Source organism: Streptomyces sp. NPDC093109 (assembly GCF_040701725.1).
In the GTDB taxonomy this organism is placed as follows: Bacteria; Actinomycetota; Actinomycetes; order Streptomycetales; family Streptomycetaceae; genus Streptomyces.
Genome location: NZ_JBFBEZ010000004.1, coordinates 1 through 230,686, shown reverse-complemented (window position 1 = coordinate 230,686; position 230,686 = coordinate 1). Strand labels below are relative to the sequence as shown.

181 protein-coding genes and 3 riboswitches (1 of these 184 cut by a window edge) are annotated in these 230,686 nt (G+C 71.7%); of the genes, 113 read left to right on the top strand and 68 right to left on the bottom strand.

Features of this window, described 5'->3' with window-relative positions; all coding sequences use genetic code 11:
- Window positions 1-271, top strand: the 3' portion of a protein-coding gene (gene hflX, locus AB0389_RS06860; protein WP_366394257.1) for a GTPase HflX. It extends 1,220 nt beyond the left edge of the window; only the last 271 of its 1,491 coding nucleotides appear in the window; its start codon lies off the left edge, out of view; its stop codon occupies window positions 269-271.
- A gap of 96 nt (window positions 272-367) precedes the next feature.
- Here the strand turns inward: hflX and AB0389_RS06855 are convergent, their stop codons facing one another.
- Window positions 368-1,591: a hypothetical protein gene (locus AB0389_RS06855; protein ID WP_366394256.1), complete on the bottom strand. Its 1,224-nt coding sequence runs from the start codon at window positions 1,589-1,591 to the stop codon at window positions 368-370.
- A 292-nt stretch (window positions 1,592-1,883) separates the two neighbouring features.
- Between AB0389_RS06855 and AB0389_RS06850 the strand changes: the two genes are divergently transcribed.
- The 5 genes from AB0389_RS06850 to AB0389_RS06830 all read left to right on the top strand — a co-directional run bounded on the left by AB0389_RS06850 (window position 1,884) and on the right by AB0389_RS06830 (window position 9,715).
- Window positions 1,884-3,248, top strand: coding sequence for a diaminobutyrate--2-oxoglutarate transaminase family protein (locus tag AB0389_RS06850; RefSeq protein ID WP_366394255.1), 1,365 nt, complete (start codon window positions 1,884-1,886; stop codon window positions 3,246-3,248).
- Between the two features lie 29 nt (window positions 3,249-3,277).
- Entirely contained in the window at window positions 3,278-5,137 is a 1,860-nt protein-coding gene (locus AB0389_RS06845) for an IucA/IucC family protein (RefSeq protein ID WP_366394254.1), read from the top strand.
- The gene (locus tag AB0389_RS06840; protein WP_366394253.1) at window positions 5,106-5,801 is read left to right on the top strand and encodes a GNAT family N-acetyltransferase; all 696 of its coding nucleotides are present in this window, start codon (window positions 5,106-5,108) and stop codon (window positions 5,799-5,801) included. Before AB0389_RS06845 ends, AB0389_RS06840 begins: the two co-directional genes overlap by 32 nt.
- A 123-nt stretch (window positions 5,802-5,924) precedes the next feature.
- Complete coding sequence (locus AB0389_RS06835) at window positions 5,925-7,706, top strand: IucA/IucC family siderophore biosynthesis protein (RefSeq protein WP_366394296.1); 1,782 nt, start codon at window positions 5,925-5,927, stop codon at window positions 7,704-7,706.
- Window positions 7,707-7,744: 38 nt separating this feature from the next.
- Window positions 7,745-9,715: an ATP-dependent DNA helicase gene (locus AB0389_RS06830; RefSeq protein WP_366394252.1), complete on the top strand. Its 1,971-nt coding sequence runs from the start codon at window positions 7,745-7,747 to the stop codon at window positions 9,713-9,715.
- Between the two features lie 94 nt (window positions 9,716-9,809).
- Here the strand turns inward: AB0389_RS06830 and lexA are convergent, their stop codons facing one another.
- On the bottom strand, window positions 9,810-10,595 hold the full coding sequence (lexA, locus tag AB0389_RS06825; protein ID WP_366394251.1) for a transcriptional repressor LexA: 786 nt from the start codon (window positions 10,593-10,595) through the stop codon (window positions 9,810-9,812).
- 491 nt (window positions 10,596-11,086) lie between these two features.
- On the opposite strand from lexA, the gene nrdR reads away from it, so the two are divergent.
- Window positions 11,087-11,596, top strand: a complete 510-nt coding sequence (gene nrdR, locus AB0389_RS06820) for a transcriptional regulator NrdR (protein ID WP_366394250.1) — start codon at window positions 11,087-11,089, stop codon at window positions 11,594-11,596.
- A gap of 146 nt (window positions 11,597-11,742) precedes the next feature.
- Window positions 11,743-14,616: a vitamin B12-dependent ribonucleotide reductase gene (locus AB0389_RS06815; protein ID WP_366394249.1), complete on the top strand. Its 2,874-nt coding sequence runs from the start codon at window positions 11,743-11,745 to the stop codon at window positions 14,614-14,616.
- A 98-nt stretch (window positions 14,617-14,714) separates the two neighbouring features.
- On the opposite strand, the gene AB0389_RS06810 is transcribed toward AB0389_RS06815, so the two are convergent.
- Window positions 14,715-15,236, bottom strand: coding sequence for a TerD family protein (locus AB0389_RS06810; RefSeq protein ID WP_366394248.1), 522 nt, complete (start codon window positions 15,234-15,236; stop codon window positions 14,715-14,717).
- A gap of 222 nt (window positions 15,237-15,458) precedes the next feature.
- Here AB0389_RS06810 and AB0389_RS06805 point away from each other — a divergent pair, with 222 nt between their 5' ends.
- From AB0389_RS06805 to AB0389_RS06785, 5 genes are all read left to right on the top strand, one after another.
- The gene (locus tag AB0389_RS06805; RefSeq protein WP_366394247.1) at window positions 15,459-16,064 is read left to right on the top strand and encodes a YdbC family protein; all 606 of its coding nucleotides are present in this window, start codon (window positions 15,459-15,461) and stop codon (window positions 16,062-16,064) included.
- A gap of 105 nt (window positions 16,065-16,169) precedes the next feature.
- Window positions 16,170-16,829 carry a histidine phosphatase family protein gene (locus AB0389_RS06800; RefSeq protein ID WP_366394246.1) on the top strand — a complete coding sequence of 220 codons (660 nt, stop codon included), beginning with the start codon at window positions 16,170-16,172 and terminating at the stop codon, window positions 16,827-16,829.
- Between the two features lie 42 nt (window positions 16,830-16,871).
- On the top strand, window positions 16,872-17,798 hold the full coding sequence (locus AB0389_RS06795) for an ADP-ribosylglycohydrolase family protein (protein WP_366394245.1): 927 nt from the start codon (window positions 16,872-16,874) through the stop codon (window positions 17,796-17,798).
- Between the two features lie 161 nt (window positions 17,799-17,959).
- The gene (locus AB0389_RS06790; protein ID WP_366394244.1) at window positions 17,960-18,670 is read left to right on the top strand and encodes a ribonuclease HII; all 711 of its coding nucleotides are present in this window, start codon (window positions 17,960-17,962) and stop codon (window positions 18,668-18,670) included.
- A gap of 140 nt (window positions 18,671-18,810) precedes the next feature.
- The gene (locus tag AB0389_RS06785) at window positions 18,811-19,455 is read left to right on the top strand and encodes a hypothetical protein (RefSeq protein WP_366394243.1); all 645 of its coding nucleotides are present in this window, start codon (window positions 18,811-18,813) and stop codon (window positions 19,453-19,455) included.
- 101 nt (window positions 19,456-19,556) lie between these two features.
- Here the strand turns inward: AB0389_RS06785 and AB0389_RS06780 are convergent, their stop codons facing one another.
- Complete coding sequence (locus AB0389_RS06780) at window positions 19,557-20,186, bottom strand: hypothetical protein (RefSeq protein ID WP_366394242.1); 630 nt, start codon at window positions 20,184-20,186, stop codon at window positions 19,557-19,559.
- Between the two features lie 216 nt (window positions 20,187-20,402).
- On the bottom strand, window positions 20,403-22,574 hold the full coding sequence (locus AB0389_RS06775; protein WP_366394241.1) for a RecQ family ATP-dependent DNA helicase: 2,172 nt from the start codon (window positions 22,572-22,574) through the stop codon (window positions 20,403-20,405).
- 111 nt (window positions 22,575-22,685) lie between these two features.
- On the opposite strand from AB0389_RS06775, the gene AB0389_RS06770 reads away from it, so the two are divergent.
- From AB0389_RS06770 to AB0389_RS06745, 6 genes are all read left to right on the top strand, one after another.
- Window positions 22,686-24,017 carry a DUF4192 domain-containing protein gene (locus AB0389_RS06770; protein WP_366394240.1) on the top strand — a complete coding sequence of 444 codons (1,332 nt, stop codon included), beginning with the start codon at window positions 22,686-22,688 and terminating at the stop codon, window positions 24,015-24,017.
- A 99-nt stretch (window positions 24,018-24,116) separates the two neighbouring features.
- Window positions 24,117-24,881: an NUDIX domain-containing protein gene (locus AB0389_RS06765; protein WP_366394239.1), complete on the top strand. Its 765-nt coding sequence runs from the start codon at window positions 24,117-24,119 to the stop codon at window positions 24,879-24,881.
- A 170-nt stretch (window positions 24,882-25,051) separates the two neighbouring features.
- A complete protein-coding gene (locus tag AB0389_RS06760) occupies window positions 25,052-26,827 on the top strand; it encodes an ATP-binding cassette domain-containing protein (RefSeq protein ID WP_366394238.1) in 1,776 nt (591 codons plus the stop codon).
- A 160-nt stretch (window positions 26,828-26,987) separates the two neighbouring features.
- A complete protein-coding gene (locus AB0389_RS06755; protein ID WP_366394237.1) occupies window positions 26,988-27,875 on the top strand; it encodes a FadR/GntR family transcriptional regulator in 888 nt (295 codons plus the stop codon).
- A 342-nt stretch (window positions 27,876-28,217) separates the two neighbouring features.
- Window positions 28,218-29,759: an RNA polymerase sigma factor gene (locus AB0389_RS06750; RefSeq protein WP_366394236.1), complete on the top strand. Its 1,542-nt coding sequence runs from the start codon at window positions 28,218-28,220 to the stop codon at window positions 29,757-29,759.
- Window positions 29,760-29,900: 141 nt separating this feature from the next.
- Complete coding sequence (locus AB0389_RS06745) at window positions 29,901-30,749, top strand: serine protease (protein ID WP_366394235.1); 849 nt, start codon at window positions 29,901-29,903, stop codon at window positions 30,747-30,749.
- A gap of 103 nt (window positions 30,750-30,852) precedes the next feature.
- Here AB0389_RS06745 and AB0389_RS06740 read toward each other — a convergent pair whose 3' ends face one another.
- A complete protein-coding gene (locus tag AB0389_RS06740; protein ID WP_030350144.1) occupies window positions 30,853-31,083 on the bottom strand; it encodes a hypothetical protein in 231 nt (76 codons plus the stop codon).
- 466 nt (window positions 31,084-31,549) lie between these two features.
- Here AB0389_RS06740 and AB0389_RS06735 point away from each other — a divergent pair, with 466 nt between their 5' ends.
- From AB0389_RS06735 to AB0389_RS06710, 6 genes are all read left to right on the top strand, one after another.
- Window positions 31,550-33,676, top strand: a complete 2,127-nt coding sequence (locus tag AB0389_RS06735; RefSeq protein WP_366394234.1) for a DNA topoisomerase IV subunit B — start codon at window positions 31,550-31,552, stop codon at window positions 33,674-33,676.
- Between the two features lie 171 nt (window positions 33,677-33,847).
- The gene (locus tag AB0389_RS06730; protein WP_366394233.1) at window positions 33,848-34,372 is read left to right on the top strand and encodes a DUF1453 domain-containing protein; all 525 of its coding nucleotides are present in this window, start codon (window positions 33,848-33,850) and stop codon (window positions 34,370-34,372) included.
- Complete coding sequence (locus AB0389_RS06725) at window positions 34,369-35,577, top strand: histidine kinase (RefSeq protein WP_366394232.1); 1,209 nt, start codon at window positions 34,369-34,371, stop codon at window positions 35,575-35,577. Before AB0389_RS06730 ends, AB0389_RS06725 begins: the two co-directional genes overlap by 4 nt.
- Window positions 35,574-36,242 (top strand): response regulator transcription factor, encoded by a 669-nt coding sequence (locus tag AB0389_RS06720; RefSeq protein ID WP_366394231.1) that lies wholly within the window; start codon window positions 35,574-35,576, stop codon window positions 36,240-36,242. The genes AB0389_RS06725 and AB0389_RS06720 overlap by 4 nt, the downstream gene beginning before the upstream one ends.
- 98 nt (window positions 36,243-36,340) lie before the next feature.
- Window positions 36,341-36,919, top strand: coding sequence for a DUF485 domain-containing protein (locus AB0389_RS06715; protein WP_366394230.1), 579 nt, complete (start codon window positions 36,341-36,343; stop codon window positions 36,917-36,919).
- Window positions 36,916-38,508 carry a cation acetate symporter gene (locus AB0389_RS06710; RefSeq protein WP_366394229.1) on the top strand — a complete coding sequence of 531 codons (1,593 nt, stop codon included), beginning with the start codon at window positions 36,916-36,918 and terminating at the stop codon, window positions 38,506-38,508. Before AB0389_RS06715 ends, AB0389_RS06710 begins: the two co-directional genes overlap by 4 nt.
- Before the next feature lie 30 nt (window positions 38,509-38,538).
- Here AB0389_RS06710 and AB0389_RS06705 read toward each other — a convergent pair whose 3' ends face one another.
- The 3 genes from AB0389_RS06705 to AB0389_RS06695 form a co-directional block, all read right to left on the bottom strand.
- Window positions 38,539-39,216, bottom strand: coding sequence for a response regulator (locus tag AB0389_RS06705; RefSeq protein ID WP_366394228.1), 678 nt, complete (start codon window positions 39,214-39,216; stop codon window positions 38,539-38,541).
- Window positions 39,213-40,823: a sensor histidine kinase gene (locus AB0389_RS06700; protein WP_366394295.1), complete on the bottom strand. Its 1,611-nt coding sequence runs from the start codon at window positions 40,821-40,823 to the stop codon at window positions 39,213-39,215. The genes AB0389_RS06705 and AB0389_RS06700 overlap by 4 nt, the downstream gene beginning before the upstream one ends.
- 220 nt (window positions 40,824-41,043) lie before the next feature.
- Entirely contained in the window at window positions 41,044-42,306 is a 1,263-nt protein-coding gene (locus tag AB0389_RS06695) for a citrate synthase (protein WP_366394227.1), read from the bottom strand.
- Between the two features lie 87 nt (window positions 42,307-42,393).
- Between AB0389_RS06695 and AB0389_RS06690 the strand changes: the two genes are divergently transcribed.
- Together AB0389_RS06690 and AB0389_RS06685 are read left to right on the top strand one after the other, a co-directional pair.
- Window positions 42,394-43,584, top strand: a complete 1,191-nt coding sequence (locus AB0389_RS06690; RefSeq protein ID WP_366394226.1) for a citrate synthase/methylcitrate synthase — start codon at window positions 42,394-42,396, stop codon at window positions 43,582-43,584.
- 46 nt (window positions 43,585-43,630) lie between these two features.
- Window positions 43,631-44,836: a GTP-binding protein gene (locus tag AB0389_RS06685; RefSeq protein ID WP_366394225.1), complete on the top strand. Its 1,206-nt coding sequence runs from the start codon at window positions 43,631-43,633 to the stop codon at window positions 44,834-44,836.
- 58 nt (window positions 44,837-44,894) lie between these two features.
- Here AB0389_RS06685 and AB0389_RS06680 read toward each other — a convergent pair whose 3' ends face one another.
- A complete protein-coding gene (locus AB0389_RS06680) occupies window positions 44,895-47,345 on the bottom strand; it encodes a DNA topoisomerase IV subunit A (RefSeq protein ID WP_366394224.1) in 2,451 nt (816 codons plus the stop codon).
- 214 nt (window positions 47,346-47,559) lie between these two features.
- Between AB0389_RS06680 and AB0389_RS06675 the strand changes: the two genes are divergently transcribed.
- The 4 genes from AB0389_RS06675 to AB0389_RS06660 all read left to right on the top strand — a co-directional run bounded on the left by AB0389_RS06675 (window position 47,560) and on the right by AB0389_RS06660 (window position 52,381).
- The gene (locus AB0389_RS06675; RefSeq protein ID WP_366394294.1) at window positions 47,560-48,939 is read left to right on the top strand and encodes a pitrilysin family protein; all 1,380 of its coding nucleotides are present in this window, start codon (window positions 47,560-47,562) and stop codon (window positions 48,937-48,939) included.
- A 17-nt stretch (window positions 48,940-48,956) separates the two neighbouring features.
- Window positions 48,957-50,339 carry a pitrilysin family protein gene (locus AB0389_RS06670; RefSeq protein ID WP_366394293.1) on the top strand — a complete coding sequence of 461 codons (1,383 nt, stop codon included), beginning with the start codon at window positions 48,957-48,959 and terminating at the stop codon, window positions 50,337-50,339.
- A 191-nt stretch (window positions 50,340-50,530) separates the two neighbouring features.
- Window positions 50,531-50,702, top strand: a riboswitch (cyclic di-AMP (ydaO/yuaA leader).
- Window positions 50,703-50,714: 12 nt separating this feature from the next.
- Window positions 50,715-51,500 carry a M23 family metallopeptidase gene (locus AB0389_RS06665; RefSeq protein ID WP_366394223.1) on the top strand — a complete coding sequence of 262 codons (786 nt, stop codon included), beginning with the start codon at window positions 50,715-50,717 and terminating at the stop codon, window positions 51,498-51,500.
- A gap of 191 nt (window positions 51,501-51,691) precedes the next feature.
- Window positions 51,692-52,381, top strand: coding sequence for a GntR family transcriptional regulator (locus tag AB0389_RS06660; protein WP_366394222.1), 690 nt, complete (start codon window positions 51,692-51,694; stop codon window positions 52,379-52,381).
- Between the two features lie 145 nt (window positions 52,382-52,526).
- Here AB0389_RS06660 and AB0389_RS06655 read toward each other — a convergent pair whose 3' ends face one another.
- Both AB0389_RS06655 and AB0389_RS06650 read right to left on the bottom strand, forming a co-directional pair.
- The gene (locus tag AB0389_RS06655) at window positions 52,527-53,747 is read right to left on the bottom strand and encodes a S8 family peptidase (RefSeq protein WP_366394221.1); all 1,221 of its coding nucleotides are present in this window, start codon (window positions 53,745-53,747) and stop codon (window positions 52,527-52,529) included.
- A 406-nt stretch (window positions 53,748-54,153) separates the two neighbouring features.
- The gene (locus AB0389_RS06650; RefSeq protein ID WP_366394220.1) at window positions 54,154-54,435 is read right to left on the bottom strand and encodes an HPr family phosphocarrier protein; all 282 of its coding nucleotides are present in this window, start codon (window positions 54,433-54,435) and stop codon (window positions 54,154-54,156) included.
- Between the two features lie 112 nt (window positions 54,436-54,547).
- On the opposite strand from AB0389_RS06650, the gene AB0389_RS06645 reads away from it, so the two are divergent.
- The 4 genes from AB0389_RS06645 to AB0389_RS06630 all read left to right on the top strand — a co-directional run bounded on the left by AB0389_RS06645 (window position 54,548) and on the right by AB0389_RS06630 (window position 59,978).
- Window positions 54,548-57,406, top strand: a complete 2,859-nt coding sequence (locus tag AB0389_RS06645) for a GNAT family N-acetyltransferase (RefSeq protein ID WP_366394219.1) — start codon at window positions 54,548-54,550, stop codon at window positions 57,404-57,406.
- Between the two features lie 73 nt (window positions 57,407-57,479).
- Window positions 57,480-58,076: a DUF5998 family protein gene (locus AB0389_RS06640; protein ID WP_114621663.1), complete on the top strand. Its 597-nt coding sequence runs from the start codon at window positions 57,480-57,482 to the stop codon at window positions 58,074-58,076.
- A complete protein-coding gene (locus AB0389_RS06635; RefSeq protein ID WP_366394218.1) occupies window positions 58,076-59,272 on the top strand; it encodes a nucleotide pyrophosphatase/phosphodiesterase family protein in 1,197 nt (398 codons plus the stop codon). The genes AB0389_RS06640 and AB0389_RS06635 overlap by 1 nt, the downstream gene beginning before the upstream one ends.
- Before the next feature lie 55 nt (window positions 59,273-59,327).
- Entirely contained in the window at window positions 59,328-59,978 is a 651-nt protein-coding gene (locus AB0389_RS06630) for a thymidine kinase (protein WP_366394217.1), read from the top strand.
- A gap of 70 nt (window positions 59,979-60,048) precedes the next feature.
- Here AB0389_RS06630 and AB0389_RS06625 read toward each other — a convergent pair whose 3' ends face one another.
- Entirely contained in the window at window positions 60,049-60,828 is a 780-nt protein-coding gene (locus AB0389_RS06625; protein ID WP_366394216.1) for a VOC family protein, read from the bottom strand.
- A 270-nt stretch (window positions 60,829-61,098) separates the two neighbouring features.
- On the opposite strand from AB0389_RS06625, the gene AB0389_RS06620 reads away from it, so the two are divergent.
- Complete coding sequence (locus tag AB0389_RS06620; protein WP_366394215.1) at window positions 61,099-61,932, top strand: sulfurtransferase; 834 nt, start codon at window positions 61,099-61,101, stop codon at window positions 61,930-61,932.
- A gap of 189 nt (window positions 61,933-62,121) precedes the next feature.
- On the opposite strand, the gene sepH is transcribed toward AB0389_RS06620, so the two are convergent.
- Window positions 62,122-63,192 (bottom strand): septation protein SepH, encoded by a 1,071-nt coding sequence (sepH, locus tag AB0389_RS06615; RefSeq protein WP_366394214.1) that lies wholly within the window; start codon window positions 63,190-63,192, stop codon window positions 62,122-62,124.
- Between the two features lie 470 nt (window positions 63,193-63,662).
- Between sepH and AB0389_RS06610 the strand changes: the two genes are divergently transcribed.
- Window positions 63,663-64,457, top strand: coding sequence for a hypothetical protein (locus tag AB0389_RS06610; RefSeq protein ID WP_366394213.1), 795 nt, complete (start codon window positions 63,663-63,665; stop codon window positions 64,455-64,457).
- 8 nt (window positions 64,458-64,465) lie between these two features.
- On the opposite strand, the gene AB0389_RS06605 is transcribed toward AB0389_RS06610, so the two are convergent.
- Together AB0389_RS06605 and AB0389_RS06600 are read right to left on the bottom strand one after the other, a co-directional pair.
- Window positions 64,466-65,809 (bottom strand): D-arabinono-1,4-lactone oxidase, encoded by a 1,344-nt coding sequence (locus AB0389_RS06605; RefSeq protein WP_366394212.1) that lies wholly within the window; start codon window positions 65,807-65,809, stop codon window positions 64,466-64,468.
- Entirely contained in the window at window positions 65,763-67,016 is a 1,254-nt protein-coding gene (locus AB0389_RS06600) for an MFS transporter (protein ID WP_366394211.1), read from the bottom strand. Before AB0389_RS06600 ends, AB0389_RS06605 begins: the two co-directional genes overlap by 47 nt.
- A 164-nt stretch (window positions 67,017-67,180) precedes the next feature.
- On the opposite strand from AB0389_RS06600, the gene AB0389_RS06595 reads away from it, so the two are divergent.
- Both AB0389_RS06595 and AB0389_RS06590 read left to right on the top strand, forming a co-directional pair.
- Window positions 67,181-68,308, top strand: a complete 1,128-nt coding sequence (locus AB0389_RS06595; protein ID WP_366394210.1) for a ferrochelatase — start codon at window positions 67,181-67,183, stop codon at window positions 68,306-68,308.
- An 11-nt stretch (window positions 68,309-68,319) separates the two neighbouring features.
- On the top strand, window positions 68,320-69,156 hold the full coding sequence (locus tag AB0389_RS06590) for an inositol monophosphatase family protein (protein ID WP_366394209.1): 837 nt from the start codon (window positions 68,320-68,322) through the stop codon (window positions 69,154-69,156).
- Window positions 69,157-69,283: 127 nt separating this feature from the next.
- Here the strand turns inward: AB0389_RS06590 and AB0389_RS06585 are convergent, their stop codons facing one another.
- Complete coding sequence (locus tag AB0389_RS06585; RefSeq protein WP_199566112.1) at window positions 69,284-69,460, bottom strand: hypothetical protein; 177 nt, start codon at window positions 69,458-69,460, stop codon at window positions 69,284-69,286.
- Between the two features lie 333 nt (window positions 69,461-69,793).
- Between AB0389_RS06585 and AB0389_RS06580 the strand changes: the two genes are divergently transcribed.
- The 4 genes from AB0389_RS06580 to AB0389_RS06565 all read left to right on the top strand — a co-directional run bounded on the left by AB0389_RS06580 (window position 69,794) and on the right by AB0389_RS06565 (window position 73,332).
- A complete protein-coding gene (locus AB0389_RS06580) occupies window positions 69,794-70,447 on the top strand; it encodes a response regulator transcription factor (protein WP_114662766.1) in 654 nt (217 codons plus the stop codon).
- A 5-nt stretch (window positions 70,448-70,452) separates the two neighbouring features.
- Window positions 70,453-71,685: a HAMP domain-containing sensor histidine kinase gene (locus tag AB0389_RS06575; RefSeq protein ID WP_366394208.1), complete on the top strand. Its 1,233-nt coding sequence runs from the start codon at window positions 70,453-70,455 to the stop codon at window positions 71,683-71,685.
- Window positions 71,686-72,101: 416 nt separating this feature from the next.
- Window positions 72,102-72,398: a DUF4193 domain-containing protein gene (locus AB0389_RS06570; RefSeq protein ID WP_114662768.1), complete on the top strand. Its 297-nt coding sequence runs from the start codon at window positions 72,102-72,104 to the stop codon at window positions 72,396-72,398.
- Between the two features lie 13 nt (window positions 72,399-72,411).
- The gene (locus tag AB0389_RS06565; RefSeq protein WP_366394207.1) at window positions 72,412-73,332 is read left to right on the top strand and encodes a hypothetical protein; all 921 of its coding nucleotides are present in this window, start codon (window positions 72,412-72,414) and stop codon (window positions 73,330-73,332) included.
- Window positions 73,333-73,366: 34 nt separating this feature from the next.
- Here AB0389_RS06565 and AB0389_RS06560 read toward each other — a convergent pair whose 3' ends face one another.
- Window positions 73,367-73,861, bottom strand: coding sequence for a DUF3093 domain-containing protein (locus AB0389_RS06560; protein WP_366394206.1), 495 nt, complete (start codon window positions 73,859-73,861; stop codon window positions 73,367-73,369).
- Between the two features lie 130 nt (window positions 73,862-73,991).
- Between AB0389_RS06560 and AB0389_RS06555 the strand changes: the two genes are divergently transcribed.
- From AB0389_RS06555 to AB0389_RS06505, 11 genes are all read left to right on the top strand, one after another.
- Window positions 73,992-74,555: a PaaI family thioesterase gene (locus AB0389_RS06555; protein WP_366394292.1), complete on the top strand. Its 564-nt coding sequence runs from the start codon at window positions 73,992-73,994 to the stop codon at window positions 74,553-74,555.
- Window positions 74,552-75,094 carry a dUTP diphosphatase gene (gene dut / locus AB0389_RS06550; RefSeq protein ID WP_366394205.1) on the top strand — a complete coding sequence of 181 codons (543 nt, stop codon included), beginning with the start codon at window positions 74,552-74,554 and terminating at the stop codon, window positions 75,092-75,094. The genes AB0389_RS06555 and dut overlap by 4 nt, the downstream gene beginning before the upstream one ends.
- A 1-nt stretch (window position 75,095) precedes the next feature.
- Complete coding sequence (locus AB0389_RS06545; protein WP_366394204.1) at window positions 75,096-75,875, top strand: DUF3710 domain-containing protein; 780 nt, start codon at window positions 75,096-75,098, stop codon at window positions 75,873-75,875.
- Between the two features lie 308 nt (window positions 75,876-76,183).
- A complete protein-coding gene (kdpF, locus tag AB0389_RS06540) occupies window positions 76,184-76,273 on the top strand; it encodes a K(+)-transporting ATPase subunit F (protein WP_123759404.1) in 90 nt (29 codons plus the stop codon).
- Window positions 76,274-76,276: 3 nt separating this feature from the next.
- The gene (kdpA, locus tag AB0389_RS06535; protein ID WP_366394203.1) at window positions 76,277-77,941 is read left to right on the top strand and encodes a potassium-transporting ATPase subunit KdpA; all 1,665 of its coding nucleotides are present in this window, start codon (window positions 76,277-76,279) and stop codon (window positions 77,939-77,941) included.
- Window positions 77,938-79,998 carry a potassium-transporting ATPase subunit KdpB gene (kdpB, locus tag AB0389_RS06530; RefSeq protein ID WP_366394202.1) on the top strand — a complete coding sequence of 687 codons (2,061 nt, stop codon included), beginning with the start codon at window positions 77,938-77,940 and terminating at the stop codon, window positions 79,996-79,998. Before kdpA ends, kdpB begins: the two co-directional genes overlap by 4 nt.
- Before the next feature lie 14 nt (window positions 79,999-80,012).
- Window positions 80,013-80,681, top strand: a complete 669-nt coding sequence (locus AB0389_RS06525) for a potassium-transporting ATPase subunit C (RefSeq protein ID WP_366394201.1) — start codon at window positions 80,013-80,015, stop codon at window positions 80,679-80,681.
- Between the two features lie 139 nt (window positions 80,682-80,820).
- On the top strand, window positions 80,821-83,382 hold the full coding sequence (locus AB0389_RS06520) for a sensor histidine kinase KdpD (RefSeq protein ID WP_366394200.1): 2,562 nt from the start codon (window positions 80,821-80,823) through the stop codon (window positions 83,380-83,382).
- Window positions 83,383-83,419: 37 nt separating this feature from the next.
- Window positions 83,420-84,109, top strand: coding sequence for a response regulator (locus AB0389_RS06515; RefSeq protein WP_366394199.1), 690 nt, complete (start codon window positions 83,420-83,422; stop codon window positions 84,107-84,109).
- Between the two features lie 108 nt (window positions 84,110-84,217).
- Window positions 84,218-84,568: an OB-fold nucleic acid binding domain-containing protein gene (locus AB0389_RS06510; protein WP_366394291.1), complete on the top strand. Its 351-nt coding sequence runs from the start codon at window positions 84,218-84,220 to the stop codon at window positions 84,566-84,568.
- A gap of 3 nt (window positions 84,569-84,571) precedes the next feature.
- On the top strand, window positions 84,572-85,372 hold the full coding sequence (locus AB0389_RS06505) for a DUF3159 domain-containing protein (protein ID WP_366394198.1): 801 nt from the start codon (window positions 84,572-84,574) through the stop codon (window positions 85,370-85,372).
- 100 nt (window positions 85,373-85,472) lie between these two features.
- On the opposite strand, the gene AB0389_RS06500 is transcribed toward AB0389_RS06505, so the two are convergent.
- Entirely contained in the window at window positions 85,473-86,150 is a 678-nt protein-coding gene (locus AB0389_RS06500; protein ID WP_366394197.1) for a TrkA family potassium uptake protein, read from the bottom strand.
- On the bottom strand, window positions 86,150-86,818 hold the full coding sequence (locus AB0389_RS06495; RefSeq protein WP_114662794.1) for a TrkA family potassium uptake protein: 669 nt from the start codon (window positions 86,816-86,818) through the stop codon (window positions 86,150-86,152). Before AB0389_RS06495 ends, AB0389_RS06500 begins: the two co-directional genes overlap by 1 nt.
- A gap of 213 nt (window positions 86,819-87,031) precedes the next feature.
- On the opposite strand from AB0389_RS06495, the gene AB0389_RS06490 reads away from it, so the two are divergent.
- On the top strand, window positions 87,032-89,152 hold the full coding sequence (locus tag AB0389_RS06490) for an APC family permease (protein ID WP_366394196.1): 2,121 nt from the start codon (window positions 87,032-87,034) through the stop codon (window positions 89,150-89,152).
- A 161-nt stretch (window positions 89,153-89,313) separates the two neighbouring features.
- Complete coding sequence (locus tag AB0389_RS06485; RefSeq protein ID WP_366394195.1) at window positions 89,314-90,642, top strand: class I SAM-dependent RNA methyltransferase; 1,329 nt, start codon at window positions 89,314-89,316, stop codon at window positions 90,640-90,642.
- 1,091 nt (window positions 90,643-91,733) lie between these two features.
- On the opposite strand, the gene AB0389_RS06480 is transcribed toward AB0389_RS06485, so the two are convergent.
- The gene (locus tag AB0389_RS06480) at window positions 91,734-92,117 is read right to left on the bottom strand and encodes a polyketide synthase dehydratase domain-containing protein (protein ID WP_366394194.1); all 384 of its coding nucleotides are present in this window, start codon (window positions 92,115-92,117) and stop codon (window positions 91,734-91,736) included.
- A gap of 306 nt (window positions 92,118-92,423) precedes the next feature.
- On the opposite strand from AB0389_RS06480, the gene AB0389_RS06475 reads away from it, so the two are divergent.
- The 11 genes from AB0389_RS06475 (at window position 92,424) to AB0389_RS06425 (ending at window position 100,993) form a co-directional block, all read left to right on the top strand.
- Entirely contained in the window at window positions 92,424-92,765 is a 342-nt protein-coding gene (locus AB0389_RS06475; RefSeq protein ID WP_366394193.1) for a winged helix-turn-helix domain-containing protein, read from the top strand.
- Window positions 92,762-92,995 carry a hypothetical protein gene (locus tag AB0389_RS06470; RefSeq protein ID WP_366394192.1) on the top strand — a complete coding sequence of 78 codons (234 nt, stop codon included), beginning with the start codon at window positions 92,762-92,764 and terminating at the stop codon, window positions 92,993-92,995. Before AB0389_RS06475 ends, AB0389_RS06470 begins: the two co-directional genes overlap by 4 nt.
- A 287-nt stretch (window positions 92,996-93,282) precedes the next feature.
- Window positions 93,283-93,954: a 4'-phosphopantetheinyl transferase superfamily protein gene (locus AB0389_RS06465; RefSeq protein ID WP_366394191.1), complete on the top strand. Its 672-nt coding sequence runs from the start codon at window positions 93,283-93,285 to the stop codon at window positions 93,952-93,954.
- A 61-nt stretch (window positions 93,955-94,015) separates the two neighbouring features.
- Window positions 94,016-94,360: a winged helix-turn-helix domain-containing protein gene (locus AB0389_RS06460; RefSeq protein WP_366394190.1), complete on the top strand. Its 345-nt coding sequence runs from the start codon at window positions 94,016-94,018 to the stop codon at window positions 94,358-94,360.
- The gene (locus AB0389_RS06455; protein WP_366394189.1) at window positions 94,357-94,593 is read left to right on the top strand and encodes a hypothetical protein; all 237 of its coding nucleotides are present in this window, start codon (window positions 94,357-94,359) and stop codon (window positions 94,591-94,593) included. The genes AB0389_RS06460 and AB0389_RS06455 overlap by 4 nt, the downstream gene beginning before the upstream one ends.
- Window positions 94,590-95,318, top strand: coding sequence for a sensor domain-containing protein (locus AB0389_RS06450; RefSeq protein ID WP_366394188.1), 729 nt, complete (start codon window positions 94,590-94,592; stop codon window positions 95,316-95,318). The genes AB0389_RS06455 and AB0389_RS06450 overlap by 4 nt, the downstream gene beginning before the upstream one ends.
- Window positions 95,315-96,106 (top strand): ABC transporter ATP-binding protein, encoded by a 792-nt coding sequence (locus AB0389_RS06445; RefSeq protein WP_366394187.1) that lies wholly within the window; start codon window positions 95,315-95,317, stop codon window positions 96,104-96,106. Before AB0389_RS06450 ends, AB0389_RS06445 begins: the two co-directional genes overlap by 4 nt.
- A complete protein-coding gene (locus tag AB0389_RS06440) occupies window positions 96,106-98,646 on the top strand; it encodes an FtsX-like permease family protein (RefSeq protein ID WP_366394186.1) in 2,541 nt (846 codons plus the stop codon). The genes AB0389_RS06445 and AB0389_RS06440 overlap by 1 nt, the downstream gene beginning before the upstream one ends.
- 309 nt (window positions 98,647-98,955) lie before the next feature.
- Window positions 98,956-99,099, top strand: coding sequence for a hypothetical protein (locus AB0389_RS06435; protein ID WP_366394301.1), 144 nt, complete (start codon window positions 98,956-98,958; stop codon window positions 99,097-99,099).
- Window positions 99,100-99,366: 267 nt separating this feature from the next.
- Entirely contained in the window at window positions 99,367-99,855 is a 489-nt protein-coding gene (locus tag AB0389_RS06430; RefSeq protein WP_366394185.1) for a DUF4430 domain-containing protein, read from the top strand.
- A gap of 409 nt (window positions 99,856-100,264) precedes the next feature.
- On the top strand, window positions 100,265-100,993 hold the full coding sequence (locus tag AB0389_RS06425; protein ID WP_366394184.1) for a DJ-1/PfpI family protein: 729 nt from the start codon (window positions 100,265-100,267) through the stop codon (window positions 100,991-100,993).
- Between the two features lie 611 nt (window positions 100,994-101,604).
- Here AB0389_RS06425 and AB0389_RS06420 read toward each other — a convergent pair.
- The gene (locus AB0389_RS06420) at window positions 101,605-102,180 is read right to left on the bottom strand and encodes a helix-turn-helix domain-containing protein (RefSeq protein WP_366394183.1); all 576 of its coding nucleotides are present in this window, start codon (window positions 102,178-102,180) and stop codon (window positions 101,605-101,607) included.
- An 81-nt stretch (window positions 102,181-102,261) separates the two neighbouring features.
- On the opposite strand from AB0389_RS06420, the gene AB0389_RS06415 reads away from it, so the two are divergent.
- A complete protein-coding gene (locus tag AB0389_RS06415) occupies window positions 102,262-103,029 on the top strand; it encodes an SDR family NAD(P)-dependent oxidoreductase (RefSeq protein WP_366394182.1) in 768 nt (255 codons plus the stop codon).
- 22 nt (window positions 103,030-103,051) lie between these two features.
- Here AB0389_RS06415 and AB0389_RS06410 read toward each other — a convergent pair whose 3' ends face one another.
- Window positions 103,052-104,443: a HAMP domain-containing sensor histidine kinase gene (locus AB0389_RS06410; protein WP_366394181.1), complete on the bottom strand. Its 1,392-nt coding sequence runs from the start codon at window positions 104,441-104,443 to the stop codon at window positions 103,052-103,054.
- Entirely contained in the window at window positions 104,437-105,144 is a 708-nt protein-coding gene (locus AB0389_RS06405) for a response regulator transcription factor (RefSeq protein ID WP_366394180.1), read from the bottom strand. Before AB0389_RS06405 ends, AB0389_RS06410 begins: the two co-directional genes overlap by 7 nt.
- Before the next feature lie 218 nt (window positions 105,145-105,362).
- Between AB0389_RS06405 and AB0389_RS06400 the strand changes: the two genes are divergently transcribed.
- Window positions 105,363-107,594 carry an MMPL family transporter gene (locus AB0389_RS06400; RefSeq protein WP_366394179.1) on the top strand — a complete coding sequence of 744 codons (2,232 nt, stop codon included), beginning with the start codon at window positions 105,363-105,365 and terminating at the stop codon, window positions 107,592-107,594.
- 59 nt (window positions 107,595-107,653) lie between these two features.
- Here the strand turns inward: AB0389_RS06400 and AB0389_RS06395 are convergent, their stop codons facing one another.
- The 10 genes from AB0389_RS06395 to AB0389_RS06350 all read right to left on the bottom strand — a co-directional run bounded on the left by AB0389_RS06395 (window position 107,654) and on the right by AB0389_RS06350 (window position 122,945).
- Window positions 107,654-109,021 (bottom strand): alpha/beta hydrolase domain-containing protein, encoded by a 1,368-nt coding sequence (locus tag AB0389_RS06395; RefSeq protein WP_366394178.1) that lies wholly within the window; start codon window positions 109,019-109,021, stop codon window positions 107,654-107,656.
- 19 nt (window positions 109,022-109,040) lie between these two features.
- The gene (locus AB0389_RS06390) at window positions 109,041-110,792 is read right to left on the bottom strand and encodes a CocE/NonD family hydrolase (RefSeq protein ID WP_366394177.1); all 1,752 of its coding nucleotides are present in this window, start codon (window positions 110,790-110,792) and stop codon (window positions 109,041-109,043) included.
- Between the two features lie 58 nt (window positions 110,793-110,850).
- Window positions 110,851-111,600: an SDR family NAD(P)-dependent oxidoreductase gene (locus tag AB0389_RS06385; RefSeq protein WP_366394176.1), complete on the bottom strand. Its 750-nt coding sequence runs from the start codon at window positions 111,598-111,600 to the stop codon at window positions 110,851-110,853.
- A gap of 4 nt (window positions 111,601-111,604) precedes the next feature.
- Window positions 111,605-112,363, bottom strand: coding sequence for an enoyl-CoA hydratase/isomerase family protein (locus tag AB0389_RS06380; protein WP_366394175.1), 759 nt, complete (start codon window positions 112,361-112,363; stop codon window positions 111,605-111,607).
- The gene (locus AB0389_RS06375; RefSeq protein WP_366394174.1) at window positions 112,360-114,045 is read right to left on the bottom strand and encodes an AMP-binding protein; all 1,686 of its coding nucleotides are present in this window, start codon (window positions 114,043-114,045) and stop codon (window positions 112,360-112,362) included. Before AB0389_RS06375 ends, AB0389_RS06380 begins: the two co-directional genes overlap by 4 nt.
- A 164-nt stretch (window positions 114,046-114,209) precedes the next feature.
- Window positions 114,210-114,881, bottom strand: a complete 672-nt coding sequence (locus tag AB0389_RS06370; protein WP_366394173.1) for a TetR/AcrR family transcriptional regulator — start codon at window positions 114,879-114,881, stop codon at window positions 114,210-114,212.
- Between the two features lie 47 nt (window positions 114,882-114,928).
- A complete protein-coding gene (locus AB0389_RS06365) occupies window positions 114,929-116,731 on the bottom strand; it encodes a glycoside hydrolase family 3 N-terminal domain-containing protein (protein WP_366394172.1) in 1,803 nt (600 codons plus the stop codon).
- 53 nt (window positions 116,732-116,784) lie between these two features.
- Window positions 116,785-118,584, bottom strand: coding sequence for a beta-glucuronidase (gene uidA, locus AB0389_RS06360; RefSeq protein ID WP_366394171.1), 1,800 nt, complete (start codon window positions 118,582-118,584; stop codon window positions 116,785-116,787).
- An 87-nt stretch (window positions 118,585-118,671) separates the two neighbouring features.
- Window positions 118,672-121,722: a glycoside hydrolase family 2 TIM barrel-domain containing protein gene (locus tag AB0389_RS06355; protein WP_366394170.1), complete on the bottom strand. Its 3,051-nt coding sequence runs from the start codon at window positions 121,720-121,722 to the stop codon at window positions 118,672-118,674.
- Entirely contained in the window at window positions 121,719-122,945 is a 1,227-nt protein-coding gene (locus AB0389_RS06350) for a family 1 glycosylhydrolase (RefSeq protein ID WP_366394169.1), read from the bottom strand. The genes AB0389_RS06355 and AB0389_RS06350 overlap by 4 nt, the downstream gene beginning before the upstream one ends.
- 151 nt (window positions 122,946-123,096) lie before the next feature.
- Here AB0389_RS06350 and AB0389_RS06345 point away from each other — a divergent pair, with 151 nt between their 5' ends.
- Together AB0389_RS06345 and AB0389_RS06340 are read left to right on the top strand one after the other, a co-directional pair.
- The gene (locus tag AB0389_RS06345; RefSeq protein ID WP_366394168.1) at window positions 123,097-123,717 is read left to right on the top strand and encodes a TetR/AcrR family transcriptional regulator; all 621 of its coding nucleotides are present in this window, start codon (window positions 123,097-123,099) and stop codon (window positions 123,715-123,717) included.
- Window positions 123,714-124,697, top strand: a complete 984-nt coding sequence (locus AB0389_RS06340; protein ID WP_366394167.1) for a Gfo/Idh/MocA family oxidoreductase — start codon at window positions 123,714-123,716, stop codon at window positions 124,695-124,697. The genes AB0389_RS06345 and AB0389_RS06340 overlap by 4 nt, the downstream gene beginning before the upstream one ends.
- Before the next feature lie 67 nt (window positions 124,698-124,764).
- Here AB0389_RS06340 and AB0389_RS06335 read toward each other — a convergent pair whose 3' ends face one another.
- Genes AB0389_RS06335 through AB0389_RS06320 form a run of 4 tightly spaced genes read right to left on the bottom strand, consistent with a single transcriptional unit; the run spans window position 124,765 to window position 129,993 of the window.
- Window positions 124,765-125,634 carry an ATP-binding cassette domain-containing protein gene (locus AB0389_RS06335; protein ID WP_366394166.1) on the bottom strand — a complete coding sequence of 290 codons (870 nt, stop codon included), beginning with the start codon at window positions 125,632-125,634 and terminating at the stop codon, window positions 124,765-124,767.
- Window positions 125,631-127,445, bottom strand: a complete 1,815-nt coding sequence (locus AB0389_RS06330; protein WP_366394165.1) for a dipeptide/oligopeptide/nickel ABC transporter permease/ATP-binding protein — start codon at window positions 127,443-127,445, stop codon at window positions 125,631-125,633. The genes AB0389_RS06335 and AB0389_RS06330 overlap by 4 nt, the downstream gene beginning before the upstream one ends.
- Window positions 127,442-128,383, bottom strand: a complete 942-nt coding sequence (locus AB0389_RS06325) for an ABC transporter permease (protein WP_366394164.1) — start codon at window positions 128,381-128,383, stop codon at window positions 127,442-127,444. Before AB0389_RS06325 ends, AB0389_RS06330 begins: the two co-directional genes overlap by 4 nt.
- A gap of 59 nt (window positions 128,384-128,442) precedes the next feature.
- A complete protein-coding gene (locus AB0389_RS06320) occupies window positions 128,443-129,993 on the bottom strand; it encodes an ABC transporter substrate-binding protein (protein WP_366394163.1) in 1,551 nt (516 codons plus the stop codon).
- A 338-nt stretch (window positions 129,994-130,331) separates the two neighbouring features.
- Between AB0389_RS06320 and AB0389_RS06315 the strand changes: the two genes are divergently transcribed.
- Window positions 130,332-130,970 carry a TetR/AcrR family transcriptional regulator gene (locus AB0389_RS06315; protein ID WP_366394162.1) on the top strand — a complete coding sequence of 213 codons (639 nt, stop codon included), beginning with the start codon at window positions 130,332-130,334 and terminating at the stop codon, window positions 130,968-130,970.
- On the opposite strand, the gene AB0389_RS06310 is transcribed toward AB0389_RS06315, so the two are convergent.
- The 3 genes from AB0389_RS06310 to AB0389_RS06300 form a co-directional block, all read right to left on the bottom strand.
- Complete coding sequence (locus tag AB0389_RS06310; RefSeq protein ID WP_366394161.1) at window positions 130,933-132,735, bottom strand: AMP-binding protein; 1,803 nt, start codon at window positions 132,733-132,735, stop codon at window positions 130,933-130,935. The genes AB0389_RS06315 and AB0389_RS06310 overlap by 38 nt on opposite strands.
- Window positions 132,736-132,853: 118 nt before the next feature.
- The gene (locus AB0389_RS06305) at window positions 132,854-134,098 is read right to left on the bottom strand and encodes a helix-turn-helix domain-containing protein (RefSeq protein ID WP_366394160.1); all 1,245 of its coding nucleotides are present in this window, start codon (window positions 134,096-134,098) and stop codon (window positions 132,854-132,856) included.
- Between the two features lie 94 nt (window positions 134,099-134,192).
- Window positions 134,193-134,819, bottom strand: a complete 627-nt coding sequence (locus AB0389_RS06300; RefSeq protein WP_366394159.1) for a TetR family transcriptional regulator — start codon at window positions 134,817-134,819, stop codon at window positions 134,193-134,195.
- Window positions 134,820-134,990: 171 nt separating this feature from the next.
- Here AB0389_RS06300 and AB0389_RS06295 point away from each other — a divergent pair, with 171 nt between their 5' ends.
- The 7 genes from AB0389_RS06295 to AB0389_RS06265 all read left to right on the top strand — a co-directional run bounded on the left by AB0389_RS06295 (window position 134,991) and on the right by AB0389_RS06265 (window position 144,286).
- Window positions 134,991-136,457 carry an MFS transporter gene (locus AB0389_RS06295; RefSeq protein ID WP_366394158.1) on the top strand — a complete coding sequence of 489 codons (1,467 nt, stop codon included), beginning with the start codon at window positions 134,991-134,993 and terminating at the stop codon, window positions 136,455-136,457.
- A gap of 62 nt (window positions 136,458-136,519) precedes the next feature.
- Window positions 136,520-138,775 carry a glycoside hydrolase family 3 C-terminal domain-containing protein gene (locus AB0389_RS06290; RefSeq protein WP_366394157.1) on the top strand — a complete coding sequence of 752 codons (2,256 nt, stop codon included), beginning with the start codon at window positions 136,520-136,522 and terminating at the stop codon, window positions 138,773-138,775.
- On the top strand, window positions 138,772-139,827 hold the full coding sequence (locus AB0389_RS06285; RefSeq protein WP_366394156.1) for an alpha/beta hydrolase: 1,056 nt from the start codon (window positions 138,772-138,774) through the stop codon (window positions 139,825-139,827). The genes AB0389_RS06290 and AB0389_RS06285 overlap by 4 nt, the downstream gene beginning before the upstream one ends.
- Complete coding sequence (locus AB0389_RS06280) at window positions 139,820-140,701, top strand: alpha/beta hydrolase fold domain-containing protein (RefSeq protein WP_366394155.1); 882 nt, start codon at window positions 139,820-139,822, stop codon at window positions 140,699-140,701. The genes AB0389_RS06285 and AB0389_RS06280 overlap by 8 nt, the downstream gene beginning before the upstream one ends.
- A 79-nt stretch (window positions 140,702-140,780) precedes the next feature.
- Window positions 140,781-141,983 carry a family 1 glycosylhydrolase gene (locus tag AB0389_RS06275; protein WP_366394154.1) on the top strand — a complete coding sequence of 401 codons (1,203 nt, stop codon included), beginning with the start codon at window positions 140,781-140,783 and terminating at the stop codon, window positions 141,981-141,983.
- Window positions 141,980-142,954 (top strand): alpha/beta hydrolase, encoded by a 975-nt coding sequence (locus AB0389_RS06270; RefSeq protein ID WP_366394153.1) that lies wholly within the window; start codon window positions 141,980-141,982, stop codon window positions 142,952-142,954. Before AB0389_RS06275 ends, AB0389_RS06270 begins: the two co-directional genes overlap by 4 nt.
- 138 nt (window positions 142,955-143,092) lie before the next feature.
- Window positions 143,093-144,286 carry a damage-control phosphatase ARMT1 family protein gene (locus tag AB0389_RS06265; RefSeq protein ID WP_366394152.1) on the top strand — a complete coding sequence of 398 codons (1,194 nt, stop codon included), beginning with the start codon at window positions 143,093-143,095 and terminating at the stop codon, window positions 144,284-144,286.
- A gap of 34 nt (window positions 144,287-144,320) precedes the next feature.
- Here AB0389_RS06265 and speB read toward each other — a convergent pair whose 3' ends face one another.
- Window positions 144,321-145,271, bottom strand: coding sequence for an agmatinase (speB, locus tag AB0389_RS06260; protein WP_366394151.1), 951 nt, complete (start codon window positions 145,269-145,271; stop codon window positions 144,321-144,323).
- A 157-nt stretch (window positions 145,272-145,428) separates the two neighbouring features.
- Between speB and AB0389_RS06255 the strand changes: the two genes are divergently transcribed.
- Window positions 145,429-146,940 carry a PucR family transcriptional regulator gene (locus tag AB0389_RS06255; protein WP_366394150.1) on the top strand — a complete coding sequence of 504 codons (1,512 nt, stop codon included), beginning with the start codon at window positions 145,429-145,431 and terminating at the stop codon, window positions 146,938-146,940.
- Here AB0389_RS06255 and AB0389_RS06250 read toward each other — a convergent pair whose 3' ends face one another.
- The gene (locus AB0389_RS06250) at window positions 146,941-148,530 is read right to left on the bottom strand and encodes an AAA family ATPase (protein ID WP_366394149.1); all 1,590 of its coding nucleotides are present in this window, start codon (window positions 148,528-148,530) and stop codon (window positions 146,941-146,943) included.
- Here AB0389_RS06250 and AB0389_RS06245 point away from each other — a divergent pair.
- From AB0389_RS06245 to AB0389_RS06220, 6 genes are all read left to right on the top strand, one after another.
- A complete protein-coding gene (locus AB0389_RS06245; RefSeq protein ID WP_366394148.1) occupies window positions 148,450-160,011 on the top strand; it encodes a toxin glutamine deamidase domain-containing protein in 11,562 nt (3,853 codons plus the stop codon). The genes AB0389_RS06250 and AB0389_RS06245 overlap by 81 nt on opposite strands.
- Entirely contained in the window at window positions 159,902-161,275 is a 1,374-nt protein-coding gene (locus AB0389_RS06240; RefSeq protein WP_366394147.1) for a hypothetical protein, read from the top strand. Before AB0389_RS06245 ends, AB0389_RS06240 begins: the two co-directional genes overlap by 110 nt.
- 87 nt (window positions 161,276-161,362) lie before the next feature.
- The gene (locus tag AB0389_RS06235; protein WP_366394146.1) at window positions 161,363-162,217 is read left to right on the top strand and encodes a helix-turn-helix transcriptional regulator; all 855 of its coding nucleotides are present in this window, start codon (window positions 161,363-161,365) and stop codon (window positions 162,215-162,217) included.
- Window positions 162,218-162,351: 134 nt separating this feature from the next.
- Window positions 162,352-163,257, top strand: coding sequence for a type VII secretion system-associated protein (locus AB0389_RS06230; protein WP_366394145.1), 906 nt, complete (start codon window positions 162,352-162,354; stop codon window positions 163,255-163,257).
- Between the two features lie 259 nt (window positions 163,258-163,516).
- Window positions 163,517-166,723 (top strand): hypothetical protein, encoded by a 3,207-nt coding sequence (locus tag AB0389_RS06225; protein WP_366394144.1) that lies wholly within the window; start codon window positions 163,517-163,519, stop codon window positions 166,721-166,723.
- Window positions 166,724-166,743: 20 nt separating this feature from the next.
- Window positions 166,744-168,081, top strand: a complete 1,338-nt coding sequence (locus tag AB0389_RS06220) for an RICIN domain-containing protein (RefSeq protein WP_366394143.1) — start codon at window positions 166,744-166,746, stop codon at window positions 168,079-168,081.
- A 72-nt stretch (window positions 168,082-168,153) separates the two neighbouring features.
- Here the strand turns inward: AB0389_RS06220 and AB0389_RS06215 are convergent, their stop codons facing one another.
- The 3 genes from AB0389_RS06215 to metE form a co-directional block, all read right to left on the bottom strand.
- Window positions 168,154-168,762: a response regulator transcription factor gene (locus AB0389_RS06215; RefSeq protein ID WP_366394142.1), complete on the bottom strand. Its 609-nt coding sequence runs from the start codon at window positions 168,760-168,762 to the stop codon at window positions 168,154-168,156.
- A 240-nt stretch (window positions 168,763-169,002) separates the two neighbouring features.
- Window positions 169,003-171,996 (bottom strand): AAA family ATPase, encoded by a 2,994-nt coding sequence (locus tag AB0389_RS06210; RefSeq protein ID WP_366394141.1) that lies wholly within the window; start codon window positions 171,994-171,996, stop codon window positions 169,003-169,005.
- A 199-nt stretch (window positions 171,997-172,195) separates the two neighbouring features.
- Window positions 172,196-174,511 (bottom strand): 5-methyltetrahydropteroyltriglutamate--homocysteine S-methyltransferase, encoded by a 2,316-nt coding sequence (gene metE, locus AB0389_RS06205; RefSeq protein WP_366394140.1) that lies wholly within the window; start codon window positions 174,509-174,511, stop codon window positions 172,196-172,198.
- A gap of 162 nt (window positions 174,512-174,673) precedes the next feature.
- Window positions 174,674-174,898, bottom strand: a riboswitch (cobalamin riboswitch).
- A gap of 513 nt (window positions 174,899-175,411) precedes the next feature.
- Here metE and AB0389_RS06200 point away from each other — a divergent pair.
- The gene (locus tag AB0389_RS06200; protein WP_366394139.1) at window positions 175,412-176,944 is read left to right on the top strand and encodes an MFS transporter; all 1,533 of its coding nucleotides are present in this window, start codon (window positions 175,412-175,414) and stop codon (window positions 176,942-176,944) included.
- Between the two features lie 77 nt (window positions 176,945-177,021).
- Here AB0389_RS06200 and AB0389_RS06195 read toward each other — a convergent pair whose 3' ends face one another.
- Together AB0389_RS06195 and AB0389_RS06190 are read right to left on the bottom strand one after the other, a co-directional pair.
- Window positions 177,022-178,347 carry an aminotransferase class I/II-fold pyridoxal phosphate-dependent enzyme gene (locus tag AB0389_RS06195; protein WP_366394138.1) on the bottom strand — a complete coding sequence of 442 codons (1,326 nt, stop codon included), beginning with the start codon at window positions 178,345-178,347 and terminating at the stop codon, window positions 177,022-177,024.
- Between the two features lie 89 nt (window positions 178,348-178,436).
- Complete coding sequence (locus tag AB0389_RS06190) at window positions 178,437-178,808, bottom strand: hypothetical protein (protein ID WP_366394137.1); 372 nt, start codon at window positions 178,806-178,808, stop codon at window positions 178,437-178,439.
- Between the two features lie 196 nt (window positions 178,809-179,004).
- Here AB0389_RS06190 and AB0389_RS06185 point away from each other — a divergent pair, with 196 nt between their 5' ends.
- Complete coding sequence (locus AB0389_RS06185) at window positions 179,005-179,349, top strand: metalloregulator ArsR/SmtB family transcription factor (RefSeq protein ID WP_366394290.1); 345 nt, start codon at window positions 179,005-179,007, stop codon at window positions 179,347-179,349.
- Between the two features lie 101 nt (window positions 179,350-179,450).
- Here the strand turns inward: AB0389_RS06185 and AB0389_RS06180 are convergent, their stop codons facing one another.
- Window positions 179,451-179,813, bottom strand: a complete 363-nt coding sequence (locus AB0389_RS06180; protein WP_366394136.1) for a metalloregulator ArsR/SmtB family transcription factor — start codon at window positions 179,811-179,813, stop codon at window positions 179,451-179,453.
- Window positions 179,814-180,112: 299 nt separating this feature from the next.
- Here AB0389_RS06180 and AB0389_RS06175 point away from each other — a divergent pair, with 299 nt between their 5' ends.
- From AB0389_RS06175 to AB0389_RS06155, 5 genes are all read left to right on the top strand, one after another.
- Complete coding sequence (locus AB0389_RS06175; protein WP_366394135.1) at window positions 180,113-180,499, top strand: hypothetical protein; 387 nt, start codon at window positions 180,113-180,115, stop codon at window positions 180,497-180,499.
- A gap of 515 nt (window positions 180,500-181,014) precedes the next feature.
- A riboswitch (cyclic di-AMP (ydaO/yuaA leader) is annotated at window positions 181,015-181,207 on the top strand.
- A gap of 4 nt (window positions 181,208-181,211) precedes the next feature.
- Complete coding sequence (locus AB0389_RS06170) at window positions 181,212-182,006, top strand: LysM peptidoglycan-binding domain-containing protein (protein WP_366394134.1); 795 nt, start codon at window positions 181,212-181,214, stop codon at window positions 182,004-182,006.
- 384 nt (window positions 182,007-182,390) lie between these two features.
- Window positions 182,391-183,449, top strand: coding sequence for an aromatic ring-hydroxylating dioxygenase subunit alpha (locus AB0389_RS06165; RefSeq protein WP_366394133.1), 1,059 nt, complete (start codon window positions 182,391-182,393; stop codon window positions 183,447-183,449).
- Window positions 183,450-183,454: 5 nt separating this feature from the next.
- Entirely contained in the window at window positions 183,455-184,462 is a 1,008-nt protein-coding gene (locus AB0389_RS06160) for a PDR/VanB family oxidoreductase (protein ID WP_366394132.1), read from the top strand.
- Window positions 184,463-184,544: 82 nt separating this feature from the next.
- Window positions 184,545-185,138, top strand: coding sequence for a nucleoside deaminase (locus tag AB0389_RS06155; RefSeq protein WP_366394131.1), 594 nt, complete (start codon window positions 184,545-184,547; stop codon window positions 185,136-185,138).
- Window positions 185,139-185,193: 55 nt separating this feature from the next.
- On the opposite strand, the gene AB0389_RS06150 is transcribed toward AB0389_RS06155, so the two are convergent.
- The 8 genes from AB0389_RS06150 to iolC are packed head-to-tail and all read right to left on the bottom strand — an operon-like array spanning window position 185,194 to window position 194,331.
- Window positions 185,194-186,060 carry a sugar phosphate isomerase/epimerase gene (locus tag AB0389_RS06150; protein WP_366394130.1) on the bottom strand — a complete coding sequence of 289 codons (867 nt, stop codon included), beginning with the start codon at window positions 186,058-186,060 and terminating at the stop codon, window positions 185,194-185,196.
- Window positions 186,057-187,079, bottom strand: a complete 1,023-nt coding sequence (locus AB0389_RS06145; RefSeq protein ID WP_366394129.1) for a Gfo/Idh/MocA family oxidoreductase — start codon at window positions 187,077-187,079, stop codon at window positions 186,057-186,059. Before AB0389_RS06145 ends, AB0389_RS06150 begins: the two co-directional genes overlap by 4 nt.
- A 59-nt stretch (window positions 187,080-187,138) precedes the next feature.
- Complete coding sequence (locus AB0389_RS06140) at window positions 187,139-188,089, bottom strand: TIM barrel protein (RefSeq protein ID WP_366394289.1); 951 nt, start codon at window positions 188,087-188,089, stop codon at window positions 187,139-187,141.
- Window positions 188,090-188,147: 58 nt separating this feature from the next.
- On the bottom strand, window positions 188,148-189,644 hold the full coding sequence (locus tag AB0389_RS06135; protein WP_366394128.1) for a CoA-acylating methylmalonate-semialdehyde dehydrogenase: 1,497 nt from the start codon (window positions 189,642-189,644) through the stop codon (window positions 188,148-188,150).
- A gap of 35 nt (window positions 189,645-189,679) precedes the next feature.
- Window positions 189,680-191,557, bottom strand: a complete 1,878-nt coding sequence (gene iolD, locus AB0389_RS06130) for a 3D-(3,5/4)-trihydroxycyclohexane-1,2-dione acylhydrolase (decyclizing) (protein WP_366394127.1) — start codon at window positions 191,555-191,557, stop codon at window positions 189,680-189,682.
- On the bottom strand, window positions 191,557-192,471 hold the full coding sequence (gene iolB, locus AB0389_RS06125; protein WP_366394126.1) for a 5-deoxy-glucuronate isomerase: 915 nt from the start codon (window positions 192,469-192,471) through the stop codon (window positions 191,557-191,559). The genes iolD and iolB overlap by 1 nt, the downstream gene beginning before the upstream one ends.
- Before the next feature lie 32 nt (window positions 192,472-192,503).
- Window positions 192,504-193,373 (bottom strand): aldolase, encoded by an 870-nt coding sequence (locus tag AB0389_RS06120; protein ID WP_366394125.1) that lies wholly within the window; start codon window positions 193,371-193,373, stop codon window positions 192,504-192,506.
- Window positions 193,366-194,331 (bottom strand): 5-dehydro-2-deoxygluconokinase, encoded by a 966-nt coding sequence (gene iolC, locus AB0389_RS06115; RefSeq protein WP_366394124.1) that lies wholly within the window; start codon window positions 194,329-194,331, stop codon window positions 193,366-193,368. Before iolC ends, AB0389_RS06120 begins: the two co-directional genes overlap by 8 nt.
- A 198-nt stretch (window positions 194,332-194,529) precedes the next feature.
- Between iolC and AB0389_RS06110 the strand changes: the two genes are divergently transcribed.
- Window positions 194,530-195,525: a LacI family DNA-binding transcriptional regulator gene (locus AB0389_RS06110; RefSeq protein ID WP_366394288.1), complete on the top strand. Its 996-nt coding sequence runs from the start codon at window positions 194,530-194,532 to the stop codon at window positions 195,523-195,525.
- A 13-nt stretch (window positions 195,526-195,538) separates the two neighbouring features.
- On the opposite strand, the gene AB0389_RS06105 is transcribed toward AB0389_RS06110, so the two are convergent.
- The gene (locus AB0389_RS06105) at window positions 195,539-196,222 is read right to left on the bottom strand and encodes a ScbR family autoregulator-binding transcription factor (protein WP_366394123.1); all 684 of its coding nucleotides are present in this window, start codon (window positions 196,220-196,222) and stop codon (window positions 195,539-195,541) included.
- Window positions 196,223-196,326: 104 nt separating this feature from the next.
- On the opposite strand from AB0389_RS06105, the gene AB0389_RS06100 reads away from it, so the two are divergent.
- The 4 genes from AB0389_RS06100 to AB0389_RS06085 all read left to right on the top strand — a co-directional run bounded on the left by AB0389_RS06100 (window position 196,327) and on the right by AB0389_RS06085 (window position 200,144).
- The gene (locus AB0389_RS06100; RefSeq protein ID WP_366394122.1) at window positions 196,327-197,328 is read left to right on the top strand and encodes a ScbA/BarX family gamma-butyrolactone biosynthesis protein; all 1,002 of its coding nucleotides are present in this window, start codon (window positions 196,327-196,329) and stop codon (window positions 197,326-197,328) included.
- 169 nt (window positions 197,329-197,497) lie between these two features.
- Window positions 197,498-198,223: an HAD family phosphatase gene (locus AB0389_RS06095; protein ID WP_366394121.1), complete on the top strand. Its 726-nt coding sequence runs from the start codon at window positions 197,498-197,500 to the stop codon at window positions 198,221-198,223.
- A 219-nt stretch (window positions 198,224-198,442) separates the two neighbouring features.
- Complete coding sequence (locus tag AB0389_RS06090; RefSeq protein ID WP_366394120.1) at window positions 198,443-198,868, top strand: hypothetical protein; 426 nt, start codon at window positions 198,443-198,445, stop codon at window positions 198,866-198,868.
- A gap of 121 nt (window positions 198,869-198,989) precedes the next feature.
- Window positions 198,990-200,144, top strand: a complete 1,155-nt coding sequence (locus AB0389_RS06085; protein WP_366394119.1) for a DUF5954 family protein — start codon at window positions 198,990-198,992, stop codon at window positions 200,142-200,144.
- 19 nt (window positions 200,145-200,163) lie between these two features.
- Here AB0389_RS06085 and AB0389_RS06080 read toward each other — a convergent pair whose 3' ends face one another.
- The 5 genes from AB0389_RS06080 to AB0389_RS06060 form a co-directional block, all read right to left on the bottom strand.
- Window positions 200,164-201,018 (bottom strand): endo alpha-1,4 polygalactosaminidase, encoded by an 855-nt coding sequence (locus tag AB0389_RS06080; protein WP_366394118.1) that lies wholly within the window; start codon window positions 201,016-201,018, stop codon window positions 200,164-200,166.
- Window positions 201,019-201,142: 124 nt separating this feature from the next.
- Window positions 201,143-202,105 (bottom strand): carbohydrate ABC transporter permease, encoded by a 963-nt coding sequence (locus tag AB0389_RS06075; RefSeq protein WP_366394117.1) that lies wholly within the window; start codon window positions 202,103-202,105, stop codon window positions 201,143-201,145.
- Window positions 202,102-203,253: a sugar ABC transporter permease gene (locus tag AB0389_RS06070; RefSeq protein ID WP_366394116.1), complete on the bottom strand. Its 1,152-nt coding sequence runs from the start codon at window positions 203,251-203,253 to the stop codon at window positions 202,102-202,104. Before AB0389_RS06070 ends, AB0389_RS06075 begins: the two co-directional genes overlap by 4 nt.
- 5 nt (window positions 203,254-203,258) lie before the next feature.
- The gene (locus tag AB0389_RS06065; RefSeq protein WP_366394115.1) at window positions 203,259-204,503 is read right to left on the bottom strand and encodes an extracellular solute-binding protein; all 1,245 of its coding nucleotides are present in this window, start codon (window positions 204,501-204,503) and stop codon (window positions 203,259-203,261) included.
- Window positions 204,504-204,627: 124 nt separating this feature from the next.
- Entirely contained in the window at window positions 204,628-205,680 is a 1,053-nt protein-coding gene (locus AB0389_RS06060) for a LacI family DNA-binding transcriptional regulator (RefSeq protein WP_366394114.1), read from the bottom strand.
- A gap of 137 nt (window positions 205,681-205,817) precedes the next feature.
- On the opposite strand from AB0389_RS06060, the gene AB0389_RS06055 reads away from it, so the two are divergent.
- The 10 genes from AB0389_RS06055 (at window position 205,818) to argF (ending at window position 218,407) form a co-directional block, all read left to right on the top strand.
- On the top strand, window positions 205,818-207,974 hold the full coding sequence (locus AB0389_RS06055) for a glycogen debranching N-terminal domain-containing protein (RefSeq protein ID WP_366394113.1): 2,157 nt from the start codon (window positions 205,818-205,820) through the stop codon (window positions 207,972-207,974).
- A 188-nt stretch (window positions 207,975-208,162) separates the two neighbouring features.
- Window positions 208,163-208,558: a cell division protein SepF gene (locus tag AB0389_RS06050; protein ID WP_114663119.1), complete on the top strand. Its 396-nt coding sequence runs from the start codon at window positions 208,163-208,165 to the stop codon at window positions 208,556-208,558.
- A 24-nt stretch (window positions 208,559-208,582) separates the two neighbouring features.
- A complete protein-coding gene (locus AB0389_RS06045) occupies window positions 208,583-208,939 on the top strand; it encodes a nucleotide pyrophosphohydrolase (protein ID WP_366394112.1) in 357 nt (118 codons plus the stop codon).
- 157 nt (window positions 208,940-209,096) lie between these two features.
- A complete protein-coding gene (locus AB0389_RS06040) occupies window positions 209,097-209,612 on the top strand; it encodes a DUF6099 family protein (protein WP_366394111.1) in 516 nt (171 codons plus the stop codon).
- A 75-nt stretch (window positions 209,613-209,687) separates the two neighbouring features.
- Entirely contained in the window at window positions 209,688-210,611 is a 924-nt protein-coding gene (locus AB0389_RS06035; protein WP_366394110.1) for an LLM class F420-dependent oxidoreductase, read from the top strand.
- A 98-nt stretch (window positions 210,612-210,709) separates the two neighbouring features.
- Window positions 210,710-211,618: a homocysteine S-methyltransferase gene (mmuM, locus tag AB0389_RS06030; protein ID WP_366394109.1), complete on the top strand. Its 909-nt coding sequence runs from the start codon at window positions 210,710-210,712 to the stop codon at window positions 211,616-211,618.
- Window positions 211,619-211,712: 94 nt separating this feature from the next.
- Window positions 211,713-213,344, top strand: coding sequence for a 3' terminal RNA ribose 2'-O-methyltransferase Hen1 (locus AB0389_RS06025; protein WP_366394108.1), 1,632 nt, complete (start codon window positions 211,713-211,715; stop codon window positions 213,342-213,344).
- A complete protein-coding gene (locus tag AB0389_RS06020; RefSeq protein ID WP_366394107.1) occupies window positions 213,341-215,947 on the top strand; it encodes a polynucleotide kinase-phosphatase in 2,607 nt (868 codons plus the stop codon). The genes AB0389_RS06025 and AB0389_RS06020 overlap by 4 nt, the downstream gene beginning before the upstream one ends.
- Window positions 215,948-216,028: 81 nt before the next feature.
- A complete protein-coding gene (locus tag AB0389_RS06015) occupies window positions 216,029-217,273 on the top strand; it encodes an arginine deiminase (RefSeq protein ID WP_366394106.1) in 1,245 nt (414 codons plus the stop codon).
- A gap of 120 nt (window positions 217,274-217,393) precedes the next feature.
- Window positions 217,394-218,407: an ornithine carbamoyltransferase gene (argF, locus tag AB0389_RS06010; RefSeq protein WP_366394105.1), complete on the top strand. Its 1,014-nt coding sequence runs from the start codon at window positions 217,394-217,396 to the stop codon at window positions 218,405-218,407.
- 20 nt (window positions 218,408-218,427) lie between these two features.
- Here the strand turns inward: argF and AB0389_RS06005 are convergent, their stop codons facing one another.
- Window positions 218,428-218,838 carry an ATP-binding protein gene (locus AB0389_RS06005; protein ID WP_366394104.1) on the bottom strand — a complete coding sequence of 137 codons (411 nt, stop codon included), beginning with the start codon at window positions 218,836-218,838 and terminating at the stop codon, window positions 218,428-218,430.
- A 301-nt stretch (window positions 218,839-219,139) separates the two neighbouring features.
- On the opposite strand from AB0389_RS06005, the gene AB0389_RS06000 reads away from it, so the two are divergent.
- Together AB0389_RS06000 and AB0389_RS05995 are read left to right on the top strand one after the other, a co-directional pair.
- Entirely contained in the window at window positions 219,140-219,970 is an 831-nt protein-coding gene (locus AB0389_RS06000; protein ID WP_366394103.1) for an enoyl-CoA hydratase family protein, read from the top strand.
- Entirely contained in the window at window positions 219,967-222,291 is a 2,325-nt protein-coding gene (locus AB0389_RS05995) for a bifunctional salicylyl-CoA 5-hydroxylase/oxidoreductase (RefSeq protein ID WP_366394102.1), read from the top strand. The genes AB0389_RS06000 and AB0389_RS05995 overlap by 4 nt, the downstream gene beginning before the upstream one ends.
- Here the strand turns inward: AB0389_RS05995 and AB0389_RS05990 are convergent.
- Together AB0389_RS05990 and AB0389_RS05985 are read right to left on the bottom strand one after the other, a co-directional pair.
- On the bottom strand, window positions 222,278-223,102 hold the full coding sequence (locus tag AB0389_RS05990; protein WP_366394101.1) for a PaaX family transcriptional regulator C-terminal domain-containing protein: 825 nt from the start codon (window positions 223,100-223,102) through the stop codon (window positions 222,278-222,280). The genes AB0389_RS05995 and AB0389_RS05990 overlap by 14 nt on opposite strands.
- A 47-nt stretch (window positions 223,103-223,149) precedes the next feature.
- Window positions 223,150-224,772, bottom strand: coding sequence for an AMP-binding protein (locus tag AB0389_RS05985; RefSeq protein WP_366394100.1), 1,623 nt, complete (start codon window positions 224,770-224,772; stop codon window positions 223,150-223,152).
- A 138-nt stretch (window positions 224,773-224,910) separates the two neighbouring features.
- Here AB0389_RS05985 and AB0389_RS05980 point away from each other — a divergent pair, with 138 nt between their 5' ends.
- Both AB0389_RS05980 and AB0389_RS05975 read left to right on the top strand, forming a co-directional pair.
- The gene (locus AB0389_RS05980) at window positions 224,911-226,080 is read left to right on the top strand and encodes an acyl-CoA dehydrogenase family protein (RefSeq protein ID WP_366394099.1); all 1,170 of its coding nucleotides are present in this window, start codon (window positions 224,911-224,913) and stop codon (window positions 226,078-226,080) included.
- The gene (locus AB0389_RS05975) at window positions 226,080-226,478 is read left to right on the top strand and encodes a RidA family protein (RefSeq protein ID WP_366394098.1); all 399 of its coding nucleotides are present in this window, start codon (window positions 226,080-226,082) and stop codon (window positions 226,476-226,478) included. Before AB0389_RS05980 ends, AB0389_RS05975 begins: the two co-directional genes overlap by 1 nt.
- Before the next feature lie 56 nt (window positions 226,479-226,534).
- Here AB0389_RS05975 and AB0389_RS05970 read toward each other — a convergent pair whose 3' ends face one another.
- A complete protein-coding gene (locus tag AB0389_RS05970; RefSeq protein ID WP_366394097.1) occupies window positions 226,535-228,205 on the bottom strand; it encodes a hypothetical protein in 1,671 nt (556 codons plus the stop codon).
- 137 nt (window positions 228,206-228,342) lie between these two features.
- A complete protein-coding gene (locus AB0389_RS05965) occupies window positions 228,343-229,980 on the bottom strand; it encodes a hypothetical protein (RefSeq protein ID WP_366394096.1) in 1,638 nt (545 codons plus the stop codon).
- A 440-nt stretch (window positions 229,981-230,420) separates the two neighbouring features.
- Between AB0389_RS05965 and AB0389_RS05960 the strand changes: the two genes are divergently transcribed.
- A partial coding sequence (locus tag AB0389_RS05960) for a hypothetical protein (RefSeq protein WP_366394095.1) occupies window positions 230,421-230,686 on the top strand: 266 nt, incomplete at its 3' end.

The following is a 230,686-nucleotide window of genomic DNA, read 5'->3' as shown; positions in this document are numbered from 1 at the left end:
GCTGCGCGCGGAGCGGTACGCGATCGCGGTCTCGGCGCGTACGGGCCAGGGCATCGCCGAGCTGCTGGCGCTGATCGACGAGGAGCTGCCGCGCCCCGAGACCGAGGTCGAGGTGCTCCTGCCGTACACGCACGGCGGGCTGGTCTCGCGGGTGCACGCCGAGGGCGAGGTGCTCTCGGAGGACCACACCCCGGAGGGCACGGTGCTCAAGGCACGGGTCCACGAGGAGCTGGCCGCCGCGCTGGCCCCGTATGTGCCGGTGGCCGGCTGACACCGGACCGGCCCCGGTCCGTACGTACGCGGCGGAATCGGAAACGGCGAAGGCCCGCCCCCTCCTCGTGAGGGGGCGGGCCTTCGCCGTGCGGGTCTACTTGTCCGCGAACTTCTTGCTGACCCCGTCGTACACGCCCTTGGCCACATCCCCGAGGCGCGGCCCGGCCAGCCAGCCCGCGGTGACCGGGCCGATCGAGGTGTTGGAGACCAGGGCGGGCTTGCCGTCCTGGCCGGTCGCCACCCAGCCGCCGCCGGACGCGCCACCGGTCATGGTGCAGCCGATCCGGTACATCGTCGGGTCGTCGGCGTTCAGCGAGAGCCGGCCCGGCTTGTCCTGGCACTGGAAGAGCTTCTGGCCGTCGTACGGCTCGGCCGCCGGATAACCGGTCGCCGTCAGGCCGGAGACGTTCGCCGTGGCCGGGGCGTTGAAGTCGACCGGCAGAGCCGAACCGACCGTCTCCTCCAGCGACTTGCCCGTACCGCCCTTCTCCGGGGTGACATGGATCACCGCGAAGTCGTACGGTGCGCCCTGACCGCCCGTCGCGGCGCCCTCGGCGATCCACTGCGCGGAGGTCTGCGCCCAGTCGGCCCACCACACGCCCTCCGGAGCGATCTGCTCCTTGGAGGCGCTGTCGAGAGCCGCCGTCTCCATGGCGTTGTTGTTGTAGGCGGGGACGAAGGCCAGGTTGCGGTACCAGCCGCCGCTCTTGCCCGCGTGGACGCAGTGGCCCGCGGTCCACACCATGTTGGACTTGCCGGGGTGGGCCGGGTCCTTCACGACCGTCGCCGAGCAGACCATCGAACCGTCGGGGCCGTCGAAGAACAGCTTGCCGGACTGGGGCGCGTTCTGCGCGTATGTGGCACCCACCGCCTGCGCCGTGACCGCCTTCGGCTCCGGGTCGGTGACGCCCTCGTCACCCGAGATGTCCTGCTCCTCCACCGGGTTCTCCGGGGGCTTCTCCGCGTCCCGCATCCGGTCCGGGTCCCAGAGGTCCTCGATGATGGGATTGACGTAATCCCTGGCCTCGCGCAGCCACTTGTCCTTGTCCCAGTTCTTCCACTCACCCCCTCGCCACTTGTCCATGTCGATCCCGTGGTCCTTGAGCCGGTCCTTGAGATCGTCGGGAATGGTGATCACACCGGACGTGCTGGAGGCGGACACCGACGGCGAACCGGAGGCGGAATCGTCGCCGGATCCGCAGCCCGTCGCCGTCAGCACGAGGGCCGCGGCCATCGAGACGCCGGCCAGAACGGGGGAGGTTCTGGGCCGCGCGCTCCTCTCGCGGCGTACGGCGCGGGTCGGACGTATGGGTCGCATCGGCTTAATCCCCCTGGGACTTCGGAACATTTCGGAACAACGGGACTACGGGCGCACCGGGCCGCGGTGCCGGGGCCGATGCACGGCCCCCCACTATGCCGGTGCCGAGGGGGACGGCGCACGCCAGGGCCGCGGTTCCGCGCCACAAGGAACTCGCTCCGGGCCGTGATCCCGCGCCCGCACCGTCGTTGGTAGTTGCGGGGACGGGGGCGGCGGGCCGCCGTCGAACATCCGGTGAGCGGGCGCCGTACTGACAGGCGACCGAACCGTGACAACGGGAGGACCGACAGCCGTGGCCGTGACCGAACCACCTCCGGCAGCGCCGACCGTCGCCCATGAGGGGATCCTCCGGCGCCAGTCCCTGCGCGAATCGGCCGCCCGCACCTACGCGAGAGCGCTGCCCATCGTGCCGGTACGGGCGCGCGGGCTGACGATCGAGGGCGCCGACGGCAGACGCTATCTGGACTGCCTCTCGGGCGCGGGCACCCTGGCGCTCGGACACAACCACCCGGTGGTGCTGGAGGCGATCAGAAAGGTCCTCGACTCGGGCGCCCCGCTCCATGTCCTCGACCTGGCCACCCCGGTCAAGGACGCCTTCACCACCGAGCTGTTCGCCACGCTGCCACCGCGCTTCGCCCGCAACGCCCGCGTGCAGTTCTGCGGACCTGCGGGCACCGACGCGGTCGAGGCCGCCCTCAAACTCGTCCGCACCGCCACCGGCCGCGACGGGCTCCTCTCCTTCACCGGCGCCTACCACGGGATGACCGCCGGGGCGCTCGCCGCCTCGGGCGGCGCCGAGGACGGACGGGTGACCCGGCTTCCGTATCCGTACGACTACCGCTGCCCCTTCGGTACCGGCGGGGTGCGAGGCGCCGAACTCGCCGCCCGCTGGACCGAGAACCTGCTGGACGACCCGAAGAACGGGCTGCCCGCCCCCGGCGGGATGATCCTCGAACCGGTGCAGGGCGAGGGCGGGGTGATCCCCGCGCCCGACGCCTGGCTGCGCAGGATGCGCGAGATCACGGCGGACCGGTCCATTCCGCTCATCGCCGACGAGGTACAGACGGGCGTCGGGCGGACCGGCACCTTCTGGGCCGTGGAGCACAGCGGGATCACCCCCGATGTCATGGTGATGTCCAAGGCGATCGGCGGCTCCCTGCCGCTGGCCGTGATCGTCTATCACGAGGACCTCGACACCTGGCGACCCGGCGCCCACGCGGGCACCTTTCGCGGCAACCAGCTCGCGATGGCCGCCGGCGCGGCCACCCTCGCGTACGTACGGGAGAACCGGCTGGCCGACCGCGCCGCGACCCTGGGCGCACGTATCCTCGGCCAACTCCAGGGCCTCGCCGCGAACCACCCCTGTGTCGGAGACGTACGTGGTCGTGGTCTCATGATCGGTGTGGAACTCGTCGCCCCGGCGGCAGGTGACCCTGCCCCGCCGGACCCCGCGCTCGCGGCAGCTGTCCAGCAGGAGTGCCTGAGCCGTGGGCTCATCGTCGAACTCGGCGGGCGTCAGGCGGCCGTGGTCCGGCTGCTCCCCCCTCTCACTCTCACCGACGAACAGGCCGTCGCCGTACTCGACCGGTTCGCCGACGCCCTGGCCGCCGCCGAGCGCACCGCGCTCCGCCGGAACCACTCCGGCCTGTCCTCCTGACCCCGGACACCCTCACAAGGAAGCCCTCCGTGAATCCCACTCCCTCACCTGATGTGCCCGAGACCGACGTCCGTGCCACCGCCGAGGCGGCGACGGTGCCACGGCAAGCGGCCGGTGGTTACGGCGAACCCCCCGTCCCCGCAGCGGACATGGACAGCGCGTCCGCCGCGGCCGACCCGCTCGACCACCCCGACCCGCGGAAGGCTGCCGACGCCGCGGCCGTCGAGAACCTGCTGCGCTGCTGGGTCCGCGAGAACAACCTGCCACGCCCGTCGGGTGAGGTGCTGCGGATCCCGCTCGACGCCAGTGGCACCGCGCTCCTGGTCCCCGTCCGCTACTGGTCGGCCACGGGCTGGCACCGCTTCGGTATGCCGTTCCTGGAGAGCGCTCCCCAGGACGCCCCGGCCGCCGAGGCGGTCACGGTCGCGGCCCTCCTCGGCCGGGAATCGGGCCGCTACCAGGGCGCCGACCTGGTCGGCCGGGTCGCCAACTCCCTCGCACACACCGCCGACTTCATCACCGACCGCCGGGCCGCCCCGGCCGCCGCCGACGACGCGGACCTCTTCCTCACCGCCGAACAGTCACTCCTCCTGGGACATCCCCTCCATCCCACCCCCAAGAGCCGTGAGGGACTCTCCGAGGCAGAGGGCCGCCGCTACTCGCCCGAGTCGCGCGGCTCGTTCCCCCTGCACTGGATGGCCGTCGACCGGTCGGTGCTCGCCACCGACTCCGCATGGACCGAACAGGGCCGCGTCCTGCCCGCCGAACGGCTTACCGCCCGGTTCCTCGGCCACCACCCCCTTCCCGGAAACACCGTCGCGCTGCCCCTCCACCCCTGGCAGGCACGCGAACTGAGACACCGTCCGGCCGTCGCCCAGCTCCTCGACGCCGGCCTCCTGCACGATCTGGGCCCGCACGGAGCCCCCTGGCACCCCACCTCCTCCATCCGAACGGTGCACCGGCCCGGCGCGCCCGCCATGCTCAAGCTCTCCCTGGGCGTACGCATCACCAACTCCCGCCGCGAGAACCTCCGTAAGGAACTCCACCGGGGCGTCGAGGTCCACCGGCTGCTGCGAGCCGGCCTCGCCAAGGAGTGGGGGGCCGCCCACCCCGGCTTCGACATCGTCCGCGACCCCGCCTGGATCGCCGTCGACACCCCGGACGGCGAACCGGTGACCGGCCTCGACGTGATGCTGCGCCACAACCCGTTCGGCCACGGCGACGACGCCGTCTGCGTCGCCGGGCTGACCGCGCCGCGGCCCTATCCCGGCCGTACCGGCATGTACTCGCGACTGGCGGCGACCGTCTCCGAACTCGCCTCCCGCACCGGCCGGTCCGTGCCGGCCGTGGCAGCGGAGTGGTTCCTGCGCTACCTCGACCAGGTCGTCCGCCCGGTGCTCTGGCTGGACGGCACGGCCGGGATCGCCCTGGAGGCACACCAGCAGAACACCCTGGTGATCCTGGACGAGGCCGGCTGGCCCGTCGGCGGCCGATACCGCGACAACCAGGGCTACTACTTCCGTGAATCCCACCGCCCTTCGCTGGAACGCAGACTTCCCGGCATCGGCTCGGTCAGCGACACCTTCGTCTCCGACGAGGTCACCGACGAACGCTTCGCCTACTACCTCGGCATCAACAACGTCCTCGGTCTGATCGGCGCGTTCGGAGCCCAGGGGCTCGCCGACGAACGCGTACTCATCGCCGCCTTCCGGCAGTTCCTTTCCGGCGCCACCGGACTCGGCTCCCCGCTGCCCGCCCAGCTGCTGGAGAGTCCCGCCCTGCGCTGCAAGGCCAACCTGCTGACCCGGCTGCACGGCCTCGACGAGCTCGTCGGCCCCGTGGACACCCAGTCCGTCTATGTCACCATCACCAACCCCCTTCGCGACTGACCACATTCGACTGAACACATCCGACCGACCGAACCGCCGAGAGGAGAGCGCCGTCATGACCGCGACCCGGCCCGCCGACGACGCGTCGGCCGGCGACCTGCTGGACACCCCCGCGGAGTGGGGGCCGGCCACCACAAGGGCCGGCGTGTTCCACCTCGTACCCGTACGGCTCCCATACGACCTGGAGCTGATCAGCCGCTGGATGAACGATCCGGCGGTGGCCGCGTTCTGGGAACTCGCGGGGTCCGAAGCCGTCACGGAGGCCCATCTGCTCGCACAGCTCGACGGCGACGGACGCAGCATCCCGTTCCTCGGAGTCCTGGACGGGGTCCCGATGAGCTACTGGGAGCTGTACCGCGCCGACCTCGACCCGATCGCCCGCCACTACCCCGCCCGCCCGCACGACACCGGCATCCATCTGCTCCTCGGAGGCGTCGCCGATCGCGGTCGCGGCGTGGGAACAACCCTCCTCAGAGCGGTCGGTGACCTGGTCCTCGACCACCGCCCCCGCTGCGCGCGTGTCATCGCCGAACCGGACCTGCGCAACACCCCTTCCGTCTCGGCCTTTCTCAGCGCCGGCTTCCGCCTCTCCGCCGAGATCGACCTTCCGGACAAGCGAGCCGCTCTCATGGTCCGCGAGCGCGCCTTCCGTGAACTGATGTGACGATCTGCTGTTCCACCTTCATCTCCCACCCGAGGAGTCCCCGTGTCAACGTCCCCTGCCACTCATGACTCCGCCGGTCCCGCCGGCCACATATCCACCGCCCGCCCCGCGGACCCGTCGGTACTGTTCTCCCCACCCGAACTGAACGTCCACGCCTGGAGCCGGGCAAGTCGGCGACTTCTCGCCAAAATGATTGGGGAGTTCGCATACGAGGAAGTCATCGATCCGGCCGCACTCCCCGGGGCGGCCCAGGGCGGCTACTCCCTCGCGCTCGACGCCGGTGAGACGCTCACCTTCCGCGCCGCAAGGGGCTCCTACGGCAGCTGGCGCGTCGACCCCGACTCGATGGAGTGCCAGGGCCGGCCCTTCACGGACCCCCTGCGCTTCCTCCTGATGTCCCGCGGGCTGCTCGCCCTCGACGGCGAAACCCTCGGCCATCTCGTACGGGAACTCACCACCACCCTCGCGGCCGACGCGAAGCTCGCCCACACGGCCCGCACCGCGGCGGACCTCGCGGACCTCGACTACGCGGAACTCGAGGGGCACCAGACCGGCCACCCCTGGATCGTGCTGAACAAGGGCAGGGTCGGCTTCTCCGCCACCGACACGGACCGCTGGGCTCCCGAGGCCCGCACCCCGGCCACCCTCCCGTGGATCGCGGCCAGCACCTCGCTCGCCACCTACCGGGGCATCGCCGGTCTTGACACCCCCGACCTGCTCTACGCCCTCGAACTCGACGATCCCGCACGCGAGCGCTTCGACGCCGTGCTCCGCGACCGGGGCCTCGACCCCGCCGACTACCTCTACCTCCCCGTACACCCCTGGCAGTGGGACGAGGTACTGGTCCAGCTCTACGCCCCGGCGATAGCCGAGGGAGCGATCGTCCCGCTCCCGACCGACGGCGACACACGGCTGCCGCAGCAGTCGATCCGTACGTTCCTGAACATTCAGCGGCCCGACCGGCACACGGTCAAACTGCCGCTGTCGATCCTCAACACACTCGTCTGGCGCGGCCTGCCGACCGAGCGCACCCTGGCCGCCCCCGCCGTCACCGCGTGGATGCACGGGGTACGCGACGCCGACCCGTTCCTCCGCGACGAATGCGGGGTGATCCTGCTGGGCGAAGTCGCCTCCGTGGCCGTCGAGCACCCGCTCTACGACCAACTCCCCGAAGTCCCGTACCAGTACAAGGAACTGCTCGGAGCCATCTGGCGCGAGCCCCTCCAGACCCGGCTGGCACCCGGCGAACGCGCCCGCACGCTCGCCTCCCTCATCCATACGGATCCGCACGGCCGGGCGTTCACCGCCGAACTGGCGGAGCGCTCCGGGCTCGCCGCCACCGACTGGCTCCAGCGGCTCTTCGCGGCGCTCCTGCCACCCCTCCTGCACTTCCTCTACCGGTACGGGACGGTGTTCTCCCCGCACGGCGAGAACGCCATCGTGGTCTTCGACTCCCACGATGTGCCGGTACGGCTGGCGATCAAGGACTTCGTCGACGATGTGAACCTCAGCGCGCGGCCCCTGCCGGAGCACGACGGCATGCCCGCCGACGTGCGGGAGATCCTCCTCACCGAGGAGCCCGCGTTCCTCACACAATTCATCCATTCAGGGCTCTTCGTCGGAGTCTTCCGCTATCTGGCGCCGCTCTGCCAGGAGCAGCTGGGTGTTCCGGAGGACGACTTCTGGTCGCTCGTACGGGCGGAGATCCTGCGGTATCACGCCCGGTTCCCGGAGCTGAAGGAGCGCTTCGAGACATTCGACCTGCTCACACCCCGGATCGCCCGCCTCTGCCTGAACCGGAACCGGCTGCACCTCGACGGCTACCGGGACCGCTCGGAGCGCCCGCACGCGGCTGTGCACGGCACCGTCCCGAACCCGCTGGCCGTCCGGCGGCCGGGCGAGTGACCTCCGTTGTCAGTGCCGCCCCGTAGGGTGGTCGGGCTATGACGAAGCCAACACTCAACGAGCTACTCCACGCCGCCGTCACCTCGGTCGGCGGCGTGGAACGGCCAGGCCAGGTCACCATGGCCGAGGCCGTCGCCGAAGCCATCGACGCCCCGTCCCATCTGCTCGTCCAGGCGGGCACCGGCACCGGAAAGTCCCTGGGCTATCTGGTGCCCGCCCTGGCCCACGGCGAGCGGGTGGTGGTGGCCACGGCGACCCTCGCGCTGCAACGCCAGCTCGTGGAGCGCGACCTTCCCCGCACGGTCGACGCGCTCCACCCGCTGCTGCGCCGGCGGCCCGATTTCGCCATGCTCAAGGGGCGGTCGAACTATCTCTGTCTGCACCGACTGCGCGAAGGCGTGCCGCAGGACGAGGAGGACGGGCTCTTCGACCAGTTCGAGGCGGCGGCGCCCTCCAGCCGGCTGGGCCAGGATCTGCTGCGCATGCGGGACTGGGCGGACGAGACGGAGACGGGCGATCGCGACGATCTGACGCCCGGGGTCTCGGACCGCGCCTGGTCCCAGGCGTCGGTGTCGTCCCGGGAGTGTCTGGGGGCGACGAAGTGCGCGTACGGCGCCGAGTGCTTCGCCGAGCTGGCGCGCGAGCGGGCGAAGCTCGCCGAGGTCGTGGTCACCAATCACGCGCTCCTCGCGATCGACGCGATCGAGGGCGCTCCGGTACTGCCGCAGCACGAGGTGCTGATCGTCGACGAGGCCCATGAGCTGGTCTCGCGGGTCACCGGCGTCGCGACCGGCGAGCTGACACCGGGGCAGGTGCAGCGTGCCGTGCGCCGCTCGGCGAAGCTGATCGACGAGAAGACGGCCGACGCGCTCCAGACGGCCGCCGAGTCGTTCGAGCGCGTCATGGAGCTGGCCCTGCCGGGACGGCTCGAAGAGATCCCCGAGGATCTCGGCTACGCGCTGATGGCGCTGCGTGACGCGGCGCGGACGGTGATCTCGGCGCTCGGCTCGACGCGGGACAAGTCCGTGCAGGACGAGGACGTCGTCCGCAAGCAGGCGCTCGCCTCGGTGGAGTCCATTCACGGCGTCGCGGAACGGATCGCCAACGGCTCCGAGTGGGACGTCGTCTGGTACGAGCGGCACGACCGGTTCGGCGCCTCCCTGCGGGTGGCGCCGCTCTCCGTGTCGGGCCTCCTGCGGGAGAAGCTGTTCACGGACCGCTCGGTCGTTCTGACCTCGGCCACGCTGAAGCTCGGCGGCGACTTCAACGGGGTGGGCGCCTCGCTCGGTCTGGCGCCGGAGGGCACGGAGGGGGAGGACATCCCTCAGTGGAAGGGCATCGACGTCGGCTCGCCCTTCGACTACCGCAAGCAGGGAATCCTCTATGTCGCCCGCCATCTGGCCACGCCGGGCCGGGAAGGCTCGCGCGGCGACATGATGGACGAGCTGGCGGAGCTGGTGGAGGCCGCCGGCGGGCGTACGCTCGGGCTCTTCTCCTCCATGCGTGCCGCACAGGCCGCCGCGGAGGACCTGCGGGGGCGGCTCGAATCGCCGATTCTGCTCCAGGGCGAGGAGACCCTCGGTGAACTGATCAAGGCGTTCGCAGCGGACCCCAAGACCTGTCTGTTCGGCACACTGTCGCTGTGGCAGGGCGTCGATGTGCCGGGACCGAGTTCTCAGCTGGTCGTGATGGACCGGATTCCTTTTCCGCGCCCCGACGACCCGCTGATGAGCGCACGCCAGAAGGCGGTGGAGGAGGCGGGCGGCAATGGGTTCATGTCGGTGGCCGCGACGCATGCCGCGCTGCTGATGGCGCAGGGCGCCGGAAGGCTGGTGCGGGCGAGCGGGGACCGGGGTGTGGTGGCCGTCCTCGATCCGCGGCTGGCCAACGCGCGGTACGGCAGCTTCCTGCGCGCCTCGCTGCCGGATTTCTGGTACACGACCGACCGCAATACGGTACGCCGGTCCCTTGCCGCGATCGACGCGACGGCCGTGGCCGACGGACGGTAGCCGCCGGGCCGGGCGCGTACCCGTATACGCGGAGTTGCGGTACACGAGCGTCCTGCGTGTACCGCAACTGGGGACGGAGTGTGAACGAGCGGCGTCAGACCCGCCGGAGGACGGCCACCACCTTGCCGAGGATGGTCGCGTCATCGCCGGGAATCGGCTGATACGACGCGTTGTGCGGGAGGAGCCAGACATGGCCCTCCTCGCGCCGGAAGCGCTTGACGGTCGCCTCCCCGTCGAGCATGGCGGCGACGATGTCGCCGTTCTCCGCGACGGGCTGGCGGCGGACCGTCACCCAGTCGCCGTCGCAGATCGCTGCCTCGATCATGGAGTCGCCCACGACCTTCAGGACGAACAGCTCTCCGTCACCCACCAGCTGGCGGGGGAGCGGGAACACATCCTCGACGGACTCCTCCGCGAGGATCGGCCCTCCGGCGGCGATCCGGCCGACGAGCGGCACGTACGAGGCAGCCGGCTTGCCGGTCGTGTCCGTCTGCTGGGTGCTCGGCTGGTCCGAGCCGCGGACCTCGTACGCCCTCGGGCGGTGCGGGTCGCGGCGCAGGAAGCCCTTGCGCTCCAGGGCCATCAGCTGATGCGCCACGGACGATGTGCTGGAGAGGCCCACGGCCTGGCCGATCTCCCGCATCGAGGGCGGGTAGCCCCTCCGTTGTACGGAATCGCGGATGACCTCGATGACCCTCCGCTGCCTGTCCGTGAGACCGGAGCTGTCCGCCCTGATCCCTGGAGGCCGGCCGGGCAGCGAGCGGGTGGGCTTGGCGCCCTCCGGATTCATGATCGCGTCATTCATGGCATGCACCGGCTCGAATCGGCTCTGGGAGCGGTCCTGGGCAGTGATGGTGGCACTGTCTGCGGTGGTGGTCACGTCGGCCCCTCTCGAAATGTTCTCCCTAGCTGGACAACGGTAGTAGCTTTCGAAAGGTTGCGCCAAACACACGTTCGAGTGAAAAATCGAAGAGTGCCTACTTTGAGTATCTGTCTGGGTGTATAGGACGCTCTTTCGGTCGTTCGGCGGGCCTCCGTCGTCACGCTGCCGTCAGGTCGGTGTGACGGTGTGTTCCGGGGGCGGCCCCAGTCTTCCACCGGGTGGCCCGCCAGTGGCGGCGCCGCGCCCTTCCCGTACTCTCGGGGCCGGTCGGTGAAGCGTTCGGCCGCCACCCCGACACGCGACACGCGCTGGGTCCTGGTTTGCGGTAAAACCCCAGATCTAGTGGTTGGATTGTCGCAACCACCCAGAGGTTGTGGTCCCCGTGCGAGAGCGGGCGAGACATCGCCTATGCTGGGGATCGCTTCGAGGGGCTCTTTCCGGGCCCTGACGGGTCTATTTCGTCGCGCTGTGAAGAAGGGTTGGTAACCATGCACTGTCCCTTCTGCAGGCACCCCGACAGCCGTGTGGTCGACAGTCGCACCACCGACGACGGGACGTCCATCCGGCGCCGCCGTCAGTGCCCCGACTGCTCCCGTCGTTTCACGACGGTCGAGACCGCCTCACTCATGGTGATCAAGCGCAGCGGCGTCACAGAACCCTTCAGCCGTACCAAGGTCATCTCCGGCGTGCGCAAGGCGTGCCAGGGGCGGCCGGTCACCGAGGACGCCCTCGCCAAGCTCGGCCAGCGGGTCGAGGAGGCGGTACGCGCCACCGGGAGCGCCGAGCTGACCACCCACGACGTGGGGCTTGCCATACTCGGCCCGTTGCAGGAACTCGACCTCGTCGCGTACCTGCGCTTCGCGTCCGTGTACCGGGCGTTCAACTCGCTCGAAGACTTCGAGGCCGCCATCGCGGAACTGCGCGAGCGGCCCCATTCAGAGGAATGCGGCGTCGACGGGGCCACCGAGGTCCCCGTACCCGCCACCGCCGCGGACTGACCGGCCGGCTCGATCCTGGCCGCTCCGCGGTGATGACAGACCTGTCCCGGGTGTGCTCCGTGCATGCCCGAGGCACCAGACAACAGCCCGTGCCACGGGAAGAACATGGCACTTCAGGGCGTTTTTGTACGTACATGGGAGGCGGCATGACAGAGACGGCGAGCGGCCCGGCACGAGGTACCCGAGCCAAGGGGACCAAGAGCGCCAAGGGGTTGCGCATCGAGCGAATCCACACGACCCCCGGTGTGCATCCGTACGACGAGGTCGTCTGGGAACGCCGTGACGTCGTCATGACCAATTGGCGCGACGGCTCGGTCAATTTCGAGCAGCGTGGCGTCGAGTTCCCCGACTTCTGGTCGCTGAACGCGGTCAACATCGTCACCAGTAAGTATTTCCGCGGGGCCGTCGGCACCCCGCAGCGCGAGACCGGGCTGAAGCAGCTGATCGACCGGATCGTGAAGACGTACCGCAAGGCCGGTGAGGACCACCAGTACTTCACCTCGCCCGCCGACGCCGAGATCTTCGAGCACGAGCTGGCCTACGCCCTCCTGCACCAGATCTTCAGCTTCAACTCGCCGGTCTGGTTCAACGTCGGCACGCCCCAGCCGCAGCAGGTCTCGGCGTGCTTCATCCTGTCGGTCGACGACTCCATGGACTCGATCCTCGACTGGTACAAGGAAGAGGGAATGATCTTCAAGGGGGGCTCGGGCGCCGGCCTGAACCTCTCCCGGATCCGCTCCTCCAAGGAGCTCCTCTCCTCCGGCGGCAACGCCTCCGGCCCGGTCTCCTTCATGCGCGGCGCCGACGCCTCCGCCGGAACCATCAAGTCCGGTGGCGCCACGCGGCGGGCCGCCAAGATGGTCATCCTCGACGTCGACCACCCCGACATCGAGGACTTCATCGAGACCAAGGTGAAGGAGGAGGAGAAGATCCGCGCCCTGCGCGACGCGGGCTTCGACATGGACCTGGGCGGCGACGACATCACGTCCGTCCAGTACCAGAACGCCAACAACTCGGTCCGCGTGAACGACGAGTTCATGAAGGCCGTCGAGGCGGGCGGCAAGTTCGGGCTGCGTGCCCGGATGACCGGCGACGTCATCGAAGAGGTCGAGGCCAAGAGCCTCTTCCGCAAGATGGCCGAAGCCGCCTGGGCCTGTGCCGACCCGGGCATCCAGTACGACGACACGATCAACCGCTGGCACACCTGCCCCGAGTCCGGCCGGATCAACGGCTCGAACCCGTGCAGCGAGTACATGCACCTGGACAACACCTCGTGCAACCTCGCCTCGCTGAACCTGATGAAGTTCCTCAAGGACGACGGCAAGGGCAACCAGTCCTTCGAGTCCGAGCGCTTCGCCAAGGTCGTCGAGCTGGTCATCACCGCGATGGACATCTCCATCTGCTTCGCGGACTTCCCGACGCAGAAGATCGGCGAGAACACCCGCGCCTTCCGTCAGCTCGGCATCGGCTACGCCAACCTCGGCGCCCTGCTGATGGCCACGGGTCACGCGTACGACTCCGTGGGGGGCCGCGCGCTGGCCGGCGCCATCACCTCGCTGATGACGGGGACCTCGTACCGGCGCTCCGCCGAGCTGGCGGCGGTCGTCGGCGCGTACGACGGCTACGCCCGCAACGCCGAGCCGCACAAGCGCGTCATGAAGCAGCACTCCGACGCCAACGCCGCGGCCGTTCACGTGGACGACCTGGACGGTCCGGTCTGGGCCGCCGCCACCGAGGCCTGGCAGGACGTGCTGCGCCTCGGCGAGAAGAACGGCTTCCGCAACGCCCAGGCGTCGGTCATCGCGCCGACCGGCACCATCGGTCTCGCGATGTCCTGCGACACCACCGGTCTTGAGCCCGACCTCGCCCTGGTCAAGTTCAAGAAGCTGGTCGGCGGCGGTTCGATGCAGATCGTCAACGGCACAGTTCCGCAGGCGCTGCGCCGCCTCGGCTACCAGCCCGAGCAGATCGAGGCGATCGTCGCCCACATCGCCGAGAACGGCGTGGTCGTCGACGCGCCCGGTCTGAAGACCGAGCACTACGAGGTCTTCGACTGCGCGATGGGCGAGCGCTCCATCTCCGCCATGGGGCATGTCCGCATGATGGCGGCCATCCAGCCGTGGATCAGCGGTGCGCTCTCCAAGACGGTGAACCTTCCGGAGACCGCCACCGTCGAGGACGTCGAAGAGGTCTACTTCGAGGCGTGGAAGATGGGCGTCAAGGCGCTCGCGATCTACCGCGACAACTGCAAGGTCGGCCAGCCCCTCTCCGCCAAGAAGAAGGAGGAGGAGAAGGTCACCGAGAAGGCCGAGGACACCATCCGCCAGGCGGTGGAGAAGGTCATCGAGTACCGCCCGGTCCGCAAGCGTCTGCCCAAGGGCCGGCCCGGTCTCACCACCTCCTTCACGGTCGGCGGTGCCGAGGGGTACATGACGGCCAATTCCTACCCCGACGACGGTCTCGGTGAGGTCTTCCTCAAGATGTCCAAGCAGGGTTCGACCCTCGCGGGGATGATGGACGCCTTCTCGATCGCCGTCTCGGTCGGTCTCCAGTACGGCGTTCCGCTGGAGACGTACGTCTCGAAGTTCACCAACATGCGCTTCGAGCCGGCCGGCATGACGGACGACCCGGACGTGCGGATGGCGCAGTCGATCGTCGACTACATCTTCCGCCGTCTCGCGCTGGACTTCCTGCCCTTCGAGACCCGCTCGGCCCTCGGTATCCACTCGGCCGAGGAGCGGCAGCGCCACCTGGACACCGGTTCGTACGAACCGTCCCTGGACGAGGACGGTCTCGACGCCGAGAGCCTGACCCCGGCCCCGCGGGCACCGGAGCCGGTCGCGCCCAAGGCGGCGGCCGTACCGGCGCCGAAGGTGGCGCACACCTCGGCGGAGCTGGTCGAGATGCAGCTGGGCATCAGCGCCGACGCGCCGCTCTGCTTCTCCTGCGGCACCAAGATGCAGCGGGCGGGCTCCTGCTACATCTGCGAGGGATGCGGCTCCACCAGCGGGTGCAGCTGATCCGATGATCCGTACGCGGCCGGTCGGCCGCGTACGGATACGCGCTTCGAGGGGCGGTGGGCCGGTCGGTCCGCCGCCCCTCGGGGCTGCTCCGCGGGTCAGGCGCCCATCCGCGCGCCGAAGGACTGCGGGTCGGTGTCTGGGAAGCCCCGGACGGACGGGCGGAACAGCCAGGAGCCCGAGGGCTCACGGGTGAACTCCGCGACCGTCGCGGCGGTGGCGTCGGCGAGTCCCGTGAGGTCCTGCTCGGCCAGCTCCGTGTATCCCTCCATGATCCGGACGGCGGGGTTGGCTATCTCGCCGAACGTCCGGTGCCCGTCGCGCTGCTGAATGGCCACACCGACCACCACGCGGACATAGCCGGATCCCAGCCGGTCCAGCTCCAGCGTCATCTCCTCGTCGTCACCGAAGCCCTGGCCGGTGCGGCTCTCCCGGTCCAGGGTGATCGTCCCGTCCGGGGAGCGGCTGCCGAAGTGGACCAGGTAGGCGGGCACCGTCGGGGCGTCGGCCGTGAAGGTCGCCGCCACGATGTCGAGATCGTGCGGCGGACCGCCCCTGGGGCTCGGGTCCCACTTGAGCGCGACCTCGACCTTGGACACTCCCCTGTTGAGACTGCTCACCAGTCTTCCCCCTCCGTCGGACCGTTGGACATCGGACCGTCGGACCCAAGGCTAGTCCGGGGGTACGACAACGCACCGGGTGATCTGTCCAGTTGGCGCCATCTTGGCCGGTACTCGCCCCAACTGAGAGGGGTACGCCGTTCACGGCCGCTCCGTATCGCATCGGTATCGCCTCCCCCGGGAGAGTGACCGGTGCCACGTCCCGCGCCGTACGATGGCGCCGTGCTGGTCAAGTGGATTCGCTGCACCGTGGTCGACCGTCGAGGTTTCGAACGTGGACAGCGGAAATGGGCGGGGTTGCTCGGTGAGCCGGGATTCCGGGGACAGAGCGGGGGATGGAGCAGGGCGAGGCCGGGCGTGGTCCATGTGTTCGCGTTCTGGGAGAGCCGCGCGTTCTACGACTCGTTCATGGCGCGCTCGCACGACCGGCTGGCCGCTTCGCAGGTGGGGACGTTCAAGGACATCCAGGTCAAGCTCTTCGACTACCGCTTCGATGTGAAGACGGGTTTCGAGCCGCGGTTCACCGACGCGGATGTGGTCCGGTTCGCGCACTGCAAGGTGCACGAGGACCGGGTGGAGCACTTCGCGCTGATGCAGGAGAAGGTCTGGAACCCTGCGATGGCCGGATCGCCCGGCATGGTGCGGGGGGTGTTCGGCGAGGCGCCCGGCCACGAGTTCATCGTGCTCTCGATGTGGCAGTCGGCCGCGGAGCACGGAAAGTACCGGGCCGAGCGCGTCGAGCGGCTGACGCTGCGCGCCCAGACGGCCTCGGACGTGGCGGCGCTGGCGGGGGACGTCGTCGACCTCGAAGCGTCCTGGACGGTGTGACCGGGACTTTCCGGCCATGTCTGTTTCTTCCCTGGCTGCGCCGAATGGCCGGTAGTCAGGGGTACCGGTCGTACTATCGGATCCGGCCCGATCTAGGGTCGGGGCATGGCGCGACCGCAACGCATCGTCCTGGTCCGGCACGGCGAGTCGGAGGGCAACGCCGACGACACCGTGTACGAGCGGGAACCGGACCATGCCCTGGCGCTCACCGGAATCGGCCGCGGACAGGCCGAGGAGACCGGGGCGCGGCTGCGCGCGCTCTTCGGCGGGGAGCGGATCAACGTCTTCGTCTCCCCGTACCGCCGTACCCATCAGACCCTGCAGGCCTTCGGCCTGGACCCCGAACAGGTGCGGATACGGGAGGAGCCCCGGCTGCGCGAGCAGGACTGGGGGAACTGGCAGGACCGGGACGACGTCCGCCTCCAGAAGGCGTACCGGGACGCGTACGGGCACTTCTTCTACCGCTTCGCGCAGGGCGAGTCCGGCGCCGATGTGTACGACCGCGTCAGCGCGTTCCTGGAATCCCTCCACCGCAGTTTCGACGCGCCGGACTCGCCGGAGAACGTGCTGCTGGTGACCCACGGGCTGACCATGCGGCTGTTCTGCATGCGGTGGTTCCACTGGTCGGTGGCTGAATTCGAGTCACTGTCGAACCCCGGCAACGCGGAGACCAGAACCCTGCTGCTGGGCGCGGACGGCCGGTACACCCTGGACCGCCCCTTCGACCGCTGGCGTCTCCCCGAGCCGTACGGCCGTACGGGATAAAGCCGTAGCGGACAGAGCCGTACCGGATAGAATGAATGTGCGATGACCGTTGATTCCCTGCCCGGCCGGAGCCCCGGCCAGCGCTTCGAGCGCGCTCTTGCCAGCCTGCGAGGGCTGGCCGTGGGAGACGCCTTGGGCTCCCAGTTCTTCGTACCGTCCAACTATCCACTGCTGAAGCGGCGCGAGCTGCCGCCGGGCGACTGGCAGTGGACCGACGACACCGAGATGGGCGCTTCGGTCCTGGCGGTGCTGGCCGTGCACGGCCGTATCGACCAGGACGCGCTCGCGCGCTCGTTCGCCGACAACCACGATTTCGACCGGGGATACGGTCCCGCCGTCAACCGGATGCTCCGGCTCGTCCGGGAGGGCGGCGACTGGCGTGAACTCGCCGCCGGGCTCTTCGACGGGCAGGGCTCGTGGGGCAACGGCGCCGCGATGCGCATCGCGCCGCTCGGCGCCTGGTACGCGGACGACCCGGAGCAGGCCACACACCAGGCCGAGGTCTCCGCGTACACCACCCACCAGCACCGCGAGGCCGTGGCCGGCGCGATGGCGGTGGCCGCCGCCGCTGCCCTGGCGGCTTCCCCGGCGGGTCCGCCCTCGCCCGAGGCGCTGCTCGACGGGGTGGTGGCGCTGGTGCCGCGCAGCGCCGTCGGCGCGGGCCTGCGCCGGGCCCGCGACATGCTGGACTACGCGGACGCGGGCACGGTCGCCGCGGTCCTCGGCAGCGGCCGGCGCACCAGCGCGCACGACACGGTGCCCTTCGCCCTGTGGTCCGCCGCCCGCGCGCTCGACGACTACGAGCGCGGCTTCTGGACCACGGCCCAGGCGGGCGGGGACACCGATACGACCTGCGCGATCGCCGGGGGAGTGATCTCCGCCGGCCCTGCGGGGGCGCCGCCGGAGCACTGGCGGGCGCGGACAGAGGCGCTCCCGGACTGGCTGCCGTCCGCCGCCTCCGTCCGCTGAACCGGATCAGGGTGCCGGCCGGACAGGCCCCGGGGCACGGCGAGTTGGGCCCGGAACGGCCGCGCGCGAGCCGGCCGCGGAGCCCGCGGCAGGGTTCCGCACCGGACGGGTGGTACCCGGTCTGTCGTACCCGGTGCGGGCGGCGTAACCTGGCTAGTGCCATGCCGTACGAACCACCCACGCACACCGTTGAGCGCTCGCTGCGCGCCACCACCGACGCCAGGATCATCGCGGGCGTCGACGAGGTCGGACGCGGCGCGTGGGCCGGACCCGTCACGGTGTGCGCGGCCGTCACGGGACTGCGCAGGCCGCCCGCCGGTCTCACCGACTCCAAGCTGATCAGCCCCAAACGCCGTACGGAGCTGGTCGGCGAACTGGAGGCGTGGGTCACCTCGTACGCCCTCGGGCACTCCTCCCCGGAGGAGATCGACGCCCTCGGGATGACCGCGGCGCTCAGGCTCGCCGCCGTACGCGCCCTGGAGGCGCTGCCGGTGCGGCCCGACGCGGTGATCCTCGACGGCAAGCACGACTATCTCGGAGGGCCCTGGAAGGTGCGTACGGTCATCAAGGGCGATCAGTCCTGCATCTCGGTGGCGGCCGCCTCGGTGCTCGCCAAGGTGCGCAGGGACGCCATGATGGCCGAACTGGGCGCCGGGTCCGAGGAGTACGTCCCCTTCGCCTTCGACGCCAACGCGGGCTATCCCTCGCCCGTGCACAAGGCGGCGCTGGAGGAGCGGGGCCCGACGGCGCACCACCGGCTCTCGTGGTCCTATCTCGACGCGCTGCCCCGATGGCGGCACCTCAAGAAGGTCCGGGTCTCCGCGGAGGCCGCGGCCATGGAAAGCGGGGGCCAACTCGGCTTCGATTTCTGAACGTCCGGCGTTCCGGGCCGCACCGCGGTCCGGAACGTTCGGTGCTCTTCTCGCCCATGTGCCCTTCCGGCAGTGGGTATGGGTACGAATGTGCCCACCCGCCGATGCGTTTAGCACCGGTGTTTGATAGACATCCAGTCATGCCTCTCATCCCTCAGGAGCCTCAGATTCACGAGAGAGCCCAGGGTCCCAGCGCCGCGCCGGCCACCGGCCGCACCGCGCCGACCCCTCGTCCTGTACCCGGTCCGCGTCCCGTCCCCGGGCCGCGCTCCGCCGCGACGCCGCGTCCCGGACGTCCGGGTCCCGGTCCCGCGAGGCCCGCGCCGCCGGCGCAGCGCTCGCAGTCCGCCGGCCAGCCGAAGGCGCCCGGCACCTCCACTCCCAACTCCCCTTCCGCACCCCGGATCCAGCTCGTCCCGGCCACGGCCGAGGGCGCGCTCGACGCCGCGGAGGAGGCGGTCGACCTGCTGCTCGACGCCGGTCGCGCGCCGGGCGGCATCCTCGTGCTCACCACCGGTGAACAGCACCCGTGGGCCACCCACGAGCTGTCCTTCGGCGAGGCCGCGTACTGGGCGCAGCACGACGCGAGCGAAGACGTGTTCTTCGCCGACGCCGCCGCTGTCACCCGTGCGCGACCCCGGCCCGTCGTGGTCGTCGTGGTGAACGGCGGCGGTGACGAAGCCGTCGCCCGGGTGCTGCCCCTGGCCCGGGAGCGGGCCGCCGAACTGCTCGTCGTGTGCGGCGACTCCGCGAAGATCAACCCCGTGCTCGGCGCGGGCGTCTGAGCCGTACGACATCCGGTGCGCCTCCGGTCGGGCGGAAGCGCACGTCGTACGGCCAGGTCGTGACCCGGCTGCCCGCTCCGGGGCGGCCGGGCCGCCGTGCGTCAGCGGGCGGCCGTACGCCGGAGCGCCTCCATGGCGCCACCGCCACCGCGCAGCGGTGAGGGCGCGGGCTCGGCGGCCGTCTCCGCGAGAGCGGCGGGCGGCGACTCGGAGCTGGGACGACGGCCACCGCGGCCCTCGCCCAGCACCTGCCAGCCGCCGCGCGTCAGCGTGATGTACGCCCCGCAGCGCAGTCCGTGCAGGGTGCAGGCGTCCCGCAGGCCCCAGAGCCACGCTCCGTCCTCCTCCGTCCAGCGCTCGTCGCCCTCGCGGCAGTAGAGCAGCACGGCGGTGCGGACGGGCGTGCGACGGCGCAGATCGTGCGGGATGACGCGGCGCAGATGGGCCAGCAGCGCGTTCCGGAACTCCCAGCCGTCCACCGGCACGGCGCGTGGCACGAACGACGCGCTGGCGGCGAGCCGTTCCTCATGGTCGAGCACGGCCACGACGGCGGTCCCCGGCACGGGCCCGTGCCGGCTGTGCAGGCCGCTGACGACCTCGCGGGGATCCCGGAGCAGCGGAATTCCCGCCGCCGCCCACTCGGCGGGTTCGAGCATCCTGGCGAGGCGGCTGACGGAAACGGCCGGATTGTTCATCGAACCGGCTGCGGACGGAGCGAATCCGAAGGTCACGTTCCTCCCTTCGCATACGCGCCCACACTGCGGGCAGGGTTGGGTGGGCACGCGCCGCGGCACAGCCCTGGCGGATCGCGAACGGGCCGTGCGGGGGCAGTTCCAATTCTCACCGGCGCGGGGGCGCGCGGCAACGAGCAATTGGCGCCGCCGACCGGAATGCGGAGAAATGACGGTCATATCCCTGCCGCTATCCACCGCGGACAGCGCTTCCGCTCAGGTCTGAACGGCGAGGACCAGCGGGAACACCCCCTCCGCACCGGCCCGGAGCAGCAGCCGCGCGGCCACCGCGAGCGTCCAGCCGGTGTCCGAGAGATCGTCGACGAGCAGCACGGGGCCGCCGGCGGACGCCAGGGCGGCGGCCAGCTCGGGCGGCACCGCCAGAGTCCTGTGCAGCGCCCGTACCCGCTGCGCGCTGTTCGTACGGGAGAGAACGCCGTCGGCCTCATCCGGAGTGGAGGTGACCGTGCCGAGCAGGGGCATCCGGCCGGCCTCCGCGATCCGGCCGCCGAGCGACCCGACGAGCAGGGGCCTGCCGTACGAGGCGACGGTGACCACCCCGACGGGCCGGGGCGGCGCGTCGGGCGCGCCGGAGGCCCAACCGCCAGGCCCCTTCGCCCAGTCGGCGAGCACGCTCACCACCGCGCCCGCCACATCGTCGGACACCGGGCCGTCCTGGGACTGTGGCGCGAGCAGGGGACGGAGCCGGTTCCCCCAGCCGATGTCGGACAGCCGGCCCAGCGCGCGCCCCGGGAAGGACTGTTCCCCCGGGGGAATGCGGCCCTTGAGATCGACACCGACCGCCGCCAGCCCGGTCGGCCACATCTTCCGGGGCTCCACCTCGACTCCCGGTCTGCCCAGCTCGCCCCGCGCGGCGTCCAGGGCCGCGCCGGTCACCTTGTCCTCGAACCGCGCCCCCGCGCAGTTGTCGCACCGCCCGCAGGCGACGGCCTTCTCGTCGTCCAGCTGCCGGCGCAGGAACTCCATCCGGCAGCCGGTCCCCGACGCGTAGTCCCGCATGGCCTGCTGCTCGGCCCCGCGCTGCCGCGCCACCCAGGCGTACCGCTCGGTGTCGTAGACCCACGGCCGGCCCGTGGCCGTCCAGCCGCCCTTCACCCGCCGTACCGCGCCGTCCACGTCCAGCACCTTGAGCATCGTCTCCAGCCGGGTGCGCCGCAGCTCCACCAGCGGCTCCAGCGCCGGCAGCGACAGCGGCCGGTCGGCCCGTCCCAGCACATCGAGGGTGCGGCGGACCAGCTCCTCCGGAGGGAAGGCGACCGAGGCGAAGTACTGCCAGATCGCCTCGTCCTCCTTGCCCGGCAGCAGCAGCACCTCGGCATGCGCCACCCCGCGGCCGGCACGGCCCACCTGCTGGTAGTACGCGATGGGCGAGGACGGCGAACCGAGATGGACCACGAATCCGAGATCGGGCTTGTCGAACCCCATGCCGAGCGCGGAGGTGGCGACCAGCGCCTTGACCCGGTTGGCCAGCAGATCGTCCTCCGCCTGCTGGCGCTCCGCGTTCTCCGTACGTCCCGTGTACGAGGCGACCGTGTGCCCGCACTGACGCAGAAACGCGGTGACCTCCTCGGCCGCCGCGACCGTGAGGGTGTAGATGATCCCCGACCCCGGCAGCTCGGTCAGATGGTCGGCCAGCCAGGCCAGCCGGTGGGCCGCGTCCGGCAGCCGGAGCACATGCAGGCTGAGGCTCTCCCGGTCCAGCGGCCCGCGCAGCACCAGCGCGTCCGTCCCCGCCCCCGTCCCCAACTGCTCGGCCACGTCGGCCGTCACCCGGGAGTTCGCCGTGGCCGTGGTGGCGAGGACCGGAACTCCGGACGGCAGCTCCGCGAGCATGGTCCGCAGCCGCCGGTAGTCGGGCCGGAAATCGTGGCCCCAGTCGGAGATGCAGTGCGCCTCGTCCACCACCAGCAGGCCGGTCGCCGCGGCGAGCCGGGGCAGGACCTGGTCGCGGAAGTCCGGATTGTTCAGCCGCTCCGGGCTGACCAGCAGGACATCGACCTCGCCCCCGGCCACCTCCGCCTGGATGGTGTCCCACTCCTCGGCGTTGGACGAATTGATCGTCCTGGCCCGGATCCCGGCCCGGGCGGCGGCCTCCACCTGATTGCGCATCAGCGCGAGCAGCGGGGAGACGATCACGGTCGGGCCGGCGCCGGCCGCCCGCAGCAGCGAGGTCGCGACGAAGTAGACCGCCGACTTCCCCCAGCCGGTGCGCTGGACGACCAGGGCCCTGCGTCTGTCGGCGACGAGCGCCTCGATGGCCCGCCACTGGTCCTCACGCAGCCGGGCGGAGCCGTCGGCGCTCCCGACAAGACGGGCGAGTACGGAGTCGGCCGAGGCCCGGAGAGCTGCGCGGTCTGGGTTGGTCATGCCCCCATGCAACCCGATGGCTCCGACAAACCGCGAATGTGTCCGACCCCCTGTGGATAACTTTATCCACAGGGGTCGCGGGAAATGGCCGTGCCGCGAGACCGTCGAGCCATGAACACGCACAAGCACCACGAACCGACCGGATCCGCCGCCGAGCAGCGGATCACCCTGCGCAGCCCCGCCGAACTCGCGGACGCCCTTCCGTACGTGCTCGGCTTCCACCCCGACGACTCGGTCGTCATGGTCGCGCTCCACGGTGAGCGGGGGCGCTTCGGCGGGCGGCTCAGGCTCGGCATCCCGCGCTCGCCGCAGGAGTGGCCGCCGGTGGCCGAGCAGCTCGCCGAGTGCCTGATCGAGGGCAGCGAGCGGCGCGGCTCCCGGCCCGACGGCGTGGTCGCCTTCCTCTGCCAGGACCCGGCGGAGGGGGAGACCGGCCGACAGGTGATGGAGCGGCTGCGGCCCTTCGCGCAACGGCTGCGGACCGCCTGCGGAAGTCTCGACGTGCCCGTGCACGAGGTGCTCTGCATCTCCGGCGGACGTTTCTGGTCCTACTGCTGCCCCGACACACGCTGCTGCCCGCCGGAGGGCACCGGCCTTGCCCTGCCCGGTACGTCGGTGATGGCCGCCGCCGCCACCTACGCCGGGGTCCAGGTCCGGGGATCGCTGCGCGACATGGAGGCCCGGCTGGAACCCTGGCGCACCCCGGCCGCCGAGGAGCAGGAACGCGCGCTCGACGACGCGGGCACCGCGCTCGTACCCAGGATCCTGACCGGCGGGAGCCGGGAACAGGTCGGTACGGAGACCCTGGAACTGGCCCGCGGCCTGATGGGGAAGCTGGCACGGGCGGAGCGGCTGCCGGGTGCGGCGCCCGCCCGGCAGGACGCCGAGGACGACCGGCTGATCAGCCACGAGGAGGCGGCGGCCGTGATTCTCGGCCTCCAGGACAGGGAGACCCGGGACCGCGCCGCCGAGTGGATGGAAGGCGCGGAGGCCGCGCCCGCGCTGCGGCTCTGGCGCGCGCTCTCCCGGCGCTGCGTCGGTTCGTACGCCGAACACGCGGCGGCCCCGCTGGCCCTGGCCGGCTGGGTCGCCTGGTCCACCGGTGACGAGCCCGGCGCCCGGGTCGCCCTCGGGCTCGCCCTGCGGCTCGACCCGAAATACGTCTTCGCCCAACTGCTCCACCAGGCGTGCAACGAGGGGCTCGACCCGGAGGCGCTGCGCCGCTGTCTGCGTGAGGAGCGCGGCAGCCGCGAGCCGGCCGGCTCGCGCAAGCCCGGCGGGCGGGCCGGCCGGGTCGGGCGTGGCGTGGGGCGTCCGGCCGCCGGGGCGCGTCGGCCGAAGACCCAGCGGGTCCTGCCGCGGACGGGGTCCCGGGCGGGTGTGAGGACGGGCCGGGACCGCGCGGGGCGGAGCGGGCAGCGTGGGAGCAGGACCGGGCGATGACGGCCGTGGTCATCGGGCGGGCGGACGGATGGCCGAGAAGTACCGGCCGAGGTCGACGGAAGGACTGTTTATCGTCAGGCAGACGACTATGATCGCCGCATGCCCCCCTACGACCCGTCGGCCTTCCCTGCGTTCGCTGTCACCGTCGATCTGGTGGTGCTCACCGTGCGCCGCCACGCGCTCTGCGCACTGGTCGTGCGGCGCGGGGAGCCGCCCTTCCAGGGGCGGTGGGCGCTGCCCGGCGGCTTCGTCCGGGGCGACGAGGACCTCGCCGCGGCGGCGGCACGCGAACTGGCCGAGGAGACCGGGCTCTGCGCGCACGACCCGGTGTCCCCGGCGCCCGGGAACGCGGCCCATCTCGAACAGCTCGCCACCTACGGAGATCCCGGTCGGGACCCCAGGATGCGGGTGGTCAGCGTGGCGCATCTGGCGCTGTCGCCCGATCTCCCGGCGCCCCGGGCCGGGGGCGACGCCAACAGCGCGCGCTGGGCCCCGGTGGACGCGCTGCTCGGCCAGGAGGGCGGCTTCGCCCGGGAGGACGAGCAGCCCGCGCCGCTCGCCTTCGACCATGCGCGGATCCTGGCGGACGGGGTGGAGCGGGCCCGGTCCAAAATCGAATACTCCTCGCTGGCCACGGCGTTCTGCCCGTCCGAGTTCACCGTCGGCGAGCTGCGCCGGGTGTACGAGGCGGTGTGGGGGGTGGTGCTCGATCCCAGGAACTTCCACCGCAAGGTGACGGGCACGCCGGGCTTCCTGGTCCCGTCGGGCGGCACCACCACCCGGCAGGGCGGCCGGCCCGCCCAGCTGTTCCGGGCCGGCGGAGCGACCGTCCTCAACCCGCCGATGCTGCGCCCCGAGGTCTGAGCGCCGAAGTCCGGGAGCCGGGCCGGGGCTTCGGGGGCGGAGGGCGCCGGGGCGGGGCGTGGGCCGGACACCCGGCACACGCCCTACGCCGCAAGTCGGACATATAGCGTTATCTTGCTGGGGTATCCGCTCCACAGCCGAGCGGTCCCGCCCCTTCCGCGAGAGAAGCGATGCTCCAGGCCATCGGACTGACCAGCGCCCCCCGTCGAGACCTCACACCCGCCGTGGACGATCTGACCTTCGAGGCGCCGCCGGGCTCCGTCACCGCGCTGCTCGGTGCCCCCGGTGCCGGAAAGACCACCGCGCTCCGGCTGATGCTCGAACTCGAACCGGGGCGCGGCGTCACCTACTTCCGCGGCCGGCCGCTCCACCGCATCGGTCATCCGGCCCGGGAGATCGGGGTGCTCCTCGGTGATGTGCCGGGCCATCCCGCGCGTACCGCCAGGGGGCAGCTCAGGATGGTCTGCGCCGCCGCGGGCGTGCCCGCCTCGCGCGCCGACGAACTCCTCGACGTCGTCGGGCTCGGCGCGCTGCGCGACGAGCGCCTCGGCTCCCTCTCGCTCGGGATGGACCGCAGGCTCGGGCTCGCCTCGGCGCTGCTTGGCGACCCGCACACGCTTCTGCTCGACGCGCCCTCGGCGGGTCTCTCGCCCCGCGAGAACAGCTGGCTGCACGGACTGCTGCGCGCCCACGCCGGACACGGCGGCACCGTGCTCTACACCACCAGCGACCCCAAGGAGGCGGCCAGGACCGCCGACCGGGTCGTCACCGTCGACGGGGGCCGGCTCGTCGCCGACCAGGACGCGGCCTCCTTCGCCCGTACCCGGCTGCGGCCCCGGGTCGCCGTCAGGACGCCGCACGCCGCACGCCTGGCGGACGCGCTGAACCGCGAGGCGCGCGCGGGCCGGCGCTCCGTCGAAGTGGTCGCGGAGGAGGGCGCGGGCAGTCTGCTGACTGTCTACGGCAGCAGCTGCCCGGAGGTCGGCGAGACCGCTTTCCGGCACGGCGTACTGGTCCATCAGCTCGCCGACGAGATCGGTGACACCGGGCCCGCCGCCTCCTCTGCCGCCGCCTCGCCTCCCGCCGCTTCCCCTTCCGCCGCTTCTCCCGCCGCCGCCGGGGCCGGTGGCGGCGGTTCGGGGCCGCTGCCTCCTCCCTTGTCCGGCCGCCCGATCCGGGGTCCGCTCCGGCCGGTGCGTTACGAACTCCGCCGTATGTGCGGGGTGCGGTCCGCGCCGCTGATCGCCGCCGCCGTCCTCGTCACGTCCCTGGCCCTCGCCGTGCCCCTCGCCCGTACCGGAGCCACTCCGCTGCCCGGCCTGCTGGCGGCCTGGCCCGCGATCCTGCCGCTGCCCCCCGCGGCCCTCGGCGCGGGGCTGCTCGGCGCGCTCTCCTTCGGGGACGAGTACCGCTACCCGGCGCTCGCCGGGGCGCGTGGCACCGTGCCGCGCCGGCTCGGCCTGCTGGTCGCCAAACTCGCCGTCACGGCGGCTGCGGCCCTGCTGCTCGCCGCTCTGTCGGTCCTGGCCGACGCCGGGGCGCTGCGGCTCGCGTACGGGGCCGCCGCCGTGCCCGTACCCGGCAACTGGCCCGTGCTCTGCGCCGGTTGGGCCGGGCTGGCCGTCGGCTGCGCCTGGGCGGGGCTGCTGGGCGCCGGCATCTTCCGCGTCACCATCGCCGGGATGGCCGCGGTCGTCGCCGTACCGACCCTCGTCGGTCCCCTCGTGCAGAAGGCGCTCACCGGGCCGTCCGCGCGTTCGGTCGTCGGACTCCCGGGCCGGCTGCGGGAGCTGGCCTGGCCCGCGTGGCCGCCCCGGATCGACCACTGGCTGACGGCCGCGGCCGGACTCGTCGCCCAGCCGGTCGCGGCGGCGCTCGCGCTGTCGCTGTCGGTCCTGCTCTGCGCGTATCTGCTCACCGGCCTTCGCCGGAGGGCCCGTTGGTGACCACCGGACGACCGGACCGTACGGAGGTGTCCGCAACTACCCCGATAACGCCCGCTTCTTTCCGATAAGGCGTCAATCGAGGGGTGGGTGCCGATCACCCTTTCGTGTGCTTTTCACCAAAGACCTCAAGGCTCGTGGAATCAGCGCCGACAAAGGATGCGTGAGTACCCTTGCGCACACCATGATGACCGCCGCCCGCTCCGTCGAGTCCGGCCTCGCCGACCCGGGTGGAATCGACCGCTACCCCTTCGCGGAGGCGCCCGGCGCCGACCGCGTGCCCGCCCCTGTCTGGGACGGCGCCGACACCGATCTGGGCCGGGTGGGACGCCGTACGGCGAGCAGCCGCGGGCGCGGGCTGCACGGCCAACTCGTCCAGCAGTTGGGGCAGATGATCGTCTCCGGTGACCTGGGCGCCGACCGGCCGCTCGTACCGGAGGAGATCGGCCAGCGTTTCGAGGTCTCCCGCACGGTGGTGCGGGAGTCGCTGCGCGTCCTCGAGGCCAAGGGGCTCGTGAGCGCCAGGCCCAATGTCGGTACCCGCGTCCGGCCCGTCAGCGACTGGAATCTGCTCGACCCCGACATCATCGAATGGCGCGCCTTCGGACCGCAGCGCGACGACCAGCGCCGTGAGCTGAGCGAGCTGCGCTGGACGATCGAGCCCCTCGCCGCACGGCTGGCGGCCGGCCACGGCCGGGCGGACGTCCAGCAGCGGCTCGTCGACATGGTCGGGATCATGGGGCACGCCCTCGCCCAGGGTGACGCGATCACCTTCTCGCGGGCGGACGCCGAATACCACTCCCTGCTGATCCAGCTCGCCGGCAACCGGATGCTCGAACACCTCTCGGGCATCGTCTCGGCCGCTCTCCAGGTCTCCGGCGGTCCGATCACCGGATGCGACCGCCCGACCGAGGCGTCCCTCGGCCACCACGTGCGGATCGCCGACGCGCTGGGCGCGGGCGACGGGCCCGCCGCGGAGTCGGCCATGCGCCAGCTGCTGACCGTCCAGCCGGAAGTGGAGCGCGTCGTTCCGGCGCCGCGCGAGCACTGAGCGCTTCCGCCCGGGCCCGGGGCGTACGGGGAGGTACGCATCGTGTGTCGCCGGATCCAGGGGGTCCGGCGATGCGATCGTGATGCCTTACATCCCGCTTCTGTTCACTTGTCGCAAATGGGGTGTGACTCGGGCCACGCGGATTGGGCGTAACACTCCTGGAGACAGTGCGATGACCTAAGAGGTGACAGCCGAGGAAGGAATACGACCGCCACGCGTGGCGCTGTATTCAGCTCCGAGGTCAAGCCCGCGCCGTCGGCACATCCCCAGCCGACGGTCGTCGGCTCCGGCCCGATCATGGGCGGGGCCGGAAGCCGTTTCCATCGTTCCGAGAGGTTGTTCGTGTCGGCCAGCACATCCCGTACCCTCCCGCCGGAGATCGCCGAGTCCGTTTCTGTGATGGCGCTCATCGAGCGAGGAAAGGCTGATGGGCAGATCGCCGGCGATGACGTGCGTCGCGCCTTCGAGGCCGACCAGATTCCGCCAACCCAGTGGAAGAACGTTCTGCGCAGCCTCAACCAGATCCTCGAGGAAGAGGGTGTGACGCTGATGGTCAGTGCCGCGGAGTCGCCGAAGCGCACCCGCAAGAGCGTCGCAGCGAAGAGCCCGGTCAAGCGCACCGCCACCAGGACCGTCGCAGCCAAGACGACCACGACGAGGACCGTCGCGGCCGCCACCACCGCCTCGGCGGCCGAGACCGCGGAGGCCGGCGACGCCGCGACCCCCGCCAAGAAGGCCGCCGCCAAGAAGACCGTGGCCAAGAAGGCGACGGTCAAGAAGACCGCCGCCAAGAAGACCACCGCGAAGAAGACCGCGGGCAAGAAGGACGCCGACGAGGTCGACGGCGAAGAGCCGACCGAGGAGCTCCAGGCCGGCAAGGGCGAGGAGGAGGAGACCGAGGGCGAGAACAAGGGCTTCGTCCTCTCCGACGACGACGAGGACGACGCGCCCGCGCAGCAGGTCGCCGTCGCCGGTGCCACCGCCGACCCGGTCAAGGACTACCTCAAGCAGATCGGCAAGGTCCCGCTCCTCAACGCGGAGCAGGAGGTCGAGCTCGCCAAGCGCATCGAGGCCGGTCTCTTCGCCGAGGACAAGCTCGCCAACTCCGACAAGCTGGCCCCCAAGCTCAAACGCGAGCTGGAGATCATCGCGGAGGACGGCCGCCGCGCCAAGAACCACCTTCTGGAGGCCAACCTCCGACTGGTGGTCTCGCTGGCCAAGCGCTACACGGGCCGCGGCATGCTCTTCCTGGACCTGATCCAGGAGGGCAACCTCGGTCTGATCCGCGCGGTCGAGAAGTTCGACTACACCAAGGGCTACAAGTTCTCCACGTACGCCACCTGGTGGATCCGGCAGGCGATCACCCGCGCCATGGCCGACCAGGCCCGCACCATCCGTATCCCGGTGCACATGGTCGAGGTCATCAACAAGCTCGCGCGCGTGCAGCGCCAGATGCTCCAGGACCTGGGCCGCGAACCCACCCCGGAGGAGCTGGCCAAGGAACTCGACATGACCCCCGAGAAGGTCATCGAGGTCCAGAAGTACGGCCGCGAGCCGATCTCGCTGCACACTCCGCTCGGTGAGGACGGGGACAGCGAGTTCGGTGACCTTATCGAGGACTCCGAGGCGGTCGTACCGGCCGACGCCGTGAGCTTCACGCTCCTCCAGGAGCAGCTGCACTCGGTGCTCGACACGCTGTCCGAGCGCGAGGCGGGCGTGGTCTCGATGCGCTTCGGCCTCACCGACGGCCAGCCCAAGACGCTGGACGAGATCGGCAAGGTCTACGGCGTGACGCGTGAGCGCATCCGCCAGATCGAGTCCAAGACCATGTCGAAACTGCGCCACCCGTCACGGTCCCAGGTGCTGCGCGACTACCTGGACTGATCGTAGGGGGCGCGCGAAGCGCCGGCCGAAGACCCGGATGCCTCCTGGCTCCGGGTCTTCGCGTTGCGCGCCGGGGTGCGTGACACAACCGGTTGAATGACTCTGGGTAGGTCATTGCCCACCGGAGAGTCAGGAGCCCGTATGCGTCGTTCCCTTGCCCGAGTGCTGTCCGCAGGGGTGGCCATGGTCGCGGCCGGTGCCGCGCTGCCGCTCGCGACCGCCGGACCGGCTGCCGCCGATCGGGTGGTGATCGGCGGCCGGCCGGTGAAGTCGGCCGACAGCCCCTGGGCCGTGGCCGTGTCGAGCCGTGACCGGTTCGGCACGTCCCGGGCGGGCCAGTTCTGCGGAGGCGTGGTGGTGGCGCCGACAAAAGTGCTCACCGCGGCCCACTGCATGGGCGTGGACGCCCTCGGGGTGCGGCCGGAGGAGGTACGGGACCTCCGGGTCATCGCGGGCCGTGAGCGGCTGCGTGGCGGCGGCGGGCGCGAGGTCGCGGTCCGCTCCGTATTCGTCGATCCGGCGTACGAGCCGGGGCGCGGCGGGCCGGATCTCGCCGTACTCACCCTGGCGGCGCCGCTGCCCGAGGCGTACGCGATCCAGCCGGCGGAGCCCGGAGATCCGGCCGCCGCGCCGGGCACCGCGGCGGCCGTCTACGGCTGGGGCGACACCTCGGGGGGCGGCGACTACGCCACAGCGCTGCGCTCCGCGTCCGTGACGGTGCTGCCGGACGCGAACTGTGAGCGGGCCTATCCGGGCGGTGTCGGGGACCGCTACGAATCGGCCACGATGCTCTGCGCGGGCGATACGGCGGGCGGGCACGACGCGTGCCAGGGGGACAGCGGCGGGCCGCTGGTGGCCCGGGGGAGGCTCATCGGCCTGGTGTCCTGGGGGAGCGGCTGCGGGCGTGCCGACAGTCCGGGTGTCTACACACGGGTGACCACGGGGGCGCGTCCCATCGCCGACGCGGTCGGCGTGCGCGTACCGGGGTGAGGGCCCCGCGATGACGAGAACGGGCGGCCACCCCGTGGTGCGGGGTTGGTCGCCCGTCGGTCGATACCGGGACCGGCCCTTGGCTCGTCGTGGATGCGAGGTGTCAGTGTTCCTCTTCACCGCCGCCGGCCGGTACGGCCGTCAGTCGGTCGGTCTCATCCTGTATTTCCGCGGCGATCTTCTTGAGTTCCGGCTCGAACTTGCGACCGTGGTGGGCGCAGAAGAGCAGTTCACCACCGCTGGACAGGAGGACGCGCAGATAGGCCTGGGCGCCGCACCTGTCGCAGCGGTCAGCCGCGGTCAGCGGGCTCGCGGGGGTCAGAACAGTAGTCACGTCGCCTCTTCTCTAGCTCGACGAGCTGTCGTACCAGGGTCAACATCCAACCAGGCCGAAAACGTTCCCGCTCGCGGCTTTTCCTCGAAACTTTCTTCCGTGGTGGCCGGGGTGATGACGGTTGGCGGCGAATGGGCCGTATCGCTCCGCGGGGCTTCGCTCTACGGGTTTCGCGTTTCTTGACGTCGCTTGCGTTGCTTGTTCGGGGGTGCCCTCGTCCGGCTGGCTTGCCGTTTGTTGATGAGGACGTGCCCGGAGCCTAAATGGTTCATGCCTGGAAGGGAACGTGATGTGTGCTTCACTCCAACGAAGGATCGAACACCTATGCGACGTTGGACTAGCATGAGAAATGGGCGAGGGTGGCGTGACAACGGCTCTACCAGGCATCTGTACCCTCTGACCGGTGACAGACGCCGGGCCTTTACCCCACGGGGCCACATCTCAAATTCAGCGAGGAGCGAACCGCGTGACCGCCGATACGTCCGTGCCGTCCACAGCGCTGCTGACAGCAGACCGTGACGGCTCCAACTACACCGCGCGGCACCTGCTCGTCCTTGAGGGGCTCGAAGCGGTCCGCAAGCGCCCCGGAATGTACATCGGCTCGACCGACAGCCGCGGCCTGATGCACTGCCTCTGGGAAATCATCGACAACTCCGTCGACGAGGCCCTGGGCGGCTACTGCGACCACATCGACGTGACCCTCCACGAGGACGGCTCCGTCGAGGTCAAGGACAACGGCCGGGGCATCCCCGTCGACGTCGAGCCCAAGACAGGTCTCTCGGGCGTCGAGGTCGTGATGACCAAGCTGCACGCCGGCGGAAAGTTCGGCGGCGGCTCGTACGCAGCGTCGGGCGGTCTGCACGGCGTGGGCGCCTCCGTGGTCAACGCGCTCTCCGCCCGGCTGGACGTCGAGGTGGACCGCAACAGCTCCACCCACGCGATCAGCTTCCGGCGCGGTGTCCCCGGAATGTTCACCGAGCAGGGACCCGACAGCCCCTTCGACCCGGCGAACGGACTGCGCAAGGCCAAGCGGGTGCCCAGGACCCGCACCGGCACCCGGGTGCGTTACTGGGCCGACCGGCAGATCTTCCTCAAGGACGCCAAACTCTCCCTGGAGACGCTCCACCAGCGCGCCCGCCAGACCGCCTTCCTGGTCCCCGGGCTGACCATCGTCGTCAGGGACCAGCGCGCGGCCGGCGAGAACGAGAGCGGCGGCACGGCCGAGGAGACCTTCCGCTTCGATGGCGGCATCAGCGAGTTCTGCGAGTACCTGGCGCAGGACAAGGCCGTCTGCGACGTCCTGCGCCTGACCGGCCAGGGCACCTTCAAGGAGACCGTGCCGGTCCTCGACGACCGGGGGCACATGACGCCCACCGAGGTCACCCGCGAGCTGGGCGTCGATGTCGCCCTGCGCTGGGGCACCGGCTACGAGACCTCGGTCAAGTCGTTCGTGAACATCATCGCCACGCCCAAGGGCGGCACCCATGTGAGCGGATTCGAGCGGTCCCTGACCCGGACGGTCAACGAGGTGCTCCGCTCGGCCAAGATGCTGCGCGTCGCCGAGGACGACATCGTCAAGGACGACGCCCTGGAAGGGCTCACCGCCGTGGTCACGGTACGGCTGGCCGAGCCGCAGTTCGAGGGCCAGACCAAGGAGGTCCTCGGCACGTCGGCGGCCAACCGGATCGTCTCCAACGTCATCGCCAAGGAACTCAAGGCGTTCCTGACCTCGACGAAGCGCGACGCCAAGGCGCAGGCCCGGGCCGTGCTGGAGAAGGCCGTCGCGGCCGCCCGTACCCGGATCGCGGCCCGCCAGCACAAGGACGCCCAGCGCAGGAAGACCGCGCTGGAGACCTCCTCCCTGCCTGCCAAGCTCGCCGACTGCCGCAGCGACGACGTGGAGCGCAGCGAGCTGTTCATCGTGGAGGGCGACTCCGCGCTCGGCACGGCCAAGCTCGCCAGGAACAGCGAGTTCCAGGCGCTGCTCCCCATCCGCGGCAAGATCCTCAATGTCCAGAAGTCGTCCGTGACGGACATGCTCAAGAACGCCGAGTGCGGCGCGATCATCCAGGTCATAGGGGCGGGCTCGGGCCGGACCTTCGATCTCGACGCGGCCCGTTACGGCAAGATCGTGCTCCTGGTCGACGCCGACGTGGACGGCGCGCACATCCGCTGCCTGCTGCTGACGCTCTTCCAGCGCTACATGCGGCCCATGGTGGCGGCGGGCCGGGTCTTCGCGGCCGTACCGCCGCTGCACCGGATCGAGCTGGTGCAGCCCAAGAAGGGCCAGGACAAGTACGTGTACACGTACTCGGACAACGAGCTGCGCCAGACGCTGCTCCAGTTCCAGCGCAAGAACGTCCGCTTCAAGGACTCCATCCAGCGCTACAAGGGCCTGGGCGAGATGGACGCCGACCAGCTCGCGGAGACCACCATGGACCCGCGCTTCCGTACGCTGCGGCGGATCAACATCGGGGACCTGGAGTCGTCCGAGCAGGTCTTCGACCTGCTGATGGGCAACGAGGTGGCGCCGCGCAAGGAGTTCATCACCAGCTCGGCGGCGACGCTCGACCGCTCGCGCATCGACGCCTGAGCAGCGCCCCGAGCGGCACGAGCGGCCCGGGCGCCAACGTTCGACGACACGGCCTCCACCCACGGGTGGAGGCCGTTGCTCCACCCCCGGTCAACCCCCGCTCCGATGCCCTGACCTGGGTCTTCTCCGTAACGTCGAAGTCGTTGAACTTCTCGTCCCCGGAGGCTTCCCATGTCACTCGTCAACCTGTTGACGATCGTCGCCGTCGCCGCGCTGGTCGTGGCCCGGCAGTTCAAGGCCCAGCGGGTCGCGGCCGGCGGGCGGAAGTGGCTGGTGCTGCCCGTCGTGCTGGTGGTCATCGCCCTGCGCGAGCCCCGGCTCCTCGACCCGCACCACCCGGCGCTCGCGGCGCTGCTGATCGGCGTCGAGCTGGTGGTGGGGGTGCTCATGGGGCTGGGCTGGGCCTGGACCAGCCGTCTCCGGGCGGGGCAGGACGGCACGGTGTGGTCCAAGGGCACCAGGGCGACCGCGGCGGTCTGGGGCGGCGGCATCGCCGTACGGCTCGGGCTGATGGGTGCCGGCGCGCTCTTCGGCGTCCACCAGGGCAGCGGGGCGCTGATGCTCGCACTCGCCGTCACCCTGCTGGTCCGCGGCGGTGTGCTGGTGTGGCGGGCCCGCCACACCAGGCTGCCGGCCGGCCCGCGTCCGTCGTACGGTGACCAGGTGGCCGCCTCGCCGTGGAAGGACCGAGTGTGACACCCCAGCCCTGGACGGACTGGCCCTCGCGGGAGGCCCTCTCCCGCGAGGGCCTGACCGATGCCAGAAGGCGGCTGGCCCGGCTCGTACGGCTGGTGGTCTGCGGCGCGCTGCTGTGGTCCACTTTCAGCCAGCGGCACGTCTCCGGCTGGGGCGCCGTCGCGGCCGTGGCCGGGGTCTTCGCGGTCGGATTCTGCGCCTGGGGGTTCTACCGCGCCACCCTGAGCCACCGGCTGTGGCCCTCGGTGGGGCTGCTCGTCCTGCTGCTGGGCGCGGCCTTCGGGGCGGACCAGGCCGGGTTCCGCGTGGCGGCCGTCGTGCTGTGGTGCGGCTGCGCCATCACCTGCATCCAGCGGCTGCCGCTGTTCGCCGCACTGCCCACCGCGATCACCGCGTTCGCCGGATACACGGTCCTGACCGGCGACGACGACCTGCTGTCCACGATGATCACCACGGCGGGGCTCTTCCTCGGCGGTTACGTCCTGCGGCTGGACGCCGAGGCGCGCGCCAACGCCCACCGGCTGCTGGCGCAGGAGCGCGCCGCCCGCGCGGCCGAGGCGCAGTCCGCCGCGCTCGCGGAGCGGGCCAGGATCGCCCGGGACATCCATGACGTCCTGGCCCACAGCCTCTCCGCGCAGCTCGTCCATCTGGAGGCGGCCCGGCTGCGGATCGAGCGGGAGCCGGAGAGCCCGTTCCGCGACCAGATCCTGGAACGGGTCGTGGCGGCGCGCTCGATGGCGCGCGAAGGGCTCGCCGAGACGCGGCAGGCGCTCTCCGCGCTGCGCGGCGAGATGGCGCCCCTCGGGGACTTCCTCCGCGAACTGGCCGCGGCGGACGGTGCGGAGGTCGAGGTCGACGGCGTTCCGCGCCCGCTGCCCGCCGAGGTCTCCCAGACCGTGCGCCGGGTCGCGCAGGAGGCGCTCACCAACGTACGGAAGCACGCTCCCGGCGCCCGGGTGCGGATCCGGCTCGGGTACGGAACGGACGAGGTCACCCTGGTCGTACGGGACTCCGGCGCCAGGGTGACCGGACCGGCCGGGCTGCCGGCCTCCGGCTCCGGGTACGGTCTGCTGGGGATGCGCGAGCGCGCCGAACTGCTCGGCGGCGCCCTGGAGGCGGGACCGGTGGCGCGGGCCGGGGCGGGGGACGGTCCCGGGGCCCCCGACGAGAAAGGTTTCAGCGTGCGGCTGCGAGTGCCCGTATGACGGCCCGGGTGATCGTGGCCGACGACCAGTCCGTGGTGCGCGAGGGCATCGTGATGCTGCTCGGCCTGCTGCCGGGCATCGAGGTGGTCGGCGCGGCCGGGGACGGCGAGGAGGCCGTCGCCCTGGTGGCCGAACTCGCGCCCGATGTCGTCCTGATGGACCTGCGGATGCCCCGCTGTGACGGCGTGGAGGCCACCCGCCGGATCCGCCGCGATCATCCGGGCACCCAGGTCGTGGTGCTCACGACCTACGCCGACGACGATTCGCTGTTCGCCGCTCTCCAGGCGGGCGCGCGCGGCTATCTCACCAAGGACGCCCAGGGCGAGGAGATCGTCCGGGCCGTCGAGGACGTGATGGCGGGCCAGGCGGGGCTCGCCCCCGCCGTACAGCGCAGACTGCTGGAGCGGGTCACCGCCCCGCCCGCGCGGCCCGCCCCGGTGGAGCTGCCCGACGGGCTCACCGCGCGGGAGGCCGAGGTGCTCTCCCTGGTCGCCGAAGGGCTCTCCAACAAGGAGATCGCGCAGCGGCTGCACATCGGGGCGGCCACCGTGAAGACCCATATCAACAACCTCTTCGCCAAGACCGGGGTGCGCGACCGCGCACAGGCCGTCCGGTACGCCTATCAACGGGGTCTGATCCCACCACCCGGGACAACTGTCACCTGAAGGGGTGAAATCGGTGGCGAAGAGGAGCCAGGGCTCCACCCCCGCCACCCATCCTTGCAACGCGGCCGGAACGGTTCGCTGACAAGGAGAGTTGACCGGTGGAGAAGCAGGAAGGGCGCGCCGCCTCAGCGGTGCGGCTCGACGACCCGTGGTATGACGCACTGGCCTCGGACTGGGGCGAACCGGACGGTACGGGCGCGCCCCTGACGGCCGGAGGCGCCGGTACCGGCGTGGATACCGGCCCCGGCCCCGGCGCCCCGAGCGCTTCGGACATCTACCGGGAGGTCCAGCGCAGCGCCGCCTTCCAGGAGGTACGCGGCCGGTACCGCAGGTTCGTCGTCCCCGCCTCGCTCGCCTTCCTCGCCTGGTACTTCGCGTATGTCGTGGCGGCGACGGCCGCGCCGGGGCTCATGGCGAGGCCGGTGGCGGGCGCGGTGAACGTGGCGATGCTCGCCGGTCTCGGCCAGTTCCTCTCCACCTTCCTGCTGACCTGGGCATACGTACGCCATGCCCGGCTGCACCGGGACCGCGCGGCGCTCGAACTGCGCTGGACCGTCTTCGACCAGGAGCGGACCCAGGAACGGACGCAGGAACGGACGCAGGAGCGGACCCAGGGCCAGGCCCAGGGCCAGGCCCAGGGCCAGGCCCGGCGGACATACGGGGAGGCCGGCCGATGAGGGGCGACCACCAGACCCTGGCACTGGTGCTGTTCAGCGCGTTCGTCGCGGTCACCCTGGCCATCACCACCTGGGTGAGCCGCAACCGGCACGGCTCCGCGGAGGAGTTCTACGCCGGCGGCCGGCTGTTCTCGCCCATGGAGAACGGCTTCGCGATAGCCGGCGACTACATGTCCGCCGCCTCCTTCCTCGGTATCTCGGGCGTGATCGCCCTCTTCGGCTACGACGGCATGCTCTACTCCGTCGGCTTCCTCGTCGCCTGGCTGGTCGTGCTGCTCCTCGTCGCCGAACTCGTCCGCAACTGCGGGCGCTTCACCCTCGCCGACGTGATCGCGGCCAGGATGCGCGAACGGCCCGTCCGGATCGCCGCCGGCACCTCCTCCGTCACCGTCTCCGTGCTCTACCTGGTCGCGCAGATGGTCGGCGCGGGCTCTCTGGTGGCGCTGCTGCTCGGCTCCACGAGCGCGGCGGCCCGCGCCTGGACCGTGATCGGGGTGGGCGCGCTGATGGTCGTGTACGTCTCGTTCGGCGGGATGCGCGCCACCACCTGGATCCAGATCGTCAAGGCCGTCCTGCTGATGGCCGGGGCACTCACGCTGACCGGCATGGTCCTGATCCGGTTCCACGGCGACCTCAACGCGCTGCTGAACACCGCCGTCGCGCACAGCGGCCACGGCAGGGAGTTCCTCGCGCCCGGGCTGAAGTACGGCGGTGGCTGGACCGCGCGCCTCGACTTCATCAGCCTCGGACTGGCCCTGGTCCTCGGCACGGCCGGACTGCCGCACATCCTGTCGCGCTTCTACACCGTGCCCACCGCGCGGGCCGCCCGCCGCTCGGTCGTCTGGTCCATCGGCCTCATCGGCGGCTTCTACCTGATGACGATCGTGCTCGGCTTCGGGGCGGCGGCGCTGGTGGGCTCCGACGCCGTACGCGCCTCCAACCCGGCCGGGAACACGGCGGTGCCGCTGCTCGCCCTCGACCTCGGCGGCGGCGCGGGCTCGACCGGTGGCACGGTGCTGTTCGCGGTGGTCGCGGCGATCGCCTTCGCCACCATCCTCGCCGTCGTCGCGGGCATCACCCTCGCCTCCTCGGCCTCCGTCGCCCACGATCTGTACGCCTCGCTGCGCCGCGCCCGTACCGAGCCGCGCGGCGAGGTGGCCGTGGCGCGGGTGGCGGCGGCCGGGATCGGCGCGGTCGCCATCGGGCTCAGCCTGCTCGCCCAGGAGCTGAACGTCGCCTTCCTGGTGGGGCTCGCCTTCGCGGTCGCCGCCTCCGCCAATCTGCCCGTCCTGCTCTACTCGCTGTTCTGGCGGAACTTCACCACGCGCGGCGCCGTCTGGTCCGTGTACGGCGGGCTGATCCCCGCCGTCCTGCTGGTGATCGTCTCGCCGGTGGTCTCCGGCAGCCCCGAGGCGCTCTTCCCCGGGCTCGACTTCCATGTCTTCCCGCTCCAGAACCCGGGGCTGGTCTCCATTCCGCTGGGCTTCCTGGCGGGCTGGATCGGCACGGTCACCTCGGGGGAGCCGCCGGACGAGGCCAAGCACGCCGAGACGGAGGTCCGCTCACTGACCGGCGCCGGAGCGGTCTGAGGCGCTCGGACATGTGCCGTACGTACGGATTCAGGCGCTCGTCGTCCATGCGTAGCGGTGTTCCGGGCGGCCCGTCCCGCCGTACCGGAGCGTGAGACTCACCCGTCCCGACCGCTCCAGCAGCTTGAGATACCGCTGTACGGTCTGCCGGCTCATCCCCGCGTGCTCCGCGATCTCCCGCGCCGAGAGCGGCCCGTCGGAGCCCTTCATCACCTGGCGGATCACCGCGGCGGTCGCGGGGGAGTGGCCCTTGGGGAGGACGGGCGGGCTCGTGGCGGACAGGGCCCCGAACATCCGGTCCACCTCTGCCTGTTCGGTGTCGCCGCCGCGCTCCACGGTGCGCCGCAGCGCCGCGTACGCCTCCAGTTTCGCGCGGAAACCGGCGAAGTCGAACGGCTTTATCAGGTACTGGAGCGCGCCCTGGCGCATCGCCGCCTGGACGGTGGCGACGTCCCGCGCCGCCGTCACCATGATCACATCGGTCTGATGGCCGAGCCGCCGAAGCTCCCGCACCACCGCGACCCCGTTCCCGTCGGGCAGCCGGTGGTCGAGGAGGACGAGATCGACGGAGTGCCGGGAGATCCGGGTGAGGGCCTCGGCCGCCGAGTGGGCCTGGGCCACCACCCGGAAACCGGCCACCTTGGCCACATAGGCGGTGTGGATACGCGCCACCCTGATGTCGTCGTCCACGACCAGTACGTCGATCACCGTGTCTCCCCTGCGGTGGACGCCGGTTCCGGTTCCGGCCGCGGTTCCGGTCTCCGGTCGGCCGGCGCGTCCGGGCCGGTCAGCGCGTCGGGGAGGACGACGGTGAACCGGGCCCCGCCGTCCGCCGACTCCCCGGCCCGCGCGCTGCCGCCCTGCCGCTCGGCGAGTCTGCGCACCAGGGCGAGCCCCAGACCGCGTCGGCCGTGGGCCGGCGGCTCCTTGGTCGACCAGCCCTCGGAGAAGACCAGTTCACGCCGGTCCGCCGGGACGCCGGGGCCGCTGTCGCAGACCACCAGCACGACCGTACGGCCCTCGGCGCGCAGCTCCACCTCGACCCGGGGATCCGCCGAACCGGCCGCCGCGTCCAGGGCGTTGTCCACCAGATTGCCCACCACCGTGACCAGCCCCCGCGGGTCCACCAGCCGGTCGGGCAGCAGGGTGTCCGGTGTCAGCCGCAGCGAGACTCCGCGCTCGGCGGCGACGGTGGCCTTGCCGACCAGCAGCGCGGCGGGCAGCGGATCGTGGATCCGCTCGGTGATCTGCTCCGCGGTGCTCCGGTGCACCCCGACGACCTCGGTGACGAAATCCGCCGCCTCCTGGTGCAGCTCCAGCTCCAGCAGCCCGAGCAGCGTGTGCATATGGTTCGCGTGCTCGTGGTCCTGGGCCCGCAGGGCGTCGATCAGACCGCGCGTCGCGTCCAGTTCCCGGCCCAGCCGCTCCAGTTCGGTGCGGTCGCGCAGCGTGATGACGGCGCCGCCGTCGTCGGTCGGCATCCGGTTGGCGACCAGGACACGGCTGCCGCGTACGGCCAGCAGGTCGTCGCCGCGTACCCGCCCGGCCAGCACCTCGGTGGTGCGGCCCGCGCCGAGCACCTCGTCGAGCGGCCGTCCCGCGGCGTCGGGACCGAGCCCCAGCAGCCGCTGCGCCTCGTCGTTCATCAGCCGGATCCGGCCGCCGCCGTCGAGCGCGACCACGCCCTCGCGCAGGCTGTGCAGCATGGCCTCGCGTTCGGCGAGCAGCGCGGAGATGTCGGAGAACGCCAGGTCATGGGTCTGCCGTTGGAGGCGCCGGGAGATCAGATACGCGGCGAGCGCCCCGGCGGCGAGCGCGCCGCCCGCGTACGCGAGCATCCCGGGGATGGCGGCCAGGAGCCGCTCGTGGACGCTGTCGTACGCGATGCCGACCGAGACGGCGCCGACGATCGCGCCCGTACCGTCGCGCAGGGGGACCTTTCCGCGCGCGGAGCGGCCGAGCGTGCCGCTGTCCAGCTCCATGACGTGGCGGCCGGCGAGTGCTTCGCTGGGGTCCGTGGAGACGACCCGGCCGATCTCGCGCCGGTCGGTGTGCGACCAGCGCACCCCGCGCCGGTCCATGACCACGACGTACTCGGCGCCGCTGGCAGCCCTGACGCGCTCGGCCTCGGCCTGTACGGGACCGTCCGCCGTCGGCCGGGACGACAGGAGGTCGGCGGCGACGCGGGTGGACGCGGCCGTCTCGGCGATCGCCAGGGCGCGGCGCATGGCCTGGTCGTCCAGCTCGTTGCTGAGCGGCGCGAGGAAGAGTCCGGTGGCCAGGACGGTGACGCCCGCCGCGATGGCGATCTGCATCAGCAGCACCTGGGAGAAGACCCGGCGCGGCCGGCGGAACCGCCGCAGACGCCCGCCCGTCGGCGGTCCGGGCCGTCCGGCCGGTCGTACGGGCGGTCGTACGGGCGGTCCGGCCGGGTCGGCCGCGGTGCTCGATCCGGCGCTCATGCGTACGAACGGTAGAGGGCCCTGCGCGCATTCCGAAATCTCCGGGCCTCCGGGGGCCGGGTCCGGCCATCGCTCAGGGCAGCTCCTGGGGCGGCCGGGGGCCGTCGTACTGCCCGATCGGCCGCATCCGCAGCGGCTGCTCGCCGTACTCCTCCAGCGCGTGCGCGATCCATCCCGCCGTGCGGCCCACCGCGAACACCGTCTCGCCCGCCTCCGCCGGCATCCCGGCGGTCACCGACAGCACCGCGAGCGCCAGATCGACGTTGGCGTGCAGCTTCACATGGCGGGCGGTGGTCTCCTCCACCTCGCGCGCGGCCTTCAGCACCGGTCCGGCGCCGGGCAGTTCGCCCAGTACGGCGAAGAGCGCCTCGGCGCGCGGATCCGGGCCCGGGTAGAGCCGGTGGCCCAGCCCCGGTACCCGGCGGCCCGCCCGCAGATGGTCCGCCACCACGGCCGCCGCGCTGCCCCGCTCCAGCACTTCGGCGAGCATCCGGTGGGCCGGCCCGCTGGCCCCGCCGTGCAGCGGGCCGTCGAGCGCGCCGAGACCGGCCGAGACCACGGCGTACGGATGCGCGCGGGCCGAGGCGGCGACCCGTACGGCGAGGGTCGAGGCCGCCAGATCGTGGTCGATCAACAGGGACAGCGCCATGTCCAGCGCCCGTACGCCCGACTCCCCGGGCTGCCGCGCGGCCAGCCGGGACCAGAGCCGCGCGGCCAGCCGGCCGTCGGCCGGCTGGGGGCGTCCCACCGCGGGGAGCGCGTCGACCAGGGTGGGGATCAGCGTCCGGGCGGTGGCCAGTACGGCGTCCCGGGAGAGATCGAAACGCAGCGGATCGGCGACCGCCGCCGCGACCGCGGCCACCCGGAGCCGGTCCGTCGGGCCGCTGTGCGGGGGCAGCGCCCCGACCGCGTGCCGGGCGGCGGCGAGCGCCTCGGCGGGGGCGGTGAACCGGATGCCGGGATGCGGGGTGCCCGTCCAGAGCCAGTCGGCGATCTCCTCGTAGCGCAGCCGCCGGGCCAGTTCGGTCGCGTCCACGCCCCGGTAGTAGTACTGGCCGGCCTCGATCAGTGTGATGCCGGTCCTGATCCGCTGGAGGCCGTCGGCGCCCGCCGCGGATTCCCTGCCGCTCCTGCGGGCCAGGGCCTCGACCTCGGCGGCGTCGAAGGTGCTGCCGCGTCCTGTGGGGTCGCGCCGGGCGGCGAGCCGGCCCCGGCTGACGTACGCGTACACCGTCTCCGGCTTGACCCCGAGCCGGGCGGCCACCTCCCGGGTGGTGAGCCGCGCGTCCGTGACGGGCTGTTCGCCGGGAGGTCCTTCGACCGGTCGCTCATCCATGAGCCTCACCGTACATGTATTGATTGAATCAATGTTGACAGTGATCCAGTCAAGCATGGACAGTCGAATCACGTTCAAGGAGGAAACATGCCGACCAACGGGACCAACGGCACCACCACCGCACCGCCGCGCACCATCGAGCCCCTCGCAGTACCGCGCGGGCTCGCGGGCGTCGTCGTCACCGACACCGCGCTCGGCGACGTCAGGGGCCGTGAGGGCTTCTACCACTACCGCCAGTACTCCGCCGTGGAGCTGGCGCGGACCCGCACCTTCGAGGACGTCTGGCATCTGATGTTCTACGGAGAGCTGCCGGACGCGGCCGGCCGGGCGGACTTCACCGCGCGCACCGCCGCCCTGCGCCGACTGCCCGATGAGGTCGCCGCCGCGCTCCCCGTCATCGCCCGCGCGTCGGCCGGATCCGGCCCCCTCGCCGGGCTGCGGACCGCGCTCTCCCTCTTCGGCGCCTCGGCCGGACTGCGTCCGCTGTACGACCTCGGCGCGGAGGAGCGCCGTACGGACGCGCTCGCCGCCTGCGCCGTCGTCCCCACTCTGCTGACCGCGCTCCACCGGCTCGGCCGGGGCCTGGCACCGGTCGCACCGCGCGACGATCTGCCGTACGCGGCCAACTACCTCTACATGCTGACCGGCGAGGAGCCCGACCCGGCGCGGGCCAGGGCCGTCGAGCGCTATCTCGTCTCCACCGTCGACCACGGCTTCAACGCCTCCACCTTCACCGCCCGGGTGATCACCTCCACCGGGGCCGACCTGGCCGCCTGCCTGGTCGGTGCGGTCGGCGCGCTCTCCGGACCCCTGCACGGCGGAGCGCCGAGCCGGGCCCTCGACACCCTGGACGCCATCGGGACCGCCGACCGTATCGACCCCTGGATCCGCGAGCGCGTCCTGGCGGGCGACCGGATCATGGGCTTCGGGCACCCCGTCTACCGCACCGAGGACCCGCGCTCCCGCATGCTGCGCGGCATCGCCGAGGAGTTCGGCGGGCCACTGACCGCGTTCGCCGTCCAGGTCGAGTCGCGGGTCGAGGCGATACTCGCCGAGCTCAAGCCCGGCCGTGAGCTGCACACCAACGTGGAGTTCTACGCCGGAGTGGTCATGGAGCTGTGCGGGCTGCCCCGCGAGATGTTCACCCCGACCTTCGCCGCGGCCCGGGTGGTCGGCTGGAGCGCCAATATCCTGGAGCAGGCGGAGGACTCCAAGATCATCCGCCCGGCGGCCCGCTATGCCGGACCGCCCCCGCCGCAGCCGGTCCCGGCTGTCTGAGCGGGACGGCAACGAACCGGCACGGCACAGCACGGAGGCGGCACTTGTGAGCGGGAAGCGGATCCCGGTGGTCGTTCTGACGGGATTTCTCGGGTCGGGCAAGACCACCTTGCTCAACCATCTGCTGCGCCACCGGGCCGGCAACCGGATCGCCGTCGTCGTCAACGACTTCGGCGCCATCGAGATCGACGCCATGACGGTCGCGGGACAGGTCGGATCGACGGTCTCGCTCGGCAACGGCTGTCTGTGCTGCGCGGTCGACGCGAGCGAACTCGACGGCTATCTGGAGCGGCTCACCCGGCCGTCCGCCCGGATCGACATCATCGTGATCGAGGCGAGCGGGCTGGCCGAGCCCCAGGAAATCGTCCGGATGATCCTCAACGGCGACAATCCGCACACCGTGTACGGGGGACTGGTCGAGGTCGTCGACGCCGCCGAGTTCGACGCCACCCGGGCGCGCCATCCGGAGCTCGACCGCCATCTGGGCCTCGCCGATCTCGTGGTCCTCAACAAGAGCGACCGGGTCGCGGACGTCGACCGCCGGCGGCTGCTCGCCACCGTCGCGGAGCTGAGCCCGGGGACGCCGGTGGTGTGCGCCTCGTACGGGCGGGTCGACCCGGAGCTGCTCTTCGACCCTGCCGTCCGCCCGGACGAGGACGAGAAGGCGCGCCAGCTCTCCTTCGAGGATCTGGAGGAACGGTACGACGAGGCCGGGCACGCCGGGCACGACGGATCCGGTGCGCAAGGCGGGCAAGGCGCGCACGGCGCTCACGACGGGCATCTCCACGCGGCCTACGAGACCGTCTCGTTCACCGCGGACACCCCGATGAACCCGCGGCGGCTCATGGAGTTTCTCGACTCCCGGCCCGCCGGGCTCTACCGGATCAAGGGATTCGTCGGCTTCGGCGCCGCCGACCCGGCCAACCGCTACGCCCTGCACGCGGTCGGCCGCTCGCTGCGCTTCCACCCCGAGCCCTGGCCGCGGGGCGGGGACCGGAGCACCCGGCTGGTGCTGATCGGCTCGGGCATCGACGGCGACGCCCTGATCAAGGAGCTGGCGGCCTGCCAGGATCCGGAGCCCGGGGAGGCCGCCCCCGACGGCCGGAGCATGTGGGGCGTCCTGCGGTACGTACCCGGCGACGGGCCCGAGCCCCGAACGCCGCCCGGGCCCGGACCCGAAGGCCCGGACCCGGACGGGGACCCGTACACGGACCCGGCCGGGGACCCGGACACCGACGCGGACTGGCCGTGACGGTCTCTCCGCCCAGCGGCCCCGCCGGCCCTCACGCGGCCGGCGGGGACACGGCGGGTCAGAGCGCGGGCCCCGCCAGCACCTCGATCTCCGGCGCGAACGGTGTGCCCGAACCGTCCCGGCGCGGGTCGGGCGCCGGCAGCTCCACCGGCGCCCCGCTCTTCAGCGCGGCGCGTGCCGGGCTCGCTCCCGCCCAGGCCAGGACCAGCATGTCCTCACCCTTCAGGAAGCGCTGACAGCGCACGCCGCCGGTCGCCCGGCCCTTGCGCGGATACTGGTCGAACGGGGTGAGCTTCGCCGTCCGTACGGAGTCGTCCAGCGTGCCGTGCGAACCGGTGACCGTGAACACCACGGCGTCCCGCGCCGGATCCACGGCGGTGAAGGAGATCACCTCGGCGCCGTCGGTCAGCTTGATGCCCGCCATGCCGCCGGCCGCCCGGCCCTGCGGCCGTACCTGCGCGGCCTGGTAGCGCAGCAGCTGGGCGTCGGAGGTGATGAAGACCAGATCCTCCTCGCCCGTCCGCAGCTCGACACCGCCGACGATCCGGTCGCCCTCCTTGAGGGTGATGACCTCCAGCTCGTCCTTGTTGGACGGATAGTCAGGCACCACCCGTTTGACGACGCCCTGGAGCGTGCCCAGGGCGAGCCCGGGGGACGACTCGTCCAGGGTCGTCAGACAGACCACCTTCTCGTCGCCCTCCAGCGCGAGGAACTCCGTCACCGCGGCGCCCCCCGAGAGGTTGGGCGCCGACACGGTGTCCGGCAGCTGGGGCAGGTCGATCACCGAGATCCGCAGCAGCCGGCCCGTCGAGGTCACCGCGCCGATGTCGCCGCGGGCCGTCGCGGGGACGGCGGACACGATCACATCGTGCTTCACCCGCCTGCCGTCCTCACCCTCCAGCGGCTCGCCGTTGACCGTACGGGCCAGCAGGCCCGTCGAGGACAGCAGCACCTGGCACGGGTCGTCCGCGACCTCCAGCGGCACCGCGGCCACGGCGGATCCCGCGGACTCCAGCAGCACCGTACGGCGCGGGGTGGAGAACTTCTTGGACACGGCGGCCAGTTCGGCGGAGACGAGCTTGCGCAGCTCCGCGTCCGACTCCAGGATCCCGGTCAGCTCGTCGATCTCGCCGTTGAGCCGGTCGCGCTCGCCCTCCAGCTCCATCCGGTCGAACCGGGTGAGCCGGCGCAGCGGCGTGTCCAGGATGTACTGCGTCTGGATGTCGCTCAGCGAGAAGCGCTCGATCAGCCGCTCCTTGGCCTGCGCCGAGTTGTCGCTCGACCGGATCAGCCGGATGACCTCGTCGATGTCGATGAGCGCGACGAGCAGCCCCTCGACCAGGTGCAGCCGGTCCCGCCGCTTGGTCCTGCGGAACTCGCTGCGCCGGCGCACCACCTCGAACCGGTGGTCGAGATAGACCTCCAGCAGCTCCTTGAGGCCCAGCGTCAGCGGCTGGCCGTCCACCAGCGCCACGTTGTTGATGCCGAAGGTCTCCTCCATCGGCGTCAGCTTGTAGAGCTGCTCCAGCACGGCCTCGGGTACGAAACCGTTCTTGATCTCGATGACCAGGCGCAGGCCGTGCGCGCGGTCGGTGAGGTCCTTGACGTCCGCGATGCCCTGGAGCTTCTTGGCGGAGACCAGGTCCTTGATCTTGGCGATCACCTTCTCCGGGCCGACCGTGAAGGGCAGCTCGGTGACGACCAGGCCCTTGCGGCGCGGGGAGACGTCCTCCACCGTCGCGGTGGCCCTGATCCGGAAGGTGCCCCGGCCCTTCTCGTAGGCGTCCTTGATGCCGGTGAGCCCGACGATCCGGCCGCCGGTCGGCAGATCGGGCCCCGGCACGAAACGCATCAGCGTCTCCAGGTCGGCGGCCGGGTGCTTGATCAGATGGCGCGCGGCCGCCACGACCTCGCCGAGGTTGTGCGGCGGCATGTTCGTGGCCATGCCCACGGCGATCCCGGAGGCGCCGTTGACGAGCAGGTTCGGATACGCGGCCGGAAGTGTGACCGGTTCCCGCTCCTGGCCGTCGTAATTCGGCTGGAAATCGACCGTGTCCTCGTCGATCGACTCGGTCATCAGTGACGTGGCGTCAGCCATCCGGCACTCGGTGTACCGCATGGCGGCCGGCGGGTCGTCGTTGCCGAGCGAGCCGAAGTTGCCATGGCCGTCGACGAGCGGCAGCCGCATGGAGAACGGCTGTGCCATCCGGACCAGGGCGTCGTAGATCGAGGCGTCCCCGTGCGGGTGAAGTTTGCCCATGACCTCACCGACGACGCGGGCGCACTTCACATAGCCGCGGTCGGGGCGCAGGCCCATCTCGTTCATCTGGTACACGATGCGGCGGTGCACCGGCTTCATACCGTCCCGGGCGTCGGGCAGGGCCCGGGAGTAGATCACCGAGTAGGCGTATTCGAGGAAGGAGCCCTGCATTTCATCGACCACGTCGATGTCGAGAATCTTCTCCTCGAAGTCCTCCGGCGGCGGGGTCTTCGTACTGCGGCGGGCCATCTCGGCTGCGGCTCCTTCACAGGTTCTGTACGGCAACTTCTGGAACTGACGCGGACCATTGTGGACCGCGCCACTGACAACGCCGACCTCGACCCGTCGTTGGGCGGGTGGCGGGGGCGGCGGCGGGGGAGCCGCCACCGGGGAACTTCGCGTGGTCGCGGCACGCTTGCATACAGTGGCAGGACTTCTCCATATCGCGATCGAAGGGACGTACATGCCCATGGGTCACACGGCCACAGCGCAGGCCGGTTCCGGCGGCCTGACAGCTACTGAGCACCGCCTGGCCAACGGCCTGCGCGTGGTGCTCTCCGAGGACCACCTGACCCCGGTCGCCGCGGTCTGCCTCTGGTACGACGTCGGCTCGCGCCACGAGGTCAAGGGTCGTACGGGCCTCGCGCACCTCTTCGAGCACCTGATGTTCCAGGGATCGAAGCAGGTGGCGGGGAATGGCCACTTCGAGCTGGTGCAGGGGGCCGGCGGCTCCCTGAACGGCACCACCAGCTTCGAGCGCACCAACTATTTCGAGACCATGCCGACCCACCAGCTGGAGCTGGCGCTCTGGCTGGAAGCCGACCGGATGGGCTCGCTGCTCGCCGCGCTCGACGAAGAGTCCATGGAGAACCAGCGGGACGTCGTCAAGAACGAGCGCCGCCAGCGGTACGACAATGTGCCATACGGTACGGCCTTCGAACGGCTGACCGCACTCTCCTACCCCGAGGGTCATCCCTACCACCACACGCCGATCGGCTCCATGGCCGACCTGGACGCCGCGACGCTGGAGGACGCCCGCGCGTTCTTCCGTACCAACTACGCGCCGAACAACGCGGTGCTCTCCGTCGTCGGCGACATCGACCCCGAGCAGACGCTCGCCTGGGTCGAGAAGTACTTCGGCTCGATCCCGTCCCACGACGGCAAGCAGCCGCCGCGCGACGGCACGCTGCCCGACACCATCGGCCGTGAGCTGCGCGAGGAGATCCGCGAGGAGGTCCCGGCGCGCGCGCTGATGGCCGCCTACCGGCTGCCGCACGACGGCACCCGCGAGTGCGACGCCGCCGATCTGGCGCTCACCGTGCTCGGCGGCGGCGAGTCCTCCCGGCTCCACAACCGGCTGGTACGGCGCGACCGTACCGCCGTCGCCGCCGGCTTCGGACTGCTGCGGCTGGCCGGCGCCCCCTCCCTCGGCTGGCTGGACGTGAAGACGTCCGGCGGTGTCGAGGTCCCGGCCATCGAGGCGGCCGTCGACGAGGAGCTCGCCCGGCTCGCCGCCGAAGGACCGACCGACGAGGAGATGGAGCGCGCCCAGGCCCAGCTGGAGCGCGAGTGGCTGGACCGGCTCGGCACGGTCGCCGGCCGCGCCGACGAACTGTGCCGCTTCGCCGTGCTCTTCGGCGACCCGCAGCTGGCGCTCTCCGCCGTCACGCGCGTGCTGGACATCACCGCCGAGGAGGTACGGGCGGTCGCCGCCGCGCGGCTGCGCCCCGACAACCGGGCGGTGCTGGTGTACGAACCGCTCACCGCCGAGGACACCGGCACCACCGAGGACGCCGGCGACGAGCAGGCCGGGACCGACGAGCAGGAAGGGGCGGACCAGTGAGCGACGCCACTGTCACCATGGACTTCCATCCCCGGCCGACCGCCGGTGAGGCCAGGCCCTGGGCGTTCCCCGCCCCCGAGCGCGCCACACTCGGCAACGGCCTGACCGTGCTGCGCTGCGACCGCCCCGGCCAGCAGGTGGTGGCCGTCGAGATCAACCTCGACGCCCCGCTCGACGCCGAGCCCGAAGGGCTCGACGGCGTCGCCACCATCATGGCGCGGGCGCTCTCCGAGGGCACCGACAAGCACTCCGCCGAGGAGTTCGCCGCCGAGCTGGAGCGCTGCGGCGCCACGCTCGACGCGTACGCCGACCACCCCGGGCTCCGGGTCTCCCTGGAGGTCCCGGTCTCCCGGCTGCCCAAGGCGCTCGGCCTGCTCGCCGAGGCCCTGCGCGCCCCCGCCTTCGGCGACAGCGAGATCGAACGTCTCGTCGGCAACCGGCTCGACGAGATCCCGCACGAGACCGCCAACCCCGGCCGCCGGGCCGCCAAACAGCTCTCCAAGGAGCTGTTCCCGGCCACCCTGCGCATGTCCCGGCCGCGCCAGGGCACCGAGAAGACGGTCGAGCGCATCGACGCGGCCGGCGTCCGCGCCTTCTACGAGGCGCACGTACGCCCGGCCACGGCCACCGCGGTGATCGTCGGCGACCTCACGGGCGTCGATCTGGACGAGATCCTCGCCGACACCCTCGGCGCCTGGACCGGCAACACGGCCGCGCCCCGGCCCGTCCCGCCCGTGACCGCGGACGACACGGGCCGCGTCGTCATCGTGGACCGGCCCGGCGCCGTCCAGACCCAGCTGCTGATCGGCCGCATCGGCGCCGACCGCCACGACCGGGTCTGGGCCGCGCAGGTGCTCGGCACGTACTGCCTGGGCGGCACGCTCACCTCCCGGCTCGACCGGGTGCTGCGCGAGGAGAAGGGCTACACCTACGGTGTACGGGCCTACGGCCAGGTCCTGCGCTCCTCGGCGCCCGACGCCCCGGGCGGCCCGACCGGCGCCGCGATGCTCGCCATCAGCGGCTCCGTGGACACCGCCTCCACCGGGCCGGCGCTGGCGGACCTCTGGACCGTGCTGCGCACACTCGCGGCCGAGGGACTGACCGACGCCGAGCGCGATGTGGCCGTACAGAACCTGGTGGGCGTCGCCCCGTTGAAGTACGAGACGGCCGCCTCCGTCGCGGGCACCCTCGCCGACCAGGTCGAGCAGTTCCTGCCGGACGACTTCCAGGCGCGGCTGTACGCGCGGCTGGCCGAGACCGGCACCGTCGAGGCGACGGCCGCGGTCGTCAACGCCTTCCCGGTGGACCGGCTCGTGACCGTACTGGTCGGGGACGCGGCGCAGATCAAGGAGCCCGTCGAGGCGCTCGGTATCGGCGAAGTGACCGTGGTCACCGGCTGATTCGGCCCGCCGTACACGGAACCCCGGTGACCGCGGTCACCGGGGTTTTCCGTTCTGTCCCTGTTTCCCGTGGAAACATGCCGTCTGCCCTGTGGGGAACGCGACAAAACAGCCTGTCTGGTTGGCGTTGGAAAGGCCATCGGCTTAGCGTCGGTCCGGCTGTTCGGCCGTTGCGCCGCACCCGTGGCAACGGACAGCCATCGCCGAGTCCCCGTCAGGCGCGAGCCGAGGGGAGCCGGGGACCCACCGTCCCTGGGGTGAATCGGACCGCCTTCGCGCAGCTTCGCCGCGTGGAGGGGCCCGTAGGAGACCTTCCTGCTCCGAACCCGTCAGCTAACCCGGTAGGCGAGAGGGAAGGAAAGGACCCGTCACCCCATGGCGTTCACCCGTGCCACCGGGAAGCACCGCGCCCGGAGCCGTACCACCCGCCGGGGCGTCAACGCCGCGGGCGTCGCGACCCTCACCGCGACCGGCGTCGTCGGCACCCTCGCCGCCTCCCCGGCGCTCGCCTCGGGAGCAGGCGCCGAGGCCGCCTCGCAGACCGGCTTCAACCGGGTCGCCGACCTCGGTGACACCCTCGCCGTCGTGGTCGACGACCAGGCCCACGCCCAGCGTTACGCCGCCGACCGGTCGGCCAGGATCAAGGCCGAGGCCGTCGCGCGGGCGGAGGCCCAGCGGCTGGCCGAGGCGCGCGCCAAGGAGATACGCGCCACCAAGGAGCGCGCCACGCGCGCCGCCGAACGCACCCTCCTCGGCACCTTCCAACTCCCCGTCGCGGGCTCGTACATCACCACCGGATACCGGGCCGGCGGCTCCCTCTGGTCCTCCGGCAGTCACTCGGGCGTCGACTTCCGCGCCGCGTCAGGCACCCCGGTGGTGGCCGTCGGCGCCGCCACCGTCGTCGAGGCCGGCTGGGGCGGCTCGTACGGCAACAACGTCGTGCTGCGGATGAGCGACGGCACGTACACCCAGTACGGCCACCTCTCCTCGATCGAGGTCTCGGTGGGCCAGAGCCTCGCCCCCGGGCAGCGCCTCGGCCTCTCCGGCGCCAGCGGCAACGCCACCGGGCCGCATCTCCACTTCGAGGCGAGGACGGGACCGGACTACGGCTCCGACATGGACCCCGTCGCGTATCTGCGCGCGCACGGCGTGAACGTCTGACCGCTCCCGCCCGCTGCCCCATCGCGCCGTCCCGCTCCGCCCCGTCTCCGCTCCGCCGTCCGACCTGCCCGTTGGCCAAAAGATATCCATGGATTTCGGGCACCCTTCGGAAATTCTCGTTGATTGCAATAGAGTCACGGAACAGGCGTCAATCGGCTGCGTTTCGCGCGGATTAAGGCGGAGGTTCGGACATGCGCATTCCCGCGCACTCGGTATGCACGGCGATTCGCGACGACATCGTCTCCGGTCTGTTCGAGCGGGGTGGCCGGCTCACCGAGGAACACCTGGCGCGGCGCTACGGCGTCTCCCGGGTCCCGGTGCGCGAGGCCCTGCGCACGCTGGAGTCGGAGGGCTTCGTCACCACGCGCCGCCATGTCGGCGCCTGCGTGGCGGAGCCCACGGAGCAGGAGGCGGCCGACCTGCTGGAGGTGCGGCTGATGCTGGAGCCGCTCGGCGCGGCGCGGGCCGCCCAGCGCCGTACGGACGCCCATCTCAAGGTTCTCCGCGGCCTGGTCAGACTGGGTCAGGAGCGGGCCCGCCGGGGTCAGGGCGAGGATCTGCGCTCGCTCGGCGCGTGGTTCCACGAGACGCTCACCCAGGCGTCCGGGAGCCCGGCGCTCACCTCGCTGCTCACCCAGCTCCGGCACAAGATCACCTGGATGTACGTGGTCGAGCAGCCCGCCAACCCCGTGGAGTCCTGGGCGGAGCACGGCGCGATCGTGGACGCCGTGGCGCGCGGGGACGCGGAGCGGGCGCGGGCCCTGACGACCCTGCACGCGGAGCGGACCGCGGCGGTGCACCGGCTCCGCCGGCCGGAGCGCGGCCGGGAAAAGGTGAGGGCCTCGCAACATGCCGTAAACATCGCGAGCGTCCGCAATTAACAATCGCGCCGTATACAAAGAGATGAATTGGGCGGGGGATCTTTTCTGCTGCCCTCATGAATAAAAAGGAGCCGTGGTCCACTGAATTCCGTGGACCACGGCTCCGTCCTGCCTTTACGCGATCAGCCGGCCGCGATCGGACCGGTTACGGGACGAGCCGCAGCAGCAGGTTCGGCGAACCGGTGCCGACGCTGGTGAGCGAGCCCGAGGTGGCCCCGCCGGTCAGGGCGCTGAGCACCGTGGCCGGAGTGGCGCTGGGGCGGCTCGCCAGGTAGATCGCGGCCGCGCCCGCGACGTGCGGGGCCGCCATGGAGGTGCCGGAGAGCGTGGCGGTGGCCGTGTCGCTGGTGTAGTAGCCCGCGATGATGGACGAGCCCGGCGCGAAGATGTTCACGGCCGAGCCGTAGTTGGAGTAGCTGGCCTTCGCGTCCGTGCTGGTGGTGGCGCCGACGGTGATCGCGGTGGCGACCCGGGCCGGGGAGTACGAGGAGGCCAGGGCGCCGTTGTTGCCCGCCGCGACCGCGTAGGTCACACCGGAGGCGATCGAGTTGGCGACCGCCGTGTCGAGCGTGGTGCTGGCGCCGCCGCCGAGGGACATGTTGGCGACGGCCGGCTTGACGGCGTTGTTGGTGACCCAGTTGATGCCCGCGATCACGCCGGCGGTGGTGCCGGAGCCGGCGCTGTCGAGCACCTTGACCGCCACGATCTTGGCCGACTTGGCCACCCCGTAGGTGGTGCCCGCGATGGTGGTCGCGACGTGGGTGCCGTGGCCGTTGTCGTCATTGGCCGACGTCGTACCGGTGATCGCGTTGTAGCCGTACGAGGCCCGCCCGCTGATCTGCGCGTGCGTGATGCGTACGCCGGTGTCGATGACGTACGCCGTCACCCCGGAGCCCGCGGTGTCCGGGTACGTGTACGTGCCGCTCAGCGGCAGGGCCGCCTGGTCGATCCGGTCCAGGCCCCAGGGGGCGCTGGTCTGGGTGGCGTCGACCTGGACCTTCTGGTCCTGCTCGACCAGGGCGACCGCGGGGTCGGCGGCCAGCCGCTTGGCCTGGGTCTCGGTGAGCTTGGCCGCGTAGCCGTTGAGCGCGCCGTCGAAGGTACGGGCGACCTTGCCGCCGTACTCGGAGACGAGACCCTTGCCCGCCGCGGAGGACGCCGAGAAGCCGGCCGCCTCCTTGAGCGTGACGATGTAGCTGTCCTTGACCGCGGTGGGGGAGCCGGCGTGAAGGACCTTCCCTTCGGCCGGTGCGGCGTGGGCGGGGAGTGCGGCACCGGTGCCGAGCAGCGCGGCGGTGGCGGTCGCGGCGACCAGCGTCGCGAATCTGCGCCGGGTGGAGCGGCTGGTGTCACGTATGACTGTCATCGCGAGGGGTTCCTCCTCGGTGAGTCGGCGCGCGGCAGGTGGGGCGCGCGCCTGATGGGGGGAGTACCTGATGGGGGGAGTGCAGGTGTTCGCGCTGTGAACCGGAAGTGTCATGTACACCTCCCGGCCGGTTAAAGATTGCAGCAACTATCCGTGTAGAACAAGAGAGTTGGCGTCTTGTCATATCCCTGACACGAGCGCGAAATGGAATCCCCGCACATCAGTGATCACACGGGCCACCCCGGAACCCGGGGGTGACCAGGAGCGACGCGGCGGAGCCGGCGCGCTCACCCGTCCCGCGGCGGAAACGACATCGCTCCCGCGACCGCCGGTTCAGGGGCGGGTGCGGGAGCGATGGGGGCGGACGCGGGGGCGGCGAGGGCGGCCCCGCGCGTCGTCGGCCGGATCAGACCGTCTCGGGCAGCTCGTCCAGGCCCTCGGCGACCAGCTTCGCCAGCCGGTCCAGCGCCGCGTCGGCGCCCTCGGCGTCGGAGGAGAGCACGATCTCCTCGCCGCCCTGCGCGCCCAGGCCGAGCACCGCGAGCATCGAGGCGGCGTTGACCGGGTTGCCGTCGGCCTTCGCGATCGTCAGGGGCACGCCGGCGGCCGTGGCGGCGCGGACGAAGATGGAAGCGGGACGGGCGTGCAGGCCCTCGGCCCAGCCGACGTTGACGCGGCGCTCAGCCATGGTGTTGCCCTTCAAGTCAAAAAGTCCTAAAACGGTGTCCGCTCCACACTCTCATGTGCGTCGGCGCGTCTTCCCTCCGGCCCCGGGCGCGCCCCCGCCGTAGGATCTGTTCATGGAGCCGCCGGCCGACCACGCGTACCCCGCCCACTGGGAAGCGGACGTGGTGCTGCGCGACGGGGCCACCGCCCGGATCCGGCCCATCACCACCGCCGACGCGGACCGGCTGGTCAGCTTCTACGAGCAGGTCTCCGACGAATCGAAGTACTACCGCTTCTTCGCCCCCTACCCGCACCTCTCCGCCAAGGACGTGCACCGCTTCACCCACCACGACTACGTGGACCGGGTGGGGCTCGCGGTGACGGTGGGCGGCGAGTTCATCGCGACCGTACGGTACGACCGCATCGACGCCCGGGGCATGCCCGCGTCCGCGCCCGCCGACGAGGCGGAGGTCGCGTTCCTCGTCCAGGACGCGCACCAGGGGCGCGGGGTCGCCTCCACCCTGCTGGAGCACCTCGCCGCGGTCGCCAGGGAGCGGGGGATCCGGCGCTTCGCCGCCGACGTGCTGCCCGCCAACAGCAAGATGATCAAGGTCTTCCGGGACGCCGGGTACACCCAGAAGCGGAGCTTCGAGGACGGGTCCGTACGGCTCAGCCTCGACCTCGAACCCACGGCAGAGTCACTGGCGGTGCAGCGCGGACGCGAGCAGCGGGCGGAGGCGCGGTCCGTGCAGCGGCTCCTCGCGCCCGGCTCCGTCGCCGTCGTCGGCACCGGCCGCGCGCCGGGCGGAGCCGGCCGTACGGTGCTGCGCGGACTGACCGGCGCGGGCTTCACCGGCCGGGTGTACGCGGTGAACCGCGCGTTCACCGAGGACCGGCGGGAGATCGACGGTGTCCCCGCCTTCCGCTCGGTCACCGCGATCGGCGACCCCGTCGACCTCGCCGTCATCGCCGTCCCCGCGGAACGGGTCCCGGAGGCCGTCGCCGACTGCGGACGCCACGGCGTCCGCGGGGTCGTGGTCCTCTCGGCCGGCTACGCGGAGAGCGGCGCGGAGGGCAGGGCGCGCCAGCGCGAACTGGTCCGCCAGGCCCGCTCGTTCGGGATGCGCATCATCGGCCCCAACGCGTTCGGCATCATGAACACCGCAGACGCCGTCCGGCTCAACGCGTCCCTCGCGCCCGAACTGCCCGGCCGCGGCCGGATCGGCCTGTTCGCGCAGTCCGGCGCGATCGGCATCGCCCTGCTGTCCGGGCTGCGCCGGCGCGGCGCGGGCCTGTCGTCCTTCGTCTCGACGGGCAACCGCGCGGACGTCTCGGGCAACGACATCCTCCAGTACTGGTACGAGGACCCGGACACCGATGTCGTCCTCCTCTACCTCGAATCCATCGGCAACCCGCGCAAGTTCACCCGGCTGGCCCGGCGTACGGCGGCGGTCAAGCCGGTCGTGGTCGTCAAGGGCGCGCGCCACAGCGGCAGCGAGCCGCCGGGCCACGCCGTCCCGGCGACCCGGATCCCGGACGCCACGGTCTCGGCGCTGCTGCGCCAGGCCGGGGTGATCCGGGTCGACACGGTGACCGAGCTGGTCGACGCGGGGCTGCTGCTCGCCTCCGGGCCCCTCCCGGCGGGCCCGCGCGTCGCCATCCTCGGCAACTCCGAGTCGCTCGGGCTCCTCACCTACGACGCCTGCCTCACGGAGGGCCTGCGCCCCCTGCCGCCCCGCGATCTCACCACGGCCGCGACCCCGGCCGACTTCGGCACGGCCCTCGCGAACGCGCTCGCGGACCCGGCGTGCGACGCGGTGATCGTGACGGCCATCCCGTACGTCGGCGGGGAGGCCGCCCCGGCCGCGGCCCCGTCCGAGCCGGCGCGTCCGCCCGGGCAGGGCCTCGCCGCCTCCCTCGCCGCCGCGCTCCGCGAGGCCGCGGCGTACGCCCCGGCGAAGCCGGTCGCCGTGGTGCATGTGGAGATCGACGGCCTCGCCGAGGCCCTCGCGGCGGTCGGTAACGGCCACCGCCGTACCGGCGAGGAGCCCGTGCCCGCCGCCGGCCGGCCGACGCCGCCACCTGCCGCCCCCGCCCCTCCCTCCCCTCCCGCCACCCACGCCATCCCCGCCTACCCCGCCGCCGAGCGGGCCGTCCGGGCGCTGGCCGAGGCCGTGGGGTACGCGCAGTGGCGGCGGCAGGCGGCGGAGCCCGGGACCGTACCGGAGTTCCTCGACGACGCGATCGACGAGCACGCCGCCGCCGCGCTGATCGCCGGGTCGCTCGGCCGGTCGGCCGACCCGCACGGGCTCACCCTCGCCCCGGCCGACGCGTGCGAGCTGCTCGGCCACTACGGGATCCCCGTACGGCCCGCGCTGCCCGCCCCGACGGCCGACGAGGCCGCGGTGGCCGCCGCCCGGATCGGCTACCCCGTCGCGCTGAAGACGACCGCGCCGCATCTGCGGCACCGCGCCGACCTCGGGGGCGTCCGGCTCGACCTCGCCGACGAGGCGCAACTGCGCCTCGCGTACCGCGAGCTGACCGGCGCCCTCGGAGCCCCCGCCGAACTGCGGCCCGTCGTGCAGACGATGGCCCCGCGCGGGGTCGACACCGTCGTACGGGCCGCCATCGACGCGGCGGCCGGCGCCGTCCTCTCGTTCGGGCTGGCCGGGGCGCCGTCCGAGCTCCTCGGGGACCTGGCGCACCGGCTCGTCCCCGTCACCGACCGTGACGCCGCCGAACTGATCCGGTCCATCAGGACGGCCCCGCTCCTCTTCGGCTGGCGCGGCTCCGCGCCGGTCGACACCCCCGCCCTGGAGGAGCTGCTGCTGCGCGTCTCCCGGCTGGTGGACGACCACCCCGAGGTCGTCTCCGTCACGCTGGAGCCCGTGGTCGTCGCCGTGTACGGACTCTCCGTGCTCGGCGCGAGCGTCCGCCTCGCGCCGCCGCCCGCGCGCGACGACCTCGGTCCGCGCAGGCTGCCCGGCTACTGACGCCCGACGGCCGCCCGGGAACGTCCCGCACGGGCGTGACCGGCAGCCATCCCGCCACCGTAGGATGGCTCCCATGGCGAAGACCGGTACGACGACCCAGGGGCTGCGCACGGCGATCGAGCGCAGCGGCTACTACCCGGCTCTCGTGGCCGAGGCGGTGGAGGCCGCTGTCGGTGGCGAGCCGATCACGTCGTACGTGGTGCACCAGGAGACCACTTTCGACGCCAACGAGGTACGCCGTCATGTCACCGTCCTTGTGCTGACGGCACACCGCTTCATCGTCAGCCACACCGACGAGCAGGCCGCCGACTCCAGCTCCCCGACCCCCTATGCCACCACTTCCACCGAATCGGTCAAGATCGATCGGATCTCGTCGGTCGTGGTCAGCCGCGTGGTCGCCAACCCCGAGTCGTACAAGCCCGGCACGCTGCCGCGCGAGGTCGTGCTCACCATCGGGTGGGGCGCCGTCTCCCGGATCGATCTGGAGCCGGCCGCCTGCGGCGATCCCAACTGCGAGGCCGACCACGGCTACACCGGCAGCTCCACCGCCGACGATCTGAGCCTGCGGGTCAGCGAGGCCGGCGACGGCCCGGACACCGTCCGCCAGGCCCTCGCCTTCGCGCAGGCACTCTCCGAGGCCACTGCCGCCACCGCGGCGGCCGGCCGCTGATGGCCGCCCAGCCCCTCTGGCAGGACCCCGTCCCGCTCGACCTCACCACCGCGCCCCTCCCCGAGTACGGCAGCGGTTCGCTCGCCGATCTGCTGCCCACCCTCGCGGCCGGTCAGGGCGTACCGGATCTGACCGCGGGCATCACCGAACTGACGCCCGCCGACCGGAACTGCGTCTTTCTGATCGACGGTCTCGGCTGGGAGCAGATCAAGGCCCATCCGGCCGAGGCGCCCTATCTGACCTCGCTGCTCGGTACGTCGCGCGGCAACACCGGCCGCCCGCTCACCGCCGGCTTCCCCGCCACCACCGCGACCTCGCTCGCCTCGGTCGGTACGGGGCTGCCCCCGGCCCGGCACGGGCTGCCCGGCTACACCGTCCGCGACCCCGCGACCGGCGCGCTGATGAACCAGCTGCGCTGGCAGCCCTGGACCGACCCGCACGTGTGGCAGCCGTATCCGACCGTCTTCCAGCTCGCCGAGGCGGCGGGCGTGCACACCGCCCAGGTGTCGGCGCCGGCCTTCCAGCACACCCCGCTCACCAAGATCGCCCTCAGCGGCGGCACCTTCTTCGGCCGGCTCTCCGGCGAGGACCGGATGGATCTCGCCGCCGAGCAACTCGGCGCGGGGGACCGGTCCCTGGTCTACACGTACTACAGCGAGGTCGACGGCAAGGGCCACCGCTTCGGCGTCGACTCCGACGCCTGGCGCGGCCAGCTGATGTACGTCGACCGGCTCGTCCAGCGCCTCGCCGAGCAGCTGCCGCCGCGCAGCGCCCTCTACGTCACCGCCGACCACGGCATGATCGACATCCCCTTCGACGAGGAGTCGCGCATCGACTTCGACGAGGACTGGGAGCTGCGGGCCGGCGTCGCCCTGCTCGGCGGCGAGGGCAGGGCCCGGCACATCTACGCCGTGCCCGGCGCCGAGAGCGATGTCCTCACCGTCTGGCGCGAGGTGCTCGGTGACCGGTTCTGGGTGGCGAGCCGCGACGAGGCCCTCGCCACGGGCTGGTTCGGCCCGCCGGGCACGGTGGACGAGCGGGTGTACGGGCGGATCGGCGATGTCGTCGCCGCGGCCCACGACGACGTGGTCGTCACCGCCTCCGTACGGGAGCCGCACGAGTCCGCGATGGTCGGGATGCACGGCTCGATGACCCCCGTCGAACAGCTCGTTCCGCTGCTGGAAGTACGCTCGTAACCCGTCGCGTCCCTCCCGTTCGGCGACCACCCACCTGAAAGGCCCTCACCCCGTCATGCCAGAGCTGGTGTTCTTCTCCGGAACCATGGACTGCGGAAAGAGCACCCTGGCCCTGCAGATCGGCCACAACCGGTCGGCACGGGGGCTGCAAGGGGTGATCTTCACCCGGGACGACCGGGCGGGCGAGGGCAAGCTCTCCTCCCGCCTCGGGCTGGTCACGAACGCGGTGGAGGCGCACGAGGGCATGGACGTCTACGCCCATCTCGTGGGCCTCCTCTCCGAGGGGGGCCGGGTGGACTACGTCATCGTGGACGAGGCGCAGTTCCTGTCGCCCGGCCAGATCGACCAGCTCGCCCGGGTCGTCGACGACCTGAATCTGGACGTGTTCGCCTTCGGCATCACGACCGACTTCCGTACGAAGCTCTTCCCCGGCTCCCAGCGGCTCATCGAACTGGCCGACCGCATAGAGACCCTCCAGGTCGAGGCGTTGTGCTGGTGCGGCGCGCGGGCCACGCACAACGCCCGTACGGTGGACGGCGTCATGGTCGTCGAGGGCACTCAGGTCGTGGTGGGCGATGTGAACCAGTCGTCGGCCGAGGTGGGCTACGAGGTGCTGTGCCGGCGCCACCACCGGCGCGAGATGACGGCCGCGGCGGCCCGCGCCGCGGCCCTCTCCCCGGACGTACTCCCGGTCGCGACCGGCTGACCGAGCCACCGGGCTACCGGTCCGCCGGTCCGCCCGCCTGGAGGACCGGGCCGGACGCAGAAGCCGCTTCTCAGACCACCGGGTCCGACTGGACGATCGTGAAGACCGCGCCCTCCGGGTCCGCGACCGTCGCGAGCCGGCCCGTCGCGCCCTCGCGCGGCTGCCGGATCACCTGGCCGCCCAGCTCGGTCACCAGCCGCGCAGCCGCGTCCGTGTCGGCCACCTCGAAGTACGTCATCCAGTGCGAGCCGCGGTCGCGGTCGAGCGCCCGGCCCAGGCCGTGCAGCGAGGCGACGGGACGCCCCTCCAGCCGCAGCGTCCGAAAGTCGAAGTCGGCGGAGGTCGTAGCCTCCACGTCGTAGCCGAAGAGCGTCTCGTAGAACGTGCCGACCGTGGAGGTCTCGCGCGTGATCAGCTCGTTCCAGACGGGTGTGCCGTGCGCGCCGGCCACCGCAGTCCCGGTGTGCGCCGCCGCCTGCCAGATCCCGAAGACCGACCCCGCCGGGTCCGCGGCTATGGCCATCCGGCCCGCCTCGGCCGCGTCGAGCGGACCGACCCCGACCGTACCGCCGCAGCTTCTGATCGTCTCCGCCGTCACATCGGCGTCGTCCGTCGCCAGATAGGTCATCCAGGCGATCGGCAGATGACGGTCGGGCGGCAGCTGGCCGATCCCGGCGATCTCCCGGCCGTCGAGCAGGCCGCGGACGTACGGTCCGAGCTGCTGCGGTCCCGGCGTGAACTCCCAGCCGAACAGCGCGTGGTAGAACTCCTCGGTCGCGGTGAGGCCGTGCACCATCAGACTCACCCAGCAGGGTGTGCCGGGCGTACGCCGGATCGCAGCCTCGGTCATCGTCACTCTCTCCTCGGACCTCTGCCGGCCGTACGGGGCCGGTCGGAAACGGACGGAAAACAGACGGAAGTAGATGTGAGCGGTCGTGAACAGTCGGGAACGCGCGGGTGGCGGTGGTGACAACGACCCGCGGTGCCCGAGCAGATGCTCGCACCCGCCGCCGTCGGGCGCTCCGGGGCCGCGCCGCTCTTGGCGGGATCTCGATCCGCTGTTTACCGTCCGTTTCTCCGTGGTCACACGGCGAGCGGGCGGTACGGGAGGATGACGTCCATGACAGCCATCATCACCTCAGCCGAACTCTCCGGCGAGTCGGCCGGCCCGCGCCCGCCCCTACTCCTCGACGTCCGCTGGCGACTGGGCGGTCCTTCGGGCCGGCCGGAGTATCTGGCGGGCCATCTGGCCGGCGCCGTCTACATCGACCTCGACACCGAACTGGCGGGTCCGGCCGGCGCGGGCGGCCGGCATCCGCTGCCCGAGCCGGCGGCCTTCGGCGCCGTGATGCGCCGGGCCGGCGTCTCCCGGGACACCCCGGTGGTCGTGTACGACGGCGGCCAGGGCTGGGCCGCGGCCCGCGCCTGGTGGCTGCTGCGCTGGACCGGCCACGCGGACGTCCGCGTGCTGGACGGCGGTCTAGCCGCCTGGACGGGACCGCTCACCACCGAGGTACCGGCCCCCGCCGAGGGCGACTTCGCCCCGGTGCCCGGCGCGCTGCCCCTGCTGGACGCGGACGGCGCGGCGGCGCTGGCACGGGACGGCCTGCTGCTGGACGCGCGGGCGGCCGAGCGCTACCGCGGCGACGTCGAACCGATCGACCGCGTCGGCGGCCACATCCCGGGCGCGGTGTCCGCGCCCACCACGGAGAACGTGGCCGAAAACGCCGCCTTCCTCCCCGCCGAGACGCTCGCCGCCCGCTTCAAGGAACTGGGCGCCACCCCCGACACCGCGGGCGGCGTGGGCGTCTACTGCGGCTCCGGTGTCTCCGGCGCCCACGAGGTGCTCGCCCTGGAGATCGCGGGCATCCCGGCGGCGCTGTACGCGGGCTCCTGGTCCGAGTGGTCGGCGGACGAGTCCCGCCCGGTGGCCACGGGCCCCGACCCGCTCTGACCGGGCGACGGACGGGCTGAACGAGAGCCGAACGAGAGGCCCTGGGGCCCGTACGCCGGACCGGTGAGTACGGGCCCCTCGGATTACGTACTCAAGTACGTGCTGATTCTGTGGAGATGGCGCGGACACACGCCGGGCGGACCGGCAGGGGGACCGGGCGGGCCCGTCGGGGCGCCCACCGGGCCTCCGTCAGTCCTGCTTCTTCCGGCGCGTGCCGAACACGATCTCGTCCCAGCTGGGCACCGCCGCCCGGCGGCCCGGCCGTACGCCGTCCGCCTCCGCCTGGCGGTCCGTCGTGCCGGTGAGCCGGTCGCGGTGACCGGCCACCGAACGGGGCATCAGGACGTCCGCGTACGCGGAACCCGCGCCCGCCGAGGCGGCCGGGGCCACCGGCTCCTCGTCGAGATCCGGATCCTCGTCCTCGTCCGTGTCCGCGGGCTCGGCCGACGGGCGCTCGGGCACCACCATGTCGCCGCGGAAGCTCGGCACCGCCTCCAGCAGGCTGGTCAGCGAGTCCCGCTCGTTCGGCTCGTCGGGGTCGCCGGAGCCGGGACGGTCCATCGGCCGGTCGAGGCCGCGGTCCATCCCCCGGTCGCGCGGCAGCCGCGCGATCCTCGGCACGAAGGGGAAGCTCGGCTCCTTCGTGGCGACCGTGTCGTCCGTGTCACCGATCAGCGCGCGCGCCTCGTCGTCGACGGCCTGCACGAGCCGCCGGGGCGGGTCGTACGTCCAGCTCGCCGAGTGCGGCTCACCCGCGACCAGATAGACGAGCAGCACCTCCCAGGTGCCGTCGTCGCGCCGCCAGGAGTCCCACTGGACGGTCTCCTTGTCGGCGCCGCGCAGCGTCAGCCGCTCCTGCACGGCCTCGCCGAGCTGGGGTCCGGTGTTCTCGCCCGGCCGGCGCACGGCGGTCTTCCTGGCCCGCTCCGCCATGAAGGCGCGCTCCGCGAGCACCGGCCCCTCGAAGCGGCGGACCCGGTCCACCGGGATACCGGCGTGCTGGGCGACCTCCTCGGCCGAGGCACCTGCTCGTATCCGCGCCTGGATGTCACGGGGCCTGAGGTGGCTCTCCACCTCGATCTCGATCTGACCGAGCCTGGCTCGGTCATTGCGTACGGCCGCACGCAGCCGCTCGTCGATCGGAAGCGTGTATTCCGTGCTGTCGGCAGCCTTGAGCACCAGTCGTGTGCCGTCGTTCGAGACGGCCACGACACGCAGTTCGGGCATGGGAACCTCCCGGGTGGTGCCTGCCGACGTCACGTGCGTCGCTGCTTCCGCTAGTCGAGTGTGGCCTGCCCGGGTGCAGCCTGCCACAACCTTTCCTGCTGCCCGGCGTGTCGGGCATGTGCCCCGGAACGCCGATGACACGGTTACCTGTTTGCCGACGCAGGGTGACAATACCCGTCACTCTGTGGGGCAGGCGCCCGTGCGGTGCCGCGGCGCCGCTGGATCGAGTGCCACCTTCGGCCCCTTTCCGTTGTCCCGGACGCCCGCGAGGGAGTCCGGCCCCAGGGCTCGCCACAGTACTCCATTCGGGCCATGTGGGTGGACCGCCGCGCCGTCCAAGTTCTCTGCGCGCTGGGGAGTTGAACCGCGGGGACCGCTTCCGGCGGGTGTCCTGCTTCACAGAATCCCCGAAAACGGAACTATCGGTTTCGCTCAGTTGTCTCTTCTTGGTGCAAGGCGGGACAGAGGGACAGATGTGCAGACAGGGCAGACAGGGACGGCGGATGGTGCGGGAACAGGAACAGGGCGAGCAGAAGACGCGGAAGCTCGAACTGAGCGTGCCGCAGGTCGCGGGCAGCGCGCTCGCCGCGGTCGCCGCGGCGGTGCTGGCCTCCCGGCTCGGCGTGTACGGCACGATCATCGGCGCCGGCGTGGTGAGCGTGGTCGCGACCTGCGGCGGATCGGTCTTCTCCCATCTGTTCCGGCGCACCGGTGAGCAGCTCAAGGTCGTCACGGAACAGGCCGTGCGGCCGGGCGGGCGCCAGGTGCCCGTACCGCCGGAGCGGCCCGGGGCGGCGGCCCCCGCGCCTGGGGACCTCCCCGGCGACGCGTTCGGTCCGGCCACCACGCACCGCGCGCGTGCCCGGGGCCCGCGGCGCCCGGTGATCGCGGCCGGCGTGGTCTTCCTGGTCGCGATGCTCGGGATCACCGGTTTCGAGCTGATCTCCGGTCAGAACCTCGACGGCGGCACGGGGACGACCGTCGGATACGCCGTCAGCGGCGGCCACCACCGCACCACCCCGTCCACGACCCCCTCGGCCCCGGCCTCGACGGACACCGGTACGGAGTCGGGCTCGGGCTCGGACGGTACGGACTCCGGCGCCTCGCCCGACGCGTCGCCGTCGGCGTCCCCGTCCACCACCGCGCCGGACTCCACCGACGGCTCCGGTTCGTCTTCGTCCGGTACGACCCCGACGCCGGAACCGACCTCCTCCGGCAGCGCGGACGTCACCGGCGGTTCCAGCTCCCCGGACGCGGGCTCCGGCACCGCCGGCGCCACGGACACGACCGGCCGGTAGCCGGGCCGTCAGTCCCCGAGCACGCGCCGCAGATAGTCGTTGCCGAACAGCCGGTCCGGGTCCAGCCGGTCCCGCAGCGCCGTGAACTCGCCGAAGCGCGGATACGCCTCGGCCAGATACGCCGCGTCCCTGGTGTGGATCTTCCCCCAGTGCGGCCGGCCGCCGTGCGCGGTCATGATCCGCTCCACCGCCGTGAAGTACGAGCGGTGCGGCGTCCCCCGGTACAGATGCACCGCGATGTACGCGGTCTCCCGGCCCGAGGCGGTGGAGAGCGCGATGTCGTCGGCGGGGGCCGTACGGATCTCCGCCGGGAAGCTGATCTTCAGCGGGGAGCGCTCGACCATCGCCCTGACCTCGCGCAGCGCGCCGACCACGGCCTCCCGGGGCAGCGCGTACTCCATCTCCACGAAGCGCACCCGGCGCGGCGAGGTGAAGACCTTGTGCGGGATGTCCGTGTACGTACGGGCCGAGAGCGCCCGGCTGGAGACCCTGGCCAGCGCCGGGATGGTCGCGGGCACCGCCCGGCCCAGCGAACAGGCCACCTGGAAGGCGCCGTTGGACAGGAGCTCGTCCTCGATCCAGCCGCCGACCCGGCCGGGCGGCGCTGCGGGACCGGCGCTGCGGTTGTTGCGCTTGGTGTTGCAGTTGCCGGTGTGCGGAAACCAGTAGAACTCGAAGTGCTCGTTCTCGGCGACGTGCTGATCGAACTCGGCCGTGACCCGGTCGAACGTCATCGGTTCCTCGCGGGCCGTCAGCAGGAAGACCGGCTCCACCGCGAAGGTGATCGCGGTCACCACCCCCAGCGCGCCGAGCCCGATTCTGGCGGCGGCGAAGACCTCCGGATTCTCCTCCGCCGAGCAGCTCAGCACCGAGCCGTCCGCCGTGACCAGCTCCAGGGCACGGATCTGGGCGGCTATCGAGGCCGAGTCACGCCCGGTGCCGTGCGTACCGGTGGAGGTCGCGCCCGCCACGGTCTGCTCCGTGATGTCGCCCATGTTGGTGAGCGACAGACCCTCTCGGGCCAGCGCGGCGTTCAGCCGCTTGAGCGGGGTGCCGGCCGCCACCGTGACCGTGCCTGCGGCGCGGTCGATCCGCTGGATGCCGGTCAGCAGATCGGGCCGTATCAGCACCCCGTCGGTCGCGGCGGCCGAGGTGAAGGAGTGGCCCGTGCCGACGGCCTTCACCCGCAGCCCGTCCTCGGCCGCCGCGCGGACCGCGGCGGCCACCTCCGCCACGGAGGCGGGGGAGACCATGCGCGCCGGTTCGGCGGTGACCGTCCCCGCCCAGTTACGCCACGTACCGCTGTTACGCCACGTGCTCCTGGTCGTCGTGCCTGTCCGGTTCCCGGTCATCCGCCCCGTGCCCTCCCCGAATCGGTACCGGCCCGCGCAGCCGGCGATACCCCAGGAACGCCACCACGGCCGCGACCGCGCCCGCCGCGACGGGCACCGCGTACCCCGCCCGGGCCCCGGCCGCGTCCACCACCCAGCCGGCGGCCGACGAGCCGAGCGCCACGCCCACCGCGAGCCCGGTACTGGTCCAGGTCATGCCCTCGGTCAGCTTGGTGCGGGGTACGTGCGCTTCGACGAGGGCCATGGTGGTCACCATCGTGGGTGCGATGGCGAGGCCCGCGACAAAGAGCGCCACGGCCAAGAACGGCAGGTTCCCGGCCAGTTGGAGGGGGATCATACTCACGGCCATCGCGCAGACACCCAGCAGCCACCGCCGGGCGGCCGGTCCCGTGGGACGCAGCAGGCCGAACACCGCGCCCGCCAGACAGGAACCGAGCGCGTAGACCGCAAGCACCAGGCTCGCCGCCGCCTTGTGGCCCCGCTCCTCGGCGAAGGCGACCGTCACCACGTCGACCGCCCCGAAGATCGCCCCGGTCGCCACGAAGGTCGCCGTCAGCACCCGCAGCCCGGGGGAGCGCAGCGCCGAACCGCCGGCGTGCTTCTCGCGCGGCTCCGGTACGGGCTCGGTGGCGCGCTGCGCCGTCAGCCAGACGACCCCGGCCAGCAGGAACACGGCCGCAAGCAGCGGGCCCGCGGCCGGGAACCAGGCCGTCGACAGACCGATGGAGAGGATCGGGCCGACGATGAAGCACAGCTCGTCGACGATCGACTCCCAGGCGTACGCGGTGTGCAGCGCGTCCGGCGAGCCCCGGTGGATCACCGCCCAGCGCGCCCGCACCATCGCCCCCACGCTCGGCATGCCGCCCGCGCCCGCCGCGAAGACGAAGAGCGTCCAGTCGGGCGCGCCGAGCTGGGCGCAGAGCAGCAGCCCCATGACGGCCGCGACCGAGACGAGCGTCGCCGGGCGGAGCACCCGGGCCTGGCCGTGCCGGTCGACGAGCCGGGAGATCTGCGGGCCGAGCGCGGCGGCCGACAGCGCGAGCGCCGCGGCGACCGCCCCGGCGAGCCCGTACCGCCCGGTCAGCTGGGAGATCATCGTGACGACGCCGATGCCCACCATGGCCAGGGGCAGCCGGCCGAGGAGGCCGGCGGTGGTGAATCCCCGGGTGCCGGGGGTGGCGAAGAGCGCACGGTAGGAACTGGGCAACGGACGCTCCGGTAAGGAATGAATATGGCCGCGACAGCTTACGTTCCCGGTCCGGCGGGGCGAACCGATTTTCTCGGCCCTCCGACGGGCGGCCGAACCCGGCCGCCGGCCCCGGCCGTGGGGTTGCCGTCCGGCGCGGCACAGCGGATGGCAGGATCGGAAACATGCCCGAACAGCTCGCCCATTCCCCCTACGACGCCCTGCTCCTGCTCTCCTTCGGAGGCCCCGAGGGACCGGACGACGTCGTCCCGTTCCTCCGGAACGTCACCCGGGGCCGCGGCATCCCCGAGGAGCGGCTCAAGGAAGTGGGGCAGCACTACTTCCTCTTCGGCGGGGTCAGCCCGATCAACGAGCAGAACCGCGCCCTGCTGGACGCGCTGCGCAAGGACTTCGCCGAGCACGGCGTGGAGCTGCCGGTCTACTGGGGCAACCGCAACTGGGCCCCGTATCTGACCGACACCCTGCGGGAGATGGCCGCGGACGGCCGGCGCCGTATCGCGGTCCTCGCGACCAGCGCCTACGCCTCCTACTCCGGCTGCCGCCAGTACCGGGAGGACCTCGCGGGCGCGCTCGCCACCCTCGCCGAGGAGGGCGTCGAACCGCCCCGCGTCGACAAGCTGCGCCACTACTTCAACCACCCCGGCTTCGTCGGCCCCATGGTCGACGGCGTGCTCGCCTCGCTCGCCGAACTGCCCGAGGACGTACGGGCCGGGGCGCACCTCGCCTTCACCACCCACTCCATCCCCGACGCGGCGGCCGACACCTCGGGCCCGGTCGGGGACCACGGCGACGGCGGCGCCTATGTGGCCCAGCACCTCGACGTGGCCCGGGTGATCGTGGACCGGGTCCGCGCGGAGACCGGCGTCGAGCACCCCTGGCGCCTCGTCTACCAGTCGCGCAGCGGCGCCCCGCACATCCCCTGGCTGGAGCCGGACATCTGCGACCACCTGGAGGAGCTGCACGGCGAGGGCGTCCCCGCCGTCGTCATGGCCCCCATCGGCTTCGTCTCCGACCACATGGAGGTCCTGTACGACCTCGACACCGAGGCCACCGCCAAGGCCGCCGAGCTGGGGCTGCCGGTACGCCGCTCGGCGACGGTCGGGGCTGACCCGCGCTTCGCCGCGGCCGTACGCGACCTCCTCCTGGAGCGCGCGGCGGCCGAACAGGACCGGCCGGCGGCCCGCTGCGCCCTGGGCGCGCTCGGCCCGAGCCACGATCTCTGCCCGGTCGGCTGCTGCCCGGCCCGTGCCCCCAAGCCCGCCGCCGCGGGCGCCGACAGCCCGTACGCCTGAAGGAGCCCGCCGTGACCGACGAGACCCCACCCCCTGCGACCGCCGCGACCGACGCACTCCTGACCGCGGAACTGCTCGCCCTCGCCCTGGAGGCGGCGCGCCGGGCGGGCGCCCTGCTGCGCGACGGCCGGCCCGACGACCTCGCGGTGGCCGCCACGAAGTCCAGCCCCATCGACGTGGTCACCGAGATGGACATCGCCGCCGAGAAGCTGATCACCGGCTTTCTCGCCGAGCACAGGCCCGAGGACGGATTCCTCGGCGAGGAGGGCGCCAGCTCGCCGGGGACCAGCGGTGTCCGCTGGATCGTCGACCCGCTGGACGGCACGGTCAACTACCTCTACGGGCTGCCCACCTGGGCCGTCTCCATCGCCGCCGAGCGGGACGGCGAGACCCTGGTCGGCGTCGTCGAGGCGCCGATGCGCGGCGAGACGTTCCGGGCGGTGCTCGGCGGCGGCGCCTTCCTCGGCGACCGGCGGATCACGGCCCGTCCCGCGGCCCCGCTGGAGCGCGCGCTGGTCTCCACCGGCTTCAACTACGTCACCACCGTCCGCACCCACCAGGCGGACATCGCCCAGCGGCTGATCCCGCGCTTCCGGGACATCAGGCGCGGCGGTTCCGCGGCCGTGGACCTGTGCGATGTCGCGGCGGGCCGGCTGGACGGCTACTACGAGCGCGGACTGCACCCCTGGGACCTCGCCGCGGGAGACCTCATCGCCCGCGAGGCGGGCGCGCTGACCGGCGGACGTCCAGGAGGTCCCCCGGGCTTCGAACTCGCCGTAGCGGCCCCTCCAGGGGTCTTCGAGCCCCTTCAGGCGCTGCTGGAGGAGTACGGCGCCTGGCACGACTGAGCCGGCCACCCGGCGCGGGACACGGAAAAGGGGCTCCGGTGCCGTCCCCTCGGCGCCGGGGCCCCTCTCCGTCGGAACTCTTGGTAGATGTCTGCTGCGGCTCTGTACGTGGCTGGGGCTGTCGGGGTCAGGCGCCGCTGGCGGCGCCCACCTCCACACCGTGCTCGGCGGCGAGCCGACGCAGGTCCTCCAGCTCTTCCTGTTCGACATCCGCGAGGAAGTCGTCGCCCGTCTCGCGGGCATGGGTCAGATCGGTCTCCGTGGCCTTTATGCGCTGAAGAAGCCCGGCGGTGAACGCGTCCATTGCGCCCCCTCGTCGTGGGTCAGTGGCACGGGGGTGTGCCGACGGCGGGAAGATCACGGGCCCTCTGTCACTGGAAGACAGCTACCTGGGGGCAGATAAAGGTGTGGCATGCCACAAACAGGGCGTGATCTCGGGTGTGAAGTCGTCTTCCCCAGGGTCAGTCCCCGAGAAACCTCGCGGCGCCGAGAAAATCGCTCCCCTGCCCGATGCCGCAGGTCACCCGGCATCGTCTTACCGCCGGTTTATGGCCGACAAGGGCAGGATGGGGCCGCACATGCACAGCTACCGCCTGCCCTGATCACGGGTGCCGGGCCCAGAGGAAGGAACAACGACGTGCGCGTACTCGTCGTCGAGGACGAGCAGCTGCTCGCCGATGCGGTGGCCACCGGACTGCGCCGGGAGGCCATGGCCGTGGACGTCGTGTACGACGGAGGGGCCGCGCTGGAGCGCGTCGGGGTCAACGACTACGACGTCGTGGTGCTGGACCGTGACCTCCCGGTCGTCCACGGGGACGACGTCTGCCGGCGGATCGTCGAGCTGGGGATGGCCACCAGAGTCCTCATGCTCACGGCGTCCGGCGACGTCAGCGACCGGGTCGAGGGCCTTGAGCTCGGCGCCGACGACTACCTTCCCAAGCCCTTCGCCTTCAGCGAGCTGACCGCCCGGGTCCGGGCGCTCGGCCGCCGTACGACGGTGCCGCTGCCGCCCGTCCTGGAGCGCTCGGGGATCAAGCTCGACCCCAACCGGCGCGAGGTCTTCCGGGACGGCAAGGAGATCCAGCTCGCGCCCAAGGAGTTCGCCGTCCTGGAGGTCCTGATGCGCAGCGAGGGCGCCGTCGTCTCGGCCGAGCAGCTGCTGGAGAAGGCGTGGGACGAGAACACCGACCCGTTCACCAACGTCGTACGGGTGACGGTCATGACGCTGCGCCGCAAGCTCGGTGAACCGCCGGTCATCGTGACCGTACCCGGCTCCGGCTACCGGATCTGATGCCCGTGGCCACCACTCCGGCGCCGCCCACCGCGCCCCCGAAGCCCACGTGGGACCCCAGGCGTCCCGAGCAGACCCTGCCCTGGGTCCGCCCGACCATCCGGATAAGGCTGACGCTGCTGTACGGCGGGATGTTCCTGATCGCCGGCATCCTGCTGCTCTCGATCATCTATCTGCTCGCCGCACAGGCCCTGCACGTGGGCAGCGAGCTGCCGTTCAAGATCGTCAGCGGCAAGGTGAGCAGCGACGTCTGCAACTTCCCCGACCAGGCGCCGCCCGAGCAGTTCAACGTCGCGATGAACACCTGTGTGAACCATCAGCGCCAGCAGGCGCTGGACGACCTGCTCAGCCGCTCGCTGCTGGCGCTCGTCGGGCTGAGCGTCATCGCGTTCGCCTTCGGCTACGCGATGGCGGGCCGGGTGCTCTCGCCGCTGGGCCGGATCACCCGTACGGCCCGCCGGGTGGTCGGCACCGACCTGGCGCGCCGGATCGAGCTGGACGGCCCCGACGACGAGCTGAAGGAGCTGGCCGACACCTTCGACGAGATGCTGGAGCGGCTGGAGCGGGCCTTCACCGCGCAGCAGCGGTTCGTGGCGAACGCCTCGCACGAGCTGCGCACCCCGCTGGCGATCAACCGCACGCTGCTGGAGGTCCATCTCTCCGATCCGGGGGCGCCGATGGAGCTCCAGCAGCTCGGCAAGACCCTGCTGGCCACCAACGAGCGCAGCGAGCAGCTGGTGGAAGGGCTGCTGCTGCTCGCCCGCAGCGACAACCAGCTGGTGGAGCGCAAACCGGTCGACCTCGCCGAGGTGGCCACGCGCGCGGTGGACCAGGCCCTCTCCGAGGCGGACACCAAGGGTGTGGAGATCCGCGGGGAGCGGGTGCCCGCGGTGGTCCAGGGCAACGGTGTCCTGCTGGAGCGGATCGCCCTCAACCTGGTGCAGAACGCCGTCCGGTACAACATCCCCGAAGGGGGATGGGTGGAGGTCGTCACCGAGTCGCAGCCCGGCCAGGCGGTCCTGGTGGTGTCGAACACGGGTCCCGTCGTTCCCGCGTACGAGATCGACAACCTCTTCGAGCCGTTCCGGCGGCTGCGTACGGAGCGGACGGGCAGCGACAAGGGCGTCGGCCTGGGACTCTCGATCGCCCGCTCCGTGGCCCGCGCCCACGGTGGCCGGATCTTCGCGGAACCCAGGGAAGGCGGCGGGCTCATGATGCGGGTCACTCTCCCGGTCTGAGAGACTGCGTGGAGTGATGAAGGGCGCCGGATCCACATCGGATCGCTTTGTTCGCTTTGCGCGGAATTGCGGGGAATGGATCCCGGTGGAAACGTGTGTGATCGATCACAGAGGCGAATTCCCGCCTATCGACTCTGTGTTATCAAGCCTTCAACGGAAAGCCGGTAAAGTCCGGGTTTCCGGGGGCAGGGATCACGGGAAGTACACGGGGTGGCGGCCGTGAGGCACAACCGGGGGACCGTGTACGGTCCCCTTCGCCACCCGCAAGCCGATCACTCCTCGTGAGACCGGTTGGGTGTCGATTGAGTAACAGACCTTGATGTGAGGCAAAATCTCCGCCTCAGGTCGGGCACAAGTCCGGCCTCTCACGCGTTACCTGCGCTGAGACACACAGACACCCAGAGGGGGAGAGCGACATGGCAACGGATTACGACACCCCACGCAAGACCGACGACGACGTCGATTCGGACAGCCTTGAGGAACTGAAGGCCCGCCGGAACGACAAGTCGACTTCAGCGGTCGACGTCGACGAGTTCGAACAGGCCGAGGGCCTGGAACTGCCCGGCGCGGATCTCTCCAACGAGGAGCTCTCCGTCCGGGTCCTGCCGCGGCAGGCCGACGAGTTCACCTGCATGAGCTGCTTCCTCGTGCACCACCGCTCCCAGCTGGCCAGGGAGAAGAACGGGCAGCCCATCTGCCGAGACTGCGACTGAGGTCGGGCCGGCCGTGGCAGGCGACACACCGTCCCGGAAACGGCGCTTCCGGCGCAAGACGTCACCGGAGGCGTATCAGGGCGGCACGGGCCGGGCGGAAGGCGTACAGCCCCCCGCCGAGGACTCAGCCGCCCTGCTGCCCCAGCACGGCTCGGACGAGGACGAGCGAGGCCTTCCGGCCTCGCTCGAAGCCGGCCAGGACGACCACGACGGCCCCGTGACCGGGGGCCGGCGCCTGGACAGCGTGCGACGGGGCGTGCGCAAGGGGGGCGAGGGCGCCAAAGCGGCCCTCGGGCATATCGCCGACCGGATCATCGACCTCGCGCCGCGGCTCCCGGTCCGTGATCTGGCCACCCTGCGCACGCAGTTTCCGGGACTCGGCCCCGAGGAGCTGGCCGACAAGCTGGTGGCGGGCGCCGCGAACAGCAGCTCCACCGTCGGCGCGGGCATCGGCGCGGCCGCCATGATGCCCGTACCGCCCGCGATGCCGGCCGAACTGGCGGCCGAGATCACCGCCGTCGCCGCCATCGAGCTGAAGCTCATCGCCGAGCTGCACGAGGTCTACGGACTGCGGCCCCCCGGCCCGCTCCGGGAGCGCAGCCTCGGCTATCTGATGTCCTGGACGCACGAGCGAGGCGTCGACATCACCAAACCGTCGAGTTTCAACGGCGCGCTCAGCGGCCCCATGAAGCGCGAGCTGCGCCACCAGATCACCAAGCGCATGGTCCGCACCCTGCCGAACCTGGTCCCGTTCATGATCGGCGCGGCCGTCGGCGCGATGATGAACCGGCGGGACACCAAGAAGGTCGCCGAGCACGTCCGCAAGGACCTGCGCAAGCGCCAGGTCCCCTGGGACGCCCTGCCGGCCCTGCCGCCGCTGGAGCGGACCGGAGAGCTTCCTCCGGGGCTGCCCAAGGAACTGGGCGGCGGCTGACCGGCCCGCGGGACCGGCGGCCCCTCCCGACGCCTCAGGCGGAGGTTCCGGTGCCTGAGCCTGTGCCGGACGAGCTGATCCGTACGGCGTTCAGCGCCGCCAGCAGCGTCCGCGGGTCACGCGTCGAGAGATAGAGATACGGGGTCGGGTCGTCCGGGTCCGTGACCACCACACGCAGCGCCGTCGGCACATAGCTGCGCAGCAGCATGAAAGCGCGCGGATCGGCCTTGTGCAGCCGCCAGGCGATCGCCTCCTCACGGTCAAGCACCTCGGCCTCGCCGAGCGCCGACACCGGGATCCTGGCGTCGCCCGCGACCAGCGAGTCCGCCACCACCCGGATCCGTGCCGAGCCGTACGAGCTGACCCCGGCCGCGGCCAGGGCACCCGCCCCGATCAGCCCGGCGAGCAGCGGCAGCGGCCCCAGCGGCAGCAGCATCAGACCCCCCGCGAGGGAGATCAGGGCGGCGATGCCCCACCAGCTGCGGGGCGCGGTCAGACGTTCGTCGTAGCGTGCGACGGAAGGCTCCATGGCGCCAAGCTTGGCACGGTGCGGTTGGCGGGCGACCGCGCGGGTAAGGTCTGCGCCTGTGAGCAACGTGCCATCCCCGGAGAGCGCCACCGGGCCCGACCCACAGCCTCCCGCCCCCGGGCCGGGGCCCCTGACGCCGCCGCCCGGCGCCGTGCCTCCCGTACGCCATCCCGAGGCGCCCGCTCCCGGTGAGCCGCTCGGCACGCACTACGAACACTGCTTCGGCTGCGGCGGGGCCCAGCCGCACGGACTCCAGCTGTCGGCGCGCGCCGGTGCGGGGGTGACCATCACCGCCGAGTTCACCGTCAAGCCCGCCCACCAGGGCGCCCCCGGGCTCGCGCACGGCGGCGTGCTGGCCACCGCGCTCGACGAGACGCTCGGCTCCCTGCACTGGCTGCTGCGGGTGATCGCCGTGACCGGACGGCTCCAGACCGAGTTCCTCCGGCCCGTACCCGTCGGCACGCTGCTGTATCTGGAGGCCGAGGTCACCGCCGTGCACCGGCGCAAGATCTACTGCACCGCCACCGGGCGGCTCGGCGGTCCCGACGGGCCCGTGGCCGTCCGCGCCGACGCCCTTTTCATCGAGGTCAAGGTCGATCACTTCATCGACAACGGCCGTCCCGAGGAGATCCGGGCGGCGATGGCCGACCCTGACCAGGCCAAGCGCGCCCGCGCGTTCGAGGTGAACCCATGACCGACACACCCCTGACCGACGCACCCCGCCGGAGCCCCCTCGACGTGCTGATCCGCCGGATCGACCCGGAGGCCCCCCTCCCGTCGTACGGGCACCCCGGCGACGCCGGAGCGGATCTGGTCACCACGGAGGCCGCCGAGCTGGCCCCCGGCGAGCGCGCCGTACTGCCCACCGGGATCTCGATCGCACTGCCCGACGGCTACGCGGCTTTCGTGCACCCGCGCTCCGGGCTCGCCGCCCGCTGCGGAGTCGCCCTCGTGAATGCCCCCGGGACGGTGGATGCCGGGTACCGTGGAGAGATCAAAGTGATCGTGGTCAATCTGGACCCCCGCGAGAGCGTGCGGTTCGAGCGGTACGACCGGATTGCCCAACTGGTCGTCCAGCAGGTCGAGAAGGTCCGCTTCCACGAGGTGGCGGAGCTTCCCGGCTCCGCGCGGGACCGGGGGGGCTTCGGGTCCACCGGCGGCCATGCCGCCGTGGGCGGGGTACAGGGTGGGAATCGATACGCTTCGGTCGTAACCGACCGGGAAGGACAGTGACGTGTTCGGACGTCGCAAGAAGAGTGGTTCCGCCGAGGACGCGGCGGACGCAACGGGCGAGACCGAGCAGGTCGCCGACGCGGCCGCCGAGGGCGACGCCGGTGAGCCGGGGGACGCGCCCCGCCGGGCGAACCTTCCGCCGGCGCCGCGCCCCGACGGTCCCTGGGACATCTCCGAGGTCTCCAAGCCCGACGAGGGCCGTGTCGACCTCGGGGGCATCTTCGTCCCCGGAGTCGACGGCATGGAGCTGCGCGTGGAGGTCGCCGGTGACGCGATCGTCGCCGCGACGGTCGTCGTGCGCGACAGCGCCGTACAGCTCCAGGCCTTCGCCGCGCCCAAGCGCGAGGGCATCTGGGGCGAGGTCCGCGAGGAGATCGCCACCGGCATCACCCAGCAGGGCGGCATCATCGACGAGGTCGAGGGCCCGCTCGGCTGGGAGCTGCGCGCGCAGGTCCCCGTACAGCTGCCCGACGGCACCGGCGGCGTACAGCTGGTGCGCTTCATCGGGGTCGACGGACCGCGCTGGTTCCTGCGCGGGGTGATCTCCGGGCAGGGCGCGGTGCAGCCCGAGGCCGCCGGTCTGCTGGAGCAGATCTTCCGGGACACCGTGGTCGTGCGCGGGGAGGGCCCGATGGCGCCCCGTGACCCGATCGTCCTCAAGCTGCCGGACGACGCGCAGATGGTCGCCGAGGGCGTCCAGCAGGAGGAGCAGGAGAGTTCCCGCTTCTCCGGCGGCATGGGCCAGCTCCAGCGCGGCCCGGAGATCACCGAGGTCCGCTGAACCGCCGTACGTTCAAGCCGGTGGGCGGCATCCCTGCGAAGGGGGTGCCGCCCACCGGCTTTTCCGCAGGTCACGCCGGTGCCGGCGGTGGTCGGGAGGCGGCGGCGTAGAGAACGCGTCAAGCGGATGCCCCGATGTGTATGAGACCCGTCAAGGAACCAGGAATCCCCCTTTTCGGGGGCTTTTCTTGCCGAGGCAGGTTTTCCGCACTCATTCCAGGAGCACCCGATGGCCGACGCGGCCTTCGTCGTCACCACACTCGCGGTCTTCGCGCTGGTGGCCCTCATCGCCAAGGGGGTGACCAAGCTGTGACCGCCGAGAACACCGTCGGCCTCGTCGTGGCCGTCGCCCTGCTGGGATATCTCGTCCTCGCGCTCCTCTTTCCCGAGAGGTTCTGAGGCATGGGTCCCGTCCTCTCGGGCGTGCTCCAGCTGCTCGCGCTGATCGTCGCGCTGGGCCTGGCGTACCGCCCGCTCGGCGACCACATGGCCGGTGTCTACGCCTCGCCCCGGCACCTCCGGGCGGAGAAGTGGATCTACCGGGCCATCGGCGCCCGCCCCGAGACCGAGATGCGCTGGCCGGCACACCTCCGCGCGGTGCTCGGCTTCTCGCTGGTCGGCGTCCTCTTCCTGTACCTCCTCCAGCGGGTCCAGGGCGTCCTGCCCGGCTCGCTCGGCTTCGCCTCGATCCCGCCGGGCCAGGCGTTCAACACGGCCGCCTCCTTCGTCACCAACACCAACTGGCAGTCGTACGCGGGCGAACAGGCCATGGGGCCCGTCCTGCAGACCGGCGGGCTCGCGGTCCAGAACTTCCTCTCCGCCGCCGTCGGCATGGCCGTCGCCGTGGCCCTCGTACGGGGCTTCGCCCGGTCCCGCACCGGTGAGCTGGGCAACTTCTGGGCGGACCTGGTGCGCGGCACGGTCCGTATCCTGCTGCCGCTCTCCGTCGTCGGCGCGCTCGCCCTCGTGGCCTGCGGCGTCATCCAGAACTTCGCCGGCGTCCACGAGGTCGGCCAGTTCGCGGGCGGCTCGCAGCAGTGGAGCGGTGGCGCCGTCGCCTCGCAGGAGGCCATCAAGGAGCTGGGCACCAACGGCGGCGGCTTCTACAACGCCAACTCCGCCCACCCCTTCGAGAACCCCGGCCCGCTCTCGAACCTCTTCGAGGTCTTCCTCATTCTCGTCATCCCGACCGCGCTGACCCGCACCTTCGGCAGGATGGTGGGCAGCGTCCGGCAGGGGTACGCGCTCCTCGCCGCGATGGCGGCCATCTGGCTCGGCTTCACGGCGCTGATGATGTGGGCGGAGTTCCAGCACGGCGGCCCGGCGTTCGGCCTCGCGGGCGGCGCCATGGAGGGCAAGGAGACCCGCTTCGGGATCGCCGGCTCGTCCCTCTTCGACGCCGCCTCCACCCTGACCTCGACCGGCGCGGTCAACTCCGCGCTCTCCTCGTACACCGGCCTGGGCGGCGGGATCGCGCTGCTGGGCATCCAGCTCGGCGAGATCGCGCCCGGCGGGGTCGGCTCCGGGCTCTACGGCATGCTGATCATGGCGGTCATCGCGGTGTTCCTCGCCGGTCTGATGGTCGGACGTACACCCGAGTACCTGGGCAAGAAGGTCGGCACCCGCGAGATCAAGCTGGCCGCCTGCTACCTCCTCGTCACCCCGGCGCTGGTGCTCTGCTTCACCGCCGCGGCCCTGGCGCTGCCCACACCGGGCCACTCCGTCGCCAACCCGGGGCCGCACGGCTTCACCGAGATCCTCTACGCGTACTCCTCGGCCGCCAACAACAACGGCTCCGCCTTCGCGGGACTGAACGCGAACACCCCGTGGTTCAACACCACCCTCGGACTGGTCATGCTGCTGGGCCGCTTCGTCCCCATGGTGTTCGTTCTCGCCCTGGCCGGATCGCTGGCCGGCGGGCGGCCCGTACCGGAGAGCGCGGGGACACTCCGGACCCACCAGCCGCTCTTCGCCGGAGTGCTGATCGCGACCGTCGTGATCGTCTCCGGGCTCACCTACTTCCCGGCGCTGGCGCTGGGACCACTGGCCGAGGGGCTGGCGTCATGACGACCGCACGACACACACGACACGGGGGGCTCTTCGCTCCCGGACAGCTGATCGCCGCCCTCCCGGCGGCCCTGCGGAAGCTCGACCCCCGGGTGATGATCAAGACGCCCGTGATGTTCGTGGTCCTCGTCGGATCCGTACTGAGCACGCTCTACGCGGCACTCGACCCGGGCGAAGCGTTCGGCTGGGCCGTCGCCGGATGGCTCTGGCTCACCACCGTCTTCGCCAACCTCGCCGAGGCGGTCGCCGAGGGCCGCGGCAAGGCGCAGGCCGACACGCTGCGCCGGACCAGGACCGGCACCGTCGCGCGCCGGATCACCGGCGGGACCGAGGAGGCGGTCTCCGGTACGGAGCTGCGCGTGGGCGACCTGGTCGTCTGCGAGGCGGGCGACACCATCCCCGGCGACGGCGATGTGGCCGAAGGCGTGGCCTCCGTCGACGAATCGGCGATCACCGGTGAATCGGCGCCGGTCGTCCGCGAGTCGGGCGGCGACCGCTCGGCCGTCACCGGCGGTACGAAGGTCCTCTCCGACCGGATCGTCATCAGGATCACCACCAAGCCGGGCGAGACCTTCATCGACCGCATGATCGCCCTGGTCGAGGGCGCCGCCCGGCAGAAGACGCCCAACGAGATCGCGCTGAACATCCTGCTCGCGTCCCTCACCGTCATCTTCCTGCTCGTGGTCGTCACCCTCCAGCCGTTCGCCGGGTACGCCGGCGGCCCGCAGCAGGTGATCGTGCTGATCGCCCTGCTCGTCTGTCTGATACCGACCACCATCGGCGCCCTGCTCTCCGCGATCGGCATCGCCGGGATGGACCGGCTGGTGCGGCGCAACGTGCTCGCCCTGTCGGGACGGGCCGTCGAGGCCGCCGGCGACGTGTCGACGCTGCTGCTCGACAAGACCGGCACGATCACCCTCGGCAACCGGCAGGCCGCCGAGTTCGTCCCGGTCGCGGGCGTCACGGAGGCCGAACTGGCCGACGCGGCCCAGCTCTCCTCACTGGCCGACGAGACCCCCGAGGGCCGCTCCGTCGTCGTCCTCGCCAAGGAGCGGTACGGAGTGCGCGAGCGCCCTCGGGGCGAGCCGGCCGGCGCCGAGTGGGTCGCCTTCACCGCCCAGACCAGGATGTCCGGCGTCGACATCACCGAGGAGGGGGCCCGCCGCCGGATCCGCAAGGGCGCGGCCGGCTCGGTCGTCTCCTGGGTGGCGGAGCGCGACGGCGAGATCTCCCCGGACGCCGGCCGGCTCACCGACGCCATCGCGCAGGCGGGTGGTACCCCCCTGCTGGTGGCCGTCGAGGACGACCGGGGCGCCCGGGTGCTGGGCGTCGTCCACCTCAAGGACGTCGTCAAGGACGGCATGCGGGAGCGGTTCGACGAACTGCGCCGAATGGGCATCAGGACCGTCATGATCACCGGCGACAACCCGCTGACCGCCAAGGCGATCGCGGCGGAGGCCGGCGTGGACGACTTCCTCGCCGAGGCCACCCCCGAGGACAAGATGGCCCTGATCCGGCGCGAACAGGCGGGCGGCAAGCTGGTCGCGATGACCGGCGACGGGACGAACGACGCCCCGGCGCTGGCACAGGCGGACGTCGGGGTGGCCATGAACACCGGCACCTCGGCGGCCAAGGAGGCCGGGAACATGGTCGACCTGGACTCCGACCCCACCAAGCTCATCGAGATCGTCGGCATCGGCAAGCAACTGCTCATCACCCGCGGCGCGCTGACGACCTTCTCCCTCGCGAACGACATCGCGAAGTACTTCGCGATCATCCCCGCCATGTTCGCCGTGGTGTACCCGGGTCTCGACCGGCTCAACATCATGCGGCTCGCCTCGCCGGAGTCCGCGATCCTCTCCGCGGTCGTCTTCAACGCGCTGATCATCGTGGCGCTCGTCCCCCTCGCCCTGCGCGGGGTGCGCTACCGGCCGATGAGCGCCGACCGGATGCTCCGGCGCAACCTCGGCGTGTACGGCCTCGGCGGCCTGATCGCCCCCTTCGTCGGCATCAAACTCATCGATCTGCTCCTTTCCCTCATCCCCGGCATCGGGTGAACGGTGTGTCCTCCATGAACAGCTCGGCGGGCAACGCGGCCCGGATCCTCGGCGCCTCTCTGCGGGCCCTCCTCGCCCTCACCGTCCTGTGCGGGGTGCTCTACCCGCTGGCGGTCACCGGCCTGGCCCAAGGACTCTTCCCCCATCGGGCGAACGGCTCCGAGGTTACGGAGTCGGGCCGGGTCATCGGCTCGTCCCTCATCGGCCAGCGCTACGACCTGCCGACGGAGCCCGGGCGGAGCACGGCCCCCGCGCCCGACCTGAAGTGGTTCCAGCCCCGCCCCTCCGACGGCCTGTCCGGCAACACCCTCAACACCCGGTACCGGCTGCTCGTCTCCGGGGCGACCAACCTGGCCGGGGACAACGCGAAGCTGATCGCGTCGGTGAAGGCGGCCAGGGCGGCCGTCGTCAGGGACAACTCCACCCCGGGCCACCCGGTCGGGCCCGCCGACGTACCCCCCGACGCCGTCACCTCGTCGGGCTCGGGGCTCGACCCGGACATCTCGCCCGCGTACGCCCTGCTCCAGACCCGCCGGGTCGCCGAGCGCAACCACCTCCCCGTAGGGGAGGTGCGGAAGCTGGTCGAGCGGCACATTCAGGGACGGGCGCTCGGCTTCGTGGGCGAGCCGCGGGTCAATGTCCTCGCGCTCAACTCGGCGCTGCGGGAGCTGGGGCGCCGATAGGCAGGCGCTCCCGCCATCAGAATCGCGTCAAGACCGGGCCGGAAGTCCGTCCGCATCCTATTTGTCGCCGTTCCCGGCTGTAGTTTCAGGACAAGCCGACGCGTCGGGCGCGGTGGCTCTTGTGGAAGACAATGGAGCCATGGGACGCGGCAAGCTTCGGATCTACCTGGGCGCGGCACCGGGAGTCGGCAAGACGTACGCCATGCTCGCCGAGGCGCACCGCCGCCTGGAGCGCGGCACCGACTGTGTCGTCGGCTACGTCGAGCACCACGACCGGCCCCGTACGGAGACGATGCTGCACGGCCTGGAGCAGATCCCCCGGCGCGAGCTCGACCACCGGGGGGCCCGCCTCACCGAGATGGACGTCGACGCCGTACTGGAGCGCCGCCCCGCCGTCGCCCTGGTCGACGAGCTGGCGCACACGAACGTGCCGGGCTCCCGCAACGCCAAGCGCTGGCAGGACGTGGAGGAGCTGCTCAAGGCCGGCATCGAGGTGGTCTCCACCGTCAACATCCAGCACCTGGAGTCACTCGGCGATGTCGTCGAGTCGATAACCGGCGTACGGCAGCGCGAGACCGTCCCCGACGAGATGGTCCGGCGCGCCGACCAGATCGAGCTCGTCGACATGTCGCCCCAGGCGCTGCGCCGCCGGATGGCGCACGGCAACGTCTACAAGCCCGACAAGGTCGACGCCGCGCTCTCCCACTACTTCCGCCCCGGCAACCTGACCGCGCTCCGCGAGCTGGCGCTGCTCTGGGTCGCCGACCGGGTGGACGAGTACCTCCAGCAGTACCGCGGCGAGCACAACATCCGCACCACCTGGCAGGCCAGGGAGCGGATCGTCGTCGGCCTCACCGGCGGCCCCGAGGGGCGTACGCTCATACGCCGCGCCGCCAGAATGGCCGCCAAGGGCTCCGGCAGCGAGATCCTCGCCGTCTACATAGCCAGGAGCGACGGCCTCACCGCCGCCTCGCCCAAGGAGATCGCGGTCCAGCGGAAGCTGGTCGAGGACCTGGGCGGCACCTTCCACCATGTCATCGGCGACGACATCCCCGCCGCGCTGCTGGAGTTCGCGCGCGGGGTCAACGCCACCCAGATCGTGCTGGGTTCCAGCCGGCGCAAGACCTGGCAGTACATCTTCGGCCCCGGGGTCGGCGTCACCGTCGCCCGCGAGTCAGGGCCGGACCTGGACGTCCACATCGTCACGCACGAGGAGGCCGCCAAGGGCCGCGGGCTGCCGGTGGCGCGCGGGGCCAGGCTGGGCCGCTCCCGGATCCTCTCGGGGTGGCTGGCGGGGGTCGTCGCGCCCGTACTGCTGTCGCTGGTGCTGGCGGAGCTGCACAACACGCTGGGGCTCGCCAACGACGTCCTGCTGTTCCTCTTCCTGACCGTGCTCGCGGCCCTGCTCGGCGGGTTGCGGCCGGCGCTGGCGTCCGCCGCCGTCGGGTCGCTGCTGCTCAACTTCTACTTCACCCCGCCGACCCACACGCTGACCGTCCAGGACCCCAGGAACCTGGTCGCCATCGTCATCTTCTTCGCGGTGGCCGTCTCCGTGGCGTCCGTGGTGGATCTGGCGGCCCGCCGTACCCATCAGGCGGCCAGGCTGCGCGCCGAGTCGGAGATCCTCTCGTTCCTCGCGGGCAGCGTGCTGCGCGGCGAGACCGCGCTGGACGCGCTGCTGGAGCGGGTGCGGGAGACCTTCGCCATGGAGTCCGTCGCGCTGCTGGAGCGGGTGAGCGACGTCGACCCGTGGACCTGCGCGGGCAGCGTCGGGCCGCAGCCCGTCGACCGGCCCGAGGCCGCCGACGTGGACATGCCGGTCGGCGACCACATGGCGCTGGCGCTCTCCGGGCGGGTGCTGCCCGCCGAGGACCGCCGGGTGCTCGCCGCCTTCGCCGCCCAGGCCGCCGTGGTGCTCGACCGGCAGCGGCTGGTCGGCGAGGCGGAGCAGGCCCGCGCGCTCGCCGAGGGCAACCGCATCCGTACCGCCCTGCTCGCGGCCGTCAGCCACGATCTGCGGACCCCGCTGGCCGGCATCAAGGCCGCGGTCACCTCGCTCCGCTCCGACGACGTCGAATGGTCCGAGGAGGACCGGGCCGAGCTGCTGGAGGGCATCGAGCACGGCGCCGACCGCCTCGACCATCTGGTGGGCAACCTGCTCGACATGTCCCGGCTCCAGACCGGCACCGTCGCCCCGCTGATGCGCGAGATCGACCTCGACGAGGTGGTGCCGATGGCGCTCGGCGGCGTACCGGAGCAGAGCGTGGAGCTGGACATCCCCGAGTCGCTGCCCATGGTGGCGGTCGATCCGGGGCTGCTGGAGCGCGCGGTCGCCAACATCGTCGAGAACGCCGTCAAGTACAGCCCCGGGGGCCGGCCCGTCACCGTCGCGGCGAGCGCGCTCGGCGCCCGCGTGGAGGTACGGGTCGTGGACCGCGGGCCCGGCGTCCCCGACGAGGCCAAGGACCGGATCTTCGAGCCCTTCCAGCGCCACGGCGACGCGCCGCGCGGAGCGGGCGTCGGACTCGGGCTCGCGGTCGCGCGCGGCTTCGTGGACGCGATGGGCGGCACACTCGCCGCCGAGGACACCCCCGGCGGCGGGCTGACCATGGTGCTCAACCTCCGGGCCGCCTCGGGGCGCGCGCCGGCCGGGGCCGGGACAGGCCCCGGATCCGAATCACCCGCCCGGGTCAGTCCGTGACCGGGGCAGCAGAAAGCGCAGCGGAAAGGCGGACCCTATGACCCGGGTGCTCGTGGTCGACGACGAGCCACAGATCGTACGCGCCCTCGTGATCAACCTGCGAGCGCGCAAGTACGAGGTGGAGGCGGCCTCCGACGGGGCGAGCGCGCTGGAGCTGGCGGCGGCCCGCCACCCCGATGTCGTCGTCCTCGACCTGGGGCTGCCGGACATGGACGGCGTCGAGGTCATCAAGGGCCTGCGCGGCTGGACCCGCGTCCCCATCCTGGTGCTCTCCGCCCGGCACACCTCCGACGAGAAGGTCGAGGCGCTGGACGCGGGCGCCGACGACTACGTCACCAAGCCGTTCGGCATGGACGAGCTGCTGGCCAGGCTGCGCGCGGCGGTCCGGCGGGCGGAACCGGTCGGCGGGGACGGCGACGAGAGCGCCGCCGTCGTCGAGACCGAGGGGTTCACCGTCGACCTCGCCGCCAAGAAGGTCCACCGGGCCGGCCGGGACGTACGCCTCACGCCCACCGAGTGGCACCTGCTGGAGGTGCTCGTACGGAACAGCGGCCGGCTGGTCAGCCAGAAACAGCTCCTCCAGGAGGTCTGGGGGCCCTCCTACGGCACCGAGACCAACTATCTGCGGGTCTACATGGCGCAGCTCAGGCGCAAGCTGGAGACGGACCCCTCGCACCCCCGCCACTTCGTCACGGAACCGGGGATGGGGTACCGCTTCGAGCGCTGATCCGGCCGTATCCGTACGGTGATCACGACCGGGGCCGGACCCGGCACCTCCGTACCCCGGTACGCTCTGGGTATGAGTGCTGAGAAGCCGACCGGCCGCCTCCGCCGGATGCTCGACCGGCTGTCCAGCTCCCAGGAGGATCTGGAGTCGGAGGAGCTGCGGGAGGACGCCCAGGCGTCGGGCTGCACCCGTATCGCCGAGTGCGACGACCGCCAGATAGTCCGGGTGACTGGTACGTTGCGGACGGTCACCCTGCGTCCACGGGCCGGCGTGCCCGCGCTGGAGGCGGAGCTGTTCGACGGCACCGCGCCGCTGGACGTGGTGTGGCTGGGCCGGCGCTCCATCGTGGGCATAGAGCCGGGCCGCAAGCTGATCGCCTCCGGCCGGATCTCCCTGAGCCACGGCCGGCGGGTGCTGTTCAATCCCAAATACGAACTCCGACCGCTCGGACAGGAGTAGCCGGTGACGTCACCCGACGAGCCCGCCGCCACAACAGATCCCACCGCCCCCCGACCCCCGACGGCGCCCACCCCGGAGAGTGACGCGAAAGCCGTCACCGAGGCGGCGCTCTTCGAGGCGTTCGGCGGTGTGCGCGGCATGGTGGAGACGGTCCTTCCCGGACTGCTCTTCGTCACGATCTTCACGATCAACAAGGACCTGCACACCTCGGCGATCGCCGCCCTGGTCGTCTCCCTGCTGCTGGTCGTGGTGCGGCTGATCCGCCGCGACACCGTCAAGCACGCGTTCAGCGGGGTCTTCGGCGTCGCCTTCGGTGTCGTCTTCGCGATGATGACCGGCAACGCCAAGGACTTCTATCTGCCGGGCATGCTCTACACGCTGGGGCTGGCGCTCGCGTACATCATCACCACGCTGGCGGGCGTGCCGCTGATCGGGCTGATCCTCGGCCCGGTCTTCAAGGAGAACCTCTCCTGGCGCACCCGTAACCCCGGCCGCAAGAAGGCGTACGCCAAGGCCAGTTGGGCCTGGGGGCTGATCCTGCTCGCCAAGTGCGCGATCCTCTTCCCGCTGTACTGGTGGGCGGACACCGCGCAGCTCGGCTGGGTGCTGATCGCGCTGAAGATCCCGCCCTTCCTGCTCGCGGTCTATCTGACCTGGGTCTTCCTGGCGAAGGCGCCCGCTCCGATCGATGTCTTCGCGGAGATGGAGGCCGAGGAGCAGGCCGAGAAGGAGCGCCTGGCGGCGGCCACGGCGACGGCGGGGACCGGCAACGGCACCGGGGAGCGTGCGCGGCACCGGCGTTAGGCCGTCGTACAGGAAACGGAGCAATGGGACAGCCCGTCCGGTGAGGTGACGCCTCCGCCGGACGGGCTGTCCCGTTGGGTACGTACCCGCTGCGCGTGCGTCAGCCGGCGGTCTCGCCGTGCCGGACCGACAGCAGGTCCTCCAGCTGCTCCTCGCGCGCCTGCGCCGCCACGAAGAGAAGCTCGTCGCCCGCCTCCAGGGTCTCCTCCGGATGCGGCGTCAGCACCCGCGTACCCCGGATGATGGTGACCAGGGACGTGTCCTCCGGCCAGGACACATCGCCGACCTGAGTCCCCGTCACGGCCGACTCCGGAGGCAGCGTCAGCTCCACCAGGTTGGCGTCGCCGTGGCTGAAGCGCAGCAGCCGTACGAGATCACCGACGCTCACCGCCTCCTCGACCAGCGCCGACATCAGACGCGGCGTGGAGACCGCGACATCGACGCCCCACGACTCGTTGAACAGCCACTCGTTCTTGGGGTTGTTGACCCGGGCGACCACGCGCGGCACGCCGTACTCCGTCTTGGCGAGCAGCGAGACGACCAGATTGACCTTGTCGTCACCCGTCGCGGCGATCACGACGTTGCAGCGCTGGAGCGCCGCCTCGTCCAGCGAGGTGATCTCGCAGGCGTCGGCCAGCAGCCACTCGGCCAGCGGCACCCGCTCGACCGAGATGGCGCTCGGCGCCTTGTCGATCAGCAGGATCTCGTGCCCGTTCTCCAGCAGCTCACCCGCGATGGAACGGCCCACCGCGCCGGCTCCGGCAATCGCGACGCGCATCAGTTCCCGCCTCCGTCCGGGCCCTCGGCGAAGGCCGCCTCGACCTTCCCGATGTCGTCCGTACGCATCATCACGTGGACGAGATCGCCCTCCTGAAGGACCGTCTGGGACGTCGGCAGCATCGCCTCGCCCAGCCGGGTGAGGAACGCGACACGGACGCCCGTCTCCTCCTGGAGCCTGCTGATCTTGTGGCCGATCCAGCTCTCCGACGTGTGCACCTCGGCGAGCTGCACACCGCCGCTGGGGTCGCGCCACAGCGGCTCGGCGCCGGACGGCAGCAGCCGGCGCATCATCTGGTCGGCGGTCCAGCGGACCGTGGCCACGGTCGGGATGCCGAGGCGCTGATAGACCTCGGCGCGCTTCGGGTCGTAGATCCGCGCCGCGACGTTCTCTATGCCGAACATCTCGCGGGCGACCCTGGCGGCGATGATGTTGGAGTTGTCACCGCTGCTCACCGCGGCGAACGCGCCGGCGTCCTCGATCCCCGCCTCGCGCAGGGTGTCCTGGTCGAAACCGACCCCGCTGACCCGGCGTCCGCCGAATCCCGAGCCGAGCCGGCGGAACGCTGTGGGGTCCTGGTCGATGACGGCGACGGTGTGTCCCTGCTGCTCCAGGTTCTGCGCGAGCGCGGCACCGACCCGGCCGCAGCCCATGATGACGATGTGCACGTCGCTACCCCGCAGTCCTGGTCGCCTCGATGACCTGCGAAAACACCCTGTTCACTCTTCTTTCTCGACCTGCCGGGTACCCAACGGGGTGCCACGTACGGCAGCCCCTCGGGACGAGCTTAAGCCGCGCCGCTCGCGATGCCGTCATCCCCATCGGCACGGGATGGGGTGGTGGGCGCACACGTGGTCGTTCGAACGCATACGATCCCTTCCGTGTCCAAACTGACCGACGTGCCCAAACGCATCCTGATCGGGCGGGCGCTGCGTAGCGACAGGCTCGGGGAGACCCTCCTTCCCAAACGCATCGCACTGCCCGTCTTCGCCTCCGACCCGCTCTCCTCGGTGGCGTACGCACCGGGCGAGGTGCTGCTGGTGCTCTCCATCGCGGGTGTGTCGGCGTACCACTTCAGCCCGTGGATCGCGGTGGCCGTCGTCGTCCTGATGTTCACGGTCGTCGCGTCGTACCGGCAGAACGTGCACGCCTATCCGAGCGGCGGCGGCGACTACGAGGTCGCGACCACCAACCTCGGGCCGAAGGCCGGTCTGACCGTCGCCAGCGCGCTGCTCGTCGACTACGTGCTGACCGTGGCCGTGTCGATCTCCTCCGGGGTGGAGAACCTCGGCTCGGCGATCCCGTTCGTCGTGGAGCACAAGGTCCTCGTCGCCATCGCCATCATCGTGCTGCTCACGCTGATGAACCTGCGCGGCGTACGGGAATCGGGCAAGCTCTTCGCGATCCCCACCTATGTCTTCGTCGGCGGCGTCTTCATCATGATCGCCTGGGGCGCCTTCCGCGGGCTGGTCCTCGGCGACACCATGCGGGCCCCGACCGCCGACTACCAGATCAAGCCCGAGCACCAGGGGCTGGCCGGCTTCGCGCTGGTCTTCCTGCTGCTGCGGGCGTTCTCCTCCGGCTGCGCCGCGCTGACCGGGGTCGAGGCGATCAGCAACGGTGTGCCCGCGTTCCGCAAGCCCAAGAGCAAGAACGCGGCGTCGACGCTCGCGCTGATGGGCGCGCTCGCCGTCACCATGTTCTGCGGCATCATCGGGCTGGCCATGGCCACCGATGTGAAGATGGCCGAGAACCCGGGCACGGACCTCATCCACAACGGCGCGGCGGTCGGCGCGGACTATGTCCAGAACCCGGTGATCTCACAGGTCGCCGCCGCCGTCTTCGGCAGCGGGACGTTCTTCTTCGTACTCCTCGCCGCCGCCACCGCGCTCGTCCTCTTCCTGGCCGCGAACACCGCGTACAACGGCTTCCCGCTGCTCGGCTCGATCCTCGCGCAGGACCGCTATCTGCCGCGCCAGCTCCACACACGCGGCGACCGGCTGGCCTTCTCCAACGGCATCGTCCTGCTCGCCGGGGCCGCCGCGCTGCTGGTCGGGGTGTACGGGGCGGACTCCACGCGGCTGATCCAGCTCTACATCGTCGGCGTCTTCGTCTCCTTCACGCTCAGCCAGACCGGCATGGTCCGGCACTGGAACCGCCATCTGCGGACCGAGCGCAACGCCGCCAAGCGCCGCCACATGGTGCGCTCCCGGGCGATCAACACCTTCGGCGCCTTCTTCACCGGGCTGGTGCTGATCGTCGTCCTCGCCACCAAGTTCACCCACGGCGCGTGGGTCGCGCTGCTCGGCATGGTGATCTTCTACGGGACGATGACCGCGATCCGCCGGCACTACGACCGGGTCGCCGCCGAGATCGCGGCGGCCGAGGGTCCGTCCGACGACATGGTCAGACCGTCCCGTGTGCACTCCATCGTCCTCGTCTCCAAGGTCCACAAGCCCACGCTGCGCGCGCTCGGCTACGCGAAACTGATGCGCTCGGACACCCTGGAGGCGCTCTCCATCAATGTGGACGCGGCGGAGACGAAGGCGCTCAAGGAGGAGTGGGAGCGGCGCGGCATCAATGTGCCGCTGAAGATCCTCGACTCGCCGTACCGCGAGATCACCCGGCCGGTGATCGAGTACGTACGGGGGCTGCGCAGCGAGAATCCGCGCGACGCGATCAGCGTCTACATCCCGGAGTACGTGGTCGGCCGCTGGTACGAGCATCTGCTGCACAACCAGAGCGCCCTGCGCCTGAAGGGCAGGCTGCTGTTCACGCCGGGCGTGATGGTCACCTCGGTGCCGTACCAGCTGGAGTCGTCCGAGCTGGCGAAGCAGCGCGCGAAGCGGCGCTCCGTGTACCAGGCGCCGGGGGCGGTACGGCGGGGGCTGGTGGACGGCGGCCGTCCGGCGGGCGCGGGCAGGGGCGCGGGCGGGGGCGCGGGCGGCGGGCCGCGGCCGAAGAAGCCGGACCCGGCTCCGGATCCGGACCGCGGGGAGTGAGGACACGCGTGGCGGGCGGGGCGCCGGCGCGCACGTAGACTGGTGGGCTGCTGCGGTCCGGCGGCACGGGTGCGGGTCGCGGGCCACCACCCGCCAGAGCCCCGCCGCGCATCCGTACCGTTCTCGCCCCGCCTTCCCTTGATTTTTGGAGCAACCCCCTCATGTCGACAGAACCGCAGGCTTCGCTGATCGGGGAGGAGTACGAGGTCGAGGTGGGCCCCGTGGCACACGGAGGCCACTGCGTCGCCCGTACCGACGACGGCCGGGTGCTGTTCGTGCGGCACGCGCTGCCCGGCGAGAAGGTCCTCGCCCGGGTGACGGAGGGCGAGGCGGACTCCCGCTACCTCCGCGCCGACGCGGTGAAGGTCATCGACGCGTCCAAGGACCGCGTCGAGGCGCCGTGCCCGTACGCGGGCCCCGGCCGGTGCGGCGGCTGCGACTGGCAGCACGCCAAGCCCGGCGCACAGCGGCGCCTCAAGGGCGAGGTCATCGCCGAACAGCTCCAGCGGCTCGCGGGCCTCACCCCGGAGGAGGCGGGCTGGGACGGTACGGTCATGCCCGCCCCCGGCGACAAGCTGCCCCCGGGCGAGGTTCCCGCGTGGCGCTCGCGCGTGCAGTACGCGGTCGACGAGAACGGCCGCGCGGGGCTGCGCAGGCACCGCTCGCACGAGGTCGAGCCGGTCGACCACTGCATGATCGCCGCGGAGGGCGTCAGCGAGCTGGGCATCGAGCGGCGCGAGTGGCCGCAGATCGCCTCGGTCGAGGCGATCGCGGCGTCGGGCTCGGGCGACCGGCAGGTCATCCTCACCCCGCGCGAGGGCGGCCGGCTGCCGCTGGTCGAACTGGACAAGCCCGTCTCCGTCCTGCGCGTGGCGGAGCAGGACGGGGGAGTGCACCGGGTCCACGGCCGCGCCTTCGTCCGCGAGCGCGCCGACGGCCGTACGTACCGCGTCGGCATGGGCGGCTTCTGGCAGGTCCACCCGCAGGCGCCGCAACTGCTGGTCGAGGCCGTCATGCAGGGCCTGATGCCGCGGAAGGGCGAGACCGCGCTCGACCTGTACTGCGGAGTCGGCCTGTTCGCGGGCGCGATCGCGGAGCGGGTCGGCGAGACCGGCGCGGTGCTCGGCATCGAGTCGGGCAAGCGCGCCGTCGAGGACGCCCGCCACAACCTCCAGGCGCTGCCCCGGGTCCGTATCGAACAGGGCAAGGTCGACCAGATCCTGCCGCGCACCCGCATCACCGAGACCGACCTGATCGTCCTCGACCCCCCGCGCGCGGGCGCCGGCAAACAGACCGTCAAACACCTCACCACCCTGGGCGCCCGCCGCATCGCCTACGTCGCCTGCGACCCGGCGGCCCTGGCCCGCGACCTGGCCTACTTCCGCGAGGGCGGCTACAAGCCCCGCACGCTGCGGGCCTTCGACCTGTTCCCGATGACGCACCACGTGGAGTGCGTGGCGATCCTTGAGCCCATCGCTAAGGGCGCCTGACCTGCTGGTTTTGTCATTTCCCAGGTTCCGGCCGGCTCGCGTCGACATGGTTCCGCGGGCGCATGACGTGGAGTGTGCCGCCTGCCGGGCGGACACCCCTGACCAGCGGTTTCGGCCCGTGGGACGGAGGACGCCGAGGTGTGGTCCTCGTCTTCCCGGAGTGGCGAACGGCAGTCTGGGTGCGTTCATGGGCACCGCCTCCGTTGCCGGCTGCGTCGGTGTCGTTCGACGCTACGGAGATCGTCAGCGATGTTCGATCACACTGCCCCTGTGACGGCGGGACTCTCGTACGCACGGGGTGGACCGACGTGACTCCACCGGTGTGAGACTCCGTACTGGTGGAGGCGCTGCGTCCTACGGGGAGCCGTGACGCGCCAGAGTTCCGGGGCCGGACCCTGCATTGGGCCGTGAAGCTCATTTGACGCTCGTTCTGATGGTGCATCAGGCTTATGACCGAGGATGCCGGCCAGGACGCCCGAGCCGCCGGTGATGAGGACCGTGCTGTCGGGGTCCCAGACCGTCTCTTACGGCGGGGCGGTGCCGGGGTGGTGGTGCGGGTCGGTCGCGGGACCTCGTAACGGCTGCCATTGATCCGCAGGCGGGGTTCGTCGAGCGCGGCGGTCGCGGACAACTGCTCGGTGGTGAGGTCGGCGTCGTCGCTTTCCACCAGGACGAACCGGCCGGGTTGTTCGGACTGGACCGAGCGCATCAGGCCCGATACCGCCGCTCCGGCCAGATCGGTGCCGGCCCGTACGATCAACGTGCTGTCGCTGAATCGTTCCTCGGTAAGCCAGTGCTGGACGGTCTGCAAGACCTGGGTGGTCAGCGTGCGGGTGTGCCTCAGTGGGGTCGTTGGCGTCGGTGAGTGCGGTGAGGACGACCACGTCGGGTACGGGGACGTCATTGTTTTCCGCGAGGTCTTCGAACCGGCCGACCGTCACACCGGTCCGCGCGGGTACGGGGAATTCGGTCCACGTCAGGGCGAGCAGATCACCGGCGCCGGAACCGAGCGCTTCGGCGGTCACCGGCCGGGTGGTGAGGGCGTTGATGGTGGCTACTGGCCGGCCGGTGTCGTCAGCGACGCGTACCTTTCAGCCGTCCGATACCGATGTCACCGCGACGCGCAGCATGGCAGCGCCGGTGGCGTGGAACTGAACCTGGCTCCACGAGAACGGCAGCTGCACTTCCTGTCCGGTCTCGCCCGCATTCAGGACGCAGGTGTGCAGGGCGGCGTCCAGGGGTGCGGGGTGCAGGGTGAATCGGGCCGCTTCTTGGGTCTGGTCCTCGGTGAGGGTGATTTCGGCGTAGACGGTGTCCCGGTCGCGCCAGGCGGCTTGTAGGCCTTGGAAGGTGGGTCCGTATTCGTAGCCGGTCGTGGCGAGGTCGTCGTAGAAGGTGGTGACGTTGATCGGTTCCGCGTTCGCCGGTGGCCACGCCGGGAATTCGGGGAACGAGACGGTGTCGGGGAGTGGCACTCGATGATGTTCACCGCGAGCCCGCCGCGCGCCGTCTCCTTGTACTTGACCGACATGTCGGCGCCCTGTCGCACTGTGCCCTTGAGGATCGGCGGAATGCCGGCCCCCGAACCGGGATGTTCCCGGCATACATGGTCAAGGTCGGCCCCGGTATCATGGCCCCGTGTCGTTCGAGGGCCGGTGGGCGGCCGTCGCCGGGGGGTACGTCGTCGCGGCCGTGGCAGTGGAGGTGCCCCCGGTTCTCTGATTGTTCTTCGGGGCGTGGGAGAGTCTCCTTCGAACCGTTCCGGAATGTCAGAGGTGGCCATGAGCAGCGAGGAGCTACTCTCCGTGCTCGCCGCAGTCGGTCATGCGCAGCGGCTGAGGATTCTCGCCGAGCTCGCCGGCGGCCGGATGTACGTCAGCGAGCTCGCCCGTCGGCTCGGCATGTCGAGGCCCCTGCTGTACATGCACATCGATCGCCTTGAGAAGGCCGGCCTGGTGACGGGCAGCCTGGAACTGTCCGATGACGGCAAGGCGCTGAAGTACTTCGAACTCACGGCGTTCGACCTGCGGTTGAATATCGATACCATCCTCGGGGCCGTGGGGGCCGACGAACCGATCTCCGACGTTCGGGGTGCGGACGAGGCGAGGGGGAAGAAGACATGATCGGGGCCGTCATCGCGATCGCCATTGTTCTGATCGTTATCGGGGGTGTCACGGCGAGTGTGGTGGCGTACTTCGGACTCCAGCGGCACCGGGCGGACGCCGTGGCCATGGCCTCGTACCGCAAGCTCGCCGAGGAGGCGGTCGCGCGACAGGAGTCGGTGCACGGCGAGCTCGCCGTGATGAGGGATCGCCTCACGGCGGTCGAAAGCCTTCTCCGCAGTGTCGACTGAACCCCGTCCCGGGGGTTTTTACGCCCTCGCTTCGAGGTCGTCCGCGGGCCTGTGGACCTGCTGGAGCTGTTCGTACGCCCCGCGGCGGACGGGCGGGCGGGATCCGGAGAGCCGGCCGAGGCGGTGCACAGAGCCCTGGCCGCCGTGCTTCCGTCGGGCGCTGGTGCCCAGCCAGGTGAGTGCGTTTCTGAGGCCGGCGCCCGGGCTCTGACGCGGCCCTGGGGCGTGGGCCGGACCGGCGCCGGCGCGTCAGCGCGCCATCAGGCGGGAGCGGCAGTATCGGTTGGATGAACGACACCGCCCCCTCTCTCCGGCATGTCACAGTCATCGTTGCCGCTACCGCGGGGCTGAGTGACGTGCGGGCGAGAGAGGCGGTGCTCGCCCGGACCGCCGAGGAGTTCGGTGTGGCGCCGCGAGCGCTGTCGGTGCGCCATGACGGCGAGGGACGCCCGCTGCTGCACGGGCTCGGCCCTGGTACGCACATCAGCATCAGCCATGGACACGGTCTGGCGTCCGTGGCGGTGACCGGCCTGGGGGCCGTCGGTGTGGACGTCGAAGCTGTCCGCCCCCTTCCCGCTCTGCGCCTGGCGCGGCGGTGGTTCACGCCCGCGGAGGCGGCATGGCTCCGCGCGCTGCCGGAGCCGTACCGGCCCGCGGCCTACTTCTGGCTCTGGACCCACAAGGAGGCGACAGGCAAAGCGCTCGGTACGGGGCTGGGCCGCGGCGGCCTGCTCCGCCCGGTGCCGCTGCCCGCCACCTGGCCGCCGCCCGCGCGGGCCCGCCTGCGGTGGGACGGTACGCCTTCGGTCCCGGCCCTCGCCGTGGCGGCACCGGCCCTCGCCCTGCCCTCCCTCGCCGCGTCCGCGAGCCTCGCGGTGGCGGCGGCCGGGCCGAGGGCGGAGGGGGCGTTCGTCGATGTCCGCGTGCGTGACAGCACGGGCGCCCAGGGCCGTGCTTGACACCTCCACACGTACCTGTCAGTTTTGTATTACAGGTGAAAGTCAGAGGGGGTGTTCTGTGGTGGCGGCCGATGAACTCCTCGCGCTTCTGGCCGCGATGGGGCACACCCAACGGCTGCGGATCATCCGCGAGCTGGCGAGCGGACGCGTGCATGTGAGTGAGCTGGCACGCCGCCTGGGTCTGTCCAGACCGCTGCTCTACATGCATCTGCAACGGCTGGAGGCGGCCGGCCTGGTTGTGGGCCTGCTGGAGCTGTCGCCGGGCGGCAAGGCGCTGAAGTACTTCGAACTTCAGCCCTTCGACGTCCATGTGACGGTCAATACCGTGCTCGAGGCCTTCCGTGAGGACGAGGCCAGGGCTGTGACCGCGGTCGATGCCGCGGAAGAGAAGGGAACCCCCACATGACAGGCGGCATCGTCGCCATCCTGATCACCTTCATCGTTGTCGGAGGCGTATCGGGATCCACCATGGCCTACTTCACACTTCAGCGACACCGGGCCGACGCCGTCGCCATGGCGGGCTTCCGCAAGCTCGCCGAGGAGGCCGTCGCCGAACAGGAGGCACTGCGCACGGAACTCTCCGACCTCAACGGACGCATCGCCGAGGTCGAGAGCCTGCTGAGGAGTGTGGACACGTGACCGCCGGACCGCGGCAGGTACGTTCCGGGCCGTTGCCCGCCCCCCTGGAGCTGCTGCGCTCGTCGCGTCCGTGGACGTCCACCGTCTACCTGGCCAGCTATCTGCTGATCGGCCCGCTCCTGTTCGCCTTCACCACGGCGGTCGTGGTGGTGTGTTTCGCCCTGAGTCTCCTGGTGTTCGGGGTGCCCCTGCTCATCGGCTCGGCGGCGGTGGTGCGCGGCTGTGCGCACATCGAGCGCGCGCGCACCGGGCTGATCGCCGAAGCGGTGAAGGCCGATCACCGGCGTGTGACCGAGCCCGGCATCCTCAACGCCGTGACCACACGGTGGACGGATCCCGCGGTACTCCGTGACCTGGCCTACCTCACCGTCCTGTTCGTACCGCTCCTGCTGCTCGACGCCCTGGCGCTCGGACTGTGGCTGACCAACCTCGCGGTGGTCCTGGTACCCGCCTGGTACTGGGCCGTGCCCGAGGGCGGCGCTCTTGGCTTCATCGGAGTGGACGACCTGCCGACCGCGCTGGTGGCCACCGTCGTGGCCTGCGCGCTGGTACCGCTGTCGTGCTACGCGGTGGCCGGTGCGGCACGTCTTCACAGCACCGTGGCCCGCACGGTGCTCGGCCGCCCGGCCGACCCGCTGGCCGAAGCGCGCCGTGTCCTGGCGAGCCCCGGTCCACTCAGCCGCTCCGGATCGGACCGGAACGCCACCACGCAAGGGGAGTTATGAGTACGTCACCTTCCGCGGCCCGCACCGACGAGGTCGTGCGGCTCACCGGGGTCAGCCGGACCTATGGGACCGAGCGCACCCTCGTACGCGCCCTCGACGACATCACCATTGGCTTCCGGCGCGGCACGTTCACCGCCGTCATGGGGCCGTCCGGCTCGGGGAAGACCACGCTGTTGCAGTGCGCGGCGGGACTGGACCGGCCCACCGCCGGCTCCGTACAGATCGACGGACAGGAGCTGACACGGCTGGGGGAGAAGGAGCTGACCCTGCTCCGCAGGGACCGCATCGGTTTCGTCTTCCAGGCGTTCAACCTGCTGCCCGCTCTCACCGTCGCCGACAATGTGGCCCTGCCGCTGCGGCTGGCCGGCCGTAAGCCGGAGCGCGGTGCCGTAGGGCATGCCCTGGAGCGTGTGGGTCTCGCCGACCGAGCCGCGCACCGCCCCGGCGAACTCTCCGGAGGCCAGCAGCAGCGGGTCGCCATCGCCCGCGCGCTGATCGCCCGGCCCGCCGTTCTCTTCGGGGACGAGCCGACCGGCGCACTCGATACCCGTTCGGCGCTGCAGGTGCTGCGGCTGCTGCGGGACGCCGTGCACCACGAGGGGCAGACCGCCGTGGTGGTCACCCACGACCCCGTGGCCGCCTCGCACGCCGACCGGACCGTCTTCCTGGCAGACCGCGGCGTCGTCGACGAGTTGTACGGCGCGTCCGCCGACACCATCGCGGAGCGCATGACGCACCTCGGCGCCTGGGGAGACCGCTTCTCCGACGTGGTGGAAGGAGCCGTGTGATGTTCGGCCTGGCCCTGCAGTCGCTGAAGTTCCGGAAGGGTCGATTCCTGGCCTCCTTCGTGGCCCTGTTCTTCGGCGCGCTCATCGTGATGGCCTGCGGCGCGCTCATGGAGACCGGCATCCGCAGCCCGGTGCCGCCGCAGCGTCTCGCCGCCGCCCCGGTCGTGGTCACGGGAGACCAGTCCTTCGACCATGACGTGCTCCCCGAACGTGTCCGTCTCGATCTCTCGGACGTCGAGACGGTACGTGGCGTGGAGGGCGTCGAACGGGCGCTGCCCGACGTCACGTTCCCTGTCAGCGCGCTGCGCGACGGCCCGGACTCCGGCGGCGACGCGCTGCGGGGACACGGCTGGTCCAGTGCCGTACTCGCCGCGGCCGGACCCGCTTCGGGGCGCGAGCCCGCGGGCGCCGGCCAGGTCGCTCTCGACCGGCGGGCCGCGCAGCGACTGGGCGTCACTCGGGGGGACCGGCTGCGGCTCGCCGTCGCCGGCGGCTCCCGCGAGGTCGTGGTCAGCGGCATCACCGAGCCGGTCGAAGGAGCCGCGAGTGCGGTGTACTTCACCGACGACGAGGCCCGGAGGCTGATGGGCCGGCCGGACCAAGTCGACTCCGTCGCCGTCGTGCCCGCCCCGGGCACGAGTCCCGCCGCGCTCGCGGAACGGATCGCCAAGGCACTCGAGAACCGTCGCGTGGTCGTACTGACGGGGGACGCCCGGGGCAAGGCCGAGTTCCCCCAGGCACTCGCGGCTTCGACGCGGCTGATCTCGCTGTCGGCGGTGTTCGGCGGCATCGCCGTCATGGTCACGGTCTTTGTCGTCGGCTCGACCCTGGCACTGTTGGTGCAGCAGCGCCTGCGCGAGATGGCGCTGCTGCGCGCCGTGGGCACCCTGCCCGGACAACTACGCCGGATGATCGTCGGCGAGACGCTGGTGATCGCTGTCGTCGCGGTGACCCTGGCTCTGTTCCCGGGCCGCTACCTCGGCGGCTGGATGCTCGACCGGCTGGCGGGGGGCGGTGTGGTCGCTCCGGAGATCGCCTTCCGGGCGGGCTGGATCCCCATGATCGTCGCAGCCGGAACAGCGCTGGCCGTCTCGGTCGCCGCCGCCTTCATCGCCTCGCGGCGGGCCGCGAAGGCCCGGCCGGCCGACGCGCTGGCCGAGTCCGGTCTGCAGCGCCGCTGGCTGAGCGGGAGCAGACTTGTCTTCGCGTTGCTGTGCTTTGCGGGCGGGGTCGCCCTCGCCCTGGTCACCGCTCTGGTGATGGAGGGCACGGTGGCCGCCAGTACGGCCGGTCCCGCCGCGCTGCTCTGGGCGGGCGGGATCGCTCTCATCAGCCCGGGGCTCACCCGGGTGTTCACCGCGGTCCTGGGCCGCCCGCTGCAGGCGGTCACCGGGTTCGCGGGCAGTCTCGCCATGAACAACTCAAGGGTCCGGCGGATCCGGGTCGCCGGAGCCGTCACGCCCGTCATGCTGGCCACCGGACTCGCCACCGCCCTGATCTACATGCAGACCTCGCTGGCCGTGGCCTCGGAGGAGGCCGCACGCGAACTCGTTGCCGCGGACGCCGTGGTCACGTCGACCACCGGCGGCTTCGCACCGGAACTGGTGGACACGATCGCCCGGCAGCCGGGGGTGGGGGGAGCGTCCGCCTACCTTCCCGGCACCGCGTACATCCTCGAACCGCTCAGCGCGGAGGACCGGGCCGAGGGCGAGGACCCCGACAACACCGAGCTCTCGGTGCAGGGCATCAGCGCCGAAGGGGCGGGCCGTGTCCTCGCGGCTCCGGCGGCCGAGGGGTCCTTCACCCGGCTGAAGGGCGACTCCGTCGCGTTGCCGACCTCCCTGACCGGTGAGAAGGGCAAGGGCATTGGGGACACGGTCACCCTGCTACTGGGGGACGGCGCACAGGTGCGGGCGGAGGTCGTGGCGTCCTACGAGGCGCGCAAGGGGTTCGGAACGGCGTTCCTGCCCGCCGAGCTGATGCTCGCGCACTCCACCACGGGGCTGGTGCCGGAGATCCTCGTCTCCGGGGACGACGGCACTTCCACGGAGCAGACCGTCTCCCAGGTACGGAAAGTGATGGCGGATCAGGCAGGCGCGCGGATCGTGGGCAGGGCCGCCGCGGACGCTGCGGTCGCCGCGGACGACGGGGCGACGAGTGCCTGGATCAACTACCTGCTCGCCGGCACCATCGTCGGCTACGCGGTGATCTCGCTGGTCAACACCCTGGTGATCTCGGCTTCCGAACGGCGCAGGGAGTTCGCCCTCCAGCGGCTGGTGGGTGCCACGAACGGCCAGATCATGCGCATGATGGCTGTCGAGTCCGTGCTGGTCGCCCTGGTGGGTATCGTGCTCGGAAGCGCCGTCGCCGCGGCGACACTGGCACCCTTCGGGATCGCGCTGGGCGGTTCGGCGATGCCCCGGGGCCCGGCCTGGATCTACTTCGTCGTCATCGGTCTCGCGGGGCTGCTGACCCTCACCGCGAGCCTTCTGCCCACCTCGATGGTGCTGCGCGGAAGGCCGGCGGTGGCGGTGATCTGATCTGACCTGACCTGACCTGACCTGACCTGACCTGCCGTCGAGCGTGGGCCGGCGCAGACCGAACTCCCCGATCTCGATGCCCGCGTCTCTGAGGGCAGCGGCAGCCGCCGCCACTCCCTCCATTCCCTCGACGATCTGTACGGCCGCGGCGCCCCGCTCCCCGTCGGTCCGGGGCGCGCCGGCCATGACCGGCGCGAGGGCCGAGAGAGCCGCCGGCGGCTGGGCGCGGTCGAGAACAGTGAGGTGCGGCTGGGTGCGGCCCGACTTGTTCTTGCGCTCCTCCACGGTGCCTTCCGCGATCACCCGGCCGTGGTCGATGACGACGATCCGATCGGCGAGCTGGTCGGCCTCCGCTACGAGACGGCGTGCGATCCCCGCCTCAACCACACCCGGTCGCTGGACCCGGCGTTCCTGCTCGCGGAGATGTACCGGGGCCGGACACCCCGCGCGTGATGTGTGCCGTGGTGTCGCGGGCGATATCCCGACGCACGTTTCGACGCACGCGGCGCAGGCACTGCCCCTCTGTCGGCAGTGCCTCAACACCCTTTAGGATTCGGGGACGTCGGCGCGTGTGCGGCTCTTCGGGCCGTGAGTCGGGCAGCACGGCACGTGCTGAGAACCGCTTCCCACTGTTGTGGTCCGCGGCGCGAAGCCGAGAACCCCGCGCGGGTTGTCCGTCGGCGACGGGTGGTGGGCCATCCCTCTCAGGAAGGCTCAGCCTTGCACCGCACACACGCACGACGCTCCGTCATTGTCGCGACCGCCCTCGGCCTTGCCCTCGCCTCCGCCCCGGCCGTCTCCCATGCCCGGAGCGCCGAAGGCACGAACACCCCCATCAACGTGAGCCTTACCGTCCAGGGCCCGGACGGACTTCTTTTCCAGGGGAAGATCAAGACCCGGGGACACGAGGTCACCACCGCCGGCGGCGGTACACACAGATGCGACGGCACCAACGGCGGCGCCCATCCCACGGCCGTCCCCACGCCGACAGCCGCCCTCGACGATGCCGCCCGCAAGCGGCACTTCACGTGGGACGGCACCTGGTACGCGTCCTTCGACGACTTCCTGGTCGAGAGCGTCAAGGACGTCGGCGGCGGGGGCGTCGCCTACTGGAACATCTCCGTCAACGGTACGTCCACGCCCGTCGGCGGCTGCCAGTTCAAGCTGACCGCCGGCGACAAGGTGACGTTCGCCTGGACGGCTTTCTGACCCCGCGCCCCGCGCCCCGCGCCCCGCGCCCGCGCACTCGCACTCAACGGCTGGGCACGCCCGGGAACGGGCGTGCCTCGTACGTCGTCACCGCGGCCCCGGCCTCTGCGCCGCCGGCCGCGGTGATGTGCTCGGGCACCCGGTGCCCGGTGGGCCACGTCTTTCGCCACGTATCAACTGAGGTTGAGAACAGTCCACGGTCACGAGCGTCATCAACAACGCCGCGGGAACTCACCCGGCACGGGAATCGACTACTGCTTCGCCGGCATGAGCCGAACACATGCGGAACCGGAAGTCGCCCGCGGCGGCCGGTCACAGTGAGCCCGTTCGGTTGCCCTGGTGCTGTTTCGAATGCACATGCCACGTCACTGCCCGGTCGGACGCTCGACAGACACAGGAGACACCAGTCATGGAACGCAGACGATTTCTTCACGGAACGACAGCGGCGGGCGCGGCGGTCGTGGCCGGTGGCGCGCTGACCGCCACAGCTGTCAGCGGCGGTCCGGCCTCGGCCGCACCACGGCGTACCGCCCCGCTGCGCGTCGACATCGTGATGTTCGACGGGGTCGAGGACCTCGATTGCGTCGCTCCTTACACCGTCTTCGTGTACGGCCGGGAAAGGGTAAAGGTCCGCTACGTCACCATGGGACGCCCCGGACTGATCCGTTCCGCACACGGCGTCGGCTTCCAGGTCGAGCACCGGTGGTCCCCGGAGAAGGCGGACGTGATCGTGGTGCCGGGAGGGGGATACCTACGCTCGGAAGAGGCCGGCGTCTGGGCGGAGATCAGGCGCGGTGTCCTGCCGCGGGCGCTCGCCGACGCGTCCCGGGAGGGGCTGACGATCAGTTCGGTCTGTACGGGGGCGGTACTGCTGTCCGCGGCGGGCCTGACCAAGGGGCGTCCCTGCACTACTCATCAGCTGGCCAAGGCGGAACTCGCGGCGCAGGGCGGCCTCGTCAAGAATGCCCGCGTCGTCGATGACGGAGACCTCGTCACCGCCGGAGGCGTCTCCTCGGGGCTGGAGTTGGGCCTGTGGCTGTTCAAGCGCGAAATCGGCTCGGATGCCGTGCTGGAGGTGGAAGAGATACTGGAGTACGAGCCACGCGGGACCGTCTGGACAGCGCATTCATCATCCTAGGCACCCTGCCGGACCGCTCCCCCGGTGAGCGGTCCGGCAAGCCGGCCCCGCCCCGCATCCGGACGGTCGGCGAGCTGGTGACCGAACGCGCACGGCAGGGCAGGCCCGATCGACAAGGAGGTGCGCCAGGCCGTTCGCCGTAAGACACTCGCGCCGCGGAACCGCCGACTCGGCCTGAGCGTCAGAAGGCTGTGACTCGGAGAATTGGGCCCATACTCGCCGCTGCCGCGCTGGGTTCCGCGGTACTTACGAGCTGCGGAACGGTCGGTGAGGAGGGAAGGGCTGTGCGGGCGACGCCGTCCGGTCGGACGATTCCCTTCGAGCTCTATACGCATTGCGGAATCGATGAGGCCCTTGTCGGCTCGACATACTTCGAAGCGAGTACTCCGCTCTCCGACGGTTCGGGGAACCCGCCCGAGGGATGGGGCAACCCCACCCAGTGGGGCACGATGACCTTGAAGTCCGAGAGTGAAGCCGTCTTCACCGATGACGCCGGACACGAGGTCCACTTCCGCGCCCGGCCGGGCGCGAACACCCCCAAGCAGGTCTGCGCGTAGCGCCGGCCGAGTCGTCGTGGGGCCTGCGGCCGTCCCTCGGCCGTGGTTGCCCCTTCAGCCGTGGTGCCCCTGGTCCGTGAAGAGGGCACGGTGGAGCATCGCGCGGATGCGGTCGTTCAGCTCCTCGCGGTGGACGACGTCGTTGTCCGCCATGGCTCCGGCCGCCATGGGGAACGTCAGCATCAGGTCCTCGATCTCGACGTCCGGGCGGACGAGCCCGGTGGTGAGGCCGCGTTCGAAGTGGGGGCGGAACGCGGCGACGGTTCTGGTGGAGAGGCGGGTCAGCCAGGAGACGTCCGCGCCGGACAGGATGTGGGCGAGGGTCCGGTTGTCGCGCTGCATGTCGAGGACGAAGTCGAGGAGGCGTACGACGGCGTCCGGGCGGTCGCCCAGTTCCGCGGCGTGCTCCTCGATGCGTACGACGTTGTCGTCGTAGACCGTCGCGGCGAGTTCCTGGCGGGTGGCGAAGTTGCGGTAGATCGTGGTCCGGCTGACCTCGGCGGCGCGGGCGATCTCCTCGAAGGCGACGTCGGGGCCCTGTTCGGCGAACGCCTTGCGGGCGGCTGCCAGGAGCCGCTCCCGGTTGGCGGCGGCGTCTCGCCGTTGTGTGCGCTGCGTCTCTTCTGGCATGCGTCGCAGACTACTGGTCATTATCCGTACACCCCTGTACGTTTCTTGGAAACGTGGCATCGGGTGTGAAGGAGATCGCTGATGGAAGGCCTCAACAACAAGGTCGTCGTGCTCGCGGGCGCGGGTGGGCTCGCCACCGCGACGGCGAAGTTTCTGGGCGCGGGCGGCGCCACGATCGTGGTGAGCGACGTCGTGGAGGCCTCGGCGGAGGCCACGCTGCGGGCGGCCAGGGACGCCGGGGGAGACGGTGTCGCAATGGTGGTCGACATCTCGGACGAGGCGCAGGTCAAGAGCCAGATCGACCGGGCGGTGAAGGAGTACGGGCGGATCGACGGACTCTTCAACGTGGCCGCCAACATCCACCCCGACGAGGTCGCCAAGGACACGCACGCCGTCGACATCGACCTCGCGGCCTGGCAGCGCACGATCGACGTCAATCTGACGGGCTACCTGCTGACCCTCAAGCACGCCCTGCCCCACATGATCGCGAGCGGCGGCGGATCCGTGGTGAACACCCTCTCCGGCGCGGTCTACGCCGGCATGGCGGACAAGGTCGCGTACTCGGTGACGAAGGCCGGTATCGGCGCGCTGACCAGGCATGTCGCGCGCAAGTACGGCAAGGACGGCATCCGTGCCAACGGCATCGCGCCCGGCCTGGTGATGACGGAGGCGACGAAGCTGAATCTGCCCGAGGACTTCCGCGACATGATCCTCACGGGGACGCCCGCGGCACGCCACGGAGAGCCCCGGGACATCGGCGCCACCGTCGCGTTCCTGCTCTCCGACCTCTCGGAGTGGACCACCGGCCAGATCCTGTGCGTCGACGGCGGCACCACCATGCGCGTCTAGGGTCTTCGGACGCCGGGGCCGGTCACAGCGCGGGAAGCGTCATCTCGACCCGCGTACCGCCGGACTCGGGGCTCTCGACGCGTACGGTGCCGCCGTGCAGGTCCGCGACGGCCGCGACGATCGAGAGGCCGAGGCCGCTGCCGCCCCGGGCGCGGCTTCTGCTTCTGTCGGCGCGGTAGAAGCGGTCGAAGACATGGGGGAGCGCCTCGGCCGGGATGCCCGGTCCCTCGTCGGCGACGCTCAGCGTGGCGTGGCCGCCGGACACCGACAGCTTCACCGCGCAGGCCGCGTCCGGTGGTGTGTGCATGCGTACGTTCGCCAGTACGTTGGCGACGACTCCGCGCAGCTGGGCCTCGTCCCCGCGTACCGTCACGTCCGGAGCCACGGCGACCGTCCAGGGGCGGGCCGGTTCCACGGCCGCCGCGTCGCGGCAGGACTCCGTGACGATCCGGCCGAGGTCGACGGGTTCGAGGTCGTCCGGGTCCTCCTCGTCGAAGCGGGCCAGCATCAGGAGCGACTCCACCAGGCGCGTCATCCGGTGCACCTCGGCCAGCATCCGCTCCATGGCCTCGTCGACAGCCCGGGTGTCCGGCAGGGCGCCGCGCTGGTACAGCTCGCCGTAACCGCGGATCGACTGCAGCGGGGTGCGCAGTTCGTGCGAGGCGTCCGCGACGAACTGGCGCAGCCGTTCCTCCGAGGCGTCGCGCGCGCCGAGGGCGGCGTGGATCTGGTCCAGCATCCGGTTGAGGGCGTCGGAGAGCCGCCCCACCTCGGTCTTCGGGGCGATACGGGCGTCGACCAGGCGCGGCGCGAAGTCGCCGGCGGCGATACGGTCGGCGGTGTGCGCGGCATGCTCCAGCGGGCGCAGTGAGCGCCGTACGACCAGGACGCCCAGCACCGCCAGTGCGACATCGGCGAGCAGTTGCAGGGCGATGAACAGGCGTACGGCGCTGCTGACCGCGGCCTCGGTCGCGGCCGTGTCGACCGCGGCCACCGCGGTCCGGCCGTCGGTGAGCCGGGCGGTGGCGAGCCGGTACTTCGCGGAACTCGCCGGATCGTCCGCCGGTACGGTCACGGCGGTGCCCGCCGGAGGCGCCGGGTCCGGATAGCGCGGGCCGGGGCCATGAGGGCGCTGGTCGCCGCTGAGGAGGGCGACGTACAGATCGCCGCCGAACTTGATCCACCCGTAGTCGGTGGGGTTCTTGCCCACGATCCCGATGTCGGAGGTGCTCGCGGTCGCCATGCCCGCGGTCGTCGTGGCCAGCCGGTGGTCGAGTTCCTTGTACAGCGAGGACCGCAGCACGGAGAACGTCACGAGGCTCGTGACCGTCAGCACGCTGTTGAGCAGCACGATGAGCAGAAGGCTGAGCCGGGTGCGCAGCGGCCGGTTCCGCCACCAGCGCCGGGTCAGCACTCCGTGGCCCGGATGCTGTAGCCGACACCGCGGTGTGTGTGGATCAGCCGCTCGCCGTGGCTGTCGACCTTGCGGCGCAGATAGCTGATGTAGGTGGCCACCACGGTGTCGTCACCGTTGAAGTCGTACGACCACACGTGCTCAAGAAGCCGGGCCCGGGTGATCACCCGGCCCTGGTGCAGCATCAGATACCGCAGCAGCCGGAACTCCGTGGGGGACAGCTCGACGAGGGCGCCGGCCCTGCGCACCTCGTGGGTCAGGGTGTTGAGGGTGAGGTCCGCGACCTCGACCGTGGGGTCGCTCGGGCGCTGCTCCCGGGTGCGGCGCAGTACGGCGCCGACGCGGGCGGCGACCTCGTCGAGGCCGAAGGGCTTGGTGATGTAGTCGTCCCCGCCCGCCGTGAGGCCCCGTACGAGGTCCTTGCGCGTGTCGCGGGCGGTGAGGAAGACGACGGCGATCGGCAGACCGTCGGCGCGCAGCCGGTTCAGCACCTCGAAACCGTCGCTGTCCGGCAGCATGATGTCGAGCAGGACCAGGTCGGGCAGGCACTCCCGCGCCAGGGCCAGCGCCTCGCGGCCGGTGGTGGCGGTGTGCACCTCGTACCCGAGGAAGCGCAGGAACCGGGTGACGGTGTCCAGGATCGCCGGTTCGTCGTCGACCACCAGCAGCCGGCCCCGCGCCCGCGGCTCCTCGTCGTTCATCGGTGCGACCTCTCCCTGCGTGCGGTACGTGATCAAGAGTGCCCCACGCTCCCGGCACCTTCCATGGGAGTTCCGTGTGAGAAGCGCCCCGGACGGGGCCGAACGGCGCTCACGGGCCGGGACGGCTCATAGCGTCGCCGGTGCCGGGCCCCGCGGCTCTCCACCTTTTCCGTGTGCCGGGCCCTCCTGTTCCGCGCGTCCACTCCCAGGGAGTTCTCTTGTCCACGTTCCTGTACCGCCTGGGGAGGTTCTCCTACCGGCGCAAATGGACGGTGATCATAGGCTGGCTCGTCGTGCTGTGCGCCCTCGGTGCGGCGGCGGCCACCCTGATGAAGCCGTTCACCTCCACGACGAGCATTCCGGGCACCGAGGCCCAGCGCGCCTCCGACGTCCTCGGCAAGGAGTTCCCGTCGGGCAGTGACGGCATCACCGGGCAGATCGTCTTCCGCGCCCCGAGCGGCGGTACGGTGACGGCCGGCCCGGCGGCCGACGCGATCCGCACGGCCACCGACCGGATCGCGAAGACCCCCGGCGTGGAGTCCGTGACCGCCCCCTCGGCCGCGGCGGGGAACGTCTCCCGCGACGGCCGCACCGGCATCGGCGAGGTCACCTTCACATCCGTGAAGGCGGACGGCATCAGCGCGGCGTCGATCGAGGAGATCGAGTCGGCGGCGGAGCAGGCACGCTCCGGCGGGCTGACGGTGGCCCTCGGCGGCCGGGCGTTCGACCCCGTGGAGTCGGGCGGCGGCGGAGGCGCCGGTGAAGCGGCCGGCATGCTGATCACCCTGATCGTCCTGATCCTGGTGTTCCGCTCGCTGCGCGCCGCCGTCGTCCCGCTCGCCATGGCCGTGGTGGGGGTGGGGCTGGGCGTCCTGTCCCTGCTGGCGCTCACCAGCGTCGTCGAGATGGACAGCACCGCGCTGATGCTCGCCGTGATGCTGGGCCTGGCCGTCGGCGTGGACTACGCGCTGTTCATCGTCTCCCGGCACCAGACGCAGGTCAGGGACGGTATGGACCCGGAGGAGTCCGCCGGGCTCGCCGTGGGCACCGCCGGCTCGGCCGTCCTGTTCGCCGGCGCGACGGTGGTCATCGCACTCGCAGCCCTCACCGTCGTACGGATCCCCTTCCTCGCCGTCATGGGACTCGGCGCCGCCCTCACCGTCGTCATCGCGGTGCTGCTGGCGCTCACCCTGCTGCCCGCCGTACTGGGCCTGGTCGGCACGCGCATCGCCACCAGCCGTGTCCCGGCGCTGCGCCGGTCCGCGCGGCGCTCGCTGGACAAGCAGCGGTCCGGCGCGGTCGGCGCCGGCGTGCGCTGGGCGCGGCTGATGGACCGGCGCCGCTGGACCGTCCTGCTGCTTGGCCTGGTCGGCCTCGGCGTGCTGGCCGTGCCGGCCGCCGATCTGCGGCTCGGGCTCTCGCTGGCCAGCACCAACCCGGAGGCTGTCCGCGCGCAGAAGATGACCGACGACGCGTTCGGCCCCGGCTACAGCGGCACACTGGTCATCCTGGTCAAGGGTGACGGGGCCGAGGCGACCGGGACGGCCGCCAAGGAGATCGCGCGGGCCGCGGCCGGTCTGCCGGACGTCGCCGCGGTGGCGCCCGCCAGGCTCAGCGCCACCGGGAACGCGGCCATGGTCGGCGTCGTACCGAAGAGCGGTCCCCAGGACGAGCGCACCGAGCAGCTGCTGCGCGACATCCGGGCCGCCCGTGACGGCATCGAGAAGTCCACGGACACCGAGATCAACGTCACCGGCAACACCGCCGTCAGCATCGACGTCGCCGCCAAGCTCACCGAGGCGCTGCCCGTCTACTGCCTGGTGGTCATGGGCCTCGCCGTCCTCCTGCTGACCCTGGTGTTCCGCTCGATCGCCGTGCCGCTGAAGGCCGCGCTGGGCTTCCTGCTGTCGCTCGGCGGCTCGCTGGGTGTCCTGGTCGCCGTGTTGCAGTGGGGCTGGTTCTCCTCCGTGCTGGGCACCCAGGCCGCCCCGACCGTGATCAGCTTCCTGCCGATCCTGCTCATCGGCATCCTCTTCGGACTCGCCATGGACTACGAGGTGTTCCTCGTCTCCCGGATGCGCGAGGAGTACGCGCGCGGCAAGAGCCCGACCTCGGCCATGGTGGACGGCTTCGGGCACGGCTCGAAGGTCGTCACCGCCGCCGCGGTCATCATGGTCAGCGTCTTCGGGTCCTTCGTCTTCGCCGACATGCAGATCACCAAGGGCATGGGGCTGGCCCTGGCGGTCGGCGTCCTGCTCGACGCGTTCGTCGTCCGGATGTGTCTGGTGCCGGCCGCGATGTCCGTCATGCAGCACGCGGCCTGGTGGCTGCCGCGGTTCCTGCACCGGGTGCTGCCCCATGTCGACGTCGAGGGAGAGCAACTGACCCACAGGCAGGCGCCCGGGGCGGAGGCCGGCCAGGAGGACAGGGACCTGCTCGCCTCCCGGTAGCGGGGGGAGGATATGGCGCGGCGGGTACGGGGGATGCCTCCCTGTACCCGCCGCCGCCGTTACGGGATCTCCAACTCCCGTGCTTCGCGCCGCAGATCCTCGGCGTCATCCGCCAGCAGCCATCCCTCGGCGATGAGTTGGTCCAGACGCGCCTCGAAACGCTGGAGGTAGCCGGCCGAGTCCCCGTACAGCTTCCGCAGCGTCGCCGCGTCGAACGGCTCGTCGCTGCCGACCGTCAGATGGCTGGATGTGCCGTCCGGACGGGTCGGGTTGGGCAGGTAGGTGGAGTGCGGTACGTCCAGCTGGGCGGTGCGCACGCCGCCCCGGGTGTTGCCGTGCTCGTCCTTGGCGAAGCGGCCGTCGGGGCCCACCTCCAGGCGGCCGGCCCGGGGCGGCACCGTACCGTTCGCCACCCACTCGACCAGGTGGTGCAGGCCCATGCTGAACAGCTCGAAGTGCGGCAGGCTGTTCATCCTCGGCCCGAACGAGACGTTGTCGTTCGCGTAGTTGGCCTTCCACAGCGACGCGTCGCTGTACGGCGCCTGCCGGGTGCCCATGTGGGGGACACCGGCGAGTTCGTAGAGGCGGAACCGGTCGCCGGGCCCGTCGCTGTCCTCGCGACGGTAACCACGCCCCTCGTAACCGGGGACGAACGAGTAGTCGGGGACGGAGACGTCCCCGTCGCTCATGACCTGTACGACCGGTACGTCCACGTCGTGGAAGGGGCCGAGCGGGAAGCCCGAGGGGAAGAAGCCGTCGTAGACGGGCGAGCCGTCGGGCAGGCGCCGCACGGCGTGGGTGTCACCGATGTAGGCGGTGGTGACATAACCGGTCTGCGAGTGCCCGGCGAGGACGATCCGGTCCACCGCCGTCCCCGCTCCCTCGGACGTTCCCGCGAACGGCCCGTCCGGCGAGCGGAGCGCCGCGCCGACCTGGGCGAGGATCGCGCTCGTGGCCCGGTTGCGGCGCACCAGCTCGGCGAAGAACGTCTTTGACCGCTCCCGGTTCCCGAGGTTCGCGTTCAGGTCGAAGTCCGCGCTGTCGGGCCCCTCGATGCGCAGCGACCCGTAGCGCTCCGGACCGGACGCCTTCACATGCAGGTCGAGAGTGGTCTTCTGCGCGGTGATCTCCACCCACGCGTGCCCCGACCGCAGGATGTAGGGCGCGGTGTAGATCCAGATCGGCGCGATCCCGTGGACGTGCAGCGGTTCGGCGATCACGGTGCCGCTGAAACGCGCCGGGTCCCGGGGGCGCCGTACGAGCACCGTCGTCGCGTAGGCGTGGCCGTCCTCCTCGCCGGTGGCGATCCACTCCTCCTCGACGTAGCCGTACGGGTCGAGGGCGGGGACATGGGTGGCGTAGGGAGAGAACGGCGGCGCGTCGCCGTCCGGCGATCGGCGCAGTGTGGCGGGAACCACGGCTTCCATGGTGCTCCTTGACGGTTCGTCAGCGAGGGATGATCGGGAGGATCAGGCAGGAGGGGCGCGGTTCGTCGTGGTAGACGCGCTGGACCGCGGGGACCGTCTTGTCGGTGGTGGCGTGGGTGATGCGCTCCCCCGTGTTCGGGTTCAGGTCGAAGGTGGGGAACTCGCTGGAGGAGATGTCGAGCCGGATGCTGTGTCCGGCCTTGAAGACGGTGCTCGTCGACCAGAGGCTGATCTCGTAGCGGTACGGGGTCCCCGGTGTCCGGGGCTCCGTCACACCGTGGCCCGTGCGGACGATGCCCTGGCAGACGGGGACGGCGCTGCCGTCGGGGAAGACGTCGATCAGCTTCGCGGTGAAGTCGGTGTTCTCCACGGACGACGACGCCCACAGCTCCAGCTTCACCGGACCCGTGACCTCGACCTCGGTCTCCAGCGGGGGAGTCGTGTAGACGAGCACATCGGGCCTGGCGGCCACCGCGTCGAGGTCGACGGGGTCGTTGTACGTCGCGCCCGTCCTGAGCGAGCCGGGCACGGGGTCGCTCGGGTCGTACACGTACTGGTCGGGCTCCTCGTCGCCCGGTGCCCGGGTCGACAGGCTTCGTGTGCCGTCGGTGTGGAGGTAGTACGGGGTCCACAACGTCCGGGCCAGGGGCCACTCCCGTTCCTCGCGCCAGACGTTGTCTCCCATCACGTACAGCCGGACCGGCGGCTCCTCCCGCTGGTAGTCCGGGAGTTCACCCTTGAGGTGGTGGGCGAAGAACCGCATGACCGGGGCGTCGGGGCCGAAGTCGACGAACATTCCGGCGTTCTGGTCGGCGTCGGGCCGGATCTGCATGCAGTTGTGGTTCCAGGGCCCGACGACCAGGCGCTGTGTCTCGCGGGTCCGCTCGGTGGCGCCGTGGTGGGACAGGGTGGTGTAGGCGTCCAGGTTGCCCTTGGCGAAGAAGTCGTACCAGCCGGCCAGATGGAAGACCGGCAGGTCGATGTCGTCGGCGTGGGCGGCGGCGCTGATCCGCTGCCAGTACGGGTCGCCGCCGTCGTCGTGGTCGCAGTGGTCGCGGAACCACGGTGCCAGCTCCCGCAGTTGATCCACGTCCCGCAGCGGGCGGTGGCCGAGCATGCCGAGGGTGTCCGCCGTCTCCAGCCGCATCAGCTCGGTGCGCATCGCCGGATCGCCCAGGCCCCGCTCGTCCATGAGCCGGCCGCCGGCGGCGAAGCCGGGCAGCGGCGACGGTATGCCCCGGCGATCGGCCTCCTCCGTGGTCATGAGCCCGCTCCAGCTCAGCGTGAGACCGAGGTGCAGCACACCGGGCGCGTAGTACCAGGTGCTGTCGCTCCAGTCCCAGCCGCAGGTGAACGGCGCGAGCGCGGTCAGGTGGGGCGGCCTGGCGATGGCGGCGGCCCACTGCGAGAAACCGCTGTAGGACATGCCCCACATGCCGACCTTGCCGGTCGACCAGGGCTGGGCCGCCGCCCACTCGACGGCGTCGTAACCGTCCTCCACATCCGGTACCAGGGGATAGAACTCGCCCTCGGAGCCGAACCGGCCCCGGCAGCTCTGCACGATGACGGCATAGCCCTGCCGGGCGATGATCTGCGCGAACATCGCCGAGATGCCGTCGCGTGGGGTGTACGGGTAGCGCTGGAGCAGCACCGGGTACGGGCCGGGTCCGGCCGGTCGGAAGATGTCCGTGCGCAGGCGGACGCCGTCGCGCATCGGGACCATCACATCGTTCTCGACGACGAGTTCGGCAGTGTCGGTCACATCGGCCATGTCTCTCTGCCCTTTCCCATTGATTCGGTTCGTGGTGTGCGGTCGGTCGTGTGCGCGCTCAGCGCAGGGCGCTGCCGATGCTGATCCCGCCGTCCACATCGAGGACCACGCCCGTGACGTACCGGGCGGCCTCCGAGCAGAGATAGGCGGCGGCCTCGGCGATGTCCGCGGGGTCGCCGATGTGCCCCATGGGCACCCGGGAGGCGAGCTTGGCGCGGGCGGCGTCGTTCATCGAGGCCAGCATCGGTGTGCTGATGAGGCCGGGGGCGATCGCGTTGGACGTCACGCCGTGGGACGCGCCCTCCAGGGCGATCGTGCGGGCCATGCCCACCACACCGGCCTTCGCGGCGGCGTAGTTGACCTGCCCGAAGTTGCCGCGCCAGGACATGGAGGAGAAGGACAGGATCCGGCCGTAGCCCCGCTCCTTCATGTGTGGGAAGACCGCCCGGCAGCAGTGGAACATGCCCCGCAGGCTGACATCGACGACGGCGTCCCACTCGTCGTCGGTCATCCGCTCCAGACGGTTGTCCCGGATCACCCCGGCGTTGTTGACGAGGACGTCGGCGCGGCCGAAGGCGTCCACCGTGCCGGCCACCCACGCGTCGACCTGCCGGGCGTCGGCCACGTTCACCACCGAGGTGCGCGCGTCGGCGCCGCCGCACTCCTCGGCGGTCTCCTTCACCGAGGCCCCGTTGACGTCGCACAACGCCAACCGGGCTCCCTCCGAGGCGAATCGCAGGGCCATGGCACGGCCCAGGCCCTGCCCGGCCCCCGTGATCAGAACAACTCGGTCCGTATAACGCTGCACGGTGCTACCTCACGGCTCGCTGGTCGAAGAATCGGTTGAGTTCGGCGGCGATGTCCCGCTCCCGCCAGTGCGCGGCGAACACGTCCAGCTCCCGCGCCAGGGCCTGAGGGACGCCGGGGTCGGCGAGCAGCTGCTTCATCCACGCCTGGCCGGGCGGCAGTCCGGTGAAGGACCGCGCCACGGCCGTGACGGCCGCCTCGAACTCCTCGGCGTCGGCGACGGCCTGGACGAAGCCGCTGGGTACGAAGTGTTCCGCGGGCAGCAGTTCGCCGGTGAGCATCAGGCGCCTGGCCAGTGGTTCGCCCACCTTGCGGGGCAGCCGTACGCTCGATCCGGCGCCGGGCAGCAGCCCGTTGCGGATGTGGCCGTCACCGATGAGGGTGCCGGTACGGGCCACGACCGCGTCGCAGGCGAGCGCCAGCTCCAGCCCCCCGGCGACCACATGGCCGTGCACGGCGGCGATGACGGGCTTGGGCGCCGTCTCCAGCCGGGTGAAGCACTCCGAGACCAGGCCGAGGAACGCCAGTGGATCCCCGCCCGTGCGGGCCAGTTCCAGCAGATGGCGCAGATCGGCTCCGGCGCAGAAGCTCGGCCCGTTGCCGGCGATCACCACGGCCTCGGTGTCCGGGTCGCGCATCGCGTCCGTGACGGCGGCGTCCAGGGACGTGATCAGGTCCGGGTTGATCGAGTTCCGGCTCCCGGGCCGGTTGAGCCGGATCCGGCGGACGGCGCCGGACTGCTCGGTGAGTACCGCTGTGGTCACGCGTGGGCCCCCGGGTCGGTCGCGCGCCGCCGGCGCAGGACGAATCGCTGGATCTTTCCGCTGGGTGTCTTCGGCAGGTGGTCGGTGAAGTGCACCGTGCGGGGGTAGGCATGGGCGGCGAACCGCTTCTTCACCAACTGCTGGAGTTCGACGGCCAGTTGGTCGGACGCCTCGGCTCTGTCCCGGAGGACGACGTAGGCCTCGAGAACCTCGCCGCGTACCTCGTCGGGGGCGGCGACGACCGCGCACTCGACCACCGCGGGGTGGGTGACCAGGACGGACTCGACATCGAAGGGGCCGATGCGGTAGCCGGCCATGATGATCACGTCGTCGTCCCGTGACGAGAAGTGGAAGTACCCCTCCTCGTCCACCCGGCCGACATCACCGGTGTAGTACCAGCGGCCGTCGGGGCTGAACTTCTCCGCGCTCTTCGCCGGGTCGCCCTCGTACCCGCGGAACCAGGCCAGCGGACTCGCCGCGAGATCGGCGGCGATCCGGCCGACCGTGCCGGCCGGCGCGATCTCGTCGCGGTCCTCGTACAGCACGTGCAGGCTCCACCCGGGCATCGGATGCCCCATGGACCCCGGCCGCACCGGGCGCCGCAGTGCGGGCAGCTGGTGGTTGTTGACCAGCATGCCCGCCTCGGTCTGCCCGTAGTGGTCGTGCACCTGGATGCCGAACGCCTCCCCGGCCCAGGCGTTGACCTCGGGCGTCAGCGGCTCGCCCGCGCTGGACGCGTGGCGCAGCGCGAGACCGTCGGGCACCGGGACGCCGGAGGCGCGCAGTGAGCGGTAGACGGTGGGCGCGGCGGTGAAGACGGTGACGTCGAATGCGTCCATCACCCGCCAGGTGAGCTCGGCGGAGAACCCGGAGTGCAGCAGCAGGCTGGGCACCCCCAGGCTCAGCGAGGCGATCACACCGAAGTAGAGCCCGTACGCCCAGCCGGGGTCGGCGGCGTTCCAGAAGACGTCGTTCTCCGTCACACCGCAGCCGTATTCGGCGTAGAGGCGGAAGCCCGCGATCGCCGAGGCGGGGACGGAGACGCCCTTGGGGCGGCCCGTCGTGCCGGACGTGAAGATGTGTACGAGCGGCGCGTCCCCGCCCAGCGCGGCGGCGGGACACCCGGGCTCGTGGGCGTCGAGCAGTGCGCGGAAGGAGAGATCGCCGGACCGGCCGGCACCGTCGCCCGGCCGGCCGGCGCCACCGCTGACGACGACCTGCCACGCCGCGTCGGCCGGGATGTCCTCGCCCGGTTCGAGCTTCGCGCGCTGTGTCTCGTCGCAGATGACGACCTTGGCGTCGCTCGCCAGCAGCCGCAGGGCGATCGCCGGGGGCGCGAAGGCGGTGAAGAGCGGCACCGTCACCGCGCCGAGCCGCCAGGTCGCGAGCAGTGCGACGAGGTAGTCGACGCTCTTGCCCATCAGCGTCGCCACCCGGTCGCCCGGTCCGACGCCGAGTGCGGCCAGGGCGGCGGCGAACCGCTCGGAGTCCGTCCGCAGCCGGCCGTAGGTGAGCACGGTGGCCGACAGATCGGGCTCGACGACGGTGTAGGCGACCGCGTCGGCCGGATAACGGTCGCAGAGCAGATGGGCGACGCTCGCGTGCGGTGCGCTGTAGAGGGTGACCAGCTCGTGGACCCGGTCGAGCGGGTCGGCGGCAGAGCGGGGACCTGAGAGGGCCATCGTTTGCCTCATAACGGAACGACGAAGGCGACCTTCGATTACGGGTACGATTTCGCGTACGTTAGTACTGCATGAAGTATTCATCAAGGGTGTGAACAGTGACGGCCTCGATGGATCCGTGTGAACGCCGTGGTGGAGCCGGGGCCGGAGCTGGGGCCCGCCGCTCAGCGAGCGGTCTTGGAGACCGCCCCGAGGACGAGATCGCTCAGCTCGACGAAGGCGTCGCCCGAGGACAGACCCGTCCGGACGAGCAGCTCACGGCTGTGGATGCCGTCGATCAGCAGTCCCACGGCCTGGCTGACGAACTCGGCGTGCACCGCGCGGAAGTCGCCCGACTCCACGCCCGCGTGGATCATCCCGCGCACCCGGCCCGTCGCGGCCAGCGAGTTGACCGTGTAGATCTCCCGGGTCAGGTCGTCGTCGAGCATGTCCTCGTAGCACGCGGCCGACATCCGGCGCATCTGGTGACCTACGGCCGCGAGATACGTGGCGATCCGCCGGGCCGGGTCGCTGACCCCGGCGACCTCCTCCTCCACCCGCTCCGCCGCGTCGTGGAAGAAGCTCTTGAGCGCGGTCGCCACGAGGTGGTGGCGGTTGGAGGAGATCGCGTACAGCGTGGACTTCGAGCACTGGAGCCGGGCCGCGAGCGTGTCGACGGTCAGCCCGGCGAAGCCCTCCGCCAGGACGATCGCCCGCAGCCGCCCCAGCAGCTCGTCCCGCCGGTCGTCGTCGAGGCGCTTGCGCCCGGTGCCGGCCGTACGCCGACCGGTCCGCGAGCCGGGCCGCGCGGCGGTGCCGGCCCCCGCCGGGTTCGAACTGTTCGGGTACGACGTCATGCCTCATCGTACTGTGGGGCCCGAAGGCGTGACCGGGAGCGACGGGCTCAGCTGCTTTCGGTGAAGGCCAGCCCGTGGCCGTACGGGAACACGGCGTCCGCTCCGTCGCTCGGCACGTCGGGCCGCTGCCGTGCCACGTCGGCCATCGAACGCGGCAGGGGGAACGGCAGCCTGCCCTCGGGGGCGCGCCGGCCGAACACCACGTCGAGCAGCGGGCCGTCGCCCGCGCCGTAGTTCCCGACCAGGGCGGCCGACGCGCCGGCGATCTCCGGGATCACGGCGGGGCGCTCCAGATAGATGTCGACGACGGTGGGCACCGTGGCGCACACGTCGAGGACGGGGGCGAGTTCCGCCGCGTCGAAGTCGAGACGGCCGGCGTGGAAGTACTTCTCCAGGGGGCCGGTGCGCCGGTCGTAGGGGGTGTGCAGCCGCAGGATCGCCACGTCGGCCTCCTCGGGGGCGGCCACGACGGTGCCGTACCCGGCGGCGGTCGCGGGGTCGACACCCTCGACGTAGACACGGGTGCCCTCGGCGAGCGGGAGCAGGTCGCCGGTGTTCTTGAGGAGGGTGACGGAACGGCTCTGGGTGTCGCGCCCCGCCAGGACCGCCTCGGCCGTGCCGACAGCCGAAGCGGCGGCGTCGACATCCACGAACGGGTTGTCGAACAGGCCGAGAACGAACTTCTCGCGCAGCAGACGCCGTACGGAGGCGTCGATCCGTTCCTCGGACACCGTGCCCGCGCGGATCAGGTCGACGACCAGGCCGGGGGACGACTCGCCGCCGAACTGGTCGCAGCCGGCCTCGATGACCTTCAACGCCCGTTCTGACGCGGTGAGATGCTCGACGCCCCAGGCCCGGGCCTCGCCGTGGACCGTGTCGTGGAGCAGGCTCCAGTCGGTGCAGACGATGCCGTCGAAGCCGAGCTTCTCGCGCAGCAGGCCGGTGATCACGCCCTTGTGGAAGCCGAAGCCGACGGTCTCCATGCCGGTGCCGGCCGGCATGCCGTAGTAGGGCATCATCTGCGAGGTGCCGGCCTCCAGGGCCTTGAGGAAGGGCGCGAGGTGGAGGTCGAACATCCCGCCGGGGTAGACCTGTTCGCGTCCGTACGGGAAGTGCGGGTCCTCGCCGTCCTTCTGCGGTCCGCCGCCGGGGAAGTGCTTGGTCATGGCCGCGACCGAGTGCGGGCCGAGGGTCTCGCCCTGGAGGCCCTTGATACAGGCGGCGGCCAGGCGGCCGGTGAGATCCGCGTTCTCGCCGAAGGTGCCGCTGATCCGGGACCAGCGCGGCTCGGTGGCCAGGTCGATCTGCGGGTGCAGGGCGACGCGGATCCCGACGGCGAGGTACTCGCGCCGTACCACGTCGGCGAATTGACGCACCGTCTCCTCGTCGCGGATCGCGGCGAGGCCGGTCGTCTCCGGGAACTGGGCGAAGCCGCGTGCGGCCGTCGACATGGCCCAGTTGTCGCTGAAGTGGTGGCGCGGGTCGCTGGACAGGGTCACGGGGATGCCGAGGCGTGTGGCGAGCGCGACCTCCTGGGCCTTGTTGTGCCAGGCCGCGATCTCCTCGGGTTCGGCGCCGCCGACCAGGTTGAAGTGGTTCATGTGCCGGTTCTCGACCATGTCGCGCACCGGTTCGCCCCACTGCATCAGCGCGGCGTCCTCGACGAACTCGCCGGCGGGGCCCATGACGCCCTGGCTGTGGAACATCAGCCCGGCCTTCTCCTCCGTGGTCATCCGGCCGAGGAGGTCCTCGACGCGCTCCGTGACCGGGAGGGACGGGTCTTCGTACGGGGCGGCGGCACCACCGCGGAAGCGGGTGCGGGGTGAGACGGCCGGGTCGGTGCGGGTCAAATCACTCTCTCCTTCACGGGTGTTCGGTCGTCCTGCGCTCGCACGCGGCGCAGCTACTCGCCGGTGTCCGACGGCTTGCGCCCGCCGAGCCCCCGCCACCGGCGCCGCAGCGCGTGAGCGGCCGCCTTCGGGTGCCGTTCGCGGGTGAAGACGCCCTTCTTGTTGCCGCCGACGCGGTGGATGCCGTTCGACGTCTGGAAGTCGGCGAAGTTCCACACGTGTTCACCGATGAAGGCGTCGATACGGTCGAAGGCGCGGTGGTTCGCCTCCAGATACTCGATCTGGTACTCCTCCGTCCACGGCGCGGGCCAGAGGGAGTGCAGCCCCGGCAGGGTGTCAGCCCCGTACTCGCTGACCATGATCGGCTTGTCGAACTTCTCGGCCCAGCCGCGCAGATCACCCTCCAAGTAGGCCTCGGCGGTGGCGAGATCACCGGTGGCGACGTACCAGCCGTAGTAGCGGTTGATACACAGCACATCGAAGAGATCGGCGATGCGGTCGTTCTTGTGCGTCGCGAACATCACCGCCGCGTAGGTCACCGGGCGGGTGGGATCCAGCGTGCGGGTCAGCTCGACGAGCGGCTCGAAGTACTCGCGCGCCCCTTCCTCGTTGGAGGACGGCTCGTTGGCGATGCACCACATCACGACACTGGGATGGTTCTTGTCGCGGGCGATCAGCTCCCGGATGGCCCGCGCGTGCGCCGCGCGGGTGTCGTCGCCGAAGGTCTCGTCGGAGAACGTGGGCCGGGGCGGTGTGCCCAGCAGCCCGCTCTCCACGGCCAGGTTGAGCCCGACGGCCGCGGTCTCGTCGATGACGACGATGCCGTGCCGGTCGGCGAACTCCATGACCTCCTCGGCGTACGGATAGTGCGAGGTGCGGAAGGAGTTGGCGCCGATCCACTCCATGAGCTGGAAGTCGTGCACGAGATAGGCGTTGTCGTGGCCCTTGCCGCGCACGGGAGTGTCCTCGTGCTTGCCGAAGCCGGTGAAGTAGAACGGCTCCCCGTTGATGAGGAACCGGGTCCCGCGCACCTCCACCGTACGCACCCCGAACGGCTCGCCGAAGGTGTCCACGACCTCGCCGTCCGTGTCCAGGACATCGACGACGAGGTCGTAGAGGTACGCCGCACCCGGCCGCCACGGGGTGACGCCGTCGATCCGCAGTGTGCCGTTCGGCCCTTCCCCGGCGGCGACCGCGGCGCCGCCGGCGTCGAGCGCGCGGACCCGGACCGCGGCGGGCGCGTTCGTCTCCACCGTGTAGCCGACCGTCCCGGTGGAGCCGTCGAGGCCGGTGACGACCGTGATGTCCTCGACGTGGACCGCGGGCCTGCTGTACAGCCACACCGAGCGGGCCAGGCCCGCGTAGTTGTAGAAGTCGTGCAGATACGTCTGCTTGCGCCGGCCGTCCTGCGCGACGGTGATCGTGCCCGGCGGCATCGTGACGTCGGTCAGCTCGTTGTTGACACCGATGGTGAGCCTGAACTCCCCCCCGGGCCGCACGTGTTCGGTGATGTCCGCCTCGAACGGCGTGTAGCCGCCCACATGGCGGGCGACCAGCACGTCGTCGACGTACACCTTTCCCTCGTGGGTGGCCGCGTCCACCCGCAGCACGGCCCGCTCACCCGCCCAGCCGCGCGGCACCCGTACGGTTCGCTGGTACCACACCCAGCCGACGTGGTCGCGGATCGCGCTGTCGGCGAACAGGTCGTTGTAGCTGGCCGGTACGGGTGCCTCCAGCGGTGTGTCGAGCGGGCCCGACCATGGCTCTCCGCCGGCTGCCGGGCCGACGGCGAACCGCCAGATCCCGTCGAGGCTGACCAGTTCACGGGTGGCGGTGGGGCGGGGCTTGAGCATCGGGGCTTCTCCTGCACACTGTTGTCGGGGCCCGGTGGACAGCGGGCGCGCCGTACGGGCCGACGGGCGGGTGTGGTGTGTGCGCCGTCAGCCGGACGCCGACAGCGTCAGGCGCCACTCCCACGCGTACGCGCTGCCCGTGAGCCGGTGGCGCGGATGGGTGTCGGGGCCGAGGACCGCCGTACCGAGGCCGCGGTGTGCGATGTCGAGGTGCACCACGGTGTTGTCGCTCGGCGGGAGCTCCCACCAGTGCTCGGCCGCCTCGATCTCGCTCACCCGGTACCGGCCCACGTTCATGTGCAGCGGCGTCGGGTGGGTGGTGCGGACCGTGCCGGCGGGGCCGGTCAGGCTCAGCGCGGTGACCTCGCCGCGGGTGCCGTTCTCCTGCGGGAGGAGATAGGGCACGGCCAGCTCGTCGATGGGGCTCCGCCAGGCGCCGAGCAGGGCAGACGCCCGCCGGTCGGGGTAGTTCTCCCACGGTCCGAGACCGACCCAGTCCGCGTGCGCGAAGCCGTCGACGAGCTCGAACTCCATGCCGACACGGAGCCCGTCCCTGGTGCCCTCGGGCAGCGTCACCTGCTCGTTGAGCACCCAGTCGCCCTCGGCGAGCGCCGTGATGGTCCGCCGGTGGATGACCTCGTCGCCGAAGGCGGCCTCGTAACGGGTGGTGACGACGGCTCCGTCGCCGGTCTCCTTGACCTCGGTGTCGACGGGCGTGAGCTGGAAGAATCCCGAGCGTACGAACCGGTTGTCGAGGGAGAACGACATGTCGTGGCAGGTCGGCGCCCGCCACAGGCCGAGCCGCGGGGAGCCGCGCAGCAGCGGGTGGACCAGGTTGCCCTCGCCGTCCAGGGACAGTACGGGCCTGAGCGCCGGCGCGGCGGGAAGCCGTACGGGCTCCTGGGGGAAGGTGACCTGCCCGGCGGCGATCTCGGTGCCCGCCGGTGCCCACAGGGCGTCCTCGCGGGTACGTACGGTCAGGGTCAGCGCGAGTACGGGTCCGGCGGTGAGCAACTGGTGTACGGCGGCGGGGACGGCGATGGTGCCCTCGGCGCCCGCGGCCACCTCCGGGGTCGGGACGGTCACCGCGCCGGCCGGACCGGCCGGGGTCTCGACGCGCAGCTCCAGTGTGTACGCGCCGAGGTCCGCGAACGACTGGCGGTTGCGGATCCGGAGTGTGCCGGCCCGTGCCTCCTCGGCGTCCGAGACGACCCGGACCGGGCTGAAGATGCCGCGCGCCTCGAACAGGGCCGGTTTCGGGGTGAGATCGGGGAACACCACCCCGTTGGCGAGCATCGGCCCGTTGTAGGAGTCGTCGCCGAAGTCGCCGCCGTAGCGCAGCTTTCCGTCGCCGTCCCGGTCCAGGGAGTGGTCCGTGAACTGCCAGATGAAGCCGCCCTGGAGACCGGGCAGCGACTCGAACAGCTCCCAGTAGTCGGAGAGTCCGCCCGTGCCGTTGCCCATCGAGAACGCGTACTCGCACGTGATCAGCGGGCGGTCGGCGCGCGGGTCGGCGGAGTAGCCGGTGAGGCTGCCCATCGACGGGTACATCGGGCAGAGGATGTCGGTCGCGGTGTGCCCGGCGTGCCAGTCGGTGGAGATCGCGCCCTCGTAGTGCAGGGGCCGGGTCGGGTCGAAGCGGCGGATCCAGCCGGCCGCCGCGTCGTGGGCCGCGCCGTGACCGGTCTCGTTGCCGAGCGACCAGGAGATCACCGAGGGGTGGTTGCGGTCGCGCAGCACCATCCGGGAGACGCGCTCGACGATCTCGGCGAGGTAGGCGGGGTCGTCGGCGATCGTGGAGGCGAAGGCGTGGCCCTCCACATCCGCCTCGTCGATGACGTAGAGCCCCAGTTCGTCGCAGAGATCGAGGACTTCGGGGTCGTTCGGGTAGTGCGAGGTGCGGATCGCGTTGACGTTGAACCGCTTGAGCAGGGACAGCTCCGCCAGGTGCCGTTCGCGGGACATGACGCGCCCCGTCCTGGGGTCGACGTCGTGGCGGGCGACGCCCTGGATCAGTACGCGCTCGCCGTTGACGAGCAGGTCGCGCCCCTCGATCCGCACCCGGCGGAAGCCGATCCGGACACGGGCCTCGTCGGCGACGCTGCCGTCCGGTGCCACGAGGTGGACGGTGAGGTCTTCGAGGTGGGGGATCTCCGCCGACCAGGGGGTGACGGGCAGGCCGGGGAGGGAGAAGGCCGCGCGGCCGGCCGGTGCGTCCGGCTCGGGGAGCGTCGACATGGTCGCGGGGATCGCGCGGAACTCCGGCGGTACGGGCGCACCGGCCGCGTTGATGCTGAGCAGGTCCATGAAGTCGTCGGGCAGCAGCGGCTCGGGCCGTACCGACCTGTCCAGGGACGGCAGCGGGAGGGTACGGGTGGCGAGGCGGGGGGAGACCGGCAGCCGGACCGACCGGTCGAGCACCTCGATCCGCACCGACCAGCCACCGGTGTCGTAGAGGTGGTCGAGTCCCGTGGTGGACACGTCCACATGGAGATCGCCGCGTCCGGTCCCCGGGTCGTAGTCGGCCACGGCGGCCACGTCGGCCAGCGCGATGCCGGGCAGCGAGTACAGGAAGACCGGGCGGGTGAGCCCCGACTGCCACCAGTGGTCCTGGTCCTCCAGATAGCTGGCCGCCGACCACTTGGCGACCCGCAGGTCGATCCGGTTCGTCCCGGGCACGACAGCGTCGGTGATGTCGAACTCCGCGGCCAGGTGCGAGTCCGAACTGCTGCCTATCGGGCGGTCGTTGACGACCACGCGCAGCAGCCCAGAGGCGGCCCCGACATGGAGGAGTGTGCGGCGCCCGGGTACGGGGGACAGCTGGATCACCCGCCGGTAGACACCCGTCGGATTGTCCGCGGGCACCTGCGGGGGCACCTCGTCGAACGGCATCGGCACGTTCGTGTAGTGCGGTACGTCCCCGTCCGCGAGGTCCTCCCGCATCGTCCACAGCCCCGGGACCTGGATCTTCTTCCAGTCCGGGCCGAGCGGCGAGGTGGGCGTCGGCAGCAGCTGGAAGTCCCAGGTGCCGTCGAGTGCGATGTCGGGGACGCGGCGCAGGGCGCGCATCGGCAGCCGTCCGGCGGAGTGCAGCCCGGAGGCGTCCCAGGGGCCCGTCGCGCTCTCGGTGGCCGTCATGACGACTGCTCCTTCAGCGCCTTGCCGCCGCTGCGGGCGACGTCGCCCAGCCAGCCGAGGCTCGGCTTCGGGTGTCGTTCGAACGTCTCGCGGTCGACGGCGATCAGTCCGAACGTGGGCTCCCAGTGGCCCCATTCGTAGTTGTCCAGGGCGGTCCAGTGGAGGTAGCCCCGTACGTCGATGCCGTCGTCGACCGTCGCGAACAGATGGCGCAGGGCCTGAGAGGTGTACGCGATGCGGCGGGTGTCGTCGTCGGTGGCGATGCCGTTCTCGGTGATGAGCACCGGGATGCCCCCGGTCGTCTCCCAGGCGTGCCGGACGGCGATACCGATCGCGTCGGGCCGGAACGCGTTGCCCGTCAGTGTGTTTCCCGGGCTGTCGGGGTGCGGGACGATGCCGTCCGCGTCGACCGTCTGGCTGGAGTAGGACTGCACACCGATGAAGTCGTCGCCACGGGCCGCTTCGAGGTACAGATCCTCGCGGACGTAACGCACCTCGCGCAGTTTCTCCTCGTTGCCCGGGGTCGGGGTGAGTGCCTGACAGGCCACGGTCCAGCCGGACTTGGCGTCGGTGCGCTCGCGCAGGACCTCGCGGGCGGCCTGGTGCGCGCGGGCGAGGCGCCGGCCGATCACCGGGTCGGGGGAGGGCAGCACCGGGCGGGCGTCCCCCTCGACGGTGGGGCTCTGCCACTTCTCCGCTTCGTCCTCGGACCGCGGCTGCCGCGACTGGCCCATCAGCGCCATCAGGGCGAGGATGTTGGGCTCGTTGATGGTGCAGACCCACTCGACGCCGTCGAGGATCCGGGTGGCGGTCTCGACGTAGGACCGGAAGCGGTCGACCGCCCGGTCCTCCAGCCAGCCACCGTCCTCGGTGAACCAGCGCGGGTTGGTGAAGTGGTGCAGGGTGACGACCGGCGTGAGGCCGAGGTCCACGGCCGTGTCGATCATCCGCCGGTAGTGGGCGAGCGCGGCCAGGGAGACATGTCCCTCGGCCGGCTCGATACGGGCCCACTCGATCCCGAAGCGGTACGCGTTGAGGCCCGCGTCGGCGAGGAGGCGCATGTCCTCGGCGTAGCGGTGGTAACTGTCGATCGCGTCGCCGCTGCGCGCCATGCCGGGCATGTTCGGCTCGTACGCCCACCAGTCGCTGTTGACGTTGTTGCCCTCGATCTGGTGCGGGGCGGTCGATGCTCCCCAGAGGAAGCCAGGAATGAGTTCGGTCACCGTCGAGATCCTTGCTGGAGACGGGAGGGGGAACCGCGGCTCGCAGGAGGGGAGCGGCGGCGGGAGATCCACGCTAACATCGAAATTCGAATCGCGATACTATTTTCAGGGCCGGCTGTCGGCCGGCCCCTCCGTCGACGGGAGAGAGTGCATGAGTGCCACCACCGGCCGTGGGCCGTACGCGAAATCGGCCGAAGTGCGCCGGCGCATCCTGGAGGCCTGCGTGGACGCCTTCGGCGAGACCGGCTTCCACGGCGCCACGATGAAGGACATCGCCAAGCGCGCCGGCATCAGCCACACCGGGCTGCTCCACCACTTCGCGCGCAAGGAGGACCTGCTCATCGCCGTGCTGGAACTGTGCGCCGAACGCAGCGTCGACTTCCTGAAGTCCACCGACGCGATCGACCCGGCGGAGCACCCCGTCGAGGCGCTCCGGGGCATGCTCGCCGTTATCGTCGGCAGTGAACTCCAGCCGGGAATCATGGAATTGAATGCCGTCCTCTCCGGCGAGGCGACCTCTCCCGAGCACCCCGCGCACATGTACTTCGGCCAGCGCTACCGCAGCGTCCGCCACTTCTACACCGACGCCTTCACCGCGCTCGCCGCGCGCGGCGAACTGCGCTCGACGCTGACCCCCGAGGCCCTCGCGACCACGACGCTCGCCCTCATCAACGGCCTCCAGGTCCAGTGGCTCTTCGACCGGGACTCCATCAAGGTGGAGTCAGCCATCCGCGACTTCCTGGTCTCCCTCGTCCCGGGACTGGACCGATGAGCCTCACCTTCGGCGTGCTCGGCGCCGCCCGCGTCGTACGGTCCGCGCTCCTGGAGCCCGCCGCCGGCCTCGACGGCGTCGAGGTGACCGCCATCGCCGCCCGCGAGCCCGGGCGGGCCGTCGCGTTCGCGGGCGAACACGGCATCCCGAGGACGCTGCGCACCTACGACGAGATCATCGACGACCCGGCCGTCGACGCGGTGTACGTTCCGACGCCCGCCGCCCTGCACGGACACTGGACGCGGCGCGCCATCGGGGCCGGCAAGCACGTCCTGTGCGAGAAGCCGTTCACCGCGAACGCCGACGAGGCCGAGGAGATCGCGGAACTCGCCGAGTCGAGCGGGCTCGTCGTCATGGAGGCGTTCCACTCGCGGTACCACCCGATGTGGGCGCGGATGAGCGAACTCGTCGGCTCCGGAGTCCTCGGCCGGATCCGCACCGCGCGTGCCGAGTTCTCCGTGCCGCACCCCGACACCACCGATATCCGGTGGCAGCCCGGCCTCGGCGGCGGCGCCCTGATGGACCTCGGCTGCTACCCGGTACGGCTGCTGCGCCACCTGTTCGGCGAACCGGAGGTCACCGGCGCGCGGATCCGTGACATCGGCGGCGTCGACGCCGCGACGACGGCCCGACTCGCCTTCCCCGGCGGGGTGTCGGGCGAGGCCGTCGCCATCATGGACGGGACCGACGGCCATGCCGCCGAGCTGCGCGTGAGCGGCCCGGCGGGGACCCTGCACGTACGTATGCCCTACCACCCCTACCTGTACGGGGAGTTGACGCTCACGACGGAGTCCGGCGTCGTCGTCGAACAGGGCGACCCGCGCACGTCGTACTCCTTCCAGCTGGAGGCGTTCCGCGACGCCGTGACCGCCGGGGGCCCGAACCCGACGGACGCGCGGGAGGCGACGGCGACGATGCGGGTGATCGACGCGATCTACCGGGCCGGTGGTCTGCGACCGCGCACGCCGTCGGCTCCGTAGCGGAGCGGACGCGACCGTGACGGCGGCCGGACCGGCCGCCGCCCGGCCGTCGGGGCCCCGCCCCTGATCAGGCCGCACCCGCCCCCACCTCCCGCCCGGCGGCGGCGCCGGCCTCGGCCGCCAGGCGCCGCCGTTCGGTCCGCCGCCGCTCCTGCTCCACCGGATCGGCGACGGGCGCGGCGAGCAACAGGCGCTGCGTATAAGGGTGATCGGGGGTGGACGTGACATGGCCGGCCGGACCGGTCTCCACGATGTCGCCCCGGTGCACCACACTCACCCGGTGGCTCACATGCCGTACGACCCCGAGGTCGTGCGAGACGAAGAGGTACGTGACCCCGGTGCGCCGCTGGATGTCGATGAACAGGTCGAGCACCCGCGCCTGCGTGGACAGGTCGAGCGCGGAGACGGGCTCGTCGCACACGATCAGCTTCGGCTCGGGGGCGAGCGCGCGGGCGATCGCCACGCGCTGGCGCTGTCCGCCGCTGAACTCGCCCGGCAGCCGCTCCGAGGCGTCCGCCGGGAGCGCCACCTGATCGAGCAGGTCACGCACCCGCGCCCGCGCGTCACGCGGTGTCGCCCCCTGGACCACCAGTGGCTCGCTGAGGATGTCACCGATGGTCAGGGACGGGTTGAGCGAGGTGTACGGGTCCTGGAACACGACCTGGATGTCGCGCGCCAGTTCCCGCCGGGCCCGGCCCGCCGTATGCGTGATGTCCTCGCCCGCGAACAGGATCTGCCCGCCGGTCGGCTTCACCAGACCGAGCACGGCCCGGCCGAGGGTCGTCTTGCCGGAGCCCGACTCGCCGACGATCCCCAGCGTCTCGCCCCGGTGGGCGGTCAGGGACACCCCGTGCAGGATCTCCACGGGGCGGGCCCGGAAGCCGCGCCCCGGATAGGCCACGCGCAGCTCGCGCACGTCGAGCAGGGGAGTGGTCATGACGTCTTCTCCTCAAGGACCTCGGTCGTGCCCGCCGCGCCCTCGACCGGTGCGCCCGGGGGGTCGGTCCGCAGACCGCTCTCGTCGAGGATGGAGTCCAGGAGCATCCGGGTGTACGGATGCCGCGGTGACCCGAAGATCTCCCCGGCCTTGCCGACCTCGACGATCCCGCCCTCCCGCATGACCGCCACACGGCTGCAACTGTCCGCGACCACACCGAAGTTGTGGGTCACCAGGAGCACGGCCATGTTCAACTGCCGCTGGAGGTCCCGCAGCAGATCCAGGATCTCGGCCTGGACGGTCACATCGAGCGCGGTCGTCGGTTCGTCGGCGATGAGCAGCTTCGGACCGCTCGCGACGGCACCGGCGATGAGGACGCGCTGCGCCATGCCGCCGGAGATCTGGTGCGGATAGGAGTCGAACGTACGTTTGGGATCGGGGATGCCCACCCGGTCCAGCAGCGCGAGCACATGGGCGCGCGCCGCCTGCCGGGACATCCCCTGCGCGGCGCGCAGCCCCTCCACGAGCTGCGAGCCCACGGTGAACGCGGGGTCGAGGTTCGACATGGGTTCCTGCGGGACGTACGCCACCGACGTGCCGCGCAGGCCGCGCAGTTCGCCCTCGCTCAGGCCGAGGATTTCGCGTCCGTCGAGCCGGATCGAGCCGCGGGTGACGACCGCGTCGGGCGGCAGCACCCCGAGGAGCGCGAAGGCCGTCTGGGTCTTGCCGGATCCTGACTCGCCGACGAGACCCAGGGTCTCCCCCGCGTCCAGACTCAGCGACACACCGCTGACGACCTCCCTCAGCTCACCGGAGGGCGAGGGATAGGCGATGGCGAGATCCTCCACCGTCAGCAGATGTGCGGCGGGGGAGTCACCGGCGGGCGCGCTGCTCGGGACGGCCAGGGTCCTGGCGGGCGCGGTGATCTTCGCCGCCTTCGGCCTGCCCCGGTCCAGCGCGTCCCGCAGCGAGTTGCCCAGCAGGACGAACGACGCGTTGATGACCCCGAGCAGCAGGCTCGGCCAGATGAACTGCATCGGTTTCTCATAGAGGTTGACGAAGCCCTCGGCGATCATCAGGCCGAAGCTGGGGACGGAGTTCGACCCGAGACCGAGGAACGCGAGACCGGACTGGAGGCTGATGGACGACCCCATCAGGAACGCCGTCGCGATGATGACCGGGCCCCGGATCACGAACAGCACGTGCCGGCCGAGGATGCGGAGGTTCGTCAGGCCCGACACCCGCGCGGCGTCCACGAAGAGTTCGTTCTTCACCCCGACGACGAGGTTGCGCACGAGCCGGAAGATCCCGGTGGACGACAGCACACCGAAGATCAGCATGGTGGCCCGGTAGTCGCCGCCCGTCAGGGGCATCAGCACGATCAGCAGGAGCAGACCGGGGAAGGTCATGATGAGGTTGAACACCCAGTCGGTGGCCGTCCGCACCCGGCGGCCGAAGTATCCGCCGACGAGCCCGGCCGTCACACCGATGGAGAGCGAGACGCATGTGCCGATCAGGCCGGCGATCATGCTGGTGTTGATGGAGTGCAGCAGCCGCGAGAAGATGTCGCGACCGCTCTGGTCGCCCCCGAGCAGGTAACCCGCCCTGCCGGGATCGGCGTTGATCGCGTCCAGCGAGGACTGGTTCGGGCCGTGCGAGGTGAGCAGCGGGCTCAGCACACCCAGCGCGATGATGAGGAGCAGCACGCCGGCCGCGGCGATGGCCTGCGGGTCCCCGCGGAGCTTGCGCAGGGGCGATGTGCGGCGCGGGACGCTCGAATCCGCCGTGGCCGACGGGGTGTTGGTGCTCACTGCTGCCTCGCCTTCGGGTTGAGCCAGCCGTTGATGATGTCGACGGTCAGATTGATGCCCACGACGAACACGACACCGAAGAGGGAGAGACCCATGATGATCGGAACGTCCCCTTGGAGGGCCGCGGTGAAGGAGTAGCTGCCGATCCCCGGCAGCGCGAACACGTTCTCGATGATGAGGGCGCCGCCGAGCATGGCGATGAACTCCAGGGACAGGACGGTGAAGGCGGGCCCGGCGGCGTTGCGCAGGGCGTGCCGCAGCACGATGGACCGGGGGGAGATACCGCGGGTGCGCAGGGTACGGACGTAGTCCTTGCGCAGTTCGCCGATCATGGCGCCGCGGATCTGGGCGGAGAGATTCGCGATGCCGCCCAGCGACAGGGCGATCACCGGGATGGTGATCGAGGCGGCCCAGCGGCCCGGATTCTCGGAGAAGGGCGTGTAGCCGGTGGCCGGCAGCCAGTCCAGCCTGACGGCGAAGATGACGACGAGCCCGATCGCCAGCAGCAGGTTCGGCATGATGTAGCCGAAGAGCGACGTGGCCTGCGCGATCCGGTCGACCACACCGCCGCGCGAAGCGGCGACCACACCGAGCACGACGCTGACGGCGGCGGTGATCAGCAGCGCGACCACCACGACGGACAGGGTGACCCTGAGGTGGTCGGCGACGGCCGTACCGACGGGCTGGCTGGTGAAGTACGAGACGCCGAAGTCGCCCTGGAGACAGCGGAACAGCCAGTCGAAGTACTGCACGAGCACCGGCCGGTCCATGCCCATCGCGGCCTTCTGCGCCAGCACCGCCGCCGGTGTGGCGCCGGGGCCGAGGATGCTGCGGACGATGCCGTCGAAGGACGTACTGAGGAGGAGGAACGTGATCATTGATACGAGGACGGTGAGCACCAGACTCGTACCGAGCCGGCGCGACACGTAGGAGATCATGCGGGGAGCTCCTTGGGGAACAGGGCGGGCACCAGTGCCGGCCGGGACGTGCGCGAGCCTCAGCCGTTGACGCCGAACGCCCTGATGGTGCAGTTCACGTTGGTGCCGTTGCCGAGGTACTCGACGCCCTTGGCGGTCCAGTTCTGGCCGAGGAAGGAGATCGGCGCGTTCCACGCCTGCTTGACGGCGAACGCGTCGACCTCGCGGTAGGCGGTCGCCGCCTTCGCCGGGTCGAGTTCGCTCTGCGCCCGGTCGAGCAGCTTGGTGAGTTCGGGGTCCGTGGAGCGGAACACGTTGAGGAAGCCGCTCGGCGAGAAGTTGTTGGCGGCCTCGCGCGCAGTGGTGCTCATGCCGTCGATGAAGAGGAACATCGGGTACTTCTTCGAGGTGATCGCCGAGAAGAGGTTCTGCACGGGCACCGACGTCCACTTCACCTTGATGCCGATGTCACCGAGCGCCTGCGTGACGGTCGGCTCGAACGTCTTGATGAAGACGAAGCTCGGCATCGTGACGGAGAACCCGTTCGGGTAACCGGCCTCGGCCAGCAGCTTCTTGGCGGCGGTGGGGTCGAAGGGGTACGTCTTGTCGAGCGCGGGATCGTAGGCCCGGCCCTGGGGGTTGAACACCTGGAGCGTCGGCTGCGCGACGCCCTTCAGCAGCTGCTGGGAGATCTTCGTCCGGTCGAACGCCATGTTGATCGCCTGCCGCACCCGGGTGTCCCCGAGCGGCTTGAGCACACTGCCCGTCCGGTCGGCGAGGACCAGGTTCGCCACCGCCGTCGCCTTGACGAGCGTTGTCCTGAACCCTGCCGCCTTCAGCTTGGGGGCGTACTCCGGGGAGGCGGAACCGGCGTTGATCTGCCCGGCCTGGAGCGCGTTGAACGCGGCGGTGGGATCCGCGATCACCTTCACCGTGACGGTCCTGAACGGATAGGCCTTCGCGTTCCAGTAGTCCTCACGCCGCTTCAGCACGTACGTCGAGCCGGTCACCGTCGACTTGTCGAGGACGTAAGGACCCGACCCGACCGGGTCGAGCGCGGTGCTCTTCTTCGTCAGCGTCGCCGGATCCCCGATCACGCCCGCCGCCATCGAGAGGTTGGACAGCAGCGAACCGTCCCGGCGCTTGAGGTTCAGCACGACGGTCGTGGGGTCGGGGGCCTCCACCGACTTCACGGAGACCAGCAGGGCCTGCTGCGAACCGGGCGTGGCGATCGTGCGGTCCATGGTCGCCTTCACGGCGGCCGAGTTCACCGCCGCGCCCGAGCTGAACGTCATGCCGCGGTGCAGCTTCAGGGTGAGGGTCAGCCCGTCGGCGGAGTATTCCCAGCTCTCGGCCGCGTTGGGCCGCAACTCGCCCTTGTTGTCGGTGTAGAGCAGCGTGTCGTACACGGCGCTCCAGACGTACGCCGACTGTCCGTCGTTGATCTGGGCCGGATCGAAGGAGTTCGGAGTGGCCGAGATGGCGAGGGAGAGTGTCTTGGCGCCGGGCGACGACGAGCTCTGCGTCCCCCCGCCGCACGCGGTCAGCGCCAGCAGCGCCGCCGCCGTGAGCGCGGTCGTGGGCAGGACCCGAAGCCGGGGTCGCGGGTTGGTGGATCGAATGCGGGTCATATGGATTTCCTTTGTCCCGTGCGGTCCGGGGCCGGTGCGTGGCATGCGGCCCGGACCGGCGCTCCGCGTCTCGAACGTGTTGACTCGGCAACACTTACCGGGCGGTTGGATTTCGCTCGTGGAACGTAGGCGTCGGTCGGAGCGGTCGGGAAGAGGGCGCGCACCGTTCGTGACCAGAGCGTTATCTTTGGGCGGGGGTTCGCATCCGGTGTGGCTGATTTGAATCTCGACCATGTGGATGTTTTGAGGGGGAGGCGCTACGGTGCCAGGGTCAGCTCCGATGAGAAGCCGACTCCGGCCTCCGCCGACAGGCGCGGCCACCAGCGAGGGGACGTGACGTGGACCGGGCAAAGGTGCGTGGGCCGTACGCGAAGACGGCGGCCCGGCGGGCGGACATCATCCGCGCGGCACGGGACAGCTTCGCCGAGCACGGTCACGCGGGCGCTTCGCTCCGGGACATCGCGAAGCGGGCCGGCATCAGCCACGCCGCCGTGCTCCACCACTTCGAGAACAAGGACGAGCTGCTGACCGCGGTGCTCGCCAAGCGCGATCAGGAGGAGTGGGAACTCGCGTACAGCAGCCCCGGGGGCAGGGGCGAAGGCGCCGACAGCGGCCCGCGCTCGCCCGTGCGCTACCTCGCGGAGATCCTGCGCGAGCACCAGAAGTCGCCCGAGCTGATGCGCCTGTGGACGGAGCTGGCCGCCTCCGCCTCGCGCCCCGACCACCCGGCCCACGCGTACTTCGTCGACCGGCACGATCGCGTACGCGAGTACACGGCCCGGGCGATGCGGGAGCGCGCGGACCGCGGAGAGCTGCGCGAAGGCATGGACCCGGAGAGCGCGGCGGCCCTGCTCCAGGCCGTACTGCACGGTCTGCAGACGCAGTGGCTGCTGAACCAGGACCTCGACATCATCGAGCCCCTCAACCGCTTCTTCGACCTCATCCTCCCGCCGGACGAGGGGGAGTCCGCCGGCTGACCGGTTCCCGGACACCGGCGGCGGGCGGGTCGGCGTACAGGGCCGCGATGTCGGCGGCGTACTTCTCGGCGACCTTCCGCCGCCTGAGTTTCAGGGTGGCGGTGAGCTCGTCGCTGTCGCCCTCCCAGTACGCGGGTACGACCGTGAACCGCTTGACCTGCTCCACGCGGGACAACTGGCGGTTGCCCAGGGCCACGGCCGCCGCGAGGGCGTCGGTCAGCGGGGCCGAGCCCGCCAGCGTCCCGGGATCCGGGTCGAGGGTGTGTTCGGCGGCGAAGACGGCCGCTGCCTGGGGGTCGAGGACCAGCAGCGCGGTGATGTACGGGCGGTTGTCGCCGATCGCCACCACCGTCCCGATGAGAGGGGAGGCGGTGGCCACGGCGATCTCCACGGCGACGGGCGAGATGTTCTTGCCCGACTCGTTGATGATGAGGTCCTTCTTGCGGTCGACGATCGTCAGATACCCGTCCTCGTCGGCCACCACGACATCCCCGGTGTGGAACCATCCGTCCCCGTCGACCGCTTCGCGGGTCCGCTCCGGATCGTCGCGGTATCCCTTCATCAGCGAGGGCCCGCGCACGTGGTACTCACCGTCGTCGCCGAGGCGCCCCTCCAGGCCCGGCAGCAGTCTGCCGACCGTACCGAACCGTGCCTGTGCGGGAGGGCTGACGGCGACGAAGCAGCTGAGTTCGGACATGCCCCAGCCCTCGCAGACACCGATGCCGAGGGAGGCGAAGAACTCCAGGGTCGCGGGCGGTGTGGGCGCCGCGCCGGAGACCGCCCACCGGACCTGGTCGAGCCCAAGACGCTCCCGCGCGCCGGACAGCACCTCGGCGCCGGCCGGAGTGTGCGCGGCGGCCGGAGTGTGCGCGGCGGCGGCCGGGGTGTGCGCGGCGGCCGGGGTGTGTGCGGCGGCGAGTTGGGCCTCGGCCGCCTGCCTGAGCTTGTTCCAGATCCTCGGAACCGCCACCCAGATGGTCGGCCGGCAGTCCCGCAGCGCCTGGGCGATCCGTGTGATGTCGGGAACCACGGTCACCTGCACACCGAAGAGCGCCAGCGCGTACAGGCAGGTGAAGCGGTCGGCGATGTGTGCCGACGGCAGGAAGGAGGTGATCCGGTCGCCGAACCGGAAGTCCAGCACCTGCGTCACTCCCGCGGCCTGCGCGAGCACATTGGCGTGGGTGAGCTCGACACCCTTCGGGGCGCCGGTCGTCCCCGATGTGTAGATCAGGGTCAGTACGTCGTCGGGCCGCACGGACCGCCACGTCGCCTCGAAGTCGAACCGGTCGTCGGCCAGGCCCTGTTGGCGCACGCGGTCCAGGGTGAGCGTGCCCCCGTCCGTACCGGCTCCGCCGCCGTCCACCACGACGACGTGCTCGACGGACACACCGCAGCCGCGGACGATGTCCAGATACCGCGCCTCGCACACCACCATCCTGCTTCCCGAGTTCTTCAGGACATGGGCGAGTTGGGGCGGCGCGAGTGTGTTGTATACGGAAAACGGTGTGGCGCCCAGATGCTGGACCGCGAGGTCCACGGGGTAGAACTCCGTCCGGTTGGACATCATGAGCGCGACCGTGTCCCCGCGCCGGACCCCCAGACCGGCAAGGCCGGCGGCCAGCCCCCGTACCTCGTCGGCGAGTTCGCGCCAGCTCATGGTGTGGGTGCCGCCCACGGTACGCAGTGCGACGGCGTTCGGATCGATGGCCGCCGTGTGCTGGAACGCGTGGCACAGGGAGGCGGGCGGTGGGGTGTGATCGGGCATCTCGTTCGGTTCCCGTCCGTCGGTGCCGCGGGTTCGACGACGGAAAGGCTAGGGAGTCCGTGTGCCACGGGTCATCGGGTGGGTCACCCAACGATGGATGAGACCCGTTGTGACCGGATCACAGGGCGGGGCCGCCGCCGGCGAAGAGCCTGATCGCGATCAGCAGTTCCTGCAGGTCGGCGAGGCGGCGGAGGCCGCATCCCGTGCGCTCCTCGACGCGGGCCAGCCGGTGGTGCGCGGTGTTGATGTGGACCCCGAGCTCCCGCGCCGCGGCCCGCACGTTCAGATCGTTGCTCGCGAAGCACTCCACCGTCCTGATGAGGGAGCCCCCGGCGCGCAGGTCCTCGGTCACGAAATCCCGCATCCGGGCGGGGACGATGCGTGCGACGGTCTCGTCCGCGCGCAGCGTCAGATAGTCGAGGACGCGCAGCTCGGACAGGGCGGCGACCCCGCCGTCCCGGGGCAGGGTGCCCATCAGCGTCACGGCTTCGCGGTAGGCCGTGGCGAGGTCGGCGACGCTCGCGTGACGGGTGCTGATCCCGATCGCCAGCGGTACTCCCTGATCGGCGAGGGCCCGCCGGGCGGCTCTCACCGGCTCCGCCGGCAGCTCGCCGTCGGTGTCACGGAGGGCCCGTACGATCACGATCTCGTCCTGCCGCAGGACGGTCAGCAGCCGGGCCGGTTCACCGACCGCCCGCCCCAGGAGCGCCGCGGCGGAGCGGAGCCCGTACTCGTCGGCGAGCGGAGCCACCGGTACGGCCGTCACCACGGCGCACGGTGTGCCGGGTCCGAGCCCGGCCCTCGTCGCCGCGCTGAGCCGTGGGCCCGGCGCGGGCCGGCGGCCCGCCAGCAGGTCTTCGAGCAGGTCCCGGCGGACGCGGTCGCCTTCCACGGCGGGCAGTTGCTCCGCGTCCAGATAGGCCTGTGCGGCGACCGTGCCGGCCTGGTTGAAGAACTCCATGACCACGCCGGCCGCCCGGAGCGCGCCGTCGCCTCTCCCCGGGCTGTGCGCGGCCCAGTCCGCGATCGCCTCCCACATCGTGCGGTGGGCGATGCGCACCCCGTGCATGAAGTCGACGAGGGGCACACCGAGCCGGGCCCGGCGGGCCGCGTGCGGGCGGACGAACGCCACGTCCTCGTCGGTGGCGGACCGGGCCTCCGCCAGGATGAGGCCGAGCGCGTCATTGCCCTTGCGCACATGGGTGACCACGTCCTCCAGCAGCGCCTCGTCGGTGATCGCGGTGTAGCCGGGGATCTCCGCCCGCATGGCCGCCAACGCGGCCCGCGGCAGCGTGAGTCGCCGGTCGATGATCACCTCGGCCACCTCGGCCAAGGTGGCGGCCTGCGCACGGCGACCCGTCATGGCCACAGCTTAGACCGGTCGGTCTTACTAGTGTCCCGGCGGCCTGTGACGGGATCACAACGGCGTGGGCCGGTCGGCGAGGGCGCGTACGAGGTCACTCGCCGGTGCCGCGGCCACCCTCGCGGCCACCCTCGTTGGCGAGGGCCAGCAGGGTCCCCAGCGCCCGGAGGCCGCGCGTCATGTCGATGCTCTTGTCGTACTGCCAGAGCAGCTGAAGACCGTCCACCGCGGCGATCATCAGCTGGGCCAGATCGTCCGGATCCACCTCGGCGGGCAGCTCGCCGCGCTCCTGGAGGTGGTTCATGGAGGCCCGGCCGAGTTCCTGGCTCTGCTGGTAGCGCTCGCGGAAGTACGCGTGCGAGGGGTGCTCGGGGGCCGCGGCGTCCGCCAGAAGGTTCGAGTACAGCGTCACCAGTCCCGGGACGGCGGCGTTGCGGTCCACCAGGGCGGCGAGGCGCTCGGTCATCGCGGCGGCCGTCTCGGGCAGCCGGTCCATCCCGTAGGAATCCGCGTCGACCTCGTCGCGCCGGTGGAGCACCTCGGTGAGCAGCTGCTCCTTGGTGCCGAAGTGGTGGACGAGGCCGGTGATGCTGAGGTTCGACGCGTCGGCGAGTTCACGCAGGGTGGCTCCGCCGAACCCGTGTTCGGCGATCACTTTGAGGGCGGTGGCGAGGATCTCCTCGCGCTTCGCCAGCCCCTTGGGGTACGAGCGGCGGGTCATGGCCCCGAGATTACTCGACGGCAACATCTTGCCGGAAGAAACAGTAACGCTTACTGTTTTTCTCCAGTGGCAAGGTGTCGTCTTTCGGTCAGTTGCGTTTCAGCCATGTACCGGGCACCAAAAGACACTTCAGAAACTTCTTCGTTCAGTGACGAGCGATCGGGGTACCACATGACAACGCCTTCTTTCACCGAACTGCCCGGTAGCGATCCGTCACCTTCCGAGCACGCCGCAACCGCCGAGATCCTCGAACCCTCCGAGCCCGGCACCTCCCCGAAGTACCTGCGCGGTCGCGCCCTTCGGCGCTACGCCCTCTGGTACGGAGTCGCGCTCGCCGCGTTCTCCACCATCTGGGGAGGAGCCGCCGGCCTGCTGCTCCCCAACCAGGTCCAGTCCCTGGAGATGTCGAAGTTCTTCACGGGCGGCGACGCCGGTACGGACCTCCAGAAGCTCACCGTGCTCAAGAACGCCATCGCCGCAGGTACGGCGACGGCGACGGCGGAGCAGAACCGGCTGCTGGGGATCCTGTCCGATTTCGACGCCAGTCGGGCCCAGTCCCTGGCGCTGGTCACCTCCGTCGGTCTGGTCGCGACGATGGTCGCGCAACCGCTGATCGGTGTCTTCTCCGACCGGACCCGCTCCCGAATGGGCCGTCGCGCCCCCTGGATCCTGCTGGGCGCACTCATCGGCGCCGCGTTTCTCGTCGGGGTCCGTTACGCGCCGAGCGTGGCCGTCCTCGTGGTGCTGTGGGCCGTCGCCTCGGTGGCACTGAACGCCGCGGTATCGCCCCTGGGCGCGACGCTCGCCGACCGCGTTCTCGAAACCCAGCGCGGCAGCCTGTCGGCGATCGGCGGCTTCGGCTCGTTCCTGGGCGGTGTCCTGGGGAGCGTCGGAGCGGGAGTCGCCCTCGCGGCACTCGGTCTGAACAGCTACTTCGTCTTCGCCGGACTGGTCGTGCTGTGCGTCGTGATCTTCGTGTCGCGAGCCAAGGACGGCTCCTCGGTCGATCTGCAGGTGGCGAAGTTCGAGTGGAAGCCGTTCCTCCTCGGCTTCACCTACGCGGTGCGTACGCGGGACTACTTCTGGGTCTGGACGGCTCGCATCCTGCTCACCTTCGGATACGGGGTATCAGGAGCCCTCGGTCTCTACATGCTCCAGAGCTATGTGGAGCCCGCCCTCAGCGTGAGCGAGGCCACGAAGATCGTGCCCCTCTTCGCCCTGACGGCGCTGCCCGCCACGGTGGTCGCGATCCTTGTCGCCGGCCCGCTCTCCGACCGGTTGCAGCGACGGAAGTCCTTCGTCCTGGCCGCCTCGGTCCTCATGGCCGGGTCCATGGCCATTCCCCTGATCTCCCCGACCGTCCCGGCGCTGTTCGTCCAGGCGATCGTCGCCGGATTCGCCTTCGGCATCTACATTCCCGTCGACCAGGCCCTGGTCGTCGACGTACTGCCCGACCCGAACGCCGCCGGACGTGACCTCGGTGTGGCGGGTCTCGCCACCAACCTGGGCCAGGCGCTCGGCCCCGCCCTCGCCGGCACGGTCGTCTCGTTCACCGGCGGATACGCGTTCGTCTGGGTGGCCGCGCTGGCACTGGTCGGCCTGGCCGCACTCGCCATCCTGCCCGTCCGCAGGCCCTGACCTCCGGTCCATCCCTCGATCCACACCGATCCACCGATCCACCGATCCGCTTTAGGGGACCCATGTCCGACATCACCTCCGCCCTCGAAGAACTGACCATCGATCAGAAAGCCGCTCTCGGCAGCGGGTCGGACTTCTGGACCACCACGGCGGCCGGCCGCGTCCCGTCGATCCTCATGACGGACGGACCGCACGGACTGCGAAAGCAGGAGGGCGCCACCGACCACCTGGCCCTCTCCGGCAGCCTCCCGGCGACCTGCTTCCCGCCCGCGGTGGCCCTCAGCCAGACCTGGGACCCCGCACTGGTGCACCGCGTGGGCGAGGCGCTCGGCCGCGAATGCCAGGCCGCGGGCGTCCACGTCCTGCTGGGGCCCGGGGTGAACATCAAGCGCGATCCCCGCAACGGGCGGAACTTCGAGTACTTCTCGGAGGACCCGCTCGTCTCGGGAACCCTCGGCGCGGCCTGGGTGTCCGGCATCCAGAGCATGGGAGTGGGTGCCTCGCTCAAGCACTTCGCCGCGAACAACCAGGAGACCGACCGGATGCGGGTGAGCGCCGACATCGACCCGCGCCCGCTGCGGGAGATCTACCTGCGCGCGTTCCAGAAGGTGGTCGAGGAGGCGCAGCCGTGGACGGTGATGTGTTCGTACAACCGTGTAAACGGTGTGCACGCGTCGCAGAACCGGTGGCTGCTCACGGAGGTACTGCGCGAGCAGTGGGGCTTCGAGGGCGTCGTGGTGTCCGACTGGGGCGCCGTGGCCGACCGGGTGGCGGCGGTCGAGGCCGGCCTCGACCTCCAGATGCCCGGCAACGACGGATTCGACGACGCCAAGGTGATCGCCGCCGTACACGAGGGGAGCCTCGACCCCGCCGTCGTCACGCTGGCGGCGGACCGGGTCGCCCGAATCGCCCACCGGGCCGAGGCGGCCCGCCGCCCCGACACCGCGTGGGACGCGGCGGACCATCACGACCTCGCCCGCGAGGTCGCCTCACGCGCGATCGTGCTCCTCCGCGACGACCAGAAGATCCTGCCCCTCGACCCCGCCCAACGCCTCGCCGTCATCGGCGAGTTCGCCGCCCGGCCGCGCTACCAGGGCGGGGGCAGCTCGCACGTGAACGCGATCCGGGTCGACGTCGCCCTCGACGAGATCCGCGACCGCGCCCCGCACACCGAGGTGGCGTACGCCGCGGGCTTCTCGTCCGACCAGCGGGCGGATCCGGCGGCGCTCAGCGCGGAGGCGGTACGGGCGGCGGCGGACGCGGACGTGGCCGTGGTCTTCCTGGGGCTGTTCGACGGCCAGGAGAGCGAAGGCGCCGACCGCGCCGACATCGAACTGCCGGCCGACCAGCTCGCCCTGCTCGACGCGGTGGTCGCCGTACAGCCGCGCACGGTCGTGGTGCTGTCGCACGGCGGAGTCGTACGGCTCGCGCCCGTCGTCGCAGGACCGGCGGCCATCCTCGACGGCGCGCTCCTCGGCCAGGCCGGCGGCAGCGCGCTCGCAGACGTCCTGTTCGGCATCGTCAACCCCTCCGGACGCCTCACGGAGACCGTCCCCGAGCGGCTCCAGGACGTGCCGTCCTTCACGAACTTCCCCGGCGAACGGATGCACGTCCGCTACGGCGAGGGAATCCTCGTGGGCTACCGCTGGTACGACGCACGCGCGATCGACGTCACGTTCCCCTTCGGACACGGCCTGTCCTACACGTCCTTCGCCTACGACTCGCTCAAGGCCGAGGCACACGGCGACACCGTCGACGTACGCGTCACCGTCCGCAACACCGGTGAACGCGCGGGCCGCGAGATCGTCCAGCTCTACGCGTCCCGCGACGGGTCCGCGGTCGCACGCGCACCGCGGTGGCTGGTCGGCTTCGGAGCCGTCGACCTCGCACCGGGCGAGTCGGGCGAGGTCGGCATCACCGTGCCGAGGCGCGAGTTCGAGTACTGGGACGAGGAGCTTCAGCGCTGGCTGGTCGAGGGCGGCGAGTACCGCATTGCGGCGGGCGCCTCCAGCCGGGACATCCGGCTCTCCGACACCGTCGAACTCCAGGGGGAGACCGCCCGCTACCGGCTGGGACCGGATTCGTCGATCGGGGAGATCCTGCGGGATCCCATCGCCGGTCCCGCCTTCCAGGAGGTCTTCGCGGCGATGTTCGAGCAGTTCTCCGGCGCCGAGGAGACCGACTACGGACCGATGCTGGACTCGCTGCCGTTCGGACGCTTCGTGAGTACGACGGGCTCCGCGCTCCCCGCGGGCATGGTGGACGACGTACTCGCACGCGCGAACGCCGCCAACGGCTTCGAGGAGAACCGGACATGACGGCACAGGACGTGACGGCACAGGGCATCACCACACCGGACCGCGACGGCGAGCTCCCGCACACCACCCTGGCCGAGCGGCGCGTACCGGTGCCCCGGTCGATCAGCCCCGAGGCGCGGCGCAAGCTGGCCGAGCTGGCCGACATGCCCCGTGTCTCCTTCCCGGACGCGCGGGACGCGGCCGGCTGGCGCGCCAGTGTCGCGGCGCAGATCGAACGCGAACTGGCCGCGCTGCCGCCCGGCTCGGCACGGAGCGTGGCCGCCTCGTACGGAGTGGAGCTGACGCTCGGGCGTGTCGGCCGGGTCCCCGTCCACGAGGCCACACCGCCCGGGTGGGAGCCGGGGGACGAGCGGGTCGTGCTCATGCTGCACGGCGGCGGCTGGATCCAGGGCGGCGGTGAACTGGCCGCGGTGATGACCGTCCTCGAAGCGGCGACGCTCGGACTGCGGGTGCGAGGGGTGGACTACCGTATGGCCCCCGACCACCCCTATCCGGCGCCCCTCGACGACTGCCTCGCGGTCTACCGCGCCCAACTGGACCAGACAGAACCGGGGTTGATCGCTCTCACCGGCACGTCCGCGGGCGCGAACCTCGCGGCCGCGACCGTGCTCCGCGCCCGCGACGAGGGGCTGCCGACACCGGGCGCGGTGGCGCTGTGGTCCCCGTCGGTCGACCTCACGCGCGACGGCGACACCTGGCACACCCTCGACGGTCTGGACCCGGTCATCGGCCTGCACATGGGCACACTGATGGACTACTACGCACGCGGCCAGGACCCCCGCGACCCCTATCTGTCACCGGTGTTCGGCGATCTCTCGGGCTTCCCCCCGACCCTCCTCGGCTCCGGCACCCGCGACGGGCTGCTGTCGGACACCGTGCGCTTCCACCGCGCGCTGCGCCGCGCCGGCGCGGACGCCCACCTCCATGTGCACGAGGCCATGACACACTCCGCCTTCTTCGGCGGAGCCCCGGAGGAGGCCGAGGTGGGTGCGGAGGTCAAGGCGTTCCTCCACGGAAGACTGCGACCCGGCAAGGAGGCCGACGATGCCTGACGCCACGGGGCCCCGCGCCCACCGCACCGCCGTGCGGACGGTCGACACGTCGGTCGAGGGCCAGGGGGGCCCGATCCCCGTCCGCGACTACCTTCCGGAGGACGCCCGGGAGAGCGCCGTGCCGCTGGTGTGGATCCACGGCGGCGGCTGGATGTCGGGCGGCCTCGACCAGAAGGAGTCGCACGCCGTCGCGAAGGCGATCGCCGGCACCGGCCGGCCCGTACGCACCGTCGACTACCGCCTGGCGCCCGCACTCGGATGGCGTGCCCTCGCCTCCCGCTCGCCCCTCGTGCTCGAACCGTCCGAGAACCGCTACCCGGCCGGGCCGGACGACGTGGTCTCCGCCATCACGGACTGGGCGGAGTCGGGGCACAGCCGGCTCTTCGTCGGTGGGGCGAGCGCCGGGGCGAACCTCGCCGTGGCGGCGACCGTGGCCCTCCAACGGTCGGACACCGTATGGCCGTTGGGACTGGCGCTCGTGTACGGCGGCTTCCACTCCGTACTTCCCCCGCTCCCCGAACGGGTGGTCTCGCGGCTGACCGGATTCGCCGGACGGATCGCCTTCACACCGGCGTCCTACGACCGGATGACACTCAACTACGTCGGTGACGAACGCCTGCTGCCGGAAGCCTTCCCCACCGGCGCCGACCTCGCGGGACTGCCTCCGGCGCTCGTGATGGACGCCGACCGGGACAGCCTCCGCGCCTCCGGCGATCAGTTCGCCGCCGATCTGCGGGCAGTCGGCCGCACGGTCGACTACATGATCATCGAGAAGACCCTGCACGGATTCCTCAACCACCCCCGCGGCCGGGGCTTCCGCCAGGGAATCCGGGCGATGAGCCAGTGGCTCGACACCCACGACCGACCGGCATGACCGACCGGCATGACTGACCGACCGGCATGACCAACTGGCCGACATGACCGACCGGCCGGATCGACCCGAAAGAGAGACCATGAACGACACCTCGCCCACTTTCCTCTGGGGCGCGTCCACCGCTCCGCACCAGATCGAGGGCAACAACGTCAACAGCGACTGGTGGGCACGCGAGCAGCAGACCCCCGGCATGGCGCTCAGCGGTGACGCCATCGACAGCTACCACCGCTACGGCGAGGACATGCGGTTGCTGGCCGACGCCGGCCTGAACGCCTACCGCTTCGGCATCGAGTGGTCGCGCATCGAACCGATCCCCGGCCACTTCTCGAAGGCGGAACTCGCCCACTACCGCCGCATGATCGACACAGCGCTCGGCCTGGGGCTCACACCGGTCGTGACGCTTCAGCACTTCTCCACCCCGAAGTGGTTCGCCGACGAGGGCTCGTGGATGGTCGAGAGCGCGATCGACCGCTTCGCGCGCTACGTCACCGAGGCGACGTCCATCCTCGACGGCGTCGAGTGGGTCTGCACCCTCAACGAACCCAACATGCTGGCCATGATGGGCACGATGATGAAGGCCGCCGAGGCGGGCGGGGGCGACTGGCAGAGCCCGACGATCGAGGGCGACGTACAGATGGTGCTGCCCCCGCCCGACCCGGAGACCGGGCACCGCCTCGCCCGCGTCCACGACCGGGCGCGCGAGATCCTCAAGGAGAGGACCGGCGCCAAGGTCGGCTGGACGGTCGCCAACCAGGCGCTCACCGCGAAGCCGGAGCACCAGGCGCGGCTCGTCGAGGAGCGTTACGTCCGCGAGGACCTGTATCTGGAGGCCGCGCGGCAGGACGACTTCATCGGCGTCCAGTCCTACTCCACACAGGAGGTCGACGGGAACGGCCCCGTGCCGCACGCGCCGCACCCCGACAACACCCTCGCCGGAACCGCGTACCGGCCGGACTCCCTGGGCATGGCCGTACGCCACACCTGGGAGGTCACCGGCGGTGTCCCGGTGCTCGTCACCGAGAACGGCATCGCCACCGGCGACGACACCCGCCGTATCGCGTACACCGACGAGGCCCTGCGCCACCTCGGTGCCGCCATGGACGACGGCGTCGACGTCCGCGGCTATCTGCACTGGAGCGCGCTCGACAACTACGAATGGGGCCACTGGGAGCCGACGTTCGGGCTCATCGCCGTGGACCGGGAGACCTTCGAGCGCCGGCCGAAGCCGAGTCTGGCCTGGCTCGGCGGCCTCGCACGATCCGGAAAGGGACCGACCTCATGACAGAGCGGAACGCACACGACACCGCGTACGGGCTGAGCGCCGAGGCCCAGGCATGGCTGGCGATGCTGAAGGAGTACCCGCAGCAGCCCGCCCCGGAACCGGACGACATCGAGGCATGGCGCGCCGTCGCCGCGGCCACCTCGGCACCGGAACTCGCCGACACCATCGCGCTCGCGACCACGGGCGCCGTCGCCACGGGCGTCCCGGTCGAGGTCCACTCCGTCGACCTGCCGCACACCGTCGTCCACGTCGGTACGCCGGAGGGGCTCGCGCCCGGCGACCGGCGTGTGCTGCTCAGCGTGCACGGCGGGGCGTTCACGACCGGCGGGGGCGCGGCGACGCGCGCGGCGACGGGCTTCGTCGCGGGTGCCTACGGCGTCACCGTGTGGAGCGTCGACTACCGCATGCCGCCCGACCACCCGTTCCCCGCGGGGCTGGACGACTGCGTCGACGCCTACCGGGCCCTGCTGGAGAGCCACGACCCCGCCTCCATCGCGGTCAGCGGGCTGTCCGCCGGCGGAAACCTCACCGCCGCCCTGCTCCTGCGGCTCCAGGAGGAGGGGCTGCCGATGCCCTGCGCCGCCGTACTCAACTCGCCCGGCGTCGACCTCACCCTCTCCGGCGACAGCCTGGTCAACGACCCTTCCGGCGCGGGCGCCGGGCTCACGAACAACGCGAAGCTGTACGCGGGCGCCCACGACGTCACGGATCCGCACCTGTCGCCGCTCTTCGGGCGGATCGGCGACGACTGGCCACCCACGATCCTGTTCACCGGCACCCGCGACTTCCTGCTCTCGGACACCGTCCGGATGCACCGGAAGCTGCTGGCGGCCGGTGTCCGGGCCGACCTGCATGTCTTCGAGGCGGCGCCGCACGGGATGTTCGGCGGCAACGCCCCGGAGGACCGTCTCCTCGTCGCCCAGGCCCGGCAGTTCCTGGAGACGGCGTGGAACGGAGCCGCCACGGCCTGACGCGTCCGCACGCGTACCGTACCCGTACCCGCTCCGGAGCCCGGTTGCCAGCCGGCGACCTGATGTGGGAGACCTGGGGGGACACCAGTGATCAGGAGCCCGACGCTCCGGCTGGCGAGGTACGAAGGGCTGGACGCCATGGCAGACAGAGCACCCCACACCGTGGACGAAGGGGCCGGGCCGGTCATCCTGGGCAACAGGCCCGGCTCGTTCGCCCGGGGTGTCCTCGCCGACCGCCACCCCGCGCTCATCAAGCAGGTACGGGACGCCTTCCCGTACGGCCGCCGTCAGCACGAGGCACTCGACGCCCTGCTGGACGAGATCTCCCGGGGCGACATCCAACCGCTCGACCCCGCGGAACACGATCACGAGCGCTGGGCGGAGTGGGGGCGGGGGCACTACGGGCGGTCCTGGTACGACGCGCCCTTCCTGTGGGCGGAGAGCTACTTCTACCGCAGGCTCCTCGGCGCGGTCGGGTACTTCGGTACCGGCCCGTGGCAGGGAGTCGACCCCTTCGCGCCGTTCAAGCGGGCCGAACTGAGCGGCGGCGCGGTGGAGGAGGAGCTGCGGGCACTGGACGCGCTCGCGGACGCGCCGGCCGAGGAGCGCGCCGCGGCCCTGCTCCATGCCTCGCTCTGGGGCAACCGCGCGGATCTCGGCTTCCGCGTCACGGAGGGGGAGCCGGCGGCCGGTCAAGCCGCCGCCGGGCTGGTCGCCGACGACAGCGCCCTGCTGTGGCGGCTCCTGCCGGCCGGTGAAACCGCGACCGTCGCCGTGGTGGCGGACAACGCGGGACGCGAGCTGATCCCCGACCTGATCCTCATCGACCATCTCCTCGAACACCGGCACGCCGAGCGGGTCGTGCTCCACGTCAAGCCGTATCCGTACTTCGTCTCCGACGCGATGCTGCCGGACGTGGTCGACTGCCTCCGCCGCCTCACCGAGACACCCGGCGAAGCGGGCCGGACCGGCGGCCGGCTGTGGCGCGCCATGGCGACGGGACACCTGGAGGTCCGCGCCCACCCGTTCTTCTGCGCCCCACTGCCGTACGAGGAGATGCCCGACGACCTCCGCGCGGAGTTCGCGGACGCCGCGCTCACCGTCCTGAAGGGCGACCTCAACTACCGCCGCCTGGTGGGGGACCGGCAGTGGAGCGCCACGGACTCCTTCGCCGCCCGCACCGCGTACTTCCCGGGAGCCGTCGCGGCGCTGCGCACCCTGAAGTCCGACGTCATCGTCGGCCTGGACCAGGTGACTCTGGACGCTCTGGAGGGCTCCGGTGCCACGTGGCGTACGAGCGGCACGCACGCGCTGATCCAGACGCGGCGGTAACGGGTGGGCGGTAACGGGCGGGCGGGTAACGGGTTCAGGGCCGCTGGGTGAGGGCGAGCAGGCTGATCAGGTCGTAGGCGACGTGCGAGGCGGCGATCGAGGTGATCTCGGCGTGGTCGTAGGCGGGGGCGACCTCGACCACATCGGCGCCGACCAGATGGGTGCCCGCCAGGCCGCGCAGGATCTCCAGCAGCTCCCGGCTGGTCAGGCCGCCGGCCTCGGGCGTTCCGGTGCCGGGGGCGTGCGCGGGGTCGAGCACGTCGATGTCGACGGAGATGTAGAGGGGCCGCTCGCCGATCCGCTGCCGCAGCGCGTCCACGGTCTCGTCCACACCGCGCCGCATGACATCGGAGGAGGTGACGATGCCGAAGCCGAGGCGCCGGTCCTCCTCCAGATCCCTCTTCCCGTAGAGGGGGCCCCGGGTGCCGACATGGCTGAGCGCCTCGGTGTCGAGGATCCCCTCCTCGACCGCGCGGCGGAACGGCGTGCCGTGCGTGTACTCGGCTCCGAAGTAGGTGTCCCAGGTGTCCAGATGGGCGTCGAAGTGGAGGACCGCGACCGGGCCGTGCTTCCTTGACAGGGCGCGCAGCAGGGGCAGCGCGATGGTGTGGTCGCCGCCGATGGTGACCGGCCTGGCGCCGGTCGCGAGCAGCTCGCCCACGGCGTGCTCGACGGTCTCGACGGCCTCGTTGATGTCGAAGGGGTTGCACGCGATGTCCCCGGCGTCGGCCACCTGCGTCTCCGTGAACGGCGAGACATCAAGACCGGGGTGGTACGGCCGCAGCAGCCGGCTGGCCTCACGCACCGCCGACGGGCCGAACCTGGCACCCGGACGGTAGGACACCCCGCTGTCGAAGGGCACCCCGACCACCGCGATGTCACACTGCCCCACCTCGTCGAGACGCGGCAGCCGCGCGAAGGTGGCGGGGCCCGCGAAGCGCGGGATCCGGGAGGAGTCGACAGGGCCTCGGGGCGGCGTGGTCATGCGGTGGTGGTCCTCTCGTAACGGCGCGTCCTCTCGGAACAGCGCGTCCTCTCGGAACGGCGCGGACCGGCGTGGCGGGATCCGGTTCCGGCCCAGTCTGTGGCGGTGGGGACAAGGACAGCAATTGTCTCCATCCCGAATGGATAGGGTGTTTTCTGTGGACAGGAACAAGGTGACCGTCGAGGACCTGCTGTCGTTCCCCGCCCTCCAGCTCCGGCTGCTGGCCGGTGCGGGCGGGCTGCGGCGGGCGGTCTCCTGGGCACATGTGAGCGAGCTGGAGGACCCCACCCCCTGGCTCCTCGGCGCCGAGATGATCATGACGACCGGTCTCGCGGTCCCCCGTACGGCCGCGCGCCAGCGGGCCTATCTGGAACGGCTCGACGACGCCGGGGTCTGCGCGCTCGCGCTCTCCGCCCAGCTGCGGGTGCCACCGCTGCACAAGGCGTTCTTCGCGGCGGCGGAGGAACGGAGCATGCCCGTCCTGGAGATCCCCCTGGCGGTGCCGTTCGTCGCGGTCGCCCAGGAGGTCGCCGCCGCCGTACAGGAGGATTCCCGGCAGCGGCTCGGCGCCCAGCTCCAGGTCTTCGGCGCCCTGCGCTGGCTCGCCACCGAGAACCTGGACACCGCCACCCTCTTCCGGCGCCTGGAGCGCCTGTCCGGCTACGACATCCACCTCTGCACCCCGCAGGGGCGCCCCCTGCTCCCGGGCGTGCCCGTCCCCGACCCCGGCGTGATCCCGGCCTCGGCGGACGTCCCGCCCACCATCCCCGGAGGGTTCGTCCTGCCGGTGCCCGCCCCGGGCGGCCCCGCCGGATTCCTGATCGCGTTCGCCCGCGAGGGTGCCCGCCCGGCCGGTCTCGCCGTCGTCCAGCACATCGCCACCGTGGCCGCGCTCCAGCTCGCCGTCGTCAGGACCGAACGCGAGACCCTGCGGCGCGAAGGCGCGGAGACCCTGGCCGAGCTGCTCCAGGACGTCCTTGACCCGCCGGCCGCGCGCCGCCGCCTCCAACGGCACTCCATCGAAGGGGAGACGGCGCTGCTGGTCGTACGGGGGGTCAGCGAGGACGCCCTGCTGCGCAGCCTGGACGGACAGCCGTATCTGCTGCTCGGCCGGGGCGAGGACCGCTATGTCCTCGGCTCACCCGAACTCCGCGGAGCCATCGCCGCCATGCCCGGCGTCGCGGCCGGCATGAGCCGCCCCTTCCCGCCCGGCGAGCCCCTGCGGGTCGCCCAGCGCGAAGCGCTCCGGGCAGCGTCCAGCGCCGCCGAGTCGGGCCGCCCCCTCGTCATGTACGGCGACGACGCCACCGGCCGCTGGCTCCCCGACGACCCCGCCGCGCTGGCGGCCCTCGTCGAGCACGTACTCGGCGAGGTGCTCCGGTACGACGCCGCGCACCACACGCGGATGCTGCCCTCGGTCCGCACCTGGATGGAACGGGACCGCCGCACCGACGACGCGGCGGCAGCTCTCCACATCCACCCCAACACCCTCGCGTACCGGCTGCGCAGATTCGCCGAGATCACCGGCCGCGACCTCTCCTCCACCGGCGCGTTCGCCGAGGTCTGGCTCGCGATCCGGGCGGCGGCGCAGCTCGGGAGGGTCGGAGACGACACGGCTGGATCGTCGGTACGCGGTGAACCGCCCCGGCCGGGAGGGCGGCCGGGATGATCAGGCGGTCGCCATGTCCTGGCCGGGCAGGTCCTCGGGGAGCAGGGTGCGCAGGTCCTCCAGGCCAGGGACGGCCATGGCACCGAGCCGGCCGGCCTGCCGGGTCATCATGGCGTCCATCAGCTGGCGTGCCGTGCGCGCGTTGCCGAAGGAACGGTCGCGGGGAATGGCGTCGACGTACGTGTGCAGGGCGTGCAGCGTGTCCGGGCCGACGTCGTAGCCGGAGCCGGCGGCGATCCTGCCGATGATGGCGACGAGTTCGTCCGTGGTGTAGTGCTCGAACTCGACGGTCCGGCTGAAGCGGGAGGCGAGGCCGGGGTTGGAGGACAGGAAGCGGCCCATCTCCTCGGTGTAGCCGGCGGCGATCACCACCACGTCGTCGCGGTGGTCCTCCATCAGCTTCAGCAGGGTGTCGACGGCCTCCCGGCCGAAGTCCGACGTCGAGGACTCGGGGGTCAGTGTGTACGCCTCGTCGATGAACAGCACACCGCCGAGGGCCCGTTCGAAGGCCTCTTTGGTGAGCTGCGCGGTGTGTCCGACGTACCGGCCGACCAGGTCGGCGCGGGCCACCTCCACCAGCTGGCCCTTGGGCAGGACGTCCAGGGAGCGCAGCAGGTCGGCGTAGAGCCGGGCGACGGTGGTCTTGCCGGTGCCCGGCGGCCCGGAGAAGACCAGGTGCCGGCCGACGTTGGGAGTGGGCAGGCCGGCCGCCCGCCGGTGCCGGGCGGCGGTGAGTATGTTCACCATGGCCGTCACCTCACGCTTGACGGCGGACAGGCCGATCATGGTGCCGAGTTCGGCCAGCAGCTGCGCGGAGTCGGGGCCCTTGTCCGCCTTGACGTCGCCGTCCCCTCCGACGTCCTCGGGCAGCAGCAGCGACAGATCGCTCTCGGCCGGGGAGTCCATGGAACCCAGCCGGAACGCCTGCCGGTCCACCATCTCCTCGAACACCTTTCGGGCGGCGCGGCCGTTGCCGAACGTCGCGTCGCGCGGCATCCGTTCGTAGAGCCGGGCGAGCGCGTCCGAGGTGTGCGGGTCGAGTTCGTAGCGGTGGGTCTCGCACATGGTGCGGGTGATGGTGACCAGTTCGTCCACCGTGTAGTTGGCGAAGTCGATGGTGCGGGTGAAGCGGGAGGCGAGGCCGGGGTTGGAGGAGAGGAAGCGGCCCATCTCCTCGGTGTAGCCGGCGGCGATCACCACCACGTCGTCGCGGTGGTCCTCCATCAGTTTCAGCAGGGTGTCGATGGCCTCCCGGCCGAAGTCCGCGCCGGAGTTGCCGCTGTCGGACAGCAGTGTGTACGCCTCGTCGACGAACAGCACACCGCCGAGGGCCCGTTCGAAGGCCTCGGTGGTCTTGATGGCCGTACCGCCGATGATCTGTGCGACCAGGTCGGCCCGGGACACCTCGACCAGGTGCCCGGAGCGCAGCACACCGAGTTCGGCGAGGATGCCGCCGTAGAGCCGGGCGACGGTGGTCTTGCCGGTGCCCGGCGGGCCGGAGAAGACCAGGTGCCGGCTCATCGGCGGGGTGGGCATGCCGAGTGTGGCTCGGCGCTGGGCGAGTTCGTTGAGGTTGACCAGGGTACGCACCTGGCGCTTGACGTCGGCCAGTCCGACCAGGACCTCCAGTTCGTCCAGCGGGCCGACGGGCGCGGCCGGCCGCTGGTCGCCGGCGGTGCCGGGACCGCCTCCGGTGACGTCGCCCCACTCGTCGCCGCCGGGCTCTCGATCACCCTCAACCCGCTGGCCTGGCTCGGCGACCTCCTCGGCTGGGAATCGGCCAAGCTGCGGATCCAGTTCGGCCCCACCGTCCGCTACGGGCACGCCTCGGGCCGCACCACGATGACCGGCGGCTCGGGCGCCGACAAGTCCACGGCCACCGCGAAGGAGGTGCCCACCGTCCAGTACAAGGTCCAGAAGTTCGTCTACGTGCGGAAGACCGGTGACGCCGAGCCGACGCGGTTCGAGACGTGGAGCCTGGACCGGATGACGGTCACCGAGGCGCGGCGGCTGGCCGGCTGGGACGACGGGACCGCCCTGCGCGGGGCGAGCGGTGCGGCGCCCTTCGCCCCGGCCTTTCTGACGCGGGACAACCCGCCGACGTTCGGGGGGAGCCGGGTGGAGCAGTTCCTCCACGCGGACGGGCGCTACACCAATGCGGCGGCGGGCACGGCGGCCGTGACCACCGACCGGCCCGCCCCGGAGGCCACCTTCCTGGACGCCGCCACCGAGCAGCTCCTCACCGCGCTCGCCGCCAAGTACCCGGGCCTGGTGGCCCAGCTCCGGGATCTCGGCGACCCGAAGCAGTTCCGCAGCCTCGGCGTCTACAACGTCGTCCTGCAGAACACCACCGCCGTGATCAACGCCCTCACCCACCACACGCTGGCCGGCAACCTGAAGGAGGCCGTCCCGCAGGGCATCCACCTGGCCCTGCTGGAGCCGGGCCGGGTCACCCACACGTACCGTCACATCCGGCTGGACGTGGCACTGACCAACCGCCGCTACGCGGGCACCCAGAACGACCTCGGCCTCACCCACACCGTCATCGGCACCACCAGGGCGGACGGCTCCCGCCAGGCGGGCCAGATCACCGAGGCCGGCTTCCGGGCGACCTTCTCCGCCCGCAACACGGCCACCGACAGCGAGGGCCGCCCGGCCAACGCGGTCACCCCGCAGGCCGGCTTCATGATGGGGCGGCAGCGCCAGGACAACACCGCGTACGGGATGACAGCCACCTACGAGGTCGAGCACGCGCGCGCCGCACCCTCCCATCTCTTCTCCTACGACCTCCGGCTGACGGCCACCTCCGGCGGCTACTGGCGGTTCCGGGGCCTCCTCCGGGGCGTCTTCTCGCTCGGTCTGCTGGGCACCGAACTGTTCGGGTTCTGGCCGCAGCCCACCGTCGACGTGATCGGTGGCACGGCCGGCGACCCCATCACCGGACAGGTACTGCTCAGCGTCTCCGACGCCGAGATCCCGGACCGGGACCCGCACGCCGAAGGGGCGGTCAACCCGTACCGGCCCCAGAGCCCCGACCCGGCCCGGACCACCGTGCTGGACCCGGCCAGGGCCCGGCGGCTCACCACCGGTGTGCTCACCGACGCGGACCGGGGGCCGGGGACGCTGCCCACCGACCCGGACCGTTCCCCCGGGCCGCTGCACGGGCAGCCGCACGAGACGCTCGCCGTACTGGCCACCGGAGGCACCCCAGGACTGGTGGACGAGGCGCTGCGGGACGCCTCCAAGGGCTTCGGCGACCGGCTGCTGCGCCGCGATTCCCCCAAGGGCGCCTGGCAGTTGACCCGGCAGGGGGCACCCGCCCACGAAGCCTCCGTACGCCCCCAGCGACCGCAGTACCTGGCCGCCGAATTCGACCAGGCCTCGGGCCCGATGGGCTCCCGGGTGACCGGCCTGTGGGGCAAGGGCCCGTACGTCGACTGGCTGGCGACCGTCGTCCACCAGGTGCGGGTCACCCGGCTGCGCGCGCTGGGCCGGCCGGTGCCCGTGACGACCGGCACCGCGGTCAAGTCGTCGTCCCAGGCCGGCGGTTCGACCGTCTCCAGACACTTCAAGCAGGTCGGCGGAACCCTCCTGTACGGTCACTCGCACCCCGGGGCGAGCGTGGGCATGTACGGCTTCGTGCTGTGGCCCTGGAAGCGAGGCCGGAGCGAGACCCTCACCACCACCCGCTCGGTCACCTCGGGCCTGGGCCTGGCGCACGGCGGCCTGCACGTACTGACGGCCGGCGACGCGGCGCACGAGGTCGCCGCCTCGGTACGGACCACGGGTCTGCTGCGGTCGCTCGGCCGCTATGTGCCCGGCGTGCCCTACGGCACCGCCGGCCGACGGCAGTCGGTGCCGGGCGGCTGGCTGGGCTACCTGCCCGAGCGCGTCGCCCACCGGCTTGGCCTGCTCGGGGACGGCCTGGACCCCGGACCCGAGTACGACCGTCTCCCGTGGCGCCAGCACGACTGGTTCCGGGCCCGGCCGTTCGCCGCGTATCCGGTCAACACCCTCGACGCCTCGAAGGTGTTGGCCGCCATCGACCGCCAACTCCGGGACCTGGGCATCGAGGACCCGGGCCGGGAGAGCGTGCAGCACCTGCTGTCGGGCCGCGTCACCCGGGCACTCCGCCGCGAAATGACCGGCTCCGGCGCCTCGTTGCCCGTCCGCGTCGGCGGCCCGGGCTGGCGCACCGTCAGGGTCGGGGGCCGCTCGGTGCGGGTCCGCGCGGAGCTGGTTCCGGTCGAGGACGGCCAGCGGTTCGTCGGCCTGTGGGCGGAGACCGAGACCGAGGACGGCCGGACCGCCACCACCGTCATCACCACCGGCAACAGCCGGACCCGGGGCAGCGACGTCGGCACCGTCGTCACCGAGAACCTCAACACCGGCAACGCCGCCGCCCCCGCCGCAGGCCCGTCGTTCCGGGAGACCGGCTCGACCCGGCGGCAGGTCTCCTCGGAGGAGTCCGCGACGCACACGAAGAACTGGAAGGCCGTCTCGAAGGGGCCGCACGCGGAGTTCCGTACGAGTTATCGGCTGCGGGTCACGCTTGAACTGGGCGAGAAGCGGGGGGAGGTTGACGCGGCGGAGACGGCGGCGGGCGTGGCCTCGACCGCCGTGCGGGCCGACGTGCCGGCCCCGCCGCAGGCACCCACCGCCCTCACCCTCCGCAACCGCGACGGCCGTCACCGCATCCTCGTCGAGGAGGAGATCGGCTCGATCACCGACTTCGTCCCGGTGAGCCTGCTCCGCCCCGGCACCCTGCCGGGCACGGGCACGGGCACGGGCACGGGCACGGACACCGGCACGGGCACGGACCCCGCCGCAGACCTCACCGCAGACCCCCTCCGCGCTCCGGAGCCCACCCTCCCCGCCCCCACCCTCACCGTCCTCACCGGCGAGGCCAACCCCCTGAATGCCCAGGACCCGGCCGCCGCCATCACCGCCTGGGCCGCCGTCCCCCACCCGGACGGCACGACCCGCCCCTTCCAGCTTCCGGCGAACGGCATCATCGTCCGGGACGTCATCGGCGACGACCGCGTCCGCGCCGCCTCCACCATCGCCCTCGGTAAGGCGTACGACAACCGCCTGGCCGGCGCGCTCGGCGACCTGACCGGCACCGCGCTGGACCAAGCGCTGGCCCAGGCGCTGCGTACGCCGCTCACCGCCGAGGGCACCGCGTCGGCCCAGGCGCTGGAGGACGCGTCGGGGCCGGGGCCGCTCAGCGCGTTCTTCCACCAGACCACCCCGGAGCGCGGGGGCTACCGTACCGACGGTCTCACCGAGAACACCCTCACCGACCGCACGGCCGCCGCCCTCGCCCTTTACGCCCGCCCCGACCTCGCCGCCGCCACCCTGCTGGCGGTCGCCGACGACATGGGGCTGGAGGCGCCCGAGCAGTTCGTGTTCAGCATGGCCGACGACAGCTCGCAGGGCACCACCCAGAACACGCTCATCGGCGGCGCGCCCATCCTGCGGTCGGACGCCATCGGCGCGGCGGCCCCGGTCGTCAGCGGCACCGGCGCCGACACCGCCGACGACGACGGCCAGTCGGTGGGCCAGGAGATCGCGCAGCAGGAGAACGTGAAGCCGGCCCGGGGCCAGACCTTCCTGTTCGCCGTCCCGACCACCTGGCTGGCCGTCGCCGAGGTGGACCGGCAGTTCAAGGACAGCGCAGCCGCCACCTGGGTCCGCGACCACCTGGGCGGCAGCCTCGGCCGCAAGCCCGAGGCCGGCGCCGTCGAGGCCGAGACGCTGGTCGTCGCATGGTTCCGCGAGGACCTGGCCAGGGGCCTCGGCCTGATCAGCGACACCAACTTCCCCGCCCGGGTCGGCGAGGCATGGGAGAAGGTGACGGAAGCGGCCAAGACGTGGACGGATGCCGACGCGGACTATCTGGAGCTCCGCCGGGACCTCCCCGATCTGCGGAAAGCCGTTGCGAAGGCGATCTGGGTCCAGGCGCGGGCCCGCAGAGGGCGCAAGGACGCGCGGCGGGCGACCCTCAGGGCGTACGCCGACGCGGAACGCGCGTACGACCTGGCGGTGTCGGCCGCGGCCGAGGCGGCGGCCGTCCAGGTGCCAGCCGGGGCGGTACCGGCCGCCGGTACGGCCCCGGACCCGTCCGCGGACTTCGCCGACCGGCTCCGGGCCGCCACCGCCCAGGTCGCCCGGGCCCGCGGGGAGGTCGAGGAGGCGCTGCTCCTCGAACTCCTCGTCACCGCCCCGGCCCCGGCCGGCGAGGACGGCCCGCTCGCCGAGGGTTTCGCCCCCGCCGTCGCCGCCGCCGAGTCACGGGTCGAGGCGGCCAGGGAGAGGCTGGATCTGGCGACCGAGGAGGTCGGCACCGTACGGCGGGGCGAGCGCGCCCGACTGGTCGCCGTGGCCGACAGGGCGCGCGCGGAACAGCGGTCGGCCGCCGACCGGCGGATGCTCGAAGCGCTGGAGTCGGCAGACGCGGCGGCCGGGGCGGTGGCCGCGGCCCGGTCGGCCCTGGACAGCCGGCTCCGGGAGACCGAGGCCCAGCGCGTAACGGCCGAGGCGGCGGCCGACGAGTTCCACCGGGTACGGGGCGAGGCGGACCGGCTGACCCGCTGGCACCAGCTCCCGGCGGACGCGGGCACGGGTACGGGTACCACTGCCGGCACCGAGACCCGCGCCGGGCTGCCCGAACCCACCGTCACCGCGCCGGCCACGCCGGCCTCCGACGACGGCTCCGGCACCGAGGCAGAGGCCCCCCGGGAACCGGTCTACCGCCGCGTCACCATCGACACGGACACCGACACCGACACCACCACCGACACCGACGCCCCCATCAACCCCCTCGCACTGACCGGCCCGGACGGCCGGACCCACCGCCTCATCGACGTCCACCGGGACGGCAACGGCTTCTTCCACGCCCTGGCCGAGGCCCGCGGCTACGGCGAGACCGCCGAGCAGCTGCGCCTCGCCGTCGCCGGCAGACTCGCCGCGCTCCCCGACGACTCACCCCTCCTCGACCGCATCGCCCCGGACCGGACCGACACCTTCACCGCCGACGAACTCACCGCCGCAGGGCTCGACCTGGGCACCGACACCCCGCAGCGCCGCGAGTTCGACGCCCTGGGCGTCATCCCCGAGTCGGCCGGCGACGCCCCTGACCGCACCCACCGCACGCTGAGCCCCGCGCTGCGCCGAGCGCTGGCCGTCGCCCAGCTCCGCCGCCCGGCCGACGCCGAACGCGACCTGGGCTGGGACCACGGCGCGGCGGACGTGTGGCCGGCGCTGGCGGCCCAGCTCCCCGTGGAGAACGGGAACCCCGGCATCCGGATCGTGACCGAGGACGGTCTTCACCACGACCACGGCCCCGACCCGGACCGGCAACTGGACGCCGCCCCCCGGGTCCTCCTCCACCTGGCCGACCGCCACTACCGGGCGATGCACCCCGTCCCGGAGCCCGAAGGCACGCCCGTCACACCCGTCCCGGAGGCCCCGCCCGCCGAACCGGCCGAGCGAGGCCCGCTGCCGGCCCACGCCCGGCGGCCGTGGCTCCGGCCGGAGTCGGCCGACACCGCATCCGACACCGCAGCGGACGCCGCATCCGACGCCGCATCCGCGACCACCGATACCACCGCCGCCACCGACGCTCCCGAAACCGCCCCCGTCTACGACCCGGCCTCCGACCCTGCCCGGCTCACCGACCCCGACGGCCACACCTACCGCCTCGACGCGCCGCCGGTCGACGGAAACCGCTTCTACGCCGCCCTGGCCATGGCCATGAACGGGGCCGGGCTGCGGACACCCGACGACGGTGAGTACGGGCCCGACGACCTGTCCCCGCCGGCCGACCGGCAACTGCCCGACACCGCACGGCTCGACCCCCGGGCGGCCTTCACCGCCGAGGAGCTGACGGCGGCCGGGATCGTGCTCACCGCCGACCAGCAGCGGGCCTTCGTGCGCAGCGGCGGCCGGCCGGCCCTGCTGCACCTGCTGCTGGAACGGGAGCAGGAGCACGCCCTCATCCGGACCCAGCTGCGCGCGGCCCGGCGGTGGGACTCTCCCACCGCCCTCCTCGCGGCGGAACTCGTCGCCCTCGACGCGGATCTCCACCTGACGCTGGTGCACGAGGACGGCACGATCGACACGTTCGGCAGCGCGCGCGGTACGGGCGCCGGCACGGAGAACGCGGTGACGGTGTACGAGCGCGGCACCGAGTTCCTCGCCGCGCTGCCCGAGGGCCCCCGTAACCCGCGCGGCCCGTTCAACCCCCGTACCCGCACACCCCTGCCCCCGACCCCCCTGCCCCCGCCCCCCCTCCAGGACGGGGACCCGTCCCACGGGGAGCTGCACGACAGCGACCCGCGCACCCCCGCCTTCGCCGAGTTCGAAGGCCGCTCCCGACCGCGCGGCCTGTCCGACCCGTACCCGGGCCTCGGGCCGGACCGGGTCCCCGCCGCGCCGGTCGCGGACACTTCCTCTCCCCGGGTGCTGGACCCCGAGGAGCTGGCGGGCCTGGTGAACGGCCTGGCCGTGGAGGTGGCGGCGGAAGGCGCGCCGGTGGCCCTGTGCCTGACGCTGCTGCGCGGGTTCCGGGACGCGTTGCTGCTCACCGCGTGGCACCGGATGGCGCTGCGGCCCGCCGCTGTGGCGGGCCGCGCTGTGGACGACTCGGAGCTGGGCCGGCGCGGCGCGGCCTCCGGCCTGGTGCCGGGCCCCGGGTGGGACCGGGTGGGGTCGTGGGACGCCGTGGCGGACGCGGTGCGGGCCGCCGGTCCCGGATCGGCCGCGCTGGTGCTGGCGCGGCGGCCCGGATCGGTGTCGACGGAGCCGGGGCGGCGGCCGGAGGACGGGCTGGGGCACGCGTTCGCGGCGTACCACCTGCCGGACGGCGTGGTGTGGGTGGACGCGTCGCTCGACGAGGAGCACCGGGTGTCGCCGGTGGCGCCGGACATGACCCTGTTCGACGCGCGGGCGGTGGTGATCGATCCGACCGGGCAGGTGGTGGCGGACATCCTGCCGCCGTTCGCGGAGTCGTCGTCGGTGGGGCACGCGCTGCTGGACAGGGCGGTACGTGACGAGTACGCGGGGGTCGGCACCAGGGTCGCGTACCCCCAGCCGATGGAGATCCGCCTGGACGAGGAGCAGCGGCGCGGGCTCGGCATCCCGCTGGACCCGGAGGGCGTGCCCGACCTGCGACAGGTGGTGCTGGCGACAGGGCCCGGGGTCAAGGTCGTCGTCAGCGAGGCGACGGTCCACTTCGCCCCCGCCGCAGGCCGGGCCGTCGACGCCTCGGCGCCCGAGTCCGCGGGCCCGGGGGTCACGGTGATGAGCGCGTACGTCCCCGAGGTCGTCGTCACGGCGTCCTTGGTCCCGGGCGAGCCGGGGCAGTCCCTGCCGGAGGCGGAGTTCCGGCGGGGGCTGATCCGTGACCGGTTGGCGCACGCGGGCCGGCTGGGGGCGACGCCGCTGACACAACTACTGGAGAATTTCGACGGGTGGGAGTTCACCGAGGTCGGGAAGGCCGCCATCGTCCATCCGCCCGCCCTGGGCTACGACGGCCGCCCCTCCACCCGGCTGTCACTGGGCACCCCGGCGCTGGGCCGCGCGATGCTCCTGAGCCAGGCCGTCGACCGGTTCCCGCACAAGAACCTGCTTCCCCTGCTCATGGCGGGGAGGGAGTTCGGGGAACGCGCCGTGGGGGAGTTCGTGGCGCGCAGGGTGCTCGGCAGCGACGAAGTGCCGAGCGACGGAGTGCCGTTGGAGCTCGTCGCGTTCCTGTCGGCCGTCCCGGATGTGGACGAGATCTGGGGATACGCCTGGCAGGCGTTCAACCAGGTCGGTGCCCGGCCGGTCAACACCCGGTTCGAGCTGGCGCCTCAGAACTGGCTCCCGCTCGACACCATGCTGCCGTCGGCACCGCGGTCCTCTCTCGACGCCGTCAGGCGGGCTCTGCGACCGGGCAAGCATGGCTCACGGGCCTTCCTCGACGCTCACCACGACAGGCTCAGCGCCATCGCGGACGAGCTGCTGACCGGCGCGATAGAGCTCCTGTCCCAGCTCCAGCAGCCGGGCCAAGCCGCCTCGTACCGGTTCGTCGATCCCCGGGCCGGCGACGTGCCGCTCCCGCGCGCGCAGCTGACCGCCGCGCTGACGGGGCGTACACCCCAGGGGAAGAGGGTCGGCCAGGGCGAGTCGCTCGGCATCGCGGAGCTTCCGGGCCTGGACACCGGCGGCGGCAGGCTGGCCGTCCCGCTGATCGTGGACGAGCTGCCCGCGTACACGATCGACGGCGGGAGAATGACCGAGGAGCAGATCGGGCAGGCCGGCCAGGAGCTGGCGGAGGTCGGCAAGGGGCTCTACCGGCGGGCGGTGGCGGCCAGGGTTCCGCTGTCGCCCCAGGTGCTGCGCCGGTCGGTGGAACGGATCCTGGACGATCCGGTGGTCCAGGGATTCGCGGCCTTCCTGGCGATGGCCGCCACCGGCGTACCCCGGGTGAACCACCTGCCCCTGCAACTGCTGACCCTGACGAACCAGGTGAAATTGGCCGGCACGCTGGGCAGTTACGCCCTGGGGCACATCCGGCTGCCCGCCGAGGGGCCGGCGTACCGGCGGATGGAAACCATGGTGGGGCAGGTGTCCCGGCTGCTGGCTTCCGGGGCCGTGCCCGAAGAGGCCCGCACGGGCGTCGAGGAGGCCGTCGGGAGCGCGGAGGGTGCGCTGCGGGTCCTGCGTGCGGTGCCGGCGCGGGAGGCGATCGAGTGGAAGGCGGAGATCGCGGCGCTGAACGGGGACATGATCCCGGTGGACCGGCTGCGGCACGTCAGCCACCGGAACGCCGAGGACCAACCGGTGGGCATGTCGTCACGGCGCGACGGGGAGTGGCAGGGGCGGTCGCGGTCCTACGGCCTGCTGCCGTCGGTGACGCGCCTCAGCCGGCTGCGGCTGTCGCCCGACGGCACGGGGATGCCGGTGGAGACCAGCCGGGAGAAGGCGCCGTTCGACCTGGCGTTCCTGCTGGGTCTGGACGGAGACGCGACCAGGGCGGAGCTGCTCTCCGAGGACGGTCCCAGTGTGGCCATCCCCTACGAGGGGGTGGTGGCCTACGTCTTCGCGCAGGTCCCGGAGCTGACGGCGGCGCCTCGGGACACGCACGTGGTGGTGGTGGGCGCGGACGTGGCGGGACCGCCCGCGGCCGACCGCGATCCGCTGGAGTGGCCGTTGGCCGGTGACGTGCTGGCCGAGGGGCTGGACCGGTGGGTGTGGGCCTCCGCCCTGGGCCAGGAGCTCGGGTTCGGCCACCGTGCCGTCGAGGAGGTGGCGGACGAGCGCGGTGTGGTGAGGCTGGAGCAGACGGCATCCCTCCAGTTGGGGGAGCGCGACGTACTGGCCGGGTTCCGTCCGCCGCCGTCGTCGGTGCAGTTGGCCGAGTGGGCCGGGCGGGTGACCGGTGACCGGGAGCGGGTGGAGTATGTGCGGCGGTGGTGGCGGGCGGCCCGGATGGTGTACGGGCCGATGCTGGAGGACAACGAGCCGGCGTTCGAGGCACTGTTCCGGGGCTTCCACGCGCTGGACCTGTGGCGGGCCCGCCAGGGTGACGGCGGCCCGCTGACCTGGAGCGGTCTGCGGGGGCTGACCGACGCGTTCTACGCCCGTTCCGGGCAGGCCGCACCGCCGTTGTGGGAGGCGCTGCCGAACGTTCTGGTGGCGACCGCGCGCGATATCGGCCTGGACGTGGAGGATCTGACCGGCGCCGCTCTGACACCGCAGTTCGTCGCTGTGCGGGCGTGGGGACCGGCTCCGGAGCCTTTGGGCGCGATCCAGGAGAGTGCCGCCGCCGACGATCCGGACAACTGGCTGATGGACCTGGTGGCGGATGACGCCGCCGCGCCGGTCTTCCCGGCGCCGCCCGTTCCCCCTGCGGACGCCCTCGCCGAGGCATGGGACGCGCACACGGAGGCATGGACCATATTCGCCACGGTCGCGGCCGAGGTGCGGGCCGGCGGCCACGCGCTGACGGAGGACCCCTGGGAGGTCGAGCTGGCGCGCGAGCGGCTGGAGGACGCCGAGGCGCGGCTGTGGGCCCTGGGCGTACCGCTGGAACTTCTGGCCGAGGCCCGGGGTGTTGACGAGGCCGCCGAGGTGCCGGTCGTACCGAGGGACGCCGACCAGCGTCAGTGGATAGCGCGGGAGCTGGCCGAGGCCGACCTGCCGTTCGGTCAGCCTCAGCCGAACGCCCAGGCGCCCGTCGGCCTGGCCGAGATACGCAAGGTGATCCCCGGCTTCAAACTGACCGACTTCCAGCGGCTCGAAATGACGATGCGCGGGGACGGCATGCTGTCCGAGGCGGCACTGCAATCGCCGCTGCCCCTGGCCCAAGTGCTGATGACGCGGTCCGGCGCCTGGACGCACGCACTGAACACGGCGCCGGCGAACGCGGCGCGGCGGCTGTGGGAATCGGCGTTCGTGGCCTTCCGGGGCGACGCGCCCGTCGACGCGGTGGAGGCGGACGTCACCCGGGCCTGGGCCACCGCCGTATTCCTGGTGCTGCCCCGGGAGCCGCACGCGGTGCTCGCCGACTCCCGGTACGCCGGGAGCGAGTTCCACGACGGCGCGGTGCGCCAGGTCGCCGACCTGCTGCTGGGGGGCGGACCGGACCCGGAGGCCGTGCTGCGGTCCGCGGCGGTTGTGGCTGACAACCTCAGGGAAGGGCTGGGCCTGCGGAAGCGCTGGAACGTGAGCGCCGTGACGGCCGAGGCCGAGGCCGAGGCCGCGGACCCGGACCTGAACCTGGACCTGAACCTGGTCCCGGACCTGGACCTGGATCTGATCCCGGACCCGGACTGGGTCCCGGACCCGGATCCGGACCGACACATTGACCAACTCTCTGGAGTATTCACTGCTCACTTTTCAGCAGTGGCTGAGCAAGGATGCGCCGAGGCTGTCCGCGAAGGATTTCAGCATTGCTGTGGAGGAGGGGTCGAATATGCTCCCCGACACCGTCCTCGAACTCACCGGCAAGGCGCCCCGGCAATTGGCCGGGCAGGCTACGATCGATGTCGTCTTCTCCCCGGAAGCGGCGGTGTATCCGGTTGATCCGCGAAGGGCCGGCCCGCTTCTGGCGCTGCCGGGGGTGACCCCTGTGGCGTTCCCTCCCGACTCGGTGCGACTGGACCTGGAGGGAAGGAAAACCCTCACAGAGCTGGCGTTCGCGTTGGGGCTGGTCAGTCTGCGGAACCAGGCGGCGGGTGTCGTCGAGCTGCCGAAGATCCTCGTCACCGGGTACGGCGGCACAACGCCTGCCGGCGATATACGTATGCCGCGTGCGCAGCGCGCGTCCTTCGTGCTCCCCCGCCTTCTGACGGAAGCGCTGGACACTCTTCAGCAGGGACTTCCCCCGGATGCGCCGCGACTGAACGCGGCGAATTTCATGATCGACACGGCGCCGGGTGATGACCGGCCTTCCGATGACACGGCCGCACGCGCCGGTGTGCCGCCCGAGAAGTTGCAGCATCAGGTGACGGTCGGGATCACCCTTACCCCTGAAGCGGTGGCGGTGGCGAGGCTGGACGTGCTGCGCGGGCGTGACGCGGAGCTGCGGGGTGGACCGTTCGATCTGGATGCGGTGGCCCGTCGTGTGCTGCGTCCGGAGGACGACCCGGCCGACGGCGACCTGCGGAAGGAGTTCCTCGGGCTGGTGGCGGCTGCCGAAGCGGCTGGTCCGGTGAGGAGTCTCGCGGCGTTGGCGACGGCTGTCGAACGGCTGCGCAAGGGTCTGCCGCCGCTCGCCGCGTCCGCCGGATCCCCTGCCGGCACGGAGGCCGCGCAGGAGGCCGTTTCGGCCGAGCCGCTGTCCGACCAGGGCGACCCGAGCGGAGACGGTGTGCCCACGGCGGACGGGGCGGCCTCGTCGACGAACCCGTTCGGGCTCACCGGGATGGACAGGAAGGTCGCCGAATTCGTCGTCGAAGGGTACAGCAACGAGGATATCGTCGACGCGACCGGCCTCCCGCCCACTGTCGTGAGAAAGCTCGTCACGACTATTTACAGCAAAATGGGCATCACTGCGTCCACTCGGAATACCAGGCGCCATCAGATCGCCTCCCGACTGGGGATCCCCTTTGAACTCCGCGGCGTGGAGGGCGCGGTAGCGGAAGCGTCGTCGGAACCCGCGAAGGCGATCTCGCACGAAAACCTGGAGAGACTCGCTCCACAAGAGACAAGGGTCGCCCACCTCGCCGCCGAGGGGCATACAAACGCTGAGATCCTCGACATTCTCAACGTCGATGTCCCCGACGAGCGCAAGATTTCGATCCGTACCGTGGAGAACCACCTCGGCAAGATCTACGGAAAATTGTGAATCCATCGCCGCGTAGAACTCATCCGCTTCTTCAAGGCCCCGGCCGATGGTTCAGAGGGTGCGGTGGAAAGTGCGTCGCCGGAACCTGTGAATCCAGCCTCGCCCAGAGGTCTGGAGAGACTCAGTCCGACGGAAAGAAAGGTTGCCCGAATCGCCATCAAGGGCCTTTCAAACCCCGAGATCCGCGACGTACTCAACGCCAAACGCCCCCCCGAGTTCCGTATCGGGACCCGTACCGTGGGGAACCACCTCGGCAGGATCTACGGCAAGTTGGGCATACGTGGCCGCCAGGAACTCGTCGCCTTCTTCGACGCCCTGGACCCTGCGGACAATGTGTCGCCGGAACCCGAGAGTCCGGCCCCGACCGGAGACCTGAGGAAACTCAATCCGGTACAGAGGAGGATCGGCCGACTCGCCGCCCGGAACCTTTCCGCCGACGAGATCCTCGATACATACAACGCCGATGTCGACCGCAAGATATCGATCCGTATCGTGCGCAACCAAATGGAAATTATCTACAACAAGTTGGGCATTGGCGGCCCCTCCGAACTCGCCCCCTTCTTCGGGACCCCGGACGGACCTTTGGAGGGTTCCGCGCCGGGCGGTGCGTCCGAGCCCGGAGCCCAGGCGATGGACTGGGATCCGCTGGAGCCGCTGGAGCCGCCGGAGCTCCGCGCGTCGCAGGGCCAAACGGCGCCACGAGAGAGGTCCTCGCACGTATTTCCCCTCACCCCGGCCGAAAAGAGGGTCGCCAGACTCGCCGCCGAGCGGCTTACGAACACCCGGATCCGCGACATCATCAACGCCGACCGCCCCGACGACCGCAAGATCTCGGCCCAAACCGTGAAGAGCCAGCTCCATACGGTCTACCAGAAGCTGGGCGTCCACAGCCGCCAGGAACTCAACAACTTCCCCGACATCCTGGGCGGACCGGATGAGTGAGCCCAGGGGCGAAGCCCCCACCCCGGTCAACCTGGACCGTGCCATTCAGCTCGCCACCGTCGGCCCCCGGACGCCTGCGCTCCGATGAGCAGTTGGACCAGCGACAACCCGATGACCCGAGAGCCCGAGGACCCATGAGCGAGACCACCACCGCCCCGACGCCCACCGACGACGCGACCACCGACGACGACGCGACGACCGAGGCCGACGCGACCACCGAGGCCGTCACCGCCACCACCGCCATCGACCCCGCCCCGCCCGAGGAGTTCGTCAAGGCGGGCAGACTGCTCCCCGACCACTGGCTCTACTACGTCGACCCGACCTGGCGGGGCGAGGGTCAGCCGCCGGAGTGGGCGGTGGTCGGGCAGTGGCGCACCGACCTGGACGGCGAGATCATCGAGTGGCAGGACAACGAGGCCTACAAGCCGTCCCCGGAAGCGAACGGCTGGCCGGAGCCCGAGGACAAGATCGACGCGGCCATCCAGTTGGCCTCCACCGGCTACGCCCCGGCCGAGGTCGTCACCCGCGAGCTGGCTACCGCCGAACTGGCCGTCCTCGTCGCCCTCGACGGCACCCCGGTCTCCGCCGCGAAACCCGATGGCACCGCCGTCATCCTGGCGTTCAGCTCACCCACCTTGCTCCACCGCTACGGCCAGCTGTCCTTCGAGCTGATAAGGACCCCCGACCTGCTGGACCGCCTGCCCACCGACCACAGCTTGTGCGTCAACCCGTCGGCGGCGGTGAGCATGGTCGTCGACACGGACGCCCTCCGGGCGGCGGTGGCGGCGGTCGAGACGGAGGCGTCGGAGGCGGCTGATGCCGAGACGACGGCCACGGCGGCGGCCCCGAGGGTGCCGACGGAGAGCGGCGCCCTCGCGAACGACCTGCCCGCCTCGGCCGGTGAAACCGCCGCCTTCGACCCCGGCTTCGACTCAGCCTTCGACCCGGGTTTCGACTTCGACATCGACGGGGACGATGCCTGGCCGCCCTCCCGGTCCGCCTCCGCGTCCGCCGCCGCACCGAGTACGCAGGGCGACTGATCCACCGGGCCGTCCCGCGGGCCGGACGGCGACCACCGCCGAGGTGGGCAGAGTTGGGTGGCCCAAGGTGCAATCACGTGCCGGTGTGCCGGGGGGCCGGTGCACCGGCTCTTTAGGCTGCCGGTGTTCATACCCGCCTGCCCCCATCCGCCGGTGACGACGCCGAGGTTCCCGTACCTCGCGCCCCCGCGACCCCCGCAAGGTGACGAGCCATCATGAGTGAGACCGCAGCCTTGTCCCGGTTCCGGGCGGTACGCCGGTGACGCGGTCCGGCCGCCGGTCGCGCTGGTTCGGCCAGGGGAAGGAGCGCCGTCCCGAGGCGCCTGCCGCGCCCGAGGCGGAGCCGGCGCGCGCGGCCGAGACCGGTGACGGGCTGCTGGTGGAGGAGTACGACGGCCTGCGGCTGCTGCGCACCCCCGACGACACGATGGACCCCACCGACCTGGCCGACCTGCTGCGGGCGCTGGCCGACGAGGCCGAGCACACCGTGACGGTCATCGCCGGCGCGGGCGCGACGGGGGCGGCCGGGCTGTGGACCCGTCTGGGCGCGGTCCTCTCGGTGCTGCGCGACGACCGGGTGGAGACGGTCCGGCTCGTCATGTCCGGTACGGGGGGCGGCCGTCCGGACCGTCCGGCGCTGGCCCGCCGGCTCGCGGACGGCTGGAAACTGACGGTGATCGCGCCGGACGGCCCCGTGTTCGTGGTGCCCGGCGGCACGCTCTTCGCGCACGGCAGCTGGTGGCGGTTCGCGCCGGGCGCCGAGCCGGACCGGCTCGGCGCCCGCCAGCCGGCACCCGGCTGGCAGTCCGCCGTGGAGGCGCTGCCCGCACACACCGACGGCGGCTATCTGATCGAACCGATCCCGGCCGGTGTGCTGGCGCGCTCCGGGCAGGCCGACGCCCCGCGCCCGGGAGACCTCTGCTACGCCGTCCCGGTGGATCCCCGGGGGCCGTTGGTGCTGCTGGGCATGCCGGAGGACGAGGACATCCTCGGTGCGGAAGTGAGCGATCTGCTCGACGGACTGCCCACGGCGGTACGGTCCGCGGTACGGCTGGCCCCGGGCGGCCCTCGGGACGTGCTGCGCACCGGGCAGGCCGTGGCCGAGCGGCTCGGCGCGGGAGTGGTGGTGTACACCGGGCTGCCGTTCCTCGCCCCCGTGGCCGACGGCGGCCCCGTGCCGGTGCGGTCGGTGCTGGTGGGCGCCGACGGGCAGCCGAGATGGCGGCCTTTCGTGGACGCGGTGATGTGCCTTCCCCCGACGGAGGACGGCACCGTCCCGCCGCCGCGGCTGCTGCGCTGGGAGTCGCCGGTGGCCGGCGAGCGTACGGGGCCGGGCGTCGTACGGCTGTCGGAGCGCTGGCAGGCGACGGTGACGCGGGCGGGGCTGTACATATCCGGGACGGAGGGGGCGCCCTCGCCGGTGCACCGGCCGGTGGACGCCGAGAGCCCGGCCATCGAGATCGGCCGCCCCGGGGAGGAACTCGACGCCTCGCTCTGGCCCGTGCTGTCCCGGGTGCTGACCCTGCTGCTGCCCGACGTCCGCCGCCGGGTACGGCTGTACATGCGGGGCACCTGCCTCGACGGGGGCGTCGAACTCCGCCGTATGGCAGCCGAACACGGCATCCGGGCCGTCCGCTTCACCGCCCCGCCTCTCCCGGCCCCGCGCCGGGCCGCATCGGTGGGTGCCGGTCGCGGCGTCCGGGCCGTACCACCGGAGGGTCTCCACGGCCGGGCAGCGGCACCGGCCGCGAGTCCGCCTGCGCGGGCGGCGGCCAAGGAGCCGGCCCGGCAGCTCCCGGCCAGGGAGAATCCGGCCCCGCGGCCGGTACGGGCCGCCGCACCGGCCACGGGTATGCCGTCCGGCACGGCTCCGGCCGCCCCCAGGGCAACCGCCCCTGCCGCGCCCAGCCCCGCCGCACCCAGCCCCGCCGCACCGAGTCCCGCCGCACTCAGCCCGGCCCGCCCGCCGCTCGCCGGTGCCGCGCGCCAGGTCCTTGCCGAACTCGGCTCGAGGGAAGAGCCGTTGGCAGAGCCCGAACGTCCCGTACGGCCGGCTGCCCCCGTACCGCGGAGGCGCGCCCCGCGACCGGAGCACCCCGCACCCGACGGGCCGCTCCGCCCGGAGCGAGCCCCCTCCCGCCCGACGACGGGCACACCGGAACGGCCAGAACGGCCAGAACGGCCAGAACGCGCCGAGGCGCCGAAGCCGCCGGCGTCTCAGCTCCCGTCCGCCCTGCCCAGTGAACCCACCGCACCCGACGGGTGGTCGGCCGGCATCGACCGTCCGGTACGACCCGCCACGCCCGTGACGGCGATGGGCGCCCGCGCCCGCGCCGCCGCGCCACCACAGGAACGCACCGAGGCGCCTGCGCCGCCGGTCGTACCGGGATCGTCTCCGGTACCGGCGGAGGGGAGTCGGCCGGCGGGGGAGGGAAGCGGCCCGGCGGAGGCCAGGCGCCCGAGCGCCACGCCCGCCCCGAGCGCCGCGACCGCGCCGCCGCTTCCGCCAGAGGCCGGGAAGGCTCACCCGGCCCCCTCCCACGGGCCGCGCACCTCGCTGCCCACCGAGCTGCCCGAGCGTCAACGCCCTCCCGCGGCAGGTGAGTTGACGGAACCGTCCCGGACGCCCGCGCCCGAAGGGCTCCCCGCTCCGTTCCACCCCGGACACGTCAGCACCGAGGACGAGCGGCGGGCGTTCCGGGAGCTGGCCGAGGACGTGTGGGAGCGGCACGGGGCCGCCGTGGCCCGTGCCCTCATCCGGATGCCCGCGCTGCGCGCCCAGGAGCAGGAGGCCGCCCGCGCCGATGTGATCGCGCTGCACATCTACCTGAACTCCCCGGACGGCCCGCTCGCCCCCGAAGCGGTCGTCAGGGGGCTGCGATCCGGTGACGAACGCCTCCTGCCCTACGTCGCCTGCCTCGCCTCGGCGCTCCGCCGTATGCCCTCCTACCGGGGCGTCGCCGCGCACGGTGCCGGAGACGTACCCCTCGACGGCCTGGCCGCCGGCACCCTCCTGCGCGACCCGGCCCCGCTGGGCGCCGTACCCGTCGGGACCGCCGGACCGCTTCCCGGCGGGCCGCAGTACGTCATCTGGTCCGCCACCGGCCGGCGGGTCCGCCAGCTGACCGACCGCCCGGGCGACGGAATGGCCGTCGAGCAGGTGCTGTTCGCGCCGGGCACCCGGCTGCGCGTGCTCGACGTACGGCGGTCGGGCCCGGCCCCGCTGATCATGCTCCGCGAGTTGCAGGCCGACGCCCCGGGCACCCCGGGCACCCCGGGCGGCCCCCTCCCGCCCCCTCCCGAACTCGACGACGCCGACCGCGCCGTGCTCGCCCGGCTGGACGACACGCTGCGCGGCCGGTCCCCCGCGCCCGGTGCCTTTGTGTGGCCGGGCCTGTGCCACGGGCCGATCGGCCCGGCGCACACCACCCCGCAGGCGCCCCGCACGGCGCCGCATGCCGACTGAAGATCCGAGAAGGAGACGATATGCCTCGTCAGGAACGCACGGGACCCGGTGCCCCCGCGGTACGCCGTGCGGTCGCGGTGCCCGCCGCACCGGGGGAGCCGGATGAGTCCCTCATGCCGCCGGCCTCCGGGTCCCGTTCCGCCTCCTCGGAGGAGACAGCCACGCTGTCCGTTTCGCAAGGGACGTCCGGCGGCACCGCGGCTCCGTCGGGGGAGTCGTCCACGACGTCTCCCGGGGCCTCGGCCCGTCCGGAGCGCGAGCGGTCCGAGACGTCCGGGGTGGCGTCGGCCGCGTCGGCCGCCCCCGTCGGATCGGCCGCCCCGGCCACCGCTGCCACGGCCGCCGCGTCCGCCTCCGAGGACGACGACGCACCGGTCGCCGCCGGTTCCGGGGCCGACGGCGGCAACGGTGAGCCGCCCTCCGGCCGCCCGGCCAAGGCCCTGCTGGCGGGCGCGGGCATCGCGGGCGCGCTGCTGCTCGCCGTACCGCTGCTCTTCATCGGCGGGGACGATGACGACGACCGGTCCAGCGGGCAGTCCGACCATGCCTCCGGTGTGGTGCTGCCGAAGCAGCTCCTGCCGGCGGAGCCCGTACCCGACTACGGCACCACGTCACCGACCGCGAGCCCCACTCCGACCACGAGCGCCGACGGTGCGAGCGCCAAGGACGCGGTCACGGTCTCGGACTCGGGCTCGAACACGAAGACGGACACGGGCACGGGCACGGGCACTGACCGGAAGGAGACGGGAAACCAGAGCGAGAGCCACCCCGCCACCGGGACGGAGAAGTCCCCCTCCGCTGAATCCGCCACGAAGCCCGCGGCGTCACCGACCCCGCGGGCGGCCTCGACCCCCAAGGTGGTGGCGAAGCAGCCCGCCGTCGATATCGCCAACCGCAAGAACATCATGGTGAAGAACGCGGTGACGGGCATGTGCGCCGACATCGGCGGCTCCGGCAAGGGGAAGGTCGGCGCGGGGGTCTTCCAGGAGTACTGCTACCGGGGCGACGTCGACAACCAGATGTGGAACTTCGAGAAGCGCTACGAGGGTCTCGGCGGGGACGGGGCGGACCTCTTCCAGATCCGCAACGTCAAGGACGGCCTGTGCATGGACCTCCCGGGAACCGGCGCGGTCCCCATGCGTACCTACGTCAGGGAGGGCACCTGCACCGGAACCACCGCCGACAACCAGCTGTGGTGGCTGGAGAGCCGCGGCAACGGCCAGTACTGGATCCACAACAGGGCCAGCAACGGAATGTGCCTGGAGGTGTGGGGCGAGGACGGCAAGGGCGGCCCCGACGCCCGGCTGGGCGTCTACCCGTGCAGCCCCAACGACGACCACGAGTGGACCATCGTCTGACCTGGCGCGGCCTCACCTGAGGCCCACGGGCCCGAGCCGGCACACCGGGCAGGACATGCCCGGTGTGCCGGTTCAGATCAGGCCGGAGCGTATGGCATGGGCCACGGCGTGCGCGCGGTTGCGCAGTTCCAGCCGCTTCATCAGACCGGACAGGATGTACTTGATGGTGCGCTCGGAGTACGAGAGCAGCTCCGCGATCTCCGACAGCTCCTTGCCGTCCGCGATCAGCCGCAGTACGTCCGCCTCGCGCGGTGTGACACCCGACGCCGTCAGGCCGTGCGGGGTGAGGACCGCGCGGTGGGTCCACTGGACCTGCTCCATGAGTACGCCCTGGAGGGCCGGCGGGAAGCTGCCCCCGCCCTCCGCGACGGTGATCAGCGCCCGCACGAACGCCGCGGGGGTGAAGGAGTCCCGCCACAGCACGGCACGTACCCCTCGGTCCACGGCGGTGAAGATGTTGGTCTGCCACTGCCGGCCGACGACGAGCACGAAGCGTGATTCACGGCGGTCGGACAGCACGGCGAGCATGTCCAGGGTGCCGGCGTCGACGGAGTCCACCGCCACCACCGTCACATCGGCCTCGCCGGTGCCGCTGGGCAGAACTTCGGTGATCCGCCGGTCGAACTGGAGGTGTTTGGCCAGTCCGGCACGTATGACGGCATCGGGGGCGTGGATCGCCACCCGAACAGTGAGCGCAGACACCGACCGGGGCATTCGCCCTCCACTGGGTATCAGAGTGACGAAACGACATCAGGCGTGGTGAACGGCATGGATATCGTCTAAGTCACGGATGTCACGGCTGGGGAATCGGAGCAACGGAGGCCGATGCTGTCATGTTCCCGACCCATGCTCGGCGGGCAAATACCCCTCGTGTGTCAAGGAACAGGGAAACCTGTCGCGAGTTCCGCCGCACCGGCGAACTCAGCGCACGGGCCAGGCCGGCGCGCTGCTGGTCAGCACCGCCGTGGCCACTTCCGTACGGGACCGCAGTCCGGTACGGCTCAGTAGCCGCGTCAGCCGGTTGGCGACCGCGTCCTCGCTCACGCGCAGCACCGCCGCGATCCGGCGGTTGCTGAGGCCCTCGGTGATCAGGGTGGCGAGCAACTGCTCGTTCTCGACGGTCACCTGCCGGCGGTCCGGCACGGCCAGCCCGGCCTCGCGCATCGCCGTACGGGTATGGAACCGCCACAGCGGGGCACCGACCTCGCCCAACAGGTCGTACGCCTCGTACAGCAGTTTCTCGTGGCCGCCCCCCGAACGGGCCGCCGAGATCAGGACGACCGCCGTCTCGAACGGCTGGTCACGCGCGCGGGCCAGCTCCACGGCGGCCGGCACCCGCTCACTTCCGCGGTCAGGACCACCGGGGCCGCCCATGGCCGCGACCCGCGCCGACGTCAACCACCACAGCAACCGGGTCCGTTCGTCCCCGGTACGCTCCGTGAGCGTCTCCAGGTTCGCCAGCGCGTCGGCCGCCTCGGGGACCCGCCCGGCCTCCGCGTGGAGTTCGGCCAGGAGGGCCCACAACTCGCCGGTGCCGTAGGCATGTCCGTGCTCGCCCGCCACCGCCAGTGCGCCACGCAGTATCCGCTCGGCCTCGTCCGTCTCGCCGAGAGCACGCAGCACCTCGGCCTCGGCCTGGTCCAGGAAGAGTTCCAGCGGCCCTTCGCCGAGGTCGCGCGCACTGTCCAGCAGCCGTCGCGCACTGGTGGTGCGCCCCCTGGCCAGGAGCATGGCGGCCGTTCTGGCGGGGAGCAGATGGTGGCTCGGTGGCGGATTGTGCGCCTGCCGGTTCGCCAGCATCCAGCGCGCGCCCGCCAGCGCCTCGTCCCAACGCCCCTGAAGGTGCAGCCACAGGAAGCGGGTGTACGGCGGCATCCACTCCACCGTCAGACCGCGGAAGGCGAGCAGCCGTGTCATCCCGTGCAGATCCCGGGCACCGAGGAGCTGATCGGCGGCGGCCATGGTGAGAGCGTGCTTGGAGTCGGGCGTCATGTCGGGGCCGTGCGGAGCGCTGAGCAGCTGCCGGAACCGCTCCGGCCGGCCAAGCACCCACTCGGCACAGGCCAGGAACCACTCGGGGTTCCACTGCTTACGGGTGCCGGTCCGCCACACCGGCTCGGTCCGCAGCAGCACCTCACGCGCCTCGTTCCACCGCTCCGTGCCGCAGAGCGCCAGTGTCTGGCCCGCCACGGCCGCCGCCGGGGGCAGCGGCAGGTCCCGCCACCAGTGCGCGGAAGCCATCCGGGACATCTGCGCCCAGTCCTCCGAGGCGGTCGTCGAGGCGACCACCAGCAGGGCGACGTCCTGGAGCAGATCGTCGGAGAGGCTGTCGGCGGGGTCGCGCAGGATCTCCGCACCCGTGGCCCGCGCGCCGGGGTAGTCGCAGACCACGTAGGCGGCCTTCGCGTACCGCAGCAGCATGCGTTCGCGCGCCCCGGGATCCTCGATCAGGTCGAGGGCCGCCCGCAGGTATCGCAGCAGGTAGGGCCCCTGGACATCGGGGACCAGCTGATCCGCGGCCCGTACCAGCTCCTCGACGGCCCGCTCCCGGTCGATCAGCACACCCGCGTCCGCGATCCGGTCGGCCGGATAGGTCACGGCATCGGCCTCGGCCAGCAGGCCGCCGCCGCCCGGCTCCGTGGGCGGGCGCTCGCCCCCGGTCCCTTCGCCCCACAGCTCGGCCACCGCCGAGGCCGACAGCCGTGCCCGCTCCAGCGGCCCGAGCCCTTCCCTGACGGTGTACTCCACCAGAGGCAGCCGGAATGTCCAGCCCCGGACGCCCCGGCCACCGTCGTACGGTCCCCCCGAGCCGTCCGCGCCCTCCTCCGGCCGCGCCGGTTCCGTCAGTTCGTCCAGGATGCCCGCGCGGCAGAGCGCACGTATCGCGGCCCGCGTCTCCTCGGCGGACAGCCCGGTCACCGCCGCCGTGCGGGTCGGCGCCGCCCGGCCCAGCGGCCACAGGACGCTCAGCGCCCCGGCCACCGTCCCGTACGGCTCACCGAGTGCCCGCAGTTCCGCCACTAGCGGATGGTCGTACGGAAGCAGCGGCGTCGGAACGCGGACGCTCAGGAAGGCGTGGCCGTCGGCCACCCGGATCGCGCCCTTCCGTACCCACCCGGTCAGCAGGGCGTCGACCGCCGCCGGCACACCACGGCCGAACCGGTGCACTCGCCGCACCAGGTCCGGCTGCGGGATCGCCTGCAACCGGCCGGCCACCATGGCGGAGACCTCCGGCTCACCGAGCCGCCCGAGCACGAGGGAGTACGAGGACAGCTCGCCCGCCAGCCGCTCCACGGGCAGCGCCCCGCCTGACGCGTGGACGTCCCCGCCCTCGTGCTCCGCTCCACGCTCGACGACGGTGACCAGCAGCCGGACGTCCGGCGGAAAGAGACCGTTGCCGCCGTTTCCGCCCAGCAGACCGAGGGAGTCGGCGTCGGCATGCTCGGCGTCCTCGATCACCACGACCATCGGCCTCGTACGCCTCTCCTGCCCCGACGCGACCGCCGCACCGAGCACCAGGCCCATCGCCACCGGATCACCCGCCGCGACAGCGGCCAGCGATTCCCGGTCGGACCGCCCCCTGCCCCGGCCGTGCTCGGCCGGCCGCGTCATGGGCAGCGCCCGGACCAGACGCGATGCCAGCAACAGAGGGTGTTCCGTGTCACCGGCCGCACACGCCAGCGACAGCACCGCGACGCCCTCCGCCCTGAGCCGCTCGCCGAGCGTCCGTACGAACGCGCTCCGCCCCACGCCCCGTTCGCCCCGGACGACGACCAGACGCGGCCCGTCAGGATCTCTCAGACGCGTATGGACCTCCGCCAACTCCTCCGCCCGGCCCTCCACTTGCTCGCGCGAATGATCCAGCCGGGCGGCAGTGCTGCCCGGGACCAGCTCGGTGTTCCTCGGATGTGCCACAGTCCATGCTCTCCTGGTGCCGCGTGGGTTGCCCGGGCAGGCCGACTCCCCGCGCTGGGGCGAACCCGGTCGGCCGGACCGTAGAGGCGACTGCAATTATCGCCGCGCCCTGTGCACGCGAACGGCGGGGACCGCCGGCTGGGACCCCCGGCCGCGCGGGGCACGGGGTGTGCCCCGCGCGGCCGTCCACAGGGCATGGTCAGCCGGGCAGTTCCGCGCGGACGGTACGGGCCGCGGCGACCAGGTTCTCCAGCGAGGCGCGGGTCTCCGGCCAGCCCCGGGTCTTCAGGCCGCAGTCGGGGTTGACCCAGAGCCGCTCGGCGGGGATGGCCTCCAGCCCGGTGCGCAGCAGCGCGGCGGCCTCCTCGGCGCTCGGTACGCGCGGCGAGTGGATGTCGTACACACCGGGACCCGCCTCGCGGGGGTAGCCGTGCGCGGCGAGTTCGCGGGCGACCTGCATATGGGAGCGGGCCGCCTCCAGGCTGATGACATCGGCGTCGAGGTCGTCGATGGCCTGGACGATGTCACCGAACTCGGCGTAGCACATGTGGGTGTGGATCTGGGTGTCCGGGCGTACGCCACCGGTGGTGAGGCGGAACGACTCGGTCGCCCAGTCCAGATACGCGGCGCGGCCGGCGGCGCGCAGCGGCAGTGTCTCGCGCAGGGCGGGTTCGTCGACCTGGATCACCGAAGTGCCGTCCGCCTCAAGGTCGTTGACCTCGTCGCGCAGGGCGAGGGCGACCTGGCGCGCGGTGTCGCCGAGCGGCTGGTCGTCGCGGACGAAGGACCAGGCGAGCATGGTGACGGGCCCGGTGAGCATGCCCTTGACCGGGCGTCCGGTGAGCGACTGCGCGTAGGACGTCCAGCGCACCGTCATCGGCTCGGGGCGCGAGATGTCGCCGACGAGCACCGGCGGCCGGACATAGCGGGTGCCGTACGACTGGACCCAGCCGCCGCGGGTGGCGACGTAGCCGGTGAGCCGCTCGGCGAAGTACTGGACCATGTCGTTGCGTTCGGGCTCGCCGTGCACCAGGACATCGAGGCCGGCCTTCTCCTGGAAGGAGACGACCTCGGCGATCTCGGCCCTGATGCGCTCCTCGTACCCGGCGGTGCCGATCCGTCCCGCGCGCAGGTCGGCGCGGGCCGTCCGCAAGTCGTCGGTCTGCGGGAACGAGCCGATGGTGGTCGTCGGCAGCAGCGGCAGCCCGAGGCGGGCGCGCTGGGTGCCGGCGCGCTCGGCGTACGGCCGCGAGCGGCGGCCGTCGGCGTCGGTGACGGCGGCGGCCCTGGCCCGTACGGCCGGGTCGTGGGTGATCGCCGAGGCCGTACGGGAGGCGAGGGCGGCCCGGTTGGCGGCGATCTCCCCGGCGATGGCACCGGTGCCCTCGGCCAGCCCCTTGGCCAGGGTGACGATCTCGGCGGTCTTCTGCCGGGCGAAGGCGAGCCAGCGCAGGATCTCCGGATCGATGTCCCGTTCTGCGGCGGTGTCGAGCGGAACGTGCAGGAGGGAGCAGGACGCGGCCACATCGACCCGGTCGGCGAGGCCGAGGAGGGTGGTGAGGGTGGCCAGCGACTTCTCGAAGTCGTTGATCCAGATGTTGCGGCCGTTGACGACGCCCGCGACGAGCCGCTTTCCTGGCAGTCCGCCGACGGCGGCGAGATCGGCCGGATTGGCCGCCGCCGCGCCGGTGAAGTCGAGTGCCAGGCCCTCGACCGGTGCCTTGGCCAGCACGGGAAGCGCCTCGCCCAGCCGGTCGAAGTAGGAGGCGACGAGCAGCTTCGGCCGGTCGGTCCGGCCGCCGAGGTCGCGGTACGTACGGGCGACGGCGGCCAGTTCGGCGGGCGTCCGGTCCTCGATCAGCGCGGGCTCGTCGAGCTGCACCCACTCGGCGCCGGCGGCGCGCAGATCGGCGAGGACCTCGGCGTAGACGGGCAGCAGCCGGTCCAGCAGGGTCAGCGGTTCGAAACCGGCCGCCACCCCGGGCGCGGGCTTGGCCAGCAGGAGATACGTGACGGGGCCGACGAGGACCGGCCGGGCGGTGTGCCCGAGCGCCAGAGCCTCCGTCAGCTCGGCGACCTGCCGGGCGGAGTCGGCGGTGAAGACGGTGTCGGGGCCCAGCTCGGGGACGAGGTAGTGGTAGTTCGTGTCGAACCACTTGGTCATCTCCAGCGGCGCCACGTCCTGGGTGCCGCGGGCCATCGCGAAGTAGCCGTCGAGCGCGTCGGCCTCGACGGCCGCGCGGTGCCGTGCGGGGACGGCACCGACCATGACACTGGTGTCCAGGACGTGGTCGTAGTACGAGAAGTCACCGGTCGGCACCTCGTCGACGCCGGCGTCAGCCAGCTGCCGCCAGTTGGCCCGGCGCAGCCCGACGGCCGTCTCCCGGAGGGCTTCCGCGGTGACGCGGCCCTTCCAGTACCCCTCGACGGCCTTCTTCAGTTCCCGGTGCTGTCCCTGGCGGGGGTAGCCGTACACGGTCGCCCGTGCTGCCGCGGCTGCGGACTTCGCTGTCACGGAAATCTCCTTCGCGAGATGACTCCTGAACATCCCGGCGACGGGACGCGAGCGCGAAGGGGTGACGGACCGCACGGACCAGTACCGCGCCCCGGGCGCGCTCGTCCGTCCGATATGTACGCCGACCCGCCCACGAGGTCACCGGGATATCCGTACGCGAATGGTCGCGTACGGGCAACGGGCAGGTCTTCGGACTCGCGGGCAGCTCTGCCGAGGCAGATTCCAGATTCCTACTGGCCGTCGCTTCCCGGATCCTGGCCGGATCCAGTGCGTATGACGGCGGTCGTTCCCACTCACCGCTGCGGGGCAGTCCCGGATTCCCACCGGGTTCCCTCTTACGACGCGTCTGCCTGGCGGGCAGGGCGAACCAGCTGCATCCGACAGGGTAGAGCGTGGGCGGGGCCGCGGCCGACACCGCCCACGTTCCGGAACGTGACCTGGGACACGGGAGCCGCGGTGGACGCCCTTGCGGCGCCTGTGGACCGGGTGTAGGCGCCTATTCGAACGCGGCGTGCGTCGGCAGACAATTTTCGGAATTCTCCGCGCCGGTGTGTGTCCACACTTTCCGGGAAAGCGCAAATGGGTTCCATGCATTCTCCGCCTGCTGTGTGCCCACACCCGGGGGCGTGCCGTCAAGCGCGAGAACCATCACATGGCGAACGTCTCCGGAACGGCCGTACGGGCAGGCCACAGGGTGTTAGTGTGCGTATTCGTCCCGAGCGCAAGTTGTATGCCGTATCGGCGTCCTTCCCTCGGATTGCATCAGCGAGTACCCCACTCCACCGGAAATTCCGGGGGTGGTTCAGTCTTTGCTTTTTCCCGGATCAGGAATTGACTCAGCGGCGAGTCCGTTTCCTGTTCCGGGGATTAATCCGTCCCCGTTCCTTGGAGCCTCTTTCCATGTCTGCGCACTCCACAACGCCCGTCGCCACCGCAGGGCCGGATGCCTCCGGAGCCTCACCCGGGGGCGGGCGACATCTCGGGCTGGCCCTGTTCGTGATCGCCGCCGCCCAGCTGATGGTGGTTCTCGACGCCACGATCACCAATATCGCCCTGCCCGCCATCCAGACCGATCTCGGCGTGTCCGACGCGAATCTGGCCTGGATCGTCAACTCGTACGCGCTGGCGTTCGGCGGGCTGCTGCTGCTCGGCGGGCGGGCCGGTGACCTGTACGGACGGCGGCGCGTGTTCCGGGTGGGGATCGCCGTCTTCACCCTGGCCTCGCTGCTCGGCGGACTGGCGCCGAACGAGGGGCTGTTGCTCGCCGCCCGTGTTCTGCAAGGAGCCGGCGCCGCGCTCGCCGCGCCCAGCGCCCTGGCGCTGATCACCACGACGTTCCCGGTCGGCAAGGAGCGCAACACGGCGATGGGCGTCTACGCGGCCATGGGCGGCGTGGGCGCCACGGTCGGGCTGCTGCTCGGCGGTGTGCTCACCGACGTACTCGACTGGCGCTGGGTCTTCTTCGTCAACATCCCGATCGGCCTGGCCGTCCTCGCCGGTACCCGCTACCTCGTCGAGGCCGAACGCGACACCGGCCGTCTCGACGTCCCCGGCGCGATCACCGGCACCGGCGGTCTGATCTCCCTGGTGTACGGCATCACCCGCGGCGGCGAGCACGGCTGGACCAACGGCCTGACTCTCGCATCCTTCGCCGCCGCGGTCGTGCTGCTGGCCGTGTTCCTCTTCCTCCAGGCCCGCACCGCGCACCCGATGATGCCGCTGCGGCTCTTCAAGGACCGGAACCGGTGGGGGAGTTACGGGACGATGCTGTTCATCGGCTCGGGCATGTTCGCCACCTTCTACTTCCTGACGCTCTACATGCAGCTGATCCTCGGCTACAGCCCGGTCAGGACCGGCTTCGCGTATCTGCCCTTCAGCTTCGGCATGGCCGCCGCGGCGGGCATCAGCTCCAAGCTCGTCGCGCGGTACGCCCCCCGGCTGATCGCCGGGCCCGGCCTGGTGGTGGCGGCCGTGGGCATGCTCTGGTTCGCCACGCTGGAGCCGGGTTCGTCGTACGCGGCGCATCTGATGCCGGCCATGTTCGTCACCGGTCTCGGCCTCGGCATGAGCTTTGTCCCGATGACGCTCGGCGCGGTCAGCGGGGTCGCGCACCAGGACACCGGGAGCGCCTCCGCGCTGCTCAACACCGCGCAGCAGATCGGTGGCGCCCTCGGTCTCGCCGTCCTGTCGACGCTCTCCACCTCGGCGGCGAACGACAAGCTGCCCGAGGCGGCCTCCTCCCTCTACCGGGGTCTGGCCACCGAGGACTTCGCCCTTGTCGCACGGGCGGGCGAGGCGCTGACCCACGGCTACACCGTGGCCTTCGCCGCCGCGGCCTGCATGTTCCTGGCCGGCCTGGCCGTCACGGCCTTCGCCGTCAACGCCGGCCGGCAGGAGTCCACCGAGGGGGCGGCGCCGGTGCACATGGGCTGACGGGACGGAGCGTCGTACGACGCCGGTGCGCGCCGGGGGCAGGCGCGCACCGGCGTCGTACGCCGTCGCCGCGGCCCCTACTTCGCTTCGGCGGCGGCCCGCCGCTCGTACCCCACCAGCCGGACGCAGACCGTGAGCCCCTCGATGGCCTGCTCCAGCTCCGCGAGCCCCGGGTAGCTGGGCGCGATCCGGATGACCGCGTCGCGCGGGTCGTCGCCGTACGGGTGCGTGGCGCCGGCCGGGGTCAGCACGATGCCCGCCTCGGCGGCCCGGCGTACGACCTCCTTGGCGCAGCCGTCCTCGACCTGGAGGGTGACGAAGTACCCGCCCTTCGGCGAGGTCCAGGTCGCGAGCCCGGTCCCGCCGAGACCGGCTTCCAGGAGCCGCGCCACCGTGTCGAACTTGGGCCGCAGCACGGCGCGCTGGCGCTCCATGTGGGTCCGCACCCCGTCCGCGTCCCGCAGGAACAGGGCGTGCCGCAGCTGGTTGACCTTGTCGGGGCCGATCGACCGCTTCGCGTTGTTGCCGAGCAGCCACTGCACGTTCGCGGGCGACGAGCCGAAGAACGCGACGCCCGCGCCCGCCGCGGTGATCTTCGAGGTGGAGCCGAACACGAACGCCCGGTCCGGGTTCCCGGCCGAGGCGCAGGCGGCGAGCAGATCGGCGACGGGGACCGGCTCGTCGGTGAGGTCGTGGGCGGCGTACGCGTTGTCCCAGAAGATCCGGAAGTCCGGCGCGGCCGTGCTCATCGAGGCGAGCCGCGTCACCGTCGCGTCGCTGTAGGTGACGCCGTCCGGGTTGCTGTACTTCGGTACGCACCAGATGCCCTTGACCGCCGGGTCCTCCGCGACGAGCCGCTCCACGGCGTCCATGTCCGGTCCCTCGGCGGTCATCGGCACCGGGATCATGTCGATCCCGAACCGTTCGCAGAGCGCGAAGTGCCGGTCGTATCCGGGCACCGGACACAGGAACGCGATCCGCTCCTGGTCCACCCAGCGGGACCCGGCGCCCGGGACCACGCTCAGCAGGGCGTGCACCAGGCAGTCGTGCATCAGCTCCAGGCTGGAGTTCCCGGCCGCGAGGAGCTGTCCGGCCGGCACCTGGAGCACCCCGGCGAAGATCTCCCGCAGCTCGGGCAGCCCCTGCAGGCCGCCGTAGTTGCGTACGTCCGTGCCGTCGGCGGCGGTGTACCGCGCGCCCGGCAGGCTGAGCAGCTCCCCGGAGAGGTCGAGCTGCGCCGGCGCCGGCTTGCCGCGGGTCAGGTCCAGCGCGAGGCCGCGCGCGGCGAGGTCCCGGTACTCCTGACGGGCCCGGTCGAGGAGATCCGGCAGGGCGGCCGTGCCGGCCGTCGAGGCCGTCTCTGCCGTGTCGGTCGGGGCGTCGGGGCTCAGCTCGGTCGTCATGGTCGTTCCTCTCGCGGATGCCGCGCCGATGGTGGCACCCGCCGAGGATACAAAGCGGTGGAGCGGTCCGGTGCCGGACCGCGGCCCGGTCAGATCTCTATGTCGTTCTCGATGCGCTTCAACTGGTGGCGGGCCATGGCCAGGTTGGCGCGCGTCCGGTCGAGCACCAGGTAGAGAAACAGCCCCTTGGTGGTCGGCCCGGACAGCGGGCGCAGTACGTGGTACTGCGTCCGGAGCGTGATGAGGATGTCCTCGATGGTGTCCTCGATGCCGAGCGTCTCCAGCGCGCGGACCTTGGCGCGTACGACATCGGTGTTTCCCGCGGCGGCGACGCCGAGGTCCAGGTCCCTGCCGCCCCCTAGCACGCCCAGGGCCATGCCGCTGGTGTAGTCGACGAGTGCCGTGCCGACGGCTCCCTCGATCATCATCGCGTCCTTCAGTGCCACGTCCGTGCTTGCCATGACTCCCACCCTCATCGTCGTGTACTCGTTCGATCACCTTAGAGGATGGCAACATACTGATCTGCCGAATTGAAGACTTCTTCAAGCCGTCCGCGTCCTCCGGTGCCGGAGGGGCACTAGGGTCTCCAGGGTCGAGACAGGTTGTGACAGGCCGAGAGTGCCGCGATACGGGTGAGGTGGGCGAGAGGTGAACGCGATGCCGGTGCCGCTGTACCAGGCGAAGGCGGAGTTCTTCCGGATGCTCGGCCACCCGGTCCGCATCCGCGTGCTCGAACTGCTTCAGGACGGGCCGATGCCGGTACGGGATCTGCTCGCGGCCATCGAGATCGAGCCGTCGAGCCTCTCGCAGCAGCTGGCGGTGTTGCGCCGGTCGGGCATCGTGACCGCGACCCGGGAGGGCGCGACGGTGGTGTACGAGCTGGCCGGCGGCGATGTGGCGGAGCTGATGCGGGCGGCGCGGCGGATCCTGACCGTCATGCTCGCGGGCCGGCAGGATCTGCTGGCCGAACTGCACGACACGGGGGTCGGCGCGACGCCGTAGCGGACGTCGGCGCGTACGCGCGTCGCGTACGCCCAGCGCTTACGCGGGGCCGCTCACGTGGGCCCAGCGCCTACGCGGGGCCGCTCACGTACGTACCGCGCTTACGCGGGCCCCCGGCGGCGGGGTGCGGTGTCCGGATCCGCGGCCCGGAGGTCCGCCAGCAGCTCGGCCTGGCCGGCCAGTACCCCGGACAGGATCGTGCGTGCGACCCTCAGCAGCTCCGCGACCTGGGGGCTGGCCAGCGAGTAGTGGACGACGGAGCCCTCGCGGCGGGTGACCACCAGATTCGCCCGGCGCAGGACGGCCAGCTGCTGTGACAGATGGGCGGGCTCGACCCCTACCTCCGGCAGCATCTCCGCGACCGCGTGCTCGCGCTCGCTCAGCAGCTCAAGCACCCGGATCCGTACCGGATGCCCGAGCGTCTTGAAGAACTCCGCCTTCAGCTGGTAGAGCGGCGCGCTCACCGACTTGCCTCCGCACTGCTGCGGCCGGCCGTGGGACCGGTCGCTCGCCGTCGCTCGGACACCGGGGGCCGGTGCCGCTCCCACCCGGGACTCACTGCCCCGGGGTCGTCCTCGCCGTATCCCGCTCGTCCGGCGGCTCTGGACCGACCGGGACAACACTGCCATACGCGCCGGTCCCGGGCTGGCGGTACGGGATCATGGTGCCCCTGGCGCGCTCCCGTCCGGCCGGGGAACAGCCCTCTCGCGGACGCCGGTTGGGGATTTCGGGCCTGGCCGACGGTCGGTTTATGATCTTGGCCATGACTTCGCAAACCCCCGAGAAGAGCCCGTCCCGCAAGCAGAAGCTCCAGGAGAAGCAGCGGCGCCAGCTGGCCGTCGTCGACACGATCGACAAGGCCGAGGCCAAGCTGCGCAAGGCCAAGGTGGAGCTGGCCGAGGCCGTGGCGGAGGCGGTCGAGGTCTTCGGCAGCGAGCAGAACGCCGCCGACGAGCTCGGACTGCCGGTGGAGACGATCCGCGGGCACCTCGACCTCATCGAGGTCGACGGCGACGGCTCCGAGGAGACCGCGGAATCCCCGGAGACCGCCCCCGCCGCCGTGACCCCGGCGAAGGCCAAGGCGCCGTCCAAGGCGGAGCCGAAGCCCGAGACGGAGTCCGAGCTGGAGCCGGAGCCCGCGCTGGTCTAGTACCGGGAGTACCGGGCGCCAGGAACACGGGAGCGGGGCCGCACGTCGGCCCCGCTCCCGTTTCTGTTTCCGTATACCGTTCCGTCCCCCGCGATCCGCACCCGGCCGGTCCTGATGGCCGAGCACGTCCGGTTTCTGACGCGTATTCGGAACACGCTCGCTCGGTATCCCGGCGCGGTTCTCCGAAGGCAACGCCACTCGACCGGAAGGGGTGTTGGTGAATTCCTCGGCGAATTACGTGCCCGGTGCGTTTTTGATGTGCGGTCAGGTGCTCCGACCGCGCCCTTCGGTGCCTCGCCGCCCGGGTTGTATGGGTGATATTTGGGTGTCTTGTCCTTTTATGTTCGCCCTACGGGGGTGACGTGCATCACGGTGGCGGGGTGGGTGTGGCGGCCGGGAGGGCGCGTATTTCGTACGCCCGGCGGGAATTGCGGGATTTGATCTTTCCGCGCCGGAGAGCGCATTGAATTCCGGACTTGTTCGGTTCCGCTGTTCTCGCTTAAGTTCACGTCACTCCGGATGGAACGCCGAATCCTGCCGCTGTCCGGTCAACCCACCAACCCACTCATGTACGGCAGGAGCGGGGGACCCAGGTAAGTCGCCGGTCCGTGTACGGACCGGCTTGGGGTGAAGTCTCGTGTACACCGCGTGACCGGGCATCTCCTGCCCGAACCCGACAGCTCACCTCGCAGGCGACGGAGAGGAACGCGTCATGTTCGCAAAGGCTGTCGTCAGGGCGAAGCACAAGGCGAAGCACCGCCGCCCCAGAACGAACCCGCTCGCCCGTGGCGCCGTCGCCGTGAGCGCGGGGGGTGCCGTACTGGCCCTGCCCCTGCTCGCCGCCACCACCGCCCAGGCCGCGCCCGTCACCGCCCCGGCGGCCTCGGTGCCCCAGGCCTCCGACAACGCGGTGAAGGCCGTCCCCACCACCTACTCCGTGGTCCTGGGCGACTCGCTCTCCAAGATCGCGAAGGCGCACTCGCTCAGCGGCGGCTGGAAGAAGCTGTACGCGGACAACCGCGGGGCCATCGGGACCAACCCGTCCCACATCCGCCCCGGCCTCACGCTGAAGCTCGGTACGGCCGCCAAGGCCACGGTGAAGGCCGCCCCGAAGGCCGCGCCGAAGACGGCCACCAAGACGGCCGCCAAGACCGTCACCGCCGCTCCCGCGGCCCTGAAGTCGTACAGCAACAACCTGGACGGCTGGATCCGGGAGTCCCTGGACATCATGGCCGCGCGCGGTATCCCCGGCAGCTACAACGGCATCTACCGCAACATCATGCGTGAGTCCTCGGGCAACCCGATGGCCATCAACAACTGGGACATCAACGCCCAGAACGGCATCCCCTCCAAGGGGCTCCTCCAGGTCATCGACCCCACGTTCCAGACGTACCACGTGCCCGGTACGTCCCTGAACAGCTACGACCCGGTCGCCAACATCACCGCCGCGTGCAACTACGCCGCCGCCCGGTACGGCTCGATCGACAACGTCAACGGTCCCTACTGACGGACCCGCGCCCGGCACAACACCGGCCCCACCTGCCCCGCCTCGGCGCGGACGGGTGGGGCCGGCGGCCGTTCGTGCCCCTTCTCGCACCATGCGGAGCAGGCAACAGGCCGGAAACGATCACGGAACGACCGGGAAATTTCGGTACGTCACTCTCTCTCCACGCATACGAGACGGAAGGGAGCCGGTATGAGCCTCAGCAGCGCACGTCCGGCGGACCTCCGCAGCCGTGTCCACCAGTCGGCCTGGACGCGGGGGCGTGTGGCCCACGGTGTGCCGCTCCGCTCCGCCGCCGCCCGCGGCTGAGCGACACGCGGCCCGTAGCCCTCCAGCTCCCTCCCTCCGTCCCCTCCGGCGGGGACGTATGCGCAGAAGGACCTCACCATGACCACCGTCGTACCCCCTCCCGCCCTGCCCAGGGAGTGCACCTTCGACCCCGGTGACTGGGCGATCCTGGCCCGCCACTGGTACCCCGTCGCGCTCTCCCGCGAGGTCGGCGGCCGGCCCGTGGCCGTACGGCTGCTGGACGAGACGCTCGTGGCCTACCGGGTGGACGGCGAGGCCGTCGTCGCCCACGACATCTGCCCGCACCGCGGTGTCCCGCTCAGCCTCGGCGGCGGCGACGGCGCGGGCATCACCTGCGCCTACCACGGCCTGCGCTTCGGCGCGGGCGGCAGGTGTACGGACGTACCGGCGCACCCCGCAGCGAAGATCCCCGCCCGGCTGAACCTGCGGACCTTCCCCGTCGTCGAGCGGTACGGACTGGTGTGGACGTGTCTGCGGCCGACCGACGAGGAGCGGCGGGACCCGGCGGCCGTGGCGCCCGTACCGCGCATGGCCCACTGGGACGACGAGGGGTTCCAGCGGATCACCTGCCCCAGCATCGACATCGCCGCGTTCGCGGGCCGCCAGCTCGAAGGGTTCCTCGACGTCGCCCACTTCGGCTTCGTCCATCTCGACTCCTTCGGCGACCCCGACAACACCGCTGTCCCCGACTACTCCCCGGTCCGCCACGACCGCGGCTTCTCCGTCGACTACTGGAGCACGGTCAGCAACTACGCGCGCGGCGGCCCGCAGGCCCCGCCGGACTTCCAGTGGCTGCGCCACTTCGACGTCCATCTGCCTTTCACCGCCACCCTCGTGGTGCACTTCCCCGGCGGCGGACGCCTCAACATCATGAACGCGGCCTCCCCCGTCTCGGCCAGGAAGACCCGGATGTTCGCCCCGATCGCCCGCGACTTCGACACCGACGGGCCGGTCCAGGACGTGTACGACTTCAACCGGAAGGTGTTCGAGGAGGACCGTGCCATCGTCGAGGTGCAGAAACCTGAGAACCTGCCCCTGGACCCCCGGCTCGAAGTGCACATCCCCGCCGACCGCAGCTCCATCGCCTACCGGCGCGGGCTGCGCGACATGGGCCTGAGCCACTTCTTCACCGCGTAGGAGCCATGGCCGTGCAGACCCTCGATGTCATCGTCCACGCCGTCACCCTGGCCTCCGCCACCAGCCGCAGCTACGAACTCCGCCCCGTCACCGGTACGTTGCCGCCCTTCGACGCCGGCGCGCACATCGACGTACACCTCGACCGGGCGGACGGCGGCCCGGCGCTCATCCGCCCGTACTCGCTCTGCAACTCGCCCCGGGAGAAGGACCGTTACCTCATCTGCGTACACCGGGAGGACACGGGACGTGGCGGTTCCCTGGCCCTGCACCGGGAGATCACGGTGGGCCGGCGGCTCCGTGTCTCCGCGCCGCGCAACCTCTTCCCGCTGGTGTCCGCGCGGCGGTACGTGCTCGTCGCGGGAGGCATCGGCATCACACCGCTGCTCTCGATGGCCGAGACCCTGGCCGCGCGCGGCGCGCCGTTCCGCCTGCACCACTACACCTCCAGCGCGGCGCGGGCACCGCTGGCGGAGCGGCTGGCGGAGTCCTCCTTCGCCGGGCGGGTGGTGAGCCACCGCGGTGACCGGGGCGACAGCGTCCGCACCGGCCTCCCCGGTGACCTGCTGGTCCCGGACCCGGAGACGGCCGTATACGTGTGCGGTCCGGCCGGCTTCATGGCGTGTGTACGCGACGGGGCGAGCGCCCTCGGCTGGCGGCCGGAGCAGCTCCACACCGAGCGGTTCACACCGACACCGGGACCGGCACCGACACCGACGGTGGGGGCATCCGTGCCTCACGAGGCGGGCACCGGCTTCACCGTCCGCCTCGCCAGCACCGGCGAGCGCTATCCCGTACCCGCCGACCGCACCATCGCGGACGTGCTCACCGCACACGGCGTCGAGATCGGACTCTCCTGCGAGCAGGGGATGTGCGGTGCGTGTCTGACACCGGTACTCGCGGGCGAGCCCGACCACCGCGACGAGGTGCAGAGCCCGGCGGAACAGGCCGCGAACACCCACATCACCCTCTGCTGCTCCCGCGCGCACAGCGCGGAACTCCTGCTCGACCTCTGACCCGGGCGTCCGCCCCGTCCGATACCGTCCACCACCTCGTCGACATCACTCGGCATCACTCGACATCATCGGAGAAACCGCCATGGACACTTCCGCCCTCGCGACCTCCTTCGGCGCCCGGCTGCCCGACTGGGTCCTGTCCGAACTCGCCGGAGTCCCCGAGGTCCTGCCCACCGACGAGGACCGGATACGGCTGGCCAACCGGCTCGCCGAACGCAACCACCGGGAGGACACCGGCGGCCCCTTCGCGGCCCTCGTCGTGGACTCCGCCACCGGGCGACTCGTCTCCGCCGGCGTCAACCTCGTCCTGTCCTCGGGGCTCTCCTCGACCCACGCCGAGGTGGTGGCCCTCTCCCTCGCCCAGACCCGGCTCTCCACCTGGAACCTGGGCGCGCCCGGCGCCCCCGAGCTGGAGCTCGTCGTCAACTGGCGTCCGTGCGTGATGTGTTACGGCGCGGCCATGTGGTCCGGGGTCCGCCGCCTGCTGATCGCGGGCGACGGACCCGAGGTGGAGGCGCTCACCGGCTTCGACGAGGGCCCCATGCGTGAGGACTGGGCCGAGCAGTTCGGCGAGCGCGGGATCCGGGTGGACCGCGGTGTACTCCGCGACGAGGCCATCGAGGTCTTCCGGGAGTACGGCGCGCGGGAGGACGCCGTCGTCTACAACGCCCGTTGAGACGGCGCCCGTTGGGACAAGCCCCGTTGAGATACAACGGCGACCCCCACGCCGCCTACCGCGCCAGCTCCTTCGTCACCCGGTCCAGCATGAACGCCGACGACTCCCTCGCCCGCTCCTCCCACGCGAAGACACACACCGTCGCCACCCCGTCGAAGTTCATGTCGCGCAGTGTGGAGAAGAAGGTGTTCCAGTCCACCTCGCCCTGGCCGATGTCCAGGTGCTGGTGGATCCTGGCGGCCGTGCCGGGCGGGTTGAGGATGTAGCGCAGCCCGGAGGAGCCCTTGTGGTTGAAGGTGTCCGCGATGTGCAGGTGCTGGAGCTTGTCGCCCGCGTACCGCAGCATCTTCTCGATGTCCGCGCCCGGGTCGGAACCGGAGAGATGGAAGCTGTGCGGCGCGCAGTACAGGTAGTTCACGTACGGCTTGTTGATGGCGCGCACGAGATCGACCGCCGGGTCGTTCTCCTCGCAGAAGTCGTCCGGGTGGGCCTCCAGATTGAGTGCGATGCCCTCCCGCTCGAACTCCGGCAGCAGCTCCTCCAGCGACCGCCAGAACGCGGCCTCGCTCGCCGCCGCTGCCTCGGGACGCCCGTTGAACTCCGAGTTCATCAGCGGACAGCCGAGCCGGGCGGTGATCTCGATCATCCGCTTCCAGTAGCGGACGGCGGCCTGCCGCTCGGTCTCGTCCGGGCTCGACCACTTGTAGAGCGGCAGCACACTCGCCAGCTGTACGCCGGTCTCGTCCAGCGCCGACTTCAGCTCGGCCACCCGCTCGTCGTCCGCGCGCGGATGCAGGAAGAAGGGCATGAAATCGTCGCGCGGGGACAGCTCGATGTACTCGTAGCCGAGGTCGGCGACCGTGCGCACCATCTCCCTGATGGGCAGGGCGCGCAGCATGTACGGGTCGAGGGCGATCTTCATCGGTCGGTTCCTCCGTAGAAGGCGGGGCGGGTGGCCAGCGCGTCGATGGGTACCGTCTCGCCGGAGTGCAGCGAGACGACCAGGGCGTCCGAGATGACGGTCGCGGCGTAACCGTCCCAGGACGAGGGGCCGGTGGGCTCCGTACCGTTCGCCACGGAGGCCGCCCACTCGCGGAACTCGGTGTCGAAGGCGTTCTCGAAGCGGCCCTGCCAGTCCTGGAGGACGGCGGTGGTGTTGCGGCCGGCGCCGCGTACCGAGACCGCCGCCGGGTCGGGCAGCCTGACGAGGCCCTCCTCGCCGACGGTCTCGCACTGGATGTCGTATCCGTAGCGGCAGTTGACGAAGACCTCCAGATCGATCCGGACGCCCTCGGCGGTCTCGAAGAGCATGATCTGCGGATCCTGGAGGTGCTCCTGCCGGTTGCGGGTCCGGCGCGGACGCAGCACCTGTACGGAGCGGATCTCGTCGTCGAGCAGCCAGCGCAGTACGTCGATCTCGTGGACGGCCGTGTCCTGCGCGGCCATCTCGGAGGTGTAGGAGTCGGGGACGCTCGGGTTGCGGTGGGCGCAGTGCACGATCAGCGGCGCACCGATCGCACCGGACTCGATGACCCGCTTCATCTCCCGGTAGCCGGAGTCGTACCGGCGCATGAAGCCGACCTGCACCAGCCGGCGGCCGTGGGCGGTCTCGGCCTCGATGATCCTGAGGCAGTCCTCGGCCGTCGTGGCCAGCGGCTTCTCGCAGAAGACCGGCTTGCCCGCGGCGATGGCGGCGAGGACGTGCTCGGCGTGGGTGGGACCCCACGAGGTGATGACGACGGCGTCGACATCGGGCGCGTCGATGACCGCGCCGCCGCTGGGCAGCGCGCGGGCGCCGACCGAAGCGGCGACCTTCTCGGCGCGGGCGGTGTCGATGTCGAACACCGCGGTGACCCGGGTGCCGGTGATCACATGGGTCAGCCGGGTGATGTGCTCCTGGCCGATCATGCCGGTGCCGATGACGCCGATACGGACAGTCATGAGGGGTTCCCCCTTTCGGAGAGGCTCGGTTGCGGGTTCAGGACGGGCTCAGGACGGGCTCAGGACGGGTTCGGGAAGGCAGGCCTGCGGGTCCCGGTGAGGCCGCTCTCGCCCAGCACCTGGCGCGTCCGTACGGCGATGGGCAGCGGAACCTCGGGCGCGCACGGGTAGAGGTCCTGCTCGACGATCACGAACAGCTCGGCGTCGAGCCCGGCGAGCGCCTCGACCACCCCGGCCGGGTCGGGGACCCCGGCGGGCGGTGCCACGCAGACCCCGCGCTTGACGGCCTCGCCGAAGGAGAGCTTCTCCTCGGTCACCTGCGCCAGCACGGCCGGGTCCATCTGCTTGATGTGGACATAGCCGACGCGCTCGCCGAAGCGCCGGATCAGATCCAGGTTGTCGCCGCCGCCGTACGCCACATGACCGGTGTCCAGGCAGAGGTTCGCGTAACGCGGGTCCGACTCGTTGAGGAAGCGCTCGATCTCGGGCTGCGTCTGGATGTGGCTGTCCGCGTGCGGGTGCAGCACGAGACGTACGTCGTACTCCTCCAGCAGGATCTTGCCGAGCCGGTCGGCGGCCCGGCCGAAGCCGGCCCACTGCGGGGCCGTCAGCTCCGGGCTCTCGGTGAACGCGCCGGTCTTCTCGTCCCGGTACATCGGCGGGATGAAGACGAGATGGTGGGCCCCGGCCGCGGCGGTGAGCCGCGCGACCGGCAGCACCTCGGCGAGCATCGCGTCCCACGCCTCGGGCCGGTGCAGCGCGCCGAAGACGGTGCCGCCTGAGACCTTGAGGCCCCGGGCGGACAGCTCCTCGGCGAGGCGCTCGGGCTCGGTGGGCAGATATCCGTACGGGCCCAGCTCCAGCCACTCGTAACCGGCCTGGACCAGTTCGTCGAGGAAGCGGGTGTACGGGACCTGGTGCTCGTCCTCGACGAACCAGACGCCCCACGAGTCGGGCGCGGAACCGAGGCAGAGATTGCCCACGGTGGTCCGGGGAGAAGATGACGTCATTGTCATGGCTGCGGCTCTCTGGACAGAGGAAGGTGGAGCGGGGAGCTGGGAGGGAGCGTCAGTTGTTGGTGGGGAAGCTGAAGCCGGCGCCGGCGTCCTGCGCGCGCCGCGGCCAGCGGGTCGTGACCACCTTGACGCGGGTGTAGAAGCGCACGCCCTCGGGGCCGTGGATGGGGCTGTCGCCGATGAGGGAGTCCTTCCAGCCGCCGAAGGAGTAGTACGACATCGGGACCGGGACCGGCACATTGACGCCGATCATGCCGACCTTGACCTTGCGCTGGAAGTGGCGCGCGGTGCCGCCGTCGGAGGTGAAGACGGCGGTGCCGTTCCCGTACGGGTTGGCGTTGATCAGCGCGATCGCCTCGTCGACGGTGTCGACGCGGACCACGGCGAGCACCGGGCCGAAGATCTCCTCGCGGTACGCGTCCATCTCGGCGGTGACCCGGTCGAGGAGCGACGGGCCGACGAAGAAGCCGTTCTCGTGGCCCTCCACCTTGAGCCCGCGCCCGTCCACCACCACGGTGGCGCCCTGCGCGGCGCCGGCGGCGACGGCGCCGGTGACGCGGTCGCGGGCGGCGGCGGTGACCAGCGGGCCCATGTCGGTGGCCGGGTCGGAGCCGGGGCCCACGGTGATCTCGCGGGCCTTGCGCTCCAGGATCTCCACCAGCGGATCGGCCGCGGAGCCCACCGCGACGGCGACGGAGATCGCCATGCAGCGCTCACCGGCCGAGCCGTAGGCGGCGGCGATCAGGTGCTTGGCCGCGAAGTCGAGGTCGGCGTCCGGCATGACGACACCGTGGTTCTTGGCGCCGCCGAGCGCCTGGACGCGCTTGCCGGTCGCCGTACCGCGCTCGTGCACGTACCGGGCGATGGGGGTGGAGCCGACGAAGGAGACGGCGGAGATCCCCGGGTGGTCGAGGATCGCGTCGACGGCGACCTTGTCGCCGTGCACGACGTTGAACACCCCGGCGGGCAGCCCGGCCTCGGCGTACAGCCCCGCGACGTGGTTCGCGGCCGACGGGTCGCGCTCACTGGGCTTGAGGACGAAGGTGTTGCCGGTGGCGATGGCGATGGGGTGCATCCACAGCGGCACCATCGCGGGGAAGTTGAACGGGGTGATGCCCGCGACCACGCCCAGCGGCTGGCGGAAGTTGTGCACATCCACATCGGTGGACACCTGGTCGGAGAACGACCCCTTCAGGATGTCGCCCAGACCGCAGGCGTACTCCACGACCTCCCGGCCGCGCGCGATCTCGCCGCGCGCGTCGTCCACCGTCTTGCCGTGCTCGGCGGAGATGATCCGGGCCAGCTTCTCCTCGTCGCGCACCAGCAGCTCACGGAAGGCGAACAGCACCCGGGTCCGCTGCGCGAGCGAGGTCTCGCCCCAGGTCTCGAAGGCGGCCGAGGCGGCGGCGACCGCCGCGTCCACGTCGGAGGTCTCGGCCAGCCGGACCCGCGTGCCGGACACTCCGGTGGCCGGGTCGAAGACGGGGGCCGTACGGGTCGAGTCGCCGGCCGTGGCCGCGCCGTTGATCCAGTGGTCTATGACAGTCATGTCGGAATTCCTCAGGGGCTCGGATGGCTCGGGGCTCAGAGATAGTGGCGCTGGGAGCGCTTGGCGGCGCGGTACGTCTCGTACGCCTCGCGCGTCGAGTCCAGCGCGGAGACCTCGCTGACCGGGACGTCCCACCAGGCGCTGCCCGGCGGGTTCGGCCCGTACAGATCCGTCTCGACGTGCACGACGGTCGTACGGTCGGACGCCCGCGCCTTGGCCAGCGCGTCGCCGAACTCCTCGACGGTGGACGCCCGCAGGACGTCCGCGCCGAGCGAGGCGGCGTTGGCGGCCAGGTCGACCGGCAGGACCTCGCCGTCGAGCTGGCCGGACTCGTGGTCGCGGTAGCGGTAGCGGGTGCCGAACCGCTGCGAGCCGAGCGACTCCGACAGCGCGCCGATCGACGCGAAGCCGTGGTTCTGGACGAGGACGATGATGACCTTGATCCCCTCGGAGACCATGGTCACGATCTCCTGGGACATCATCAGATACGAGCCGTCGCCCACCAGCACGACGACCTCGCGGCTCGGATCGGCCATCTTGACGCCGAGGCCCGCGGCCACCTCGTACCCCATGCAGGAGTACGCGTACTCCACGTGGTACGCCTTCGGATCGCGCGAGCGCCACAGCATCTGGAGGTCGCCGGGCAGCGAGCCCGCCGCGTTGATGACCACGTCGCGGTCGTCGAGCCCCGCGCGCAGCGCGCCGAGGATCTCGGTCTGGGCGGGCAGCGGACCGTGGCCGGCGGCGAAGCAGTCGTCGGTGGTGCGCCGCCACTCGGCCGCCAGCTCCAGCACCCGCTGCCGGTAGGCGTCGTCCGTCTTCCAGCCGTCCAGCTCCCGCTCCAGACCGGCGAGGCCCAGCCGGGCGTCCGCGACCAGCGGTTCCGCGGAGTGCTTCACCGCGTCCAGCCGGGCGACGTTCAGATTGACGAACCGGACGTCCGGGTTGGCGAAGACGGTGTGGCTGGCGGTGGTGAAGTCGCTGTAGCGCGTGCCGATCCCGATCACCACATCGGCCTCGGCGGCGAGCGCGTTGGCCGCCGCCGTACCGGTGGAGCCGACCCCGCCGACCGCCGACGGGTGGTCCCAGGGCAGCGCGCCCTTGCCCGCGTGGGTGTCGGCGACCGGGATGCCCGTCGCCTCGGCGAACGACCGCAGCTGGTTCTCGGCGCCGGAGTACACCACACCGCCGCCCGCCACGATCAGCGGCTTACGGGCGGTGCGCAGCAGCTCGGCGGCGCGCTCCAGCGCGGCCGGCTCCGGCACCGGGCGGCCGATGTGCCACACCCGGCGGCGGAAGAACGCCACCGGCCAGTCGTACGCCTCCGCCTGTACGTCCTGCGGCAGACAGAGCGTCACCGCGCCGGTCTCCACCGGGTCGGTCAGCACCCGCAGCGCGGCGAGCGCCGCCGGGATCAGCTGCTCGGGCCGGGTGATCCGGTCGAAGTACTTCGACACCGGGCGGAACGCGTCGTTGACGGAGACGTCCCCGCCGCGCGTGTCCTCCAGCTGCTGGAGCACGGGATCGGCGGCGCGCGTCGCGAACATGTCGCTCGGCAGCAGCAGCACCGGCAGCCGGTTGGTGGTCGCCAGCGCCGCGCCCGTGATCATGTTGGTGGAGCCCGGCCCGGTGGACGCCGTACACGCGTGCGCGGCCAGCCGGTCCCGCGTCTTGGCGAAGGCCACGGCCGCGTGCACCATGCCCTGCTCGTTGCGGCCCAGGTAGTACGGCAGGTCGGCCTCGCCGGTCCTGGCCGCCTGGAGCAGCGCCTGACCGACCCCGGCCACATTGCCGTGCCCGAAGATGCCCCAGACCCCGGGGATGAACCGCTGCTCCTGGCCGTCGCGCTCGCTGTACTGGTTCGCGAGGAACCGGACGAGCGCCTGCGCGGTGGTGAGCCGTACCGTCTCCATCACACGTCCTTCGCGTTCTTCTGGGGGGCCTTCGGGGTGGCTCCGGTGCCGAACGGCAGCCTGGGATCCGTCTCCTGGTCCTCCCAGGTGGCGCGGACCCAGCCGTGCGCCGGGTCGTCGCAGATCAGCCAGGCGCGGTCCTGACCGGGCCCTGCCATCACATTGAGGTAGTAGAGGTCGTAGCCGGGGGCCGCGACGGACGGGCCGTGCCAGCCGTGCGGGATGAGCACGGCGTCGCCGGTGCGCACCTCGGCCAGGACATCGAGGGGGCGCTCCGCGGTCCCGTACACCCGCTGGTAGCCGAAGCCGGGCCCCGCGGGGCCGTCGGCGACCTCGAAGTAGTAGATCTCCTCCAGCTCGCTCTCGCCCTCGCGCGCCTCGTCGTGCTTGTGGGGCGGGTACGAGGACCAGTTGCCGCCGGGGGTGAGCACCTCGCAGACCAGCAGCTGGTCGGCGTCGAAGGTGTGCGGGAGGCAGTAGTTGTTGACCTGGCGCGAGCAGTTCCCGGCGCCGCGCAGCTCGGCCGGGACGCCCTCGGCGGGACCGTACCGGGGGGACAGCCGCCGCTCGCAGCGGGCCGAGGGGAGGGCGAAGCGTCCGCCGCGCTCGCTGCGGATCACGGCCTCGGCGTCCCGGGGGACGTACGCGAAGTCGGTGACCGCGTCGAAGACGCCGTCGCGGCCGGCCAGCAGGAACGTCGTACCGTCGACCGTGACCGTGCAGGAGCCGCTGAGCGGCAGCACCAGATACTCGCTGTCGCCGGTGGTCAGGGTGAGCGGCTCGCCCGGCGCCAGTTCGGCGACGCGCAGCCCGGAGAAGCCCCAGCGCGCGGAGTCGGGGGTGATGACGGTGGTGTACGGGCCGTCGGCGGTGGAGCCGGCCGGCAGATGCAGGCCGTCGTTGTCCTTGGTCACAGCGGAATCCTTAGTCGCAGCAGGCTCACTGGTCACAGCAGGCTCACCGCCCGGTCCACGGCGCCGGCGACATCGCCGTCCGCGGGGTAGAGAAGGGAACGGCCGACGATCAGGCCCTGGACGGTGGGCAGCGCGAGGGCCTTGTGCCAGGCGTTGAACGCGGCCTCGGCGTCCTTGACCTCGCCGCCGAGGAGCAGCGCGGGCAGGGTGGACGAGGCCATGACGCGCTCCATCTCCTCGACGACGGGCAGCTTGAGCCAGGTGTAGGCGCTGCGCCGGCCGAGGCCCGAGGCGATGGTGATCGACTTGATCACGGCGTCGGGGGAGAGGTCGTTGCGGATCCGGCCGTTCTCCCAGTACGAGAGGAACGGCTCGACCATGGCGATCAGCTCGCGGTCGTTCAGCTCGTCCACGGCCCGGGCGGTCTGCTCCAGTACGGAGGGGGTGGCCGGGTCGTCGAGGCAGATCCGGGTGAGGGTCTTGCCGCCGTCGAAGCCCATGGCGGCGATCGCCTCGGCGTCGTAACCGGTGAAGCGGTCGTCGATCTCGAAGGAGGATCCGGCGAGCCCGCCGCGGTTCATCGAGCCGAAGACGCTCTTGCCGTCGAGGACGCCGAGCAGCAGCAGATCCTCCAGGATGTCGGCGGTGGCGAGGACCCCGGTCACCCCCGGGCGCTCCAGCGCGACACACATCCGGTCGAGGAGCGCGTGGCGGTCGGCCATGGCGGAGGGGTCGCCGCCGACGGCGTTCGCGCCGCGGGCGGGGTGGTCGGCGGCGATGATCATGGCGCGGCCGTGCGCGCCGAGCGGCGACGCGGCTCTGATCCGCCGTGCGGCGGCCTGTGCGATGGCGCCGGGGTTGTGGACCCGGGCCTCCACGATCCGCTGGACCTTGTCAGACACCCGTCGACTCCTTGATCTTCGCTTCGACCTGTGCCGCGTCGGGCATGGCGTCCGAACAGGCCAGCTCCCCCGCGACGAGGGCGCCGGCGGCGTTGGCGAAGCGCATCATCCGCTCCAGGTCCCAGTCGGCGAGCAGCCCGTGGCACAGGGCGCCGCCGAAGGCGTCCCCGGCACCGAGCCCGTTGACGACCTCCACGGGCACCGGCGGCACCTCGACCGCGTTGCCGGCCCTGTCCATGGCGAGTACGCCCTTCGGACCCTGTTTGACCACGGCGATCTCGACGCCGAGGCCGATCAGGGCGCGGGCGGCGGCGTACGGCTCGGTCTCGCCGGTCGCCACCTCGCACTCCTCCCGGTTGCCGACCGCGACCGTGGCGTGCGCGAGGGCCTGCCGGTAGAGGGCGCGCGCCTCCGTGCTCCCGGCGTCCTCGCCCTCCCAGAACATCGGGCGCCAGTCCAGGTCGAAGACCGTGATGCCGGCCTTCGCCCGGTGCTCCAGCGCGGCGAGGGTCGCCGCCCGGCTCGGCTCCACGCACAGCCCCGTACCCGACATCCAGAAGATCCGGGCCGACGCGATGGCGTCCAGGTCCAGCTCCTCCGGGCGGATGTCGAGGTCGGGGGCCTTGGGCAGCCGGTAGAAGTAGAGCGGGAAGTCGTCCGGCGGGAAGATCTCGCAGAACGTCACCGGGGTCGGCGCGATGCCCGACGTACCGACGTGCGCGTTGTCGACCCGGTACCCCGCGAGGGCCTGGCGGACGAACTGCCCGAAGGGATCGTCACCGGTTTTCGTGATCACCGCGGCGCTTCTGCCGTACCGCGCGGCGGCGACCGCGACATTGGTAGGGCTGCCGCCCAGATACTTGCCGAACGTGGTGACATCGGCCAGGCCGACCCCCGACTGCAACGGGTAGATGTCGACGCCGCTCCGTCCCATGGTCAGGACGTCCAGGACTGCCATGCGTGGAGACCTCCAACAACTGACACGCTCTACACGCTCTACTAGCGCGCTCTAGTTGCGAGTACGATCGTCCACGTCCATATGTCCTGTCAATGCTTGGCGAGGGGGAGTCTTCCGCTAGGTTCGGGGGCCGGGGAGCGGCTGGAAGCGGGGGAGCGCGCGATGGAAGAGCGGTCGCCGGGCGGGCGACGCCCCACGATGCAGGATGTCGCCGAGCGGGTCGGGGTGTCCCGTGCGCTGGTGTCCCTGGTGTTCCGGAACCAGCCCGGCGCCGGTGAGGCGACCCGGCTGCGGGTGCTGCGCGCGGCCGACGAGCTGGGGTACCGCCCCGACAGCGCGGCGCGGCTGCTCGCCCGGGGCCGGAGCCGCACCATCGGTGTGATGCTGACGCTCCATCAGCCCTTCGAGGCCGACATCGTCGAGGGCGTCTACCCGGAGGCCGAACGCCTGGGCTACGACGTGCTGTTGTCGGCCAGCGCCCCTGGCCGGGACGAACGCAAGGCCGTCGAGGCGCTGTTGAGCCACCGCTGCGAGGCGCTGATCCTGCTGGGGTCGCGGGCGAGCATCGGCCGCCTCGACGAACTGGGCCGCCGCGGCGCGGTCGTGGTGGTCGGCCGGACCGCGCGCGGCGCCCACGTGGACAGTGTGCACACCGCCGAGAGCAAGGGCGTGGGCCAGGTCGTCAGCCATCTGGTGGCGCTGGGGCACCGCGACATCGCGCATGTCGACGGCGGCCGGGAGACGGGCGCGGCGGAGCGCCGGCGCGCCTACCGCGCGGCCATGCGCCGGCACCGGCTCACCGAGTGGATACGGGTGCTGCCGGGCGCGTACGACGAGGAGTCGGGCAGCGCGGCCGGCCGGCTCCTCCTCGCCGGCGAGCGGCTGCCCACGGCGGTGTTCGCGGGCAACGACCGCTCCGCGATGGGTCTGATGCACACGCTCGCCCGCGCCGGTGTCGAGGTGCCCGGCGAGGTGTCGGTGGTGGGGTACGACGACAACCACCTCTCCCACCTCTCCCACATCGACCTCTCCACGGTCCGCCAGGACGCCGTACGCCTCGCGGAGCACGCGGTGCGGTTCGTGGTCGAGCGCCTCGCGGACACCGCGCTGGCCCCCCGCGAGGCGGTCCTCGACCCCCGGCTCGTGGTGCGGGGGACGAGCTCGCCCCCCGCACCGGACCGGCCGGAGCGCTAACCCCACACAGGCCCTAAACGCCGGCCGGTACGCCCGCCCGCCGGTCGTCCCCGTGGTGTGCGAGATAGGTGTGGACCCGGGCGAGCAGGGCCTCCGGCTCCGGATCCGGCTGGAGCGCGCTGAGATGGAGCAGCCAGAGGTCGTGGAGCCCCTCCTCGATATGGCTGCGGCCCTCCAGCGCGTCGGAGACGGTGTGCAGACCGAAGAACGCGCACACCAGTCCGTACGCCGCCACCTCCGGGGTGACGGTCCTGGCGAGCCGGCCCTCGCGGCGGGCCTCCCTGAGCAGTTCGGTGACGGTCTCCAGCCAGCCCACGAAGGGGCGCGGCAGGCTGACGTCGATGGCGGCGCGTTCCGCCCAGAGCCGGGCCCCGGCGCGGATGACGACATCGTCGCGGAAAGCCCTGGCGACATCGAAACTCAGTGCGACCGTTTTCTCCAGCGCCGGAAGGTCGGCCGTTCCGTACCGGCCGATCAGCGCCGGCCAGGTCGCGAAATGCTCCTGGACAATGGCGAGTGCGAGTTTCTCCTTGCTGGCGAAGTGGAAGTAGATGGCGCCGCTGGTGCGTCCCGAACGCGCGCTGATATCGCTGATGCTGGTGCCCGCATAGCCTCGTTCGTCGAACAGGCGTGCCGCCGACTCCAGGAGAAACCTCCGTGTCGTTTTCGCCCGCGCTTGCGCCGCTCGAACCTGCACGTGTACCCCGGATTGCCGTTCCGTTAAATGACAGCACGCAATGTAGCGCCTTTGGCGGAACGGGCTGGGGTGCGGGGTCGGTCGAATTACGATGTTCTTGTCGCATGAATGCATCAGTGGAGGGCGCGCCGATCGTGGAGGGCGCACCGGTCGCGCGGGCCCGTCCGACGGCCCGCCCGCTGTCCTGGTCGCGCACCGTCGCCCGCGAGATGGTCCACCGGGACTCGGTGGCTGAGGTGCTCCTCACCGATGTGCGCCGGGCCGCCGGCGGCGGGTTCGAGGCGGCGGCGAGCTGGCCCCGGTCCCATCCGACCTTCCCGCGCGGCGGTACCGGGCTGCACAGCCCGCTGATGATTGTCGAGACGCTGCGCCAGCTCGGCATCTACGTACCCCTGCGGTACTTCGGCGTCGCGCCGTCGGCACGGCTGATCATCACCGACCTCCACTTCGAGACCGACCCGGCGGCCGAACCGCGGGCGCGCTCCGGGGCCAGCCGGGTCAGCTGCCGGGTGCGGGTCGGCGGGCTGCGGCACGGTCCTGACGGCGAGGTCACCGGCCTGCGGCTCGATGTCTCCTACCGCGCGGACGGGGTGCTCTTCGCGCGCTCCGGCGGCGGCGCGCGCTTTCTGACCCCGCAGCAGTACGACGCGGTACGGGCCGACGCGCTACGGGCCGAGCCCCCGGCGCCCGTCACGGCTTCGGCGGCGGCGCTCCGTACCGTACGGCCCGACGCGACCGTGCGGCCCGACGTGACCGTACGGCCCGACGCGCGGCTGCTCGGGGTGGCCGGCCCGCACGACACCATGGTCGCGGCCGTCGGCGCCACCCTCCTGGTGGAACCCGCCGACATGAGCCACCCCTACTTCTTCGACCACCCCACCGATCACCTCCCGGGCATGATCGTTCTGGAGGCGGCCCGGCAGGCGGCGGCCGTGGAAAGCGGCGGAAGGCTGCTGCGGCCTACCGCCGGTCGGCTGAAGACCGCGCGTTTCATCGAATACGCGCCCCCCGCGCGCGTTCTGTGCGTGCCGCACCACTCGACCTGCGTCTTCCGCTTTCTCCAGGGCGGTGAACAGAAGGCATTCGGCGTCCTGCGCTACCAATAAACACATAGGGACACTAATTGCGGTCGCTTGACTGCTCCGAGTGACGCTCCCTAGCGTAGCGATCGTTATGTTCTGTGGCGGCGGCCCGAAACGGCATTCCGTGAAGGCATGTGACCGCCCGGAACCAGCGCTGCCGCGAACAGGGCATTCCCGAACGGAAAAAAATCGGATGACAGCTCAACGCATCCTTTCCTGGACCCCCGCCGCCATCGTCTTCGACTGTGACGGCACTCTGATGGACACCGAATGCCACTGGCAGGACGCGCGCATTCTCGCGTTGCGGGAGTACGGATTCACTCCGCTGCCCGGCTTCGCCGAACGCGCCAAGGGACTGCACTACACGGAATGCGGTCTCCTCATGGCCGAGGAGGCCGGCCGGCCCGCACTCGGGGAGGAGATGACCGGCCGGCTGCTCGCGCATTTCCGCGCACTCGTCGACGACAACCCCCTGACCATGCCCGGCGCCCCCGAACTCGTCGCGGACGCGGCCAAGTTCGCGCCGCTCGCGGTCGCCAGCAACTGCCCGAGAGAGGTCGTGGAATCCTGCCTGGACACCGCCGGTCTGCTCGGCTACTTCGGCCATATCGTGGTGCCGGACCACGAGATCAGACCCAAGCCCCACCCCGACGTCTATCTCGCCGCCGCCCGGCTCTGCGGCGCGGCCCCCGCCGACACCCTCGCGGTGGAGGACTCCCACGTCGGCATCCAGGCCGCGGAACGGGCCGGGATGCGCATCCTGGGCGTCGGCCCCTGGCCCGGTGACCGCACGGTGGAGCTGGTCGACCTGTGGGTCCGCTCGCTGGACGAGCCCGAGGTGCGCGGCTGGGCCGGCGGTCACGTACCGACCCAGTTCTCTCCCGCGCACGCGCCCTCGCGGGAAATCGGCCTACCATGAACGACGAGGACATATCCGCCGCCGGTGCTGTGGCCGGAAAGGTTTGCCGTGGGCTCGCGGCGTCCGGTGCGGTGCATCGCAAGGCGGAGGATCGGCCTCGTACGGACGTACTCGGCCGACTCCGACTCCGACAACGCGGCGAGGTGCCGTGCCGGGCGTCGCGAGCCGGTGAACCTTTCCGGTCACAGCGCCGGCCGCCGCGCAGGGAGATGGCCACGGATGGACGAGGACCGCGCCGGCCGTCTTGTCGCCTCGCTGCGCGCCCGGGGGGTGCCGGCCCACCTGGCCCACCTCGGCGTCTACCGGTGCGGGGTGCAGATCGTGCTCCCCAGTGGCGGTGAGGCCGTCTGGGACTTCGACCCCGGGATGGGGCTGCGCGCCGAGGTGGTGGAGGACGGTGTGCTCGTCGGATTCGTCCCGCAGGTGCACGGCTCCGCCGACTTCGCCGAGGAGCGGCTGGTGGAGGTCATCGCCGCCACCCGCTACGACCGCGAGGCGCTGAGCACCCTGGACGGCGGTACGGCGCCGGACGGCACGGGCGGTGGCGACACGGGCCTGCCGTACCGGGACACCGGCCCTGCTTTCCTGTCCCGGGCGCGCCGCCGCCGGCTCCGGCTCCCGCGCTGGCGGGGGCGGCCGTGGTGACACGGCCAGGACCTCCCATGGTTCCGTACATATGTGCGGGTACGGCCGTCCGTCACGCGGTCGGCTGCTGTTTCCGCCGATTCGCCCCGGGCGCCCCGTCCGAGTGGGCATGCTGAGGTACATGGCTGAGCATGGTGAGAACGTGCCCGCGTACCGCACGATCCGGGTGGCGGGCCCGGAGGGACCGGTCGAGGCGGTGGCGGACGCGGCGGCGTGGCAGGCACGCGCGGCGTATCCGGACATCCTCTCGGCCGGCGGCCCGCTCTTCGGTGTGGTGCGCGAGCGCGAGGCCGGCGGCTGGGAGCTGATCGTCCCGTTCTCCGGGTCGGCCCCGCAGGACGCCCGCGACAGCATGGGCGCGCAGTTCCGGATGCTGGCGCAGCGGTGCGAGCGGGACGGTGACACCGACGCGCGCCAGGAGTGCCTGCGCGCGGCGGAGCGGACGGAGTGGGAGACCGACGACGAGATGACCGTCCTCGGCACGCGCTACCGGGTCGCCCGCGCGGAGTGTTTCCTGCGCTCGGGACCGGAAGGTCCCGAGCCACCGCGCCCCACCGACCCGGATCCCATGGAGCCCGGCGAGGCGTACCGGGCCCCGGATCCGTCGGCCGGTTTCGTCTTCGACCCGGTCATCGCCACCGGCATGTCCGCGGGCATCCTCAAGGTCGAACTCCTCTCCCTCGTACCGAAGTCGGGCACCGTGCCCGGCGCCATGCGCGACGACGCGCTGGCCGCCGCGCTGACCCACCCCGGCGGTGTGCTGCTGCCGGCCGCCTTCATGACCGCCGAGAAGATCCATGGGCACTGGCGGCCCAACTCCGTCGCCAACCACACCACACCGCAGAGCGCGCGGGACTCCCTCGCCATGGCGCTGCGCGTGAAGATCCCCTGGAAGCGCGGGCTCGGTCCGCGCGAGCGCGCCCCGTACTCCGCCGCCGCGGACCGTTTCGACGCCGAGCGCGGCGACGAACTGACCGTCGCGGGAGGTCACTTCAGGGTGGTACGGGTCGAACGCCTGGTCCGTATCGGCCCCGAGGGACCCGAAGGGCCCCGGCCCTCCGACCTCGACCCGCAGCCGCCGGTGATGGTCCAGCACCAGCAGGACGTCGAACGCGGCCTGATCCCGGCGGACGGCGGGCCGGACGGCGAGGACGACCCCGTCGAACTCGACCCGAGCACCCGCCGGCTGGCCGCGCTGGTCGGCGAGGAGGAGGCCCGCCGCGAGCGGCTGCGGGCGGGGCGGCGGTCACCGGAACCCGACGGCGATGCCACCTGACTGTGCGTCAAGTCGGCAGTCAGCAGCGCTTGTTGACGTGCCCCGGCTCGCCCGCCGGTACGAGGTCACGGTCGCGCAGGACGATCATCAGCCGCTCGTCCCACTCCCGGCACGCCGCGGTGAGATCCTTCGCGCGGTACTCGATCACCAGCACCTTGTCGTCGTACGCGTCCGCGTAGGCCGCGCACTCCTTGTAACGGGCACACTCCTCGGCGATGGCGAAGTCGAACCCCAGCTTCCGCAGCGGCTTCGCCATCTCCGCCGCGTTCTTCTGCCCGATGGCCAGTCCCGCCCGGTGCGCGCGCGCCGTCAGCAGCTCGGCGAAGGCGGCGGCCTGCGTACGGTCCAGCAGCCCGTCCGAGCGCAGATACGAGTCCAGGTTGTCGGCGTCGATGCCGTCGAACCCGTCCTTCGCACAGCCGTCGAACCAGCCGCCGACGATCTCCGCCAGCCGGTCGCGCCGGTCGGCGGTGGAGATGTCCAGCAGCGGTTCCTGCCAGTCCTCGTCGACGACGACGTCACCGTCCGCGTCGCGCAGCAGCAGATCCGGATGCTTCTTCTCCCACCAGTCGATGGCGTCGGGCTGGGCCTGGTAGGCGTTGACGTAACAGATGTTGTACGCGCCGGACGCCGGATCGGGGTCGGCCGTACGGTCCCGGACCACCGTACGTACGCCCTCGGGCGGGTCGTACGGGCCGCCCAACTGGTAGTCGAACGGCTGATCGGGCAGCTGCCGCACGGAGCCGGCCGTGCTCTTCCCGGGTGTGGGCTTCGAGGCTGCGGGCTCGTCCGCGGAGGTACAGCCGGACAGCGCGAGCGCGAGGGCGAGCAGCAGAGGTGCCACCGCGGTGCGGGTGGCGGGGAGGAACGGCACAGGGGCGCCTTGACGTCGGAGGGGCGGCGGACGCGTCAAGTTTCCCATCGCGCCCACCGCCCCACCGACCCGGTCACTCCACCGACCCGGTCACTCCACCGACCCGGTCACTCCTTCGATCCGGTCACTCCTTGACGGCCCCCGAGTTGGCGCCGTTCACGAAGTAGCGCTGGAAGCAGAAGAACAGCGCCGCGACCGGCAGCGTCGACAGCAGCGCCGCGGCCAGCTTCAGCGGATACTGCGTCCCGCCGCCCAGACCACCTGAGACGAACCGGGCCAGACCCGTGGTCAGCGTCTCGTACTGGCCGGACTGGGTGGCCACCAGGAAGTGCGTGAACTCGTTCCACGAGCCCTGGAACGACAGGATCGTCAGGGTGATCAGCGCGGGCCGCGCCATCGGCAGCACCACCGACCAGAAGACCCGGAACACCCCAGCCCCGTCGACCCGCGCCGCCTCCTCCACCTCGCGCGGCACCGACTCGAAGAACTGTTTCATGATGAAGATGCCCGCCGCGTCCACCAGCAGCGGCACGATCATCGCGGTGTACGTGTCGAAGATCCCGAACGAGTTCAGCACCAGGAACTTCGGGATCAGCAGCGCCACCCCCGGCACCGCCATCACCGCGACGACGAAGCCGAACAGCACCGAACGGCCCCGGAAGCGCAGCCGCGCCAGCGCGTACCCCGCCATCGAGTCGAACAGCACCCGCCCGGCCGTCACCAGCACCGCCACCAGCGCCGAGTTGGAGAGCCAGCGCAGGAACGGCACGCCTTGCGCCGACTCGCTCAGCCCGAACAGCCGCTGGTAGGCGGCCGTCGTCGGGGTGGTGGGCAGCAGCGCCAGCGGATGCGCCGCCGCGTCCGGGTCCGTCTTGAAACCCGTCACCAGCTGGAGCACGAACGGCAGCAGATAGAGCAGCCCGGCCCCCACCACCAGGCCGTACCCCAGCACCCGCGCCGGAACAGGGAAGCGCGTCAGAACGGGCCGTGACCCGGCGCGCGCCGCGCCACGCCGGCGGGCCCGCGCGGCCCGCCGGTCCGCTGCCGTATCCCTCGCCCCGTCCGTATCCGTACCGGTGGCGGTCATCGCTTCCTCCCGGAGCGCTCGCCGCGTTCCCGCAGCGCCCAGCGCTGGAACACGGTCAGACAGAGGATCAGGGCGAGCAGGATGAACGCGATCGCCGCGCCCTGGCCGAAGTCCGCGTTGTCGAAGCCCGAGGAGTACGACAGGAACGCGGGCGTCAGCGTCGTGTTGCCCGGGGCGCCCTGGCCCATCACGTACACCTGGTCGAAGACCTGCCAGGTGGAGATCAGCCCCAGGGTGAGCACCAGGAACAGCACGGGACGCAGCGCGGGCAGCGTCACGTACCGCAGCAGCTGACGGCGGTTGACGCCCTCCAGGGCCGCCGCCTCCTCCAGCTCCCGGGGGATGTCCTGGAGCGCCGCGAGGAAGATCAGCATGAAGGTGCCCGACGTGGTCCAGACCGCCAGCAGGATGATCGTGCACATCGCGACCGAGGGGCCCGACAGCCACTCGAACCACGACAGCCCCATGAACGAGTGGTTCGCCAGCACCCCCGTCGGCTTCTCGGGGTCGACGACACCGAGATCGCCCAGGACCATCGAGAGCACACCGCGCGGGTCGGCGAACCAGTTCGGACCCTTGACCCCGATCCAGGACAGCAGGGAGTTGACCGCCCCGCTGCCCTGGAAGAGGAAGAGGAACACCGTCGAGACGGCGATGGAGCTGGTGACCGAGGGGAAGAAGAACGTCGTCCTGAGGGCTCCCCGGGCGCGCAGGATCTTCTGGTTGACGATCAGGGCGAGACCGAGCGCCACGATCGTCTGGAGCGGCACGGTCAGCAGCACGTAGTACGCGTTGTTCCGCAGCGACGTCGCGAAGAGCGTGCGGTCGAGCCCGTCCTCGGTGAGCAGCGCCCGGTAGTTGTCCAGACCCACGAAGTCGGCCCGGCCGCTGAACGGGTTGGACTGCCCGTCCCAGTGCAGCAGGCTGACCCAGAGCGCCATCAGGATGGGCAGCACCAGGAACAGACCGAGGACGATCACCATGGGGCTGACGAAGAGCCAGCCCCAGAAGCCTTCCCCGCGACGGCCCGCGCGCGGGGCACGGTTGCGGGCCGTCGGGGGCGTACCGGTCGCGCCGGGCGTGTCAGGTTCGCCCGGTGCGCCGGTCGTGCGGGGCGCGCTGCGAGCGCGCGTGGTGCGGAGCGGCATCGGGCTCAGTTGCCCTTCGCGATCGCCTGTTCGCCGTTGCGCTGGAGGTCGGCGAGGATCTTCTTCGGGTCGGCGGTGCGCAGCGACTGGAGGTCGGTGTTGAACTGGCTGAGCACCTTGTCGAAGCCGGCGATGGTCACCGGGCCCTGCGCGTAGGCGCTGCCGTCGACCCAGGCCTTGGCGGCCGGGTGCTTCTCCGCGTACGTCTTCAGCGCGTCGGCGCGCGACGGCATGACACCGAACGCGTCGGCGAAGGCGTTCTGCTGCTCGGCGGAGGTGAGGTACTTCACCAGGTCGACACCGGCCGCCCGGTGCTTGCTCTCCTTGGCGACGCCCCAGCAGGTGCTGAAGGCGAGCGTGCCCTGGCCTGCCGGGCCCGCGGGCAGCGGCGCGATGGCGTACTCGACGTCCGGGTAGTCGAGCTTCATGCCGCCGTCGAGCCAGTTGCCCTCGATGGTCATCGCGGCCTTGCCCTTGCCGAGCGCCTCGCCGCCCCAGCTGGTGTCGACCTGCTTGGCGAACTTCATCGAGCCGGACTTCAGCAGCGACTGGACGTAGGCGAGACCCTCGGCGTTGGCCGCGCTGTCGGCGGTCATCTTCCGCTGGTCCTTGTCCGTGAGCCAGCCGCCGGCCTCCTTCATGAAGACCCCGAGCCGCTGGTACTCGTCGCTGGTGACCAGACCGGTGACACCGCCGCCGGTGAGCTTCGTGGCGACGGACTTCAGCTGCGCCCAGGTCTTCGGGTAGTCCTTCTCCGTCAGCCCGGCCTTCTTCCACAGACCGGTGTTGATGGCGAGGCCGAGGGTGGAGGTGTCCTTGGGCAGACACACCTGCTTGCCGTCGTACGAGAACGAGGCGCGCAGCTGCTCGGAGAAGACGTCCTTGTCGGCTATCTCGTCGCCGTACGGGTACAGCGAGCCGCCCTTGGCGTAGTTCGCGAACTGGTCGGAGTTGACGTAGAAGACGTCCGGCGGCTTGTGGCCCGCGAAGGACTGGGCGAGCTGCTGGTTCATGTCCTTGGCGACCTCGACGGTCACCGAGTTGCCGGACTCCTTGGCGTACGCGGCTGCCGCGGCCTTGACCGCCGCCGTCTCGGCGTCACCCGAGGTGGCGATCAGGACGGTCAGCTTCTGTTCGGCGGCCTTGTCCTGGGCCGTGTCGGCGCCGCTGTCGAAGCCGGACGAGCAGCCGGTGGCGGTCAGCAGCGCCGCGCAGGTGGCGAGGGCGGCGACGGCCGTGCGGGTGACCATGTGTTCCTCCATGAAAGACGGGACATGCGGCTCAGTCGCCCGGAGAAGGGGCGCTGTGAATCGGTGGTGCGGTCGCGGGTGGCCGCTGGTGCGGCCGTTCGGCGGGCGCGCTCCCGCCGGTGGGTCAGCCGCCCGGCGGGGGCGGCGCGCTGTCGCGTACGACGAGTGAGGGGGCGAGCAGCACGCGCCCGGGGGCGGCGTCGGGCCGCGCCATCCGGGCCAGCAGCAGCCGTACGCACTCACGGCCCACGGCCTCCAGCGGCTGGGCCACGGTGGACAGACCGGGGGAGAGGAGCGCGGCGGTGGGCGAGTCGTCGAAGCCGATGATCGCGAGGTCCGTGCCCGGTACGGCGCCGCGGTCGCGCAGCGCCCGGTAGCAGCCCATCGCCAGCGCGTCGCTGGCCGCGACCACCGCCGTCGCGCCCGCGTCGAGGAGCGGCCCCGCGGCGTCGCGCGCCGCGGTGATGTCGTCCACGCTCTCGGCGCGCCGGCCGCGTACCGGCAGACCGTGCCGGCGCATCGCGCGCTGCCAGCCCGCCGCGCGGTCGTCGCCGACGCCGGAGCCGCGCGGCCAGCCGAGGAAGGCGATCCGGCGGTGGCCGAGGCCCACCAGATGCTCGACCGCCGCGTCCGTGCCCGAGGCGCCGTCCACATCCGCCCAGTCGCCGATCTGCCGGCCCGACCACATCCGGCCGAAGCCCACGAACGGCACACCGCGCTTGGCCAGCCAGGCCTGGCGCGGGTCGCCCCGGTCCGTACCGCTCAGCACGAAACCGTCGACGCTGTGCAGATCGAGCAGCTCCTCGTGGCCGTCGAGACTGGCGCGGCCGGGCGGCGAGGCGAACAGCAGGATCCGGTAACCGGCCTCGTCGGCCGCCTCGGACAGCGCGTGCAGGAAGCGGTCCATGACGGGGGCCGAGAGACCGGGCTCGGTGGGGCGGATGCCGTAACCGATCAGCTTGCTGGAGCGGGTGCGCAGCGTCTGGGCCGCGCGGTGCGGCCGGTAGCCCATCTCGTCGACGGCCCGGCTGACGCGCTCCAGCGTCTCGGGGCGCAGCAGCCCGGGGGAGTTCAGGGCGTTGGAGACGGTCTGCGGAGAGACCCCGGCCCGGCGCGCCACCATGGCCAGGGTCACGGGACCGGCCTTTGTCGCAGGGGTGTGGGCGGGGCGGGGCATGACTTCTCCGGAACGTTCGTGTGAGGCGGTTGGTGTGAGGCGATGAGTTTATTGGAGCGTTCCAATGCCATTGTCAACGAGCTGAAGTCGTCGTTAGGGTTCTTGGAACGCTCCAATGACTGAGAGGTTCTGCTCTGTTGTCCACTACTGTCAAGCCCCAAGACGTGATGAACTCCGTCGCGGCGGCCACGGCCCCCTCGGCCGCGGGTCTCCAGCCGTTCCTGCACGACGCGTGCGTCACGCTGTACGCGCCGAGCTTCGCGATATCGCACGCGGACGGGCAGATCGGTCCGCTCGACGGTGGCGCCGACGGCTTCTACCACGGTGACACCAGAGCGCTGACCCGGCTGACCGTCGCCGTCGACGGCATCGCGATCGCGCCCGCCCGCGGCGGCACCGTCGGCGCCGACCGGGCCGCCTTCCGTGCTGTACTGCGCGGCCTCGGCGAGGTGACGGCGGACCCGGCGGTCACCCTGCACCGGCGGCGCCGGATCACCTCCGGGCAGCTGGAGGAGACCCTCGACATCACCAACGCGGGCACCCGGCATGTGGCGTTCCGGCTGATCGTCACCGCCGCCACCGACCTCGCCCCGATGGAGCGCGTCAAGCAGGGCGAAGCTCCCGGCGTCCTCCCGGCGACCGCCAACGGCGCGGGCGACGGTTTCGCCTGGACCGGCGACGTCTTCTCCGTCGGCCTCGCCTCCGCGCCGGCCCCGACCGCCCTCGACCCCGAGTCGGGGCGCCTCGCGTACGACATCGAGCTGGCACCCGGCGCGGCGTGGACCGCCGTACTGCGCTGCACCGCCGCCCACGCGGACGGCGACCAGTTCCCGGCGCCCCCGGCGGACAGCGTGCCGTGGCGCACCCCGGTGCTGCGCAGCGCCGACCGGCGCTTCGACCAGTGGCTGGCCCAGTCGGCCGCCGATCTGGACCGGCTGCGGCTGACCGACCCGGCCACCCCCGCCCAGTCGGGCCCGGCCGACCAGTTCCTGGCCGCGGGCGCGCCCTGGTTCCTCACCCTCTTCGGCCGCGACTCGCTCTGGGCGGCGAGGATGCTGCTGCCGATCGGCACCGGGCTGGCCGCGGGGACGCTGCGTACGCTCGCCCGCCGCCAGGGCGCCACGACGGACCCGGCCACCGAGGAGCAGCCCGGCAAGATCCTGCACGAAGTGCGCAGGGCCGCCCAGGACTTCGACGAGAACTTCTCGCTGCCGCCCTGCTACTACGGCACGGTCGACGCCACCCCGCTCTGGATCACCCTGCTGCACGACTCCTGGCGCTGGGGCCTCGCCCCCGAGCAGGTCGAACAGCTTCTGCCGCACGCCGAATCGGCGCTGGAGTGGATGCGCGCCCAAGCCGGCTCCGACCCCGACGGCTTCCTGAAGTACGTCGACCAGACCGGGCGCGGCCTCGCCAACCAGGGCTGGAAGGACTCCGGCGACTCCATCAGGCACCGCGACGGACGGCTCGCCGCCTCCCCGATCGCGCTCTGCGAGGTCCAGGCGTACGCGTACGAGGCGGCCCGCGGCGGCGCCGCCCTGCTCCGTGCCTTCGGCCGGCCCGGCGCCGACCGCTGGGAGGAGTGGGCGGAGCGGCTGGGCGAGCGGTTCCGCGCCCGCTTCTGGGTGGAGGACGAGCGCGGCGCGTACCCGGCCGTCGCTCTCGACCGGGAAGGACGGCCGGTCGACTCGGTCACCTCGGGCTTCGGGCATCTGCTCGGCACGGGGCTGCTCAACCACGAGGAGAGCGCGCTGCTGGCCGCCCGGCTCAGCGCGCCCGACCTCGACTCGGGCCACGGTCTGCGGACCCTGAGCACCGAGTCCGTCGGCTTCAACCCGTACGGCTACCACATCGGTTCGATCTGGCCGCACGACACCGCGATCGCGGTCCACGGGCTGGCCAGGGCGGGCTTCGCGGAGGCCGCCGCGGGTCTCTCCGCGGGTCTGCTGACCGCGTCGGCGGGCTTCGACGCGCGGCTGCCCGAGCTGTTCGCGGGGCACGGCGCGGCGACCGACGCGGTGCCGTCGCCGTATCCGGCGTCCTGCCGGCCGCAGGCGTGGGCGGCGGCGTCGTCCGTCGTGGTCCTCCAGTCGGCGCTGGGGCTCTCCGCCGATGTGCCCGGCGGTACGCTGACGGTCGCCCCCGCGTTCGCGGAGGCGTACCGGCCGCTGAAGGTGACCGGGCTCGATGTCGCGGGCGGCCGTCTCGACATCTCCGTCGACGCCGACGGCACGGCGCACATCGACGCGCCTGCGGGGCTGGAGGTGCGGCGGGAGCATCCCGCCGCCCGCTGACGGCGCGGCGGACCTGTGGGCCCGCGGGTCCCCGGGGCCCGCGGGTCCCCGAGACCTGCGGGCCCCCGGGCCCGCGGACCGCGCCCGCCGAAGCCGTTCGGCGACCGGGCCGTGTCGCTGATGGGCCGAACGGGTGAGTGACGGGAAGATGGTCGGATGCAGACACAGTGTGCGGGCGGGGTGGTTCGGTGAGCAGGTACGACAGGTACGACGCCACCGACGAGCAGTGGGAGGGACTGGCCCAGGTCGTCCCTCTGCGGGGCCGCGACGAGTGGCCCTCGCGGGTCGACCACCGGACCGTCCCGCGCGAGTACGAGGCGGAGGCGGAGCACCGGCGGTTCATCGTGCTGCGGGTGCAGGTGTTCGGGGACGCGCGTGAGGTCGCCGACCATCTGCTCGCCCGGGTCCCGGTGCTGCTGGATCTGACGAGCGCGGAACCGGATGTCGCCAAGCGGATTCTCGACTTCAGCAGCGGGGTCGTCTTCGGTCTCGGCAGTGCGATGCACCGCGTCGACAAGAACGTCTTCCTGCTGGCGCCGGTCGGCACCGAGGTGGAGGGCGTCCCGGCGGACACACTGCCCTGAGCCGGCGGTGATAGACCTGGAGCCGTGACGACAGACGACAACGATGTGGCGGAACTGCGGCGCCGGCTGACCGAGTTCGCGGCGGCGCGCGACTGGGAGCGTTTCCACACTCCCAAGAATCTGGCGGCGGCGCTGAGCGTCGAGGCGTCCGAACTGCTGGAGATCTTCCAGTGGCTGACGCCGGAGCAGTCGGCGCGGGTGATGGCGGACCCGGAGTCGGCGCACCGGGTGGCCGACGAGGTCGCGGACGTGCTGGCGTATCTGCTCCAGTTCTGCGCGGTGCTGGACATCGACCCCCTGGCCGCGCTCGCCGCGAAGCTGGAACGGAATGAGGTGCGCTTTCCGCCCAAGGCCCGGCAGGACCGGCCGGAAACCGAGTGAGACCCCGCTGATCGTCACTCTGCGGAGTGAGCGAGTTATGCACAACGAGCCAGCTGTCCACAGATTTCCGCAATGCTCTGGCCTTTCCGTCGCCGTTCCCTCACTCTGGGTAGTGGAGTGAGGGAAGCGGGTTGGTCGTACGGAACGGGGGCGGTCGATGAATGCGGAACGGCTCATCGGGGTGAGCCGCCATGCTCTGGCGGGGAGCGCGCAGGCGCTGGAGGTCCTCGTGGAAGCGGCGCAGGCGCAGGCGCTCGCCCAGGTGATCGGCCATCACCTCGCGACCGGCGGGCCGCAGGAGCTGAGAGGCGGGGCCCGCGAGCTGTACGAGGCGGGCGGGCGCGGCTGCGGACTGCCGGACCAGCCGGGACTGGCGGAAGGGGGGATACGGGCGCGCCGGCTCTCGGGCGTGCCGGACGTGCGGGCGGCGCTGGCCGGACTCGCCGCGCTGCTGGGCGAGGTGGGGATCGCGCTGGTCGCGGTGGCGTCCGACACGGAGGAGGAGGCGCTGTACTGGCAGTGCATTGAGGCGATCGACGCGGCCGACGAGACCGGTGACCGGGTGGCCGGACTGCTGCACCGGCTGCTGGCACCGGACCGCGACCGGGAGCGGGAGCGGCTGCGCGCCGGGGAGTGGGGCGAAGCCGTCGACTCACCGGTACGACCGCCCTGAGACCGGCGGGGAAAGGCCGGACGGCCCGCCGGACGGCCGGGCGGGAGGGCCGGGTGAAGGTGCAGGATGGAGGGCATGGATCTGCGAATCTTCACCGAGCCCCAGCAAGGGGCGAGCTACGACACACTGCTGACCGTGGCCAAGGCCACCGAGGACCTCGGCTTCGACGCCTTCTTCCGGTCGGATCATTACGTGAAGATGGGGGACGTCGACGGTCTCCCCGGGCCGACGGACGCCTGGATCACGCTGGCCGGTCTCGCGCGCGAGACCAAGCGGATCCGGCTCGGCACCCTGATGACGGCCGGCACGTTCCGGCTGCCGGGGGTGCTCGCCATCCAGGTCGCCCAGGTGGACCAGATGTCCGGCGGCCGGATCGAACTGGGCCTGGGCGCGGGCTGGTTCGAGGAGGAGCACAAGGCGTACGGGATCCCGTTCCCGAAGGAGAAGTTCGCCCGTCTTGAGGAGCAGCTGGCCATCGTGACCGGGCTGTGGGCGACGGAGGTCGGCAAGACCTTCAGCTATGACGGCACGCACTACCGGCTGACCGACTCACCGGCGCTGCCCAAGCCGGCACAGGCCAAGGTGCCGGTGCTGATCGGTGGACACGGGGCGACGCGTACCCCGCGGCTCACCGCTCAGTACGCCGACGAGTTCAATATGCCGTTCGCCTCGGTCGAGGACACCGATCGGCAGTTCGGCCGGGTACGGGCCGCGGCCGAGGCGGCCGGGCGCGCGGCGGACGACCTCGTGTACTCGAACGCGCTGATCGTCTGCGTGGGCAAGGACGATGCCGAGGTGGCCCGCCGGGCCGCCGCGCTGGGCCGGGAGGTGGCGGAGCTGAAGGAGAACGGGCTCGCGGGCTCGCCCGCCGAGGTCGTCGACAAGATCGGCCGCTATGCCGCGGTCGGCGCGTCGCGGATCTACCTCCAGGTGATGGATCTGGACGATCTCGACCATCTGGAGCTGATCTCCGCGCAGGTCCAGACCCAGCTGGGCTGACCGGGCCGTCCCGCTCCGGTCCCGCGCCACCTGCGAGACTGGACGCCCGGCCAGCCCGAGCGGCCGGAGTACCGAAGCCCGCAGTCCCTGGAGCAACCGTGAAGCCCGTCCGCACCCTCGCCGCCGCACTCGACGAGGAGACCGTCGTCCTCGACGGCGGTCTCTCCAACCAGCTCGTCGCCCAGGGCTGCGATCTGTCCGACTCGCTCTGGTCGGCCAGGCTCCTCGTCGAGGAGCCCGAGCAGATCGAGGCGGCCCACGCGGCGTATGTGCGGGCGGGCGCGCGGGTGCTGATCACCTCCAGCTACCAGGCGACCTACGAGGGCTTCGCACAGCGCGGCGTCGGCAAGGAGGACGCGAGCGAGCTGCTCGTCCGCAGTGTGGAGCTGGCGCGCCGCGCGGCACGGGCGGGGGAGCGGGAGGTGTGGGTGGCCGCCTCGGTCGGTCCGTACGGCGCGATGCTCGCGGACGGCAGCGAGTACCGGGGGCGGTACGGACTCTCGGTGGCGGAGCTGGAGCGGTTCCACCGCCCCAGGATCGAGACGCTCGCCTCGGCCGCTCCGGATGTGCTCGCGCTGGAGACCGTGCCCGACACGGACGAGGCGGAGGCGCTGCTGCGCGCCGCCGAGGGCAGCGGGGTGCCGGTCTGGCTCTCGTACTCCATCGAGGGCGAACACACCCGCGCCGGCCAGCCGCTGGCCGAGGCGTTCGCCCTGGCCGCCGGGGCCGACCAGGTCGTCGCCGTGGGCATCAACTGCTGCGAGCCGGGCGACACGGACCGGGCCGTCGAGATCGCCGCGTCGGTGACGGGCAAGCCCGTCGTCGTCTACCCGAACAGTGGCGAGGAGTGGGACGCGACGGCGCGCGCCTGGCGCGGCGAGGCGGCGTTCGACCCGGCCCGGGTGCGGTCCTGGCGCGCGGCTGGCGCGCGGCTGGTCGGCGGCTGCTGCCGGGTGGGTCCCGACGGGATCGCTGAGCTGAGCGCCCTGACCGCCGGGGCCGCGTAGGCGTTCGCCCGCGCGGGCGAACGGGCGTCGGTGACCGTCCTGCCGCCCGTAAAACCGCTGGTTGTGGCGGGGCCCGGCCGGAGATACTCGCCGGGTGTTCCTTACCATCACGACCACCGGCACCCCGGAACGTCCCGCGACCGACCTCGGATTCCTGCTGCACAAGCATCCCGACCGGGCGCAGACGTTCTCCACGTCGCACGGTACGGCCCATGTGCTGTACCCCGAGGCGACCACCGAGCGCTGCACGGCCGCGCTACTGCTGGAGATCGATCCGGTGGCGCTGGTACGGCGGAGCAAGGGGAAGGGCCGGGGCGGATCGCCCGACGCGGCGCTCGCGCAGTATGTCAACGACCGCCCCTACGCGGCCTCCTCGCTCCTGGCCGTCGCGCTGAGCACGGTCTTCAAGAGCGCGCTGCGCGGCGACTGCCGGGCGCTGCCCGAGCGCGCCGCGAGCCCGCTGCCGCTGCGGATCGAGGTGCCCGCCGTGCCCGCGCGCGGCGGCGCCGACCTGGTGCGGGCGCTCTTCGGACCGCTCGGCTGGGCGACGGTGGACGCCGCTCCGGTGGCGCTCGACGAGCGGTTCCCGGAGTGGGGCGACTCCCGCTACGTACAGCTCGTCCTGGAGGGCGAGCTGAAGCTGGCCGACGCGCTGCGCCAGCTCTATGTCCTGCTGCCGGTGCTCGACGACTCCAAGCACTACTGGGTGGCGCCCGACGAGGTGGACAAGCTGCTCAGGGCGGGCGAGGGCTGGCTGGCCGAGCACCCCGAGCGGCAGCTGATCGCCGACCGCTATCTCGCCCGCCGCCGGACCCTGACCCGGCAGGCCGCGGAGCGGCTGGCGCTGGTACGGCTCGCCGAGGCCGACGACATCGAGGTCGAGGCGCTCGACAACGCCGTCGAGGACACGCCCGTCGAAGACTCCACGGGCGAGGACTCCACGGGCGAAGACACCACGGGCGGGCTCACCACGGGCGGGCTCACCTCGGGCGGGCTCACCTCGGGCGCGGACACCACCGGCCAGGAGGCCGTACCGGAGCCGAAGGAGCCGTCGCTCGCCGACCAGCGGCGCGCGGCGATCCTCGCGGCCCTGCGCGACTCCGGTGCGAGCACCGTGCTCGACCTCGGCTGCGGACAGGGCCAGTTGGTGCAGGCGCTCCTCAAGGACCCGCGCTACACCCGCGTCCTGGGCCTGGATGTCTCCACGCGGGCCCTGACCGTCGCCGCCCGCCGGCTGAAGCTCGACCGGATGGGGGAGCGCCAGGCCGCGCGCGTCACCCTCACCCAGGGCTCCCTGACCTACACCGACAAGCGGCTCAAGGGATACGACGCCGCCGTGCTGAGCGAGGTGATCGAACACCTCGACCTGCCGCGGCTGCCCGCCCTGGAACACGCGGTGTTCGGCTCGGCGCGGCCCGGGACCGTCGTCGTGACCACACCCAACGTCGAGTACAACGCACGCTGGGAGACCCTGCCCGCCGGGCACGTACGCCACAGCGACCACCGCTTCGAGTGGACCCGCGCCGAGTTCCGCGCCTGGGCCGACGGCGTGGGCGCGCGGCACGGTTACGACGTGGCGTACAACCCCGTCGGCCCCGACGACCCCGAGGTGGGCCCGCCCACCCAGCTGGCCGTCTTCCGGCTCCGCCCGCCCGCATCCGTAACCGCATCCGCATCCGTATCCGCCGTATCCGCGCCGGCCCCGAAGGAGGGGAAGACCGCATGACCGACTCTCAGCACACCACCGGCACCACGGACGCCACAGACACCACGGACGTCACAGGCGCGACGGACGCGACGGTCTCCCGGCGCACCCTCGCCGTCCCCGATCTCTCCCTCGTCGTGCTGATCGGCGCCAGCGGCTCCGGCAAGTCCACCTTCGCCCGGCGCCACTTCGCGCCCACCGAGGTCATCTCCTCGGACTTCTGCCGCGGCCTCGTCGCCGACGACGAGAACGACCAGAGCGCCAGCCGCGACGCGTTCGACGTGCTCCACCACATCGCCGGCAAGCGGCTCGCGGCCGGCCGGATCACGGTCGTGGACGCCACCAGCGTCCAGGCGGACAGCCGCCGCCAGCTCGTCCGGCTGGCCAGGGAGTACGACGTACTGCCCGTCGCCATCGTGCTCGACCTGCCCGAGGAGGTCTGCGCCGCCCGCAACGCCGGCCGCCCCGAGCGGGCCACCATGCCCCGCCATGTGATCAAGCGGCACCGCAGCGAACTGCGCCGCTCCCTGCGCGGACTGGAGCGCGAGGGCTTCCGCAAGGTGCACATCCTGCGCGACGAGAGCGAGGTCAAGCGCGCCGAAGTCGTCCGCGAACGCCGCTTCAACGACCTCAGACACCTCACGGGCCCCTTCGACATCATCGGTGACATCCACGGCTGCCGCTCCGAGCTGGACACCCTGCTCGGCAGGCTCGGCTACCGCGACGGGCACCACCCCGAGGGCCGTACGGCGGTCTTCGTCGGCGACCTCGTCGACCGCGGCCCCGACAGCCCCGGAGTGCTGCGCCGGGTCATGGACATGGTCGCCTCGGGCGACGCCCTGTGTGTCCCCGGCAACCACGAGAACAAGCTCGGCCGCTGGCTCAAGGGCGGAAAGGTCCAGCTCACGCACGGACTCGCCGAGACCGTCGAGCAGTTGGAGAAGGAGGACGACGCGTTCCGCGCCCGGGTCGGGGAGTTCATCCGCGGCCTGGTCAGCCACTACGTCCTGGACGGCGGCCGGCTCGTCGTCTGCCACGCCGGGCTGCCCGAGAAGTACCACGGCCGCACCTCGGGCCGGGTCCGCTCGCACGCCCTGTACGGCGACACCACCGGCGAGACCGACGAGTTCGGCCTGCCCGTGCGCTACCCCTGGGCCGAGGAGTACCGGGGCCGCGCCGTGGTCGTCTACGGCCACACCCCCGTCCCCACCACCTCCTGGATCAACAACACCATCTGCCTCGACACCGGCGCCGTCTTCGGCGGGAAGCTGACCGCGCTGCGCTGGCCCGAGCGCGAGCTGGTCGACGTACCGGCCGAGCGGGTCTGGTACGAGCCGGTCAAGCCGCTGACCACCGAGGCACCCGGCGGCCGGGAGGGGCGCCCGCTCGACCTCGCCGACGTGCGGGGAAAGCGCGTGGTGGAGACCCGCCACCTGGGCCGGCTCGCCGTGCGCGAGGAGAACGCGGCGGCGGCGCTGGAGGTCATGAGCCGCTTCGCGATCGACCCGCGCCTGCTCGCCCACCTGCCGCCCACCATGGCGCCGACCGCGGTCTCCGCCGAGGACGGCTATCTGGAGCACCCGGCCGAGGCGTTCGCGCAGTACCGGGCCGACGGGATCGACCGGGTCGTGTGCGAGGAGAAGCACATGGGCTCCCGCGCCATCGCCCTGGTCTGCCGCGACGCGGACGCGGCCGAGGCTCGCTTCGGTGTGCGCGGACCGACCGGCGCGCTGCACACCCGTACCGGCAGGCCCTTCTTCGACGACACCGCCGTCACCGAGGAGATCCTGGACCGGCTGCGCACCGCCGTCACCGCCGCCGGGCTCTGGGCCGAACTCGACACGGACTGGCTGCTCCTCGACGCCGAGCTGATGCCCTGGTCGCTGAAGGCGACCGGTCTGCTGCGCACCCAGTACGCGGCGGTGGGCGCCGCCGCCTCGGCCGCCTTCCCCGCCGTGACCCGCGCCCTCGAAGCGGCCACGGCCCGGGGCGTCGACGCCGCCGCCCTGCTGGCCGCGCAGCGTGAACGCGCCGCCGACGCCGCGGCGTTCACCGAGGCGTACCGGCGCTACTGCTGGCCCACCGACGGGCTGACCGGCGTACGGCTCGCCCCGTTCCAGCTGCTCGCCGCCCAGGGCAGGAGCCTCGCCGCCGTACCGCACGACGAGCAACTGGCGTGGCTGGACCGGCTGGTCGAGCACGACCCGACCGGCCTGCTCCGGACCACCCGGCGGCTGGTCGTCGACACCGGCGACGAGGACTCCGTACGCGCCGGCGCGCACTGGTGGCTGGAGATGACGGAGCGCGGCGGCGAGGGCATGGTCGTCAAGCCGCTCCAGGCACTCGCGAAGGACGCCAAGGGCCGGCTCGTCCAGCCCGGCATCAAGGTCCGCGGCCGGGAGTATCTGCGGATCGTCTACGGCCCCGACTACACCCGCCCGGAGAACCTCCAGCGGCTGCGCGGCCGGTTCCTCGGCCACAAGCGGTCGCTGGCGCTGCGGGAGTACGCCCTCGGTCTGGAGGCCCTCGACCGCCTCGCGGACGGCGAGCCGCTGTGGCGGGTGCACGAGGCGGTCTTCGCCGTCCTGGCCCTGGAGTCGGAGCCGGTCGACCCCCGGCTCTGAGGCGCGCGCGTCCCCCGGGGCGGTGGCGCTCCGCCCCGGGGGACGGTGGTGCGCGCGGGGTGATCGCGTCACGATGGGGGCATGGGATTCCAGGTGAACTCGGAGACCGGGCGGCTGCGCCGCGTCGTACTGCACCGACCCGGTCTGGAGATGAAGCGGCTCACACCGGACAACAAGGACGCGCTGCTCTTCGACGACGTGCTCTGGGTGCGGCGCGCCCAGGAGGAGCACGACGCCTTCGCCGCGGTCCTGCGGGACCGCGGCGTTCAGGTCCATCTCTTCGGCGAGCTGCTCCGGGAGTCGCTGGAGGTGGCGGCGGCGCGCCGGCTCGTACTTGACCGGGTCTTCGACCAGAAGGAGTACGGGCCACTCGCCACCGGGCATCTCCGGGAGATCTTCGACGGGCTGCCGACGGACGAGCTGGTGGAGGCGCTGGTCGGCGGGATGACGAAGCGTGATTTCCTGGAGCGGCACGCGGAGCCGGTCTCGGTCCGCTTCCATGTGATGGATCTCGACGATTTCCTGCTCGACCCGCTGCCCAACCATCTCTTCACCCGGGACACCTCCGCCTGGATCTATGACGGGGTGTCCATCAACGCCATGCGCTGGCCCGCGCGGCAGCGCGAGACGGTGCACTTCGAGGCCGTCTACAAGCACCATCCGCTCTTCGCCGGCCCGGGGGCGCCGGCCGGGGAGTTCCACCACTGGTCGGAGGGGCAGGACGACTATCCGTCGACCATCGAGGGCGGCGACGTCCTGGTGATCGGCCGGGGCGCGGTGCTGATCGGGATGAGCGAGCGGACCACCCCGCAGGCCGTGGAGATGCTGGCGCGCGGGCTCTTCGCGACCGGGTCCGCCCAGACGATCGTGGCGCTCGACATGCCCAAGCGGCGGGCGTTCATGCATCTCGACACGGTGATGACGATGGTCGACGGGGACACCTTCACCCAGTACGCGGGCCTCGGCATGCTCCGTTCGTACACCATCGAACCGGGCGGCGACGGCCAGGAGCTGAAGGTCACCGACCACCCGCCGGAGCATATGCACCGGGCCATCGCGGCGGCGCTCGGCCTGGCCCGTATCCGGGTGCTGACCGCCACCCAGGACGTGCACTCGGCGGCGCGCGAGCAGTGGGACGACGGCTGCAACGTGCTCGCCGTCGAGCCGGGGGTGGTCGTCGCGTACGAGCGGAACGTCACCACCAACACGCACCTGCGCGAGCAGGGCATCGAGGTGATCGAGATCCCGGGCGGCGAGCTGGGCCGGGGGCGGGGCGGGCCGCGCTGTATGAGCTGCCCGGTGGAGCGGGACGCCGTACCGCGGTGACCCGCGGCAGGCTTTCCTCGGGAGTGGGGGGCTGTATAGCAATACGGGGGATCGTATATAGTTACGGTTTCAGTCGTTTCCCCACCGTCCGCCACCCTCACGCGCTCCAGGAGCAGCCCCATGGCGATACACCTCGAAGGCCGCTCGTTCCTCAAGGAGCTGGACTTCACCGCGGACGAGTTCCGCGGTCTGATCGCGCTCGCCGCCGAGCTCAAGGCCGCGAAGAAGGCGGGCACCGAGGTCCAGCGCCTGCGCGGCCGGAACATCGCCCTCATCTTCGAGAAGTCCTCGACCCGGACGCGCTGCGCCTTCGAGGTGGCGGCGGCCGACCAGGGCGCGTCCACGACGTATCTCGACCCGGCCGGTTCGCACATCGGGAAGAAGGAATCGGTCAAGGACACCGCCCGGGTCCTCGGCCGGATGTTCGACGGCATCGAGTTCCGCGGGGACGCCCAGGCGACGGTCGAGGGGCTGGCCGAGCACGCCGGGGTGCCCGTATTCAACGGCCTCACGGACGACTGGCACCCCACCCAGATGCTCGCCGACGTGCTCACCATGACCGAGCACACCGAGAAGCCGCTGACCGAGGTCGCGTTCGCCTATCTGGGTGATGCCCGCCTCAACATGGGCAACTCGTACCTGGTCACGGGCGCCCTGCTGGGGATGGACGTACGGATCGTCGCGCCGCGCGCCTACTGGCCGAGCGAGGAGGTCCGCGCCCTGGCGGAGCGGGCGGCGGAGGCGAGCGGCGCCAGGATCACGCTCACCGAGGACGTCGCGGCGGGCGTCGCGGGCGCGGATTTCATCGCCACCGATGTGTGGGTGTCGATGGGCGAGGCGCCGGAGGTCTGGGACGAGCGGATCGCGGCGCTCGGTCCTTACGCCGTGACGATGGACGTCCTGCGCGCCACCGGCAACCCGGACGTCAAGTTCCTGCACTGCCTGCCGGCCTTCCACGACCTGGGCACCAGCGTCGGCCGGGAGATCCACGCGCGGCACGGGCTGACGGAGCTGGAGGTCACGGACGAGGTCTTCGAGTCGGCGCACTCGGTCGTCTTCGACGAGGCGGAGAACCGGCTGCACACGATCAAGGCCGTGCTGGTGGCGACGCTCGCCGCCCCTCCCGGCGCGTAGGTTCCGGCGGGTGGGTCCCGTCAGCAGGCGGGCAGGGTGAACCAGACCGCCTTGCCCTGATCCGTGGCGCGATGGCCGCAGGCCGAGCTGAGCGTGCTGATCAGCAGCAGCCCGCGGCCGTCCTCCTGCCAGGGGTCGGGCATGTCGCCCGGGTCGGTGAGATTGCCCGGCGGCGCCGGGTCGCGGTCGTGGACCTCGACCTGGCAGCCGGTCGGCAGCAACTCCACCACCAGCTCGATGGGGTGGTCGTCGCGGGTGTGCTGGATGGCGTTGGCGACAAGCTCCGCGGTGAGCAGTTCCGCGGTGTCGCTGTGGGTCGTCTCCTCCAGATGCGCGAGCGCCGTGCGGACCAGGGCACGCGCGAGCGGCACGGCTTCCGCGCTGTGCGGCAGCGAGACTCGCCAGGGGGAGGCGTCTGCGGCTTCGGTCATGGGCGCGGGTCCGATCGGGGACGTGGCAGTCATCGGGGGGCGGGTAAGTCCTATTACGTTCAACTTTACGGAGCGTAAAAGGATGGGCAAGAGGCGGGGTCCCACCCGGGGCAGGACCTTCGGCCCTGTTCCACGGGACCTTCGTCCCCTCCGGAGCGGGCCGTTCCGCCCATCGGGAGGCTGCCCGCTCCGTGCTATCGCGTACTCGTGACGACAGTCACACATGAGTGATACCTTCGAAACGGGCATCGTAAGCACACGCCCCCGCTCGAAGGAGGCCGCACTCCATGAGTCCCGCTCCATGAGCCCGTTCGAAGGCTCCGCGCCCCGCACCCGGGAGTGGCGCCATATCCGGCTGGACCGGCGGACGGACGGCACCGCGACCGTCACGCTCGCCCGCCCCGCGAAACTCAACGCGCTGACCTTCGGCGCCTACGCCGATCTGCGCGACCTGCTGGCCGAGCTGTCCCGGGAGCGGTCCGTACGGGCCCTGGTGCTGGCCGGCGAGGGCCGCGGCTTCTGCTCCGGCGGCGATGTGGACGAGATCATCGGCGCGACCCTGGCGATGGACACGGCACAGCTCCTCGACTTCAACCGGATGACCGGGCAGGTCGTCCGGGCCGTCCGCGAGTGCCCCTTCCCGGTGATCGCCGCCGTGCACGGGGTCGCGGCGGGCGCCGGCGCCGTCCTCGCGCTCGCCGCCGACTTCCGGATCGCGGACCCCTCCGCCCGCTTCGCCTTCCTCTTCACCCGGGTCGGCCTGGCCGGCGGCGACATGGGCGCCGCGTATCTGCTGCCGCGCGTCGTCGGCCTCGGCCACGCGACGCGGCTGCTGATGCTCGGCGAGTCCGTCCGCGCGTCCGAGGCCGAGCGGATCGGCCTGATCAGCGAGCTGACCGACGAGGGCAGGGCCACCGACCGGGCCACCGAGCTGGCCCGGCGGCTGGCCTCGGGACCCGCCCTGGCGTACGCGCGGACCAAGGCCCTGCTCACCGCCGAACTGGACATGCCGCTGGCCGCCGCCGTTGAACTGGACGCCGCCACCCAGGCGTTGCTGATGAACAGCGCGGACTACGCCGAATTCCACGCCGCGTTCACCGGGAAGCGGCCACCGCTCTGGGAGGGCCGGTGACGCCGCTGCGCGTCGCCGTCATCGGCGGCGGTCCCGGCGGACTGTACGCGGCGGCCCTGCTCAAACGGCTCGGCCCCGCCCGCGACATCACCGTCTGGGAGCGCGGCGCCCCCGACGCCACCTTCGGGTTCGGAGTCGTCCTCTCCGACGAGACACTCGGCGGCATCGAGCACGCCGACCCGGTCGTGTACGGCGCGCTGCGCGCCGCGTTCGTGCGCTGGGACACCATCGACATCGTCCACCGAGGCCGCACCCTCACCTGCGGCGGCCACGGCTTCGCCGCACTCGGCCGGCGCCGGCTGCTGGAGATACTCGGCGAGCGCTGCGCCTCCCTCGGCGTACGGCTCCACTACCGTACGCAGGCCCCGCCCGCCGCCGAACTGGCCGCCGCGTACGACCTGGTGATCGCCGCCGACGGCGTCCACAGCGCCACCCGCGCGGCCCACGCCGGCACCTTCGGCCCGGCCGTCACCACCCACCGCTGCCGCTACCTCTGGCTCGCCGCGGACTTCGCCCTCGACGCGTTCCGCTTCGAGATCGCCGAAACCCCGCACGGGGTGATGCAGCTCCACGGCTACCCGTACGAGCGCGGGCCGGGGAGCGCCGGCGGGGGCCGCAGCACCGTCATCGTGGAGATGCGCGAAGAGGTCTGGCGGGCGGCCGGCTTCGACACGCAGGACGTACGCGCCTCCGTCGAGCGCTGCGCCAGGATCTTCGCCGGCGCGCTCGGCGGCCGGCCGCTGTACGCCGGATCCTCGACATGGAGCACCTTCCGTACGGTCACCAACGAGCGCTGGAGCCACGGCGGTACGGTGCTCCTCGGCGACGCCGCCCACACCGCGCACTTCTCCGTCGGCTCCGGCACCAAACTCGCCGTCGAGGACGCCCTCGCGCTCGCCGCGTGCGTCGGCGAGAGGGCGGACCCGGGTGACCTGCCGGCCGCGCTCGCCGCCTACGAGAGCGAACGCCGCCCGGTCGTGGCGTCCACACAGCGTGCCGCCGCCGCCAGTCTGCGCTGGTTCGAGGAGCCGGCCGTCCGCACCGGGCAGCCGCCGCACCGCTTCGCCTTCGGCCTGCTCACCCGCAGCCGCCGCGTCACCCACAGCGGTCTGCGGCTGCGCGACCCGGACTTCACCCGGGCGGTGGAGGAGGAGTTCGCGGCGGTCGAGCGGACCGGCCAACCACCTTCCACGCCACCGATGTTCACCCCCTTCCGGCTGCGCGGGGTGACCCTGCGCAACCGGATCGTCGTCTCGCCCATGGACATGTACAGCGCCGAGGACGGTGTCCCCGGCGACTTCCACCTCGTCCACCTCGGCGCCCGCGCGCTGGGCGGCGCCGGGCTCGTCATGACCGAGATGGTGTGCGTCAGCGCCGAGGGCCGGATCACACCCGGCTGCACCGGCCTCTACACCCGCGAACAGGGCGACGGCTGGCGGCGCGTCACCGACTTCGTCCACACCCGGTCACCCGGCACGGCCATCGGCGTCCAGCTCGGGCACGCCGGCCGCAAGGGCTCCACCCGGCTCATGTGGGACGGCATGGACGAGCCGCTGCCCGCCGGTAACTGGCCGCTCGCCGCCGCCTCCCCGCTGCCGTACCGGCCCGGGGTCAGCCAGCGCCCGCACCAGCTCGACCGGCGCCAACTCGACACAGTGCGCGAGCAGTTCACCGCCGCCGCCCGCAGAGCCCGGCGCAGCGGCTTCGATCTGCTCGAACTGCACTGCGCCCACGGCTACTTGCTCTCCGGCTTCCTCTCCCCGCTCACCAACCGGCGCACCGACGCGTACGGCGGCCCCCTGGCGGCCCGGCTGCGCTTCCCGCTGGAGGTCTTCGACGCCGTACGGGACGAATGGCCCGCCGAACTCCCCATGACCGTACGGATATCCGCCACCGACTGGGCCCCCGGCGGCACCACCCCCGAGGACGCCGTCGAGATCGCCCGCGCCTTTACCGCACACGGCGCCGACGCGATCGACGTCTCGACCGGACAGGTCGTCGCGGACGAACGCCCCGAGACCGGCCGCTCCTACCAGACGCCCTACGCCGACCTGATCCGCAACACCCTCGCCGTCCCGGTCGTCGCGGTCGGCGCCATCTCCTCCTGGGACGACGTCAACTCCCTGATCCTGGCGGGCCGTACCGACCTGTGCGCCCTCGGCAGACCGCATCTGTACGACCCGAACTGGACCCTGCGCGCCGCCGCCGAGCAGGGCTACGAAGGCCCCGGCGCCCCCTGGCCCCTCCCGTACCGCGCGGGCTCCAGGCCCCCGCCGGCCGGCCGCCCCGTCCCCCCGGCGCCCCGGCTCACCCCGGGGTGACCGGCGGGCGGACGAACTCCAGCGCCGCGTCCCGCAGCCGGGTGTGCAGGGCGGCGAAGACCTCGGCGGAGCGCTCGCCCGGCCAGTCGGGCGGCAGGAGTCCGGCCGGCAGACCGGGGTCGGCGTACGGCAGCAGGCGCCACGCGTCCAGCGTGAACAGATAGTCGCGGTACGCGTCCTCCGCCGAACCGCCGCCGTCCCGGAGCCAGTTGGCGAGCACCGGCTCGTACACGGCCAGGAACTCCTCGTGCCGTACGGCGATCGCGTCAAGGTCCCACCAGCGGGCCACCGCCCGCGCCGTCGGCTCGAAACCGAGGTGCTCGGCGCCGAACAGCTCGACGTACGGGTCGAGTTCGAGCCGGCGCAGCGTGTGCCGGGTCTCCTCGCGCAGCCGTCCCGGCGCGATCCAGACCCCCGGCGCCGCCGTACCGAACCCGAGTCCCGCCAGCCGGGAGCGGAGCAGATGGCGCTTGTGCCGCTCGGCCTCCGGCACGGTGAACACGGCCAGCACCCAGCCGTCCTGGAGCCGGGGCGCCGGCCGGTCGTAGATCCGGCGGTCCCCGTCGTCCAGCAGCTGCCGCGCCTCCGCCGACAGCGCGTACCCGGCCGCGCCGTCCGCCGTCCGCTCCGGCACCAGCAGACCGCGCCGCTTGAGCCGCGAGACCGACGACCGCACGGACGGCGCGTCCACCCCGAGCGCGCCCAGCAGCCGGATCAGCTCGGCCACCGCGAGCGGGGCGCCGTCCGGCGTCCGGCCGTACGCGCCGTAGAGCGTCACGATGAGGGAGCGGGGAGTGCGCTGGTCGGCCACGTGATCACTTTAGACCGACCGGGAAGGCCAGGCCGGCGGCACAGCGCCTACGCCGGGTCCCGCAGCCGGTAGCGCTGGAGCTTGCCCGTGGGCGTGCGCGGCAGCGCGTCCAGGAAGACGATCGCGCGCGGGCACTTGTACGGCACGAGCCGCGACCGCACGAACGTCCGCAGCGCCGTCGCGGTCTCCTCGCCCGGCGCCACCCCGCTCCGTAACACGACATACGCGGCGGCGATCAGGCCGCGCACCTCGTCGGGCCGGCCGACGACCGCCGCCTCCACCACGTCCGGATGCGCCAGCAGCGCCTCCTCGACCTCCGGGCCCGCGATGTTGTGCCCGGCCGAGACGATCATGTCGTCCGCGCGCGCCACATAGCGGAAGTAGCCGTCGGGCTCGCGCACATACGTGTCGCCGGTCAGGTTCCAGCCGTCCCGTACGTACTCCCGCTGGCGCGGATCCGCCAGATACCGGCAGCCCACCGGACCCCGGACGGCCAGCAGCCCCGGCTCACCGTCGGGTACGGGCGCGCCCGCGGCGTCCACGACCCGCGCCTGCCAGCCCGGCACCGGCACCCCCGTCGTCCCCGGCCTGATCGCGTCGTCCGCCGCCGAGATGAAGATGTGCAGCAGCTCGGTCGCCCCGATGCCGTTGATGATCCGCAGCCCGGTCCGCTCCCGCCACGCCCGCCAGGTCCCGGCGGGCAGATTCTCGCCCGCGGAGACACACCGCCGCAGCGAGGAGAGGTCGTACGGGCGCGCCGCCAGCTCGTCGAGCATCAGCCGGTACGCGGTCGGCGCGGTGAACAGCACCGACACCCCGTGTTCCGGCACCGCCGCCAACAGCTGCCGGGGACCGGCCTGTTCGAGCAGCAGCGCGCACGCGCCCACCCGCAGCGGAAAGATCAGCAGACCGCCGAGACCGAAGGTGAAGCCGAGCGGCGAGCTGCTCGTGAAGAGATCGCCCGGCGCCGCCCGCAGCACCTCGCGGGCGAACGTGTCGGCCACCGCAAGCACATCCCGGTGGAAGTGCAGACACCCCTTGGGCCGGCCCGTCGTCCCCGAGGTGAAGGCGATCAGCGCCACATCGTCGGCCGCCGTCGCCACCGCCTCGTACCGGCCGGGCCGCCGCCCCGCCAGCCGCAGCAGATCGTCCGGCGCGCCGCCGTCCCCGAACGTCGTGATCCGCAGCCCCGGCACCCCGGCCGCGACCAGCTCGTCCACCGACCGGACGTCGCACAGCGCGTGGCCGACCCGCGCGATGTCGCACATGACGGCCAGCTCACCCGCGCGGTGCTGCGCCAGTACGGTCACGGCCACCGCGCCCGCCTTGAGCACCGCGAGCCAGCAGGCGGCGAGCCACGGGGTGGTGGGGCCGCGCAGCAGCACCCGGTTCCCGGGCACCACACCCAGATCGGTGGTGAGCACATGCGCGATCCGGTCCACCCGGGCGCGCAGTTCCCCGTACGACCAGATGTCGCCGGGGTCCGCCGTACGGAAGGCGGGACGGTCAGGGCCGAACCGCTCGACGGTACGGTCCAGCAGCTCGACGGCGCAGTTGAGCCGGCCGGTGGCGGACCCGGGCGGGAGGGGGAGGAGCCGGGGCCACTGCGCGGCGGGCGGCAGCTGGTCGCGCGCGAAGGTGTCGGTGTGGGCGGACGGGGTCAGCTCCATGGGTCGCCCCTGCTCTGTCTTGCCGGTCGGATGTCGTGCCGGTCGAGGCAGTACCTGTGGTGGGGTCGCCCTTCGAGCGTATCGTGAAGATGACGACAGTCAACGGCTCGCGATAGACGCACGGGAAGTGGAGTCCGGATGCCCGCGTTCACGCTCGATCCTGCGCAGACCGCGTGGTGCGCCGAACTGCGCGCCCTGGCGGCGGACCGGCTGGGCCCGCTCGCCGCGAAGGGCGAGCCCGGCCGGGTCAACCGTGAGCTGCTGCTGGCTCTCGGCGGACTCGGCCTGCTGGAACGGCAGTTCACCGCCGGGGCGCTGGACCTGTGCCTGCTGCGGGAGTCCCTCGCCCAGGGCTGCACGGAGGCCGAGACGGCGCTCGCGCTCCAGGGGCTCGGCGCGTACCCGATCGTGCTGGCCGGGACGGCCGGGCAACGCGCCCGCTGGCTTCCCGAGGTGGGCGCGGGCCGCGCGGTGGCCGCCTTCGCGCTGACCGAGCCGGCCGCCGGGTCCGACGCCGCCGCGCTCGCCCTGCGGGCCGTACCGGACGGCGGGAGCGGCGGTGGAGACGACGGCTGGCTGCTGACCGGTGAGAAACGCTGGATCTCCAACGCGCCCGAGGCGGACTTCTACACCGTCTTCGCGCGAACGGGCCCGGCGGCGCCGGAGGCCACCGGCTCCCGGGGCATCACCGCCTTCCTCGTCCCCGCGGACCGCCCCGGCCTGACCGGCACCGCCCTCGACATGCTCGCCCCGCACCCCGTCGGCGCGCTGCGCTTCGACGCCGTGCCCGTGACCCGCGCGGATGTGCTCGGCGAGGTCGGCCGGGGCTTCCGGGTCGCCATGGGCACCCTGAACCTGTTCCGGCCCAGCGTCGGCGCCTTCGCCGTCGGCATGGCACAGACCGCGCTGGACGCGGCGCTCGCCCACACGGCGACCCGGACCGCGTTCGGCGGGCCGCTCAAGGACCTCCAGTCCGTCGCCCACCAGGTCGCGGAGGTCGCCACCCGGATCGAGGCGGCCCGGCTGCTCGTGTACGCGGCGGCCTGCGCGTACGACACGGGCGCGCCCGATGTGCCCGCGCGCTCGGCCATGGCCAAGCTGTACGCCACCGAGACCGCGCAGTTCGCCGTCGACACCGCCGTCCAACTGCACGGCGCCCGCGCCCTCCAGCGCGGCCATCCGCTGGAGCACCTGTACCGCGAGGTGCGCGCGCCACGGATCTACGAGGGCGCGAGCGAGGTCCAGCGCACCATCATCGCCAAGGAGTTGTACCGCGCGACGGCCAACCCTCCTCAGGCGGTGGGGTGATGGGCCTGGACCGGATCAACCCCGCCTCACTCGCGCCGGCCACCGGCTTCTCGCACGCGGTCACCGCCACCGGCGGCCGGCTGGTCCTGCTGGCCGGGCAGACCGCGCTCGACGGCGCCGGGAACGTCGTCGGCGCGACGCTCCCGGCGCAGTTCGGCACGGCGCTCGGCAATCTGCTCACCGCCCTCGCGGCGGCCGGGGGCACGCCGGGCGATCTCGCGCGCGTCACCGTCTACGCCACCGATGTCGCCGGATACCGGGCCCACGCACCCGAACTGGGCCGGATCTGGCGGCGGTTGGCGGGCCGGGACTATCCGGCGATGGCGGTGATCGGTGTGGTGCGCCTCTGGGACGAACAGGCCCTGGTGGAGCTGGACGGGATCGCCGTACTCCCCTGAACGCGGGCCCGCGGGCCCGCGTTCAGGGGAGGTGTGCCACGCGTGCGAGCCCCTTCTCAGACGGGAGTGGTCTGGGTGCAGTTCTTCCACTCGACCCAGGGTCGGCCGCCGCCCTTCTGCGGGCCGGTGGCGTAGGTCGGGTCGCCGGTGATCCGGCTGTTCTTCTCCTCGTGGGTGACGTCCAGGCCGAAGAGTTTGAAGCCCAGGGTGACCTGTCCCGCCGAGACGCCGAAGCCGATGCCGAGGGAGGCGTTCCACCAGTCGGTGTTGGCGTTGTAGTCGAGGCGGGAGAGCTTCGCCTTGTCGTGGAGGAGTGTTTCGAGGGGGCCGGCGTCGTTGCCGAGGGGTTCGGCGGCGTCGGAGGGGCTCGGCAGGGCGTCGCTGGCGGGGAAGCTGCCGCGACCGCGCAGCCAGTCCTCGACGAGGGTGCTGTCGGAGTCGTTGTCGAGGGTCAGTTCGGCGGACTCGGTGTGGATCGTCGACTTGATGTTGCCACCGCCGCCACCGACGTCGATGGTCACCGGGAGGGGCCCCGCGTTCACTCCGGCGCCGACCTTGACACCCGTACCCTCCCCGGCCTCCTCGCTGGTGGTGATGACCAGCTTCTGCGGGGTGTGGGGGGTGCCGTCCTTCTCCTCCTGGTCGTAGGCGGCGGCGTCGTAGGTGACGGCGACCTGCTGCATCTTGCTTGCCTTGCCCTGCGCGCCCACCCCGCCCTGGCCGCTGACGGAGAAGGTGTAGACGAAGGTGATCTTGCCGGCGTCGGGGCCGGTCTTGGTCCGCATGACCACGACGTCCTCGGTCATCGACGCGGAGAAGAGATCGGTGGAGATGGAGCCGAGGTCCTTCTTGTCGTCGCCCTTGCCCTTGGTGAAGGACTGGCCGAAGCTCAGCCCGCCGGCTAGCTCCGTCGTCGACTTGGTGATGTCGACGTCCGGGGCCCTCTCCGGGTCGAGATCGGGCTTCTTCTTCTTGGCGGACTCGTTGCAGATCATCCCCAGCTCCGCGCCCCACGCCCGCGTGGAGGTGGACTGGCACTTCGACGCGGCCTTGAGGTATTCGGCGAACTGCTTGGCGTCCTTGAGGTTGGCCTCCAGGTCGGCCTGCGGGTCGTCGCTCTTGTTGCCGGCGAACAGCCACTGGCCGCCGCTGCCGCTGCCCTTGGAGTAGCTGCCGCTGAGGGAGGCGCTGCCGCCCCAGTCCTTCAGCCCCGGGATGCCCGCCGAGATGCTGGCGGTGACGCCCACGCTGCTGTCGACGACACGCTCCATGGTGACGGTGCCGTCGGACCACTGGCTGACCTTGACCTGCTCGGATCCGCTGATCTTGATGAAGATGATCTGGACCGTGTAGGTGTCCTTGGTCTGGTCCTCGGCCAGCAGGCACTTGGCGGGCTCGAAGGGGTCGTTCTCCGGGACGATCGGCGGGTCGTCGTCACCGCCACCGCCGTCCCCGTCGTCCCCGCCGTCCTCCCCGTCGTCGTCCGCGAGGTCGCCGGTGGCACACGCCTCCGCACCGCTCTGCGGATGAAGCACCCGGCAGACCGCCGCCTTGAGTCCGGTCGCCGTGTCCTGCGGTACGGACAGCACCACGATCGCGGCGGAGATCATGGCGACGATCAGGATCATCGCCACGTACTCCGTACCGGCCACACCTCTGTCCCTGGTCCGGCCGACGGGTATATCGCCATGGGCATGCCAGGTCTGGAGGTCCTTGGCTCCCTTCATGCGCACTCCTCGATTCCCGCAGTCGCCAACTCCCCCGAGTCCGCGACAGCTTAGGTATGGGCCCAGGCCCATCGGCAGGGCCCGCAGGCCCAGTTGTGGGCCCAGAACACCGGGGGAACGGCCTGGTCGGGGTGGGATCACACCGGTATGGGGGTGGTCCGGGTGCAGTTCTTCCACTCGACCCAGGGTCGGCCGCCGCCCTTCTGCGGGCCGGTGGCGTAGGTCGGGTCGCCGGTGATGGTCTGTTCCTTGTGCTCATGGGTGATGTCGATACCGAAGAGCTTGAAGCCCATCGTCACCTGCCCCGCGGAGATCCCGAAGCCGATGCCGAGCGAGGCGTTCCACCAGTCGGTGTTGGCGTTGTAGTCGAGCCGCGAGAGCTTGGCCTTGTCGTGCAGCAGCCGCTCGATCGGCCCGGCGTCGTCGCTCAGCGGCTCCGACGCGTCGGAGGGGGAGGGGAGGGCGTCGGTGGCCGGGAAGTCGCCGCGTCCGCGCAGCCAGTCCTCGACGGCCCGGGCGTCGGCGTCGTTGTCCAGGGGCAGTTCGGCGGACTCGGTGTGGATCGTCGACCTGATGTTGCCCGCGCCGCCGCCGACGTCGATCGTGACCGGCAGACTGCCGGCGGGCACACTGCCGCCGACCTTGACACCCGCGCCCTCGCCGGCCTCCTCGCTGGTGGTGACGACCAGTTTCTGGGGAGTGTGGGGGACGCCGTTCTTCTCCTCCTCGTCGTAGGCGGCGGCGTCGTACGTCACGGAGACCTGCTGCATCCTGGTGCCCTTGCCCTGGAGGCCCTGGCCGCCGTTGCCGGTGACGGTGAAGGTGTAGACGAAGGTGACCGTGCCGGCGCTGGGGCCTGTCCTGGCCCGCATGACGACGACGTCCTCGGTCATCGAGGCGTTGAACAGCTCGGTGGAGATGGAGCCGAGCTTCTCCTTGTCGTCGCCCTTGCCCTTGGAGAACGACTTGCCGAGGCTCAGACCGCCCGACAGCTCGGTGGTCGACTTGGTGATGTCGACGTCCGGCATCCTCGACGGATCGGTGTTCTGCAGCTTGCCCTTGGCCTGGTCGATGCATGACGCCTGGCCGATGGGGGAGACCCCTCTGCCCGCGATGGCCCTGCACCCCTCCAGCTGCTTCAGCGCCGTGGCGAACGCCTTGGCGTCCTCCAGGTTGGCCTCCAGGTCGGCCTGCGGGTCGTCGCTCCGGTGACCGGAGAACAGCCACTGTCCGCCCTGGCCCTTGCCGCTCATGTAACTGGCGCTCAGCGACGCGCTGCCGCCCCAGTCCTTGAGCCCCGGGATGCCGGCGGAGACCGAGGCGGTGGCCCCGACTCCGGTGTCGGTCACCCGCTCCAGCGTGACGGTTCCGTCCGACCACTGCTGGATCTTGACCGTCTCGGCGTTGCTGATCTTGATGAAGAGGATCTGGATGACGACGGTGTCCTTGGTCTGGTCCTCGGACAGCAGGCACTTCGCGGGCTCGAAGGGGTCGTTCTCCGGGACGACCGGCGGCCCGTCGTCACCGTCACCGCCACCGTCACCGTCGCCGGGATCCCCGTCGCCCCCGCCGCCCCCTCCCTCCCCGCCGTCGCCGGGATCGTCGCCCGCGACGTCGCCGGAGTGGCACGCCTCGGCGCCGCTCAGCGGATGCAGTACGCGGCAGACGGCGGACTTGAGTCCGGTCGCCGTGGACTGGGGCACCGACAGCACCACGATCGCGGCGGAGATCATGGCGACGATCAGGATCATCGCCACGTACTCGGTACCGGCCACACCTCTGTCGCCGAACCGGCCGACGGGTATTTTGACCCGGGCATGCCAAAGGGGAGACTCTCCGGTTTCCTTCATCCGTGCTCCTCGTTGCTCCGGCCCGCGCGTTCCGCTTCTGCGGCCCCGGGCGCAAGGAGCGTAAGAGGGGGGCGCCTTCGCGGGGAGGGTCCCTGGGCCCAGTCGCGGGCCCAGGTGTGCCCGGCGTAAAAATTCGATCGCTGTACGAGTGAACCGATGGGCGTTGATCCACGTCTTCTGGGGCGAAGCGACACCGAAGATCGAGATCCGCCCCAACTGCGCCCCGCGAGGCGCGGGTTGCGTTGAGATGCGGATCTTGGTAGGGGGCTGATCCTCCGCCTCTTCTGGGTGCGTGCATACTCAAGGCGCATGCGCTTCGGGGGTTTGTTCGATGAAGCGCCTCAAAGGTTGGGGGAGTTTTGCGTATGTACAAGAAGAGAGCCGGCGCTGTCATGGTGGCCGCTCTGCTCACGGCCGGGCTGACGTCAGGTGCCACCGCGGGTGCGGCTTCGGCCGTCGGTGCCGACAGTGCGGAAGCCGCCCGGGCGTTCGCGGCGAAGGCGCGGCAGGCGCAGTCCGCCGCGTCGGTGGTCACTCTCATCACGGGTGACCGGGTGCATGTGGATGCCCAGGGGCGGGTGACGCGTGTGCAGCCCGGCAAGGGCCGCGAGGGCGTCCGGATGAAGGTCAA

What these genes read in the sequence shown, in the direction of transcription:
- AB0389_RS06275 (WP_366394154.1), top strand. Translation starts at nt 140,781, where the DNA reads ATGAACGACACCTCGCCCACTTTCCTCTGGGGCGCGTCCACCGCTCCG.
- AB0389_RS06270 (WP_366394153.1), top strand. Translation starts at nt 141,980, where the DNA reads ATGACAGAGCGGAACGCACACGACACCGCGTACGGGCTGAGCGCCGAG.
- AB0389_RS06595 (WP_366394210.1), top strand. Translation starts at nt 67,181, where the DNA reads ATGCCCGAACAGCTCGCCCATTCCCCCTACGACGCCCTGCTCCTGCTC.
- AB0389_RS06585 (WP_199566112.1), bottom strand. Translation starts at nt 69,460, where the DNA reads ATGGACGCGTTCACCGCCGGGCTTCTTCAGCGCATAAAGGCCACGGAG.
- AB0389_RS06340 (WP_366394167.1), top strand. Translation starts at nt 123,714, where the DNA reads ATGAGCCTCACCTTCGGCGTGCTCGGCGCCGCCCGCGTCGTACGGTCC.
- AB0389_RS06110 (WP_366394288.1), top strand. Translation starts at nt 194,530, where the DNA reads ATGCAGGATGTCGCCGAGCGGGTCGGGGTGTCCCGTGCGCTGGTGTCC.
- AB0389_RS06440 (WP_366394186.1), top strand. Translation starts at nt 96,106, where the DNA reads ATGTTCGGCCTGGCCCTGCAGTCGCTGAAGTTCCGGAAGGGTCGATTC.
- AB0389_RS06355 (WP_366394170.1), bottom strand. Translation starts at nt 121,722, where the DNA reads ATGACGGCCACCGAGAGCGCGACGGGCCCCTGGGACGCCTCCGGGCTG.
- AB0389_RS06190 (WP_366394137.1), bottom strand. Translation starts at nt 178,808, where the DNA reads ATGGCAAGCACGGACGTGGCACTGAAGGACGCGATGATGATCGAGGGA.
- AB0389_RS06420 (WP_366394183.1), bottom strand. Translation starts at nt 102,180, where the DNA reads ATGCCAGAAGAGACGCAGCGCACACAACGGCGAGACGCCGCCGCCAAC.
- speB (WP_366394151.1), bottom strand. Translation starts at nt 145,271, where the DNA reads ATGACCACGCCGCCCCGAGGCCCTGTCGACTCCTCCCGGATCCCGCGC.
- AB0389_RS06645 (WP_366394219.1), top strand. Translation starts at nt 54,548, where the DNA reads ATGGAGCCGCCGGCCGACCACGCGTACCCCGCCCACTGGGAAGCGGAC.
- AB0389_RS06765 (WP_366394239.1), top strand. Translation starts at nt 24,117, where the DNA reads ATGCCCCCCTACGACCCGTCGGCCTTCCCTGCGTTCGCTGTCACCGTC.
- AB0389_RS06690 (WP_366394226.1), top strand. Translation starts at nt 42,394, where the DNA reads ATGCCGACCAACGGGACCAACGGCACCACCACCGCACCGCCGCGCACC.
- AB0389_RS06040 (WP_366394111.1), top strand. Translation starts at nt 209,097, where the DNA reads ATGAATGCGGAACGGCTCATCGGGGTGAGCCGCCATGCTCTGGCGGGG.
- AB0389_RS06220 (WP_366394143.1), top strand. Translation starts at nt 166,744, where the DNA reads ATGCCTCGTCAGGAACGCACGGGACCCGGTGCCCCCGCGGTACGCCGT.
- AB0389_RS06795 (WP_366394245.1), top strand. Translation starts at nt 16,872, where the DNA reads ATGACCGTTGATTCCCTGCCCGGCCGGAGCCCCGGCCAGCGCTTCGAG.
- AB0389_RS06305 (WP_366394160.1), bottom strand. Translation starts at nt 134,098, where the DNA reads ATGACGGGTCGCCGTGCGCAGGCCGCCACCTTGGCCGAGGTGGCCGAG.
- AB0389_RS06745 (WP_366394235.1), top strand. Translation starts at nt 29,901, where the DNA reads ATGCGTCGTTCCCTTGCCCGAGTGCTGTCCGCAGGGGTGGCCATGGTC.
- AB0389_RS06230 (WP_366394145.1), top strand. Translation starts at nt 162,352, where the DNA reads ATGAGCGAGACCACCACCGCCCCGACGCCCACCGACGACGCGACCACC.
- AB0389_RS06370 (WP_366394173.1), bottom strand. Translation starts at nt 114,881, where the DNA reads ATGACGTCGTACCCGAACAGTTCGAACCCGGCGGGGGCCGGCACCGCC.
- AB0389_RS06165 (WP_366394133.1), top strand. Translation starts at nt 182,391, where the DNA reads ATGACCACCGTCGTACCCCCTCCCGCCCTGCCCAGGGAGTGCACCTTC.
- AB0389_RS06150 (WP_366394130.1), bottom strand. Translation starts at nt 186,060, where the DNA reads ATGAAGATCGCCCTCGACCCGTACATGCTGCGCGCCCTGCCCATCAGG.
- AB0389_RS06465 (WP_366394191.1), top strand. Translation starts at nt 93,283, where the DNA reads ATGAACGACACCGCCCCCTCTCTCCGGCATGTCACAGTCATCGTTGCC.
- AB0389_RS06065 (WP_366394115.1), bottom strand. Translation starts at nt 204,503, where the DNA reads ATGGTCACCCGCACGGCCGTCGCCGCCCTCGCCACCTGCGCGGCGCTG.
- AB0389_RS06515 (WP_366394199.1), top strand. Translation starts at nt 83,420, where the DNA reads ATGACCCGGGTGCTCGTGGTCGACGACGAGCCACAGATCGTACGCGCC.
- AB0389_RS06285 (WP_366394156.1), top strand. Translation starts at nt 138,772, where the DNA reads ATGACGGCACAGGACGTGACGGCACAGGGCATCACCACACCGGACCGC.
- AB0389_RS06730 (WP_366394233.1), top strand. Translation starts at nt 33,848, where the DNA reads ATGTCACTCGTCAACCTGTTGACGATCGTCGCCGTCGCCGCGCTGGTC.
- nrdR (WP_366394250.1), top strand. Translation starts at nt 11,087, where the DNA reads ATGCACTGTCCCTTCTGCAGGCACCCCGACAGCCGTGTGGTCGACAGT.
- AB0389_RS06195 (WP_366394138.1), bottom strand. Translation starts at nt 178,347, where the DNA reads ATGACGACCGAGCTGAGCCCCGACGCCCCGACCGACACGGCAGAGACG.
- AB0389_RS05980 (WP_366394099.1), top strand. Translation starts at nt 224,911, where the DNA reads ATGCCCGCGTTCACGCTCGATCCTGCGCAGACCGCGTGGTGCGCCGAA.
- AB0389_RS06570 (WP_114662768.1), top strand. Translation starts at nt 72,102, where the DNA reads ATGGCAACGGATTACGACACCCCACGCAAGACCGACGACGACGTCGAT.
- kdpB (WP_366394202.1), top strand. Translation starts at nt 77,938, where the DNA reads ATGACGACCGCACGACACACACGACACGGGGGGCTCTTCGCTCCCGGA.
- AB0389_RS06095 (WP_366394121.1), top strand. Translation starts at nt 197,498, where the DNA reads ATGACAGCTCAACGCATCCTTTCCTGGACCCCCGCCGCCATCGTCTTC.
- AB0389_RS06390 (WP_366394177.1), bottom strand. Translation starts at nt 110,792, where the DNA reads ATGGCCGATGTGACCGACACTGCCGAACTCGTCGTCGAGAACGATGTG.
- AB0389_RS06310 (WP_366394161.1), bottom strand. Translation starts at nt 132,735, where the DNA reads ATGCCCGATCACACCCCACCGCCCGCCTCCCTGTGCCACGCGTTCCAG.
- AB0389_RS06145 (WP_366394129.1), bottom strand. Translation starts at nt 187,079, where the DNA reads ATGACTGTCCGTATCGGCGTCATCGGCACCGGCATGATCGGCCAGGAG.
- AB0389_RS06295 (WP_366394158.1), top strand. Translation starts at nt 134,991, where the DNA reads ATGACAACGCCTTCTTTCACCGAACTGCCCGGTAGCGATCCGTCACCT.
- AB0389_RS06395 (WP_366394178.1), bottom strand. Translation starts at nt 109,021, where the DNA reads ATGGAAGCCGTGGTTCCCGCCACACTGCGCCGATCGCCGGACGGCGAC.
- dut (WP_366394205.1), top strand. Translation starts at nt 74,552, where the DNA reads ATGACCGACACACCCCTGACCGACGCACCCCGCCGGAGCCCCCTCGAC.
- uidA (WP_366394171.1), bottom strand. Translation starts at nt 118,584, where the DNA reads ATGCTCAAGCCCCGCCCCACCGCCACCCGTGAACTGGTCAGCCTCGAC.
- AB0389_RS06175 (WP_366394135.1), top strand. Translation starts at nt 180,113, where the DNA reads ATGACTTCGCAAACCCCCGAGAAGAGCCCGTCCCGCAAGCAGAAGCTC.
- AB0389_RS05970 (WP_366394097.1), bottom strand. Translation starts at nt 228,205, where the DNA reads ATGAAGGGAGCCAAGGACCTCCAGACCTGGCATGCCCATGGCGATATA.
- AB0389_RS06265 (WP_366394152.1), top strand. Translation starts at nt 143,093, where the DNA reads ATGGCAGACAGAGCACCCCACACCGTGGACGAAGGGGCCGGGCCGGTC.
- iolC (WP_366394124.1), bottom strand. Translation starts at nt 194,331, where the DNA reads ATGGCAGTCCTGGACGTCCTGACCATGGGACGGAGCGGCGTCGACATC.
- AB0389_RS06560 (WP_366394206.1), bottom strand. Translation starts at nt 73,861, where the DNA reads ATGGAGCCTTCCGTCGCACGCTACGACGAACGTCTGACCGCGCCCCGC.
- AB0389_RS06855 (WP_366394256.1), bottom strand. Translation starts at nt 1,591, where the DNA reads ATGCGACCCATACGTCCGACCCGCGCCGTACGCCGCGAGAGGAGCGCG.
- AB0389_RS06455 (WP_366394189.1), top strand. Translation starts at nt 94,357, where the DNA reads ATGACAGGCGGCATCGTCGCCATCCTGATCACCTTCATCGTTGTCGGA.
- AB0389_RS06475 (WP_366394193.1), top strand. Translation starts at nt 92,424, where the DNA reads ATGAGCAGCGAGGAGCTACTCTCCGTGCTCGCCGCAGTCGGTCATGCG.
- AB0389_RS06510 (WP_366394291.1), top strand. Translation starts at nt 84,218, where the DNA reads ATGCTCGACCGGCTGTCCAGCTCCCAGGAGGATCTGGAGTCGGAGGAG.
- AB0389_RS06185 (WP_366394290.1), top strand. Translation starts at nt 179,005, where the DNA reads ATGCCGGTGCCGCTGTACCAGGCGAAGGCGGAGTTCTTCCGGATGCTC.
- AB0389_RS06240 (WP_366394147.1), top strand. Translation starts at nt 159,902, where the DNA reads ATGCTCCCCGACACCGTCCTCGAACTCACCGGCAAGGCGCCCCGGCAA.
- AB0389_RS06675 (WP_366394294.1), top strand. Translation starts at nt 47,560, where the DNA reads ATGCCCATGGGTCACACGGCCACAGCGCAGGCCGGTTCCGGCGGCCTG.
- AB0389_RS06155 (WP_366394131.1), top strand. Translation starts at nt 184,545, where the DNA reads ATGGACACTTCCGCCCTCGCGACCTCCTTCGGCGCCCGGCTGCCCGAC.
- AB0389_RS06060 (WP_366394114.1), bottom strand. Translation starts at nt 205,680, where the DNA reads ATGCCCCGCCCCGCCCACACCCCTGCGACAAAGGCCGGTCCCGTGACC.
- AB0389_RS06335 (WP_366394166.1), bottom strand. Translation starts at nt 125,634, where the DNA reads ATGACCACTCCCCTGCTCGACGTGCGCGAGCTGCGCGTGGCCTATCCG.
- AB0389_RS06160 (WP_366394132.1), top strand. Translation starts at nt 183,455, where the DNA reads ATGGCCGTGCAGACCCTCGATGTCATCGTCCACGCCGTCACCCTGGCC.
- AB0389_RS06425 (WP_366394184.1), top strand. Translation starts at nt 100,265, where the DNA reads ATGGAACGCAGACGATTTCTTCACGGAACGACAGCGGCGGGCGCGGCG.
- AB0389_RS06680 (WP_366394224.1), bottom strand. Translation starts at nt 47,345, where the DNA reads ATGGCCCGCCGCAGTACGAAGACCCCGCCGCCGGAGGACTTCGAGGAG.
- AB0389_RS06325 (WP_366394164.1), bottom strand. Translation starts at nt 128,383, where the DNA reads ATGATCTCCTACGTGTCGCGCCGGCTCGGTACGAGTCTGGTGCTCACC.
- AB0389_RS06280 (WP_366394155.1), top strand. Translation starts at nt 139,820, where the DNA reads ATGCCTGACGCCACGGGGCCCCGCGCCCACCGCACCGCCGTGCGGACG.
- AB0389_RS06840 (WP_366394253.1), top strand. Translation starts at nt 5,106, where the DNA reads ATGTCACCATCACCAACCCCCTTCGCGACTGACCACATTCGACTGAAC.
- AB0389_RS06140 (WP_366394289.1), bottom strand. Translation starts at nt 188,089, where the DNA reads ATGACGTCATCTTCTCCCCGGACCACCGTGGGCAATCTCTGCCTCGGT.
- AB0389_RS06075 (WP_366394117.1), bottom strand. Translation starts at nt 202,105, where the DNA reads ATGACCGCCACCGGTACGGATACGGACGGGGCGAGGGATACGGCAGCG.
- AB0389_RS06300 (WP_366394159.1), bottom strand. Translation starts at nt 134,819, where the DNA reads ATGACCCGCCGCTCGTACCCCAAGGGGCTGGCGAAGCGCGAGGAGATC.
- AB0389_RS06640 (WP_114621663.1), top strand. Translation starts at nt 57,480, where the DNA reads ATGGCGAAGACCGGTACGACGACCCAGGGGCTGCGCACGGCGATCGAG.
- AB0389_RS06800 (WP_366394246.1), top strand. Translation starts at nt 16,170, where the DNA reads ATGGCGCGACCGCAACGCATCGTCCTGGTCCGGCACGGCGAGTCGGAG.
- AB0389_RS06710 (WP_366394229.1), top strand. Translation starts at nt 36,916, where the DNA reads ATGAGGGGCGACCACCAGACCCTGGCACTGGTGCTGTTCAGCGCGTTC.
- AB0389_RS06200 (WP_366394139.1), top strand. Translation starts at nt 175,412, where the DNA reads ATGTCTGCGCACTCCACAACGCCCGTCGCCACCGCAGGGCCGGATGCC.
- AB0389_RS06320 (WP_366394163.1), bottom strand. Translation starts at nt 129,993, where the DNA reads ATGACCCGCATTCGATCCACCAACCCGCGACCCCGGCTTCGGGTCCTG.
- AB0389_RS06500 (WP_366394197.1), bottom strand. Translation starts at nt 86,150, where the DNA reads ATGCGCGTCGCGATTGCCGGAGCCGGCGCGGTGGGCCGTTCCATCGCG.
- AB0389_RS06655 (WP_366394221.1), bottom strand. Translation starts at nt 53,747, where the DNA reads ATGACAGTCATACGTGACACCAGCCGCTCCACCCGGCGCAGATTCGCG.
- AB0389_RS06170 (WP_366394134.1), top strand. Translation starts at nt 181,212, where the DNA reads ATGTTCGCAAAGGCTGTCGTCAGGGCGAAGCACAAGGCGAAGCACCGC.
- AB0389_RS06665 (WP_366394223.1), top strand. Translation starts at nt 50,715, where the DNA reads ATGGCGTTCACCCGTGCCACCGGGAAGCACCGCGCCCGGAGCCGTACC.
- AB0389_RS06630 (WP_366394217.1), top strand. Translation starts at nt 59,328, where the DNA reads ATGCCAGAGCTGGTGTTCTTCTCCGGAACCATGGACTGCGGAAAGAGC.
- AB0389_RS06720 (WP_366394231.1), top strand. Translation starts at nt 35,574, where the DNA reads ATGACGGCCCGGGTGATCGTGGCCGACGACCAGTCCGTGGTGCGCGAG.
- AB0389_RS06610 (WP_366394213.1), top strand. Translation starts at nt 63,663, where the DNA reads ATGGTGCGGGAACAGGAACAGGGCGAGCAGAAGACGCGGAAGCTCGAA.
- AB0389_RS06605 (WP_366394212.1), bottom strand. Translation starts at nt 65,809, where the DNA reads ATGACCGGGAACCGGACAGGCACGACGACCAGGAGCACGTGGCGTAAC.
- AB0389_RS06785 (WP_366394243.1), top strand. Translation starts at nt 18,811, where the DNA reads ATGCCTCTCATCCCTCAGGAGCCTCAGATTCACGAGAGAGCCCAGGGT.
- AB0389_RS06375 (WP_366394174.1), bottom strand. Translation starts at nt 114,045, where the DNA reads ATGGCCCTCTCAGGTCCCCGCTCTGCCGCCGACCCGCTCGACCGGGTC.
- AB0389_RS06635 (WP_366394218.1), top strand. Translation starts at nt 58,076, where the DNA reads ATGGCCGCCCAGCCCCTCTGGCAGGACCCCGTCCCGCTCGACCTCACC.
- iolD (WP_366394127.1), bottom strand. Translation starts at nt 191,557, where the DNA reads ATGGAGACGGTACGGCTCACCACCGCGCAGGCGCTCGTCCGGTTCCTC.
- AB0389_RS06035 (WP_366394110.1), top strand. Translation starts at nt 209,688, where the DNA reads ATGGATCTGCGAATCTTCACCGAGCCCCAGCAAGGGGCGAGCTACGAC.
- AB0389_RS06760 (WP_366394238.1), top strand. Translation starts at nt 25,052, where the DNA reads ATGCTCCAGGCCATCGGACTGACCAGCGCCCCCCGTCGAGACCTCACA.
- AB0389_RS06445 (WP_366394187.1), top strand. Translation starts at nt 95,315, where the DNA reads ATGAGTACGTCACCTTCCGCGGCCCGCACCGACGAGGTCGTGCGGCTC.
- kdpA (WP_366394203.1), top strand. Translation starts at nt 76,277, where the DNA reads ATGGGTCCCGTCCTCTCGGGCGTGCTCCAGCTGCTCGCGCTGATCGTC.
- AB0389_RS06775 (WP_366394241.1), bottom strand. Translation starts at nt 22,574, where the DNA reads ATGACCAACCCAGACCGCGCAGCTCTCCGGGCCTCGGCCGACTCCGTA.
- AB0389_RS06345 (WP_366394168.1), top strand. Translation starts at nt 123,097, where the DNA reads ATGAGTGCCACCACCGGCCGTGGGCCGTACGCGAAATCGGCCGAAGTG.
- AB0389_RS06485 (WP_366394195.1), top strand. Translation starts at nt 89,314, where the DNA reads ATGTCGACAGAACCGCAGGCTTCGCTGATCGGGGAGGAGTACGAGGTC.
- AB0389_RS06015 (WP_366394106.1), top strand. Translation starts at nt 216,029, where the DNA reads ATGGGATTCCAGGTGAACTCGGAGACCGGGCGGCTGCGCCGCGTCGTA.
- AB0389_RS05985 (WP_366394100.1), bottom strand. Translation starts at nt 224,772, where the DNA reads ATGGAGCTGACCCCGTCCGCCCACACCGACACCTTCGCGCGCGACCAG.
- AB0389_RS06525 (WP_366394201.1), top strand. Translation starts at nt 80,013, where the DNA reads ATGAACAGCTCGGCGGGCAACGCGGCCCGGATCCTCGGCGCCTCTCTG.
- AB0389_RS06660 (WP_366394222.1), top strand. Translation starts at nt 51,692, where the DNA reads ATGCGCATTCCCGCGCACTCGGTATGCACGGCGATTCGCGACGACATC.
- AB0389_RS06625 (WP_366394216.1), bottom strand. Translation starts at nt 60,828, where the DNA reads ATGACCGAGGCTGCGATCCGGCGTACGCCCGGCACACCCTGCTGGGTG.
- argF (WP_366394105.1), top strand. Translation starts at nt 217,394, where the DNA reads ATGGCGATACACCTCGAAGGCCGCTCGTTCCTCAAGGAGCTGGACTTC.
- AB0389_RS06620 (WP_366394215.1), top strand. Translation starts at nt 61,099, where the DNA reads ATGACAGCCATCATCACCTCAGCCGAACTCTCCGGCGAGTCGGCCGGC.
- AB0389_RS06470 (WP_366394192.1), top strand. Translation starts at nt 92,762, where the DNA reads ATGATCGGGGCCGTCATCGCGATCGCCATTGTTCTGATCGTTATCGGG.
- AB0389_RS06770 (WP_366394240.1), top strand. Translation starts at nt 22,686, where the DNA reads ATGAACACGCACAAGCACCACGAACCGACCGGATCCGCCGCCGAGCAG.
- AB0389_RS06790 (WP_366394244.1), top strand. Translation starts at nt 17,960, where the DNA reads ATGCCGTACGAACCACCCACGCACACCGTTGAGCGCTCGCTGCGCGCC.
- AB0389_RS06005 (WP_366394104.1), bottom strand. Translation starts at nt 218,838, where the DNA reads ATGACCGAAGCCGCAGACGCCTCCCCCTGGCGAGTCTCGCTGCCGCAC.
- AB0389_RS06415 (WP_366394182.1), top strand. Translation starts at nt 102,262, where the DNA reads ATGGAAGGCCTCAACAACAAGGTCGTCGTGCTCGCGGGCGCGGGTGGG.
- AB0389_RS06100 (WP_366394122.1), top strand. Translation starts at nt 196,327, where the DNA reads ATGAATGCATCAGTGGAGGGCGCGCCGATCGTGGAGGGCGCACCGGTC.
- AB0389_RS06135 (WP_366394128.1), bottom strand. Translation starts at nt 189,644, where the DNA reads ATGACTGTCATAGACCACTGGATCAACGGCGCGGCCACGGCCGGCGAC.
- AB0389_RS06815 (WP_366394249.1), top strand. Translation starts at nt 11,743, where the DNA reads ATGACAGAGACGGCGAGCGGCCCGGCACGAGGTACCCGAGCCAAGGGG.
- AB0389_RS05975 (WP_366394098.1), top strand. Translation starts at nt 226,080, where the DNA reads ATGGGCCTGGACCGGATCAACCCCGCCTCACTCGCGCCGGCCACCGGC.
- AB0389_RS06020 (WP_366394107.1), top strand. Translation starts at nt 213,341, where the DNA reads ATGACCGACTCTCAGCACACCACCGGCACCACGGACGCCACAGACACC.
- AB0389_RS06520 (WP_366394200.1), top strand. Translation starts at nt 80,821, where the DNA reads ATGGGACGCGGCAAGCTTCGGATCTACCTGGGCGCGGCACCGGGAGTC.
- AB0389_RS06090 (WP_366394120.1), top strand. Translation starts at nt 198,443, where the DNA reads ATGGACGAGGACCGCGCCGGCCGTCTTGTCGCCTCGCTGCGCGCCCGG.
- AB0389_RS06290 (WP_366394157.1), top strand. Translation starts at nt 136,520, where the DNA reads ATGTCCGACATCACCTCCGCCCTCGAAGAACTGACCATCGATCAGAAA.
- AB0389_RS06695 (WP_366394227.1), bottom strand. Translation starts at nt 42,306, where the DNA reads ATGGATGAGCGACCGGTCGAAGGACCTCCCGGCGAACAGCCCGTCACG.
- AB0389_RS06830 (WP_366394252.1), top strand. Translation starts at nt 7,745, where the DNA reads ATGACGAAGCCAACACTCAACGAGCTACTCCACGCCGCCGTCACCTCG.
- AB0389_RS06000 (WP_366394103.1), top strand. Translation starts at nt 219,140, where the DNA reads ATGAGCCCGTTCGAAGGCTCCGCGCCCCGCACCCGGGAGTGGCGCCAT.
- AB0389_RS06670 (WP_366394293.1), top strand. Translation starts at nt 48,957, where the DNA reads ATGGACTTCCATCCCCGGCCGACCGCCGGTGAGGCCAGGCCCTGGGCG.
- AB0389_RS06405 (WP_366394180.1), bottom strand. Translation starts at nt 105,144, where the DNA reads ATGAACGACGAGGAGCCGCGGGCGCGGGGCCGGCTGCTGGTGGTCGAC.
- AB0389_RS06650 (WP_366394220.1), bottom strand. Translation starts at nt 54,435, where the DNA reads ATGGCTGAGCGCCGCGTCAACGTCGGCTGGGCCGAGGGCCTGCACGCC.
- AB0389_RS06070 (WP_366394116.1), bottom strand. Translation starts at nt 203,253, where the DNA reads ATGCCGCTCCGCACCACGCGCGCTCGCAGCGCGCCCCGCACGACCGGC.
- AB0389_RS06700 (WP_366394295.1), bottom strand. Translation starts at nt 40,823, where the DNA reads ATGCAGATCGCCATCGCGGCGGGCGTCACCGTCCTGGCCACCGGACTC.
- AB0389_RS06085 (WP_366394119.1), top strand. Translation starts at nt 198,990, where the DNA reads ATGGCTGAGCATGGTGAGAACGTGCCCGCGTACCGCACGATCCGGGTG.